The organism is Nocardia sp. NBC_01730, from assembly GCF_035920445.1.
Lineage (GTDB): Bacteria > Actinomycetota > Actinomycetes > Mycobacteriales > Mycobacteriaceae > Nocardia.
In genome coordinates this window covers 3,396,615-3,625,515 of sequence record NZ_CP109162.1, presented here as the reverse complement: position 1 = coordinate 3,625,515, position 228,901 = coordinate 3,396,615, and the positions used below count along the sequence as shown (strand labels likewise).

Sequence of the window (228,901 nt, the reverse complement as noted above, 5' to 3'; positions counted from 1 at the left end):
CGTATCGGCCAGCATCGTTCTGGGAACGGGGTGCAGGCTGATCGAGCGGCCGCGGTGCGCGGCCACTGCGGCGAGATAGGCGGTCAGGTTCCACGGGTTGGGGAGGGGCACCGTCCGGGTCGCGTCCCCGAAACGGGCTTCCATGCTGGTCATCGGCGCCCACCTTACCCATCGGTCACCGACTAGTCATCTGCTGATCCGGACAAACCGCCGACACCTGATTCGCTGGCGGATAACGTGATCCATCACTTCGCCGGTGGTTCGGTGGCGAGCGGCTGCGCGCGCATCGAGCGGATGGCCAGGTGGTTCACGCCCCACAGTGCGATCCCGATGGCCAGCAGGACACCCGCGATGACGTACTGCTCGATATTGCGGTCGGTCCACGGTGTCACCAGGAAGCCACAGGTCAGCGCACCGAGGACCGGTAGCACCGTCGGCGTGTGGAAGTGCTCGTGCCGCACATGATCTCGGCGCAGCACCAGCACCGCGATGTTCACCACGGTGAACACGGCGAGCAGCAGCAGCGCCGTGGTGCCGCCGAGTTCGGGCACCTCGCCGACGAACACGATCAGGCCGAGCGCGAGCAGAGTGGTGAAAACGATGGCGATGTATGGTGTCCTGCGCGTCTCGTGGACCTGGCCGAACGGCCGCGGGAGCACACCCTGCCTGGCCATGCCGTAGATCAGGCGGCTGGCCATCAGCATGTTGATCAGCGCCGAGTTCGCGACGGCGAACATGGTGATGTAGGCGAAGATGTGTGTCGGGAAGCCGGGCGCGCCGATCTCGACCACCTTCAGCAGCGGAGTGTCGCCCTCGCCGAGCAGTTCGGCGGGAACGAGCGCGATCGCGCTGATCGACACGAGAACGTAGCTGAGTCCGCTGATGATCAGCCCGGCGAGCAGCACTTTCGGGAAGATCCGGCTCGGCTCCTTACACTCCTCGGCCATATTCACCGAATCCTCGAAGCCGACCATGGCGTAGAACGCGAGGGTGGTGGCGACGACGACGCCGCCGACCGCGGTGCGCCCACCGGTGTCGAACTCGACGATGCGCCCGAAGTCGCCGTCGCCCACCCCCAACGCCCAGCAGCCGATCGCGATGACGATCAGCAGTCCGGTGAGTTCCACACAGGTGAGCAGCACGTTGAGCTTCACACTTTCGCTGACCCCGCGCAGGTTGATCGCCGCCACCACCGCCATGAACACCAGGGCGATCACCGTGACGGCGGCGCCGGTGCCGATATCCAGATCGAGGGCCTCGGCGAAGTTGGCCGCGAAGGCCCGCGAGGCGGTGGATGCGGAGGCGATCCCGGAGCTCATCACCGCGAACGCAACCATGAAGGTGAGGAACTGGACGCCGAACGCCTTGTGCGTATACAGGGCGGCTCCCGCGGCGTGCGGGTACTTCGTGACCAGTTCGAGGTAGCTCATGCCGGTGATGAGCGCGACCAGGAACGCGACCAGAAACGGCACCCACACCGCGCCGCCGACCTCGTTGGCCACTTTGCCGGTGAGCGCGTAGATGCCGGTGCCGAGAATATCGCCGACGACGAACAGCAACAGCAAGCCCGGGCCCATCACACGGTGCAGTTCCGGACCGGAACCGGCCGCGGAACCCCGAGTGAGATCGGACATGCGTGTACCTTCCCAGGCAGCTGAGGCGGGGATACCCATCTCGTCGTGGAATAGTCGCGTCAGACGAACCGAACCCGCCGCTCGATCGTGTCTTAACGACAGCGCCCGCAAGCGACCCGCGAACGGGCTCCCGGTCCTGGTAATCAGGCGCGGATGGCCGGAGGATGACATCGTGCAGACGAGCCTGCTACCCGGTGCGGCGCGACCGCGCACCGCGGCGGTCGCCCAGTGGTGGGTGCTGACCCGCCGCCTGGTCCGGCCTTCGCTACACAACGGTGAACTGCTCACCGCCGTGCTCTCGCCCGCCTTGTTCACCCTCGGCTTCTACGTGCCGCTGAACCTGGTGATGAGCGTGTACGGGCACGGGCTGAGCAGCTATGCCCAGTTCCTGATGCCGATGATCGTCATGCAGGCGGTGGCCTTCTGCGGGATCTCCGCCGCGTTCCGCGCGGCCACCGATGCCAAGGACGGGCTGAACCTGCGGTTCGGCTCGATGCCGATGGCGTCGACCGTCCCATTGGCCGCTCGAATCACCGCGGCGCTGTACCGGGGCGCGGCCGCGCTGGGCTCGGCCGTGGTGTCCGGCAGGGTGATCGGGTTTCGCTTCTACGGAAGCGCGGTGGAGACCGGGGGATTCCTTGCGTTCGCACTGCTGCTCGCGCTGGCGTTGTGCTTGGGCGCCGACCTGCTCGGCAGTCTGTCCAAGAGTCCGGAGGCCACCACCCAGTCCCTGATCTTCCCGCAGCTGATTCTCGGCATGGTGTCCACCGGTTTCGCGCCCGCGCGCCAATTCCCCTCCTGGCTTCAGGGTTTCGCGCGCAACCAGCCGATCTCGCAGTTCGTGTACGCGCTGCGGGCGCTGGCGGGTGACCCGACGGGCAACGCGGGTGCGGTCGGGTGGCCGGTCCTCGGTCCCGCGCTGGCCTGGGCACTCGGCCTGCTGACGGTTTTCGGCGGCGCGGCGGTGGCGGTGTCGATGCGGAGGTCGGGATGACGACGGCGACGACCCGGCAGACAGTGGCCGACCTGCCGACGGTGTCCGGCCACACCGAGACCCTGCGGCTGCTGGTGCCGCAGACACTCATCCAGATCCAGCGGCTGCTGCTGCGCTGGTGGCGCGACCCGCTGACGATGGTGCAATCGCTGATCTTTCCCGCGCTGCTGTTGATCGTGCTCAACGCGGTTCTGGGAAAACAGATTTCGTCCTTCTCCGGGGCGAGCGCATTGTACGGGTCCGTGCCGATGGTCGCGTTGGTCGGCGTGATGTCGGGTTCGGTGGCGGGCGCGGTCACGCTCGGCCGGGAGCGCGATCAGGGTTTGCTGGCACGCTTCTGGGTGCTGCCGGTGCATCGCGCGTCCGGGCTCGCGGCGCGGATCGCCGCCGAAGGCGCCCGAATCCTGATGTGCACGCTCGTGCTCTTCGGTGTCGGGGTGGCGCTTGGCTTCCGGTTCGAACAGGGGCTGTTCGCGGGGATCGCACTATTCGGCGTGCCGCTGCTGTACGGTCTGGGTTTTGCGACCCTGGTTACCGCGGTCGCGGTCTACACCGCCAAAGCGGCTCTGGTCGAGGCGGTCTCACTGGGCTCGTCGATCATGATGTTCTTCAGCACCGGGTTCGTTCCGCTGGCAGCGTATCCGCGCTGGGCCCAGCCGCTCGTGCGGCACCAGCCGATGACCTACGCGATCGACGCGATGCGCGGACTGTCCTTCGGGGGTGCGGTGCGCACGCCGCTACTGGCGACGATCGCGTGGTCGGTCGGCGCCATGGTGTTGTTCGCGGTGCCCGCTGCGATCGGATACCGAAGAGCCAGCCGGGGCTAACCCATCCGGGTCGCGGCGTCGATGATCATGGCCGCCGAGTCGCGTGGGCTCAGCGCCATGGCGCGCAACTGGTCGAAAATCACACCGAAGCGGCGGATCTCGTTGTGGCCCTCGATCAGCTCGTCGCGCGCGATGCCCTCCACATAGACCAGCTCTGGGTCGGCCGGATCATGGAAGTCCAGCATGGTGAATGAGCCTGTCATGCCGGGATGGGCGCCCGCGTCGAACGGCAGGATCTGCAGGATCACGTTCTTGCGCTTGATCTCCAGCAGCAGCCGGTCGAGCTGGCCGCGCATCACCGCGGGCCCGCCGATCGTACGGCGGATCGCAGCCTCGTCCATCACCACCCAAAGCTCGAGCGGGTTCTCTCTGGAGAGGGTGGCGGCGCGGTCCATCCTGGCCTTCGCCCTGCTCTCCATGACCGATGCCTCCAGCTTCGGCATCGAGGTGTCGATCACCGCCGTCGCGTACTGGTAGGTCTGCAAAAGCCCTGGGACGATGGAGGTCTGGTAGTGCCGGGCCGAGAGCGCCTCGGACTCGAAGTTGATGTACGCCGCGTACACCTCCGACACGCTGCCCTCGTAGGCGCGCGACATGCCGGGCTTCAATGCGTCCGACAGTAGCTCGAGCGCATCCTCGCGCTGCTGGCCGCCGATGCGGTACAGATCGAGCATCGCCATGAGGGTGCGGCGCTGCGGACGGGCCTGCGCGGTTTCGATCCGATACAGCGTGGTGACGTTGATCCCGGTCTGGGAACTGACCTCTTCCTTGCTGAGCAGTGCCTGTTCGCGCATCTCCTGCAGCATCGCCGCGAGACGTCGTAACCGGACGGTCAGGACGGTGCGCTTGCCTGCCATCAGAACAACCCTTTCGTTCTGCGCACTGGATGGAACGCGCTGTGGCGTTCGTCTGTGGGCGGCCGCACGAACGTGCAGGAAATCTGCGACGGAGGTGTGGTCTCCGCATCAGAGACTACCTCCAGTGATCCGCGTTATGGTCAGTATTTCGGGCGAAGATGATGGTCCCGGCCGAACGGTTTCGACAGGCGTCTTCGAATCGACCCGCCGCGGGCTCGTCAGCCCGCCGCGGATCGCCTATCGCCCTGCATGTTCGACTCGAATCTTCCAAGGTGGGGTCGCAGGGCTCCGGCGTTGTGAATTGCGCTGGAGTGTGCTGCGCACCGCCGTCGAAGGCATCAACGACAGCCTGACAGTCCGCGCAGCACCCGAAAATAAATTCGCTCCGGATGCGCATGAGCTGCTACGGGGTAGTGTCACCCCCGTCATTCCGACCGCGGATCGGCAGGACCTGTTCGAATTCCGCCTGCACCTGTCGCAGGAACGGCGGCGCCGACACGGAAAGCTTTGCGCCACATAGTGTCTCGATCACCGGCTGCAACTGATGCCCGCTATCGACCACGAGCCGCACCAGTCCTAGATCGGCACACCGGCTCAGTACCGGAGCCAACAACTCGGCCGCCAGTACCGTTTGACCTGTCGCCGACAGGCAGCACCCGCGGAGCAACTCCGCCTTCAACAATGCCCGCGGCCGGTGTTGCTCGGCAATCTCGCGCACCAACCGTTCGGCCCGACAGCAGGCAGCCTCTGCTGCTGCACCGGTGCCTTCGGCGAGGAGGAGTCGGATCGCTGAATCATGGGCGAGCTCAGCGGTGATCGCCGCCATCGCATTCGGTTGGGCTGTGTACGGGGCCAGATGTCTCAACGCTTCACGATCGACGTCGACGATCGGCAGGCCCAATCGGATGCGCTCGTTGACCACCCGGGCAGCCAGCAGCGGCAGGGCCAGACTCGACGCGATCTTCTCTCCCTCGTCCAGCCGTGCCTGTGCGGCGCGGAGGTCACCCCGCACCGCCGCCAGCCGGGCGCCGGTGCCATAGGTAGCCAGCAAGAATTCGACCGCGCCACCTTCCTCACCCAGTCCGGCGTCGAGCAGCCCCTCGGCCTCGATGAGTTGCCCTTTCTCATACAGCAATTCGCCGAGCAGCGCACCGGCAAGTCGGGTGGCCTGCGACTGCCTGCCGGACTGCAGCGCCAGGCTGAGCGCCGTTCGATAGCAGACCTCGGCAGTCGCGATATCGAGTTGCTCGGACGCGGCCATTCCGGCCACGCAGTCGCAGTACATGACGGCGAAGGGACCGCGGGCTCGGTCCCGATACTGGTCGATCCAGCGATGCCAACGCCGGGCCTCGTCGAAATCGAATCGGTACATCGCCGACACGATGGACGCAATCGTGGTCACATACGCGAGGAAAGGCCGAACCGGTTCACGAACCCGCTCCAGTACCGGCGCCGGCACGGTAACCGACCGGCCCGCGACCAGAGCTGCGGAGGTGCGGGCCAGTGCAATCTCCAGGCGGGTCTTTTCGGTCTCATCATCGTCGGTCGGCGCGAGCGCCAATGCCATGTCCGCGCGATCGAGCGCTTCGATCGCAGCATCTGGGCGTTGCACGGCGACGTTCGCCCAGGCGATCTGCAACTGCAGCGTCGGCTCCAGCACGGTCAACGAGCCCGGTAGCTTGGCCACCAGCCCGAGGAAGGTCGCGTTCTGCGAGCGTTCTATCAGTTCCTCGGCGTGTTCTTCCACCACGGCGATCGCACGGGCAGGCGCGTCGGCAGCAAGCGCATGATCAACGGCCTCGGCGAACATATCGTGCACGGCGAACCACTCCGAGGCTTCCAGGTGTAGTCGCTCGAGCAGACCGGGGTGACAGTGCACCAGCCGACGGCGCAGAAAGTCCGCGAACAGTCCGTGATACCGGAACCACTCCAGATCGTCGTCGACAGCGCGGAGGAACAGATCGCGCTGCAGGATCTCCTCCAGCAGTTCCTGCCCTTCTCTCACGTCCGCCAGCGTTTCGGCAAGGTCTCCACAGATCCGCTCGGTGACCGAAGTACGCATCACGAAGTCGAGCATGCTCGGCTCGAGCGTATCGATGACGTTTTCCATCAGATACTCGCCGACGGCGGAATGCCGTCCGGATATCTGACTGAGGTAAGCACCCGCATTATCGCGTCCGCGCAGCGACAGCGACACCAACTGCAGCGCAGCTGCCCACCCTTCAGTCGATTCGCGGAGGTTCTGTATCTCGTCCGCGTCCAGCGATAGTCCACTCATGCCCGAGAGGAACTCCGCGATCTCCGCGTCGTCGAACCGCAGGCTGATCTCATCGATCTCGACCAGCTCGTCCAGCACCCGGATCCGCCCAAGCGGCAGCCCCTTGCGATTGCGGCTGGTGATGACTACGTGCAGGTGATGGCAGCCGCGTTCGAGCAGAAATTCCATCGCTGAAACAGCTGCCGGGCTGCTCACCCGATGCCAGTCATCGATCACTATTGCCACTGTCTCGCCGCTGTTGTGTATCTCGTCGATCAGTGTGTCCAGCACGTGCTGTGTGGCACCGGTCGACCGTTCCTCGAGGATCTGCCCCAGGTCTTTCGCCACTTCAGGATGTGCACGGCGAATCGATTCCACGAGGTGCGAGAGGAACCAAACGACGTTGTTGTCGTCGACATCCACGCTGAGCCAGGCGACGCGCACACCATCCGCGCCGAGGGCATCGGCCCACTGTGCAGCCAGCGAGCTTTTACCGAAACCCGCAGGCCCATGTATCAGCGCCAGCCGCCGGGACCGGCCGTCCCGCAGGATCTCCAGCAGCCGCCGACGCTGCACCGGGTGGCGCGACAACGCGGGCGGCCGGAATCGAGTCGACGAAGTCGTCGCCGCTGTGTGCTTGGATGGTGGCTCTGCCGAAGCCGACACGACACCCACGAGGTCTCCACGGGAGTCCGCGTCTGTCGGAAGCACCATCGCGTCCACTGGCAAGCCACAGGAGAACTGGATGTTACGGAGCCGGTCTCCGAATTCGCGAACCGACACCGGCCGCATGCCAGGATCTCTGGCCATCGCCGATTCGATGGCCGCACACAGTAGCGCGGGCACGCCGGCGCGACGTAAGTCTGGGACCGGCTCGGAGGTGATTCGGACGAACTGTGCAACCACCGACTCACCTTGTCGGCGTTCGAATGCGGCGTGGCCGGTCAACAGGCAGAAAAGGGTCGCGCCGAGGCCATAGACGTCGCCGGCCGACGACGGCTCCTCGCCCCGGAACATTTCCGGGGCAGTGAACGCCGGAGTTCCGGCCACCAGCCCCGCAGCCGTCTCGAACGCGCCTCCGATGCGTGCAATACCGAAATCACTCAGCTGAGGCTCGCGGTAGTCGGTGAGCAAGATATTGGCAGGATTGACATCGCGATGTATCAGACCGCACTCATGTGCGGTTGCCAATGCGCCGCTGATTTTGACACCGACCGACAGCACTTCCTGCCACGGCATCGGTCCGTCGCCTTGGACGCGTGCCTGCAGCGATCCGAGCGCATGAAACGGCATCACCAGGTAGGGCCTGCCCGTCGCGGTGAATTCGGCACGCAGCACCTGGACGACATGTGGATGCCCAGAGAACTGGCCCAATGCTTTTTGCTCCCGCAGGAAGCGAGCCCGTTGATCCGCAGTTATCTCGGTATCGAGGACCTTCACCGCGACAGCGCGGTCGAGTGAATGCTCGACACACCGATAAACCACGCCGAAGCCACCGCGACCGATCTCCTGCGCATCGTCGTATCCGGCCGCAACCAACTCAGCGGCGACCTCGAATCCCAGGTCGCGCTGAGTGCCCTCGGCATCATGGCCGGCCACGATCCCTATCCGCCCGAACAAATCCGCGAGATGAGTACAACACCAGGGAATCTCGATCCGGGCCCGGTAGGTCGTGCCCTGCCGCAGCCACCCATCTGCCCACCCTCTCGACGTCAGACTAAGGCCCCGACCACTTGATCATAAGCCTGTCCCTGCTCACGGCGGGTTGCTCACCGAAAGATCGCCCCGGGGCGACCGGCTCGATCAGCCAGCCCGCACGGACTTCACTCACCGAGACGGCTTTCCGATTGACAGGCCAAAGGTGGCCAAAGGTCGTCGGCCTGCGAACCGCTGAAGAACTCGCCTGGTGATCGCCGACGACTATGGCCGGGATCTTCGAACCAGTAGCTGCGTCCTCGACCCGAGGCCGGGACGAACCACCCTCGGGTCGGGAGGGTGGCCGTCTGGCGTAGCCGCGGCCAGTGCGGCAAAGTTGCCTGTCAGTAGTTGTGGCGATCTATTTGATCGTTACAGCAGGTAGTAAGGTTGTAATCTAGTATGCGGAATGTTTGCTGAAGATGTGTTCTCGACCGCATTCCGCGCTGCTTGGTGCTGCTGGCGATGGATAAACCGATAGGTGACGGGAATGGATCATCTCGCACTGGGAAACGCGTACGCGATCGACTGTGTCGTGGCGGGCAAGCCACAGAGCGTCGGTACTTTCCGCTTCTGGTTCGACGAGCAGAGGTGGGAATGGTCGGACGAAGTCGCCGCCATCTACGGCTATGCCGCCGACGGCACACAGCCGAGCACGGAGCTGCTGCTGTCGCATAGACACCCCGACGACCACGAGTGGGTGGCGCAGTCCGTCGCGGTCAGCGTGCGAACCGGCGAGCTCTTCTGTGGACGCCATCGGGTCATCGATACGTCCGGCCATGTCCGCCACGTCATCGTCGTCGCCGACCGCATGTTCGATGATCGGCAGGCGGTTGTCGGTACCGTCGGCTACTTCGTCGACGTGTCCGACGCTTTCGAGGAGAACCGGCAACAGATCCTCGACGCCACATTGCCCGAACTCATCGAATCGCGGGCGGTGATCGAACAGGCCAAGGGCGTGCTGATGTTCGTCTACGGCATCAATGCCGAGCAGGCGTTCGGGGTGCTGCAATGGCGATCGCAGGAAACCAACACCAAGCTGCGGACGCTGGCACAGCTGCTGGTCTCCGAAATTCTCGCCATGGGTGGTGGCCCGGCCTCGCTGCGGACCAGCTTCGATCATCTGCTGCTGACCTTGCGTGCCGACGGCGCCGCACCGAATCGAGCTCGGGCGGCCGACCCGCCGACTCGGTGATCAACCTCTGTTGAGGTAACCCCTCCGGGTAATTCCGCCTGCCGCGAAACTCCGGGCGGGATGGCCTGCGCCACCGCCGGCGGTCTTCGGCGATCAGTCGTGTCGCGGGATCAGGTGGGAGGCATTTCGGTCCTTGTCCCGGTTCCTATCGCTGACGCCGACTTGCGAACGCCGGGTATCGGGAATCGCCATGGCGGGAAGAAAGCTCAAGGAAATCCGCACTGTCGGATGATTCGCCGCGACCGGGAACCCGGCGCTCGGATGTGGGATCAGAGGACGGTGCCGGTGTGGATGCTCCCGCTCCGTCGGAGCCAAATACCCAGTGCGCCAAGGCGGATAGATCTTGATGTCCTGGGATTTTGCGGATAGGGCTGTGCTTCTCGCGTCATGTGAATGACAATTCAAGGGACGTGGTCACTGCGGGAGGGAGTCGTTGTGGTCAGTGAGTACACATCGGCGCTCGAGCGGGAGATCGCGAACATGCGTTTGCAGCACGAGAGTTTGCTGCGGGCGGGGCAGCAGTGGTCGCTGCGCGCGTTGTTCAGTACACCCGGCTGGGACATCGTCGACTACTGCCGCGATTTCCGGCCGAACCAGTTCGGTGCTGAGGCATGTGCCGAAGTCGAACGGTTCTGCCGCGCGCACGGGATCTGGCTCGAGCCCGGCGGCGAGCACTACAACAGCATGACGCCCTACCTGCATCCCGGGGCGATAAGCGCCGAGCGGATGACGATCATCGGTCTCTACAACGCAATCCTGTTCTGGCTCAACGACACTGTCGGCCGGGAGAAGTTCGGGCACTTGGACGGCGCGGCGCAGGCACTGGCATGGGTGGCCATAGACCGGCTGTGTGAGCTACTGCGAACTCGGTCGGCCCCAGTGGATCCGACCGAGTTGGAGATATCGATGGCGTCGTTTCTCGCGATGCTGTCCCACCTCGCGGAACCTGCTTGGCTCGACCGTTTCATCGCCGTCACCATCGCGCACCTGCGGCCCGCGATTCGGGATCAGAACGCACGTGCCCGAGGGGGACTGCTCGGCGTCGCGGAGTACATCGATCTCCGATCCCAGGTCTCGGGCATGTACCCGGCGATCGCCCTGTGCGAGTTCGGTCGAGACGACTACCTGCCGTGGGGTCGGATTCGGAACGCCGGTCTGGCCGGCGACCTCCGCCGTATGCGGGTGCTGGCCGTGGAGATCGGTGCGTTGATGAACGACGTGTTCTCCTTCGAGAAGGAGTGCATCGTCGACCTGGCGGATTTCAACCTGATCCCCGTGGTGATGTTGAACCATCCAGGGTGGATGCTGGAGGATGCCGTGCGGCACGCCGCCGAGATCGTGCGTGCGAAGCTCGTGGAATTTCGACGCGTGGTCGCGGCCGCCGCCGAACAATGCGTTCGCATGCGGGCGATCGATTCCGATCTTGCGGCGACACTGTCGACGCATGTTGAGGACCTGGTCGGCTGTGTTCGGGCGACGTGGGCGTGGCAGATCAAGACGCTGCGGTACAAGGGCGCGTCGGTCTTCGCGGAGAACAGCCTGGCGTAATCCTGCTATACCCAACCATGGGAATGGTCGAGGGTGGAAGTTTCTCGACGTTCTTGCATAAAGGTAGTTACGATGCGTCGGGGGCTATAGCGACCAGAAGGCGAGGGGGTTGCGGTGGAAGGGATCGAGTTCGGCGCACTGGCCGATTTGTGGTGGCGTTCGCTTCAGTCCGTCACCGGGCGATCGGTGTCCGTGCCCGACCCGCAAGTCCTGTTCCTGAGCCTGGTCGAGGAGCTGGTCGCTGGTCTGGAGAGCGAACACTTCGACGCGAGCGTCGGCGTTCGCATCGGTTCGGCGCTGGTAGTAGCCGGGCTGGTCGATCCGGACGTGCCGAGTACATCCGCGCAGGTGCTGTACCGGTTGGCCGAGCGAAGTGCCGACCAGGAGACCGGCCCACGGCTCGCGGCGCTGCTCGCCGCGATCGGGCAAGGTTACGAAGCCGAACTGCAACGGCGCCGTCCAGGACAGCACGCCGACGAGACTGCCGTGTGGGAAGCAGACCGCGCCGCCGACGAGAGGTTCCGCGCCGTCTTCGACAACGCGGCGATCGCGATCGCCATCGGCGACACCGACGGCACACTGCTGGATGTCAACCGAGGCCTGGCCGACATAATCGGCGTGCCGATCGAAACCCTGCGCGGCATTTCCGTCTACGACTTCGCTCACCCCCAAGACCGGGACGGCATCCGCTCGCTCGTCTACGAGAAGCTGGTCCCGACCGGGGAAGGCACGGTGAAGCTGGAACAGCGGATTCGTCGTGCCGACGGTAGTTTCGGGTGGGCGTCGTTCGCCATCACCTTCGTCAAGGGAGCCGACGGACAAGGCGACTATCTGCTCGCGGTCGGCGAAGATGTCACCGAGCAGCACCGGATGCGCGAGGAACTGCACTGGCAGGCGCGCCACGACCCCCTCACCGGACTGCCGAACCGGCGGCATCTCATCGATCGGATCGACACGATGATCGTCGACGCCCACGATGGGGACCGCGCGGGCCTGTGCTTCATCGATATCGACCGCTTCAAGCACGTGAACGATCGCTACGGCCACGGAACGGGAGACCAGATCCTGACCGCGGTGGCCGCACGCTTGCAGGAGAGCGTGCGCGGAACCGGGTGTCTGGTCGCCAGGATCGGTGGTGACGAGTTCGTCGCGCTGGTTCCACCGCCTGCGAGCGACCACCGGGTCGCGACCGTGGCGAACAGCCTCGTGGAGGCGTTGGTCGATCCGATCGCCGTGGGCGACCGACGCCTACACATGTCGATCAGCATCGGTGCGGTGGTGACGACGGTCGCGGGCGCGGATGCCGAGTCACTGCTCGACGCCGCCGACACCGGGCTGTACCGCGCGAAGGCCGACGGCAAAGGCCGGTGGGTGCTGCACATTCTCGACACGGATCAGACGCGCGGAACGCAACCTGTGCCGTGAGTTGTGGCGCGCGATTCCGGCGGTTCGACTGTCCGGCGGCCGAGCGGCCCGCGCGTTTCGTCCGGGGCAACCCCATTCAGTCGTCCAGCAATCCCCGCAGGAAAGCCTGTGGGACGATCGGCCACCCGTCTTCCCAATGACCTGCTCGCAGGTCATTGTGCAAGGCACGAATCAGCGATGCGATCCACGGGCCCTCGTCGCGCAACGGCCGAATCAGGCCGATGTCGGCGTACTTGGCCAACACCGGCACAAGGGCGTCCTTGGCCTGGTCGACCTTTCCGGACGCCGCCAGGCAGGAGGCGAGCAGTAGCTGTGCTTGCGACGCGGCTCGTGGGCGTCGGGTGGCGTCGATGGAATCGTGCAACTTCGAGGCGCGCGCGGAGGCGGCAGTAACCCGCCGGGGCATTCCGGATCGCATCAGCATCCGGATCGCGGAATCCTCGCGCAGTTCCGCGGCCAGTGTCGCGACACCACCGTCACCCACCGCTGGTTCGGTCACAAAAGTGCTGGTCAATCCGAGTCGGACCTGTTCGTTGGCGATGCGGGTGGCCAGACGCGGCAACTTCAGGGCCCGTGCGGCCTCTGCGCCTTCGTCGAGGCGTCGTGCGGCGGCGTCGCGGTTTCCGCGCAGTGCCTCCATTCGGGCACCCGTCGCGTAGCTTGCCATCATGAATTCGATCGGGCTGCCCTCGATGCCCAGTCGACCGGCCTCGTCCAGGAAATGTTCGGCCTCGGCGAGCTGGTCGCGTTCGTACAGCAGCTCGCCGAGCAGGGCGGCGGCCAAGCGCGCGGCGTAGGACTCCGGGCCCGAATGGGTGGTGGCGGCCTGTAGCGCCGTGCGGAAGCTGTGTTCGGCGGCGGCGATATCGAGTTGTTCGCGCGCGGCGATGCCCACCAGGCTATGGCTGTACATCAGGCTGAACGAGCTGCGGGTCTGCTGCAGGTAGGGCGCGGCCCAATCGTGCCATTCCCGAGATCGGTCGTAGTCGAATCGGCTGATCGCCGAGAATGCGGCGAGGTTCGCGGCCGCGCACAATGCCCACGGACCCAGCGTGTCGGTGTGCGCCAGACAGTCGGTGACCACCGCGTCCACACCCTCGAGGCGGTCGGCGAACGCTCGCTCCGCACAGTCGATGAGGTCTGCCTCGCGGGAGAGATCTGGGTTGCCCGCGGCCCCTTCGACCAACGCCCGTACGAGCCGCAGCGCCGCATGCGCCTCGGTGGGCCTGCGCAGGAGTGCGTGCGCCCATGCGACTCCCATTTGGAGCCCCGGACGTGCGCAGGCGGACTCCGGTGGGAGTTTGGCGACCAGGCCGAGAAATGTCGCAAACTGCGCAGCCTGTACGAGGTCACGGGCCTTTGCTTCGACCATGTCGACAGCCTGTTCGTCATCCCTGCAGGCCAGCGCGTGATCGATGGCTTCACTGAGCATCCCGTGGTCGCGAAACCAGACGGCGGCCGCCCGATGGAGTTGGTTCACTCGCTCGGGACGGTCGCGTTCGAGTCGCTGCCGGAGGAACTCCGCGAACAGGTGGTGGTAGCGAAACCATTCATCGTTCTCGACGGTCGGGCGCAGGAACAGGTTTCGCCGTTCGAGGTCCTCCAGCAATGACTGCCCGTCCGGGTCTCCGGTCAGTGCGGTGGCCAGGCTGCCGCAGATCCGTTCGGGAAGTGATGTGGCGAGCAGGACGTCGAGCAGTTCCGGCTGCACCGTGTCGAGCACGTTCTCGGCCAGGTATTCGACGATGGTGTGATGACGCCCGGTCATGTGGCTGATCAGCGCTGCGGGGTCGGGGTGCTCGCGCAGCGACAGCGAGGCGAGTTGCAGTGCGGCGATACATCCTTCGGTGCTGTCGCGCAGTGTGGCGCTCTCGTTGTCGGCCGGCGCGAGACCGCCCTGCCCGGCGAGGAACGCCGTCGCTTCGTCGACGTCGAAACGCAATGCCGTGGCGTCGATTTCGACGAGTTCGTTGTGCACTCGCATGATGCTGAGCGGCAGTCCCTCGTAGGAACGGCTGGTGATGATGATCTGCAGGTGGTGACAGCCCCGCTCCACCAGAAAGCGGAGGGCGGCGATAGTGGCCGGCGCGGTGACCCGATGCCAGCCGTCGATGACGATGGCGAACCGTTCGCCACGGTCGTGAATGGTATCGATCAGCGTGGTGAGCAGGTAGCGCGAAATTCCCTCGTCCCCCTGTTCGAGTACCAGAGCGAGGTCGGGCATCAGCGTGGGGCACGCCCGGTTGAACGACTCGATCAAGTGTGCGAGAAACCATAGGACGTTGTCGTCGTCGCCGTCGGCGTTCAACCATGCCACCGTGACTCGCTCGGTCTCGGCGAGGTACTCGGCCCACTGGGCTGCGAGAGTGCTCTTGCCGAACCCGGCCGGAGCATGAATGAGGGCCAACCGCGGTCGCGGGTCCCTCCGCAGTGCGTCGATCAGTCTGTCCCGCGAGAGCAGCGCCTGAGCGGTCGTCGCCGGGTGGAACTCGGTTTCGGGGGCGGGCGGGGGTCGGCTGGTCGGAACCGACAGCCGCGGACTACGGATCTCGGGCGACCGCGCCTGGTGATCGTCGGTCTGGACGGGCAAGGCCATCTCCTCGACCGGCCCGCCGTGGGTGCGCTGGACATCGCGCAGCAACTCGCCGAACCCCGCCGCCGACCGGGGACGGTCCGCCGGACTGTGCGCCATGCCGGCTTCGATGGCGGCGCACACGTCGTCGGGAATGCCCTCGGGCCGCAGATCGGGCAGCGGGTCGGCGGTGATACGGAGGAACTGCGCGACGATCTGCTCACCGGAGCGGCGCTCGTAGGCCGCGTGGCCGGTGATCATGGCGAACAGCGTCGCGCCGAGTCCGTAGACATCGGAGGCAGGCGACGGGTTGCCGGTACGCAGCACCTCCGGCGCGGTGAACGCGGGTGATCCGGTCACCACGCCGGTGATGGTCTCGAATCCGCCTTCGACGCGGGCGATACCGAAGTCGGTGAGTTGCGGCTCCCCGTAGTCGGTGAACAGGACATTGCCCGGCTTGATGTCGCGGTGCAGGATCCCGGCCCGATGCGCGGTCTCGAGGGCCCCGGACAGTTTGATCGCTATCGGGAGCGCGTTGTTCCAGGTCAGACGACCCTGTTGGTGGATACGGATCTCCAGTGAGCCGTACGAGTAGTACGGCATCACCAGGTACGGCTGCCCGCTGCGGGTCGTGCCCACCTGCAGAACGGGCACGATGTTCGGATGCCCGGACAGCACACCCATGGCCTGCTGCTCGCGTAGGAACCGCTCGACATTCTCCGGCTCGGACTCCGGCCGTGCGGTAAGGACCTTGACCGCGACGCTGCGACTCAGCACCCGTTGCCTGCAGCGGTAGACCACACCGAAACCGCCGTGCCCGATCACTTGCGGGTCGTCGAGACCCGCGTCCTCCAGTTCTTTCTCGATAGCTGGAGGCCGGTCGCGCTGTGTTGTGAACGGGTCTGAACCGACCATGGCCTTGCTCTATATCGGTATCGGCGATCCCTGCGGTCGATTTCCAGTTTATGCCTGGCGAACCGCCGAATCGGCCCGATCAGTACATACCACCCGAATTGCGGCACGTCATGAATCCCCGTCCCGCAGGCCGGTGGATTCGGGCCCTGCCATTCGACGCCCGATCGCCCATCGCGCCAACGACTTCCAGGTAATCATCCATGCATCTAAAACAATTAGCCGTTTGTAAAATTGTGCGCTAGCCTGTGCTGGTGCCCGCTCACCGCAGCCCGGATCCCGGCAACCGCGTCCGCGATGCCGAACGCACCAAACGCTGTCTGCTGGAGGCCGCCTTCGACGAGTTCGCGGCGCGCGGTTACGCGGGCGCGAGGGTCGGCGACATCGCCGAGCGCGCCGGCGTGAACAAGCAGCTGATCACGTACTATTTCGGCGGCAAAGAAGGCCTCTACCAAGCGATTCGGCAGCGCTGGTTGGAGCGGGAGGCCACCTTCGCCGATCCGGCGCTGCCGCTCACCGAGGTGGTCACCAACTACCTCTGCCACGCGCTGCGCGATCCGCGCGGCACTCGCTTGCTCATGTGGCAAGGGCTGTCCGATGAGGCCCCGTCCATCGACCAGCAGCCGATCGTCGAAGCCGATCTCGTCATAACCAGGCGCCGCCGAGAACGGGGTGAGATCGCCGCCGATCTCGATCCCGCGGCCTTTCAGCTCGCGGTGATGGGGATGGTCGTCGCCCCACTGCTGCTGTCCGCGCAGGTTCGTGAGTTATTCGCCATGGACGTGCAGTCAGCGGAATTCGAGCAACACTACGGCGAACAGTTGCGTCGCATTCTTTCCCATCTCACCGATTCCTCTTTCGAAGGAGAAACTCCATGACCTACCTGGTCACCGGTGCCCGTGGCATTGTCGGCCGCACCGTCATCGATCAGCTGCGCTCGGCCGGAAAATCGGTGCGGGCGGCCAGTTCCCAACCCGCTGAGGCCACCGTGCCGGACGGCGTAGAACTGGTCGGCCTCGACCTGGCCGATCCGAAGTCGATCGCCACCGCCCTCGACGGTGTGGACAGGATCTTCTACTACGCCGCGCAGGAGGGCGTGGACCGCTTCATCGATGCCGCGAAATCCGCCGGTGTCGCGAACATCGTGCTGCTGTCGTCGATCGCGGCGGCAAGCGATCAGAACTTCATCGGCGCGCGGCATCTTGCGGTGGAACGCCCCCTGCGGGAGTCCGGTCTGCCGCTGACCATCCTGCGACCGGGCGCCTTCGCCGCCAACGCCCGCACCTGGTTTGCCACCATCAAAGCCGAACGCGTTGTGCGCCTGCCCTTCCCGGAGCTGCAGCTGACCCCGATCCACGAGGCCGACATGGCCGCATCGGCTATCGCCGCACTCGACGATCCGGCCCACATCGGCAAGATCTACCCCCTCACCGGGCCCGAATCCCTGTCGCATCGGCAGCAGGTCGACGCCATTGCCGCCGCTCTCGCGGAACCCGTCGAGCTGGTCGAGCTGAGCCACGAGGAGGCGGCCGAGTTCTTCTACCCCCCGGTGCTCGACCTGTGGGCCGAGGCCGGAACGGATCCGAGTCCGGTCGGCCCCACCTCGGAATCGGTGACCGGCGTCCCTGCCCGCACCTTCGCCGCCTGGGCGGTCGACCACTTGGCTGACTACCGCTGACGGATGTCCCGGTGCGGTAGCGGCTTCGATATCGGGACGACACCACTGAGGCAGCGCGGCATCGGTGCCCCGCCCCGGGATTGGCTCCGAAGTTGTTGCCGCGGAGACGTTGTGGGCATCGCGCGCTGTCAGGATGCCTTGACCGCCTCAATGCGGACGCAATCTTGCGTTCTTGCATCGGCACGTGCATGATCCAGCTAGCCTAGTTGTGACAACCGATCCGATAACCGGGATAACCGAATCGAGAGCCAATTATGTTGGTACAAAGAGTGTTGGTGTCGGGTGAACTCGGAGTTTCGCGGTGAGCGCGCCGACAGTCGGCGCATTGCCCACCGCGCCGCAATTGCTATCCGCTTTCCAGGGGCGGCGTTTCGAAGACCGCGAGCTGCTTCGTTCCGCGCACGCGCTAGCCGAGCTGCACGAGCGTCGCGCGCAGGTCGGGGACGCTGCCTTGATAGTCGAAATCGACTGTCGGCGTAGCGAGCTTGTCGACGACATCAATGAATGGATTGCCCAGGAGGTGCCACAGCACCGCAACGGGGCCTCCCTGCACACCGAAAGCCTCGGTGCGGTGGTGGACCGGATGGCGCGTACCTGGGTGGACGCGAATCAGGTCATCGACGCCGAGGGCGCGCGCAGCGGCAATACCCATAAACATTGGTACCAGCTGGCCGAACTCGTCGATGGGTACACTGATCTGGTAGCCGACGTGGCCGGTGGCCGCCGCCGTTTGCCCGAACAATGAACTCGTCGCGAGGGCGGTGTCGACCCCAGTAGTGACACTGCCCGGCAGCGTCGCTTGTCCGAACGGTGAAGGCCCCGCTGCCGAGCTATCCGGACAGTGACTTCACGTCCTGGTCGCAGTGACGGCGGGCGCAACGGTGCGCCTCGCCCGGCGTGCCGCGTGGTTGACCGGCGCGGCACGCCTGCACTGACCTCGTTCTTCCGCAATCACTGTGCATCGGGGATGTGGCGTGCCTGTCGGCGGCTCAGATAGCGGCGGATCCGGCCGGCGAAGGAATACCCGAGCAGCAGGCCGATGACGAACAGGTCAGCGGCGACCACCGCACGTTGCGTGAGGTAGTGGTGCAGCGCCTCGGGATCGGGGCGCATCGCTTGCGTGGCAAGGTTTGTTGGGCCGGTGGTGACTGCGACGAATGCCAGTTCGTCGTGCTCGGACAGGGTTCTCGCGACGCGGTCGAGGTGCGATGTGCCACCGGCATCCAGGGCAGGGCTTGGGCGGTGGCGCTGAGCAGGGCATTGTCCACTTCGACGTCGAAGAAGATTGCCCAGGCCGCTCGGAGGCGGGAGCCGAAGCGGTAGCGCACGACAAATCGGCATCAGCTCCACTTGACCTGGAGTGCACTCCAGGTCGTAGCGTGGTGGTTCAGGGTTGTCGATACACGAGGGAGCATTCGATGGAGCTCGGTTTTCACCTACCGATATTCGACATCGACGGCGGTGCCACCGCGATCGCCGGTGAGCTGGCCAGGGTGGGCGCCGCGGCGGAGGAGTCCGGAGCTACCTGGTTGTCCTTCATGGACCATTACTTTCAGATCGAGCCGACCGGGCTGCCTGCGGAGTCGAACATGCTGGAGGGCTACACAACACTCGGCTACCTGGCCGCGCACACCTCCAGCATCGAACTCGGCCTTCTCGTCACCGGCGTGACCTATCGGCACCCGGGCCTGCTTGCCAAAATCGTCACCACGCTCGATGTGCTGTCCGGTGGACGGGCCGTGCTGGGTATCGGCGCCGCGTGGTTCGAGCGAGAGCACCGTGGGCTCGGCGTGCCGTTCCCGCCCATCGCCGAACGGTTCGAGCGGTTGGAGGAGACGCTGCGCATCTGCCAGCAGATGTGGGATCCGGGGAACAACGGACCATTCGACGGCGAGCACTACCAACTGGCCGAGACGCTCTGCTCGCCACAGCCGATCCAACGGCCCAAGGTGCTCATCGGCGGTGGCGGGGAGCGTAAGACGCTACGGCTGGTCGCGCAATACGGCGACGCATGCAACCTCTTCGGCTCCTCGCCCGAGGACGTCGAGCACAAGCTGGAGGTGTTGCGGCGGCATTGCGACGAGGCCGGGCGGGACTACGACGAGATCCGCAAGACCATCGTGGCCAACAATCCGCGGCCGAATCCGGATAATCGTGACGAGTTCGTCCGGCAGATGGCCGACTACGCCAAGCTCGGCGTGCACGCCGTCATCGTTACCCCGACCACCGGATCTCCCGCCGCCTGGATCGACGCCATGGCGCCGACGGTAGCGCAGCTCGCCGAACTCGGATGAAGTACACCGCACAACGTCAGGACTCTCGATCAGCGGCACGTAGGTAGGGACATTCGACCGGCGCGGGTGGGGTAGCGCCGGCCGTGTTCGATTGATCGCCGTCGAGCTGATTGCGGTATTCCCAGCGGGAGTCGGTGCGCATTCGAGCGGCTGCTGTCTCCTCGGGACGCACCAGCTCGGCGGTAACGAACGAGGGACGTTCGTGTCGCACGCCGGCTCGTTGTGGGTGCGGACCACCTTGCCCCCGCCGAACAGTCATTATGTATAGTTGGCAAAAGCAACTAGTTGTAGGTGCTAACTAAGCCTGCTGTTGGGGAAAAATTTAGGTGAAGACCATGACCGCTGCTGCCCGTGACCGCGCTGTCACTGCGGCTGACCTGGATGTCGCCGATCAGGTCGGCGTGCAGCTGGTCCGGCTCATGCGAGCGATCAACCGTGCGAAGTCGCAGTTGGGCAAGCATGGTCCGGACGGGCTGGAGCGGCTGGCGTACTCCGTGCTGTTCTGCCTCGTTCGTGACGGTCCACAGCGCACCGGTAAGCTCGCCGAGCTGTTGCATGCTGAGACCTCCACCATCAGCAGACAGAGCAGATCGCTTGTGGCACACGGCCTGGTCGAGCGCCGGGCCGATCCGATCGACGGCCGTGTGTGCGTACTGGCGGCCACCGCCGAGGGGGAGCGCGTGTTCGAGGAGAACCGCATTCTGCGTAACCGGTGGCTGGCCGAGATCCTCGCCGACTGGGCTGCGGGGGACCTGGACACCCTGACCGATCTGCTCGACCGGCTCAACACAGGTATCGAGACAACTCCACGACAGACAGCCGATCAGAAGTAGGGCTCATTCATGACGAATTCCACCATCCAGGCACCGGCGGCGCCGCCGCCGGACCTGGACGCGGGCGAGGGCGAAGCACTGTCGCACCGGCAGATCCTGACCATCCTGTCGGGCCTGCTGCTCGGCATGTTCCTGGCCGCGCTCGATCAGAACATCGTGAGCGTCGCGATCGTAAAGATCGCCAACAGCCTGCACGGTTTCGATGAACAGGCGTGGGCGACAACCGCGTATTTGATCACCGCGACGATCACCACACCGTTGTATGGCAAGCTGGCCGACATCTACGGCCGAAAGCCGTTCTATCTCACCGCGATCGGCCTGTTCGTCATCGGTTCAGTGGCGTGCACCTTCGCCACCTCGATGTACCAGCTCGCCGGCTTTCGTGCCTTCCAGGGCCTCGGCGCCGGTGGGTTGATGTCGCTGGCGTTCACCATCATCGGCGACATCGTGCCCGCCCGTGAGCGGGTGCGCTACCAGGGCTACTTCATGATGGTCTTCGGTACCGCGACCGTGCTCGGCCCGGTGCTCGGCGGCTTCTTCTCCGACTACGACCAGCTCGGCGGCATCGAGGGCTGGCGCTGGGTGTTCCTGGTGAACGTGCCGGTCGGCGTGATCGCCCTGCTGGTGGTCGCCAAGGTGCTCAACGTGCCCCACCAGCGCCAGAACCACCGCATCGACTGGTTCGGTGCACTGACCTTGGCGATCTTCGTCGTGCCGCTGCTGATCGTCGCCGAGCAGGGCCGCAACTGGGGATGGACCGACGAGCGGTCGCTGATCTGCTACGGCATCGGGGCGGTCGGCTTCCTGCTGTTCGTCTTCGTCGAGTTCCTGATGAAGGATGCCGCGCTGATTCCATTGCGGCTGTTCAAGAATTCGACCTTCAGCGTCACCATCGCGGGCGGGTTCATCGTCGGTGTGGCGATGTTCGGCGCGATGACCATGGTCCCGCAGTACTTCCAGGTAGTGCGCGGCTACTCACCGACGAAGGCTGGTCTGCTGCTGCTGCCGTTGGTGTTCGGCATCATGATCGGCTCGCAGTCGGCCGGTCGGATCACCAAGAAGACGGGTCGCTACAAGATTCTGCCGGTGGCAGGCACCTTCATCATCGCGATCGGCGCGACGCTGTACGCGCAGGTGCACTACGACAGTGCACTGTGGCAGCCCCTGGTCTACTGCGGGCTGATCGGCCTCGGGCTCGGCTGCTGCATGCAGACGTTGATCATCGCCGCGCAGAACGCCGGACCACGCTCGGACATGGGCGTTTCGACCGCGGCGGCCACGTTCTTCCGGCAGATGGGCGGCACGCTCGGCGTGGCGGTGTTCCTGACCATCCTGTTCAACCTGTTGCCGCACCGGATCACCGACGCCTTCGGTGGCGCGCTGCCGCAAGGGTTCGACTCCGAGCAGCTCAGCAGCATGCAGAGCAACACAAGCGGCATCGCCGCCCTGCCCGACGAACTGAAGGTGCCTATCCTCACCGGCTTCACCGACTCCATGCACGGCGTGTTCTACGCCGCCGCCGGGGTCGCGCTGCTGGCCTGCGTGGTGCTGATGTTCATGAAAGAGATTCCGCTGCAAGATGATCCGACCGCGGCGGCGCCTGCGCGGACCGGCGAGCAGGAGGCCGCCGCAGTCGCGGAGTCGAGCTGGGATGAGGACCAGCTCTGGGAAGGCGCCGCGCAGGCGCTGTCCGAACCCGAGCCGGTGCTCGCCGGTGCGGTCGGGCGGCACGCGTCAGTTGACCAGAACGGTCATGGTGCTTATCGGGTCGGTGTCTCGTCGGAGGCCGTGTTGTCGGCCGCGGAGTTGTCCGGGGTCGATTTCGATGGTGGGGTGTTGGGTGGTCGTATTCATCGTGAAGACGGTCGTCCGGTCCCGGGCGCCGCGTTGACGTTGATCGATCAGCGTGGCCGTCAGGTCGCGCGGGCGACCGGCGCTGTCGATGGCGGGTATGCGATCAGTGCACCGGAGGTGGGCAGTTATGTGTTGATCGTGTCGGCGACCGGGCACCAGCCGACGGCGGTCAACGTCGCGGTCGGTCAGCGGCCGCAGCAGCTGGACCTGGCTTTGGTGGGGTCTGGTGAGTTGTCGGGTGTGGTCCGCACGGCTGGTCATGGCGAGCCGCTGCCCGGCGCGACTATCACGTTGACCGATATGCGGGGTGAGGTCGTCGGGGCGGCTGTCACGGGCAGTGACGGCGCCTACGTGTGCCACGATGTGGTCTCGGGCACTTACACGTTGGTGGCTGTCGCCGCGCATATGCGTCCCAGCGCGACCACTCTGACGGTGCCGGACACCGGTTTGTTGCGCCACGATATCGAGTTGGCCGCGATGGGTGTCCTCGCTGGATCGGCGTGGGCCGAGGGCGGTCGCGCGGTGGCGGATATCCAGATCACGGTGCTCGACGCGGCGGGTGAGCTGACCGCCACGGCACGTACCGACGAGAACGGCCGCTACGTGGTGACCGATCTGTCCGAGGGGCAGTACACGATCGTCGCGCGGGGTTATCCGCCGGTGACCAGTCAGGTCACCGTGTCCGGCGGGGAAGTCGGTCACGACGTGCGGCTCGGTTACGGGCCAGAGGACCGTTCATGACCGGGTTGAGCGCCCGTGTCCGCAACGCCGATGGGTGGCCGGTGCCGGAGGTGGTGCTGACCGTGACCGATATGAGTGGGCGCCAGATCGCCCGCGCGGTCACCGACGCGACCGGGGCAGTGGCCACCGAGCCGCTGCCCCCTGGCATCTGCACCGCGGTGCTCACCGCGGCCGGGTACCAGCCGGTGGCACGGACCGCCCAGGTCTCCTCGGCGGGAACGGGTTCGCTCGGCGAGATCGCTCTCGCGCCGGTGGCGGGCGCGGTCACGTTGCCGCCGCCGGGGCCGTGGACGATCGACCCGGTGCACTCAACGGTGATCGCGACCGCACGTCATCTGGGTATCGCGAGTATCAAGGCCCGTTTCGCCGAGGTGAGCGGGCGGATCGATGTCGGTGCGTCGTTCGAGCGGACCTCGGGGTTCGCCGAGATCAAGGCGGCGAGTATCGATACCGGTATCTCGATGCGCGACAATCACCTGCGTTCACCGGAGTTCCTCGATGTCGACGCCTATCCGATGATCACCTTCACCAGCAGCGGGCTGCGTCGTACCGGGGGCGATACCTGGCTGATGCCCGGTGAGCTGACCCTGCACGGACAACGCCGCTCGGTCGATCTCGAGGTGACCTACGGCGGCTTCGGCTCGGACCCATGGGGTGGGGTGCGTGCCGCGTTCCACGCTGAAACATTGTTGCACCGTAATGATTTCGCGATCGATTACAACGCGGTGGTTCGCGCGGGCGTGGCCGCGATCGGGACCACGGTCAAGATCGACCTGGACATCGAAGTAGTGCAAGGCGAACAACTCCCAGCAATGTAAGGCGGACGGAGCGGATTTTCACGCCGCCGAGAGGGTCGCCGAGACGGGGTGGATCGGAACCGGGTGTGCGACGGAGCCGAGACCGTACTCACCTGGGCACTGTTGCCGTGAGCCGGTCGCGTCGCTCCAGGTGCTTCAGTTGTGCGACCGATAGGGCTGCGACGAGCAGGCAGAGGGGTATTAATCCGAATGCTGCGCGTATCCCGAGTTGATCGGCGAGGGCGCCGAGGAGGAAGGGTGCGGCCCCGAAGCCGAATGCGATGCCGTAGGAGTTGCGTGACATGGCGAGTTCGGGCTGCTGATTCGACGTTTTCATGGTGAGGGCTACGCCGAGCGGGAAGTGCAGCGAGATACCCAATCCGCAGCAGATGAGGCCGGCCATGGCGATTTCCGGGTCGGCGGTGGACCAGAACACTGCGAATCCGGCGGCCGCGATCGTCAGTGCGGCGAACATCAAGGGTGCGGTGGGGATCCGTGCCACTACCCATCCTCCCGCGAGTCTGCCGACCAGCATGCCGCCGAGTACCGCGGACACTCCGATGGCAGCCATGTCGGCGGCCATTCCGGTGTGTATTCGGAGTTGCTCGGGTGACCACAGCATCAGGCCCGCCTCGACGGAACCGGTGGCCAGCAGGCAAGTCCACGCCAGCCAGTATCGCCGTGGCAAGCCCTCGCTTTCGGAATGCTGTCGATCGGGAACGACGCGGATTTGGGCGGTCGAGTGTCGGTGGGTCAGCGCGGTTACCGCAGCGAGCACACAGGCGAAGACGATCGAAAGGCCCATCGCGGCGCGCCAGTCCAGTCCGGCGTCCACTGCGACGTTGATCAGCAATGGGGCGATGATCCCCATGCCGGCGCTGGCCGCGTTGGCTTCGCTGATCGCTGCTCCGGAAGTCGTTGCGTGGTGGTCGGAGAGTCCGGTGGAGACTCCGCTCAGCACGAGGATGCCGAAGCCCATAGCGATTGCGGCAGCGACAAGGGTGCCGACCACCGATGGCGTCAGGCAGAACATTGCCACGCCGGAGGCCAGTCCGCCGAGGGCGATCGACAGTACGACAGCCAGTGGCAACCGCCGCGTCAAGTGCGGGAACAGTGCGCCGCCGATCACCGCGCCGACCGCGAGCGCCGGTCCGTACAGGCCGGCGACGGTACGGCTCAAATCCGCCTCCTGCCGGAAGAGGAGTACGGAGGGACCGAATCCGAACTGGAAATATCCGAAGGCGCCTTGTTGTGCATAGTGCAGCCAGGTGACGCGATCGCGTACCAGGCGTGTCGTCGAGTGGCTTCGATCTATCGTCTCGGCATTTTCGAACTGGCCGGTCTGTAATTGCAATACGCTATCAAGTCCGACTGAATCGCCGCTCAATGAATTTCAACCTTCGTTCATTTACCCGCGAGCGTGGTGGGGCCCACTCGTCATCGCTGCTATTTCGGGGTCAGGTGCCATACTGGGCGCATGCACTGACAAAGAGAGATCGCGGCCATGTCTGTTGCCAGGTGGTAAAAGCGCAGGTTGATGCCTATGATTCGGCGTCCCCACGTCTCAAGTGCGGGGCAGGTACGGGTTGTACCTTCAAAATACCGTGGAGTTTGTTCTGCGTCTAGGCTTGGTCGAGGCTTATCCTTTTCGCATCTGTTTTGGTATTCGTCGAAAACTTACTATCCGATATCACCGAGGTGATAATGCGTGTTCTGGTAACGGGTGGCGCTGGGTTTATCGGCTCCCATCTATGTGTGTTACTCCTCGGTCGAGGTGATCAGGTTATATGTGTGGACGACCTGTCGACCGGCAGCAGATCCAATGTCGAGTATTTGCTCGGAAATCCTTCCTTCGAATTCTATGAGGCCGATGTCAGCGCCGGACTCGACGTCGGGGGCGAGGTTTCCGCGGTTGTGCATCTGGCCAGCCCGGCTTCCCCACCCGACTATCACCGGCTGCCACTCGAGACGCTAGCGGTCGGAAGCCGTGGAACGGAGAACGCACTGCGGCTGGCGCACCGACACGGGGCTCGCTTCGTGTTGGCATCGACCAGTGAGGTCTACGGTGACCCACTGGTGCATCCGCAGCGTGAAGAGTATTGGGGCAACGTCAATCCGATCGGCCCACGTAGCGTGTACGACGAAGCCAAACGGTTCGCCGAGGCGATTACCGCGGCCTACCGACGGACGCTGGGCGTGGATACCGGTGTGATTCGGATCTTCAATACTTACGGTCCTCGGATGCGTCCGCATGATGGTCGCGTGGTGACGAGCTTTATCACGCAGGCTCTGAATGGTGACCCGCTGACCATCTACGGCGACGGGAGTCAAACCCGAAGCTTCTGCTACGTCGATGATCTCATCCGCGGCATCGTCGCCATGATCGACTCGTCCGAGCCGGGCCCGGTCAACCTGGGCAACCCGAATGAACGTACCGTGGCCGAACTCGCCGAGCTGGTCTCGGCGATCACCGGCGCCCGCTCGCCCATCGAGTACCACCCGCTGCCGACCGACGACCCGACTCGACGTCGCCCGGATATCACCAAGGCGCTCACGACCCTCGGCTGGTCACCGCGAGTCGATATCGAGGACGGTTTGCGCCGCACGGTGGAGTGGTTCCGGTCCAGGCCGGAGGAGGTGGCCGCGGCCGCCGCCGCCGTTGCCGGCGGGCAATGCGACAACCTGTTGCCGGAATACCAGGAACAGCTGTGAACCCACTCGGTCCTACACAGTCACAGACCCGGGCTCACCGGGACTCCGGTGATCGAGACCGCACTGCGGCGATCCGACGACTGTCCGGCGGCAATGTCACCGAGATCTCTTCGCGTGGACCGATATTCGATCGTGGCACGAAACCGCAACGGACTTTCCATCCGAAGACCTTCGTGCCAGCGCTGCAGCTCCCGGAGCGCATCCTCGTCGCAGGCCTGACCATCGGTTGGCTCGCCGGTGTCCTGGCCTTCTGGTGGTGGTGGCTGCGGCCCGAAAACCGGGTGGGATGGATCGGGTTCCTCGTCGCCAGCACGGTACCGCTGTACCTGTCGTGGGAGCCGCTGTCCTATCTCGCCGCGGCGAACCGGCTGTGGCAAGTCGATCGGCGATTGCCGGTGCCCAAGCTTCGGGTTGCGTTTGTCGTCACCCGTGCACCGTCGGAACCATGGGACGTCGCGCGGACAACGCTGTCGTCGATGCTGGCGCAAGAGTTCCCGTACCCCTACGACGTGTGGCTGTGCGACGAGCAGCCGACCGCAGAGGTGGCCGATTGGTGTGCGGCGCACGGCGTCCAGGTTTCCAGTCGATTCGGTGTCGAGGAATACCACTGTGACGCCTGGCCCCGCCGCACTCGGGGCAAGGAGGGCAACCTCGCGTACTTCTACGATCGTGTCGGGTACGAGAATTATGACGTCGCAGTCCACGTCGACTGCGATCACGTGCCGGACTCGACCACGCTGGCCGAGATGGTCCGGCCGTTCGGCGATCCCGCCGTCGGTTATGTCGCGGCACCGAATAATTGCGATCGCAACGCGGCCAGTTCTTGGTCGGCTCGGGGACGGGTGCATCGCGAAGCGTACTTCCACGGTCCTGTTCAGCTGGGTCACAACCGTGGACTGGCGCCCATTCCCATCGGCTCTCTCTGGGCGCTCAGAACACAGTCCCTCGCTGAGATCGGTGGTATCGGTCCAGAGCTCCTGGAAGACTTCTCGACCGGTTTCCTGCTCGAATCAGCGGGTTGGCGCGGCGCCTTCGCCATTGCGGCCGGTACACACGGGAATGGGCCACTGACGTTTTCGGCGATGCTGGTCCAAGAATTTCAATGGACACGAAGCCTGACCATCCTGTTGTTGCGGGTGGTGCCGCTACATTTCGGCCGCCTCAGTTGGCGGTTGCGGTTGCGGTATCTGTACGCGATGCTTTTTCACTCCGCGTTGATCGTGGCCATCGGATGCGGCACAGCGGTCCTGGTGATCAGTGCCGTCACCGGGGTGGAGTGGTTCGCCGCCAACCCGGTTCTGGTGCTCCTGTACTGGGTGGCCAATTCGCTCTGGCTCGTCCTGGGCACTGCGGTGTTGCGGAGAGCCGGACTGCTCCGGCCGATCGATACACCGATCCTGAGCTGGGAGAACTGGCTGTATCGCCTGACCAGGTGGCCGTTCATCGCCCGGGGAGTGGGTGCGGCGGTCCGGCAACTGTTCCGGCCCGGCACGATCACGACCAAGGTGACTCCCAAAGAGGCAGGCGGGCTCGAGCCGCTTCCATTCAAACTGATCGCACCTTATGCCGCGCTCGGAATGACGTTGGCCGCTGCCGCGCTCATCGGCGAGTTGTCCGGTGCGACGGCAAGTTACGTCTTCCTCTGTCTGTTGGGTGCGGTGGTCTACGTCGTGGTGACGTTCGCCGTGTGTCTGCTGCACGCTGCGGAAACAGCCAAGGCGGCTCGGGTGATTTTTCGCCGTGCCCTCGAGAAGGTGGCTGCCCCGTTGCTTGTCGCTGTACTCGCAATTCTTCCCGCCGCTGCGGCGATGGCCCTGGTTGTGCTTCGCAAAGTGAGTGAATAGAAATGGTAATTCTGGTCACCGGCGGAGCCGGATTTATCGGCAGCCACACCTGCGTGGAATTGCTTCAGAACGGCTATGAGGTCGTGGTGGTCGACAACCATTCCAACAGTTCACCCGGAGCGTTGGACGAGGTCCAGAAACTAGCGGGACTACCACTCACGGCCTACCAGGTCGATCTGCGTGACCGCAAGGCCCTTGCCGAGGTATTCGATGCCCACCCGATCGACGCGGTCGTCCACTTTGCCGCGAAGAAGGCCGTTGGCGAATCTATCCAGATCCCCCTGGACTATTTCGACATCAATATCGGCGGCACTACCAGCCTCCTGCGCGCCATGCACGAGCATGGCGTATACCAGCTCGTTTTCTCGTCGTCGTGTTCCATCTACGGGGACTCGCAGAAGGTCCCGATGGCTGAGGAAGCGCCAGCCGGGCCGACCAATCCCTACGCGCTGTCGAAATGGACATGTGAACAGCTGCTGGCGGAAACCTGCTCCCGTTACCCGCAATTCACCGTCGTCTCGTTGCGATACTTCAACCCGATGGGCGCGCATCCGAGCGGGAGGATCGGGGAGGACCCGCGCGGGGTGCCCCACAACGTCATGCCCTACCTCACCCAGGTCGCGGTAGGGCGGTTGGAACGGTTGTCGGTCTTCGGCGGCGACTACCCGACTCCCGACGGCAGTGCGATTCGTGACTACATCCACGTGATGGATGTGGCGGACGGCCACCGGCTGGCCGTGGAACACCTCGGCGAAGAGCCGGGAATGCGGGTGTTCAACCTGGGCACCGGAGCGGGTGTCTCGGTTCTGGAACTTGTCGAAGCCTTCAGTGCGGCCTGCGGCAAGGAGATCCCTTATCAGGTCGTGGATCGCCGCCCAGGTGACGTGGCGCGTCTCATCGCCGACTCGAGCCGGGTCGAGCGGGAGTGGGGTTGGCGAACCACCCGAAATCTGGCCGCTATGTGCGATGACGCGTGGCGGTTCCAACGGCTCAACCCCAACGGCTACGACGGGTGAACACCCCGATCGTTCCATTCAGGAGAACGACATGCGGATTACTGTGATCGGAACAGGATATCTGGGAGCGGTCCATGCCGCCTGCATGGCCGACATCGGTCATGAAGTACTCGGTGTCGACCTCGATGCCGGCAAGATCGAAGTGCTTGCCGCGGGCCGAGCGCCATTCTTCGAACCCGGCCTTTCCGAGGTGCTGGAGCGCAACGTCAGCTCCGGCAAGCTGCGATTCACGACATCGCTGGTCGAAGCCGCCGAGTTCGGCGACGTCCATTTCGTTTGCGTCGGTACTCCGCAGGAGCGGGGCTCATACGCCGCGGACCTGCGGCATGTGCACGCCGTGATCGACGGGTTGGCGCCCCATCTGGACCGGGAGACCTTGATTGTCGGCAAGTCCACCGTGCCGGTCGGGACCGCGGCCGCGCTGGCGATCCGGGTGGCTCGGCTCGCACCCGCCGAGGTCGAGGTGGCCTGGAACCCGGAATTCCTTCGGGAAGGTTTCGCGGTGCAGGACACACTGAGGCCGGACCGACTGGTAGTCGGCGTCCAATCGGCTGAGGCCGACGCGATCCTGCGTTCGGTTTACGCGCCGATACTGGAACAGGGGATCCCGTACATCTCGACGGATCTGGCCACCGCGGAGTTGGTCAAGGTCTCGGCGAATGCCTTTCTGGCGACGAAGATTTCGTTCATCAATGCGATCGCCGATGTGTGTGAGGCAGCCGGTGCGGATGTGGTCACGCTCGCCGATGCGATCGGTCATGACGACCGCATCGGACGCCGATTCCTGTCCGCGGGACTCGGTTTCGGCGGTGGCTGCTTGCCGAAGGATATCCGTGCATTCACCGCCCGCGCCAAAGAGCTGGGCGTCGGTGAGTCATTGGGTTTCCTGAAAGAGGTCGACGAGATCAACATGCGGCGCCGGGAACACGTGGTCGAGGTGGCTCGGCAGCTGGTCGGTGGCTCGTTCCTCGGGTGCAACGTCGCGGTGCTGGGTGCTGCGTTCAAACCGGACAGCGACGATGTCCGGGATTCTCCGGCGCTCAACGTGGCGGCCGCGATCCAGCTGCGCGGCGGCCGGGTCCGAGTGCACGACCCCGAAGCACTCGACAACGCGCGCGCGGTGTTTCCTGGGCTCGACTACGCCCGCGAGGTGGCCAAGGCGTGTGAGCATGCCGACATCGTGCTCCATCTGACCGAGTGGAAGGAATACCGGGAACTGGATCCGGCGGAACTCGCCAAGACCGTAAGCCACCCACGCATTCTCGACGGGCGCAACGTGCTGTCGCTGGATTCCTGGCGCGCTGCCGGCTGGACGATCCGCGGACTCGGGCGGGCCGCCGCCTGACCCGCCGCTGCACGTGTTCGGTACCGGAGTCGGGGCGGTGCCGGAGCCCAAGACGGCCTTGCCGATCGCTGCGCCGCGGCAAGGCTGTCCTGGCTGCGACTATCGGGGTCTATCGGCGCTCAGCTCACGTCGGACGTTCTGGAGACGCAGCTTCGCGCCTGTTTCCTGAGTTGTTTCGATGTCGACCGACACCTAAACGGACCGCGGTCCGACGCTATTCCGGCTGGCTCTCGGCATCGGCTCGGTCGTCCCATTACGCTGTTCGCTATGTCTGTCCGCACCCGCAAGCCGCTCGTCCCCGGCACGCAGTCGCCCACCCGCGATGTTCCCCGCACCATCGAACGGCCGGAATACGCGTGGAAGAAAACCGCCAACGAGGGGCATGAGCCCTGGGTGCAGACCGCGGAGACGATCGAGAAGATGCGGATCGCGGGCAAGATCGCCGCACAAGCGCTGGAAGAGGCGGGTAAGGCGGTCGCGCCCGGCGTCACCACCGACGAGCTGGACCGGATCGCGCACGAGTACATGTGCGACCACGGGGCGTATCCGTCGACCCTGGGCTACAAGGGGTTTCCGAAGTCCTGCTGCACCTCGCTGAACGAGGTGATCTGCCACGGTATCCCGGATTCCACCGTGATCGAGGACGGCGACATCGTCAACATCGACGTCACCGCCTACATCGACGGCGTGCACGGCGACACCAACAAGACCTATCTCGCCGGCGACGTCGACGAGGAGGTGCGCCTGCTCGTCGAGCGGACCGAGGAGGCCACCAAGCGGGCCATCAAGGCAGTTCGCCCCGGCCGGGCGCTCAACGTGATCGGCCGGGTGATCGAGTCCTACGCCAACCGCTTCGGTTACGGCGTGGTACGCGACTTCACCGGTCACGGCGTCGGCCCCACCTTTCACAGCGGCCTGGTCGTCCTGCACTACGACCAGCCGGCAGTGGAGTCGATCATCGAACCCGGCATGACGTTCACCATCGAGCCGATGATCAACCTCGGCGGCATCGACTACGAGATCTGGAACGACGGCTGGACCGTAGTCACCAAGGACCGCAAGTGGACCGCGCAGTTCGAGCACACCCTGGTCGTCACCGAGTCGGGGGCCGAGATTCTGACCCTGCCGTGAACTGCCGCCTGGCCGGACGTGCGTCGCTGGGCGGAGGTCGGATCGCGACCGGGGCCGTCCGGGCGACGCGCGGGAGCTGCCCTCTTCTGCCGCGGGTTCCGGTCAGCTGGGATGCGTCCTCTCCTTTCGGCTCCGCGTTCGAGATCGGCCTGCCGCGATGAAGGGCGCGCTCCTGGTCGCGGGCACGACCTCCGACGCGGGCAAGAGCGTGCTCGTGGCCGGGATCTGCCGGATGCTGGCGCGGCGCGGCGTGCGCGTGGCACCGTTCAAGGCGCAGAACATGTCCAACAACTCCGTGGTCACGCTGGACGGCGGGGAGATCGGGCGTGCGCAGGCGTTGCAGGCGCGGGCGTGCGGGCTGGAACCGAGCGTGCGGTTCAATCCCGTCCTGCTCAAGCCGGGCAGCGACCGGCGCTCACAGCTGGTGGTGCGTGGCACGGCGGTCGGTACCGTCGGCGCGGGCGACTACTTCCGGCACCGGCGGGAGCTGCGCACTGTCGTCGCCGCCGAACTCGCCGCGCTGCGCGCGGAATTCGACGTGGTGATCTGTGAGGGCGCCGGATCGCCCGCCGAGATCAATCTGCGGGCCACCGATCTGGCGAACATGGGTCTGGCGCGGGCCGCCGAGTTGCCAGTGCTGCTCGTCGGCGACATCGACCGCGGCGGCGTGCTCGCGCACCTGTTCGGCACCGTCGCCATCCTGGAACCGGAAGACCAGCAGTTGATCTCGGGGTTCGTCGTCAACAAGTTCCGCGGCGACGTCGAGCTGCTGCGGCCGGGTCTGGACCGCCTCACCGAGCTCACCGGCCGTCCTACTCTCGGGGTGCTCCCCTACGCCGAGGACCTCTGGATCGACGCGGAGGACTCGCTCGGCACCGTCGCCGACGCACCGGTCGGCCGCCCGCGTCCGCCGGTGGGCGCCGAGTGGCTGACCGTCGCGGCGGTCCGGCTGCCGCGCATCTCCAACTCCACCGACGTCGAGGCGCTGGCCTGCGAGCCGGGCGTCGCGGTGCGCTGGGCGACCGAGCCGTCCCGGCTGGCAGGCGCCGACCTGGTGGTTGTGCCGGGCAGCAAGGCGACGGTGTCGGACCTGGAGTGGTTACGGCGCACCGGTATCGCCGACGCGCTGCGGGCGCGGGCGGCTGCGGGCGCACCGATATTCGGCATCTGCGGTGGGTACCAGATGCTCGGGACCCGCATCGTGGACCGGGTCGAGTCCGGCGCGGGTGCGGTCGAGGGGCTCGGGCTGCTCGACCTGGCCGTCGAGTTCGCCGAGTCCAAAGTGCTGCGCCGCAGTGAGGGGCATGGCGCGGGAATTCCGCTGCGGGGCTACGAGATTCATCACGGCCGCGTCGTCCACCGCGGCGACCCGGCGTGGCTGACCGTCAATGGCGAGACGGAGGGCAGCGTGCGTGGCGCGGTGTGGGGCACCCACCTGCACGGCCTGCTCGAGTCGGACCGGTTTCGCCGTAGTTGGCTGCGCACGGTCGCGTCGGCCGCAGGGCGCACGGGTTTCGTTGTCGCCGAGGATGTCTCGGTCTCCGCAGTGCGCGATGCCCAGCTCGATCTGCTGGCCGACCTGGTCGAAGATCACCTCGACCTCGCGCGGTTCGAACGTCTCCTCGCCGACGGGGTGCCCCCGGATCTGCCCACCCTGGTCACCGAGTCCGCTCGAGCTTGACTTTTGGTGTGCCAAGAGCGCGGATGGGTAGGTTGGTGACCCCCCTGACGAAGGAGATGCACCGTGCTTGCCCGCCCCAGCGTTCTGTTTGTGACCGATCTCGCCTACCAGGCATCGGGGCGGCGCTACTGCGACGAGGACATCTTCCTTACCTCCCGACTCCGCGAGGACTTCGACATCGCCCTGTGCCACCCGCGGAATGTCGATGCACTGATGGACTCCTTCGACGCGGTCGTGGTCCGCAACAGCGGTCCCGTGCTGCACTACCAGAAGGAGTACGACACCTTCCGGAAACAGGCCGCGGTGCGCGGCACGAGGGTCTACAACCCGCTGTCCGGCCGAGGCGACATGGCAGGCAAGCAGTATCTGTTGGACCTGACCGCCGCCGGGTACCCGGTCATCCCCACGATCGACCTGCCCCAGAACCTGGGCCGCCTGCCCGCGACCGGCCAATACGCGGTCAAGCCGAAGGCGGGAGCGGACTCCATCGGTCTGACCTTCGTGCCACGGAACCAGTTGGACAACCTCACCTACGGCGACATCCTGGTCCAGCCGCGCATCGACTTCCGCTACGAGGTGTCGTTCTACTACGTCGACGCCACCTTCCATTACGCCCTCCACGCCCCCGACCCCAACCGGCGCTGGGTCCTCGACCACTACGAGCCCACCGACGCCGACCTCGGCTTCGCCCGCCGTTTCATCGAATGGAATACCCTCGACCACGGCATCCAGCGCGTAGACGCCTGCCGCACCCGTGACGGTGAACTGCTCCTGGTCGAGCTGGAGGACCTCAACCCTTACCTCTCCCTGGACAGTGTCACCGACCGGATTCGCGACACCTTCGTCACCAGCATGACGGCCTCCCTCCATCGGTCTCTGGACACTTCGCCAGGCGCCTGAAACAGAATGCCGCCCACAGCCCGCGCAGGCGTCACCAGGCGCCAGCAGGCTACGTCACGATGATTGTGCTCACCGAGATCCACTGGGTGCTGCGCTGCGGCTGCCAGCGGGACCCCGAGGCGGTCATCGACGTGCTGCGCGGTCTGCTCGACTCCACTGAGATCGTGCTCGAGCGCGCCGACACCGTGCGCCAGGCCGCCGACGCGCGGATTTCGCCGATGCGCTGATCCAGCAGCTCAATCAGGAGGCGGGATGTGACAGGACCGTCACCGTCGATCACGACGCAGGTGAGCGGGCAGGAATGCGATTGCTCGCCTGAATCGACTGCGCTCGACACACCTCCTTGTCGCGGTGATCCGTGTAGCGTGATCGGGCATGAAATCTCGGCAGATCACGGTCGGTGACCGGGCTTGGACCGTGCGAATCGACGGGCCGGAGTCTCGGCACAGCGTGCTGCTGCTGCCCGATGCGGGTGATGCGGCGGACGTCTACGACCCTGTGTGCGCCCGCCTGCACACCTCGGATCTGCGCACGTTCGTGCTGGAGTCGATCGAGGGCTTGGACGCGGCGGACATGACCGCGATCCTGGACGAACTCGGGCTGCCCTGGGTGAACGTCGCCGGGCGCGGCGCGGGCGCCGCTCTGGCCTGGCAGGTGTGCGCGGGCGGCTTCGGCCGGTTCCAGAGCCTGGTCGTCGCCGACCGCGGCCACCCCGCTGTTCCCGGCGCCGACGGCACGGTACTCGACGCGAAAACTCGTCCGGTGGAGGTGCCGACGACCCTGCTGGTCACCAAGAACCTGCCCCGCTCGGTGGCCGACACATCCGGGCGGTTCGTCTACGGCGAGTTCCGGGTGGTCGAGGTCGATGTGACCAACGTGGCGACCGAAGCCGACCACGAGCTGGCCACCGAGATCGTGCTACGCACAAGCCTCTGGTGAGCTCTCGCCGCCGCTGACCCGGTAGGCCTCCAGCCAGTCCAGCCAGCTGTCGAGTTCGGCGAACGCACTGGCCAGCGGCTCGGGGCCGGACAGGAACACGTCGTGCTTGGCGCCGTCGATCGGCACCATGTTGGTGCGGTCGCCGAGGCAGCCCGACCAGCGCTGGATCTGCCTGACGTCCAGCACCGCGTCGGCTACGTCCACAGCGGGACCGTACTCCCTGGCGAACTTGGTCATCCTGGAGCGCAGGATCAGCGACGGCACCCCGATATCGAGGCCGCCGTGCAGCCGCGCCTGGCCGTTGCGGATCGCGCGCAGCCAGCCGAGCCGAATGGGGAAGCCCTGCAACGGTTTCCAGTCCAAGTTGTAGTCCCACTCGCCAGCCACCGACCGGTGCAGGCTGTCGCCGTAGGTGCTGACCTGGCCGCCGCCCGGCAGCTCGACCATCCTCCGGAACCGTCCGAGCCCCTTGATGATCGGCGTTCCGATGGTCCGGTAGTAGGACGGGCCCTGCAGGTCGAACCACGGGCTGTTGAGCACCAGTCCGGTGATCCCCGCGGCGGCCGTCCCACGCGTGCGGTTCAGCCGATCCAGCCACAGCGGAACGATCAAACCGCCGGTGGAGTGCGCGTTGAGCACCACAGGAGCGCCGGTCTCCGCTTGGACGATCCGCAGCGACTCGTCCAGTTCCCGGTCGTAGAAAGCGAGATCCGTCACATAATGCGGCGTGTGCCCCTCGCGCAGCGATCGGCCGCACTTGCGCAGATCGAGCGCGTAGAACTGGAAACCGCGCGCGGCGAAGTGCTCAGCGAGATGCTCCTGAAAGAAGTAGTCGGTGAATCCGTGAACGTAGAGCACCGCGCCCGCGGTCTGCTTGACGCTCCCGTTCGGCACGTAGCGCACCAGTGTGGCCACCAGGTCGCCTTCACCGTCGGGATCGGTGCCCAGCGGCAGCGTGCGCTGCTCGTAATGCGGGCCCAGGACATCGGGGCGCCAGCCCCCGCCATCCGGAGAGGTGCTGACCGGCTCGGCAAGCGACTGTTCGTTCGTCACCCGACCAATCTATTTGACGGTGCTCCGGCCCGACAGGGCCTGGTCCTTTCCCTGCCATCGAAGTGACGACGATCGCTGTCGCATTCCGCACATTCCGCAGGCTGGTTGTGGGCGATGCACGTGGTGAGGTGCACAATTGGGCTTAGGTGAACGGTGGGTAACCTGACCCCCGCCATCTGTTCGGGAAAGGCGGACGCCGGACCCGGGCCACAAAAACACACCGTGCCCAGGCAGGTCCACCCGCCCGGTGGGCCCGCGCAGAAGGACAAGGAAGTCGATCTACTCGTGCCGAACGCTGCCATGACTGAAAAGACCGATGTAGTACTCATCGGTGCCGGCATCATGAGTGCCACTCTCGGCGCGCTGCTGCGGCAGCTGCGGCCGGACTGGTCGATCTCCCTGTTCGAGCGGCTCGACGCCGCCGCGGCAGAGAGCAGCGACCCGTGGAACAACGCGGGCACCGGGCACTCCGCACTGTGTGAGCTGAATTACAGCCCGCAGAACGCCGACGGCTCGGTGGACATCAGCAAGGCCATCGACATCAACGAGCGATTCCAGGTCTCGCGCCAGTTCTGGTCCTATGGCGTGGAGAACGGCATTCTCGGCGATCCGTCCCACTTCATCAACCCGATCCCGCACGTCAGCTTCGTGCACGGCGCCGAAAACGTCCAGTACCTGCGCAAACGGTACGAGGCATTGGTGCAGCACCCGCTTTTCGAGGGCATGGAGTACATCGACAGTCCAGAGGAGTTCACTCGGCGTCTGCCGCTGATGGCCCGCGGCAGGGACTTCTCCGATCCGATCGCGCTGAACTGGACCGACCGCGGCACCGACATCGACTTCGGTTCGCTCACCCAGGAACTGCTCGCCTACCTCGGCGCCACCGGCGCCGACCTGGCCTTCGGCCACGAGGTGCGCAATCTGTCCAAACAGTCCGACGGCTCCTGGCTGGTCAAGGTGCGCAACCTGCGCACCAGCGACACCCGCACGTTGGTCAGCAAATTCGTGTTCGTCGGCGCGGGCGGCGGTGCGCTCCCGCTGCTGCAGAAGGCAGGCATCGACGAGGCCAAGGGATTCGGCGGCTTCCCGGTCAGCGGCCAGTTCCTCCGTTGCGTCAACCCGGCGCTGATCCGACGGCACGAGGCCAAGGTGTACGGCAAGGCCGCCGTCGGCGCGCCGCCTATGTCGGTGCCGCACTTGGACACTCGCGTAATCAAGGGCAAGCCCGGCCTGCTGTTCGGTCCGTACGCGGGCTGGACCCCGAAATTCCTCAAAGACGGCAAGAACACCGACCTGCTCAAGTCGGTGAAGCCGAACAACATCTTCTCGCTGCTCGGTGTCGGCGTTACCGAGCTGGGCTTGACCAAATACCTGGTCAGCGAGCTGATGAAGTCCGAGGCAGGCAAGGTGGACACCTTGTCGGAGTTCATCCCGCGCGCGGAAGCGAAGGACTGGGAGCTGATCACCGCGGGCCAGCGCGTCCAGGTGATCCGCCGCAAGGGCGCGGGTGGCGTACTCGAATTCGGCACCGCCGTGATCGCCGCCGAGGACGGCACCATCGCCGGACTGCTCGGCGCCTCACCGGGCGCCTCGACCTGTGTCACCGCCATGCTCGACGTGCTGCAGCGCTGCTTCCCGCAGGAATACGTCGAGTGGACGCCGAAGCTGAAGGAAATGGTCCCCTCGCTGGGCATTCAGCTGTCGGACAACCCGGCCCTGTTCCAAGAAGTGTGGGAGTGGACCACCAAGGCGCTGAACCTCACGAACACGCCGAAGCACGCAGGGGTCGCGGCGAACGCCGAGGTGTGATAGCAAGGCGCGATGATGTCAACGGTTGCTCTCAAACGGTCATGGGCGCAGGATCTCGACACCGCCACGCTCTACCAGCTGTTGAAACTTCGCGTCGAAGTTTTTGTCGTCGAGCAGAAGTGTGCTTACCCGGAGCTGGACGGGAAAGATCTGCTTCCCGAAACCCGGCACTTCTGGCTCGACGACGAGGGCGAGGTCATCGCGACCCTGCGCCTGTGCGAGGAGCACGAGGATGGGGTGAAGAGCTTCCGCATCAGCAGGCTCTGTACCGCCGTGCCCGCACGCGGCCACGGCTACACCACGCGGCTGCTGCAGGCGGCGCTGGCCGAGGTCGGCTCGGCGACGGTACGGCTGAACGCGCAGAGCTACCTGCGCGACCTGTACAGCAAGCACGGCTTCAAGGTCGACGGCGACGAATTCGACGACGACGGCATCCCCCACTTGCCCATGCGCAAGGGCTCTGTCTGATTTGCAGCGCCTGCGGCGCTGTCTGATTTGCAGCGCCTGCGGCGCTGCGTGTTCGCGGCCCCCTCTCGGCTCGCGTCCGAGTGGGCGAGACTCGCGCCTTCGGCGCATGCGCTTCGCCCACTCGGACGCGAGCCGGGCCGCGAACGTCGCTCGTAAGACTCGCTCCCGTCGGGGTCGAGAGGCGTGGGACGGCGGTGTTGTTGGTCGGCCACAGGTTGGCGGGTAGCGGGGTCGGTTTTTTCGCGGCGGCTGTGGTGGCGTGTTCGCGGCTCGCTTGTTGGCTCGTGTTCGAGTGGGCGAGACTCGCGCCTTCGGCGCATGCGCTTCGCCCACTCGGACGCGAGCCGGGCCGCGAGCGTCGCTCGTAAGACTCGCTCCCGACGGGGTTGAGAGGCGTGGAGGGATGGTTTGTAGCTCGGCATGACTCGAGTCGGGTTGTGTCGGGTGGCGAGGTCGTGGCTGCGGGGCGAATCGCTCGGTTCGGGGGCGGATGGAGGGTGCCGGTCGGTGGCTGTCGGGGCGTGCCTAGAGTTGGGGCGTGTCCGTGTTCCATGTCGAAACCGCGTCGACGTCCGACCAGCTGAGCCGAGTTCGTCCGGCTTCGGACGGTGAGGCCGGGTTCCCGTTCTCGGCCGTCGTCGGACAGAAGCGGCTGCAGCTGGCGTTGATCCTGTGCGCGGTGCATCCCGGTATCGGCGGTGTGCTGGTGCGCGGCGAGAAGGGCACCGCCAAGTCGACCGTGGTGCGCGCGCTGGCCCAGCTGCTGCCGCCGGTCGTGGACGAGACCGGGGCACGGCCCGCTCGGCTGGTGGAGCTGCCGGTCGGCGCGACAGAGGACCGTGTGGTCGGCTCACTGGACCTGGAGCGGGTGCTGCGCGACGGGGAGCAGGCGTTCCGTCCGGGCCTGCTGGCCGCCGCGCATCACGGCGTGCTCTACGTGGACGAGGTCAATCTGCTGCACGACCACCTGGTGGACGTCCTGCTGGACGCGGCGGCGATGGGACGGGTGCACATCGAACGCGACGGCATCTCGCACTCGCATCCGGCGCGGTTCGTCCTGGTCGGCACCATGAACCCGGAGGAGGGAGAGCTGCGTCCGCAGCTGCTGGACCGGTTCGGGCTGACCGTGGACGTGGCCGCATCGCGGGACGTGGACATCCGCATGGCGGTGGTGCGCCGCCGACTGGACTACGAGGCGGACCCGGCCGGGTTCGCGGCGCGGTACGCCGGGGCCGACCGGGAGGTAGCCGAGAAGATTCTCGCGGCCCGCGATCGGATCAGCCAGGTCGTGCTCGACGACGTGGAGCTGCGCAGGATCGCCGCGCTGTGCGCCGCGTTCGACGTCGACGGAATGCGGGCCGACCTCGTGGTCGCCCGGACCGCGACAGCGCACGCGGCGTGGCGTGGCGGCGCTGCGGTGACCGAAGCCGATGTGCGCGTCGCCGCCGAGCTGGCGCTGCCGCATCGGCGCAGGCGCGATCCGTTCGACGAGCCTGGCATCAGCGACGAGCAGTTGGACGACGCTATGCGCGATGCCGCGGCCGAGGCACAGTCGCCCGCGCAGACCGGCGAATCCGAGCTCACCCCGCCGTCGAACGAGGAACCGGGGGAACGCGGGCCCTCCGACGACCCCGAGGATCCTTCCCCGCCGGACGGTCCCGGTGGCGGCAAGGCGCCGGAAGGGCACAGCGGCGCACCGGTTTCCGCCGCGGCGACGCCGCCGCGCTGGGAAGTGTCCGGGGTGGGCGAGGGCGCGCCCGGTCGCCGCTCCCGGGCCGAATCGCGGCACGGGCGGGTCGTGCGTTCCAGTGCCGACACCTCCTCCGGCCTGCACCTGCTCGGCACCGTGTTCGCCGCCGCGCCGCACCAGCGCGCCCGTGGGCGCGGCGAGGGACCGCTGAAGCTTGCCTCCGATGATCTGCGCGGCGCATATCGCGAAGGCCGGGAAGGCAATCTGGTCGTGTTCGTGGTCGACGCGTCCGGTTCGATGGCCGCTCGGGACCGGCTGTCCGCCGTCACCGGCGCGGTGGTCGCGCTCCTGCGCGATGCCTACCAGCGTCGCGACAAGGTGGCCGTCATCACCCTGCGCGGCACCGAAGCCGAACTCGTCTTGCCGCCGACCTCTTCGGTCGACATCGCGGTGCGTCGCTTGTCCGGTATGCGCACCGGCGGGAAGACGCCGGTCGCGGCGGGTCTGCTGAAGGCGCGCGACGTCGTGCGCCGCGAGCGCGTTCGCGACCCGCGCCGCAGGCCGATGCTCGTGTTGCTGACCGATGGTCGCGCCACCGGCGGCGTCGATCCGGTCGGGCGCGGACGCGCCGCCGCGAGACTGCTCGCCGCGGACGCGGTCACCTCGATCGTGGTCGACTGCGAACGCGGCATGATCCGCCTCGGCCTCGCGGCAGACCTCGCCCGCGACCTGCGCGGCGGATATCTGAGGCTGGCCGAGCTGACCGGAGATTCGGTCGCCGACATCGTCCGCGCAGGCTCGGGGCGTGTGTCGGTGCGGGCCGCCTGAGCAGCGGAGTTGGCTATCGGATCGAAGTCGGGTTCATGATGGGCCGAGGAGTAGCAAGGAGATTCGATGCCCAAGGGTGTTCCGGAAACCGTGCCCGCCGACGGGCTGACCACGCGACAGCGACGCAATCAGCCGGTGCTCGCGGTGCACACCGGGCCTGGCAAGGGTAAGTCGACGGCCGCGTTCGGGATGGCGCTACGGGCCTGGAACCAAGGCTTCGACGTCGCGGTATTCCAATTCGTGAAGAGCGCCAAATGGAAGGTGGGGGAGGAGGCGGCCTTCCGCGCTCTCGGCAAGCTGCACGAGGAAACCGGCGCGGGCGGGGCAGTCGAGTGGCACAAGATGGGGGAAGGCTGGTCGTGGGCCCGCAAACAGGGCACCGAGGAGGACCACGCTGCGGCCGCACTCGCGGGCTGGCAGGAAATAGCCCGGCGGCTGAAGGCCGAGCAGCACCGCTTCTACGTCCTGGATGAATTCACCTACCCCCTGCGGTGGGGCTGGGTAGATGTCGCCGAAGTGGTCGACGCTCTCCGAACCCGTCCCGGCAACCAACACGTTGTCATCACAGGCCGCGACGCCCCCCGGTCCCTCCTCGAAGCCGCCGATCTGGTCACCGAAATGACCAAGATCAAACACCCCATGGACGTCGGTCGCAAAGGCCAGAGAGGCATCGAATGGTAATTCCCACCCCATCGAGTGGCACCGGGCTGCGGCGAATCGCGAGGAGCCTTCGCCATGGTGTGCCACTCGCCGCGGAGGGGTGGTCGGGGTGAGGGCTGTGGTGGTCGCGGCTCCTGCTTCGGGGAGCGGGAAGACCACGGTGGCTACTGGTTTGGTGGGGGCGTTGCGGCGCGTGGGGCATCGGGTGGCGCCGTTCAAAGTGGGGCCGGATTACATCGATCCGGGGTATCACGGGTTGGCGGCGGAGCGGCCGGGACGAAATCTGGATCCGGTGTTGGTGGGGGCGGAACGTGTTGTGCCGCTCTATCGGCATGGGGCACAGGGGTGCGATCTCGCGGTCGTCGAGGGCGTGATGGGGTTGTTCGACGGGCGGATCGACCCGAATCACTCCGGGCCGGTGGCAGAGGGGTCGACGGCGCAGGTCGCGAGCCTGCTCGGTGCGCCGGTGGTGCTGGTGGTGGATGCTCGCGGTCACAGTCAGAGCCTGGCCGCGCTGCTGCACGGGTTCGCCACCTTCGACAGCGGGGTCCGGCTCGGCGGGGTGATTCTGAACCGGGTCGGCAGCGCGCGGCACGACCAAGTGCTGCGCGCGGCGTGCGATCGGGTCGGTCTGCCGGTGCTCGGGTCGCTGCCGCGCATGGCCGAATTGGAAGTCCCCTCCAGACATCTGGGGCTGATTCCCGCGGTGGAACACGGCGCCGCAGCGGTGGCGGCGGTCGCTGCGATGACGGAACTCGTTGCCGCCCATGTGGATTTGCCCGCGGTTGCGGCGCTGGCCCGCTCGTCGATCACCGGCCCGGCATGGGACCCTGCGGCCGTCGTGTGCGGTCTCGACGGTTACCAGGCATCCGTCGGTACCGACCTCGATGGCGCCGGTGGTGCCGAGGCATCCGCCGGGAACGCCCACGACGCGGTCGCCGCCCTCGGCCGCGCGGGCCCACTGATCGCCATCGCGGGTGGGGCGGCATTCACCTTCGGGTACGCGGAGCATCGGGAGTTGTTGGTGGCGGCAGGCGCGCAGGTGGTCGTGTTCGATCCGCTTCGAGACGAATTGCCTACCGGCACCGCCGGGCTGGTACTGCCGGGTGGATTTCCGGAGGAGCATGCCGCGGAGCTGGCCGCCAATACCCGACTGTTGGGGGCGGTGGCCGAGGCGGCTCGGCGGGGGATGCCGGTGCACGCCGAATGCGCTGGGCTGCTCTACCTGACCGCTTCGCTCGACGGGCACCCGATGGCAGGCGTGATAGCCGCCGACGCCGAGTTCGGATCGCGCCTGACCCTCGGTTACCGAGATGCCGTGGCGCTGGCCGACTCCCCGCTGTGGCGGGCCGGGGAACGGGTGCGCGGGCACGAGTTCCATCGGACCCGCCTGGTTTCGGCGCCGTCGGCGGCCTCGGCGTGGGGCTGGCACGGCGCCGACGGCGAGCGCATCCGTGAGGGTGCGCTGGTCCGGCATGTGCACGCCTCCTACCTGCATACCCATCCCGCCGGAAATCCCGAAGCCGTAGCTCGTTTCGTTACCGCCGCGACGGAATTCGCGAGTGCTCGTGCCGTCTGCTGAACTGGTGGTCGGCATCGGACTTCGGCCGCGGACTTCGGCCGATCGCATCCGTGCCGCGCTCCGAGAAACAGTGGGTGACGATGTGATCGGATGCCTGGCTACGCTCGAGCAACGCGCGGCGGACCCCGGCCTGCGTACCGTAGCCGCTGAGCTGGGTGTGCCGGTCAGGTCCTACTCCGCCGCCGACCTGGCCATGATCGACGTCCCCAATCCCGCGAGCCGGACACTGGAGGCGGTCGCGACGGCAAGCGTCGCCGAGGCCGCCGCGGTCCTCGCCGCCGACGGCGGGCCGCTGGTGGTGCGCAAGCGGGTGGTGCAGGGTGTGGTGATCGCGGCGGCGCGCCTCGGTCACCCGAGGTAGGACGGCTCTGCCTGCGCTCGGCCGATCGGATACGCCTGCCGGCCCCGACCGAGCCGACCTGGTCCCGGCAGCGCCGCCGACTCGCTTCGGCCGCGGCGCACACCGCCTCCGATCGAGACGACGTGCCAGCTCGATGGGGCCGGCGGCTGGACTGTTGAGGTTGCCGATCCGCGCGTCCGATACGACGTACCTCGCGCTGTACGAGGCCCGACGCGTGACCAGCGTCATGCCAGGGTGCTCCTGTGACCCGGTGTCGGTAGAACGCGATCGGCACGGTGCCGGCTGAGCGGGCAGCCTCCCGAAAGCCGAGCCGGGCACCGTGGTCGGGCGGACCGACTACATCGGCGCATCGACCTACGGTGCGACCGAGCCCCAGTCGGTGAAGCCGGTGGGATCGTGGCGGCCGATGCTGGCGTGTTCGAACAGGCCCCAGCCTTCGGCGTCGCCGCAGCGGGCGTGCGCGACGTGGTCGATCACGCCGTACGGGGTGCGGGCGATGATGGACGGGTCGGTGAGGTCGTATCGGCTGGAGGAGGCCCAGTCGCGGCCCTTCCACTGGCCGTGCTGCCAGTCGGGGTCACCGCCGTAGCCGCAGCCGACGTGCAGCGGGACACCGGTGCCCGGCGTGATCTCGATCTCCAGCGGCTTGCCGTCCTGTGTGGTCATGGCCAGCCGCGCCGCGACGGGAAGCCTTGTCCCGGAACGATAGTCGATCGTTATCCGCGGCCAGCCGAGTTGCTCGGTCCGTCCGTCCGGCCAGATCCGCGTCGCGTCGTTCAGTGTGCGCCTGCCATCCGGTTCCTCCTGCACGATGACCACCACGGCGAACTTCTCGAACCGCAGCGGCACATACAACCACCAGAAACCACCGGACGGCTCGGTGGCCGCGCGTCCGGGCGGCTCCGTCTCGCCGACCGGACGGATGCCCCACGAGCGGTCCCTGGTCCCGGTCCATACCGCCGGGTCGACCGCTATGTCGTCGCCGTCCACGTGCAGCGTTCCGGCCCACGAGCCGGTCTGCGCGAACCGGGACGCGTCGATGATCGGCCGGTTGCCGGTGAGCATGACGTGCGGCTGTTCCTGCACGGCGGGAAAGGCGCCGGTCCAGGTGAGGTCGAAGCCCAGGTCGTCGTGCTCGCACACCACCCGGATGTGTTGCAGCGGCTCGAGCACCTCGACGCGGTAGCCGCCCACGCATTGGTCCAGGCTGCGTGCGCCGAGCGCGTCGGAGAACCGCACCGCCCGCAGCGTGTCACCGCGGCGGACGGCGGCGTAGGCGTCGATCACCCCCAGATTGGGGTACACTCCGAGGCCGGTGATCAGCAGCGTGCCGCCGTCGCGGTCGTGGGCGTTGAAGTAGGCGCGGTCGTAGAAGTTCCGGTCGCTGCTGGCCACCCGGGCCAGCGACAGCGGAGTCTGGTGGATCGGGTATTCGTCCAACGGCACAGGCATGGTCAGTCCCATTCGTAGGTTCCGTCGAGCAGCGCTTCCAGGCTGGTTCGGTGCATCACGTAATCGTCGCGGTCAGGGGTATCGGTGTCCTCGCCGAAGTGGATCATCCTGCGCTTCACTCTGGCCATGACGATCGCGTGCCGCAGCGCGGCGTAGACGAGGTAGAAGTCGAGGTCGCGCACCATATACCCGGTGATCTCCTGATATTTCGCCACCACGTCGTCGCGGCGCAGGAAGTCGGGGAGACCGGGCTGTTCGAAGCGGGTGGCGAGGTCCTGGAAGAACCGGTGGATGAAGATCACCCAGCCCAAGTCGAGTTCGCGCGGCCCGAGCGCGGCCATCTCCCAGTCCAGCACCGCCAGCGGGTCGAACTGCTGGTAGATGATGTTGCCGGGCCGCGCGTCACCCCAGCTGAGCACGTCTGGTCCTGGCTCGGCGGGCCAGTGCTCCGCCAGCCATGCGAAAGCCCGCTCGATGAGCGGGATCTCGAAGCCGTCGTCCGCGAGCGCCCACCGGTACCAGGCTTTTTGCGCGGCGACGTGCCGGTGCAGCGACTGGCCCGGCCCGGTCAGCATCGGGAAACGCGTCGCGGGATCAGGGATGTCGTGGATCTTCGCGATCACTTCGACGGTGTTGTGGGTGAGCCGGAGGCGCTCTGCGGGGCTCGCCTCGAACAGCCAGCCGATGAACACGTACGGCGGGTTGTCCGTCGGTATTCGCCCTTCGACCCGGCGCATCACGAAAAACAGTGCGCCGAGCGGCTTTTCGTCGTTCTCCAGCCAGCACAGTTCGGGCACCGGCACGTCGGTGGTGGCGGCGACGCCCGCCATCACCCGGTACTGGGTCGCCAAATCGTATGTCTCGAACACGGGGAACGATCCGGCTTCGGGCGCCATCCGCGCGACGAACGACCCGCTCTCCCGGCGACCGCCGACGCTCCACTCGGCGTCGAACAGGATCGACGTGCTGGACATGCCACCAGACTGCGGGCGCGACAGCTCCGAGATCCGCGGCGGACGGTCGGCGGACACCTTCGAATCGAGCCAGCGCGCCAAGTCCTCTGCGAGCGTGTCGAGATCGTGCTCGCTGACGGTCAGTTGCTGTCGCTGTGCCGGATCAGGATCGTCGGTCATCGTTGTCCTCCTGACGCAGGGACCCCAGCCCCGCGGCGCGTTTGGGATACGAGACTGTAACGCGTTCTAGTCTTGCGGCGGGCGGAAAACCGGCCCACTGGATGCACTCCGGTGAGCCGGGTCAGCCGACGGTGATGGCGTCTAAACGGATGCGCAGGAATTCGTTCACCGTGCGCGTGGCCGGGTCGTACGATGCGTCCTGGCGACGCCCGCGCGCCGTCCCGCGAGATCGATGGAAGCGATGGCGTACATCACGCCTCGATTCCGTCGGCGACGCCGATATCCTCGTGCCACAGCGCCGGATATTCGGCGATGAAGGTGGTCATCAGGTCGATGCAGCGGCGATCGTCCAGCACGGTCACGGCAACACCGTGCTCGGCGAGCCAATCGTGCCCGCCGGAGAAGGTCCGCGCTTCCCCGACGACCACCGAGCCGATGCCGAACTGGCGGACAAGACCGCTGCAATACCAGCAGGGTGAGAGCGTGCTCACCATGATCGTGGAGCCGTAGTCGCGTCGTCGTCCCGCCGCACGGAAGGCGTCGGTCTCGGCGTGGATGCTGGGATCGCCGGACTGCACCCGGCGGTTGTGGCCGCGTCCGAGCAGGGTGCCGTCCGCGTCGAACAGGGCGGCGCCGATCGGGATCCCGCCCTCGGCGAGCCCGCGCAGCGCCTCGTCGTATGCCACCTCGAGCAGCTGTTGTGCCGGTGTCACCTGCGTCATCAGATTTTTAGCGCGGATTCCTCCTCGTTCACGAGGGAGAGGAAGCGCTTTCCTCCTTTTGGTGTCGGTGGTGGCGGCTAGGTTGTGGGGTGTGGATGAGGTTTGCGGTACAGCTATCGGCTGCGGCCGGGTCGCGCTGCGGAGTTTCTGGCGAAGTCCACGATGGCGCGCAAGGCCGCTGACGCGGCGATCGGCGCGGCGACGCGGGAATTGATCGGCCGTGGCACGCGGGCTGGCCGGAAGGTGGTGTTGGTGCAGTCCGCCCACACGACAATGACGTGTTCGAGTTGCTTCGCGAGAGCCAAGCAGCGATTCGGGCTCGCGGAGAGAATTTTCCGGTGCCACGGCTGCGGGTATACCGATGGCAGGGACCGGAACGCCGCCAGCGTGATTCTGGCTGTGGCAGAGCGCGGCCACACTCGTGTCGACGACATAGGACAATCGGATCACCTCCTTCGGGCGGCTGGTTCGGTTGCGGTCTGAGCGAGAAATCCCCGCCTGCGAGCCGGGGAAGCGTTAAGCGTCCACTGTCCAAGCAAGCCGCCCCGGACGCAAGCACGCGTGACGTGCACGGATGCGGGTGCGGTCGATTGACGGGGGCGTGCGGACAGGCCGTAGGCTCGAAACTTGTGCCGAACACGTCAGACGCAACCCAGGACCAGCCCACCGGCGACCCGAACTACCTGGTCGGGCTCGATCTGAACGGGCGGCGTGTCGTCGTGGTCGGCGGTGGCTCGGTGGCGCAGCGCAGGCTCGGACTGCTGATCGCCTCCGGCGCCGACGTGCACGTGGTGAGCCGCGCGGTCACGCCCGCGGTCGAGGCGATGGCGACCTCCGGCCAGATCTCCGTCACGCTGCGCAGGTATGCCGATGGCGACCTCGAGGGCGCCTGGTACGCGATCGCCTGCACCGACGAGCCGGAGACCAACGCGGCGGTCGTCGGAGAGGCGACGCGGCGGCGAGTCTTTTGTGTGCGCACCGACATCGCCAGGCTCGGCACCGCGGTCACCCCGGCTACCGCGCGCTACGACGGACTGACGCTCGGCGTACTGGCGAGCGGGCAGCACCGGCGTTCCGCCGCAGTACGCAACGCGCTGCTGGAAGCACTGCAATCCGGTGTGGTGACCGATGATTCGACGCCGATCTCGCCGGGTGTCGCGCTGGTGGGCGGTGGGCCAGGCGATCCCGACCTGATCACCGTGCGTGGGCGGCGGCTGCTGGCCAGGGCCGATCTGGTCGTCGCCGACCGGCTTGCCCCGCCGGAGCTGCTGGCCGAACTCGGACCCGAAGTCGAGGTGATCGACGCCGCGAAGATCCCGTACGGGCGGGCGATGGCGCAGGAGGCGATCAACACCACGCTGATCGAGGGCGCGAAGGCGGGCAAGTTCGTGGTGCGGCTCAAGGGCGGCGACCCGTACGTGTTCGGACGCGGCTACGAGGAGCTAGAGGCGTGCGTCGATGCCGGTGTGCCCGTCACCGTGGTGCCCGGCGTGACCAGCTCCATCTCGGTGCCGGCCGCCGCGGGCATTCCGGTGACGCATCGCGGCGTCACCCACGAGTTCGTCGTGGTGAGCGGGCATCTAGCGCCGGATCATCCGGACTCGCTGGTCGACTGGCCCGCGCTGGCCAGATTGCGCGGCACCCTGGTGCTGATGATGGCGGTGGAACGGATCGAGCAATTCGCCACCGCGCTGCTGGAAGGCGGTCGCCCGTCCGACACGCCCGCCACGGTCATCCAGGAGGGCACGCTGCGCACCCAGCGCGTGCTGCGCGCCGATCTCGGCACGGTCGCCGAACGGGTGCGTGCGGAAGGCATCCGGCCGCCCGCGATCGTGGTGATCGGACCGACCGCCGGATTCTCCGCCGCATCACACGCCGACTCCGCTGCCGGGTAGCGGTCGCGCTTCCCCTTCGCCGACGGCGGGCTGGGCCGATGTGCCGGTGATCGGAAGTCCCGAGCGGTGGCTGATCGAGTTCAGTCGGTGGTGTCTGGTCGCGGTCCATGGCCTTCGCGCCGGGTCCCCGTGGCGGAGGCGGCGGTGGCTGCATCAATTACAGTGGCTCACTGTGCTCCAGAATCCCGCTGCGAAGATGCAGTATCCGGTGACGCAGCGGGCCTTCGGGCTCGCGATTCTAGTACTGAGCGGGTTGCAGCTCATGGTCGTGCTCGACGGCACGGTGGTGATCTTCGCACTGCCCAGGCTGCAGGAGGAGATGGGGCTGTCCAGCGCGGGCAGCGCGTGGACGGTCACGTCCTACGGGCTCACGTTCGCGGGCTTGATGCTGCTCGGTGGAAGGCTCGGCGACGCCTTCGGGCGCAAACGGATGCTCGTCCTCGGTGTCGTCCTGTTCACCGTCGCCTCGCTGGCCTGTGGGCTCGCACAGAACCAGGCCATGTTGCTCGCGGCGCGCGCGGTCCAAGGCGCGGGCGCGGCGGTCGCGGCGCCGACGGCCTTCGCCCTGGTGGCAACGACGTTCGCGCCGGGCAGGGCGCGCAATCAGGCGATCGCGATCGTCGGGTCGATGGTCGGCATCGGCTCGGTCGGCGGCTTGGTGGTCGGCGGCGCGCTGACCCAGCTGTCGTGGCGGTGGATCTTCCTGATCAACGTCCCGATCGGTGCGCTGATCATCCTCGGCGCGGTCTACAAGCTCGCAGACACAGAACACCACCGTTCGGCGCTCGATGTGCCCGGCGCGGTGCTCGGCACCCTCGCGTGTGCCGCCATCGTTTTCGGCGCCACCGAGGGCCCCGAGATCGGGTGGGGCGACCCCGTCATCATCGGTTCACTCATCGCGGGCGTCGTGCTGCTGATCGTCTTCGTCGCACTGGAGCGGCGAGTGGAAGATCCATTGCTGCCGTGGTCGCTGTTCGACAGCCGCGACCGCATCGCCACCTTCCTGCTGATCTTCCTGGCCGGCGGCGTACTCGGCGCGATGACCTTCTTCGTCGCCCAGTTCATGCAGAATGTGATCGGCTACGGCCCGCTGAAGGCGGGCGTCGCGGCCATCCCGTTCACCGTCGGCATCGGCATCGGCGGCGCGCTGGCCTCCAAGGCCGCGTTGTACATCGCGCCGCGCTGGCAGCTCGCGAGCGCCTCTCTTGTGCTCGGCGTCGGGCTGCTGTTGGGCTCGACCTTGGACGGCGACGTGCTGTATTTCGCGACGCTGCTGCCCCTGTTGGTCGTGATCGGTCTCGGCGTCGGCATGGCCATGGTGCTCACGCCGCTGTGCGTGCTGGTCGGCGTGCCGCCGGCGAACATCGGTCCACTGGCCGCGGTCGGGCAGATGTTCATGAACCTGGCCACGCCGGTCGCCATCGGTCTGCTCACGCCGATCGCCGCCTCGCGCACGCTTTCGCTCGGCGGCCGCACCGGCAAGGTCGCGGGCATGACACCCGCCGAGATCGCTGCGCTGGGCAATGGCTACACCCTGGTGCTGCTCGTGTGCGCTTTGATCGCATTCGCGACCGGACTGGTCGCGCTGACGTTGCGATTCACCCCGCCACAGCTGGCGTTGGCGCAGCACGCGCAGGAAGAGGCCCAGCAGGCCTGAGCCCGCCGACTACATCCGTCCCGCGACCTTGCGTGGCGTCACCCGCACGATGACGCGCGGTCCGTCGTGCGTCGAGGCGGGGTTGAAATCCAGGTACTTCTGGCCGGTGTACTTCAGCGAAAGCTCGTCGGGCAGGAACTTGTCCGGATCCGGCGTGAGCGTCGCGTTGCCGCGGATCTCCGCGTACACATACGGGTTGTCCGGTGGGTTGATCAGCACGGTGATCCGCGGGTCGCGTGCGAGGTTCTTGCCCTGTTGGCGATCGGTGGTGGTGGAGAACAACAGATCGTCGCCGTCGCGCTTGATCCAGATCACGGTCAGGTGCGGCTGCCCATTCGGCCCGATCGTGGCCGCGGTGGCGAACACACGCTCCTCGTCCAGGTACTTCTTCAGGTCATCGGAAAGAACAGCGGTACTGGTCACGTTCTGAGCGAACAATCAGGTGCGCCAGGGCATTCCCGCTGACTCGACCGATCGACGAGGCCCGCATATGGCATCGGGTCGTCGACGCGAGACGTCACACCGTATTCGCGGGTGGACCGGTCGCGGACGAGCTCCAGCGCCCAGAACACCCCCGTGCCGCACCTCGCCGGTGCTGGGATGCCGCCGCGCGAGCTCGCTCAGGCCGGGGCCGAAGCATCGCTGGGGGTACCTACTTGTTCTGCGGGAACCCGAGGTTCAGCCCGCCGTGGCTCGGGTCGAGCCAGCGGGTGGTGACCGCCTTGCCGCGGGTGAAGAACTGCACTCCGTCGGTGCCGTGCGCGTGCGCGTCGCCGAACAGCGAGTTCTTCCAGCCGCCGAAGCTGTAGTAGGACATGGGAACCGGGATCGGCACGTTGATCCCGACCATGCCGACCTCCACCTCGTTGTGGAAGCGCCGGGCCGCGCCGCCGTCGTTGGTGAAGAGGGCGGTGCCGTTGCCGTAGGGGTTGGCGTTGACCAGGGCGAGTGCGTCGTCGTAGCTGTCGACCCGCACGATCGACAGGACGGGGCCGAAGATCTCGTCGGTGTAGACGCTCATATCCGTGTCGACGTGGTCGAGAATCGTCGGTCCGAGCCAGAACCCGTCGGCCGCGCCGTCGGCTTCGACGCCTCGGCCGTCGAGAACCACTGCGGCACCGGCGGTTTCGCCCGCCGCGATGTAGTCCGCGACCCGGTCGCGGTGCGCGCGGGTGACCAGCGGGCCCATGTCGGCCGCGCGGGCGCCGTCGCCGGTCTTGATGGTCCCGGCCCGCTCGGCGATCTTGCCGACCAGCTCGTCGGCCGCGCCGCCGACGGCGACCACCACGCTGATCGCCATGCATCGCTCGCCCGCGGAGCCGAACCCGGCGTTCACCGCGGCGTCGGCGGCCAGGTCCAGATCGGCGTCCGGCAGTACCACCATGTGGTTCTTCGCGCCGCCGAGCGCCTGCACTCGCTTGCCCGCCGCGGTGCCACGCTGGTAGACGTACCGCGCGATCGGCGTTGAGCCCACGAACGAGACAGCCTTGATGCCCGGGTTGTCCAGCAGCTCGTCGACCGCGACCTTGTCGCCCTGCAGCACGGTGAAAACTCCTGCGGGCAAATCGGCTTCGTCCCACAGCTGGGCGAGCCACAGCGAGGCCGACGGGTCCTTCTCGCTGGGCTTGAGCACCACCGTGTTGCCCGCGGCGATGGCGAGAGGGAAGAACCACATCGGCACCATTGCGGGGAAGTTGAACGGGGAGATCACCGCGACCGGGCCCAGTGGCTGGCGGAGCGAAAAGATGTCCACCTTCGTCGAGGCGTTCTCGGTGTAGCCGCCCTTGAGCAGATGCGGCACGCCGCAGGCGAATTCGACGACCTCCAGACCGCGGCTCACCTCGCCCATGGCATCGGCCAGGACCTTGCCGTGCTCGGCCGTGATCAGGTGCGCGAGCTCTTCCTTGCGTTCATTGAGGAGTTCGCGGAAGCGGAACAGGATCTGGGTGCGCCGGGCCAGCGAGCTGTCCCGCCAGGCCGGGAACGCCGCCGCCGCCGAGTCGATCGCCGCCCGGGTGTCCGCCACGTTCGCCAACGCGACCTGTCCGGTCACCACGCCGGTCGCCGGGTTGGTCACCGGCGCCGTCGCCTCGCTGCTGCCCGCGAAAGCCTTGCCGTCGAGCCAGTGCGCGATGGTCTGCATATCTCCTCGATTCGATCGTGAGCGTTGGCGGTGCCGTCTCTCGTCGCCACGTGCGGCGGTCCCCTGGGCGGTGCGAAGTCGCTGGATACCACTCTGCGGTATCAAGCCTTCCCGATGACCCGATGATCTGTATGCGATTTCGCGCTGGGTATTGCGATTCGCCGGTGCTTCCCTCGGTGGCCGACGTGTTGGCGATGCCAGTGGTCCGCGCCGGTGAACCCGAGGTCGTCGGCGGGGGATCGCTGGCTCGGCCGGTGCGCTGGGTGCACGTCAGCGAGCTGGCTGATGTGGCGCAGCTGCTGGTCGGCGGCGAGCGCATCCTGACGACCGGGTAGGCATGAGCCACGGTGACGCGGCGGCCGAGGCGTATGTGACGGCGCTGGCGGCGGCAGGGGTGTCCGGGCTGGTGGTCGAGCTCGGCGGATATGTGCCCGCGCTGTCTCCCTGGGTCGCCGCGACCGCCGACGCGCTGGGGCTTCCGTTGATCGCGCTGCACCGGGTCACCCGGTTCGTGGAGATTACCGAAGCGGTGCATCGGGTGATCGTCGCCGAGAAGTACGCGGAACTCGAGTTCGCGCGCACCGTGCACGAGACATTCACCGAGCTCAGCGTCCGCCGAGCCGCGCTGGCCGAGATCGTGCAGACTGCGGCGAACATGCTGGACGCCGCGGTGGTGCTGGAGGACCTGGCACACCGGGTGCTCGCGCTGACCGCGCGCCATGCGTCCACCTCGGCGCTGCTGGAGAACTGGGAGAACACCTCGCGCCTGCTGCCCGATGACTGGGACGCGGTGGCCATCGGCCCGCACACCCAGCGGTGGGGGCGGCTGCTCCTGCGTTCCGAGGGGGTGCCGAGCGCGCGGGCGCGCATGGTGCTGGAGCGCGCCGCGCAGACGCTGACGCTGCACCGCATGATCGAGAAGGACCGGTTCGGTCTGCACCGGCAGGCGCAGACCGGGCTGATCGACGACATGGTCAACGGCAAGCTGGACGAGCGCGACGCCCGCACGCGGGCCGCAGCGCTCGGGGTTGGCAGGCCGGACCGCCTACGTTCCGCTCGCCGTCGATGTCGCCGCGGCGGCCGAGGCCGATCCGGTCGCCGGACAGCGCCGCGCGGTCGGCATCCTGGACGCGGTAGCACACGGACTCGGCCTGGCGAAGATGACCGCGCTCGCCGCTGCCGACCAAGGGGACCGAATCGCCATGATCCTCGCGCTGCCGCGGAACGATGAGTTGGACGAGAGGCTGGCCGCGGTATGCACCGCGATCCTCGGCGAGGTGCGGCGGGTCGACGGGGTGCGGCGGGTGGTGATCGGCGCAGGGGCCGCGTCGGATTCGCTGCTGGACACCGCCCACGAGCTGCCGCACGTCGCGGAAGTCGCACTGTCGCTGGGGGGTTCGGCATCGCGACCGTTCTATCGCAGCGGCGACGTGCGCTTGCGCGGGCTGCTGTCGCTGATCCGCGACGAACCGGGTGTGCAGCGTTTCGCCGAGACCGAACTGAGCGCGCTACTTCGCTACGACATCCGCCACGACGCCGACCTGACTCGCACTCTGCGCCAGTTCCTCGACTTGGCGGGCAACAAGACCGAACTCGCCCGCCGACTCAACATCAGCCGGCCTACCCTCTACGAGCGCCTGGCCCGTATCGAACGCATCCTCGACACCGGCCTCGGCGACGGCGAATCGCGCACCTCCCTGTACACCGCCCTGCTGATCCGCGATCTGACGGCCGGTGGCAAGCCATGAGCCGACCACGTCTGCTCCCAGAAATGGAGAAAAGGGTGCCGAGCCCGCTCCACACATCCCGCGGACAAGATCACTGTCATGTCCCACGACCAGCACGTCGATTTCGGCATACTCGCCTGTCCGGACCCAATTCCCGATGTCTGGAGCACCGCGGTTCCACTGAGAGTAGGCGCTTATCGAACTGAAGCCGTAGCGGAAGTTTCTCTGAAACCCCGCCCGGTTCGGTGATTCGCCGGGGATAAGCTGGGAAGGTAGCGCGGCAGCACCCGACACAGAGCAGGGCGATGGCGGACCGAGATTCTTTCGCGACGCAGAGTGACCGGCCTCCAGACATCGACAAGGAACTGGAAGGCACCGGTCTCGACGGCCCGCGACAGATCGGTCGGGGTGGTTTCGGGGTGGTGTACCGGTGTACGCAGCGGGCGTTGAACCGGGATGTCGCGGTCAAGGTCTTGCTTGCGGCGGCGGATCTCTGGCCGGAAAACGTCGAAAGATTCGTGCGTGAGCAGCAGGCGATGGGCGCTTTGTCCGGCCATCCCAATATCGTGCACGTTCTGCAGGTCGGCACCACTCGCAGTGGTCGCCCGTATCTGGTGATGCCGTATCACTCCCGCGGTTCGTTGGAAGACCGTCTTCGCCGAGAGGGACGCCTGCCGCTCGATGACGCGGTCGGGATTACAGTCAAGTTGGCTGGTGCTTTGGAGACGGCGCATCGGGCTGGGATTCTGCATCGTGATATCAAGCCGGGGAATGTGTTGCTCACCGATTATGGTGAGCCGCAGCTCACCGATTTCGGGATCGCTCGTATCGAAGGCGGTTTCGAGACGACCACAGGTGTGATCACCGGCTCGCCCGCGTTCACCGCCCCGGAGGTGTTGCGATCGGGGAACCCGTCGGTGGCGTCCGATATTTACGGGTTGGGCGCCACGTTGTTTTGCATGATCACCGGGCATGCCGCGTTCGAGCGCCGCTCGGGTGAGCAGGTGGTCGCGCAGTTCTTGCGGATCGCCGCCGAGCCGCTGCCGGACCTGCGGCCCGACGGTATCCCTGATGACCTGTGTGCTGTCATCGAGGCCGCTATGGCGCATGATCTGGCGAAGCGCCCGCGGTCGGCCGCTGAGTTCGGTGAGTTACTGCGCGGTGTCGAGGGGGCTCACGGTATGCCGGTACAGGACATGACGGTGCGCACCGATGACCACGGCGACCTGACGCCCCCTGTGGAGGACACCGGTGCGCCGCGTCCGGTTCCTACCGGCCGGTCACCGTCGTTCCGGCGGACCACGACGCCGCCCACCCCCGAGACCAGATTCCGTCCGGCCATGTCCGGGCGGGCGTTGGTGCATCGCGGCAGGCTGATCGACCGGTTGCGGACTGCTTCCCGGCCGCGGCTGACGGTGATCCACGCTCCGGCGGGGTTCGGTAAGAGCACTCTGGCCGCGCAGTGGGCCGAGCACCTCGCTGAGCAGCAGCAGGTGGCGGTCGCGTGGTTGAACGCCGATCCCGACGACAACAACGTCGTGTGGTTCGTGCTGCATCTGATCGAGGCGATTCACCGGGTGCGTCCGGCGTTGGTGCCTGAGCTGGGCCGGATGCTCGAGGAGCGAGGTGCGGAGGCAACTCGCTATGTGCTCACGACGTTGATCAATGACATTCATGAGCGTCACGAACGTGTGGCTGTGGTGATCGATGATTGGCATCGGGTGACCGATTCCGCGGCGACCGCGGCCTTGCGGTTCTTGTTGGAGAATGGTTGTCACCACTTGCAGATCATTGTCACCAGCAGGTCGTCGGAGGGTTTGCCGTTGGCGACGATGGGTGTTCGCAATGAGCTGGTCGAGATAGATTCCAGTGCTTTGCGTTTCGATGCTGTCGAGGCGGGCTCGTTTCTGGTGGAGTTGGGTGGTTTGTCCTTGGATGACGGTGAGGTCGCCGAGTTGCGCGACAGTACCGAGGGCTGGGTCGCGGCGTTGCAGCTCGCGTCGTTGTCACTGCGCGGGCATCACGACCCGGCGGCGTTGATCAGTCACCTATCGGGACGTCATCACGCTATTGCCGAGTATCTCGCCGAGAACGTGCTCGATACGGTGGATGCGGTGTTGCTGGATGCTCTGCTGGAAACCTCGCTGCCGGAAAATATTTGCGGTGGTCTTGCTACCGCGTTGACCGGGCAGCGGCATGGGCAGGTGTTGCTGGAGAATATCGAGCGGCGGAATCTGTTCCTGCGTCGTATCGACGAGGACGGTGAATGGTTCCGCTACCACCATTTGTTCGTGGAATTCCTGCGTCAGCGGCTCGCGCGCGACCGCCCCGATCAGGTGGACGTACTGCATCGCACCGCCGCCGCCTGGTTCGGTGCGCACGGGATGGTCAGCGAGGCCATCGATCACGCACGCGCCTGCGGCGACGACGAACACGCCGTGGACCTCGTCGAGGAACGGGCGATGGACCACGTCGCGCATGCCCGATTCGCGACACTGCTCGGCCTGGTCGCGAAGCTTCCACCACCACTCGTCGCGACCCGTCCGCGCCTGCAACTCGCGCTCGCCTGGACATATATGTTGCTGCGTCGACCCACCGAGCTGAACACCGCACTGCGGCTGGCGCGCGCGGCGATCGAGGGGCCCGATTCCGATCTCGCGGCCGAAGCAGCCCTCATCGAGAGCGCCGGGCGCACGATGAGCGACCATGTCGAGGATGTAGACGCTGTGGTGGCCGATTGCCTGTCGCGAACCGACACGTTGAGTCCGTGGGCACTGGGTGCTGCCGCAAGCATCGCGGCGTATCAGGCCTTCCGCCGTTTCGAGTTCGATCAAGTAAATGCGTGGTTCGACTGGGCCGCTCCTTACCATCAGCAGATCGGCGGAACGTTCAACCAGATAATCACCTACAGCTTCTTAGGCCTCGCGGCCCGTGAACAGCTCGACGTCTCCGCCGCCGAGCACAGTTTCCGTAAGGCTTGCCAGATCGCCACGAACTCCTCCAGTTACCAGTCCTACCCGGCGCTGGCTGATGCGCTGCTCGGCGAGCTGCTCTACGAACGCGATCAGCTCGATGAAGCCGAGCAACTGCTGGATGAAGTCAGCGGGCTCGGAATCGAAGGCGGCCCGGTGGAATTCATGATGGCCACGTACGCGACCGGCGCCCGGATCAAAGCACTGCGCGGTGATCTCGATGCCGCGGCGCAACGCCTGGACAAAGGCGCGAGGACCGCCAAAGCGCTTGCCGTGCCGCGACTCGCCGCTCGTATCACCAACGAGCAGGTCCGCCTCGGACTCACGACCACCACAACCTCGGCCATCGAAGCACCCGACCAGGCAGGTGTTGCCCGCCGTGCAATGGCCACGGGTGACAACGGCATCGCGATCCTGACTGCCGAATTGATCGAGGATTCCGCGATACGTGTGCTGCTACGTGACCGGATACCCGCCCAGATCGCCACCGCCTGCGAACGCGCCACACGGTTGCGCGATTCCATCGACGCCGTCCGCCGCCCACGAGCAGCGCTACACGCCCAACTGCTGCTCGCGTCCTGCCTCGCGGCGGCCGGACAGACCGACGACGCCAAGAACGCACTCGTGCCGGTCGTCGCGATCTGCGCTGACACCGGCCTGATCCGGCCACTGCGCGACGAAGGCCCCTGGATCACATTCCTGCTTCAGACCCTGGAACACGATCTCCGCGCAGGCCGGTGGCACCACAGCTGGCCGAGGATTCCACACACGTTCCTCACAATGGTGCTGGACGACCCACAACGACATCCTCCGGCTGCACTCGCACCGGAGGATGCCGACCAGCGGTAGCGGTTGTTCGGCAGATACGCCGTTGACCGCACCGACAACGTCACGACATTTTCGACCTGGCCCCACCCGTCCTCGACCGATGTCCCATACCTGTGGCGAAAGGCAACCGAAGGTGAGCATCGAGCACGTGCTGTTCCGCGGCGGTGAGCGTTGCCGCGGACGCGGCGAGACCTCGGCTACAGTGCTCACCGCCGTCGGCGACTGAACCGCGACCGCGCTCAGGTGATGACGAGAAGCTCAGTGGGCGAGGCGATCTCGGTCCGCAACCCGGCTTTGGCTGCCACCCGTGCCACGCCGCGGACGTCGGTCGGCTCGGCTCTGGTGAGCACGAGGGCGCGGGCCAGCAAGCCCTTGTGGTGCTTGTTGAAGTGACTCACTACCGTGCGGGATCCGTCGGGGTGCTCGGTGAGCACATTCGCGGTGACCGCGCCCGGGACACGGCCCAGCTGCTGGTAGGTGCCGGAGCGCAGGTCGACTACGAGTTCACCCGCGGCCTCGGCGTGCAGCGCCCCGGCAAGCGCGTCGCGCCAGACCGCCGAAAGAGTCGGCAGCCCAGGCAGTTTGGAGCCGCCGGAGAGCCGGTAGGCGGGAATCGGGTCACCCGCGCGGACCGCGCCGAACAGGGCTGAGCCGATACCGAGCCGGGCATACGCTTTGGCTCGTTGGACCTTCGTGAACGAGCCCGCGTCGAGCGCGTCGTAGAGGACGCCGGTGTAGCGCTCGAGCGCGGGCCGGGTCGGCGACGTGCGCAACGCCGCATTGCGGGCGATCTCGCCATCGGCCCCCTTGCCGAGCCCCAGCGCCGAGCGGGCGTTGTCCGGGTCCGCCGCCAGCCGCACCACCTCGTCGACCAAGCGCGCACGCACCGCGGTGAGCTGTGGCATAGCCAGGGAGTCCAGTGCGAGGGGGGCGCCGACGCCGCCGTCGGATTTGGTCTCGGAAGGAGGCAGCAGCACCAGCACGAACGAATACGGTAATGCGTTGTCATCAGCATCCGGTCGGCGACTACCCTGTGCTTCCGTGATCACCCGCCTCTCCCGCCTGTTCCTGCGAACCCTCCGCGACGATCCAGCCGACGCCGAGGTGCCCAGCCACAAACTCTTGGTTCGCGCCGGCTATGTGCGCCGCGTCGCCCCGGGTGTCTACTCCTGGCTGCCGCTGGGCTTACGGGTGCTGCGCAAGGTCGCGGACGTGGTGCGCGAGGAGATGGACGCGATCGGCGCCCAGGAGATCTCGCTGCCCGCGTTGCTGCCGCGGGACCCGTACGAGACCACCAACCGGTGGACCGAGTACGGTGACGGCCTTTTCCGATTGCAGGACCGCAAGGGTGCGGACTATTTGCTCGGCCCGACCCACGAGGAGCTGTTCGCGCTCACTGTGAAGGGCGAGTACAGCTCCTACAAGGACCTTCCGGTCACGCTCTACCAGATCCAGACCAAGTACCGGGACGAGGAGCGCCCCCGCGCTGGCATCCTGCGCGGGCGTGAGTTCGTCATGAAGGACTCCTACTCCTTCGATCTGAGTGAGGAAGGACTGAAGGCGAGCTACGACGCGCATCGTGAGGCCTACCAGCGCATCTTCGATCGGCTGCGGGTCAAGTACGTCATCGTCGCGGCAACCTCGGGTGCGATGGGCGGCAGCGCGTCGGAGGAGTTCCTGGCCGACAGCCCCGTCGGCGAGGACACCTACGTGCGCTGCCTCGAATCCGGTTACGCGGCCAATGTGGAGGCGGTGGTCACGCCCGCTCCCGCGCCGTTGCCGATCGAAGGACAGCCCGAGGCCCTCGTGCACGACACCCCCGGCACGCCGACCATCGCGACCCTGGTGGACTGGGCCAACAGCGCGGGCATCGGCAAGCGCTACGGTCGCCCGGTCACCGCGTCCGACACACTGAAGAACGTCATGGTGAAGCTGCGCCACCCGGACGGCAAGACCGAGATCCTCGGCATCGGGATCCCGGGCGATCGCGAGGTCGACGACAAGCGTCTGGGCGCCTCCGTCGAACCGGCCGAGGTCGAGTTACTCACCGAAGCCGACTTCGCCGAGAGCCCATTCCTCGTGAAGGGCTACATCGGCCCGAAGGCGCTGCAGGCCAACGGTGTTCGCTATCTGGTCGATCCCCGCGTCGGCACCGGCACGAGTTGGATCACCGGCGCCGACCAGCCGGGCAAGCATGTTGTCGGCCTGGTCGCCGGTCGTGACTTCACGCCCGACGGGACCATCGAGGCCGCCGCGGTCCGCGACGGCGATCCGTCGCCGGACGGGCGCGGCACCCTGGTGTCGGCGCGCGGCATCGAGATCGGCCACATCTTCCAGCTCGGCAACAAGTACACCGACGCGTTCGAGGTGGACGTGCTGGGCGAGAACGGCAAGCCGGTGCGGCTCACCATGGGCTCCTACGGTGTCGGCGTCTCGCGCATGGTCGCGGTGATCGCCGAGCAGCAGCACGACGACAAGGGGCTGCGCTGGCCCGCCGCGGTCGCGCCGTACGACGTGCACGTCGTCATCGCGAACAAGGACGACGCGGCGCGCGCGGGGGCCGAAGAGGTGGTGGCCGGGCTGCACGCCCACGGCCTGGATGTGCTCTTCGACGACCGCACTGCCTCGCCGGGTGTCAAATTCAAGGACGCCGAGCTGCTCGGTATGCCGTTGATCCTGGTCATCGGCCGCGGCTGGGCGGAGGGCAAGGTCGAACTGCGCGACCGTTTCACCGGCGAGGCGGAAGAGATATCCGCCGCCTCGGCCGTGGACGCGGTGGTGGCCAAAGCCCGTCGCTGACCGCCTCTCCGGGTATTCAGGCCGTACTAGCCAGGCGTGGGGATAGTCGCGTTCAGGTCCTGCGGTGGGTGCCGCTCGGGTTCTGGGCGTACCCGGTGAGTTACCCATGTGCTGACGAAATCAGGAGTTCCGACGCCCCCTGAGGCTTTGTGCCAGGGGGTCGTTCGCTCGATGGCCACTCGGGCGGGATGCAGCCCGGCAGGCCGCTCTAAGGGGAGCGTGATGCCACTAATCGGGCGGCGGCCACCCTCTGCGGCGTAGCGTGAATTTGCTGGTCAGAAATCCGCATACCTGGTTCGGGCTGTGATTACTCGCTGGTAAGTTAACCGTCATGACAAGCACCGACGCGTTGTTGTTCAATCCGGCTACCTACGACCCGCAGCAGTTCGACGCCGAGACGCGACGGCTGCTGCGCGCCACCATCGAGTGGTTCGAGGGGCGCGGCAAGCAGCGGTTGCTCGCCGACGACGCGAACGCGGTGTGGACCGCCGACTTCCTCGACTTCGTCAAGAAGGAGAAGTTGTTCGCCACCTTCCTCACCCCGGCCGCCTATGCCGACGGCGACCCGAACCGGCGCTGGGACGCGGCGCGCAACGCGGCGCTGTCGGAGATCTTCGGCTTCTACGGCCTGGCCTACTGGTACGCCGAGCAGGTGACCATCCTCGGTCTCGGCCCGATCTGGCAGAGCGGCAATGAGGTCGCCAAGAAGCGCGCCGCCACCGATCTGGCCGCCGGCGAGGTGATGGCATTCGGCCTGTCCGAGCAGACGCACGGCGCCGACATCTACAACACCGACCTGGTGCTCACCCCGACCGAGCCGGGGGGCGCGGACGCCGAGGCCGGAATCCTGTTCCGCGCCAACGGGGCGAAGTACTACATCGGCAACGGCAACGTGGCCAGCATGGTGTCGGTGTTCTCCCGCCGCGCCGATATCGAGGGCGCCGACGGGTACGTCTGGTTCACCGCGGACTCCCGGCACGAGAACTACCGCCTGCTCGGCAACGTCGTGCACCAGCAGATGTACGTCAGCACCTTCCGCCTGGAGAACTACCCGGTGCGCGCCGAGGACATCCTGCACACCGGCCCCGAGGCGTTCTCCGCGGCGCTGAACACTGTCAACGTGGGCAAGTTCAACCTCTGCCACGGCGGCATCGGCATGGTCGAGCATTCGTTCTATGAGGCGATCACACACGCCGACAACCGCATCCTGTACGGCAATCCGGTCACCGACTTCCCGCACGTGCGCACGAACTTCGTCGACGCCTACGCGCGCATCGTCGCGATGAAGCTGTTCAGCGACCGGGCCGTCGACTACTTCCGCAGCGCGAGCCTGGAGGACCGCCGCTACCTGCTGTTCAACCCGATGACGAAGTCGAAGGTGACCTCCGAGGGGGAGGCGGTCATGACGCTGCTGCTGGATGTGCTGGCCGCCAAGGGTTTCGAGAAGAACACGTACTTCGCCGAGGTGCAGCGGCTGATCAACACGTTGCCGCGGCTGGAGGGCACAGTGCACGTGAACGTCGGCCAGATCCTCAAGTTCATGCCGAACTACCTGTTCGACCCTAAGGACTACCCGGAGATCGGCACCCGGCAGGACGCGGCCGACGACGACTTCTTCTGGCGGCAGGGCCCGGCCCGCGGCGCGGGCAAGGTCCAGTTCGCCGACTGGACTCCGGTGTACGAGAAGCACGCCGACATCCCCAACGTCGGCCGCTTCTACGAGCAGGCGCAGGAGCTGCGCACGTTGCTGACCATCGCGGCGCCCGACGCCGAGCAGCAGAAGGATCTGGACTTCATGCTGACCATCGGCCACCTGTTCTCCTTGGTGGTCTACGGCCAGCTGATCCTGGAGCAGGCTGCGATCACCGGCCTGGACCGTGACCTGATCGACCAGATCTTCGACTTCCAGGTCCGCGACTTCAACACCTACGCCACCACCCTCTACGGTAAGCCGTCGGCCACCCCCGGTCAGCAGGGCTGGGCCGCGTCCGCGCTGCGCCCGCCGGTCGCGGACCGGCCACGGTTCGACCGCGTGTGGGCCGAGGTCGCATCCTATGACGGCGCCTACGAAATGCGCCCGTAGGGACCGGGTTTCGAGGTAAACGATGGTCCCGGAGCCGGTCCGGGACTGTCGTGTAGGGCGAGAACCTCTGCGGCCCAACGGAATTCGGGCCGATCGTGATCAGGCTTTGCCGGGAAACGCGGTGGTCGGCGGGTCGGCGCCGAGGATCGACTGCCAGAGGGCAAGGCGGACGGCGGCTTCGGTGAGCGCGTCGACACCGGTGCGGCGGACGGACTCGGATTCGCCGTGTTCCACCACCGAGCGCCAGGCGACAGCGGTGTCGGACTCCACGGTCACGGCGAGCCGTGCGGCCGGGATCGGATCGGTGACCGGGAACGGCACCGTGTAGGCGGCGTCCGGCGGTGGCACGGTCGCGCCGCTGGTGGCGAGCGCGTCGGCGGTGCTGTCGCGCCGTGCACGGTGCGCGGCGGTGTGTTCGGCGATCAATCGGGTGCGTTCGGGCGAGGCGTACGCGGCGATCACCCCGTAGGCGTACACCGCGCCGTACTCGGCGTTCAGTGCATCCAGCAGTGCCTGGCGTTCGGCGTCGGTCACGCGAGCAGCACCCCCGCCTGGGCGGCGCAGGCCGCGCTGATCGACGCCAGCAGCCCGGCCCGGTACCCGGACTGGGTGCGGGCGAGGGCGGCTGCCGACTTCTGGGACTCGGACAGCTGGGTGCGCAGCCCCTCGACACCGGGCGGCACGACGCTGCCGGAAGCTACGGCGGACGGACTCGAGGACCGGACCGGTCCGTTGGCGCGGGTGCGGTGCACCGGCTTGGTGCCGTCGCCGTACACGCCGATCACGCGATCGATCTCGGCTTTCAGCGCGTCGGCGTGCGCAGTGCGCTCGGCGGCGATCGCGGTCAGCGCGGCGTGCCGCTGCGGCGCCAGCGCGATGGCCGCGGTCGCCGCCGCCGCGTCGGCGCGGGCCAGAACCTCCTGCGCGGCAAGCGGATCCGGTTCGTGCACCACGTCGTCGGTGCCGCAGCCGGTCAGCGCGCCCACGGCGAGGATGCCGACCGTTCCTCCGCCCGCCAGACGTAGCGCGCTGCGACGGTCAAGGGCGGCTCGACGAGACTCGCGCCGGTCGGAGGGGATGCCGGACATGCACCCGGCACGCGGCGGGGCGGGAAGGCGGATGGGCACGGCATCATCGTGCCAGATTCGCGACGCGCCACCGGACGAGGCGTCGGCCGTGGCGCGCAGACTCCTCGACCACTGGTCCCTTACACTCTCGGGGCGCGTTACGCTAGACCTTCGGTAGAGAAATTTCCCACCGCGTCACAACTGAACCAGGAGCCGCCCCACATGCCGATGCCGACCGAGGAAAGGGTGAGCCAGCTCGTAGCTGGACTCGTCGAGCGCCGAGGGTACGACCTCGAGGGTGTCGAGATCTCGACGTCGGGCAAGCACGCGGATGCGCAGGCTCGGGTGAAGGTGACGGTGGACAGCGACGACACCTCCGATCTTGACTCGATCGCCACGCTCAGCTCGGAGCTGTCGGTCCAGCTCGACGACGCGGGCGAGTTCGGCGAGACGCCCTATCTGTTGGAAGTCTCGACCCCAGGCATCGATCGCCCGCTGACCGCGGACCGGCACTGGCGCCGGGCGCGCGGCAGGAAGGTGCGGATCTCACTACGCGAGGGCGCGCAGTCCCCGGAGGGGGCGGCGACATTCGAGGCCAGGGTCGGTGCCTTCGCCGATGATTCGGTGGCGCTGGTGCTCGGCGGCAGACGGAACCCGCACCGGGTGACGGTCTCGCTCGCCGATATCGCCGCGGCCGTCGTCCAAGTCGAGTTCTCCCCGCCCGGCGCGCGAGAGCTCGAACTCGCCGGCGGAGTCGTCGCGGGGCGTCCGACCCCGGGCCAGGAAGATGCGGTAGCGGTCGACGACGCCGCTGATGTCCGAGGAACACCGAACGCACAACCCGAATCCGTAACAGCGTCAGATTCGCCGACCGAAGGGATCGTGGAATGAACATCGAAATCGAAGCCCTGCGCGCGATAGTCGCCGACAAGGGGATCTCGATCGAGACCGTGATCTCCGCGATCGAGTCGGCGCTGCTCACCGCGTACCGCCACACCGAGGGCCATCAGCCCAACGCCCGCATCGACATCAACCAGAAGACCGGCGTGGTCCGGGTGATGGCACGCGAGCTGGACGTCGACGGCAACGTGATCTCCGAATGGGACGACACCCCCGAGGGGTTCGGCCGCATCGCGGCGACCACCGCACGCCAGGTCGTGCTGCAGCGGCTGCGGGACGCGGAGAACGAGAAGTCCTTCGGTGAGTTCTCCACGCACGAAGGCGATATCGTCGGCGGCGTGGTGCAGCGCGACGCGCGCGCCAACGCCCGCGGCACGATCGTGGTGCGCATCGGCAGCGAGCTGCACGGCGCCGAGGGGCTGATCCCGCCCGCCGAGCAGGTGCCGGGGGAGACCTACGAACACGGCGACCGGATCAAGTGCTACGTCGTCGGCGTCTCCCGAGGTCAGCGCGGTCCGCAGATCACGCTGTCGCGCACCCACCCGAACCTGGTGCGGCGGCTGTTCGCGCTGGAGGTGCCCGAGATCGCCGACGGGTCGGTCGAGATCGTCGCCGTGGCGCGCGAGGCGGGCCACCGCTCCAAGATCGCCGTGCGCACCACCGTGCCCGGCGTCAACGCCAAGGGCGCCTGTATCGGCCCGATGGGGCAGCGGGTGCGCAACGTGATGAGCGAGCTGGCCGGCGAGAAGATCGACATCATCGACTACGCCGACGACCCGGCGGCGTTCGTCGGCAATGCGCTCTCGCCGTCGAAAGTGGTTTCCGTCACTATCGTCGACCCGGAAGCCCGCGCGGCCCGCGTCGTTGTCCCCGATTTCCAGCTCTCGCTGGCTATCGGCAAGGAGGGGCAGAACGCCCGCCTCGCGGCGCGACTTACCGGCTGGCGCATCGATATACGCAGCGACGCCGCGCCGGACATGGGTGGTGGATCGGTTCGAACGGAGGCGCACCGCAGTTGACGGAAACCCGTCCACGGAATGCTCGGAACGACATGTTGGTGACTTCCGCGGGGGCGGGGTTCGGCGTTCCGAGCGGGGCAGCGGTAGAGTGGTCGAAGGTTGAGTCCGAGCCTTCGGTTCCTGTGCCCGACCGCATCACCGAGCAGCACGCGGCGCCCCGGCGTCCAGCAGCTCAAGTGCGGACGTGTATCGGGTGCCGGAAGCGCGAGCTGGCCGTCGATCTGTTGAGGATCGTGGCTCGAAATCGTGAGACCGGAGACGGCTCCCACGTGATCGAGATCATTCCCGATCCGCGGCGTAGACTTTCCGGACGGGGTGCCTGGCTGCACCCCTTTTCGGCTTGTCTGAGCATGGCAGAGCGACGCCGAGCAATCGGCAGAGCACTACGAGTGTCCGGACAACTGGATATCTCAGCCCTGGAGCGTTACCTCGAGAACAGGCACGAGCACTCATGAGCACACCGTGAAGTACCAACGATGAACGTCCATCGGAGATAACCCGAGGTCGTGCGGGCCCCCGTCCCCAAAACGGTGGCGCTGCTCGACCTCTCAGTGAGGAGAGCAGTGGCAGGCAAGGCCCGCGTGCACGAGTTGGCCAAAGAACTCGGTGTCACGAGCAAGGAACTACTCGCAACGCTCAAGGAGCAAGGCGAGTTCGTGAAGTCGGCGTCCTCGACGGTGGAAGCACCCGTCGCGCGTCGGCTGCGTGAGTCGTTCGCGGCGAAATCCGCCCCGTCGAACGGCACCAAATCGGGTACACGTCCCGGTCCGTCGTCGGCCCGTCCGGCCGCGAAGCCCGCAGTGGGTGGCCCGCGTCCCGGCCCGCGTCCGGCGGCCCCCGTCCAGGCGGCGCCCGCCGTCCAAGCGGCGCCCGCCGCCCAGGAGACCGCTCGTCCCGCCGCGCGTACCGGCGAGTCCCCAGCTGTGAAGCCGGGACCCGCGGCGCGTCCCGGGCCGTCCCCCAAGCCGGTGCGAGAATCCGTCGCGCCCGCGGCCTCGGCCGTCTCCGGCGCGCCCGCGAGTTCAGCGCAGGCGCCGGCCGGTCCGCGTCCGACGCCAGGCGGCGGTCCGCGTCCCGGTCAGCAGCAGCGTCCCGGCGCCTCCGCGCCGGGTGGCCAGCGCTCGGGCGGCGCGGCTTCGGGCCCACGTCCGGGGCCGAAGACCCCGCGCGTCGGCAACAACCCGTATTCGTCGGCTCCCGAGCGTCCCGCGCCGCGTCCGGCGCCCGGTCAGGGTGGTCCGCGTCCGGGCCCGGCTCAGGGTGGTCCGCGTCCCGGTCCGGCTCAGGGTGGTCCGCGTCCCGGTCCCGCGCAGGGTGCGCGTCCGGCGCCCGGTCAGGGTGGTCCGCGTCCCGGTGGTCCGCGTCCGAGCCCCGGCTCGATGCCGCCGCGTCCGAATCCCGGCGCGATGCCGTCCCGTGCGGCGCGTCCGGGCGGTGCCGGTGGTCCCGGTGCCGGTCGTCCGGGTCGTCCCGGTGGCGCTGGTGCCGGTCGTCCCGGTGGCGGTGGCGGTGGCGGTGGTTACCGCGGTGGCGGTGGCAGCGGTGCTCCCGGTGCGGGCGCAGGCGCTCCCGGTGCCGGTGGTGGCGCTGCCGGTGGATTCCGCGGTCGTCCCGGCGGTGGTGGCGGTGGTCGTCCGGGTGGTCCCGGCGGCCGCGGTGGCGCGGCCGGTGCGTTCGGCCGTCCCGGTGGCGCGCCCCGCCGTGGCCGTAAGTCGAAGCGGCAGAAGCGGCAAGAGTACGACTCGATGCAGGCGCCCGCAGTCGGCGGCGTGCGGCTGCCGCGCGGCAACGGCGAGATCATCCGGCTCGCCCGCGGCGCGTCGCTGTCGGACTTCGCGGAGAAGATCGACGCGAACCCGGCCGCGCTGGTGCAGGCCCTGTTCAACCTCGGCGAAATGGTCACCGCGACCCAGTCGGTGAACGACGAGACGCTCGAGTTGCTCGGCGGCGAGATGAACTACGTCGTGCATGTGGTCAGCCCGGAGGACGAGGACCGCGAGCTGCTGGAGTCGTTCGACCTCACCTACGGCGAGGACGAGGGCGGCGAGGAAGACCTCGAACAGCGTCCGCCGGTGGTGACCGTCATGGGTCACGTCGACCACGGTAAGACCCGACTGCTGGACACCATCCGCAAGACCAACGTCCGTGAGGGCGAGGCTGGTGGCATCACCCAGCACATCGGCGCCTACCAGGTACTCACCCACCTGGGCCAGGAAGACCGGCTCATCACGTTCATCGACACCCCGGGTCACGAGGCGTTCACCGCCATGCGCGCCCGCGGTGCGAAGGCTACCGACATCGCGATCCTGGTGGTCGCCGCCGACGACGGTGTCATGCCGCAGACGGTGGAGGCGATCAACCACGCGCAGGCGGCCGACGTGCCGATCGTGGTGGCGGTCAACAAGATCGACAAGGAAGGCGCGAACCCGGAGAAGATCCGGCAGCAGCTCACCGAGTACAACCTGGTGGCCGAGGAGTACGGCGGCGAAACCATGTTCGTCGACATCTCCGCCAGGGAGAACATCAACATCGAGGCGCTGCTCGAGGCGGTTCTGCTCACCGCGGACGCCGCCCTCGACCTGCGGGCGAACCCGGACATGGACGCGCAGGGTGTGGCCATCGAGGCGCACCTCGACCGCGGCCGCGGCCCGGTCGCCACGGTGCTGGTGCAGCGCGGCACGCTGCGGGTCGGCGACTCGATCGTCGCGGGCGACGCCTACGGTCGTGTGCGCCGCATGGTCGACGAGCACGGCGAGGACGTCGAGGCGGCGCTGCCGTCGCGGCCGGTCCAGGTCATCGGCTTCACGTCGGTGCCGGGCGCCGGTGACAACCTCCTCGTAGTCGACGAGGACCGGATCGCACGGCAGATCGCCGACCGGCGCAACGCGCGCAAGCGCAACGCGCTGGCCGCACGCAGCCGCAAGCGGATCAGCCTGGAAGATCTGGATGCCGCGCTGAAGGAAACCAGCGAGCTGAACCTGATCCTCAAGGGCGACAACTCCGGTACCGTCGAGGCCCTCGAAGAGGCGCTGCTCGGTATCCAGGTCGACGACGAGGTGCGGCTGCGGGTCATCGACCGCGGTGTCGGTGGCGTCACCGAGACCAACGTCAACCTGGCCTCGGCGTCGAACGCGATCATCATCGGGTTCAACGTCCGTGCCGAGGGCAAGGCGACCGAGCTCGCCAACCGCGAGGGTGTCGACATTCGGTACTACTCGGTGATCTACCAGGCCATCGACGAGATCGAGAAGGCCCTCAAGGGCATGCTCAAGCCGATCTACGAAGAGGTCGAGCTGGGTCGCGCCGAGATCAGGGCGATCTTCCGCTCGTCGAAGGTCGGCAATATCGCCGGTTGCATGGTCACCTCGGGTTCGGTCAAGCGCAACGCCAAGGCGCGCCTGCTCCGCGACAACATGGTGATCGCCGAGACGATGACGATCTCCTCACTGAAGCGGGAGAAGGATGACGCCGTCGAGGTCCGCGAGGGTTTCGAATGCGGTATGACGGTCACCTATTCCGACATCAAGGAAGGCGACATCGTCGAGGCCTACGAGCTGCGCGAGAAGCCGCGCGACTGAGAGACCGAGACGAAGGCCGGACGCCGCGCCGAGTCGGTGCGGTGTCCGGACCGCTCGTCCGAACCAAAAAAGAGGTAGTGGGTGTATTTGGGTGCCCTGGAGTTCGACCTCCTGCTGGGTGATGTGCATTCGCTGAAACAGAAGCGCTCCGTGATCCGGCCGATCCTTGCCGAGTTGCAGCGCTTCGGTGTCAGCGCCGCCGAGGGCGGGGAACACGATCTGTACCGCCGCTCGGTGCTGGGGGTAGCCATGGTCAGTGCGGGCATGGGCCACCTGACCGAGGTGTTGGACAGATGTGAACGGCACGTCGCGGCACGTCCGGAGTTACAGTTGCTGGCGGTGCGCCGCCGGGTCTTCGGACCCGAAGACTGACCGCGGCGGGAGCGACGGCCACAGAGGCCTTCACTTGCGTGATCACGGAAGGTTCTGCTCCCGCCGCCATCGAACAGAGTTTAGTAGTGAGGAGGAAACGGCCATGGTGGATCAAGCCAGGGCACGCCGACTCGCCAAGCGGATTTCCTCGATCGTGGCGACCGCGATCGAATACGAGGTGAAGGATCCGCGGCTGCGTTTCGTGACCGTCACCGACGCCAAGGTCACCGGCGATCTCCGGGAGGCGACGGTGTACTACACCGTGATGGGTGAAACCATCGACGCTGAACCGGATTACGTCGGCGCGGCCGCGGGCCTGGAGAAGGCCAAGGGTGTGTTGCGCTCCAAGGTGGGCGCGGGAACCGGGGTGAAGTTCACCCCGACGCTGGCGTTCGTGCTGGACACCGTGCCCGACGCGGCGCGGCAGATGGAGGACCTGCTCGACAAGGCTCGGGCCGCGGACGACGCGGTCGCCAAGGTGGCCGCCAACGCCAGGCACGCGGGCGACGTCGACCCCTACAAGGTCGAACGCGACGGCGACGAGTGACATGCGGTAGTTGATGACGACGATGCGGGATACGGCCGACCTGGACGCGGCCGTGCTGGCGCTGAACGCGGCGCGTTCGGTCACCGTCGTCTGCCATGTGCAGCCCGACGCGGACACCGTCGGAAGCGGTCTCGCGTTGGCGCTGGTCCTGCATCGGCGCGGAATCCCCGTGTGGGTGTCGTTCGCCGAACCGGCGGAGTTGCCCATGTCGATGACCTCGCTGCCGGGAGTGCGGCACCTGGTAGCGCCTGCTGAGGTGCCCGCTGAGGTCGATCTGCTCGTCGCGGTGGACTGCGGCAGCGCGGGGCGGCTCGGTGCGCTCGTCGACCGGCTGTCCGGCGCCACCACGACACTGGTGATCGATCACCATCGGTCGAACACGTGCTTCGGAGCGATCAACCTGGTCGATCCCGGCGCCGAGTCCACGACGAGTGTGATCGCGCAGCTGCTCGACGCGTGGCGAGTCCCGATCGATCCGGACGTGGCGCATTGCCTGTACGCAGGCCTGGTCACCGATACCGGGTCGTTCCGGTGGGTCCGTCCGGGTACGCACGAATTGGCGGAGCGGCTGCTGGCCACCGGCATCGATGGCGCGGACATCGCTCGCACTCTGCTGGACACCCATCCGTTCGGTTGGCTGATGATGTTGTCGCGGGTGCTCGGTACCGCGCAGCTGGCGCCGGACGTGCGCGGCGGCGTCGGGCTGGTGTACGCGTTCGTGCGACGCGACGATGTCGACGGGGTGCGTTCGGAGGAGGTCGAGAGCGTGATCGACATTGTGCGCACGACCGCTGAAGCCGGAATCGCCGCGGTATTCAAGGAATCCCGTACTGTGCCCGACCGGTGGACGGTGTCGCTGCGCTCGCGGGACAGCGGGCGAGGCACGGGCGACGGTATCGATCTCGCCGAGGTGGCCACGGCGCTGGGCGGTGGCGGACATCGTTTCGCGGCCGGCTACACCGCTTACGGCACGCCCGACGATCTGGTCGGCGCGCTGTTGGCCGCACTCGGATGATCGGGTCTCCCGGTCCCGGTCGGTTGCGGAACGAAGGCTGCTCGGCCCGAACCGTCTTCGCGTCGGACGATGTCCGCTTCATGCTCGGGCGCACGTCTTCACACAGCCGATCGACATCCGTACCGTCTCCGAGCAATCCGGTGGTCGTGCGAAGTGTGCGGCCGCCCATGATTCGAGCCCAGATGCCGCCGAACCCGAGGGCGACGGAAGGTGTCGGTGCCCCGTGCAAGGGCGGGGAATCGCGTGGATTGTCGGCGGCCTCGAGCAGGCCCGTACCTGGGAGGTTTCGGTGAATGCGATGGGCTCCGGTGACGCGGAGGTCACCGGACCGGCGCCGCCGCAGGTACTGGGCCGGACCGAACCGGCCACCGAGGCCGGGCCCAGGCGCATTCTCGGGCTGGCGTTGCCGACGCTCGGCGTGCTGGTCGCCGAGCCGATCTACCTTTTGTTCGATCTCGCCGTCGTCGGCCGTCTCGGCGCGCTCGCGCTGGCCGGTCTCGCGGTCGGTGGATTGATTCTGGCGCAGACGAGTTCGCAGCTGACCTTCCTGTCCTACGGCACTACCGCACGGTCGGCTCGCCGTCACGGCGCGGGTGACGAGCGGGGCGCGGTCGCCGAGGGCGTGCAGGCCACCTGGATAGCGATCGCGGTCGGCGCCGCGATCGTGGTGCTGGTGCAGGGTTTCGCCGTTCCGCTGACGAACGTGATCGCGGGTGGGGGCGATATCGCCGCCACCGCGCTGGCCTGGGTGCGGATCGCCCTGTTCGGTGTCCCGCTGATCTTGATCTCGATGGCGGGCAACGGCTGGCTGCGCGGCGTCCAGGAGACGCGCAGGCCGCTGACGTATGTCGTTGCCGGACTTACGGTTTCGGGCATCCTCTGCCCGATGTTGGTGCACGGGCTGCTTGGTGCGCCGCGGATGGAACTGTCCGGTTCCGCTGTCGCGAACGTCGCGGGTCAGACCGTCACGGCGGTCCTGTTCCTGAACGCGCTGATCCGTGAACGGGTTTCGCTCACCCCGCACTGGCCGGTGATGCGCGCGCAGCTCGTCCTCGGTCGCGACCTCATCGTCCGCAGCTTCGCCTTCCAAGCCTGTTTCGTCTCGGCTGCGGCGGTCGCGGCCCGGTTCGGCGCCGCCTCGGTGGCCGCCCACCAGTTGGTGCTGCAGCTGTGGAACTTCCTCGCGCTCGCCCTGGATTCGCTGGCCATCGCCGCGCAGACGCTCACCGGCGCCGCGCTCGGCGCGGGCGACGCCGAGGGCGCCCGCCACCTGGCCCGGCGCGTCACGCGCTGGTCGGAGATCTTCAGCCTCGTCCTCGCGGCCTTTTTCGCGGCGGGGGCGGTGGCCATCCCGACGCTGTTCACCGACGACCCGGAGGTTCTGGATCGCACCCACGTCGTGTGGTGGTTCTTCGTCGCTCTGATTCCGGTGGCGGGCATCGTCTTCGCCCTCGATGGCGTCCTGCTCGGTGCGGGCGACGCCGCCTACCTGCGCACCACCACGCTGACCGCGGCGTTGCTCGGCTTCCTCCCCGCCATCTGGCTGTCGCTGGCCTTCGGCTGGGGGGTCGCCGGAATTTGGTCCGGCCTGGTCGCGTTCATGTTGATGCGGTTGATCGCCGTGGCGTGGCGTGCGCTGTCCGGCCGGTGGGCCCGAGTCGGCGCCGAGGTGCCAACGTGAGGGAGCGTCAGCGAGTGAACCGAAGACACAGCGCGCAGTCGCGCACGACGGAGCCGAGCGCCAGCGAGGCGCGGTTGTGAGCGACACCCCGATCGGTCGGTGCACGCGGATCGGAACGGATGTGCCAAGGTAGGTGTGGTGATACCCAAGTTGATGGCGGTGAGCGACGTTCATGTCGGGCACCAGGGGAATCGGCCGGTTGTCGAGCAGATCACGGCGGACTCGCCGGAGGACTGGCTCATCGTGGCCGGGGACGTGGGGGAGAAGACCGAGGACATCCGGTGGGCGTTGGAGCTGCTGCGCGGCCAGTTCGCCAAGGTGATCTGGGTGCCGGGCAACCACGAGCTGTGGACCACGGCCAAAGACCCGGTGCAGATGTCCGGCGTGGCGCGCTACGACCACCTGGTCTCGCTGTGCCGGGACCTGGACGTGCTCACGCCGGAGGACCCGTTTCCGGTGTGGGAGGGCGCGGGCGCCGAGGAGTACGGCGGACCGGTGACCTTGGCGCCGATGTTCCTGCTGTACGACTATTCGTTCTTGCCAGAGGGCGCCACGACCAAGGCCGAGGGCCTTGCTATCGCCCGGGAGCGCAATGTGGTGGCCACCGATGAGTTCCTTCTCTCGCCGGAGCCGTACCTGACCAGGGACGCGTGGTGCCACGCCCGCGTGCAGGTGACCAAGCGCAAGCTCGACGCACTCCCGCCCGGCACGCCGGTCGTGCTGATCAACCACTTTCCGCTGGTTCGCCAGCCGACGGACGTGCTGTTCTACCCGGAGTTCGCGCTGTGGTGCGGCACCGAGCTCACTGCCGACTGGCACACCCGGTACAACGTGGTCTGCTCGGTCTACGGCCACTTGCACATTCCGCGCACTTCGCACTACGACGGTGTGCGGTTCGAGGAGGTCTCGCTCGGCTACCCGCGGGAATGGCAGCGCCGCGGACTGCCCGAGCAGCTGCTGCGCCAGATCCTGCCGACCCCGCAGTACCCGCCGGGCACCCTGAACAAATTCGGCGGCCACTTCCGGGTAACCCCCGAGATGGAAGCCGCCGCCGCCGAAATGCGAAGCAAGGCGCAGCAGCGGCGCGGACGGCAGTAGTGCGCACCGGCTCGACTAGGCTCTCCGGTGATGATCGAGAACATTTTGCCCGCGGGTGTCGCGTCGGCTGAGCTGCTGGACTACCCGGAGGATCTGAAGCCGCATCCGGCCGAGGAGCATCTCATCGCCAAGTCGGTGGAGAAGCGGCGCCGTGATTTCATCGGCGCGCGGCACTGTGCCCGGCTCGCGCTCGCGCAGCTCGGCGAGCCGCAGGTCGCGATCGGCAAGGGGGAGCGCGGCGCTCCGGTGTGGCCGCGCGGGATCGTCGGCAGCCTGACACACTGCGACGGGTATCGCGCCGCCGCGCTCGGCCACAAGCTGCGGTTTCGTTCGATCGGTATCGATGCCGAGCCGCACGACACGCTGCCCGACGGGGTGCTCGACTCGGTCACCCTCCCGCAGGAGCGGGAGTGGCTGAAGACCACCGACTCCGCGCTGCATCTGGACCGCCTGTTGTTCTGCGCCAAGGAGGCCACCTACAAGGCGTGGTTCCCGCTGACCTTGCGCTGGCTCGGCTTCGAGGAGGCGCACATCCGCTTCGAGATCGAGGACTGCTCCGCCGATTCCGGTCACGGCAGCTTCCGCAGCGAGCTGCTGGTGCCCGGCCAGACCACCGACGGCGGGGTCCCGCTGCGTTCGTTCGACGGCCGCTGGCTGATCACCGACGGTTACATCCTGACCGCGATCGTGCACGCCTGATGGACGGTCTCGGCGGGCTACTGATCGTCGACAAGGATGGCGGCTGGACCAGCCACGATATCGTCGCGAAATGCCGGAAGCTGCTGCGCACGAAGAAGATCGGGCATGCGGGCACCCTCGACCCGATGGCCACCGGCGTGCTCGTTCTCGGCGTGGAACGCGCGACGAAGCTGCTCGGCCTGCTCACCTTGACGACGAAGGCGTACACGGCGACCGTCCGCCTCGGGCAGGCGACAACCACCGACGACGCCGAGGGCGAGGTGCTGTCCACTGTCCCGGCCGCACACCTCACCGACGATGACATCGCCGCGCGTACGACGGAATCGACCGGCGATATCGACCAGGTCCCTGCCACCGTGAGCGCGATCAAGGTGAACGGCGAACGTGCCTACGCCCGCCACCGCGCGGGCGAGGACGTGCAGCTGGCCGCCCGCCCGGTCACGGTGTCGCGGTTCGACGTGCTCGCCCGCCGCGATGACGGCGATTTCGTCGACCTGGATGTGGTGGTCGAATGCTCCTCGGGCACCTACGTGCGGGCGCTGGCCCGCGATCTGGGCGCCGCGCTCGGCGTCGGCGGTCACCTGACCGCGTTGCGCCGTACCAGGGTCGGCCCGTTCACCCTCGACCACGCTCGCACCCTGGACGAGGTGGCGGCCGCGGCGGAAGCGGACGCGTCGCTGCTCAGTCTCGACATGGACCAGGCTGTGCGTACTGCCTTCGCGCAGCGCGACATCGACGCCGCGCAGGCCGAGGATCTGCGCAACGGTCGCTGGCTCGAACCGGTCGGCATTCCGGGCGTGTACGCCGCCATCGACTCGGAGGGTCGTGCGATCGCGCTGCTGCGGGAGAGTGGCAAGCGGGCGTCGTCGGTCATGGTTGTGCGCCCGGCCAACCTGTAGCGGAACTCGGACCACGCGAGCCCGTGCGGCGTGGAGAATCCGCGGGTATCCACTGCCCGGCTCGGCGGGCGGAATTCATTTGTGGACAACGGTTTCATCGGTCGGCAGTGCGTTCGGCGTCGAGGTCGACGATCGGCCGTAGCGCGCCGAGTAACGCCCCGAGCGAGGTCTCGCGCATTTCGGTGCGCGTCAGCGTGCCGTTTTCCAGCCAGTCGACGGTGAGCACCCGGACGAAGGTGAGCCAGCTCATCAGGATCGAGGAGACGGTCGCGCGATGGTGCCCGTCCAGCCGCATCGCGTCGAGTACGCGGTTGCGCAGTTCGCCGAGTTCGCCCGTGATGATCAACTGGATCGTGGGATCGGCGGCCAGCACACGGTTGGCGGCGAGCACGCTGTTGGCGTTGGCCTCGAAGTAGTCGAAGTGCGTGTCCAGGCCCGCGGCGAGCTGGTCGGCCAGCGGGGCATCGGCGTCGAAGGTCGTCGCGATCAGCAGCTGATCGGACGCGAGCTCGTACACGGCTGCGAACAGGTCGCGCTTGCTCGGGAAGTGCCGGTAGAGCAGGGCGCGGGATACGCCCGCCGCGGCGGCGACGTCCTCCATGAGAACGCCGTCGTACGGGCGTTCGGCGAACAGCTTCGCCCCGGCGTCGAGCAGCACGCGGCGGCGCTCGTCGGGGGAGAGGCGGCGGGAACTCATCTCGTGAGCTTAGTTGACGTACGTCTACCAAGGGTCGTAGGGTCTTGGTAGACAAACGTCTACTAATGGCACGGTGGTGGCCGGGATGTCGATTCCCCTGCATGCCTGTCGAATACGTCATGTCATCCGGGAGGGATGTATGTCCGCAGTACTGAAGTGGCTTTCCATGGTGATGGGCTTCGCCTGTGTCGGGATCGGGTTCCTGCACATCGCACTCGGCATCGACGCGGTGCCCGACATGGGCTCCTCCGGTGTGACCGCTGACAGTCAGAGCCGGTTCTTCGGCGCGATCTTCGCCGGGTACGGCCTCGCCTGGATCTGGGCGGCGCGGCAGTCGCCGATCCCGGCGACCGCGGTGCGCTGGCTGGCCGGGATCTTCTTGCTCGGCGCCGTGGCCCGGTTCCTCTCGATGGCAGTGTACGGCTGGCCGCACTGGTTCCAGCTCGTGCTGACCGCTGTAGAGGTCGTGCTGCCACCGATCTACTTCTGGCTCGCGGACGCCGATGAGAAGCGGGTCGGCGCGACGCCGCTCGGCGGCCGGGTTCCCGCGGCGAGCTGACCGCACTCGCCGACCCGGCTGGGCGTAGCCCGCCCCCGACATCCACGGCGACGCGCTGTCGGCTTTCCCCCACTGGCGACCAGCCGAACGGGACTGCCCCGCGCTCAGGTCGCGCTCGGCGCGGCGCCGATCTGGTGGCGGAGGCGTTGCACGGCATCGTCCATGTGCTCGAAGAGCAGGGCTCTGGCTCGGGCGGGCGTCGCGGCGACGATCGCCTCGCGCAGGTCGACGTGTTCGCGAACCTGCTCCCTGAGGTCAGGGTAGGTGATCTGCAAGGCGCCAAGGCACATTCGGGTCTCGATCAGCAGGGTGCGGGCGGCACGGACCAGCCGGGGGCTGGCCGCGCTCTCGACAAGGGCCTCGTGGAAGGCCTGATCGGCATCCGACACTCCGACCACGTCACCGCGTTCGGCGCATGCGTACATCTCCTCGACACTCGGCCCGAGGGCCTCGTAGGCGAGGGGGCGGCGACTGTCCAGGATCAGCTCGAGCGCGCCACCCTCCAGCGCCGTCCTGGCCCGGTAGATGTCGATGACGTCGTCGAGGGTCAGTTCGATGACGAAGATGCCGCGATGGCGGATGCTGTGCAGCAGCCCCTCGGACACCAGGCGCTGCATCGCCTCGCGGACCGGCCCGCGCGACACCCCGAACTGCGCCGCCAGGTCGGCCTCGCCGAGCTGCTCACCGGGGGCGAGGTTGCCGCGCATGATCGCCTCGCGGAGCCGGTCGGCGATCATCTCCGCGGTGGACTGCCGGTTCACCGGCTCGAAATCAACGACCGACATCAGTCCGCCCTTCCGCGAACAGGGTGCCCAACCCGGGGACGACCGGCTCGGCGCCGGCCAGCCGCAGGCCCGCCCAGATCGTCACCTGGTTGGCCGTCAGCACCGGCTTTCCCAGCGTGGACTCCAGCTCCGGCAGTACGGCCAAGGTGTGCATGGCGGTGTCCGGAATCAGCAGTGCTTCCGCGTCAGGATGGTCGTTGTCGACGGCGAGCCGCAGCACCTCGGCGGGGGTGAGGGTGCCGACCTCGGCGGCGGTGTCGATGCCCGCGCTGGACATCGAGACGACCTCGATGCCCGCGTCGGCGAGGAACTCGACGAACAGCCGCGCGACGTCGTCGGGATAGCTGGCGGCGATGGCGACTCTGTGCAGGCCGAGCGCGTGGACGGCGTCGGCGAACGCGAGGCTGGTGCTGGTCGCGGGTACGCCCGCGACCTCGGCCAGTGCGCGCACCTGGTCGCGGGCGCCCGTGGGGCCGTAGACGAAACTGCCCGAAGTGCAGGCCCAGACGACCGCGTCGGGCCGGTGTGGTGCGAGCAGCGCGGCGCCGTCGCGCAACTTCTCCGGGCTGCCCAGGTCGAGCAGTTCCGGGACGGCGTGCAGATCGGTGCCGTAGATGTGCGCCACCGGAAGGTGCGCGCCGAGGGTCGCGGCGGCCAGCGGGTAATCGTCCTCGGCCGCGTGGTCGGGGTAGATGAATCCGACGATGGGTGCCTGCATGCGATGTTCTTCCTTCAGAAAACGTTGAGGAGCCACTTTCCCGGACCCATCATGGGCAGCTTCATCCGGCCGAGACAGGCCCACATGGTGAGCTGATTGGCGGTGAGGACCGGTTTGCCGAGCGCCTGTTCCAGCGGCTCGATGACGTCATAGGTCGGCAGGTTCGTACAGCTGACGAAGATCGCCTGGGCCGCGGGATCGTCGGCCCGGACGATCCGCTCGGCGATGGTGCGGTAGCTGACCTTCCAGATCCCGCCGCCGAGTCCGAGGTGATCGGAGCGGACCACGGCGCAGCCGGCCTCGGCGAGGAAGTCGTGCAGCTTATGGGTGAGGATCTCGTCGTACGGGGTGAGCACGGAGATCCGGGTGAGATCCAGATGGCGGATCGCCTCCAGCAACGCGCCCGAGGTGGTCACCGCGTCCTGGGCGCCGGCTCGACAGATGGTGTGGCGCAACGACTTCTCGTAGGCGAGGCCCTTGATGAAGCTGCCCGAGGTGCACAGATAGGCAACCACTTCGGGCTCCACATGCAGCACGTCGCGAGTGGCCGCGGTCAGGTGGGCTGGGTTGGACACCAGCTCGGCCATCTCGAACGAGACCGGCACCGGCTCGTACGGAGTGCGAGCGAGGTGCAGGCTCACCTCCAGCGGCGCCCAGCGCCAGAGTTCCCGTTCGAGTGCGAGGTCGAACGGGGCGATGACCCCGATACCCCGTTGGGCAACGGGCCCATCGAGGTCGGGAAAGCTCAAATCCACTGCGGCCCCTCTCGCGCTCAGCCGGGACGACCTCCGAACACGATCGGATTGTTGACAATCATACGATGTGATCTTAACGTGTCAATATGGATCAGGGCCCCATTGTCGCCGTCCTCCACAGTGACAGTGTGCCCGACGCCGAGCTGATGGCCTCCGTGGCAGACCGCGCCGTGGTTCGCTACACCGAGGCGTCCGGGCTCGCCGATGCACTGCGTGGGGCGGAGGTGTTGTTCGTCTACGACTTCGTTACGCGCGCTCTCCCCGGCGTGTGGCACGCTGCCGACCGCCTTCGATGGCTGCACATGGGGTCGACCGGTGTCGACCCGGCGATGTTTCCCGAGATGCGGGCGAGTGATGTGGTGGTGACCAATACCCGAGGCGTCTTCGATGCCGCGATCGCCGAATACGTGCTCGGGCAGATTCTGGGCTTCGCCAAAGACCTGTCCGGCTCGCTGCTGTTGCAGCAGCGGCATGAGTGGCGCCACCGCGAATCCGAGCGAATCGCGGGTGCGACCGCCCTGATCGTGGGCACCGGCTCGATTGGGCGCTGTATCGCCCGGCTGCTTCGTGCCGCGGGGATGACCGTCCGAGCGGTAGGCAGACGGGAGCGCGTCGCGGACCCGGATTTCGGCACCGTCGCCACCGACCTGCACGCCGAACTGCCCTGCGCCGACTACGTCATCGCGATCGCCCCGCTGACGGCGCGGACCAGAAATATGTTCGACGCCAGCGCATTCGCGGCGATGAAGCCACATGCCAGGTTTGTCAACGTCGGTCGTGGGGAACTCGTTGTAACCGACGATCTCGTCGCCGCGCTGCGCACCGGATCGATCGCCGCAGCGGCGCTCGATGTGGTGGATCCGGAGCCACTTCCGGTGCGGCATCCGCTATGGGAGCTGCCGAATGTCCGAATCACCCCGCACAACTCGGGTGACTTCATCGGCTGGCGCAGCGAGATCGTCACCGCATTCACCGAGAACTTCGACAAATGGATCGCCGGACGTCCGCTGGACAACGTGGTCGACAAAAGGCTGGGGTACGTGCCCGGCTGAAGGAGCCCATTCATGAGCTACCCCGACATGAACATCCCCACCGACCCGGCCGCCATGACGGCGGTCGAGCTGGTCTCGGCCTACGCGGCGGGCACCCTGTCGCCCGTGGAGGCGACCGAGGCGATCCTGCGGGCCATCGCAGACCGCGACAGCGCGTTCAACGCGTTCTGCCTCGTCGATCGCGACCGCGCCCTGGTGCAGGCGAAGGATTCCGAGGCGCGCTGGCATTCCGGGCACGCCCGCGGACTGCTCGACGGCGTGCCGATCTCGATCAAAGACGTCTTCCTGACCGAGGGGTGGCCAACTCGGCGCGGCTCCACCTCGATCGACCCGGGCGGGCCGTGGTCGGTGGACAGCCCCGTGGCCGCGCGGCTGCGCGAGGACGGGATGGTGTTTCTCGGCAAGACCACCACCCCCGAGATCGCGTGGAAGGCAGTGACCGACAGCCCGCTGACCGGCATCACCCGCAACCCGGCCGATCCGTCCACTACCGCGGGCGGGTCTTCCGGCGGCAGCGCCGCCGCCGTGGCGGCGGGCATGGGCCCGGTCTCGGTCGGCACAGACGGGGGAGGCAGCGTGCGGATCCCGGCCGCCTTCTGCGGCATCGTCGGCTTCAAGCCCACGTATGGCCGGATTCCGCTGTACCCGGCCAGCCCTTTCGGTCCGCTGGCGCACGCGGGACCGATGACCCGCACGGTCGAGGACGCCGCATTGCTGATGGACATCCTTTCACTGCCCGATCCGCGCGACCCGACGGCGCTCGCACCCACGCTCACCGCGTTCCGCGCCGAGATGCACCGCGAGGTGCAGGGTCTCCGGGTGGCGTACTCGCAGACGCTCGGCTACGCCCAGGTCGACTCCGAAGTCGCCACGATCGTTGACGCGGCGGTGGCCCGCCTCGCCGAGGCCGAACTGCTGGTCAGCGCGGCCGACCCAGGTTTCGACGATCCGCGCGAGGCGTTCGAACTGCTGTGGGCGGCGGGCGCGGCCACCATGCTGTCCGGCTTCCGGGAGGGTACACGCGAGCGGGTCGACCCCGGGCTGCGTGCGGTGTGGGAGCGTGGCGAAATCGTAGGCGCCGTCGATTATCTCGTCGCCCGCAACGTGGCGGCGCAGATCGGCATCGCGATGGGCGCCTTCCACACCGACTACGACGTCCTGATCACGCCGACGGTGCCGATTCCCGCGTTCGAGGCGGGCCACGACGTGCCGCCCGGCAGCGGTTTGCAGAGCTGGCCGCAGTGGACGCCGTTCACCTACCCCTTCAACCTCACCCAGCAGCCCGCGATCAGCATCCCGGCTGGCACCACGCGCGCCGGGATGCCGGTCGGCTTGCAGATCGTCGGCCCGCGCCATTCCGACGATCTGGTGTTGGCCGTGGCCCGCTACGCCGAACACGTGCTGGCGTCCTGAACGCGAACAGCGGCCCCGGATTACTCCGGGGCCGCTGGGCCTGACCGGTTCGGTCCGAAAATCCCTGTCCTGCGGAGCCTTACCCGCCGCGGGCGGTGGACCGCCCCTGGTCAGGCGGTGAGCCAGATGGCCTCGGCGGCGGGGCGGCCCAGGTCGGTCGGTGACTCGGTGGCGCCGATCCGAATGGCGATGGTTCCCGCGAAGTCGCGGCGCTCGACGACCGTGATGCTGGTGTCCAGAGCGATGCCTACGGAGTCGAAGTAGCGCAGCATGTCCGGGTCGGAGTCCGAGATGCGGGCGACGCGGCCGGACTCGCCTGCGTGGAAGTCGCTGAGCTGACGTGCGGGCGGAGTGGGCACCGCTCCGTCCACCGAGGGGATCGGGTCGCCGTGCGGGTCGCGGTCGGGGTAGCCGAGTTTGGCGTCGATGCGGGCCATCAGCAGTTCCGAGACCGCGTGCTCGAGCACCTCGGCCTCGTCGTGCACCTCGTCCCAGCGGTAGCCGAGCTCGTTGACCAGGAACGTCTCGAGCAGCCGGTGCCTGCGCACCATGGCCACGGCGGCGTGGCGCCCCGCCGGGGTGAGGGTGATCGCACCGTAGCGGGCATGCTCAACCAGTCCCTGGTCGGCGAGCTTGCGTACCGCCTCGGAGACTGTCGACGCGGACACACCGATCCGCTCGGCGAGCAACTTGGTCGAGACCTTCTCCTGTGACCACTCCTGCGCGGTCCAGATCACCTTCAGGTAGTCCTGGGCGACCGAAGAAAGCGCGATCGTCGCGATACCGCCGTGCGGTTCGCCCTGTACGGGGGCATCGGCCAGCTCACGTCGCGTGGCGATATCTCGTTTACCAGGCACATACCCGAGCTTAGGCACAAGGGTGCCGATATACACATTCAGACACCTGAACGCAGCGGACTCGCACAATATGTGTGTTCACCGATTCGCGCCCGAGCGCGGTGTCACATGCGCTCGTAGATGGTCGCTGAACGATCGGCCTGAATACGATTTCATCAGGAGAGGACGCCATGAGCGATGATTCGGCCGCGGGAGATGACGCCGGTACCTACGATGTCGCCGTTGTCGGCGCAGGCATCGTCGGGCTTGCGGTCGCGCGCGAGATGCTGTCGCGGTGTCCGGCGGCGCGTTTGATCGTCATCGACAAGGAGCACGCCGTTGCGCGGCACCAGACCGGGCGCAACTCGGGTGTGATTCACGGTGGGATCTACTACGCACCCGGATCATTGAAGGCACGCCTGTGCGTCGAGGGCGCGCGGTTGATGTACGACTACTGCGACGAGCACGCCATTCCGTACGAGCGATGCGGCAAGCTGATCGTGGCCGTCGCGGACCAGGAGCTTGCGGGTCTCGACGAACTGGAGTCCCGAGGACACGCCAACGGTGTGCCGGGACTCCGGCGAGTCGGTGCCGAGGAGATCTCCGACGTTGAACCGGCGGCTCGCGGTGTGAGCGCACTGCACGCACCGAACACCGGCATCGTCGACTACGGTCTCGTGGCCCGGACGATCGAGTGCGAATTACGGGACAAGGGAGTGCATTTCGCGTTGGGGCGCGAGATCACCGCGCTGCGCCGGACCGGCGCGCACACAGTGCTCGCGCACGCCGACGGCGAATTCCGCGTGGGTCGGGTGATCTGCTGCGCGGGCTTGTGGTCCGATCGGCTCGCGGTGTCGGCCGGGGCAGCACGGGATCCGCGCATCCTGCCGTTCCGTGGCGAGTACCTGCACTTGGCCGCCGATCAGGAGCCGGTGGTGCGGGGGATGGTGTATCCGGTCCCGGATCCGGCATTGCCGTTTCTGGGTGTCCATATCACCAAGCACATCGACGGCCGGGTGTCGCTGGGGCCAACCGCCATGCTGGTCGGTTCGCGCGAAGGCCGCCATGCGCTGCAGGTTTCCGCGCGCGACGTGGCGAGCACGCTCGCCTGGCCGGGGACATGGAAGGTTGCGCAGCGGTTCTGGCGGGTCGGCCTCACGGAGATCCATCTGGCCTCCAGCCGCCGCGCCTTCGTGCGGGCATGCGCGAAATACGTGCCTGCCGTGGCCTCGATGCGGTTGGACGAGGAGACCGGCAGTGGCGTACGGGCGCAAGCGGTCGCCAGAGACGGGACGCTCGTCGACGACTTCGTGCTGTCGCGGACCGCGGGCGTCGTCCATGTGCGCAACGCTCCGTCGCCGGCCGCGACGTCGGCGTTCGCGTTGGCGCGGGAACTGGCCGACCGTTTCGAGCAGCACCCCGTTACCGGCTGATCTGCCCGCCTATCGCGAACCGTCCCATGGCGTAAGCGGCCACACCGACCACCCGTCCTTGCGTGGAAGCCCCTGCTCGAAAGCCCGAATCCGGCCCGTGCCCGCTAGGTCGGTCGGTGGGCCTCGGCAACGCCATCGAATCTTCGGCCGGTCAGCCGTGCGGTCGACGGAGCGCTCAGCGGCTCACCGGCGAGGTTGTAGAACGTCGCGGTGGCCGATCCCGTGAACTGGTCGCCGGTCACCTCGAGTTCGAAGGCGACGATTCCTTTGCTCACCACCGCGGAGTCGGCTCGATCGATACTGAATTCCAGGAACGCGCCGGTAACGACGGCGCCGTCGGAGCCCCACGTGCCCATGCCGTTGCTGTCGCTGGTGGCGCGGTTGCCCTGGTCAGGGTTCGACTGCAGCATGGTGCCGCCGGGGTGGAACTGCATCACGTGGTAAGCGAATGGAGCGCCATCGGCGATGACCTCCCATGTTCCGAGAACGGGATGCCGATCGGTCATGACTGTGCCTCGCTGACGCTCGGCTCCGTCATGATCGAGGACACGGCTGTGTCAATCGTTCGCTCGCTCATGCGGCATCCTTGCATACGGTGGCCAGCAGTTCGACGCCACGGTCGATGTCGTCTTGCGGTACGTTCGCGAAGCTCAGCCGCATCGTGTTGTGGTGGTCGCCTTCGCTGTCGGCGAAGAAGACGCTCCCAGGCAGGAAGGCAACGCCGTGCCGCAGGGCCTTGTTCAGAAGCGCGTCGGCGTCGAAATCTCGCGGACCCTCGATCCACAGGAACATCCCGCCCTCGGGCTTGACCCACCGGAAGCCTTTCGGAAGATGTCGCTCGACGGCGTCGACCAGAGTGTCCAATTTGGCCGAGTACGCGCCGACGACGTGGGTGAGGTGCGTGGTTCCCGCCGCGCTACCCAGAAACTCCGCGGCTATCGCCTGACAGTACGTCGACGTTTGCATATCGATGCCCTGCTTCAGGGCGAGCACATTGTTCAGCAGCTCGGGAGGCATGACGGTGATACCGACACGGATCGCCGGCGCAAGGGTTTTCGACAGTGACGTGATGTAGACCGAGTTGTCCGGCGCGAAGGAATAGAGCGCAGGTGGTGACACCCCGCGGTAGCGCAGGTCGGTATATACGTCGTCTTCGACGACCAGCGCGCCTCGGCGGACAACGACATCGGCTATCTGTATTCGCCGCTCGGTCGACATCGTTCGCCCAGTAGGGTTTTGGAAGGTCGGCAGCAGGTACACGAAGGCGACGTCATATCGGGCCAGCGCCTCGTCCAGCGCTTCCGGCACGATTCCCGAATCGTCGGATGCCACCTCGACAACGGTCGCACCGTGGCTACGGAATACCTTGACGGCCGGTCCATAGGTCGGGGTTTCCACCAGAACCACATCGTGGGGGTCGAGCAGCGCCAAACACACGTTGTGCAATGCTCCCGACCCGCCGGTCGAGATATGCATTCTGTCGAGTGAGCACCGAATATGGCGGTGACTCAAAAGGTTTCGGGCCTGATCGAGTAGTGGTGCGAAGCCCCGGGTCATTCCGTACTGGAGGACCGCACTACCGTACTTGTCGATGACGTCCTTGGACAGTGCCGAGACGAGTTCGCCCGGCAACAGTGCGGGGTCCGGCGCGCCGACGGCGAACGAGACGACCTCAGGGCGCTGCGCGAGCGCCGCGAAGATGTCGTCGATCGGCCCGCTTGCCACCGCGGCCGCACCGCGGCTGTGTTTGCCGAGAACCATCTCACGAACCGATCGGGTGACGTCGTCGCAGCCGGGCCACGACATCGGGCACGTCGACATCGTGTTCCGGCGCCAACACGACGTCGTCGTTGAACAGGGGATCGGTCCGCATCTCCACCGCGACCAGGTCCTCGGCCTCGTCGAGGTTCACGGCCACGTGAATGACACCCTCGGGGATGTAGATGAACTCGCCCGGGCCGTGGAAGTGGGGAGTCAATTCGGGCCCGATCAGCGTGACCGCCGTACCGCGCACGCAGACGACGATGATCTCGCTGTGTGCATGGTAATGCGCTTTCGACATCGCGCCGGGAGCCATGTTGACCATGCCCGCCGAGATGCCGGACGCACCACAGGTTTCTTTTGTGACACAGGGGATCAGGCGTTGCCGTTGCCGTCCGATTGTCTCCGCCGAATCGGATGGTCCGATCACACGGACTCGCTTCACTGCACTTTTCATGGGGGTACTCCCGGATACTGCTGGCGCCGACAGAGTCGGACGCTAGACCATTCCCACCACTGGCGCGAGGTGAAAGTTCTGGTCGCGGAAATTCCCCGCATTCGCAGGCTATTCGCGAATCGGCCCTGTCTCGTTTCCGGGTCGGGCATCGAGAATTCGCACACCAGTTGTCTCGGCAGGGTAGTTGCTGCCGGCGGTGTCGTGAACTGCGACGTTCTGGCATAGCAGTCCACGCCCCTGTCTGCAGACATACGGTGTCCGCTGTCTCGCGGAGCCGGGCGAGTTCGGCGAACACGGCTTCGCCGTCCCGACGAGACCGGCCCGCCATCGCGCGGACAACCCGCGCCGGTGTGCCGGCCCGGCCTCTCCGCGGTCCCGTTCTATCCGACACGGCGGCGGATGTTCTCTTCGTACGGCCGTCGCTCGCGCGCAGTCGGGGCACTCGGAGGAGGCGACGGTGGCGGGTCGTCACTACATTGATGAGAGCGGGTACACACGCTCGGCAGTCGACAATGCGGATGTTCTGGAGCCGCTGGTGCCGACCAAACTTGGAACAAAGTTGGAATGAGGGTCTGGTGAGTTCGTTTGGGTTGGTTCCTGAGCTGCGAGTTAGGGTCTAAACCGTGCAGAGATGGCGAAGTCTCGACGAAGTGCCCGCGGACTGGGGGCGCTGCGTCCTCACAATCGGTGTGTTCGACGGTGTGCACCGCGGCCACGCGCAGCTGATCAGCCGGGCCGTCAAATCCGCGGCCACGCGCGGCGTCCCCGCGGTACTGATGACCTTCGACCCGCACCCGATGGAAGTGATCCGGCCTGGCTCGCACCCCGCGCAGCTGACCACCCTGACCCGCAGGGCCGAGCTGGCCGAGGAACTGGGCGTCGACGTGTTCTGTGTGATGCCTTTCACCCAGGAATTCATGAAGCTCACCCCCGCCCGGTACGTGCACGATCTGCTGGTCGAGCGGCTGCACGTGGTCGAGGTCGTGGTCGGTGACAACTTCACCTTCGGCAAGAAGGCCGCGGGCACGGTCGTGACCATGCGAGAACTCGGTCAGCGCTTCGGGTTCGAAGTCGACGGCGTCACGCTGCTCGGCGAACATGCGGTGACCTTCTCCTCCACCTACATCCGCGCCTGCGTCGACGCGGGCGATATGGCGGCAGCGGCCGAAGCGCTCGGCCGTCCGCATCGGGTCGAGGGTGTCGTGGTGCACGGCGACGGCCGCGGTCGTCAGCTCGGTTTCCCGACCGCGAACGTCGCTCCGCCGATGCACGCCGCGATCCCGGCCGACGGCGTGTACGCGGGCTGGTTCACCGTGCTCGGCCCCGGCCCCACCATCGGCACCGTCACCCCAGGCGACCGGGCCATGGCCGCCATCTCGGTGGGTACCAACCCGACCTTCTCCGGCCGCGCCCGCACGGTCGAGGCGTACGTGCTCGACGGCGAGGCGGACCTCTACGGCCAGCACGTCGCGGTCGATTTCGTCGAGCACGTACGCGGCCAGCGCAAGTTCGACTCGATCGACGAGCTCATCGAAACGATGGGCCGCGATGTGGAGACCACACGCAAGATCTTGGCCGCCGTCGACGACCGCTGACCGTCAGGACTTCATGAAATCAGCAGATCATCGTTGAGCTGCCCGACGTGCGTGATGCAAGCCGCGCCCTGCGGTCGGGTAAGCCTTGTAGACACAGTTCGTAGGGCATCGTTCGCTCCTCGTATTCGGCGGTTCGAGAAGAAGATTCGCCCCCGGAATGTGGCGAGGCGATTGCTTCGGAGGTAGTGCCGGGCCCCTCCCGTCGATCGGGTGCAACGCCCGCGATTTCGGCGGGAACAGCCTGGTCCGGTAAGGTGGATCCTCGGGTTTGCTGCGGTCCGCGGCGGCGCCCGCACCGGGTCACCGGATATCCGAGCGCGGAACTGAGAAATAGGAGTGGATGCCGCATGGCGCTGACCACCGAGCAGAAGTCGGCGATTCTCGCCGAGTACGGCCTGCACGAGAAGGACACCGGTTCGCCGGAGGCGCAGATCGCGCTGCTGTCCAAGCGGATCGCCGACATTACCGAGCACTTGAAGAAGCACAAGCACGACCACCACACCCGCCACGGTCTGATGGCGCTGATCGGTCGTCGCAAGCGGCTGTCGAAGTACCTGCAGGACAACGACATCCACCGCTACCGTTCGCTGATCGAGCGTCTCGGTCTGCGGCGGTAATTTCGGCCGCGCGGGCGCGGCGGGTTCGCGGCCCCCTTTTGGCTCGCGTCCGAGCGGCCGACGCTGGCGACTTCGTCGCGGACGCGTCGGCCGCTCGGACGCGAGCCGGGCCGCGAAGGGGGAATGCTAGATCTCGCTTCGCTCGGAAGCGGGGGTCGGCCGATGTGTTGCGTCAGGGGTGGGCGCGGTGGCGAGTTGTTCGGCCTGCCATTGTGTGCTGTGCAGTCCCGTTATCCGTCGCGAAGGGGAGGCTCCGTCTTCGCTCGGCGGACTTTCATGGCTCGCGGATGCTCGGTGGCCCGCATCGTGGTTGTCTGGGTGGTAAGTGGCTGCTCGATACGTGGTGTGTCCCAGGCGGCCGACAGCTCGGCCGACGGGGAGACGTACAATCGCCTCGTTGGCTACTTGTGTATCAGGGGTGGATTTGCCCCGTCGCACTACAACATGCACGGCCGTATGCACCCGCCCGCGTGGCGTCGGTCTTCGGTAGTGGCCTTTCGGCAGCGAGTTCGCGCCGTCGGGCTTCGATCGATGACCGCCTCCGCGTCGCCGTGTCCAAGGGGATTCGGCCGGGTGTGCGCGTCGCAGCCAGGAGGGTTGCCGCGCGCCCGTACCCGGTACGGCTGACGACAGCCGGATCGCGCCCACAACGCGCTCGAGCCGGCGAAGACGAGAGGTTGAGAGAAGAGAATGACCGAAACAACTGAACGCAAGACATCGGCCATCGAGGTCGAGCCCGGCGTATTCGAATCCGTCGCATTGATCGACAACGGCAGCTTCGGCACCCGCACCGTCCGGTTCGAGACCGGACGCTTTGCCCGGCAGGCCGCCGGTTCGGTCGTCGCTTACCTGGACGACGAGACCATGCTGCTGTCGGCTACCACCGCCGGCAAGCATCCCAAAGACCAGTTCGACTTCTTCCCGCTGACGGTCGACGTCGAGGAGCGGATGTACGCGGCGGGCCGCATCCCCGGTTCGTTCTTCCGACGCGAGGGCCGTCCCTCCACCGACGCGATCCTGACCTGCCGCCTGATCGACCGGCCGCTGCGCCCGTCGTTCGTCGACGGCCTGCGCAACGAGATCCAGGTCGTGGTCACCGTGCTGAGCCTGGACCCGAACGACCTCTACGACGTGGTGGCGATCAACGCCGCGTCCGCGTCCACCCAGATCGCCGGTCTGCCGTTCTCCGGCCCGGTCGGCGGCGTGCGTGTCGCGCTGATCGACAGCCAGTGGGTGGCGTTCCCGACCGTCGAGCAGCTCGAGGGCGCCGTGTTCGACATGGTGGTCGCGGGCCGCGTGGTCGAGTCCGGTGACGTCGCCATCATGATGGTCGAGGCCGAGGCCACCGACAAGGTGATCGAGCTGGTCGAGGGTGGTGCGCAGGCGCCGACCGAGGCCGTCGTCGCCGAGGGCCTGGAGGCCGCCAAGCCGTTCATCGCCCGCCTGTGTCGCGCGCAGCAGGATCTCGCCGAGCTGGCGTCGAAGCCGACCGAAGAGTTCCCGCTGTTCCCGCCGTACGGCCAGGATGTGTACGAGGCCGTCGAAGGCACCGCCAAGCGTGAGCTGAGCGAGGCGCTTGGCATCGCGGGCAAGCAGGAACGCGAGGAGAAGATCGACGAGATCAAGCTCGCCGTGCTCGACCGGCTCGGCGACGACTTCGCCGGACGGGAGAAGGAGTTGGGCGCCGCGTTCCGCTCCGTCACGAAGAAGCTGGTGCGCCAGCGCATCCTGTCCGACGGCTTCCGCATCGACGGCCGTGGGCTCGCCGACATCCGTGCGCTGTCCGCCGAGGTCGCGGTCGTTCCGCGCGCCCACGGGTCGGCGCTGTTCGAGCGGGGCGAGACCCAGATCATGGGTGTCACCACCCTGGACATGGTGAAGATGGCCCAGCAGGTCGACTCGCTCGGCCCGGAGACCAGCAAGCGCTACATGCACCACTACAACTTCCCGCCGTTCTCCACCGGTGAGACCGGCCGAGTCGGTTCGCCCAAACGGCGCGAGATCGGGCACGGCGCGCTGGCCGAGCGCGCGCTGATCCCGGTGCTGCCCAGCCAGGAGGAGTTCCCGTACGCCATCCGGCAGGTCTCGGAGGCGCTGAGCTCCAACGGCTCCACCTCGATGGGCTCGGTGTGCGCCTCCACCCTGTCGCTGCTGAACGCCGGTGTGCCGCTGAAGGCGCCGGTCGCCGGGATCGCGATGGGCCTGGTGTCGGACACCATCACCAACGACAAGGGTGAGGACGAGGTCCGCTATGTCGCGCTGACCGACATCCTCGGCGCCGAGGATGCCTTCGGTGACATGGACTTCAAGGTCGCGGGCACCCGCGAGTTCGTCACCGCGCTGCAGCTGGACACCAAGCTGGACGGCATCCCCTCGCAGGTGCTGGCCGGTGCCCTGAGCCAGGCGCACGACGCGCGCACCACCATCCTGGACGTGATGGCCGAGGCCATCACCACCCCGGACGAGATGAGCCCGTACGCGCCGCGCGTCACCGCGATCAAGATCCCGGTCGACAAGATCGGTGAGGTGATCGGCCCCAAGGGCAAGGTGATCAACCAGATCACCGAGGACACCGGCGCCAATATCTCCATCGAGGACGACGGCACCGTGTTCGTCGGCGCGACCGACGGCCCGTCGGCGCAGGCCGCGATCGACGCGATCAACGCCATCGCCAACCCGCAGCTGCCGAAGGTCGGCGAGCGTTTCCTCGGCACGGTCGTCAAGACCACTGCCTTCGGCGCGTTCGTCTCGCTGCTGCCGGGCCGCGACGGCCTGGTGCACATCTCCAAGCTGGGCAACGGCAAGCGCGTCGCCAAGGTCGAGGACGTGGTGAACGTCGGCGACAAGCTGCGCGTGGAGATCGCCGACATCGACAACCGGGGCAAGATCTCCCTGGTTCCGGTCGACGAGAACGCCGAACAGCCGGCTGACGACGCGGCCGATGCGGGCGCCGCCGGGACCGAGTAGTACTTGTCTCTGTGACGAAGAAGAAGATGGCAACCCCTCTGCTCAACACCGGGCGGGGGGGTTCGTCACTGGAGCTGCGGGTGGAAAGCGATACCGGAGTGCGGCGTACCGTGCTGCCCGGCGGATTGCGCGTGGTCACCGAGTACCTGCCCGGGGTGCGCTCGGCCTCGATCGGCGTCTGGGTAGGGGTCGGTTCGCGCGACGAAGGCCCGACGGTCGCGGGCGCCGCGCATTTCCTGGAGCATCTGCTGTTCAAGGCGACGCCCACGCGGTCGGCACTGGACATCGCCGAGGCGATGGATGCGGTCGGTGGTGAACTCAACGCGTTCACCGCCAAGGAGCAGACGTGCTACTACGCGCACGTGCTCGACGAGGACCTGCCCTTGGCTGTCGACCTGGTGTCCGACGTGGTGCTGAATGGCCTGTGCCGGTCCGCGGACGTCGACGTCGAGCGTCAGGTGGTGCTCGAGGAGATCGCCATGCGCGACGACGACCCCGAGGACCTGGTCGGCGACGCGTTCCTCACCGCGCTGTTCGGCGACCACCCGATCGGGCGCCCGGTGATCGGCTCGATCGAATCCATCGAGGCCATGCGGGCCGCGCAGCTGCGGTCGTTCCACTTGCGGCGCTACCGGCCGGACCGGATGGTGGTCGCGGTCGCGGGCAACGTCGAGCACGATCACACGGTGGAGTTGGTGCACCGTGCTTTCGAGAATCGGGTCGACCTTTCGGCGACGCCCGCGCCACGGCGGGAGGGACGGTTCCGCCCGCACGGCACGCCGCAGCTGCACTGGAGCCACCGCGACAGCGAGCAGGCGCACCTGGCTTTCGGGGTGCGCGCCTTCGGACGGCACGAGGGGGATCAGCGCTGGCCGTTGTCGGTGCTCAACGCGGTAGTTGGTGGTGGGCTGAGTTCCCGTCTGTTCCAACGCATCCGGGAAGAACGCGGGCTCGCCTACTCGGTGTATTCGAGCGTCGACACATTCGCCGACACCGGTGCGTTCTCGGTCTACATCGGCTGCCAGCCAGAGAACCTCGGCCAGGTGGCGACGCTGGCGCGTGATGTGCTGGAGGAGGTGGCGGCCAACGGGATCAGCGACGCCGAGTGCGCGCGCGCCAAGGGTTCGCTGCGCGGCGGCCTGGTGCTCGGCCTGGAGGACTCCGCCTCACGGATGAATCGGCTCGGGCGCAGCGAACTCAGCTACGGCAACCATCGCAGCGTCTCCGAAACCCTTTCCCGCATCGACGCCGTCACCACCGAAGAAGTTTCCGCCATCGCGAGCACGCTGCTGTCCCGGCCCTTCGCCGCATCGGTCGCGGGGCCGTACAAGCGCATTCGTGACCTGCCCTCGACCGTTCGGCGGCTGGTGCCCAACTGATCCCGATACCGCTGCGGTGTGGTCACGTCGGCTGATCCAGGATCTCCGTGTCCAGCTTGGTGGAGAATCCGTTGCTGCGATACGGTTCGGCCGACCGGGGGTCGACATCCGCGTCGGTGTAGTGCTGAACTCGGTTGTCCAGGTACCGTTCCGGCAATCTGTGGCTAGGAGTCGAGATGAACCGAACGAATCGTGCCCTTCGCTCGCTGTGCGTGGGGTCGATGCTGATCCTCGTGCTGTCCGCGTGCGGCGGTGCGAGCGGGGGCACCACCGGCGGGCCGACTTCCGCCGCGCTGCGCGACGAAGCCTCGAAGATGACGGCCGCGCTGGCGAGCCACGATTACGCTGCCTCTTATCAGTTCCGCTCCGCGCGCTGCAAGCTCACGCTGAACGAGGACGATTACGCGGCGTCCATGGCGCAGCTCTACGACGGCAGGGACCTGAAGAACAAGCCGTCGGAGATCACCGTTACCACGTCGGGATCGACGGGGATGGTCACGATCAAGAATTTCGACGCCCGCGCCGGTGAGGACGATCCGAAGCCGCGGACCTGGACGTTCATCGACGGGCAGTGGCGGTTCGACAGCTGCTGAGCGCGGTTCCGCAGGCGAAGGCGACCGTATCACTCGCGCTGGGCGCGGTTAGCGGCTTCGACGATCGTGCGAACCAGCCCGGGCAGGGCGGATTCGAGGTCCTCGGTGCGCAGGCGCTGGCAGGTCTGGCCGTCGATGATCAGGCGCTCGATGACGCCGGCCTCGCGCAGGATCTTGAAGTGGTGGGTGGCGGTCGATTTGTTGATCACCTCATAGAGCGCTCCGCAGCGGACGGCCGTTCCCGCGTTGCTGAGCCGTCGTACCATCTCCAGGCGCACCGGGTCCTGGAGCGCGCCGAGCACCGTGGGCAGCGAGGCCACCGGCGGCGCGCCGAGTGCTGCCTCTTTAGCATTCGCCATGATCTAGCTCACTCCCAGGTTTGATGATCATCGTACTGGATGTATGGTCGATCGTGGTTCGACCGTTATCAAACTTACCTGATCGGAGTTTCGATGGCAGCGACAATGGCGGTGGCCGCCGAGGATGAGCAGATCGCACAACGGTGGGCCTACGCCTTGGTGCTGGCCGCGACCGGCGTGGCACTCGGAGTGTCGGGCGTGCCCGCACCGCTGTACGGCATCTACGAGATGCAGTGGCACCTCTCGCCGCTCACGACGACCATCGTGTTCGCCGTCTACGCGGTCGCCGCGCTGGGCGCGGTGCTGGTGTCCGGACGTATTTCCGACGTAGTCGGTCGAAAGCCGGTGCTGCTCGGCGCTTTCGTCACCATGGTGGTGGGGCTGGTGGTGTTCATGCTCGCCGACAGCGTCATGCTGCTGCTGCTCGCGCGTGCGCTGCATGGCGTCGCGGTCGGCTCGACCGTCGTCGCGGGCGCCGCCGCGCTGCTGGATCTGCGTCCGCATCGCGGCGAGCGGTCCGGGCAGCTCAGCGGCGTCGCGTTCAACGTGGGCATGGCCGTGGCGATTCTTGGCTCGGCGCTGCTCGCGCAGTACGCCCCGCATCCGCTGCGTACCCCCTACGTCGTGATCACCGTCGTCTGCCTGGCGATCGGCGTCGGCGTGCTCGCACTGCGCGAACCGCACTCGGCGCGGGTGGCCGATCGCATCCGGATCGCGAAACCGGCGGTGCCGCAGGAGATTCGCGGCGACTTCTGGTTCTCGGCGATCGGGGTGATGGCCGCCTGGTCGGTGCTCGGTGTGCTGCTGTCGCTGTACCCCTCGCTGGCCACCCAGCAAACCGGCATCCACAACCTGGTCTTCGGCGGAGCCGTCGTCGCCTCGACCGCGCTCTCCGCCGCCACCGCGCAGCTGTTCGCGACCGGGGTGCCCGCACGGTGGGCCGCGATCATCGGCGACACCGGCATGGCGCTGGCGCTGCTGCTGACCGTGCCGGCGCTCGCGACACACAACTGGGTCGCGGTGCTCGGCGCGGGTGTCGCGCTCGGAGCGACCTTCGGACTCGGCTTCGGCGGTTCGCTACGCCACCTGTCGGAAGTTGTGCCACAACACAAGCGGGGCGAAACGATGTCGGCGTACTACCTCCTGGCCTACTCGGCCATGGCGCTGCCCACCATCCTGGCCGGTTGGGCAGCCACCACCTGGGGCCTGAGCACCGTCTTCCCGTGGTTCATCGGGGTCGTCGCCCTGGCCTGCTTGTTCGCGGCCGGACTCGGAGTGCGCCGCAACCGAGTGGCGGCCCGGCAGACGGACTGAGCGGCGATTGGCATTTGCCCCCGGGTGTCCGCTAATGTTCTATATCGCATCCCGGATAAAGCCGCGATGCGAATGCGGATGTGGCGCAGCTGGCTAGCGCATCACCTTGCCAAGGTGAGGGTCGCGGGTTCGAATCCCGTCATCCGCTCCACGAAGACCTGGTCACAGCCACTGAATGGACATACAGCGTGGCGGCGGTGTCACCGTCCGAAATCGACTCGAGTGTCTTGGCGAACTGGCCGGGCTGGGCTCCGACCGTACCGACGATCTCATCGTGGACTCGTGGCTTCTCCGCCGTGAACTGGTTCCGAGCGGGTAAACGATGCGCGCGCCGGGGATCTAGATCGGGTTTCGGCGCAGTGTTGGTGGCGCCCTGGTCGCTGTCATCGGCTGGATCGGCGTCGGCCGATCAGGTGAATCCTGCTGTGCGTCAACGGTCGCGGAGGGAATCGATTGCTGTGCGGAGTTTGGTGGTGGCCTCGGTGGCGATGGGCTCGAGTGCGGGCTCGCCGGTGACCTGGACCATCAGTTCGGGGTTCATCGCTTCGATGATGATGGTGTTGTCGGTCGCGGCGTCTCGGCGGACGATCACGTTGCAGGGCAGCAGCAGCCCGATCTGACGGTTCACGCCGACCGCGCGGTGGGCCAATGAGGGGTCGCAGGCGCCGAGGATGCGGTAGTCCTCCATGTCCTCGCCGAGTTTGGTCTTCAACGTCGATTTCATATCGATGTCGGTGAGCACGCCGAATCCCTGGTCGGACAGTGCTGCACGGGTTCGTTCGACGGCGTCGTCGAAGCTGGTGTGGAGTGTGGTCGATAGGGCCAGGTTCATGGTGCGGTCCGCTTTCTGTTGGTTCGGCTGTGGCGAGACGTCATGTTCGTGGCGTCGAGCAACTGGTGGAGATCCCAGGAGGGGATCAGACGATGCCGCCGTTGGCGCGGATGACCTGTCCGTTGATCCAGCGGCTCGGGCCAGCCAGGAATGCGACGACTTCGGCGATGTCGTCGGGTGTGCCGAGGCGTTCGAGCGGCGGTTGTGCGGCCATGCGGGCGATGGTTTGTTCGTCCTTACCGTCGAAGAACAGGGCAGTGGCCGTCGGGCCGGGGGCTACTGCGTTGACGGTGATGTCGCGGCCGCGTAGTTCCCGGGCCAGGATGCGGGTGACGGCTTCGACGGCTGCTTTGGTGGCGGCGTAGGCGGCGTAGCCAGGCAGTGCCAGGCCGAGCACCGAGGTGGAGAAATTGATGATCGCGCCACCGGATCGGACCCGGCGGGCGGCCTGCTGGTCGACGACGAAGGTGCCGCGAATATTGGTGCGGTGCATCCGATCCATGGCGTTCAGGCCCAGGTCCGCGACCGGTGCGAGAGTCATCGTTCCGGCCGCGTTGACTACGACGTCGACGCCGCCGAACTGCTGCTCGGCAGTGTCGAACAGGGCGGTGACGGCGGCTTCGTCGGCGACGTCGGCACGGACCGCGACGGCCTGGCCGCCTGCCGTGGTGATGTCCGTGACCGCGGCGTCGGCCTCGGCGGTATCGGCGGCGTAGGCGATGACGACCGCCATACCGTCGGCGGCCAGCCGCTCGGCGCTGCGCCGTCCGATGCCCCGCGATCCGCCGGTCACAATGGCTACTCGGGTGCTCATGTTCTCGGTCCCTTCGGAAGTGGGTATTCCTGCTGGACACAATTCCGGTTGTGACAGGCGGGAGCCGGAGAAGTCGCCATGCTCGCCGGGATATCCACCGACTGCTACATCGAAACCGAACAAGGCCGCGGCGGACTCTGCCGCAGACCATCGAGCTGACACTGATCGAACGCTCGCTGTGACCTGAGAGAGCAGCGTCGGAGGTGACGTCGAGGCCCGAGTTCGCAGCGGCGGTCGGCGTCGGCGGCGGGTGAGCCGTCCCGCCGTTTGGATGCGGCTTCGTGGGTATCCGTTTCGGTGAGTCTCGAGCGAGAGGAGATGAGCACGATGATGACCTTGGATCAGATGATGGCGATGGCACGCGACTGGTTGAATCAAATGTTTCCCGGCATGCCGATGATGATGTGATCACCCACCGCGGAACGCCTGCAACACGGCTGCGCTGACACCGAGGGTGATCGGGCTCCAGCGGTCCCTTGGTCCTTTCGAACCTCGACACGACATTGGGCCGGGCCGCAGGTGAAGCACGGCCTTCACCGTATCCGCGGGGAGGACAGCGAATTCCTGCGCGTAGTCGAGTCCGAAGAAAGCCCCAGCCACGTCGTTACACGCTTACCCTGCTCGGCAGCTATCCAGGTAGCCGCTGTGCGACCTCGGTGGCCCAGTAGGTGATGACGATCCGCGCCCCGGCCCGGCGGATCGCGGTCAGACTCTCCTCGATGGCCCGCTCACGCTGCAGCATCCCTTGCTGCGCTGCGGCCTCGATTGCGGCGTACTCACCCGAGACCTGGTAGGCGGCGACTGGCACATCCACCGTGTCGGCCACCCTGCGCACCACGTCGAGGTAGAGTCCGGCGGGTTTGACCATGACCAGATCGGCGCCCTCCTCGACGTCGAGCAGCACCTCGCGCAGCGCCTCGCGGAGGTTGGCCGGGTCCTGTTGATGGGTGGATCTGGTGCCGACCAACGAGGATTCGACGGCCGTGCGGAAGGGCCCATAGAACGCGGAGTCGTATTTCGCCGCGTAGGCGAGAATGGGTACCCGCTCATACCCGGCGGCGTCGAGTCCGGCGCGGATGGCGGCGACTTGGCCATCCATCATGCCGCTCGGCGCTACCAGGTGGGCTCCGGCTCCGGCCTGCGCCAGCGCGACCCGAGTGTAGGCGCGCAGCGTGGCGTCGTTGTCTACGTCGCCGTCGGCTCCGAGGAGGCCGACATGTCCGTGATCGGTGTATTCATCGAGATTGATATCGCCGATCACCACAGTCGCGTCGCCCACCTCGGCCGCGACGTCGGCGATCGCGAGCTGGGCGATGCCGTGCTCGTCCCAGGCGCCGCGCCCGTCGGGATGCTTGGCCTCGGGGATACCGAAGATCATGATTCCGCCCACCCCCGCCTGTGCGGCGGTCGCGGCCGCCTTGCGCAGGCTCTCGCGCGTGTGCTGGAGCTGGCCGGGCATCGCGGGGATGGGCCGAGGCTCCTCGATGCCCTCGCGCACGAACAGGGGCTGGACCAGCTCTGACGGGTGTAGCCGGTGCTCGGCCACCAGCGCGCGTAACGCGGCGGTACGGCGCAGCCGCCGCGGTCGGACTGCGGGGAAGTTCATGACCTGGCCTCCAGTATGCGTTCGACGTGCTCGACGACGGCCCGGGACGGCTGCCGGTACCAGTACCCGGTTTCGGTCTTGGCGGTAATGCCGAGATGGCGCAGGCCAACCAGGTACTCGGCGGTCTTGACCGCCAGCCCGCCGGGGTCGATGACCGGCAGCCCGCACAGCTCCCGGATCTCCAGGTGGACGAGGATCTCGTTGGGTATCCCTTCGGCGGGCACCAACCACTGCGCACCCGCCTTCGCCGCCCGCTCGGCGGCAGCTCGGTACGCTCGCACGAACGGCTCGAAATCCTCGGCCAGCGCGCGGGAGACGACGACTGCACCGTCGTCGATCACCTGGTAGGACGCCAAGGTAGCGCCGGAGGAGGCGATGTTGTCGGTGATCGGCTCGGCCAGATGGGGAATGAAGCCGAGCACGCCGAGCCGGTGACGCTCCTGCCGAGCAGCCTGCCAGGTGGCGTCTCCGTACCCGATCACGGGGATGGTGGCGCGGACGCGCGCGGCGGCGAGCCCGGGATCCTGGCCGGCACCGCTGATCCACGCGGCGCAGCCGTCGCGTTCGGCGGACACGGCCGTGCGCGCGAAGTAGTCGCCGAACAGCAGCCCGATCGACCCGAAGCCGACCAGCTCCTCAGGCAGCTCAGTCGGATAGGTCAGCGGCGGAAGGGTGTGGATCTCGACCGTGGTGTCGGGCCCCGACACCTTGGTCAGATGCTCGGCGTAGAGCTTGTCGAGCAGCGGCGAGCGCCCCTCGACGGCGTGTTTCTGGAACCGAATTCGCATGTCAGGTGTGCCTTATCGCAAGGGGGACGGTGTCGAGCATGGAGGCTCTGGCCAGGTAGGCCCTGGTGGCTTCGCCGTCGGCGGCGATGGCCCTCAACGTGGCGACCGCGGCGGGCAGTCGGGCGGGCTCGCCGTCCTGCACGCCCGCGACCCTTGCCTCGCTGGTCGGGACGACATGGTCGATCAGGACCGCGCGACGGCGCCGGGACCAGCTTTCCAAGGAGGCCGGTGACGTGGGCCCCGCGAGCACACCGGCGAGTGTCCTGCCGAGGTCGACCGCGTCGTGGATACCGGCGTTCATGTTGAGTCCGCCAGCGGTGGAAGTGATGTGCGCGGCGTCGCCGACGAACAGCACCCGGCCGTGGCAGAAGGTGTCCAGCACCCCGCTGGCCAGGGTGTAGCGATGCGCGTCGATGACGTTCAGGTCACTCAATTCCAGTCCGGCTACGCGCTGTGGCATCGGCTCGTCGCGCGCCAGCCGGAGGATGATCCGCCAGTGGTCGGGCAACCGCAACAGGCTGCACGACTGGATGAGGTCGCGGATGTAGGTCACCGGCGCCAGTCCTGGAAGCAGTTCATCGAGTGGTGAACGGGTGAAGATCCGTAGCACGTGCGTCGGGTAGACGGACTGCGGTAATGACAGACCGAGCGAGGTTCTGACGGTGCTGTGTGCGCCGTCTGCCGCGACAAGATACTGCGCCTGTTCCCAGCTGCTCGCGGTTCTGGCTCGTACGGCCGAGCCTGTGTCGGTTACGGTTTCGATCGGAGCACCGAACCGGACAACCGCCTCCGGATGTGCTTCGAGAGCGCCGAGCAATAGCCGGGTCAGCACCGCCTGCTCCGCGTGCAGCCGGAAGGGATGCCCGGTCAGGCCGTCCAGTGCGGCCATCGTCATCTCGGCCAGCACGGTTCCGGACAGGTCGCGCCACTGCATGCGGTCCACGACCATGCCGTGCGCCACCAGCTCCGCGGCTACCTCCAGCTCGTCGAGAAGGTCGAGCGTAGCCGGGTGAATGGTGGCGGCGCGCGAGCTCGTGACCAGCCCCGGCTCGCGCTCCAGCACCAGCACCGACACCCCGGCCTTGGCCAGGGTCAGTGCCGCGATCAACCCGACCGGCCCGGCCCCTGCCACCATGACGTCGGCGGTCATGCCTCCGCCTCGCTGGCGCTCGGCTCCGTCATGACCGAGAACTCGGCTGTGTCCATAGCTCGCTCGCTGCGCTCGCTCATGTCGCGACCTGCTCGACCTGCGCCGCGTGCTCGGCGCCGCCGAGGGTGACGGGCAGGCCCGTGCTGGTCAGGGCCCACCAGGCGCCGCACAGGTTGGAGGTCAGGATGACTCGCGCGTTACCCGCCGTGAGCCGGCCGATCGCGTGCAGTGTCGGCATGCCGGTGCCGGTCAGCAACAGCACCCCGTCCTGCGCCACCCCGGCTTGCTCGATCTGCGCGACGAGCTGATCCGTGGTCACCTCGTAGGGGGCGAAGCGCTGGCCGGCCTTCACCGCCACCACCTGGGCGATCCGCACGCCCGCCGCCGTCCAGAATCGGTCGGCGTGGATGGTCAGCCACGGCTGGTACGGCGAGATCAGCGTGATCGTCTCGGTGTCGAGGTGTGCCAAAGCCTGCCTGGTGGCCTCGGTAGCGGAGGCGACGGGTAGCCCGAACTCCGCGCTCAGCTCGGCACAGCGGCGGCGGTCCTCGACCGGGCCCAGCAGATAGCGTGCGCCGCTGCAGGCCATGACCAGCGCGTCGAGCGGAAGTCCGCCGAAAGAGCGGATCATGCCGGGCAGCGCACCGTTGTAGGCGTTCAGGCGCTCGGACAACGAAAGGCAGGGCTGTACGGGGAAGCGGGTGACGTGGAGGTCCGCATGCGCGCCAAGAAGGCGTGCGAACTCCGGTTCCACGGCCGGGTTGGCCGGCGGTACCACGACACCCACCCTGGTCACGGGTTGCCTCCCGAGGGGTCGAGTGCGAAGAGCACGCGGAGCGCGTCGATGAGGGCGGCGTCGCGGGCCAACCGGGATCCGAGATCACCGAAGAGGCCATCCACCACCCGCTGGATGGCACGAGAAACCTCGTCGCGGGCGCGGGCGTCGAGCCCGGGCGCGCGGCCGTCCAGGCGTCGCAACTCCGCCTCGGACACGGCCGCCACCCAATTCCGCAGCGCCGCCAGCGTTGCCGGGGCGCCCCAGACCACAGGCTGGTCAGGGGCGGCGCTCGCGCCCGGCTCGAACGACCTCATCCGGGTGCTCCGTGCTGCGGCAGTAGGAGATAGCAACGCCGTGCTCATCGGCAGCCCAGCCATGCGGTGTGGATTGCCGCTTCTCGGCGGGCACTGTCATACGGCACCGGCCCGGCGGTGTCCTCGCCGCGCACGTCGTTGTCGCGAACCGCGTCGTCCGCCGTGGCCGCGAACTCGTCCTGCTGCTGCCGGGTCGACCTCGCGCTGGGCGCGATCGTGACGGGGAGACTCGGCTGTCTCCTGGGGTGGCTCGCTACGGGTTGGTAAGACCGACGGGGCACTTCATCGAGCATGCGGCGCTCCTGCAGATGTTCAGCGCTGGTCAGCGGGGTGCTGCTCAGACGTTCCAGGCGACCAGCGGACCCCGGTACCGGATGGACCGGAATGCCGAACTTTGTCGAGCGGTTGTCAGCAGAGATTCAGCTGTATCGCCACAACAAGGATCGGGCTCCGTCGGCGGTCGGACGCAGTAGGGAAATCCCTATATCTCCATAGGAACCCGGGGCGGTGTTCCGACCCCTCTGAAGGTCGATGCTCCAGCATCGCCGGCGGAGTCAGCTGTATTACCAGGCTGTCCTCGCGATATTCCTTTCCGGGCTGCTCGCGTTCGAGCAAGCGCTCGCCATGATCGACCGCTCTGGCGAACCGATCGAGCGGGTCGGTGTGCCGGTATCGACCTTCCAGCTGCTTCGAGGTGAAGTGCGATCACCGGCATGAGCAGAAGGTCGTGTTAGACGACAACCCCAAACCGGGCACACGAACTCGGCCGCGCCCGCACCGGTCCATACCTGCGGCTGTCGAACTACGTTGCCAACCTGCGTTGTATCGGTTCAGGCGAGGACGACCTGGCCTTCCCCGGCAGCGACCGGCTCACCGATGAACTCGCCGTGCGCGGCGGCGCGGACGTGGTCGCCACCGCACTGCGCGCCCACCTCGACGTCGGCGCGAATCAGGTTGCGATCCAGGTTCTTTCGGCGAACAGCGACATCCTGCCACGCTGCGAGCGCTGGCCGAGCGGATCTGAAACGACCCAGCGGGGTTCCTACCGTCGAGTTCGATCCGACGGGCCAAGACAAAGCCCCGACTTCACTTGGCGTCTTGTCTGGGCGAAGCCCCCGCCGGGATGGATGTCGAAATCGGCCGTCGCCGGTCAGTTCGGCAAACGAAACTCCGCCCACGACCTGTGGTTCGAGCCAGATGGCATCCTTCGCAATCAACAGTCGAATGTGCTCGCAATCCGGTGGTGGAAGCGAGCATTGGGCTCACTTGCTTCGGATAAGGTCCGTCCGGTGATAAATAAGCGAATCAATGGAACCCTTCTGCTGGCCGCGTCCGCCGCGCTTGTCGCGTTCGGCCCGATTACCGCGCCGGCGAGCGCGCAAGCACCGCTGCAGGTTCCTGAGGTCACCTTCGCCGGCACCGCGCCGGGAACCGTGACCGCGACCCTGCACAACCCTAACGGCACCGGCCGGTGCTGGGCGGAAGCCGGTGTCGGCCCTGAGAACAACCACCGCTTCTTCGGCAACAGTGCCCCGGAGTCGATGGCAGGCCCCGGCCAGACCGTGACCACAACACTGGAAGGGCTCGAACCGGGCACGACCATCAGCGCCCGAGGCGGCTGTTTCGACGACACCTCCACTGGCGGGATGCCGTTCACCGAGCCGGTGACGGTTACCGTCCCCTGATATGCACCCGCGGCGGCCGACGCCCGTCGCGGCACGGTTCGGCCGAGCCCCGCGGGCTCGGCCGAACCACGGCGAGGTAAGGGTTACGCGCCTTCGCCCGGCGGAACCGAGGGCAATCGGCACCCCGGTGCGGCGGCTTCTTTGTGCAGGTTGAGCACCCAATTCACCGTTCCGTAGGACGCCACCAGGTATCGCCGACCGTCTTGTTCGAACACTGCCAGCGGCGTCTCGATCGCGCGGCCGGTGCGCCGTCCTGGCACCGTGAGGACACGGAAGGTCCATATCGGCAGTCCAGCGCGTATCACGGTCCGCATCCACGCGTTGGACGCCCTGACTCCCCACCGTGCTCGATACGGCTTGGCCATGAACTCGAGCGTCCGCCTGCCCGTCATCGAAGGCAAGGGGGCGTAATCTTCGCGACTGCCACTCCGAGCTGACTCGACTGGTTACGGACGGCTTGGTACGGCGACTGATCGGTGAACAGCTGCCGCTGGACGAGGCGGCTTCCGGACCGCAACGGCTCGCCGATGGCAAGACCGTCGGGCGCCTGGTCTTGCTGCCTGACTATCTGAACCGTCCGAGGGACTCGACCCGAACAGGAGAGAAGAGTTATGAGCACAGCAATAACCCGTACCGCCATCGTCACCGGCGCCGCTCGCGGCATCGGTGCCACGACCGCCCGGCGTTTGGCGATGGACGGATTCGCCGTCGCCGTTGTAGATCTGGACGAATCGGCATGCCAATCCGTAGTGGACGAGATCGAATCCGCCGGCGGACAGGCGATCGCGGTCGGTGCCGACGTCTCCGACGAACAGGCCGTGACGACCGCCGTAGAGCGGATCGCCACCGAACTGGGCAGGCCGACTGTGCTGGTGAACAACGCCGGTATCCTCCGGGACAACCTGCTTTTCAAGATGACAGTCGCCGACTGGGACGCCGTCATGAACGTGCATCTGCGGGGTTCATTCTTGATGAGCCGTGCCGCGCAGAAGTACATGACGGAGGCCAAGTGGGGGCGGATCGTCAACTTGTCCAGCACTTCGGCGCTCGGCAACCGCGGCCAGGCCAACTACGCCGCGGCCAAGGCGGGCCTGCAGGGCTTCACCAAGACGCTCGCGATCGAGCTGGGCAAGTTCGGGGTGACCGTGAACGCGATCGCACCCGGATTCATCGAGACCGATATGACCGCCGCGACCGCCGAACGGATGGGTGTGTCGTTCGAGGAGTTCCGCGATGCCTTGGTGGCGCAGATCCCGGTGGGCCGCTCCGGCAAACCGGAGGACGTCGCGAACGCCGTGTCGTTCTTCGTCGGCGATGGCGCTGGGTTCGTGTCCGGGCAGGTGCTCTACGTCGCCGGTGGGCCGACGAACTGAGGAAGGGCGAAACATGAAAGTGTTCAACGGAATTGCCGAACTCGAGCAGGCCATCGGCACCCATCTCGGCCACAGCGACTGGTACCCGGTGACACAGCAGCAGGTCGATCTGTTCGCCGAGGCTACCGGTGACCGTCAGTGGATCCACGTGGACCCGGAGCGAGCCGCGCGGGGCCCGTTCGGCACCACCATCGCGCACGGCTATCTGACATTGTCGCTGCTGCCACTACTGGTGTCGCAGGTCTATCGAGTCGACGGTCTGAAGATGGGGATCAACTACGGCTGCAACAAGGTTCGTTTCCCGTCCCCGGTACCGGTGGGCAGCCGGGTGCGGGCCGGTGTCGAGTTGGTGGAGCTGAAGCACACCAGCGCGGGGGCTCAGGTGACAGCTCGGGTGACCATCGAACGTGACGGTGGCGACAAACCGGCCTGTGTCGCCGAAGCACTGTCCGTGCTGGTGCCCTGATCGCCTGACGAAAATTGCTGGAGGGCTGAACATTCCGATCCGTTCGGCCCTCCGGCCGGTGCTGTCCGTGCGGGGTTCGGGTGTGCCGAGGGAAGCGAACTCCGGGTCAGAGACCGGCCTCGGTCGCGACGCGGTCGGCGGTATCGATGAGGCCTTCGACGAGTTCACGGGTCGGGGTGCCTGCGGCAGCTCGATTGCGGGGATCGTCGAGGGCTCGCCGGAATACGCCCTCGGCGATGATCGCGAGCTTCCACAGTCCCAGCGCATGCCAGAACCCCAACGCTCGCCGATCGCGCCCGGTGATGGTGAGATACTCCTCGATCAACTCCTCGCGGACGGGGAAGCCGGGCAGGGTACAGATTTCAAGGCCCGCGATGGTCGGTTCGCCGACGGTCGGCCAGTAGGCCAGGAGGCTGCCGATGTCGGCGAGCGGATCGCCGAGAGTGCACAGTTCCCAGTCGAGCACCGCCGCGATGTCACTGGTAGCAGGCGCGACGATGACGTTGCGCAGGTTGAAATCGCCGTGTACAAGGGTGAGTTCTCGCTGTTCGGGAACGGCGGCCAGCAGGCGTTCGGTCAACCGGTCCAGCGGCGGCAGCTGGCGGGTCTTGGACCTCTTCCACTGATCGGACCAGCGCTTCAGCTGACGCCGGGCGTACGGCTTGTGGCTGGCCAGGTCGATCAGACCCGTGGCCGCCAGGTCGACGGCGTGGATGCGGGCCAGCGTGCGCACCAAGGCGATGGCGGTAGTGCGACGCTGCTCAGCGGTCAGCTGGACGGCGCTGTCCATTCGATCGACTACCAAGCCGTCGACGTACTCCATCAACACCAATGCTGTCTCGCCCTCGTGCCGCACATCGAGGATCCGGGGGACGGGGACGTTGGTGGGTTCCAGTGCGGACACGATTCGCGCCTCGCGAGCTACATCGTGCGCGGACGCCAGTAGGTGCCCCAAAGGCGGGCGCCGCAGGATCCAGCGTCGCTCGTCGGCATCGGTGAGCAGAAAGGTCAGGTTGGACTGTCCGATGCCGATCCGGGCAGCCTGAACCGGCGAGGTGCAGGCTATGTCCAGCGCCGACAACCAGGCGGTGATTTCGGCATCGTCGATGTCGAAGGCCGACGAATCCTCGGTGGGACGAATGAGTGCCGTCCCGCTGTTGTGTTGCATTCGCTACTCCCGCCGCAGGTGTCCCGTTAGGAGCCGAGGGTGGCCGATGTGTCCGCCTCGGCGCGGACCTTTCCCAGCTCGGCTCGAGCGATGGAACGTTTGTGCACCTCATCGGGCCCGTCGGCGAGACGCAGCGTGCGCAGGTGCGCGTACATGCCGGCCAAGGGGAAATCGTTGGTGACGCCGCCGCCGCCGTGCACCTGGATGGCGCGGTCCACGATCTGCAGGGCCATGGTGGGCGCCGCCACCTTGATCGCGGCAATCTCGACTCGCGCCGCCTTGTTGCCGACAGTGTCCATCATCCATGCGGCCTTCAGCGTCAGCAGCCGGGTCTGCTCGATCGCGATGCGTGCCTCGGCGATCCAGTCCTGGATGTTGGCGCGCTCACTCAACTTCTGTCCGAACGTGTTTCGTGAATCGGCGCGAGTGCACATCAGTTCCAGGGCGCGTTCGGCCATGCCGATGGCGCGCATACAGTGGTGGATGCGGCCGGGGCCAAGCCGGGCCTGGCTGATGGCGAAGCCTTCGCCCTCGCCCTTCAGCACATCGGTCGCAGGTACGCGCACGTCGGCGAAGACGATCTCCGCGTGGCCCTCGCGATCCGCGTACCCGAACACCGGAAGGTTGCGGACCACTCTGACCCCCGGAGCGTCGATGGGCACGACCATCATCGACTGCTGGCGATGCTTCGGGCCGTCCGGATCGGTCTTGCCCATGACGATGAGCACCTTGCAGTTCTGGTGCATCGCATTGGACGCGAACCACTTTCGGCCGTTGAGCACATAGTGGTCGCCGTCGCGTTCCATGCGCAGTTCGATGTTGGTGGCGTCCGAGCTGGCCACTGCCGGTTCGGTCATCGCGAAAGCCGAGCGGATGGTGCCGGCCAGCAGCGGCTCGAGCCAGCGCTCCTTGTGTTCCTGCGAGCCGAAGAGGGTGAAGACCTCCATATTGCCGGTGTCGGGAGCGTTGCAGTTACATGCCTCCGGGGCAAGGTGGGGGCTGCGACCCATGATCTCGGCCAGCGGAGCGTACTCCAGATTGCTCAGTCCCGGACCCCATTCCAGGTGCGGGTGGAAGAGGTTCCACAGCCCGCGGCGGCGTGCCTCGACCTTGAGATCCTCGAGAATCCGCGGATGGTGATGCGGATTGCCGGACGCGGCCATCTGCTCCTCGTAGACCGATTCGGCGGGGTACACGCACTCGGACATGAAGGCGAGCAGCTCCCGCTGGTACTGCCGTGAGCGTTCGGACGAGGTGAACGGATCCATGGGACCTCCGATGGTCGGGGCGTGGGCGTGCTGCTCGCTGTGGGCGACGGCGCGGCGTTGTGTAACTGCTGGCAGGGCTGCCCAACGCTGACTCCGGCGTTCGTGATCCTGCATCAGGACTGCTTGGTTCCGGGTGCGCCGGGCACTGCCACCTCGCTGGTCATGGGCCATCGCTTCCGCTGCATACCGCCGCATAGGCCGGGCCGATCGTATTCGAATTTGACGTCATATTCAACTATCGTCGGTGGGCAGGTTTGTGACACGCTGCGGGCCGGTGTGAAAGCGACGCACTGGGCGGCGATGCCCCCGAGCCGTGTGGCAATGTGAGAATCGAATCCATTGGCTGTTCGGCTCCTGACCGAGCAGTGGAGTGCGGTCTCCGTCCGGCGCTGTCCGGCGGGGTAGCTCTGCAGCGCTGTTACGATCCCCGGAATCAGCATGTGATCCGACGACAGTGAGTGAGACGTTGAGCGCCCAGGACGTTGCCGAGGGGGACGCCGGCCGCGGGGCTCCGCGCAGCAAACGCGGGATGCGGACCCGTAGCGCCTTGGTGGCAGCGGCTCGGGAGGTGTTCGAGCGGGACGGGTACCTGGACGCCAGGATCAGTGACATCTCCAAAGCCGCCGGGGTGGCATCGGGGTCTTTCTACACCTACTTCGACAGCAAGGACGAGATCTTCGCCGCCGTCGTCGAACAGGTGCGCGAGGAGATGCTGCACCCGCATGTGCGGCAGCGGACCGGAATCGACGATCCGCGGCAGTTGATCGCTGCGGCCAATCGCGAATACCTGCTGTCCTATCGTCGCAACGCACGCCTCATGGCTCTGCTCGAACAGGTGTCGCAGATCGACGAGAAATTTCAGGCGATGCGGTACGAGCGCGCGATGGCGTTCGGTGAACGCAATACCGCGATGATCCGCGAGCTGCAGGAGCGTGGCGAGGTGGATCCGGAACTCGATCCATGGGTAACCGCGCTCGCGCTGTCGAACATGGTCAGCCGGATGGCGTACACGGTGTTCGTGCAGCGGGAGAAGATCACTTTCGAGCAGCTGGTCGACACCCTGAATCGACTCTGGTGGAATGCGCTTCGACTGGACCCAGCCGGCTGATCGCTCGACACCTCGGGTCGACCTCGTCCGAAAACCTGAGATTTCCGTGCGGCACAGAGTGGTGCCTGGTCAGGGCGTCCGCACTGCCTCCGGTTCCAGCCTGCTCCGCAGCGCCGTCACGCCCGCCGCGGCCTGGACGACGTACATCGCCAGCAGTGACCATAGGATCGGACCCCAGCCGCCGGTGTGGACGCGCAGCGCGCTGAGCGTCGCGACACCCCCGCCGGCCAAGGCGTAGCCCAGGCCGTGGGTCACCGCCGACACCGTGGTGGCCCACTCCGGTTCAGGCGTGCTCAGGGGAACCAGGGTGAGCACCAGCGACAATGCTCCCAGCCCGACGCCGATGGCGACGGCCAAGAGCCATGGAACTGTGGTCGGCATCCGCCACAGGCCGAGCAGCCCCGCGGCCGGCATCGCGGTGGTGACGACGATCGGCAGATCGCGCCATCGGATGCGAGAGGATCGGCGCAGCACACCCGGCAGTCCGACAGTAGGGAGATCCCTACATCTCGACGTCGCACCAACGCGAATATTTCGGTGCGACAACGGGACTCGGTCTGGCTATGATCCACCGGCAGATCCGGGAACTCGGTGCGGAGGGGAACCAGCGGTGATTGCGGCGCAGGCGAGGGCGTCTACACCGCCGACTTCGCGGTGCCCGCAACGTCTTCTGGGACTGAGCGGTCGGGGCAGCGCTTCGCGCGCCGAAATCCGTTGTTCGACTCCACGGCGGGCCCGTAATGTCGCCTCGGTTTGCCCATCGATCAACCGAAGGAGATTCGTCATGCACGCCGTCACCGAACGCGACATCAGGTCGTCGTTCGTCAACTGTTCGAAAGGCGAGGCCAAGCGACTACCCGTGCCCCGGGACCTGGACGATCGCCCGTGGGAGGATCTGGACTTTCTCGGCTGGGGTGACCCGTCCTTCCCCGGGCGGGGCTTTCTCGTCGTCCCACAGGACGATCGGCTCGTCGGTGTCGCGCTGCGCTACCCGACCGGTGGCTCCGGTCGGGCGCAGATGTGCACGATCTGCCTGACCACGCACACCGGCGGCGTCTCGCTGATGACCGCGCACAAGGCGGGCGAATCCGGGCGGAAAGGCAACTCGGTCGGCACCTACATGTGCACCGATCTCGCCTGCTCGCTGTACGCGCGGAACAAGAAGAGGCCCGCGCTCGGCAGCCGGTATCGCGAAGATCTCACGCTCGAGGAGAAGGTGGAGCGGGTGCGCGACAACATGAGCGCGTTCCTCGCGAAGCTCTACACCTGATCCCGAACTCGACAACGCTCCAGCACGCAGCCGACGGGCTGCGCACCCGAACGGAGGTAGATGCCATGCGCCGACACTCGAGGACCGGCCTGCCGAGGCGCCCCGCGGACGCCGCCCCCGTGTCGTTACGTCGGCCAGCCGCCGTACGGGACGGTGAGCAACTCCAGGAAATGACCGCTGGGGTCGAGGAAGTAGACGCCGCGACCGCCGTCGTTGTGGTTGATCTCGCCGACCCCCTGTTGACGGGGATCGGCCCAATGCTCCAGCCCGTAGCGCTGGATCTTGGCGTAGGCCGTGTCGAACTCGGTTTCGGAGATCAGTAATGCATAATGCTGGGCTTGGATTTCGGTGACGTGTGGCGGCACGTTGGCGAAGTCGAGGGTGACGCCATTATCCAGGAAAACCGGAATGAACGGCCCCCAAGGTGTTCCGATTTCCAATCCCAGGATGTCCGCCCAGAATTCGGCGGACACCCGATTGTCGTGGCAACCGACAATGGTGTGATTGAACTGTACAGACAGTGGAATTTCTCCTCTGGTCGTGACGATCCCGACCCCGGGCTCGGTACAAGGCGGCCAACGGGAGCACCGTCACGATCGAAGAAAATAGCACCGTACTCCCGAAAAGCGCCAGTGCCCCTCCGACCGGCCGACCCCCGGCGTCGAGTTTGCCAGCGGTGGCCACCCGTCCATCAGCAACCCGGCATACAGCGGCGCCCCAGATCTGGCGGTTGCCGCCGCACACGACGGCATCGGCCCACTCCCACTTTCGAGTGAAGCGAGACCGCGCATTGCGAACCCGCCGCGCCCGCGCGGCCAAAAACACAGTAAAAATGAACTATGAGGATTCGTGGGGCAGTCCTGGAGCGAATCGCTGCGCCGGTGCCGTTCGCCGAGTCGGCGCCGATCACCGTATGCGAGCTGGATCTGGGCGAGCCAGGACCGGGCGAGCTGCTGGTTCGGATCGAAGCGGCGGGGCTGTGCCATTCGGACCTGTCCGTGGTGGACGGCAATCGGGTGCGGCCGGTGCCGATGCTGCTCGGGCACGAGGCCGCAGGGCGGGTCGAGGTGGTTGGACCCGGTGGCAGCGATATCGAGGTCGGGCAGCGCGTCGTGATGACCTTCCTGCCGCGCTGTGGGGATTGCGCGGGCTGCGCGACGGAGGGACGGACGCCATGCGTGCCGGGCAGCGTCGCCAACAACGCAGGCGAACTGCTCGGCGGCGGTCGGCGGCTGATCCGCGACGGCACTGAGGTGCACCACCATCTCGGAGTGTCCGCCTTCGCTACCCACGCGGTCGTCGACCGCAGGTCGGTGGTGCCGGTCGACGACGATGTGCCGCCGGAGGTCGCCGCCGTGCTCGGCTGCGCTGTGCTGACCGGTGGTGGCGCCCTGCTGAATTCGGTGAAGCCGGGCCTGGGGGACCGGATCATGGTGGTCGGTCTCGGCGGTGTCGGCATGGCGGCAGTACTCGTCGCGATCTCGCTCGCGGCGGAAGGGCACGAGGTCATCGCGGTCGACACTGTTCCCGAAAAGCTCTCCCTTGCAAGGGAATTGGGTGCTCACGCGGTGTACACCCCGGCTGAGGTCGCCGAACTCGGTGTGCAGGCGGAGGTGGTGGTCGAGGCCGCGGGCAATATCCGCGCCTTCGAAACCGCGGTGGCGGCGACCGCGCCCGGCGGCACCACGGTCACGGTCGGCCTGCCGGCTCCCGACGCGCGTGCCGGCATCTCGCCGCTGGCCCTGGTCGCCCAGGGGCGTTCGATCGTCGGCAGTTACCTCGGCTCCGCCGTTCCCTCCCGCGACATTCCCGAGTACGTCCGTATGTGGCGCTCGGGCCGCCTCCCGGTCGAGCGGCTGGTCTCGGCCCACATCGGTCTCGACGAAATCAACCACGCCATGGATGAACTCGCCGCGGGCCACGCGCTGCGTCAGGTGATCATCTTCGATTGAGGTGTCAGCGGCCCCGGCGGGCGGAGCGGGTCCCGTGGTCATCGGGCCGTCCGGTGCTGGTTGCGCATCTCGATCTCGGATTCGATCCGGTGTGCTGATCTTTCGGAGCACCTGACGGCCCCGCGTCGGGCGGCAAGACGGTCTACCTCGAACCGTCTGGCCGCGCATGGCTGTTCAGCGCTCGATCGGGTACTGGCTCGTGGAACTCGATCGGCTGATCAGCGAGCGCTCGACGAGGACCTCGCAGCGGGCGAACTGAGCCGCAGGCACTGGCAGATGCTGCACCCCCTGGCAGACGGGCCGCAGCGCGCCGACGACCTCAGGGACGCACTCGACGCGTTCTGGACCCACGACTCCGAATGGAGCGGCGAACTGGCCGATGTGACGGACCGGGGGTGGGTGGCCGACGACGCGGGCATGCTGGCACTGACCGAGGCAGGACGCGTCACACATGATCAGGCATGGGTCCGAATCAGGGAGCGGCGGCGACGGATGGTCGAGGGGATCACCGACGAGCAGTACACGGAGACCGTGCGGGTGCTACAGCGGATGGCGCAGAACATGGCGGGCGCGCCGAGCACAGGTCAGCCGAACGGTATCCCGGCGCGGTCGATAGGCTGACCCGAACCGAAGCGGAATGAGGAGGTGCGGTGACCATTCGGGTCGGAGTGCTCGGAGCGCGCGGCAAAGTCGGACAGGCGATCTGCGCGGCGGTGGAGGCGGCGGCCGATCTGGAGCTGATTGCGTCCGTCGACAAGGACGATTCCCTCGACCGGTTCACCGCGGCCGACACCCAGGTGGTCGTCGACTTCACCCACCCCGATGTGGTGATGGGCAATCTGAAGTTCTTGGTGAACCACGGCATTCACGCGGTGGTGGGGACTACCGGGTTCGATGCGGCCCGCCTGGCGGAAGTGCGCGGCTGGCTGGCCGACCGCCGGGCGACCGGCGTGCTGATCGCCCCGAACTTCGCCATCGGCGCGGTGCTGTCCATGCGTTTCGCCGAACAGGCCGCCCGGTTCTTCGAGTCGGTCGAGGTCATCGAGCTGCACCATCCGAACAAGGCGGACGCGCCATCGGGCACCGCCTACCGCACCGCTGGTCTGATCGCCGCCGCCCGGGACAAGGCGGGCGTCGGCCGCAGCCCCGACGCGACGACGTCCGAACTGGATGGCGCGCGCGGCGCCGACGTGGACGGGGTACGGGTGCACTCGGTGCGCCTGGCCGGTCTGGTCGCGCACCAAGAGGTCCTGTTCGGCACCCAAGGGGAGACCCTCACCATCCGGCACGACTCGATCGACCGCTCGTCTTTCGCCCCCGGTGTGCTCCTCGCCGTGCGGGAGATCGCGAACCGTCCGGGTCTCACCGTCGGGCTCGACCCGTTCCTGGACCTGTGAGCAGCGCCGAGCCGGTCCCGAACGGGCAGAGTAAGGAAATTGTCAAGGTCGTAGCGCTGATCGTGGCGCTGGTTCTGGTGCTCGGCTTCTACTTTCTGCTGCTCGGCCGTATCGCGTTCAGCCTGATCGGTTCCGGTGACGTGGCGGCGATCATCATCGGCATCGGCGTGCTGATCCTGCCATTCCTGGGTGTCTGGATCGTCGCGGCGACCGTGCGGGCGGGCCTCGCGCATCAGCATCTGGCCCGGCGCATTCACGAGGAAGGTCTCGAGCTCGACACCTCGCAGCTGCCGCACCGCCCGTCCGGCCGTGTCGAGCGCGAGGCCGCCGACGCACTGTTCGCGAAGATCAAGGCGGAATGGGAAGCCGATCCGGACAACTGGCGGGTCTCCTACCGGCTCGCGCGCGCCTACGACTACGCGGGCGACCGCACCAGAGCCAGGGAGACAATGCGCCGCGCGGTCGCGCTGGAGCGCCACGAGCGCGGCAACGCCTGACCGTCGCGGGGGCCGATACCATCGCACCGTGGCCCGGTTGCTGATCATCCATCACACGCCGTCCCCGTATATGCAGGCGATGTTCGAGGCCGTCGTCTCCGGGGCCACCGACCCCGAGATCGAAGGCGTTGAGGTTGTGCGCCGGGCAGCGCTGGCCGTCACCACGCCGGACGTGCTGGAAGCCGACGGGTACCTGCTCGGCTCCCCGGCGAATCTGGGCTACATGAGCGGTGCGCTCAAGCATGCGTTCGACACTTTCTACTACCCGTGCCTCGATTCGACCCGCGGCCGCCCGTACGGGCTCTACCTGCACGGTAACGAGGGCACCGAAGGCGCGGAGCGCGGCGTGGAGCGCGTGACAACCGGCCTGGGCTGGGAGTGCGCCGCCGCGACGGTGGTCGTCTCCGGCCCGCCCGGCAAGGAGGACATCCAGCGTTGCTGGGAACTCGGCGCGACGCTGGCCGCGGGACTGATGGAGTAAGGGGGTCCCCCCGATTTCTGGTGTCTGACCATTCCAAGTGGCGGCCCGGCATACTGGCACAGCGATTGTTCCAGTGGGGATGTGGACAAGTGGTCGGGATTGGAGAGTCACGTGACGTGGGCCGAAGGATGCGGCGAGAACGCACCGCGCCGGATCGGATTGGTCGAAGACCACGAATCCGTCGCGATCGGTCTGGCCGCGATGCTTGCGCCGGAACCCGACCTCGATCTGGTGCTGGCCTCTGGCACCGTGCCGGACCTGCTGACCGCCGTCGATGGTGCGCCGCAGTTGGACCTGGTCGTGCTCGATCTGCGACTGGCCGACGGGTCGACACCCGAGGACAATGTGCGCGCACTGCGTGACCGCGGCATCGAGGTGCTGGTTTTCACCGGAGCGGACAACGTGTTCCTGGTGCGCTCCGCGGCGCGCGCCGGTGTGCTCGGCGTGGTGCGCAAGTCCGAGGATGTGCCGACCGTGGTCGCCGCGGTGCGCCGCGCGGCCTCCGGCGAACAGGTGGTCACCACCGACTGGGCGGCCGCCATCGACGGTGACCCGCAATTGTCGGACGTGGGTCTGAGCCCGCGCCAGGAAGAAGTGCTCACGCTGTACGCGTCCGGCGAGAAGGCGTCCCGGGTCGCGCGGTTGACCGGTTTGTCCGAGCAGACGGTCAACGACTATCTCGGCCGGATCCGGCAGAAGTACGCCGACGCGGGGCGTCCGGCGCCGACCAAGACCGACCTGTACAAGCGGGCGGTGGAGGACGGATGGCTACCGGTTCCCGAGCGGCATCCGCGCGGATGATCGTGTCCAGCATGCTGGACACCCCGCAGCCCTCCCACTCCATGCCGCTCGACCGGCCACGCGCGAGCCGTTGGCGCCGCAGGGTTGTCGCGGTGTCCAGGGAGAAGGTGTCCGAGGGCGCCGTCGGCCGCGTTCTGCGCGGGCTCGGTCTGGCCATCGGGATCGCGGGGGTAATCGCCGCGATCGTCGAGCTACCCGAGATCGCAAACCAGAGCCGGTTCGTGCCGCTCGGGTGGACGGTGGTCGAGGTGGCGCTGGCCTTCGGGTTGTTCCCGGTGCTCGCGGTCGTCTCGGTCGGGATGAGTTGCCGCGCCATCCAGTACGTCGCCGGTCTGGCGGCCGTGAGTTTCGTCGCCGCGATGGCGGTGGTCCCGTTCGCCTATTCGCGGCCCGAGGCCGAGGGGGCCTCGGTGTGGCTGTACCGGGTACTCGCGCTGGGTGTCCTTGCGGCCGTCCTTGCCTGGCGTCCGCCGCTGGCTATTGCGTACCTGCTGGTCAGCGCCGCACTCGGTGCGCTCGCGAATCTGTTCGTGCTGCGGGAGACCACAGCGCTCTCACTGCTAGGCGATTTCGCCAGGGCAGCAGGGCTCAGCGCGTTGTTTCTGTGGTGCGCTATTCATGCCAGGGTCGCGGCCGACCGGGTCGACCGCGAGTCGGCCATAGAGAGCAGCCGGGCGGCGGTGGTCGCGGGCGCGGCGGCCAGGGAGCGAGAACGGGCGCGCTTCGCCGCGCTGATCCACGACGCGGTGCTCTCGACTCTGCTGGACGCTTCGCGCGGCGGGACCGAATCGCCGGTGCTGCGCCGACAGGCCGAGCAGACCTTGGAACAACTCGACGCATGCCGGGTGGGCGAGGTCGAACCCGACCGGCTGGACGCGCAGTCCGCGATCGGGTTCCTGCGCTCGGCCGTGCACGAGGTGAACCCCGGCATCCGGTTCACCGCGCGGCGCTGGGCCGGATTCGACGATCTGCACCTGCCGGTGGAGGCCGCGAGCACGATCGCCGCGGCGCTGGCCGAGGCCGCGCGCAACAGCTTGCGTCACGCCACCTTCGAGGGCCGCGAGGTGCGCCGTACTGTCACCGTGACGATCAGCGCGGGCGGAATCCGCGTGGTGTTCCGGGACGACGGCACCGGTTTCGACCTGAGTGAAGTACCCGCCGATCGGCTCGGTATCTCGGTGAGCATCCTCGGCCGCATGCGCCGTCTCGCGGGCGGTGCCGGATTCGTGGAATCGCAGCCGGGTGAGGGCACGACTGTGACGCTGGTGTGGGGTGGAGATGGCTGACCAGGACACCGGGTTCGGACTGCGCGATCTGCTCGGCCTGCGTGACCGGGCGGCCTGGCTGTTCCTGATCATCCTCGAGACGACCATCGTGTTGTACATGGTTCGGAACTTTTCGGAATCGCCGCTGGTCGCCGCCGTTGCCGCACTGGTGCTGCTCGCGGTCGCCGGGGTCGTGGTGCTAGTGGTCCCGGTGGATCCGCTGCCCTGGCCCACGACGGTGTTCGTTGCCGCCTCCGGTCCGCTGGCGACTATCCTGACCGCGTTCGACGTGGAGCACGGGTCGTCGAGGCAGGTGTGGACGGCGTTTGCCTCGTCGTACCTGCTAGCGGTGCTGGTGCTGCGCGGACGGCTCGGCGCGGCCTGGCTCGGTGTCGCGGGTATCGGTGTGGTGATCGCGGTGGTCGGTCTGGTGGCAGGACCGCGGTTGAGTGTGGTCGTCGGCTCGATAGTCCCGGTCGCCACGGTCGCGGGGGTGTCGCTGTTCGCGGCGATAATGCGCCCGACCCAGCGTTCGCTGCGTCTGCTGCGCGAGGAGGCGACTATGCGCGCCGCCGCTGAGGCCGGTATGGCCGCGGAGAACGGGGAACGGAACCAGCAGCTGGCCAGGCTGGATGCGGTGGCGCGGCCGATCCTGGAACGCATCGCCGACGGCGACGAGCTCACCGCGGGGGAGCGCGAGCAGTGCAGACTCCTGGAGGCCGAACTGCGCGATGGACTTCGGGCTCCGCAGCTGGTCACCGACCAGCTCAGCAGCGCCGCACGTGGGGCACGTTCGCGCGGCGTGGAGGTGGTCCTGCTCGATGACGGCGGTTTCGCGGGCGTGCCGCGCGGGGTGCGTCGGCAGGTGATCGAAGCGGCCACTCGCGAATTGGACGCCGCGAACGAAGGGGCGGTCACGGTCCGTGTCCTGCCGGTGGGCCGGCGCATTCTTGCCACCGTGCTCGCGACGGCGCCGGATCAGGACCGTCGCCTGGAGATCGACGCGGCGGGCGTGGTGACCGTCTCGACCTAGCGCGGTTCATGGCGGTCCGGGAGGCCGATCGGCCCAACCGCCGCGACCAACCTGTCGGTCCCGCATGGCAAAGTTCCCTTCATGCGGAACATGAGTGCGTCGGCGGCGCGTCGAACGGCGTTGGCGGCGCAGGGTTTCGGTGCGCGCAGGCACGCGCGGGTCACCCGGCGGTCTGTGCTCGGGGTGCTGGACAGAACCCAACTGCTGCAACTGGATTCGGTGTCCGCGGTGGTGCGAGCGCACTACGCGCCGGTGTTCAGCCGGATCGGGGCTTACGACCGCGCGCTGCTCGACCAGGCCGCGTGGAGCAACGGCGTGCGGCGGCCGCGTGCACTCGTCGAGTACTGGGCACACGAGGCCGCGCTCATTCCGGTCGAGGACTGGCCGCTGATGCGCTGGCGAATGAGGCAGTACGAGCACGGGCGCTGGTCCGGCATGCGCAAGGTCGTGGAGCGCAATCCCACGCTGGGCAAGGACATTCTCGACGTGATCACCGAGGTCGGAGCGGCCACCGCCGGCGAGGTGGAGCGCCATCTCGAACTGGACAAGCCGCGCCCCAAGGGTTCCTGGTGGAATCTCAGTGACACCAAGATGATTTGCGAGCAGCTTTTCGCCGCCGGTTCGCTCTCCGTGGCCGAACGCGTCGGGTTCGCCAGGCACTACGACCTCACGGAGCGGGTGATCCCGGCGGACGTGCTGGCGCGCACCGTTTCCGAACAGGACGCGGTGCGCGAGTTGGTGCGCCGCGCGGCCACCGCGCACGGCATCGGCACCGAGACCGACCTGCGCGACTATTACCGCCTGCAACGTACCCAAACCGAACCGGCCATCGCCGAACTGGTGGACGCGGGTGAGCTGATCCCGGTGGCGGTCGAGGGGTGGGACAAACCCGGCTTCCTGCGGGCCGGTGCGCCCGCGCCGCGCCGCGTCGAGGGCGCCGCGCTGCTGTGCCCGTTCGACCCGCTGATCTTCTTCCGCGCTCGTACCGAGCGAATCTTCGACTTTCACTACCGCATCGAGATCTACACCCCGGAACACAAACGGGTGCACGGCTATTACGTCTTCCCGCTCCTGCTCGACGGCGAGCTCGTCGGTCGCGTCGACCTGCGCGCGGAACGAGCGACCGGTCGCCTTCGGGTGCCTGGTGCGTTCGCTGAACCCGGGTACGACACCCTGGCCACCGCGCACGCACTCACCGGCGCGCTGCGTGAGATGGCCGACTGGCTCGAACTGGACGAGGTGGTGATCGGTGACCGGGGCAACCTCGTCTCGCTGCTGTAGTCGATGACGTGGCCGGCTCGGGCGCGCCGCACAGTCAGGAGTCGCGCTTCGACCCGTATCCCCGCATCTGGTCGCGCAGCGCGCCGTGCACGGCACCGGACAGCCACGAATTCAGCGACTGACCGCTCTGTGCGGCAGCTTCTTCCGCGCGTGCCTTCATCTGCTCGACCAGCCGGAGCGTGACGCGGCTGATGTCGCCGGTCATCTCCTCGAACGTCGGGGCCTCGTCGGTTGCCGTGCTCTTGCGCACATCGATCGAGGCATCCGTGCCGTCGACCGACACGTGCACCGTTCGGTCGCCGAGCGCTGTACCGACCTCGGCGGCGAGCTCGGACAGCGCGGCGAGCAGCACCAGCCGTGCCGAGCCTTCCGTCGCCGCGGCCAGCGCCGCCGCGGTGGCCTGGGTCTTCTCGTCGCCGAGCGCTCCGGCCGCGATCAGGTTTTCGCGCAGTTGAGCGGTGTACTTGTTCAGATCCATGACATCAGTGTGACGTCATATGTGATGTCTTGCAAGGGGAAGTGCGACATCATCGTGCGGTCGTGGGAAGGGCATCGCCCAACCGGGCAGGTCCGAACGTCGACGAGGGTGTCGAGGGCGTGTCCTGGACCGGGTAGCCTTTCTGACCATGACGAACGGTGAATCGACGCCAACGGAGCTGCGCGCGTCCGGCACAGTAGGTGTCGCGATGGTGACCCCCTTCAGTGCCGACGGCAAGCTCGACGTCGATGCCGGGGTCGCGCTCGCGGCCCGCCTGGTCGACCGCGGTGTCGACCTGCTCGCGATCTCGGGAACCACCGGCGAATCGCCGACCAGCACCGAATCGGAGAAGGCAGACCTGCTGCGCGCCGTTGTCGATGCCGTCGGCGACCGTGCCACCGTGATCGCGGGGGCGGGCACCTACGACACAGCGCACTCGGTCGAACTCGCGCGCACCGCGCAGCGCGCGGGTGCGCACGGTTTGCTCGTGGTGACGCCGTACTACTCCCGGCCCAGCCAGGAGGGCCTGGTCGCGCACTTCACCGCCGTCGCGGATGCCACCGATCTGCCGGTCACCCTGTACGACATTCCAGGTCGGTCGGTGGTCCCGATCGCCAGCGACACCATCCGCACGCTTGCCGAGCATCCACGCATAGTCGCGGTCAAGGACGCCAAGGGCGACCTCAACATGGGCGCGGAGCTCATCGCGAGCACCGGCCTGACCTTCTACTCCGGCGACGACGCGCTCAACCTGCCCTGGCTTTCGGTCGGTGCTGTCGGATTCATCAGCGTCATCGGGCATCTCGTGCCTGAACGGCTGCGTGCGCTGTTGGAGGCCTACACCGCCGGTGAGGTGGTCCGTGCCCGCGAGATCAACGCCACGCTGCTGCCGCTGCACACCGCGATGGCCCGGCTGGGTGGGGTCGCGATGAGTAAGGGCGGGCTGCGGCTGCTCGGCGTCGAGGTCGGTGAACCGCGGCTGCCGCAGCTGATGCCCAACACCAGGCAACTGGAAGTGCTGGCCGCCGAGCTGCGGACGGTCGGGGTGACTTCATGAGTGATCCTGTGGCCCGTCGCCCCCGCCGCGGCGCTTCCCGCGCCGCGGGAGCGCCCGCACCGGTCGAACAGCCGAAACGGACCGAACAGCCGAAACGGACCGAAAAGCCGAAACGGACCGAAAAGCCGAAACGGACCGAAAAGCCGAAGCGCGCCGAACAGCCCGAGCCCCCGGCGTCCGCCGAGGTGAGCGTCCAGGCCGAGGTCGCTGTGCAGCCCCAGAAGAAGGCGAAGAAGTCCGCGCAGGCGAAGCAGGAGCCCACGCCGCGCGACGGGCAGCCGCGGCGTTCGGGCCGAGGGCGCCAGCAGTCCGGTCGTGGGCGTGCCGAAGCCCCCGCGCCGCCGCCGAATCCGGTCGCTGGGCACGACCGTCTCGGCGCCCCGCCCGCCCTGCCCAAGCAGGGCCTGCGCGTGTTCGCCCTCGGCGGCATCGGCGAGATCGGCCGTAACATGACCGTTTTCGAGTACGGCGGCAAGCTGCTGATCGTCGACTGCGGTGTGCTGTTCCCGGAGGACCAGCAGCCCGGCGTCGACCTGATCCTGCCCGACTTCCGCCCCATCGAGGACCGGATGGACGACGTGGTTGCCGTCGTGCTCACCCATGGGCACGAGGATCACATCGGCGCGGTGCCGTTCCTGCTGCGGCTGCGGACGGACATACCGGTCATCGGGTCACGATTCACCCTCGCGCTGGTCGCCGCGAAATGCCGGGAGCACCGCCAGCATCCGAAGCTGGTCGAGGTGACCGAGGGCCAGCACACCACGCACGGCCCCTTCGGCTGTGAGTACTTCGCGGTCAATCACTCCATTCCCGACGCGATCGCCGTCGCCATCCGCACACCCGCCGGTGTCGTCCTGCACACCGGTGACATCAAGCTGGACCAGCTTCCGCTGGACGGACGACTCACCGACCTGGCCGGATTCTCCCGCCTCGGCGACGAGGGCGTCGACCTGTTCCTGGTGGACTCCACCAACGCCGAGGTGCCGGGCTTCGTCACGCCGGAGCGCGAGATCGGCGGCGTGCTGGACACCGTGATCGGCAAGGCCCGCAACCGAGTGATCGTCGCGTCGTTCGCCAGTCACGTGCACCGCATCCAGCAAGTGGTCGACGTGGCCCAGAAGTATGGGCGGCGAGTGTGTTTCGTCGGTCGTTCGATGGTCCGCAACATGCAGATCGCACAGGAGCTGGGTTATCTCACCGTGCCGGACGGCGTGGTCGTCGACCTCGATGTGGCCGCGACGCTGCCCGGCGATCGGCTGGTGCTGATCTCGACCGGTTCGCAGGGCGAGCCGCTGTCGGCGCTGTCGCGGATGGCCCGCGGCGACCATCGCCAGATCAACATCCGCGCCGACGACTTGGTGGTGCTGGCCTCCTCGCTCATCCCAGGCAACGAGAATTCGGTGTTCGCGGTGGTCAACGGCCTTGCCAGGCTCGGAGCCACGGTGATCACCCAGCAGAACGCCAAGGTGCACGTCTCCGGACATGCGTCGGCCGGCGAGCTGCTGTACCTGTACAACGCGGTGCGGCCGACCAACGCGATGCCGGTGCACGGCGAATGGCGGCACCTGCGCGCCAATGCGGCCCTGGCCGTGGCGACCGGTGTGCCCGAAGACCGGGTGGTGCTCGCCGAGGACGGCGTAGTGGTCGACCTGGTCGACGGCATCGCTTCGATCGTCGGCCGGGTGACTGTCGGGCACGTGTACGTCGACGGCCTCTCCGTGGGCGACGTCGGTGAATCGACGCTGTCGGACCGGCTCGTGCTCGGCGAGGGCGGCTTCATCTCGATCACCGTCGCCATCGATGAAACCACCGGCAAGGCGGTCAGCACCCCCGAGCTCAGCGGACGCGGCTTCTCCGACGATCCGACCGCGCTCACCGACGCGGCGGAACTGGTGGAAATCGAACTGCTGAGACTGGCGGGTGAGGGTGTCACTGACACCCACCGGATCGCGCAGGGTGTGCGCCGTGTGGTCGGTCGCTGGGTGGCCGATAAGTATCGCCGTCGCCCGATGATCGTGCCGACCGTGATCGGCGTCTGATCCCCGAATGATGAAAAGCGCCGGACGGCTGAGCCGTTCGGCGCTTCTCGTTCAGTCGGGCGCGGTCACTCCTGGCAGGCCGCGGACTCGATCTTCGCGCTCTTCACGATGTTGCAGGCGAAGGTGTGGTCGACCTTCCATTCGCCGCCCTCGGAGACGAACTGGATGAAGGCGTCGTCCACCGGGGTGCCGTCGATGGTGACTTTCGCGTCGGCCTTCAGCTTGCCGTCCTTCGGGTCGCCCACATTGGTGACCTCGACCTTGACGTTCTGCTTCTTCGCCGCGTCGACCAGGTTGGCGACCAGGTAGGGATCCTGCTCGGCGGCCTGGATCCAGCTGATCTTCTCCTTGTTCGGTACGTTCGGATCGAACGCCTTCTGCAGCCGCTCGTTCAGCTGCTGTACCGAAGGCTTGGCCAGCGCCGGTGCGGACGGGGTGGTCGGCGCGGAGCCGGTCTCCTTGTCACCCTTGTCCGAGCCGCCCTCCAGTTCGCCCGGAGTGTTGCTCGGGTTGGCTCTGGTGCTCGGGGACGACGAGTCGTCGCTGGAGGCGCAGGCGGCGAGCGAGCAGGCCGCCGCGGTGAGAACGACTGCCACGGCGGTCCGGAAAATGCGGTGCTTCACGATGTTTCCTTCGACTCGAATTCCGGACGTCAGCCGTGGTTGGATGTGCAGTTCCAGTGCACGATGTAGGCGTTGGAACTGTTGTTGGACAAGGCTCGGCTCTGCGCGGCGCGGCGCGACGAGGCGTATGCCCAGCTCCAGGTGCCGTTGCTGCTGGAGTACGCCACGGCGCCGCAGCCGTTGGCGAACCAGACCCTTGTGCTGCAGTCTGCCGCGCCGCAGGAGCTGATGGCGCGTCGCTTTGCGGCAGCGGAGTCCGGGTAGTCGTAGGAATACCCGATCAGCCCGGTCGAGGTGGACAGCGCGATGGCGCCGTAGTTGTTGGTGTAGGCGTGTGCCGCAGGTGCGCTGACGGCCAGCGCGGTACCCGCCGCCGCCAGCACGGCCACACCGCTAGCAAGCTTCTTCACGGAGGATTTGCCCTTCTTGTCATTAGGTCCACGACCCGATGGACCGAGTGACAAGGTACATAGCCGACTCTCATTGCGCTAGCCGGAGATTCCCGGGGTAGGGAGTCCGCGTTCCCGCGACGAGGACCTGCCCCTCGGCCCCCTGTGTCGGCACACTGTCGTCCAAGGCGGGACCTCCCGCACCCCGATTCCCCGAAGTTGTCCGTCCGGGTCATCATTGAATCTTCATGCAGGGCAATGCTATTGCGGTCTCCCGATGGCGTGCTTATCGACCGGCCGCACCGAATTCCCTGGCTCGGCAGCGCATGATTTCGCTCTTCCGGTACCTCGGGCTGCCGTCCGTCGAGCGGCACAGGAGTTGTGGCGAAACCGAAACGCGGCCTGGGTGACATCCCCTTCGGTTGGGCGCTCAGGTGAGTATGTTCGGGGTGTGACTATGGCGCAGCGGGAACGTCAGGGGCTGGTCGAGGCGATGCGATCCGCGGGGCCGGAGGCGCCGACCCTCTGTGGTGAGTGGACGGTGCGGGATCTCGCCGCGCACTTGGTGGTTCGCGAGCGGCGGCCCGATGCCGCACCGGGAATCCTGCTGAAGCCGTTCGCAGGCTACCTCGATCGGGTGCAGACGAAGGCGGCGAGCAAGCCGTTTCCCGCGCTACTGGAGCAGGTGCGCACCGGTCCGCCGTGGTGGTCGCCGCTGCGGCCGGTCGACGCGGTAGTCAATCTGTCGGAGATGTTCGTGCACCACGAGGACGTGCGCCGCGCCGCGCCGGGCTGGCAGCCGCGCGAGCTGACCGCCGCGGACGAGGACAAGCTGTGGTCGCAGGTACGCAGGATGGCGTCGATGTCCTACCGCAAGGCGCCGGTCACGGTCGCCCTGCGGACGCAGGACGGAAGGCGCGTGGTGGCCCGGTCCGCGTCCGGCGTGGTCGTGACATTGACCGGCAAGCCGTCGGAGCTGCTGCTGCATGCCTTCGGACGAGACGAGGTCCGGCTGGAGAGCGCCGGTGACGCCGACGCCGTCCGCGCGGTGCTCAGCCTGGACCGCTCGGTCTGACTCCGTCTCGCGCGCAGCTGCGACCAGCGATACCAGTGTTGCGGATGGTCCGGATGGGGCGTTTGCGGCTAGCCTGGGTCCATGGCAGGTAAGTCCCGCAGCACCACGACCACTCGGGCGCGGGCGGGATCGGCGCGGGGGAGGACGACGGCACGGTCTCGCGCGGCCACGCCCCGCGCGTCCGGGGCGCCGCGTGGGCGCACCACGCCGGTTCGGCGCCCGGTGCGTCGCAAGTCGAACACGGCACCGCTCGCGATGCTCGGGCGCGGCATCGGCAGCGGCTGGACCATGCTGGCCCGCGCGGTCGGCGCCACCACCCGGACGTTGAGCCGGGCCGGGGAGATCGAACACGGACATCGCCGCGACGGCATCGCGCTCGCCTTGATCGCGCTCAGCGCCGTGATCGCGGCGGCAGTATGGCTGTCGGCGGGCGGGCCGGTCGGGCACTGGGTCGAGGACGTCATCCGCGCGGTGTCCGGGTCGGCTTCGGCCGGGTTGCCTTTCGTCGCATGCGGGATCGCCGTCGTCCTCATGCGCACCGAGCCGCGCCCCGAGATTCGCCCGCGGCTCGTGCTCGGCGGGCTCCTGATCGGGCTGCCGGTCCTGGGTCTGTGGCACGTCGCGGCCGGTGCGCCCACCAATGCGCACGGACGTTCCCACGCAGCCGGTTTCGTCGGCTTCGTGGCGGGAGGCCCGCTCACCAATGGTTTGACCGCCTGGCTCGCGGTCCCGATCCTGTTGCTGGCCATCGTCTTCGGTGTGCTGCTGGTGACCGGGACGACAGTGCGGGAGGTGCCTGACAAGCTCCGCCGATATTTCGGCACCGCGAGCGGTGGCGACGAATACGGCGAGTACGGCGGCGAATTCGGAGAATACGATCCGGGTGACTACGACGCCGACGGCTTCCCGGTGCACCGCTCCGGCTCGAAACGGCGTGGCCGCACGCCCGCCGAGAACTACCCGGCGGACGAGTTCGGCGATCCAGATGCCGTCACCGAGGTGCTAGGCGAACCGCCGCTGCGCGATGCCAAGCCGATCGCCGTCGAGGAGCCCGCGCCGAAGCCGAAGCCGAAGCCGAAGCCGAAGCGACAACCTCCGGCAGTGGTGGCCGAGGATCAGACTCCGGCCGCGCCGAAGCAGCTCGAATTCGTCACCGATCGTGTGGTCGAGGGCGACTACACGCTGCCGCCGCTGTCCCTGCTGACCGACGGCGACCCGCCCAAGAAGCGCAGCGCCGCCAACGAATCGATGATCGAGGCGATCACCGAGGTGCTGGTGCAGTTCAAGATCGACGCGGCGGTCACCGGCTTCGTGCGCGGCCCGACGGTCACTCGCTACGAGGTGGAACTCGGGCCGGGCGTGAAGGTCGAGAAGATCACCGCACTGGCCCGCAACATCGCCTATGCCGTCGCGACGGAGAACGTCCGGCTGCTCGCGCCGATCCCAGGCAAGTCCGCGGTCGGTATCGAGGTGCCCAACGCCGACCGCGAGCTGGTCCGTCTCGCCGACGTGCTCAAGGCACCGTCCACCCGCAATGACCATCACCCCTTGGTGATCGGCCTCGGCAAGAACATCGAGGGCGAGTTCGTATCGGCGAACCTGGCCAAGATGCCGCATCTGCTGGTCGCGGGTTCCACCGGATCGGGTAAGTCGAGCTTCGTGAACTCGATGCTGGTGTCGCTGCTGCAGCGCGCGACGCCGGATGAGGTCCGGATGATTCTGATCGACCCGAAGATGGTGGAACTCACCCCCTACGAGGGCATTCCACACCTGATCACGCCCATCATCACCCAGCCGAAGAAGGCCGCGGCCGCGCTGACCTGGCTGGTGGAGGAGATGGAGCAGCGCTATCAGGACATGCAGGCGAACAAGGTGCGCCACATCGACGACTTCAACAAGAAGGTGAAGTCCGGTGCGATCACCGCGCCGCTGGGCAGCGAACGGGTGTACAAGCCTTATCCGTATGTCCTGGCCATCGTCGACGAGCTCGCCGACCTGATGATGACCGCCCCGCGCGACGTGGAAGACGCCATCGTCCGGATCACCCAGAAGGCCCGTGCCGCGGGCATTCACCTCGTGCTGGCCACCCAGCGCCCGTCGGTGGATGTGGTCACCGGTTTGATCAAGACCAACGTGCCGTCCCGGTTGGCGTTCGCTACCTCCTCGCTGACGGACTCGCGCGTCATCCTCGACCAACCCGGTGCCGAGAAGCTGATCGGCATGGGCGACGGATTGTTCCTGCCGATGGGCGCGGGCAAGCCGACACGGCTGCAGGGCGCGTTCATCAGCGACGAGGAAATCCACGGTGTCGTCGACTTCGCCAAGAACCAAGCCGAACCCGACTACCAGGACGGTGTGACCGCCGCCAAGCCGGGCGAGAAGAAGGACGTCGACTCCGACATCGGCGACGACATCGACGTCTTCCTCCAGGCGGTGGAGCTTGTCGTCACCTCACAGTTCGGGTCGACTTCCATGCTGCAGCGCAAGCTGCGGGTCGGCTTCGCCAAGGCGGGGCGGCTGATGGACCTCATGGAGACCCGCGGCGTCGTCGGCCCGAGCGAGGGGTCCAAGGCGCGCGACGTCCTCGTCAAACCCGATGAGCTGGAAGGGTTGCTGTGGTCGATCCGCGGCGGCGGTGCGGGCGGCGAGCCGGAGGAGTGATCCGCCGTTGTGGGGGTCGGCCGAAAGGCTGGGCCGACTGCACCGTCGACCCGACTGGGCCGACGGCAACACAGAGCCGGGCTAACGACGGTGTCTTGCTCACCGGGTTCTCCCACGCCCTGAACGTTTCCGAGGTCGTCGGAGTGATGGCCACCTACCATCAAGCTACGCAGGACCCCAATTCGCCGACCGCGGATACGATCCGGGCTACCTCGTGACGCAGCCCGGAACTCGCGCACATGATTTCTTTGCGCCCGATGACGCCGACCCCGAGGTGGTCGCGGCCGATGAGGCCACCAAGGACGTCTTCGCTCCGACGGAGTATCCCGACGGTCTGACCTCCACCATTCCGCCCATGACCAACCTCATCACCGCGCCGGTCTTCGTCGTCAACGGCAGTTCGGACCGATTGTCCTGTGGCCCCGGTTACTCGGCATGCGCGAATACCGAGACCCTGTACGCCACAGAAGCGCCGTTCTTCGGCCTGGCCGCGCGGTTGCGCACGTTCGTGTTGCCCGGTAGCGGGCATTCGGTGAATCTCGCGCGAAACACCGCCGATTATCAGGCCGCCGTCGTCGAATGGGCGAACTCGATCGTCAAGTGACTTGCCTATGCAGCGCACCAGCTCGGTCGATCGACTGATCGTTCTTCGGCAAAGCTGGTGCGCCTGGCGCGTGATCAGGTGCTCTCTCCATCGAGGGACGGACGCGTGCTCGCGCAGCGCGGAGTGGTTCCCTCGGCGAGATTCGAACTCGCATCTCCCGGAATCTAGATCCGGCGCCTCTACCGATTGGGCTACGAGGGATCGGTTTCGTACCTGTGGGTGGAATCGAACCACCGGCCTGTGCTACGGACGGAGGGACTCGAACACCCGACCTACGGTTTCGGAGACGTCGGTGTACCGGTCGAGCTACGTCCGTAGCGCGGAAAAAGGGGTCACCCCTTGGCAATTCGCCGCGGAGTGACCCCTTCTGCGGGTCTGTGAAAGACACAGTCATGGGCCGCTCCGGACGATCATCCGTCGATATCCGACGGACGAGATCGATAGCAAGGTATAGGGATACGACTGCCAGGCACGGCTCAGCAACTGCTGTCGCCGCACCGTCTCTGTCATCGTCGTGCCTTCCTTGTGGTTTCGTTGCCTCGACGCTAACACCCGATTTCGTCTTGTGAACCGCTTTTCCACTCGGAGACAAGACTTTTGTTTCTCGATACCGTCCCGGAGCGGGCGTCGGGTTCAGTCTTACCGGGCTCAACGGCGTGGCCGAGGGTGGGTGTTCCGTGTGGTCGGTGGGGTGCCAGCCTCGCAGGAGCCGTCATTCGGTCGATCGGGAGCGCGGTCCATGGCGCTGCGGTGTCCGGCGAGTTCGGGAGGCGGTGACGAGATCGAGGAACGCCCGCCCGCGGCAGTCCGGAGACGGTACTTGCCCACTGCTCGATGCTCGGCAACCGGCACGGCGCATCGGTCACCGTCGTCAACCCTGGCCCCAGCGCCTGGGCGAATGCCTGTGTAAGTATGGTCGGCAATCACCCCGCAAGCAGAAGTGAACGGACAAATCGGGCATTATGGACACCATGACATTCGCTGCCGATCGGCGCACCGCATGCAGGTAACCGCACTCGAATGGGGAATCACCATCGCGGTGATCCTCGGCTTGTTCGTCTTCGACTTCTACGCACACGTCCGCACGCCACACGAGCCGACGTTCCGGGAATCCGGATTCTGGTCCGCCGTGTACATCGGGCTGGCGCTGGCCTTCGGCGGGGTCGTCGCCTGGCAGTGGGGATCGACGTACGCGGGCGAGTATTATGCGGGCTTCGTCACCGAAAAGGCGCTTTCGGTGGACAACCTGTTCGTCTTCCTGATCATCATGTCCACCTTCGCGGTACCGCGGATCTACCAGCAGAAGGCGCTGCTGATCGGCATCGTGATCGCCTTGGTGATGCGCGGCATGTTCATCGCCGTCGGCGCGGCCGCGATCAGCGCGTTCAGCTGGGTGTTTTATCTGTTCGGCCTCTTTCTCGTCTACACCGCCGTCAAGTTGATCCGGGAGAGCGGCCACGAGGTCGAGCACGAGCAGAAGCGCGACAGCCGCATCGTCGCGCTTGTCAAGCGGATGCTGCCGACCACCGACGAGTACGACGGCGACAAGCTGGTCACCAGGATGGACGGGCGCCGCGCGATCACGCCGCTGCTGCTCGCCCTGCTGGCCATCGGGTTCGCCGACCTGCTGTTCGCACTGGACTCCATCCCGGCCATCTACGGCCTCACCGAGGAGCCCTACCTCGTCTTCACTGCGAACGCGTTCGCGCTGATGGGCTTGCGGCAGCTGTACTTCCTGATCGGCGGGTTGCTCGACCGGCTGGTCTACCTTTCCTACGGTCTGGCGGCCATCCTCGCGTTCATCGGCGTGAAGCTGGTGCTGCACGCACTGCACGAGAACACGCTGCCGTTCGTCAACGGCGGTGAACACGTCGTCGTCCCGGAGATCTCCACGCCGGTCTCGTTGGGTGTCATCCTCGGCATCCTGATCGTCGCGACGGTCGCGAGCCTGATCCGGACCCGCGGCCAAGTGCGCAGCCGAGTCGGTGAATAGCTCGGGACCGTGATCAGGGTGCGAAGGCGCCCAGCACGGGAACCCATTCGACCGCGCGGACGTCGTCGATGAGGTCCTCCCGCGCGAACGGATCCCGCGCCAGCAGTTCCTTCAGCTGTCCCGCGTCGTCCGACCGGAAGATGAGCAGCGCGCCGGACCCGTCCGGGTACGGCCCGCTGCTCAGCAGGGTGCCGGATTCGACCAGACCGGCCAACCAGGCCCGATGCTCGGGACGGTGGGTGTCGCGGTCGGCGATGGTGCTGTCGGAGTAGCTGTAGTGGACGGCGAAGATCGGCACGGGTGGATCGCTTCCTGTAGAGACGGACTCAGAGCGTCAGCAGCATTCGAGTATTGCCGAGGGTGTTCGGCTTCACATAGCTCAGATCGAGGAACTCGGCGACACCTGTGTCGTAGGACCGGCACATCTCCGCATACACCTCGGCGGTGACCGGGGTGCCGTCGATCTCGACGAACCCGTGTCTGCCGAAGAACTCCACCTCGAAGGTCAGCACGAACAGCCGCCGCAGCTCGATCTCACGGGCTACCGCGATCAGGCGCTGCACGATGAGCTTGCCCACACCGGAGCCCTTGACATCCGGATCGACCGCGACCGTGCGCACCTCGCCGAGGTCGGCCCACAATACGTGCAGCGCGCCACAGCCGACGACGCGGCCGTCCAGCTCGGCGACCCAGAACTCCTGCACTGCCTCGTAGAGCGTGACCAGGTTCTTCTCCAGCAGGATCCGGCCCGCGTAGGCATCGACGAGGCGCTTGATCTCGGGCACGTCGGAGGTTCGCGCGCGTCGGACAGCCGGGACGGAGATCTGCGCAGCAGAAGCCGTGCCCGGATGCGCGTCGCTGGTCGAACCACCTAATGGTCCCCGAGAGGTCATGGGTGCACAGTAGTCGGCCCGGCTACCGATAGTCTGAACGTGTGCCGCACCTCCAGTCGTTCCGCTCACCGCATCGCGCCGGCCAGCGCGACGGGATGACGAGGCTGCCATGACCGAGCCGATCGCGGGCAAGGCAGGGGCATGAGCGCGCAACCTGACGAAATGGACCGCCCGTGGAGCGCTCCGAGCCCGATGCGACCTGGTTTCGCTCAAGCCGAGACCGCGGTGCCGCTGCTGAACATCGCGAACATCCTCACCATGCTGCGGATCGCGATCGTGCCGCTGTTCGTCGTCGCGCTGTTCGTCGGGGACGGACACGAGACCGGTTGGCGGATCACCGCCGCCGCGCTGTTCGGCCTCGCCGCGATCACAGATCGGTTCGACGGGCAACTGGCGCGCAAATATGGTCTGGTCACCGACTTCGGCAAGCTCGCCGACCCCATTGCGGACAAGGCGCTGATCGGGTCGGCGGTGATCGGCCTGTCCGTGCTCGGCGATCTGGCCTGGTGGATCACGATCATCATCTGTGGCCGCGAGATCGGCGTGACGCTGCTGCGGCTCGCGGTCGTGCGGCGCGGTGTGATTCCCGCCGGACGCGGCGGCAAGCTGAAGACGCTCGTCCAGTCGTTGGCGATCGCGGTGCTGCTGCTGCCGCTGTCGGGCTGGTTCGCCGATGCCGGGATGGCGCTGATGTACCTGGCCGTCGCACTCACCGTGGTGACCGGGTTGGACTATGTGGGCCAAGCGGCCAGGGTGTGGTTCGCGGGCGGGCCGGGCCGGTCGCGCGGCGCATGACCGATCCACTCACCGCCGGCGTGCCCGCCGCCGACCTCGTGCGAGCACTGGTGGCCGCGCGGCAGACGGTGGCGACCGCGGAGTCGCTCACGGCGGGCTTGCTCGCCGCGACCATCGCCGGAGTTCCGGGCGCCAGCGCCGTCCTACGCGGCGGGTTGGTGGTGTACGCCACAGACCTCAAACAGAGCCTCGCGGGCGTCGGAGCGGAAGTGCTGGCGACGGAAGGTCCGGTGGCGGCGAGTACCGCGGAGCAGTTGGCGGTGGGCGCACGGACGAGGTGCGTTGCGGACTGGGGTGTGGGGCTGACCGGCGTCGCCGGACCCGATTCGCAGGACGGATACCCGGTGGGCACCGTCTTTCTCGGCCTGGCTGGTCCGGGGCATACCGAAGTGGTGCGGTTGAAACTCCCGGGGGACCGGTGGACTATCAGAATCGGTGCGACACATACCGCGGTGCGCGAGTTGCTTCGATGTGTGTGTGAGCCGGACCCCGGTCCGGCCGAACGCATCGGGCGGAGCGAATGATTTGCCCCTGTGGGAACCAACCGGCCCTCGTCCGACGTTGTGCGAGAAAGAACGGCATGCGTGGGGATCCGACGTAGCTCGTCGGCCCGGCGACCGGGAGCGAAGGAGAACGAGATGACGCTGCTGCGAGAGGCGATCGGAGACAGTCTGCGGCGTGCGCGTCTCGCCCAGAACCGCACCCTGCGCGAGGTGTCCACCTCGGCGCGCGTGAGCCTGGGATACCTGTCCGAGGTCGAGCGCGGCCGCAAGGAAGCCTCCAGTGAATTGCTCGCCGCCATCTGCGAGGCGCTGGACGTGCCGCTGTCGCGGGTGCTGTGGGACGTGAGCACGGTCATGGCCGACGCCGCGGGACTGCCCACCGGCACTCCGGCGGACGCCGCGGCCGCCGCCGCTCCCGCGGAGCGGGAGCAGACCGCTGTCGAGGTCGGCGCAAACTCGGAGGCCGCCGCGCCCGCCGAGCCGGCGCTGGCTCCCGCGACCGCCACCATGTCGGTGGCCCGCGCCCGCCCGCTGCCGCTCGCCGAGGACACCAGGATCGTGATCCCCGCGCCGAAGTCGGACATGCTGGTTTTGGTGAAGGGTGTGTGACGCAGAACGAGACGTGGTCGCCGCCGCAACACTGCGGACCGACGCCGAAAGCGGATAGATTCTCCATAGGTGTCGATTGGGCCGGGTTCGCCCGGCCCAGGTGCCACATGGTGGAGGATAGGCAGATATCGAGTGCGTGACGGTCGCGCACTGGAGTCGCGCCGGAGCGCGGCATGTCAGATGGAGGCGGGATCAATCGATGGCTAATCCGTTCGTCAAGGCCTGGAAATACATGATGGCCCTCTTCGATGCCAAGATCGAGGAGCACGCGGATCCGAAGGTTCAGATTCAGCAGGCTATCGAGGAAGCCCAGCGGCAGCACCAGGCTCTTTCGCAGCAGGCCGCGTCGGTGATCGGCAACCAGCGTCAGCTGGAGATGAAGCTGAACCGGCAGCTGGACGAGGTCGAGAAGCTCAATGCCAACGCGCGCCAAGCCGTTCTGCTGGCCGATCAGGCCGCCGCGGCGGGCGACACCGAGAAGGCGATCCAGTACACCAACGCCGCTGAGGCGTTCGCCGCGCAGCTGGTCACCGCCGAGCAGTCCGTCGAGGACCTGAAGGTCCTGCACGACCAGTCGCTGCAGGCGGCTGCCCAGGCCAAGAAAGCCGTGGAGCAGAACGCGATGCTGCTGCAGCAGAAGGTCGCCGAGCGCACCAAGCTGCTCAGCCAGCTGGAGCAGGCCAAGATGCAGGAGCAGGTCTCCGCGTCACTGCAGCGGATGGATTCCACGCTGTCGGCGCCTGGCAGCACCCCGAGCCTGGATGCGGTGCGCGAGAAGATCGAGCGCCGCTACGCCAACGCTCTCGGCGCCGCCGAACTCGCGCAGAACTCGGTGCAGGGCCGAATGCTCGAGGTTCAGCAGGCCAGCGTCCAGATGGCCGGACACAGCAAGCTGGAGCAGATCCGCGCCTCCATGCGCGGTGATCAGCTGCCCGCCGGTGGCGCCGCCCAGCCCGCCATCAATCCGGCGCAGACCCAGTCCAATGCGGCGCAGCCGCAGATGAACAAGGGCCAGACCGCGCAGCAGTAGGCAGCGGTCGGGCGCTCGGCAAGGATATGGTCGGTGGGGGCTGGTTCACTGAACGGCAATGCGTGGATACCGGCCGGCCGTCGGCCGGATCGGGCGCACGTCCGTCCGATCCGCGCACCCGGTGGGAGAAAAGGCATGAGCGGCAGTGAGTTTCGCGAGCAGCGGCCCGAAGCGCGTCGGGTCCGCGGGTCCGCGATCATCCGGGCGCAGGCCGCCCTGGCGCCGCAGCCGGGTAGCCTGCCGGACAACATTCGCGAGGTCGGCGGGAACGCACTTGTCGCGGTGCGGCGCTGGGCTGATCCCCGGGAGCGGGAGCTGCGTCGTCGCCGCAGGGTCCGCCGCCGCAGCTTCCAGCTCGGCACCGTTTCCGGGCTCACTACCGCGGGAACCGTTGGCCTCGTGGTCATCTCGGCGCCGGTGTGGGCCGTGGTCATGGTCGGTGGCGGAGCGGTCGCGTTGGTCACCGGCGCGGCTCTGAGTACCCGCCGCTATCTGCGTCTGCGTGGTGCTCCTCTGCCGCAGGCGGCGTTCCTTCCACGCAAACAGCCGCCGCTGTGGTCGAGCGCCCGCGCGCCGATCGGGCGACTGGTGCGCGCGGAGAAGGCATTGCATGGGCTGGGCGCACAGATCCGTCGCTCGAGTCGACTGCCCGAGGACGAGCTGGCCGATCTGCTCGAAACCGCTGCCTCGGGATCCGCGGCGTTGCACGCCCTCGCTGCCGACATCACCGCGATGGAGCAGGCGCTCGGCACGATGGGGCGCTCGAATTCTCCTGCGGCGGTGGCGCTCACGGAGAATTTGCGGTTCACCCTCGGCAGGCTCGACGCCGGGGTGGCGGAGTACGAACAGGTGGTTGCCGCGGCGGGCCGAATCCTCGCGGTTCCCGAAAAAACCCTGCTGCGGCACAATTTCGACACCATCGTCGCGGATCTACGGCATGCGTCCGACCGCCTCGACGGGTGGGCGCAGGCGCTCACCGAGGTTGCCGATCAATCGGTGCCCGCGTCGCCGCGGCCACCGATGTGATCGTCCGGCTCAGCGTCACCCGTCTCGGTGCTGTTGTTCCTCGGCTCGGGCGCGCAGGGCCGCACCCACCAGTTCGCGGCCTTCGGCCATGAGGTCGAGCACCTCCCACGACGCCTTGCGTGCGGCAGAGCCGACGATCCCCGCGATCGCCGAACCATGTCGCCGTGCCGCGGCCGCGAGTTCCTGTGCCAGCTCGTTCGTGTGTTCCATCAGGTCCCGACCCTCACCTGAGTTTCAGTGCATGACTGTGTGCTGAATGAGGTGTCTGCATACATCGATCATCTCTTCCTGGTTGACGTTCAACGGTAGTGTGCGCTCGAGATCAGAGTACATCCGTGCACTGAATAGGGATATGGTGCGGACTGTGGGTGGGCCCTTTCGGCCGAAACACGCAATCGCGCGTGCTGGCAAAGGAATTGACGGGCGACCGACACGGTGCCTTGTCGGTCGGTAGGCTTCGGCGATGCGGCAACTTTCGACTCGCGGATCGAGCAGCAGGCGCGTCGCCGGTGCGGCAGGCAGCTTGGATCGCTGGTTGGTCTCCCGCAGCGCGCGCGTCCGCCCGACCCCGGGGGACCGCCTGCTCAAAGGATTGAGCACGGTGGCCGACAAGAACCGCCTGTGGGTCGTGCTCGGCGCGGCCCTGTTCGTAGCGGGGGACCGCTCGACGCGGCGCGGCGCCGTCCGCGGTCTCCTCGCGTTGGGCATCGCCAGCGGTGTGGCCAACGGAATCGCCAAACCGCTGTTCCCGCGTCGGCGCCCGCCCGACGAGTCCGTGCCGTTCGTGCGCAGGCTGGTCGTTCCGCCGGTGTCGTCGTCGTTTCCGTCGGGGCATTCGGCCTCGGCGGCCGCGTTCGCGACGGGGCTGGCGCTGGAGTCGCCCGCGGCGGGTGCGTTGGTAGCGCCGGTCGCGGTCGCTGTCGGCTATTCCAGGGTGCACATCGGCGTGCACTGGCCCTCCGACGTGGTCGCGGGGGCGCTGTTCGGTGGCGCGGTCGCGTTGGTCACCAGGCAGTGGTGGGCGGTACGCGACGACGAACCCGCCGCGCTCGGACCGGCCGAGCGGATCCAGCCGATCCACGCCGGCGCCGGATTGCTGCTGATCGGCAACCCACAGTCTGGAGCGGGCGACGGCGACGACACGCTCGCGTTGCTGCGCGACCGGTCCCCTGAGGCGGAGGTGCTCGAACTCGACGGCGCCGACGATTTCGAGGCACGGGTCGACGAGTGGCTGCGCCACGATCACATCGTCGCGCTCGGCGTGGTCGGAGGCGACGGCACGGTTTCCACAGTCGCGGAGTGCGCGGTGCGCCATCGGTTGCCGCTTGCCGTTTTCGCGGGCGGCACGCTGAACCATTTCGCCAGGGACGCCGGAGTGGACGAGTCCGATCGGACCCGCGCCGCGCTGGAGGCGGGCGAAGCGGTCCGTGTCGACGTGGCCGAGGTGCGTGTCGACGACGCCGATAAGCGTGTCTTCGTGAACACCGCCAGCCTCGGCGGCTACCCCGATTTCGTTCGCATCCGGGAACGCTGGGAGCGCCGCATCGGCAAATGGCCCGCCGCGGGAATCGCGATGGTGCGTGTGCTGTTCCGCGCCCAGCCGGTGCATGTCACCATCGGCGACACTCGCACTGCGCTGTGGATGCTGTTCATCGGGAACGGCAGGTACGAGCCTGCCGATCAGATTCCGATGTCGCGCCCGGAGCTGCGCGGGGGCACCCTCGACGTCCGCTATCTGCGCGCCGATCTCCCGTTCTCGCGGCTGCGCCTGATCGCTGCCACCGTCACCGGCATGCTGGAACACTCGCCCACTTATGTGCACCACCGGGTCGTCCGGCTCGACGTGCGGGTGGCCGAAGCGCCGGTCTCGCTGGCGACCGACGGCGAAGTCGACTACCGCGGCAAGAACTTCCGGTTCACCAGCCGACCCTCGGAGCTGATCCTGATCAAGAGCGCCGACTGCGAACCCGACCGCGCGCCCGCAAATCGCTGAGCCGGGAGGCACGCGAGTAGCTTCGTCGAACGATGTGGCGGCCTTATCCGGATGTCAACCCTGTTGACATTTCACCCCAGGGCGGCGAGCCACGAACCGGACCGATTGCTATGGCGTCGCCGATGAGCGCACGACGATCGAATCCTCGCCGAATTGATCGAATCGCCACCGGGATTCTTGTTTGAGGGGTCGATAGCCGGGTAGTTGCCACCATGTTGCTGACCGCCCGACCCGCAGCGGGCCGGGAACATTCACTACTGGGCAGGAGCAACGTGATGTTTGATGTTTCCCACCGAATATCTCAGCTCGACCAGGACACGCAGCGGCTGGACATCAGTCGATACCTGACGTGTGACCTCGACGAGGACCCGGTGCGGCAGGCGCGCAGAGCGCGGCGCAGCACTGCTGGGCTCGACGTGACCGAGCGATCGACAAGCGACTGAACCACTCTCAGCAGACGCGGTGTACAGCCCGCGTTCCCTCGGCCTGCGCACCGCATCGAACGAACCGCGGAGGAACCATGACTGACATGCTGGACGCGCTCATCGGCAGCGCTGTGTACGACCCGGGCGGCGACAAGATCGGCAAGGTCAAGCGGGTCTATATCGACAACGATTCCGGATCACCTACCTGGGTCGCGGTATCCACCGGACTGTTCAGAGACGATGCGCTGGTGCCGCTGGCCGGTGCCCAGCACCAGTGGGACGCGGGCGCGCTGCAGGTGCAGGTGAAGAAGGACGTTGTGAAGACCGCGCCGAATCTGGCCCAGAACGGGATGATCAGTCCTGAGGCCGAGCTGGAACTGTTCGACCACTACGACATCGACCCGAATCGGTCCGGGTGGAACACCTTCGAGATGCAGCCGCGGCGGGCCGCGAGCCCGGCCCAGGGTCGGCAACGTCCCGGCAACGGGATGGTGCGCCCGGAGGAGCGGCTCGACCTCGGTACCGAGCAGGAGATCGCGGGCAGGGCGCGGGTGCGCAGGTACATCGAGACCGAGGAACAGACGGTCGAGGTGCCCACCAGTCGCGAAGAGGTACAGGTCGACCGCGAGCCGATCACCGACCCGTACACCATCCGTCCTTACGACATCGGCGAGCAAGGAGCCGAGGTCACCCTGCACCACGACCAGATGATGGTGAACAACGAATCGCGGCGGGTCGAGCGGGTCTGCCTCGATGTCGACGAGGTCGAGGACAGCCGCATCGTCTCCGGCGCCGTGCGCGAGGAGCTCATCGACACCGAAGGGGTCGATGATCCCGACTGTCGTCGGCGGTGATCCGCCGCCCGCACGGGGTGGCACCGGCTGTGAAGTCGCCCGGTGCCGCCCCCTGCGCGTGCCGTATCTTCCCTGGGGAAGGATAACCCGGGGGTCGCACCGAAGCGGCTGACTCCTCAACTCCGCCAAGGCAATCCGACAAGCCGTAGTCGCATGAGCGGCAAGTGGCCAACTGTCGCCGTCGCCGAGGCCGATCGTCGTGCTCCGCCGCCGGCACCACCGAGCACTTGCCGCGGTGCGGCGGCCGTAGTGCTCGCGATGCGGCACGGCCGCAACTCCCGAGGTGCCGCCGATCCCGCCGCACCCACCCGTCCGCACCCGCACGTGGGGGAGTCCGCGCTGGCGAACATGGTGGATTTGATGGCGCCGAGGGTGCTCGGGTCTTTCCCTGCGATCGGCCTGATGAGTTCGATGGCGGTGTCGAGCACGGCACCTTCCGGTGCGGTGCGGTCGATCAGCCCGCTGGCGTGCGCCTCGGCGCCGTACGTTGTCGCTCTGTCGTTTTCGCTGTGGTGGTGGGTCCAGGGAGAGGATGGCGCGTACGGCCGTTTCCAGGCGCCGGCGCATCGCGGGGTTCGGCGCCCGATGCCCACGCAACAACAGGCCGGTGGGAAGACCGACGACGCAGTCCTCGACCACCTCGACGGCCGGCCCGTCCGAGCGTCCCCACAAAGCTCCTGCCAGGCGGATAGGTTCCTCGTCCCGCCTGCCGCGTGTCCGGACGTTTTCGCGGGCGTGATGTGGCGGCCGTGCCGGAACTCGCAATGTCGGCGGGTTGATCGGGTGTCCACGACGTCGTCGCGATACCGAGGTCGGTGTCGGATCCCCCAGCGCTGTGGGCGTCAGGAAATTGTCGCTGACGTGGTGGCGATCGGGATACGCACGAGCAGGGTAGTTCCGTGTCCTGGGTGGCTGGTGATGTCCAGCCGGCCGCCGAGGGCTTCGACGCGGTCGGTCAGTCCGATGAGCCCGGACCCGCCGGCGGGATCGGCGCCGCCGATTCCGTCGTCTCGGATCGAGAGTTGAAGATATGGGCCTTCGGTTCGCACATCGATCTCGACCCCGGATGCCTGTGCGTGCTTGGTGGCGTTCGTCAACGCTTCTGCCGCAACGTAATATGCGGCTATCTCGGCGGACTCCGGCAAGCGCTCGTGCAACGCCGCGTCGAGCCGGACCGGGACAGCCGAGCGCCGCGCCAGCGCCTTGAGCGCCGGGCCGAGTCCACCTTTCGACAGGATCGCCGGATGAATTCCTCGGGAGATCTCGCGTAGGTCCTCCGAGACGTCGACCAGACCTTGCACGACGTCCGAGAGCCGCGCGCGCAGCGCGGTCGATCCGGATGGCACCATGGCCTCGGCCGTGCGGAGCATGAGACCCAGCGAGACGAGGCGCTGTTGCGCCCCGTCGTGCAGGTCGCGTTCCAGGCGGCGCCGTGCCTCGTCGGTGGCGGCGACGATCCGGGCGCGGGAGGCGGTGAGTTGCGCGTGCGCTTCTGCCTTCGCGATCGCGGTCGCGACCAGGTCCGCGAACTCGGCCAGGCGCGCCTTGATGTCGGCAGGCAGTGGCTCGCGTCGCGACGTCCCGGCGACGATGACTCCCCAGAGGCGGCCGTCGACGACGATCGACGCGCCGACGCCCGCGCGCAGACCGAACTCGCGGATGCGTGCGGCGGCGGAGCCCGAAGCATGGTCGTGGCTGTCGAGGCGGGCGGGGCTACCTGTGCGCAGCACCATGGCCGAGATGTTCTCGCCGTCGAGGGTGAGGCGCTCGCCGACCGGCGGTTTTTGCAGGCCGGGTTCATCGCGGCGTGCGACTATCGTGCCTGAGCCGTCGGGGTCGTAGCGGAACAGCGTCGCGCTCGAGACACCGAGGCAGCGGGTCGATTCCTCAGTGACTGCCGAGAACACTTCCGACGAGGTTGCTCCGCGCGCGACGAGTGTGGCGACGCGGCGCAACGCGGCTTGCTGGTCGGCGACCTGATCGGCTTCGGCTCGTCGTCGATCCGCCTCGATGGCATGGGTTCGGGCCAAATCCGCGAGCGTATTGGCCAGCAATGCGACGACCAGGAACACGGCGATGGCCGCCAGGTCGTCGGCACCGGGGACGAAGGGCGTCGGCCAGTTGCGGAAGTAGTCGAAGGCGATCGCGCTGGCCAGTGACGTCGCCACCGCCATCCCGAGTCCCCATATCGTGGAGACCACCAGGACGCCGAGCAGGTAGACCACACCGAACGCATCCCCCGGGGAGAACTGTTTGAGCCAAACGACGAGCACTGATTGCACGGCGATGAATGTTGCGGCGACTGTGAATCCGAGCCAGAAGGGCGGGGTCGTCGGGCGCAGGGATAACGACACCAGTCGCCGTAGCCAGTCCGGGCCTGCGTCGCGGACCAGACCGGAGTCGGTGTGGCGAAGGCCGCCCTTGGTAGCGATCACGAGTTCGTCACGGGCGGTGGCGAGTTTGTGGCGGAGTGCCCTGCCGAGGAGCCGTTCGGCCGCGCCGAAACCGTATCCCTGCGCGGTGTCGAAGAAGTTGACAACGAGCTAGCGGGTGTGGCGGATCGCGGTGGTCGCCGCATCGTCGTCGAGTGGCCGCGGCCGCCGCCGAGTTGCCATGTGCCGAAGGCAATTCGGGAGACACGGAGTCCGCTGGCCGGCAAGGTTGTCATCCGCATGTCGATCACTCTCGCGCGGCGCGGAGTGCCTGTCGCCACCGCTGGCGGGCATCGCTTCTTCCGGCCAGCGGTAATTCCGGGTTACTCGCCAGCTGCAACGCCGCAGTGGTTTCCCGTTAGCAGCAATGCGGACCCGCGGTGTGTCCGGGCAAGCTGACGTGATGACACGGGTTACGCCGTTACGCTGCCTCATCATCGATGACAGCCCGAATTTCTTCGCTGCCGCTCGTGGTCTGCTCGAGCAGCAGGGGGTGACTGTTGTGGGGGTGGCGGCGACCGGTGCCGAGGCGCTGCGGCGGGTAGCGCAGCTGCGGCCCGATGTCGCCCTGGTCGATGTCAATCTCGGTGCCGAGAGCGGCTTCGCAGTCGCCGAGCGCCTCACCGTGCCGGTCATCCTGATTTCCACCCACTCCGAGCAGGACTTCGCCGAGCTGATCGCGGAGAGCCCGGCGGTGGGTTTCTTGTCCAAATCCGCGCTGTCGTCCGCGGCCATCGACGATCTGCTCCGAGGCGACAACGCGGGTCGGCTCAGCGTGACTCGAGGAACCTGACGACCGCGAGGACGCGGCGGTGGTCGTCGTCGGTTTCGGGCAGATTCAGCTTGGTCAGAATGCTGCGGACATGTTTCTCGACAGTGCCTTCGGTGACCCACAGCCGACGACCGATCCCGGCGTTGGACCGGCCTTCGGCCATCAACGCCAATACCTCGCACTCCCGCGCGCTGAGCGCAGCGAGTGGATCGTTGCGCCGGCGCGCGGAGACCAACTCGGTGACCAGCGCTGGGTCCACGACCGACGCGCCTTTGGCGATGCGGTGCAGGGTGTCGACGAAATCCTCCACGTCGGTGATCCGGCTCTTGAGCAGGTAGCCGATCCCGCGACCGCTGGCCAGCAGTTCCATCGCATGCTCGACATCGGCATGCGCGGACAGGACCAGGATGCCCGTCTCGGGAAATGCCTCGCGGATCGCGCGCGCGGCGTCGAGTCCCTCGGTGGTGTGGGTCGGAGGCATCCGAATATCGACCACTACGAGCTGCGGTGCCCGGTCCCGGACCAGCTTCAGCAGTTGCACCGCGTCGCCGGCCTGGGCGGCGACCTCGAATCCCGAGCGCTCGAGCAGGCTCGCCAAACCCTCGCGCAGCAGGACATCGTCCTCGACCAGAATCACCCGCAAGCCGGCCGCGGAGTCGCCCGGACCGGCTGCTCGGGCACCGTCCGATCCGGCCGTGGTCGGCTCCATCCAGTCCACCTCCTGGCTGATCCGATTCGAGCATATCCGCTGCACCTGGGCGTCCGGGCCGATCCATGCATGGCGGCGCGGTCCGGGTCGACTTGCAGCTAGCAGGTAGCCGCGGTCGGGGGCTGGCGGGCGGGGGCAACGGCCGCCAGCACTGACGACTTCCGCGGCCGACAGCGCGATTCTGAAGTCCATAGCGCAATGCGAGGAGTCGCGACACGGTTCGATCCCAAGAAATTCGGCCACCTCTGCAACGCAGTCACCGAGACCGGTCCTGCAACGCGCCTTTGAGCACTGGCGCAATCTCGGCAAGGAACTCGGCGACCGAATCGAAACCGGTATCCGCGCCCAGTTCACTGGAGAATTCTGATGACCGAACACATCGCAGGCGTCGCCGTTCCAGAGAGCCGTCTGGTAGCCGAAGCCACCGAGTTGGTCCGCGACAGCGCGCCGCCACTGTTGTTCGTCGAAGTCATCGAAATAAATCCCTGGCTCGAATGATCCAGCACTCCACCGATCACGGCCCACCTCCTCGGGGCGCTCCGGCAGGAACCGTGCTCGTCGCGCTGAACCTCGACGTCGCCGCAGACAGCGGTCCGATAACCGTTCGATCCATCAACCGAGAGGCACGATAATGACCGACCCAGAGCCCGCACCGTCGACCGATGCCATTGTCCCGGATCTGCCATCAGCATTCGCGACGACTGGCGAGATCGGAAAAGTGCTGGCCACCAGGGAGATTCGGCTGGACGGTCGGTCGGTACTTGTGATCGTGGGTGAGCCTCAGCGGTTTCCGTCGACGGACGCCGATCGGGAGTATCTGTGCCGGCTACAGATCGAGGGGTTGCGGCCGACGCCGGTAGCGCTCCAAGCGACCGGGCCGGAACCGGTGCAAGCGCTGCTGGCCGCGCTGATCGAAGTCAGCGCGCGGTTGTCTGTCACGCTCACCGATTTCCTGGCGGAGGCACATATCGGTGGTGTTCACGCACTAGGCCGTGCCTAGCACGCGGGCGGTTCGCGGCGCTGGTGTTGGGCGGCGGATCCATCAGCGGGTCGAGCGCGGTCACCGACGATGCAAGGAACTATGCCCGTCCCGGGTGGTTATGCTTAGCTTGCTCATCTCGTTGACGCCCGCCGAAAATCGATGTGACTTTCCAGGTGATACAGAAGCGGTCACGGCAACCTGGCTCGGCATGGCTGCCGGGCGGCGTTTTCGCGGGCCGGACCTCCGATCGAGGGCTGAGTCCACAAACGATGTTGGCCCGTTTGCTGTGGCTTTTGATTCGCCCTGCCACCCCGTCCGTTGTGCTGGGAATCGCGGTGGGGGTGTCGTTCATCGTGGCCGAGACCCTTGTCGTATTTTTGCTCAACGAAATTACCGGCGAGACCGGCTTCGGCGTGCTCTACCTGCTCGGCGTCTTGGTGGTCTCCACGATGTGGAGGTTCGGGCTGGCGGCGACGATATCGGTGGCCAGTGCTATCGCCTTCGCCTACCTCCGTAACTGGCCGGAAACTCCGGTCCAGCCGTTCGATCCCCGGATCTTGCTGTACATCGCCGTTTTCCTGGTCGTCGCGTTGGGGGCCAGTACCCTTGCCGGCCTGGCGCGAGAGGGAGAACGATTCTTCAACCTCTCATCGGACCTATTGGCCATCACCGGCCCGGACTACGTGATCCGGGTTAATCCCGCCTTCGAGCGCATACTCGGGTATTCGAGCAAGGAATTGCAGGCGCGGCCGTACCTCGATTTGGTCGTTCCCGAGGATCGGGATCGCGTGCTTGCGGCGCTACAGAAACTTCCCGACAGCAATGCGGCGGTGCGTTTGGAGAACCGGGTCATCTGCGGCGACGGCTCGCACCGGTGGATCGACTGGAGCGTCGTGCTTCATCAGGGCCGGTCTTACGCGGTGGGCCGCGATGTCACCGATCGCAGACGCGAGCAGGACGAATTGCATCAGGCGCAGCGCATGGTCGAGGCAAGCCGCGACCGGCTCGGTGTGCTCGCTGAACTGCAGGCCGCGTTGCGGCGGGTGGCGACCCTGGTCGCGCGTGGAGCGAGTCCCTCGGAGGTCTTCGCTGCGGTGACCGCCGAATTGGCGCGCGGCCTGGATGTGGCGAACGCGGGTTTGCTCCGCTATGAGGCCGACGGCACAGGGTATGTGGTCGCTGTACAGTACGAGCCGGAAATAACGCAGCTACCCGTCACCGGCGAGCACATTTCGTTGGCGGGCGACGACGTCGGCGCGATCGTGTTACGCACCGGCCGCGCCGCCAGGATCGACAACCACGAAAACACCACCGGGCCGGAAGCCGAACGCATCCGTGCCGAGGGCATTGGCTCGATCGTCGGAGTCCCGATTGTTGTCGACGGCCGCGTATGGGGTGCGGCTATCGTCGGCTCACGGCGCCCTGAGCCGATGCCGCCGGACAGCGAGGCGCGCATCGCCGACTTCGCCGATCTCGTCGCGACCGCGATCGCCAACGCCGCAACGCGCGCCGAACTCATCGCCTCACGCGCCCGCGTCGTCGCGGCGGCAGACGACGCCCGCCGCCATCTGGAACGCGACCTGCACGACGGCGTCCAGCAGCGGCTGGTCTCGCTCGGGTTGCAGGCGCGGCTGGCAGAGGCGTCGGTGCCGCCCCACCTGGATGACCTCAAAAGCCATCTGGAGGGCGTCGTTTCGGGTTTGACGGGAGTCTCAGCGGATCTGCAGGAGACCTCACGCGGGATTCATCCCGCGATCCTGTCCAAGGGTGGGCTCGGTCCCGCGCTGAAGACAGTGGCCCGCCGCTGCACCGTCCCCGTCACCCTTGACCTCGCTATCGACCGTCGCTTGCCTGACTCGGTCGAAGTCGGCGCCTATTACATCGTGGCCGAGACGCTGACCAACACCGCCAAACATGCCCGCGCGAGCCAGGCGACCGTGTGCGCACAGTCCAAGGACGACAACCTCTATCTGTCGATCCGCGATGACGGAATCGGGGGCGCTGACCTCGGCAAAGGGTCAGGTCTGATCGGGCTCAAAGACCGGGTCGAGGCCCTCGGCGGCCGCATGCTGTTGACAAGCCCCGTCGGAAGCGGGACGTCACTGGACGTCACGATCCCGCTCGACAGCCTATGAGCACTCCACCAGCGGTTCGACTCCCCACGAGAAGACTCAGGCAATAGCGGTGAGGGCCAACGTCGCCGCGACGAAGGCGAAGACGACCACGTCCATGGTCACCGCCGAGATGGTGTCGCGAACACGGAGCCGGGCCACGATCGCTCCTACCATCAGGGCAGCCAGGCCGACGATCGCGGCCGTCCCCAACGGTCGGAAGTAGATACCGATGCCCGCGCCAAGGGCTCCTGCCATCTCCAGCGCGCCTGTCAGGCGCCACAGAGCAGGGGAGATGCGCAGATGATCGCGGATCTCGAGCGATTGTCGCAGGCCGACGAGCTTCACCGCGCCGGTGAGGAGAAAGAGCAGTCCGACGGCGAGGGTGAGGACTGTGGTCAGGTTCATGTGACTCCTGCCGGTTCGAGTGGTCTGGTGACTCTACGAGGTTCTGAACGGCTGTCGCGCGCCCGCCGTGTCAGGGTGAACCCTGATCTTCACCCGGATATCCCGTCTCGCCTGCTGATTCGTATTCGTCCAGGTGTCATGCTCGAAGAGGAAACACAGACTTCTGGGAGGCACGACATGTTGTGGAAGATCATCGGTATCGTCGCGGTCGTCTGGATCGCGCTGGTCGTGATCGGTGCGCTGATCAAGGGGCTGTTCCCGATCCTGGTGATCAGCGCGATCGTGTTCGGGTTGTACCTGTTGTACAAGGCGGTATCGGGCTCGGGCAACTCCACGGTGAGCAAGCTGTAGCGCGACCACGCCGTCACGGGCCGTGCGCCGTCCGATCCGGACGCCGCGCGGCCCGTCGCTGTGTCGGCAGTGCTTGAATGGGTTCTCGTGCAGCATGTTCCTGAAGACTGGCAGCGCGGCCTGGTGATCGTCGCGCATCCCGACGATATCGAATACGGTGCCGCCGCGGCGGTCGCGCGCTGGACCGGGCAGGGCAAGGACATTCGCTATGTGCTGGTGACCAGCGGGGAGGCGGGGATCGCCGGGCTGGCGCCTGTCGAATCGGGTCCGCTGCGCGAGGCCGAGGAGATCGCGGCGGCCGAGCTGGTCGGCGTGCGGGAGGTGGAGTTCCTCGGCTACCCGGACGGTCGGGTGCGGGAGAGCCTGGAACTGCGCCGCGATCTGGCCGCCGCGATCCGTCGACACCAGCCGGAGATGGTGGTGTTGTTCCACTTCGGTGACACCTGGGCGCCGGGCTATGCCAACAGCGCCGATCACCGGGCCGTCGGCCGTGCTGCCCTGGACGCCATCGCGGACGCGGGCAACGAATGGATCTTCCCCGAGCTCGCCGACCAGAAGCCATGGTCGGCTCGGTGGGCGGCCGTCGTCGGTCCCACCGCCACGCATGCCGTTGACGTCACGGACACCATCGACCAGGCCGCCGCCTCGCTCGCCGCGCATCGTCGCTACCTGGAGGTCCTCAGCCCGGAGCCGATCGCCGACCAGGTGCGTGCGGTGGTCGACATGGCGACCGGACCCAAGGACGGTTTCCCCGCCGAGCGCGCCATCGGCGTCGAACTTTTCTACTTCGGCGGCTGATCCCGCGGGAGACGTCGAAGCGCGGACGGTGCGGATGGTTACACCTGGCTGTCGGACCCCGACCGGCGGTAGCGCCGGAATCCTGCGCGTCTCGGCGATCCGGAGTCGCGACAAGCAGGTGACCACGTGTGACGTGGGTGCGATCCGACCGCGGGCCGGTGTGGCAGGCTAGGCGAATGCGAGTAGCCGTCGTCGCGGGGCCCGATCCCGGGCATGCTTTTCCTGCTATCGCGTTGTGCTTGCGGTTCTTGGCGGCCGGTGACGAGCCGGTCCTGTTCACCGGCCCGCGCTGGTTCGACGCGGCACTCGGGGCCGGGATCGGCGTGCGCAGACTCAAGGGTCTGGCGCCGCGACCGATGGACGACGACGCCGACGCGGGGCAGCGCATCCACGAGCGGGCCGCGCACATCTCCACCGAGATTCTGCCCGACCTGAGCGCCATGCTGCCCGAGCTGGTGGTCTCCGATGTGCTGACCGCCGGCGGCGGGATGGCCGCGGAACGGCTCGGTGTGCCATGGGTGGAGCTGTCACCACATCCGCTGTATCTGCCGTCGAAGGCGTTGCCGCCCATCGGAAGCGGGCTCGCTCCCGGCGCGGGCCTGAGCGGGCGTGTGCGCGACGGTGTGCTGCGGACCATGACCTCGCGCGCGATCCGTCACGGGCGACTCCAGCGCGAGCAGGCACGCGAGAGCGTCGGTCTCCCCGCCGCCGACCCCGGCCCCGCCGCTCGCCTGATCGCCACTCTGCCCGCCCTCGAGGTACCGCGCCCCGATTGGCCGGAATCCGCGCACGTCATCGGTCCGCTGCTGTGGGAGCCGACCGACACGATCCTCGACCTTCCGGCCGGCGACGGGCCGCTGGTGATGGTCGCCCCCTCGACCGCCCACACCGGCGTCGCGGGCATGGTCGAGACCGTGCTGGCGGCCCTCGACGGAACCGGTGTCCGGGTGGCGATCTCGATGCTGGACACTCCGCCCGCCGACCTGCCTCCGTGGGTCGGCGCGGGTCTCGGCCGCCAGGACGAGTTGCTCACCCACGCCTCCGTGGTCGTCGGAGGCGGCGGCCACGGTCTGCTCGCCAAATCCCTTTCCGCGGGCGTCCCGATCGTCACCGTTCCCGGCGGCGGCGACCAGTGGGAACTCGCCAATCGCGCTGCCCGCCAAGGAAGTTCGATCCTCGTCCGCCCGCTGTCACCCGATGCCCTCCGCGCCGCGGTCCAGGAGATCCTGACCGACCCGCGTTACTCCGCCGCGGCCGCCGAAGCGGCCGCCACCGCGACCGCTCTCGAGGACCCCGTCGCCCTCTGCCACCACACCCTCCACCCCGTCCAAACCTGACGAATGGCATATGGCCGCGGCGAAACGCCCGAGAAGCCCTCTCCATGGTGTGCCCCTCGCCGGGAGTATCTTGGGCACGGTGCGGTTGACCGAGTTCCAGGAACTGTTGCACACCGAGTTCGGTGTGGCGCGGGGTGACGCCCTGCTGACCGATCACGTGGTCCCCGCGCTCGGGGGACGCACCGGAGCCGCCGCCATCGAGGCCGGGGTGGATCCGCGCGACGTGTGGCGCGCGCTGTGCGCGGAGTTCGATGTGCCGCGGGCGCACTGGTGAGCGCCACCGGGCAGGTCGATCAGGGCGGGCCGCTCTACCGGTTCGACGAGCGGCGTCGGATGATCCCGCTTGATCCGGAGCGCTTGGCCGCCCGGGTGGTGGACGCCCATCCCGTCGACTTCGCGGGTTTCCGGCAAACCGGCATCGAACTGATGCTCCTCGGCCGCTACGACGAGGCGCTCGACCACCTCGATCGTGCGCTGGAGCTGGTGGACACCGAGCAGCGTCGAATCACCGTGTGGATCAATCTGGGCGACGTCTACCGGTATCGAGGCGCCGCTGTCACGGCCGAGAGGCTCTATCGCCGCGCCGTCGAGCACGCGCGTGCGTCCGCGCCGGAGGTGCTCTCCTTCGCCGTCCAGCACCTGGGTAAGGCGTTGGCCGAGCGGAACCAGCTGCGCGAAGCGCATACACTGCTGGCGGAGGCGATGCAACTGCGCGCCGCAGAAGGCGACCCCGAGGAGATCGAATCCACCCGCGCCGCCTTGGACACGCTCGGTGAGCTGCCGATACCGTTGCCGCCCACGGTCATCGCGCTCCTCGGCGAGGCGCCCACCTGGTCGGACGATCATGAGGGCATGAGCGGTGGTGTCGTGCTCGTCGACGGCGCCTACTGGCTGAAGCGCGGTCCGAAGGCGGTCGCCGAGCACGAACGCCTGAACTGGTTGCGGGACCGCGGGATTCGCCTGCCGGAGGTGGCGGCATTCGAGGACGACGTGCTGGTCGTCGCCGACGCGGGTGCGCCGAGCCTGGCCGCGAGGGACAGCTCCGAAGAGCCTGCCTCGATCGGCACCGTCATGGGCTCGATCCTGCGGCGGCTGCACGGCATTCCGATCGATGAGTGCCCATTCGACGGCCGCCTGGACGTCGTCTTGGCGCAGGCGCGCCGCCAAGTGATCGAAGGTCTCGTCGATGCCGACGATTTCGACGAGGACAACCAGGGCTCGAGCCCGGCGGACCTGCTGGCGCGGCTGCTGACCGAACGTCCGGACCACGAGGATCTGGTGGTGGCGCACGGTGATTTCACCCCGGCCAATGTGCTGGAGGGCGAGATCCTCCTCGATGTCGCCGGGCTCGGCGTGGCCGATCGGTACCGGGATCTGGCGATTGCCGTGCGCGATCTGCGCGAGGACTTCGGCGAGCCGGCGGTGACGGCCTTCTTCGCGGCCTACGGCTCGATCGAGCCGGACCCCCTCCGCCTCGCGTACTACCGGCTGCTCGACGAATTGTTCTGACAGCGCGTCTGGGAACTCCGTGGGGAGCCTGTGACGCCGTTGTTCTCGGACGTCCGATGCCCAAAACTGTTGAGGTGTGGTCACCGGTTCCCGCGTCGTCCATGCGAAATGGTGACCTCCTCGACGGGAGGTCACCACTTCGCGAGACAGTCAGGCGGCGACGGCTTCCGGCTCGGCTCCGGCCGGTTCGACATCCGCCCGCTGCCAATGGAACAGTCCGAACGCGATCAGTCCGAACACGACGCCCACCGTCGCCGCGACGCCGAACGCCGCGTCGAGCCCGTCGACGAAGTGCGGCAACGTCATCGGCTGGCCGGCGGTGGCCACGCCACGGAACACGGTGCCGAGCACCGCGACGCCGAGGGCAAGCCCCAGCTGCCGCGCGGTGTTCACCGCGCCCGCGGCGGTGCCGCCCTGCCGTGGCGGCACGGCCGCCATGCCGACCGACACCAAGGCGGGCGCGTTCACGCCGATCCCGACACCGATCACCACGAATCCGGGAACCAGTGCGACCCAGGAGGACCCGGTGCCGGTCAGGGTGAGCAGTCCGGTGCCGAGCCCGACCACGACCAGCCCCGCGCCGATGGTCCACTTCGGCGCGGTGTCGTGCAGCAGTCGTCCGAACGCACCGGCCACCAGGAACGCGGTCGCGGCCATCGGCAGCATCGCCAGTCCCGCGTGCAGCGGCGACATGTGCAACTGTTGCTGCAGCCACAGCGAGATCAGGGGTGTGCTCGCGAATGCGGCGAAAGTCTGCCCGAAAGCGCCGAACAGGGTCGCGCCGAAGTCGCGGTTGCGCAGCAGCGCGAGCGGAAACATCGGCGCGGCGCCGCGGGATTCGACGAGACCGAAGGCCAGCGTCGCGACGGCGCCGAGCGCGAGTGCGGTCAGCGCGGCAGTGTCGGTCCAGCCGTGCTCGCCGCCGCGGATGACGCCGTAGGTGACCGCCGTCGCCGCGGTGGCGAAGGCCAGCATGCCCGGCACATCCACCGACCGGTCCGCCCTGCGTTCCGACGGCGGGAACACGGTGGCGGTCAACGCGATGGCCAGCACCGCGATCGGCAAGTTGACGAAGAAGATCCACCGCCATGACAGCGCCTCGGTGAGCACGCCGCCCAGCACCACCCCGATACCCGCCGCCGCGCCGGACACCGCGCCCCAGGTGCCGAAGGCGATGCCGCGGTCGCGACCGGTGTAGGTCGCGTGCAGCAGCGAGAGCGTGGTGGCGAACATGGCCGCGCCGCCGACGCCCTGCAGCGCCCGCGCCGCAATGAGATTCGCCGCGGACTCGGCGGCACCGCAGCCCAGCGACGCGACCGCGAAAACGGTGAGTCCGGCCAGGTAGGCGCGCTTCGCGCCGACCCGGTCGGCCAGTGATCCGAGCACAAGCAACAGCGCGGCCAGCGCGAGGGCATAGCCGTCCACGACCCACTGCAACCCGGACAGCCCGGCATTCAGATCGATGGCGATATCGGGCAGCGCAACGTTCACGATGGTGACGTCGATGAGCAGCATGAGCGTGCCGAGACACGCGGCGAACAGGGGGAGCCATTTTCTCACGAGAGCCTCCATGGCGGATTCGAACGATATCGACGCCAAGCGTGCGGTAATCGAACGTATCCCCCTAGCTGTAGCGGCATTGGCGTTAGATTCCTCCTATGCCTGACGACAGCCCGATGGAATCCTCTGTAATGGATGTGCTGGACAAACAGATCGTGCACGCGCTGGTGCACGATGCCCGGATTCCGTTCGCCAAGCTGGGCGGCATTCTCGAGACCTCCGAGCAGACGGTGGCGCGGCGCTATCGCTCACTGCGGCAGCGCGGGATCCTGCACGTTTCGGGACAGGTGAACGCGGTGCCGCTCGGGCACGCGAGATGGGTGCTGCGGCTGAAGTCGACGCCGGACAAGGCATTGCGCCTGGCCGAGTCGCTGGCCAGGTTCCCGGATCTGAGCTGGGTCACATTGCTGTCCACCGGTTCCGAGGTGACCTGCGTCAGCAGGCCGCGCTCGGTCGAAAGGCGGGATGCGCTGCTGCTGCACACCCTGCCGCGTGCTCCGCAGGTGCTCGAGCTGACCGCGCACGAGGTGATGCACCGGTTCCCGCCCGACGAGGAGTGGCCGCGCTACCGGCACCTGTTCACCGCCGAACAGCTCGAGGAGTTGGGGCCCCACCGGTCTCGCCCCGCGAGCGCGGGACCGGACGTGCTGGTGGACCTGTCCGCGGCGGACGAGGCGATGCTCGCGTTACTCGGGCGGGACGGGCGCGCGCCATATGCCCAGCTCGCGGCCGAAACCGGGTGGACGGCACCGCGAGTCGCGCGGCGCATGGCCGAGTTGGTGGCGGCGGGCGTGCTGTACTTCGACCTCGACTTCGCGATCGAGCGGATGGGCTACGGCGTGCGCGGGGCGCTGTGGCTGCGGGTGCGCCCCTCCGATCTGGACGCGGTGGGGCGGGCGATGACGACGCATCCCGAGATCGTGTTCGTCGCCGCCACCACGGGTCCGTCCAATCTGATGGCGTCGATCATCTGCCGCGACACCGCCCACCTCTACCGGTATGTCACCGAGCGGCTCGGTGCGCTGGACGGGATCACCGGCCTCGAGGTGACGCCCTCGCTGCGCGTGCTCAAACAGGCGCAGACGCTGCTGGACAGCGATCGGATCGCGCTGGTTCGGTGATCGCGCGAAGTTTGCCGAGAACGGCGAAGTCCGTTCGCGCATTGCCGGGCGCGTCGCTTGACTCGAACACCTGTTCGTCTAATCTTGACGGCAGAACTTGTCGGTGCCGCCCTCTACTGTAGGCGCCAACCACAGAACGAGACCTACCCGTCGAAAAGGGGATCAGGACCATGGCACCACAGGCGTACGACCGCGACAAGGCGCTCGAGCTCGCACTGGCCCAGGTGGAGAAGAGCTTCGGCAAGGGCGCGGTCATGCGCCTCGGCGAGGAAGCCCGCCAGCCCATTTCGGTGATCCCCACCGGCTCCATCGCGCTGGACGTAGCGCTGGGCATCGGTGGCCTGCCGCGCGGCCGCATCGTCGAGATCTACGGTCCGGAAGCCTCGGGTAAGACTACTGTCGCGTTGCACGCGGTGGCCAACGCGCAGGCCGCGGGCGGTGTGGCGGCGTTCATCGACGCCGAGCACGCGCTCGATCCGGATTACGCCCGCAAGCTCGGCGTCGACACCGACGCGCTGCTTGTCTCCCAGCCCGACACCGGTGAGCAGGCTCTGGAGATCGCCGACATGCTGGTTCGCTCCGGCGCCATCGACATCATCGTCATCGACTCGGTGGCCGCGCTGGTGCCGCGCGCCGAGATCGAGGGCGAGATGGGCGACAGCCACGTCGGTCTGCAGGCCCGCCTGATGAGCCAGGCGCTGCGCAAGATGACCAGTGCGCTGAACAACTCCGGCACCACCGCGATCTTCATCAACCAGCTGCGCGAGAAGATCGGCGTGATGTTCGGCTCGCCGGAAACCACCACGGGTGGTAAGGCGCTGAAGTTCTACGCGTCGGTGCGCCTGGACGTGCGTCGCATCGAGACGCTCAAGGACGGCAGCGACGCGGTCGGCAACCGCACCCGCGTGAAGGTCGTGAAGAACAAGGTCTCGCCGCCGTTCAAGCAGGCCGAGTTCGACATCCTCTACGGGCACGGCATCTCCAAGGAGGGGTCGCTCATCGATATGGGTGTCGAACAGGGCTTCATTCGCAAGTCCGGCTCCTGGTACACCTACGAGGGCGACCAGCTCGGCCAGGGCAAGGAGAACGCCCGCAAGTTCTTGCTGGAGAACATCGACGTGCGCGACGAGGTCGAGAAGAAGATCAAGGAGAAGCTCGGCATCGGCGCCGACGTGACCGCGGAGCAGGCCGCGGCTGAGGTGCCCGCCGATTTCTGAGCCGATGGGCGGCCGGCGTTCGCCCGGACCGCGTCGGGCCGCGCCCGAGGGGTCGTGGTCCGACGCGGTGCACGAGATGCGGCGCCGGTTGGACGAACTCCTGTCCACCTCCGGCCGGTCAGCCGACTCCCGGCCCGGTGGACAGGAACCTGAACGAGTCCGGAGGGCCGAAGGTGGTTCGGCTCGGCCGGACACCATGGAAACCCGGTCGAGCGCGTCCGATCCGCAGCGTGCGCGTTCGGCCGGGTCCCGGCATGAGCGCCGAAACGCGATGTTGCGCACCGACTCCCAGCCAGCCAGCCGCGAGCGGTCCGACGGCCGAGGGGCGGATCCGGCGACCGGATCCGGTGGCGGGACGGTCGAGCAGGCGAAGAACGCGTGCCTTCGCTTGCTCGCCGCCCGCGCCCGCAGCCGCGCCGAGCTCGTCCAGCACCTGACGGCCAGGGGGTACTCACCCGAGGTGAGTGATCGTGCGCTCGATCGCCTCACCGAAGTGGGTCTCATCGATGACGCTGCGTTCGCCGAACAATGGGTGCACTCCCGCCACACCTTCGCCAGCAAAGGCAAGCAGGCGCTCGCTCTGGAACTCCGCCGCAAGGGCGTCGCGCAATCGGATGTCGCGCCCGCCCTGGCCGCCATCACCGACGACGACGAGGAATCCCGCGCCGCCGACCTGGTCCGCCGCAAACTACGCTCCCTGCCCCGAGACCTGGATCGCGACAAGATGATCCGCCGCCTCGTCGGCATGCTGGCCCGCCGCGGCTACGGTCAGTCCATGGCTTACCGTGTGGTCAAAGCCGAGCTGGCCGGCCATGGCGCCGAGGACGAACTCATCGATCCCATCGACTGAACCGTCGGCGGCGATTCCCCCCGGATGCTGAGTGCCCATGATCCGGGTTCAGATCACAAACGGGTAGCTGCGACGTCGGCACACCGGGCACGAGCTTCGAATCTCGATGCTGTGCCCTACCGGAATCTCGGGCGGCTGCGGCGTTTTCGATCGGTTTGCTGTACCCGCCGGGCCACCGGCGAGATCACTTACTCGCCGGATCCGAGCCCCGAAATACTCAGTGGCACAGAATTTTTCCGTGCCGATGCCGCGCCGGCTGGCCGAGTTCGCTCTTGGGCCGATCCGGCATCATGCGGTACCCGAGCATGGTCGCGCCCGCGTCCCCGGTCGGCTCGGGATCGAAAGCCGGTGCGCTGGAACCGATCACCTCATCCAGCGCGCACCAGATACTCACGACTTCTTCCCGATGTCGACGCCGGGCGCCGCGTCGGTGATGATGGAGTCCGCGGCCACCACGGCCGCGCCACCCTTGCCGCGTTTGCGTGCCCGCAGCCGCCGCTCCAGCTTGGTCGCCACCAGGGTCAGCGCACTGTTGAGGGCGATCATGATAACCGCGATGATCATCAGCGCCGGGATGGTGTTCTGTTCGGCCGCGCCGAGCTGCTGGCCCGAGCGCACGATCTCGACGTAGGTGATCTGGTAACCGAGCGCCGAGTCCTTCAGTGCGACGACCATCTGCGAGATCAGCGCAGGCAGCATCGCGGTGATCGCCTGCGGCAGCAGGATCAACCGCATCAGCTGGCCCTTGCGCATGCCGAGCGCGACGGCCGCCTCGGTCTGCCCCTTCGGCAGTGACCGGATGCCCGCGCGCACGATCTCGGCGATGACCGAACCGTTGTAGATGGTCAGCGCGGTGACAACGGCGGCAAGCGCGAGATCGTCGGACTTGAAGACCTTGTAGTCGGAGAACACCGCGAACAGGAAGATCATCAGGATCAGCACCGGGATCGCGCGCGCCAACTCGACGATCGCGCCCGCGATCCAGCGCACTCCCCGGTGCTCCGACAGCCGAAGTATGCCGAAGACCATGCCGATGACCAGCGCGAACACGATCGAAAGCAGCGCAGCGACGATGGTGCCCCGCACACCGGGCAGCAGGTAGGTCGACCAGACCTCGGTATCCAGGAAGGGCTTCCACTTCTCAGTGGTGAACTGCCCCTTGTCGGCGAAGCCGCGGTAGAGCACCCAGCCCGCCGCGAGCACCGCGACGACGACCAGGACCGAAAAGATGTTGTTGCGTAGCCGTGCCTTCGGGCCAGGGGCGTCGAACAGGACCGAAGGGGCTGCGGTCATGCCTGCGCCTCGCTGACGCTCGGCTCCGTCATGACCGAGCGATGCTCGGCTGTGCTTGTTGTTCGCTCGCTGCGCTCGCTCATCGGGCCACCTCGTATCGCTTGGCCAGCCAGCCGAAGAACAGGCCGGTCGGCAGGGTCAGGATCACGAAGCCGAGCGCGAAGATCGCGCCGATAGCCAGCACCGCGGCCTCGGTCTCATTCATCTCCGCCATCAGGGTCGCGGCTTCGGCGACGCCGATGGCCGAGGCGATGGTGGAGTTCTTGGTCAGCGCGATCAGCACGCTGCCCAGCGGGGCGATGACCGAGCGAAACGCCTGCGGCAGCACGATGAGCCGCAGATTCTGCACAAAGCCGAAGCCGAGCGAGCGGCCCGCCTCGGACTGGCCCATCGGCACGGTGTTGATGCCCGACCGCAGCGACTCGCAGACGAACGCGGCGGTATAGATGCTCAGGCCGATAACGGCGAAGCGGAAGTTGTTCTGCGCCACCGAATCCGGCCCCTCACCCGCGAGCCGCCAGCCCATCGTGGTGTAGAGGCCCAGCGACATGAACACGATGATCAGCGTGAGCGGGGTGTTGCGGAAGATGGTGACGTAGGCGGTACCGACCCACCGCGCGACCGGCACGGGGGAAACGCGCAGGCCGGCGACGATCGTGCCGAGGATCAGCGCGCCGAGCGCCGAAAGCACGGTCAGTTCGATAGTCACCCAGAAGGCTTCGAGGATTTTGGTGTCATACCTCGAGATCAGGTCGAACACGGCGGACGCGTCCCTCCGATCGGGTCTCGATGGTCAGGGGAAGTGCGGCGGGAGGCCCGGCCCGGGTGGGGCCGGGCCACCCGGGCTCGGGTGAAGACGGAGGGGAGCTCAGTACCGGTTCACCGTCGGCGGCTGTGGCGGCTGGTAGCCGGAGGCGCCGACCGTCGTATCGAACGCCTTCTTCCATGACCCGTCGGCGATCATCGCCTCGATCGCGTCGTTGACCTGGTTGCGGAGTTCCTTGTCGCCCTTCTTCAGGCCGATGCCGTAATTCTCCGTAGTGAACGGCGTGCCGACCACTTTGAACGCACCAGTGCTCTGCGCGGCGTAGCCCGCCAGAATGATGTCGTCGGTCGTCACCGCGTCCCACGAACCCGCGCGTAGTCCTTCGAGGCACAGCGAGTAGGTGTCGTTGGCCTGCAGCTGGGTGTCGGGGAAGTTCTTCTGGATGTTCTGGGCGGGGGTGGAGCCCTTCACCGAGCAGACCTTCTTGCCCTTCAAACTGTCGGGGCCGGTGATGTCGGTGTTGTCGGCGCGCACCAGCAGCGACTGTCCCGCGATGTAGTACGGACCGGCGAAATCGACCTTCTCCTTGCGCTGGTCGTTGATCGAGTAGGTGGCGACGATGTAGTCGACCTGGCCGTTCTCGATCAGCGTCTCGCGCTGGCTGGAGGGGGATTCCTTCCAGGTGATGTTCTCGGGCTGCACGCCGAGCTTGCCTGCCACGTACTTGGCGACCTCGACGTCGAAGCCGCTGTAGGAGCCGTCCTTGTTGCGCAGTCCGAGGCCAGGCTGGTCGAACTTGATGCCAATGGTGAGCTTGCCGTCCTTGGCGTGGTCCAGGGCGGATTTGTCGTCGCCGCCGCCACACGCGGTGGCGGTCGCGGCCGCGAGTGTCAGGGCGATCGCCCCGATACCGAGTCGCAGGGCACGGTTGATCCTCATCGAGTTCCTTCTCCCTCTAGTGGGTCTATCTATCCGGCAGTTCGGTCTATCTATCCGGCAGTTCGGTCTATCTATCCGGCAGTTCGGTCTTGCTGTTCGGCAGTTCGGTGTTGCTTGTTCGGTGTTGCTGTTCGGTAGTTCAGTGGCTCAATATCTTGCCGAGGAAGTCCCTGGCGCGGTCGGACTTCGGGGCGGTGAAGAAGGCGTCCGGCGTCGCGTCCTCCACCACCAGGCCGTCGGCCATGAACAGCACCCGATTCCCGGCACGGCGGGCGAAGCCCATCTCGTGGGTGACCACCAGCATGGTCATCCCCTCCTTGGCCAGCGACACCATCACCTCGAGCACCTCGTTGACCATCTCCGGGTCCAGTGCGGAGGTCGGCTCGTCGAACAGCATCACCTTGGGATTCATCGCCAGCGCGCGGGCGATGGCGACGCGCTGCTGCTGCCCGCCGGACAGCTGGGCCGGGTACTTGTCCGCCTGATTGGCGATGCCGACCCGGTCGAGCAATTCCATGGCACGGGTGCGCGCGTCAGCCTTCTTGACTTTGCGGACCTTGATCGGCGCGAGCATGACGTTCTCCACGATCGTCTTGTGCGCGAACAAGTTGAACGACTGGAACACCATGCCGACGTCCGCGCGCAGCGCGGCCAGCGCGCGGCCCTCGGCCGGCAGCGGGACACCGTCGATGGCGATGTCACCGGAGTCGATCGGTTCCAGTCGGTTGATGGTGCGGCACAGCGTCGATTTTCCGGAACCCGAGGGGCCCAGAACGATGACGACCTGTCCTTTGGGGACCTCGAGGTTGATGTCCCTGAGTACGTGCAGGTCGCCGAAATGTTTGTCCACGCTGCGCATCGAGATCATCGGCGGCGCGCTGGTGGCGGCGCTGACGTCCCCGGTCGAAGCGTTCCCGGTCGTGTCGGGCGCGGCGGCGTCGTCGGTCATGGTCAATGACCTTAAGCGGATTCTGGAAATTTGCCCGGGTTTCCGCGACACGCCGTCACGCCACGCCGAATCGACATGTGGCCGTAATCTCGATTTCCGTACCCTGAGCTGCCCCGGGGCCTGCGCCGATGCCCGCGAAACTCGCCGGACGCGGCCCCGTACCCTGGACGGGTGGATTCGATCGGACAGGCAGTGTTGTCTCCGGCGCCCGTCGAGGGCACAGCACGCAGCTACGAGGTCCGTACCTTCGGTTGCCAGATGAACGTGCACGATTCCGAACGCTTATCGGGGTTGCTGGAGGACGCGGGATACGTGAAGGCCGCGCCCGGCGCGACGGCCGATCTCGTCGTCTTCAACACCTGTGCGGTGCGCGAGAACGCCGACAACAAGCTTTATGGCACCCTGGGGCATCTGGCGCCGATCAAGGCGGACCGCCCTGGCATGCAGATCGCCGTCGGCGGCTGCCTGGCCCAGAAGGACCGCGATGTCGTGGTGCGCAAGGCGCCCTGGGTGGATGTGGTGTTCGGCACGCACAACATCGGCTCGCTGCCGGTACTGCTGGAGCGGGCGCGGCACAACCAGGAAGCCCAGGTGGAGATCCTGGAGTCGCTGGAGGCGTTCCCGTCCACGCTGCCTGCCAAGCGCGAATCCACCTACGCGGGCTGGGTGTCGATCTCGGTCGGCTGTAACAACACCTGCACCTTCTGCATCGTGCCTTCGCTGCGCGGCAAGGAGGTCGACCGTCGCCCCGGCGACGTGCTCGCCGAGGTGCAGGCGCTGGTCGATCAGGGCGTGCTCGAGGTGACGCTGCTCGGGCAGAACGTGAACTCCTACGGCGCCTCGTTCGCCGACCCGAGCGAGGCACGCGACCGTGGCGCGTTCGCCAAACTGCTGCGCGCGTGCGGGACCATCGACGGTCTGGAGCGGGTCCGATTCACCTCGCCGCACCCGGCGGAGTTCACCGATGACGTGATCGAAGCGATGGCCGAGACCCGGAACATCTGCCCGCAGCTGCACATGCCGTTGCAATCCGGCTCGGACCGGGTGCTCAAAGCCATGCGTCGCTCCTACCGCAAGGCCCGCTACCTGGGGATCATCGACAAGGTGCGTGCCGCGATGCCGCACGCGGCGATCACCACCGACATCATCGTCGGCTTCCCCGGCGAAACCGAGGAGGACTTCCAGGAGACCCTGGACGTGGTCCGGGAGGCGCGCTTCACCAGCGCGTACACCTTCCAGTACTCCAAGCGGCCAGGCACACCCGCCGCCGATATGCCCGGTCAGGTGCCCAAGGCCGTCGTGCAGGAACGTTACGACCGGCTGATCGCGCTGCAGGAGGAGACCTCCCTGGCAGCGAACCAAGCGCTGGTCGGTACCGAGGTCGAGCTTCTTGTCGCAGCGGGGGCGGGCAAGAAGAACGCCGCGACAGCCAGGATGAGCGGGCGCGCCCGCGACGGGAGGCTGGTGCACTTCCGGCCCGGTGGCACCGCCGATCCGATCCGCCCCGGCGACCTCGTCACCGTCGACATCACCGATGCCGCTCCGCACCACCTGATCGCCGACGCCGCGATCAAGACCCACCGCCGCACCCGCGCCGGCGACGCGCACGAGCGCGGCGTCACCCCGAAGACCGAGCCCATCGGCGTCGGTCTCGGCCTGCCCCGCGTCGGCGCACCGTCGCCGGAACCGGCGGCCACGGGCTGCTCGACCGGTTGCGGCGGATGAGCACCGGGCCGGACAAGAACGGCGACATGCCCCGCGGCGCCGCGGGATCTGATTCCGCATCCGGCGACGAGCGGAGCACGTCCGCGGGAACCCCGGGGCCGGGCGGGACGACCAATCCAGCGAATGGTCAAGCGACCGGCGACGCGAACGACAAACGAAACCAGGACTTGGTGAACTCGGTGGAGAGCACAAGCGACTTCGAACAGTTCCGCGACGATCTCGATGCGGTGGAGCGGCGGATCGCCGGCGAGATCGACCCCGGCGTGCGCGCCATGGTGGTGGCGGGTGCGGTGTTCCTGTTGCTGCTGTCGCTGGTTCTGCCGCATGCGGGCGCGGCACGTGGATTCGACGTGCTGCTGGGTACCGACGCGGCGCGGATCGAGCACATCGGGCTGCCGTCCCGCGTCTTCGTGTGGTTCCTCGTCGTCTTCGGCATCGGCTTCTCGACGCTGGCGCTGATGACCCGCCGCTGGGTGCTGGCCTGGATCGCGGTCGCGGGCAGCGCGGTCGCGAGCGCGTTCGGCATCTTCTCGATCTGGCACCGCCAGACCCCAGGCCTGGGCAACTACCACGGCGCAGGCCCCGGCTTCGGGCTGATCCTCGGGACCATCGTCGCGATCGTGCTCACCTTCCACTGGGTGCGTGTGGTGTGGAGCCGCACCGCGGTGCACCTGGCGGCCGAAGAACAGCGCCGTAGCGCAGCCGCGGCCGCGGAGGAGCGCGACCGCCGTCGCCGTTCCGGCGAATCCTGACACGACGCGATCAGACGACAGTGGCCCCTCCCGCTCGGGAGGGGCCACTGTCGTCTTCGGCGGTCAGCGGTTGCTCACGGCACCTTCGGCGGCCTCGGCCCATTCGCGCCACTGCTTGGCCTGCTCCAGCGCTTTCTCCGCGTCTCGATTGTTGCCCGCGGCCTGCGCCTTGGCGGCCTGCTCCTCGAATTGCGCGACCCGTTCACGGAACTGGGCCGCGCGGGCCATCGCCTCCGGGTCGGTGCGCCGCCACTGCGCGTCGACAGCGTCGCGGACGCGCTTCTCGATAGCGCGCAGCTTGCCTTCCAGTTCCTGCATGCGCTCGCGCGGCACCTTGCCGACGGCATCCCACCTCTCCTGCAGCTCGCGCAGCGCGGTGCGGGCGCTGTCCAGGTCGGCGGACGGGTCGATGCGGCCGTAGGCGCGCAGCAGCTCCTCTTTGGCCGTCGCGTTCTGTTCGAACTCGGCGTCGCGCTCGGAGACGGCGGTGTTGCGAGCGGCGAAGAACACATCCTGCGCGCTCTTGAAGCGCCGCCACAGTACTTCGTCGGCCTCGCGAGGGGCGCGACCGGCGGCCTTCCATTCGACGAGCAGGTCACGGAAGACGCCCGCGGTGCCCACCCAGTCGGTGGAGCCGGACAGTTCCTCGGCCTGCGCGCACAGCTCCTCCTTGCGGGATTTCGCGGTCGCGCGTTCGCGATCCAGCTCGGCGAAGTGTGCGCCGCGGCGGCGGTTGAACGCCTCGCGCGCCTTGGAGTATCGCTTCCACAGCGCGTCGTCGACTTTGCGGTCTACGCCGCGGATGGACTTCCACTCGTCGAGGATCTCGCGCAACCGATCGCCTGCTGCCTTCCACTGGGTGGACTCGGCGGCGATCCTCTCCGCCTCGGCCGCCAGCGTCTCCTTGCGTTCGGTGTGCTCGTGGCGGGCGCGCTCCTTCTCCTCCTTGGCGTGCGCGGCCGCCTCCTCGGAGTGCTCGGCGATGGCCTGCAAACGCTTGGCGAGCCCGTCGATGTCGCCGATGACGGCGGCGGTCGGCAGCGATTCGGCCAGCGCGACGGCGGCGGCCTTGGTCTTGCGTGCGTCCGCGCCCGCGGCCAGCCTCGCCTCCAGCAGAGCGACCTCGGTGGCCAGGTCGTCGAACCGGCGGCCGAAGTGGGCGAGGCCTTCGGCGGCGTCACCCGCCTGCCAGGAGCCGACCTGGTGTTCGCCTTCAGCGGTCTTCACCCACGCGGTGCCGTCCTCGTCGACCCGGCCCCACCTGCTGGGATCTGAGACGGTGGGCACGATGACGGGATGCGGATGCTGCTGGGCGGGGCCCGGGGCGGGTTTGACCGCGTGCGGCTTGGGGGGTTGAATCGAGCCGCCGGGTTTCGGGGCACCGGAAGTGCGCGGCATCTTGCCCGGGCCGGCTTTCGCGGTTCCGTTGCTGTCGGTCATTTCTCCTCGTCCCTGCCGCGCGTCACGGCTGCCTGGTTACGCCCTAGCTCATTCCATTGAACCCGGTCCGAGCTCTTGTGACCATCGATCCACGCCTAAATCCGGGGGATTGCAACCCCTGATGACCTGGGTTGTAGCTCCTCGAACACTATCAATCTCGGCGGTGTTTCCGGCAGAGACACTCGAAGCCGGAAAGTACCCGTGGTCTCGGCAACGACTACGGTTACGACGTGTTCTCCATCGCCGCCTTGGTTCCTTCGCCGCCGATCCTGGTGCCCGAGCTGTGCGGCGGCGTGGCGGACGCGGAGGGAACCGACCAACCCGATCCGCGCGCCGTGCTGCGCGCCGCGGTGCTGGACGCGGTGAATGTCCTTGCGGCCGTGACGGGCAGGTGGACGGTGCTCGGTGCGGGCGCCGGGAACGGTGTGCTCGGTCCGGAAACGGTCGGCACATTCCGCGGGTTCGGCGTCGACGTGCGGGTCGGACTCTCCGCCGCCGCGCTCACCGGCCCGGCAAGGGCCGATCCCCGGCTTCCGCTGCCCGCGCTGGTCGCCGGGTGGTTGCGTGGGCGGGTCGCGCCCGAGGCGGTCGCCGAGGCGCACATCCTGTCGGCGGACGCGCGACCTGATCGCTGCGCCGAACTGGGGGCGAAGCTGCGAGCCGAGCTGGACGCCGACGAGGCGCCGCGGGGCGTGCTCGTGGTCGCCGACGGCGCGGCAACCCTGTCTACCAAGGCGCCCGGCTACCTCGACGAACGGGCCGAAGCGGTGCAAAACGAACTCGATCGCGCCCTGACGGCGGGCGACCGCGCCGGAATCCACGCGCTCGACCCGGCGCTGTGCGCCGAACTAGGCCTCTCCGGCCGCCCGGCCTACCAAATGCTGGCCGGGCTGTTCCACGCCGATCCGGTGGTCGAGACGCGCTACCGCGACGCGCCGTTCGGCGTCGGCTACCACGTGAGCCTCTGGCGGCCCTCGGGAGAGGACGTCCCGTGACCGGCGCGGGCATCTGTCCGATCGCGGTCGTCGGCCCGACCGCCACCGGCAAATCCGACCTCGCCCTCGACCTCGCCGAACAGCTCAGCGGCGAGATCGTGAACATCGACGCGATGCAGCTCTACCGCGGCATGGACGTCGGCACCGCGAAGCTGTCCGTCGCGCACCGTCGCGGCATCCCGCACCACCAGCTCGACGTGTTGGAGGTGACCGATACCGCGACTGTCGCCGCCTATCAGGTCGCGGCGAGCGCCGACGTCGCCGCGATCATGGACCGAGGACGGGTGCCGATCATCGTCGGCGGCTCGATGATGTACGTCCAGGCGCTGCTGGACCAGTGGGATTTCCCGGCCACCGATCCGGCCGTGCGGGCGCGCTGGGAGGCGGTGCTCGCCGACGGCGGCGTCGCGTCGGTACACGCGGCGCTGCGGAAGGCCGATCCGGTGGCCGCGGCCACCATCCTGCCTACCGACGGCCGCCGCATGGTGCGCGCGCTCGAGGTCGTCGAGCTCACCGGTCGTCCGTTCGCCGCGTCGGCGCCACGGATCGGACAGCCTCGGTGGGGTACCGTCATCGTCGGCGTCGATCGCGACACCGCGGTCCTGGATGCGCGCATCGAGCAGCGCACCGCCCTGATGTTCGCGGGCGGACTCGTCGAGGAGGTGCGCGGCCTGATCGAGCGCGGCCTCCGCGACGGCGTCACAGCCCGGCGCGCTATCGGCTACGCACAAGTCCTGTCCTATCTGGACAACGAATACGACCTGGGCCACGCGCGGGAACGCACTCTGATCGGCACGCGCCGTTACGTCCGCAGGCAGCGCTCGTGGTTCCGGCGAGATGCCCGGGTGCGCTGGGTGGACGGCGCGGCCCCCGATCTGTTGGCGACGATACTCGCCCTGCTCGATGAGAAAGAACGGACGAATTGACCCGACGTGTGAGCACTCGCAACGCCTCGGTCCAGGTGTGGCAGGCATATCTGAACAACCGGACCAAGCGCCACCGCGACGGCCGGTTCCTGGTGCAGGGGGTTCGGCCGATCACCCAGGCCGTCGCCAACGACTGGCCGCTGGAGACGTTGCTCTACCGCCTCGGCGCGCCCGACCTGTCCAGCTGGGCGCGCGAGCTCTTGGACACCAGCGGCGTGCCGCAGGTCGGCCTGGTGCCGGAGCTGATGGCCGAACTCGGCGAAAAGTCCAGCGGTATACCGGAACTGGTGGCCGTCGCGGTGTCCAGGCAGGCGGAACTGGCGACCTTCGAGCCGGGTGAGCCGGGGGAGGACGCACCGGTGGTCGTGGTGTTCGACCGCCCCAACTCGCCCGGCAATCTCGGCACGCTGATCCGGTCGGCCGACGCCTTCGGTGCGAGCGGCGTCATCGTCACCGGACACGGCGCCGATCAGTACGACCCGCAGACTGTGCGCGCGTCGACGGGTTCGCTGTTCGCCGTACCGGTGATTCGTGCCGCCGGACCTGCCCAGGTGCTCGAGTTCCGCGACCGGCAGGTGCTCCGCGGCATTCCGACGCGGATTGTCGGCACCGACGAGAAGGGGCCGCGCGCTGCCTACGATCACGATTTCACCGAGGCGACGATCCTCGTCGTCGGCAACGAGGCCAGCGGGATGAGCGCTGCCTGGCAGCAGACCTGCGACGACATGGTGCACATCCCGATGGGCGGCACCGCAAGCTCGCTGGGCGCGCCGTCGGCGGCGGCGGTGGCTCTCTACGAAATTTCCCGGCAGCGCCGGACGTTTGCCAAGTGACGACAAGAGGGAGACATCGCACGTGCCGGACATCGAGTTCACCAAAGGGCACGGCACCGAGAACGACTTCGTGGTGCTGCCCGACCAACAGGTGGGTCTTGCCCTGACCCCCGAGCGGGTCAGCGCGCTGTGCGATCGCAGGCGTGGGATCGGTGCGGACGGCGTGCTTCGGGTCGCCAGGGCTGGTGCGCTGCGGGCCGCCGGTGTGCTCGATGAGATCCCGGAAGGTGTGGGCGCCGACGACTGGTTCATGGACTACCGCAATGCCGACGGCTCGATCGCCGAGATGTGCGGCAACGGCGTGCGCGTGTTCGCCCACTATCTGGCGGCGTCGGGACTGGAGACCCGTGACCGCTACGTCGTCGGCAGCCGCGCCGGGGCGCGTCCGGTCACCGTGCACGCCGGGGACCTGGTCACCGGCGATGTCACCGTCGGTATGGGGCAGGTGCGCGAACTGGGCGAATCGACCGCGACTATCGCAGGCTGGGCGATGGCGGGGATCGGCATCGATGTGGGCAACCCGCATCTGGCGTGCGTCGATACCGGACTGTCGTCGGAAGCCCTCGGCAAGCTCGATCTGACCGTGCCACCCGGCTTCGATCCCGACCTTTTCCCGCACGGCGTGAACGTCGAGATCGTCACCGCGCTGGACGCCGATCGCTCGGTCGACATGCGGGTGTACGAGCGTGGCGTCGGCGAAACACGCTCGTGCGGAACGGGAACCGTCGCCGCGGCCGCCGCTGCGCTGGCTGCCGAAGGCTTCCGGATCGCCGAGGACACCGGCCGCGTGACCGTCCGCGTGCCGGGCGGCGGGGTGACCGTCGGACTGGAGAACGGCACGGCGTGGCTACGCGGACCTTCTGTTCTGGTGGCCACCGGCCGACTCGCCTTCTCCTGGTGGGACAACATGTGAGCCGCGCGGGTCCGCAAATAACCGAGTGAACCTATCGCTGTTTCGTGGCAGCATGGACGGTGTATGAGGAAATCAGAGACGTACCAATTCACCCCGGCGGCCGCGAGCGAAGGCACCGCCGAGAACTTCGATGACACTGAGACCGGTGACGTCGTCGCCGAGCACGCCGCCCGGATGAAACGCACGGGTTGGTCCGGCGACCCGACGGCCGGCGAACTGCAGTTGGAGGACCGCAGCTCGCTACGTCGTGTGGCCGGTCTGTCCACCGAACTCACCGACATCACCGAGGTCGAGTATCGCCAGCTGCGCCTGGAACGCGTCGTGCTGGTCGGTGTCTGGACCACCGGGACCGCCATGCAGGCGGAGGCGAGCATGGCCGAGCTGGCCGCGCTGGCCGAGACCGCGGGCTCCGAGGTGCTCGAGGCGCTGATCCAGCGCCGCGACCGGCCGGACCCGGCCACCTACATCGGCTCCGGCAAGGCCGACGAACTGCGTTCCGTGGTGCTGGAAACCGGCGCGGACACCGTGATCTGCGACGGTGAGCTGACCCCCGCGCAGCTGACCGCGCTGGAGAAGGTGGCCAAGGTGAAGGTGATCGATCGGACCGCCTTGATCCTGGACATCTTCGCCCAGCACGCGACCTCCCGCGAGGGTAAGGCGCAGGTCTCGCTGGCCCAGATGGAGTACATGCTGCCGCGCCTGCGTGGCTGGGGTGAGTCCATGTCCCGGCAGGCCGGTGGCCGCGCGGGCAGCAACGGCGGCGTCGGCCTGCGTGGTCCCGGTGAGACCAAGATCGAAACCGACCGCCGTCGCATTCGTGAGCGAATGGCCAAGCTGCGTCGCGATATTCGTGAGATGAAGACCGCGCGTGACACCATGCGGGCGCGCCGCAACTCCAGCGGCATCCCGTCGGTGGCGATCATCGGGTACACCAATGCCGGCAAGTCGAGCCTGATGAACGCCCTTACCGGCTCCGGTGTGCTGGTGCAGGACGCGCTGTTCGCCACCCTCGACCCGACCACCCGCCGAGCCGGCCTGGACGACGGTCGCGAGGTCGTCTTCACCGACACCGTCGGCTTCGTTCGCCACCTGCCGACCCAACTGGTCGAGGCGTTCCGCTCCACCCTGGAGGAGGTGACCGGCGCCGACCTGCTGCTGCACGTGGTCGACGGCTCGGACGCGCTGCCCGCCGAACAGATCAAAGCGGTCCGCGAAGTGGTGACGGACGTGATCAAGGAATCCGGCGCGCCTGCTCCGCCGGAACTGCTCGTGGTCAACAAGATCGACGCGATCGAGCCGATCGAGCGCACCCACCTGCGCGGACTGCTACCGGACGCATCGTTCGTCTCGGCCAACACCGGCCTCGGTATCGACACACTGCGCGCGCGCCTCGCCGAAATGCTCGGTGGGCTGGACGTGGAGATCAGTGTGTTGCTGCCGTACACGCGTGGCGACTTGCTCGCCCGCATCCACGCCGACGGCCGCATCCTGGCCTCCGGCCATGAGGAGGGTGGAACCCGCGTTCGTGCCCGAGTCCCGCACGCCCTCGCCGCGGCCCTGTCGGCGTACGCGCACGCGGGAACGGCCGGTGCCCCGGAGACTGACGGGCATTCGTCCGCGTAGCGACAGGGTCGCCGGTCTGTCCTGCGCGGACGGATACCGGTTCTTGTTGTTCGCTGGTGGATACCGCCGATCGGTTCCGCGCAGGATCTCATGGGCGGTGTGGGTGGATTCACATCAGGCCAGGCGCGAGTGGCCGTGCGGATGTCGCGTCCGCGGTTACCTGCGGCTTCGCTACGGGCCGTCGGTGCGAACGCCCGACCTGGTCGGACGTGTCGCCGGACGCCTCGCACATCGAATGCGACACAGTCGATTTCGTTCTATATCGTCGGCGCATCGACAGCAGGAGGGTTCATGTCGGACGACCGCTCCGGGTCCGCCGATTCCGGTGATCGGCATTCCGATGCCAAGGGCGCCGATCCGGTGCTCAGTGACGGTGCGCCACTGTCGGTTTCGCTGACCGACACCGATCTGCGGGTGATCGACACCCTGCTGGCGCCGCTGCGCGCGTGGACGAGCCCGCGATTCTACGGCCTGGAGAACCTTCCCGCCGACGGTCCGGTGCTGCTGGTCGGCAACCACAACCTGATGGGCGGCATCGACGCACCGTTGCTGCTGCCCGAAGTGCTGCGCCGCCGTGGCCGCCTGATCCGCGGCCTGGCCGAAAACGTGCTGATCAACGTCCCCGGACTGCGCCACCTCCTGCACCACTACGGCGTGGTGCGCGGAACCAGGGGCAACTGTCTTGCCCTGCTCCGGCGCGGCGAGGCCGTCATGGTCTTCCCGGGCGGCGGTCGCGAGGCGGTGCGCCGCAAGAACCAGAAGTACCTGCTGAGGTGGGAAGGTCGCAGCGGCTTCGCCCACATGGCCATCGAGGCGGGTGCCCCGATCGTCCCGGTCGCCATGATCGGTGTCGATGACGCCTACGACATCGTCGTCGACGGTGATCATCCGGTTCTGCGCCCACTGCGCTGGACCGTCGAAGCCCTCGGGCTCAGCCGCGATCTCACCCCTCCGCTCATCCGCGGCGTCGGCCCCACCGTCATCCCGCGCCCGGAGCGCTTCTACTTCTCCGTGGGCGCCCCGATCGACCCGGCGCCCTGGTGCGGCGCCGACGACATGCACGCGGCCGCCAAGGAATTCCGCGATGTGGTGCGCAAGGCGCTGGAGGAGGAGATGAATTTCCTCTTCGCCGAACGCGAGCGTGACCAGGGGCGGACCTTGGTCGGTCGCCTGCGTTGTTGGCTGAACATCTGACGACCGATCCGATTCGCAATCATTCTGAGATGACCGGGCCCGGCCCCGTGACCACCGGTGGGCACCCGCGGCCTTCGCGTTTGCCGAGAATCTCGCTCGACGTTCCGAAGCTACGCCCTCAGTCCAGGTGAGGAAGGGGTTCCGGCCCAGAAGTGAACAGGGATTCTCTTTCCGGGTACCGTATGTGGCAACGAAGGCTGGTGTGGACCGGCTGGTGTGGGTCATTAGGAGGTTTGGCGTGCAGCGCACACTGTTCGAACCAGAACACGAACTCTTCCGGGAGTCGTACCGCAAGTTTCTCGATCAGCACGTCGCGCCGAATCACACGAAGTGGGAAGAGCAGGGCATCGTCGACCGCGAGGTCTGGCTGGAGGCGGGTAAGCAGGGCTTCCTCGGCATGGCCATGCCGGAGGAGTACGGCGGCGGCGGGGTCGCGGACTTCCGCTACAACGCCATCGTCGCCGAGGAGTCGGTCCGTCGTCAGTACTCCGGTCTCGGCTTCGCTCTGCACAACGATGTGATCGCCCCTTACCTGCTGGAGCTGGCCGACGACGAGCAGAAGCAGCGCTGGCTGCCCGGTTTCTGCTCCGGCGAGATCATCACCGCGATCGCCATGACCGAGCCTGGTACCGGTTCGGACCTGCAGGGCATCAAGACCCGCGCGGTGCGCGACGGTGATGACTGGATCCTCAACGGCGCCAAGACTTTCATCACCAACGGCATCAACTCCGACATCGTGATCGTGGTCGCGCAAACCGACCCGGACAAAGGCGCCATGGGCTTCAGCCTGCTCGTGGTCGAGCGCGGCATGCCCGGCTTCGAACGCGGCCGAAACCTGGACAAGCTCGGCCTGAAGGCGCAGGACACGGCCGAACTGAGCTTCATCGACGTGCGCGTGCCCGGCAACAACCTGCTCGGCACCGAGGGCATGGGCTTCATCCACCTCATGCGCAACCTGCCCCAGGAGCGCCTGTCGATCGCCGTCATGGCGGCCGCGGCGATGGAGGCCTGCCTGGAGATGACCGTCCAGTACGTCCGCGACCGCAAGGCGTTCGGCAAGCCGATCGGCGCACTGCAGAACACCCGCTTCGTGCTCGCCGAGCTGGCCACCAAGACCACTGCGGTGCGTCTCATGGTCGACAAGTTCATCGAAATGCTCAACGAGGGCGAACTCACCGCCGAGGACGCCGCCATGGCCAAGTGGTGGAGTACCGAAGAGCAACTCGACCTGATCAACCGCTGCCTGCAGCTGCACGGCGGCTACGGCTACATGAAGGAATACCCCATCGCCAAGGCCTATATGGACGCCCGCGTCCAGACCATCTATGGCGGCACCACCGAGATCATGAAGGAAATCATCGGGCGCAGCTTGAAACTGGCTTGATGGGAGGCAGTTTCCAGCTCCAGCCGGCGGCGGGGTCCCGTCGCCGGCTGGAGTTTCGTCTGTCCGGCACTGTCACGGTGCGCGTTCGTTCGACCGCGATCAAGCCATCTCGGGCACGCGCAGGTGAGCGAAAGCCAGGTCGAACTCCGTCACCTCGAGCACGTCGGCACCCATCCGCCGGGTCGCCGCCGCCCTGATCTGATCCGCCTTTTCGCGGCTGTTGTCCAGCGCCTGGCGGCTCGCCCAGACCGTCGCGCCTACCACTCGGCCGGTTGCGCGGTCGACGAACAGACTGGCGCTGCGGAACCCGTCGATCATCTCGGACTCCGGCAGCACTCCCACCTTGAAGGTGTCGATCACCTGGTCGATGTTGTCCGGATCGGTCTGCAGCCACGCGCACCGAGTGCATGCGCCTTCGCCGGCCGGGTGATCACGGTGCATAACCGCGATTTCCCATTCTTCGACCCGCTCGACCGGGCCGTTGAGCATGTGGGCCAGACCATCACGCAGTGGTTGGGCCCGCCCTCTGCTGGCATGCATCGCGCCCTCTGATTCCCATGCGGTTGTGGCGATGCAGCGCCCTGATGCCCGGTCCGCCATCAACGACAGTCCAACCCACCCTTCGATCTCGGACAGATTCGGCATCACTTCATCGCGGAGGTTTGCGATCCCGTTGTCGATCGATGACGGCTGGGCCGCAATTGTGCTTGAACGTGCGTACACGAGCTACCTCCTGCACTGGTCAGGGCGGCGCCCCGGTGGCGCCACCGGACACACCTACCTTCCTCTAGTGTGAGCGTGCGCGCAATGCCTCATTTAGCGGGCATATTCTCCGTTTATTAGAACCGGGCACGCCGAAATGTTCGGCCGCGGCCAGCGCGGTCTGGGAATGAGATATGAAGGTGCGGAAAGGAATCGATTATCGAGTGGTGCGGGTCTTTTTCGGCAGCGTCGTGATGATTCCGGGAAAGTTTCTCATATAGGTGATTTCCCTTCTCCGACTGCTTTTAGCAGATGCGTGCAGCGCCGGCGTCAGGAAAGGCGCAGAAATGGATTCCCTCGCGCTGGTGGCGGACGTCGAGCCGTGGTAGCCGGTCGGCCACGTTACGAATCTCGACAACAGGAGACGCGGTCTGAAGTGATAGCTGACGGGACGCGACAAGGCGTTCGTGACAGCGGGCGAGCGGTACTCACACATCGACCGTGGGGAGGGTGACAACGAAGCGGGCGCCGCCGTCGATACCATCGGTGACGCGGATGTCACCTCCGTGCCGTTCGATGACGTCGCGGACAATGGCGAGGCCGAGTCCTGCGCCGCCTTCGTCGCGGCTGCGGGCATCGTCCAGGCGGACGAAACGCTGGAAGATTCGGGCCCGGTCGGCTTCCGGAACACCGGGTCCGTCGTCGGCGACCTCCAGCACGGCCGTGTGATCGCCTGTGTGGTGCAGGCCGACTCGCACGGTGGTGGCCGCGTGCCGCTGGGCGTTGTCGACGAGGTTGCCCAGTAGGCGGGCGAGCTGGAGTCGGCTGCCGGTGACCGAGACCGGGGCGTTCGGCGGCACGGTGTCGACGGTGATCCGGTCGCCGACCCGGTGGGCCAGTTCGTCACGGATCAGTGCGGCCAGGTCGACGCGATCCGCACGGGGTTGCTCGCCCGCGTCGAGCCGGGCCAGCAGCAACAGATCGGCGGCGAGATGTTCCAGCCGGACGGTGTCTCCGATCACACCGTCCAGTTCGAGCAGGTGCGGGTGCGCCTGGGCGACCTCGAGTTGGGTGCGCAAGCTGGCGATGGGGCTGCGCAGTTCGTGCGCGGCGTCGGCGATGAAGCGACGCTGGCGTTCCGCGGATGCCTCCAAAGCGGCAAGTGTCGCGTTGGTAGTGCTTGCGAGCCTGGCGATTTCGTCGCGCGAGGCGGATTCCGGGACGCGGCGGGACAGGTCGCCGTCGTCCATGATTTCGGCGAGCTCGGACCGGATCGACTCGACCGGGCGCAGGGCACGGCGGGTGACCAGCCAGGTCACCCCGGCGACCACGGCGAGCAGCGGCGGCAGGCCGATCAGCATGGCTTGCCGCGCGTCGGCCACCGCGCTGTCGGCGGTGTCGAGGGAGACGCCGGCGTAGACCGTGGCGGGTTGCCCGCCCGCGGTGGTCGCCGCGACCGCGGCCACCCGGAAGGGGCTGGGTTGGTCCCCGTCCACCGTCAGCCGCACATCGCCGAACATGACCTCGGTCGTGGTCGGGTTGTTGACGGCGGCAGTGGGCGGCTCGTCCTCGCAGTCCTCGCAGTCCTCGCAGTCCTTCTCGTCCTGGTCGTCGTCCCGGTCGTCCTTGTCGTCCTGTTCGTTCTCGTCTTCCTGGGACGTCGAGTACGGGCCGAAGTCGGCCATGGGCGGTTGGTCGCGGATGTCGTCGTCGGCCGCCAGAACCCGGCGGTCGGCCGAAACGACCTGCACCGGTTGGTCGTCGGCGTCGGGCAGCTTCAACCGTGTGAGGTCGGTGCTCGCCGCGAGCTGGGTGGCCACGTCGCGGGCTGTCGTCTCCGCCTGCAGACTCGCACTCTCGACCAAGTTGTGCCGCAGCACCGCGAGCACCGCCAGCCCAGCGGCGGTCAGGGCCACCGCGACGACGGCGGTGGCCGCGACGGTGGTGCGCGCCCGGACCGAACTCCACCACCCGCGCCTGCGTCTCAGTTGTTCATTGACTTCTCTCTGCCCTGAAGGGCGGAGGTTCCCACCCTCGCGAGCGGGGGTTTCCTGGTTCATCGACGGTTGCCTCCCAGCATCAGCTGCGGGGCGGTCTCACACCATCTCCGCAGGCTAGAACCGCCAGCCCGGCGGCTTCGATGTTCTTTGCCGCGTTCACGTCTCGGTCGTGGAACGCCCCGCAAGGGCATGTCCACTCGCGCACGTGAAGCGACATTGTCGTATTGATGCGCCCGCATGTCGAGCACGTTTTCGACGACGGATAGAACCGGTCGACAGCAACGACGGTCCTGCCGTACCAGTCCGCCTTGTACTCGAGCATCGACCGGAACTGTGACCAGCTCGCGTCGGAGATGGCGCGAGCCAACGATCGATTGCGGACCATGTTCCGCACACTCAGGTCCTCGATGGCGATCACTTGGTTTTCGCGCACCAACCGAGTCGAGAGCTTGTGTAAATGGTCCCGGCGCCGGTCGGCGATCCGGGCATGGATTCTCGCGACCCCGAGCCTGGCTTTCGCCCGGTTCCGCGAACCCTTCTGCTTCCTGGAGAGGACACGCTGAGCCTTCGCGAGTCGCTCCCGGTCGCGTTTCTCGTGTCGCGGATTCGACACCTTCTCCCCACTGGAGAATGTGTAGAGGCTCGTGATTCCCGCGTCCACGCCGATAGCACTGCCGATCGGCGTGTGCGCGATGGTCGTGTCCTCGACCAGGATCGAAATGTGGTAGCGGCCACGCGCGTCCTTCGACACCGTGACCTGCGAAGGTGATGCACCATCGGGCAGCGGCCGAGACCAGCGGATGTCCAGCGGCTCGGATTGTTTGGCGAGTCTGATCTGCCCGTCGCGGTAGGTGAAGCAGTTCGAGAAGTAGGTCGCCGACTCCTTGGACCGGCCCTTCTTCTTGAACTGGGGGTAACCGGTCTGCTTGCGCCAGAACTTGTCGTAGGCGCTTTGCAGGTTTCGCAGCGCCGCTTGCAGTGGCCCCTTGGATGGCTCGGTAAGCCAATGGGTTTCGAGGTCGCGTTTCCACTGCGTGAGCATTTTGTCGGATTCGGCGTAGCTGATCCTGCGCTGTTCCTGCGTCCACGCCCGCGAACGCTCCGCCAATGCTCGGTTGTACACGTGGCGAACGCAGCCGAAAGTGCGGGCGAGCTGCTCGCACTGCTCGCCTGTGGGATAGAAGCGGTACTTGTAGGCCCGCTTCACCAACTTCGAACACATGTTCGATAGGATAGCACGTCACCGCGTCACGGACTCGATGCGTTAACTCCGCTGCGAACGACGGAGCATGCGCGCTACAAACCATCGTCACGGTCGGCCACCAGCCGGTAGCCCGCGCCGCGGACGGTGGTGATCGATCGGCGATCGAATGGAGCGTCGATCTTGCGCCGCAGCGTGCTGATGTAGACCTCGACGATGTTCGGGTCGCCGTCGTAGGCGAAGTCCCAGACATGCTGGAGGATATCGGCTTTCGGCACCACCTCCCCGGCGCGCACGGCCAGGTGCTCGAGGACGGCGAACTCCTTCGCGGTGAGCGTCACGTCTTGGGCGCCGCGCCGGCACGTGTGGGTGTTGGGGTCCACGATCAGATCGCCGATGCGCAATACCTGTGCGCCGCCACGTGTTCGGCGGCGCAAAAGGGCGCGGATACGGGCGAGCAGCACCACATAAGAGAACGGCTTGCTGAGGTAGTCGTCGGCACCGGTGTCCAAGCCTTCCGCCTCGTCGTATTCGCCGTCCTTCGCGGTGAGCATCAGCACCGGTGTCTCATGGCCCGCGGCGCGCAGCGTGGCGCATACCCGGTAGCCGTTCATGCCCGGCAGCATGATGTCGAGGATGATCAGGTCGTAGTCGGTGGTGGTGGCCGAGTGCAGCCCCTCGGTGCCGTCGTGGACGACGTCCACGGCGAATCCCTCGGCGGACAACCCTTTTGCGAGGGCGAGGGCCAGACGCTTCTCGTCTTCCACAATCAGCAGACGCATCCCCCAAGGGTGACAGACAGTTCCTTAAGCGATCTTCAGGTGGCTTCAGGTCGCCTTCAGCTTCGCTTTGCCACAGTGGTGCTCACATTCGAGAGCACCACTCCCGCAGGAGGTTTCACCATGGCAGCCGTTTTCCACCGCGCATTCGCCGGTCTTCGCTGGATCCTCGTCGGCGCCGCCGCGGTGGCCGTCGTCGCCGGCGTGAGCCACGCCGTCGCGACCGTCGCTACCGGCGGGAACGGCGGGAACGGCGGGAACACCGTCGCTTTCTCCACGCCCGCCACGGGCTGGTCGCTGATCGCGGACCCCGGCATCACCCGGCAGCAGGCCATCGACAAAGCGGTCGAAGCCGTGCCGGGCGGCCGGGCGGGGTCCGCCGAGTTCGACACCGACGGCGGCAGCGCGGTGTGGGAGGTCGAACTCGTTACCCCCGACGGTGTGGAGCATGAGGTGACCGTCGACGCGAACAGCGGCAAAGTACTCGCGACCGTCAACCACGACTGACTGCCGACGCATCCCGTCGTAGCGGTATGAGGCATTTTCTTCCTCCCGCCGGCCGAGATCGCAGCGGGACCTCGGCCAGCGCGAGAGACCGGGCTCCGGCGAGCGACGTGTGCGTCGCTCGCCGGAGTCTCGGCATTTGCCAGGGTGTCGCTGATTTCGCACGCCGGCCCTCGGCGCGGGAGTAGCCTCGAAGGGTCCTCTCGAGGAGTGGAGGCCGCGATGCACGAAATGGCTATAACCCAGAGTGTCATCGACGCCGCCTGCGAGCACGCGGCGGGACGGCGGGTGTACTCCGTCACCGTCGAGGTCGGCGCGCTCTGCGCCGTCGTGCCAGGGGCCATGCGGTTCTGCTTCGAACTGGCGGCCGAGGCGACGGTGGCGGCCGGGGCGGAGCTGGTCCTCGTGGAAATTCCGGGCGTCGCGGCATGCCGCAGCTGCGGCGCCGAATTCCGGCTCGCCGATCCGATCCTGCTGTGTCCGTGCGGCAGCGCCGATGTGGAGATCCGGTCCGGGCGCGAGCTGCGTATCCGATCGATGGAGGTGAGCGAGACATGTGCGCAACCTGCGGATGTGGCGACGACGCGGCGGCCGTGATCCGCGTCCCGCACGAGCATCACCACGACGACGGGCACGACCACGCCCACTCGTCCGAGCATGACCACCCACACGGCGCGGACCACGTCCACCTGCCCGCCACCGAGACGGTCAGCCTGGAATTGAAGGTCCTCGCCAAGAATGATGAATTGGCGCGGCGCAACCGGGCCTGGTTGGCCGAGCGCGACATCCTGGCACTCAATATGACAAGTTCCCCTGGCGCGGGCAAGACGTCCCTGCTGGAGCGGACCATCCGCGAGTTCGGCCCGCCGATCGCGGTCATCGAAGGCGACCAGGCGACGGTGCTGGACGCCGAACGGATCAGGGCGACCGGCTGCCGCGTCGTCCAGATCAACACCGGTGCGGGGTGCCACCTCGATGCCGAGATGGTGTATCGCGCGCTGGAGACCCTCGATCCCGGGCCGGGCACGCTGTTGTTCGTCGAGAACGTCGGCAACCTGGTCTGCCCGGCGCTGTTCGATCTCGGCGAGCGCGACAAGGTCGTGATCATCTCGGTGACCGAGGGGACCGACAAGCCGCTGAAGTACCCACACATGTTCCAGGCGGCGGGCCTGGTGCTCGTCAACAAGATGGACCTGCTGCCCTACGTCGATTTCGACCTCGACAGATGTCGTGAGTACGCCACCTCGGTACACCCCGGGGTCGAGGTCCTTCCACTCTCGGTGACCACCGGAGAAGGACTCTCTCGCTGGTACGACTGGCTAGCGGCGCAGCGCCGCCGGGCCGGTGTCGGGGCCTTGAGCAAGGTATGGGGCGAGCTTTAAGATTACGTGACCAGGATCACATCAATGGGTGGCCTTCTTCGAGAAAGGTGAGATCGGCTACCGATGGTCCGCTGCGGAAGGTGGCAGTCCGATGCCTACACGAGAAGCAGTACAAGCCGAGGACACGTTGATCCACGTTCTCTGGATCAACGCAGGACTCAGTTGTGACGGTGACTCGGTCGCGCTGACCGCAGCCACTCAGCCGAGCGTCGAAGAGATCGCCCTCGGCGCCCTTCCCGGCCTGCCGAAGATCGCCGTGCACTGGCCGCTCATCGATTTCGAGTGCGGCCCCAATGGCGGTGCCGACGACTTCCTGGAGTGGTTCTTCAAGGCCGACCGCGGCGAGATCGATCCGTTCGTGCTGGTGGTGGAGGGGTCGATCCCGAACGAGCAACTCCACGAGGACGGCTACTGGTGCGGGTTCGGCAACAATCCCGCCACCGGCCAGCCCATGACGACCAGCGAATGGCTGGACCGCCTCGCGCCCAAGGCGACCGCCGTGGTAGCGGTGGGCACGTGCGCGACCTATGGCGGCATCCACGCGATGGCGGGCAACCCGACCGGCGCAATGGGCGTACCCGACTATCTCGGCTGGGATTGGACGAGTAAAGCGGGCATTCCGATCGTGTGCGTGCCCGGGTGCCCGATCCAGCCGGACAACCTGTCGGAGACGCTCACCTACCTGCTCTACTTGGCGACCGGACAGGCGCCGATGATTCCGCTCGACGAAGCACTGCGGCCGAAGTGGCTGTTCGGCGCGACCGTGCACGAGGGTTGCGACCGCGCGGGCTACTACGAGCAGGGGGAGTTCGCCACCGAATACGGTTCGCCGAAATGCATTGTGAAACTGGGGTGTTGGGGCCCGGTGGTCAAGTGCAACGTGCCCAAGCGCGGGTGGATCAACGGCGTGGGCGGCTGCCCGAACGTGGGCGGCATCTGCATCGGCTGCACCATGCCCGGATTCCCGGACAAGTTCATGCCGTTCATGGACGAACCGCCCGGCGGAAAGTTCTCATCCACCGCGTCGGGGCTCTACGGATCGGTGATCCGCAGCCTCCGTCACATCACGGCCCGCACGGTCGACAAGGAGCCGCACTGGCGGCACAGGGGCCAAAAGCTGGACACCGGCGCGACTCGTACCTGGTAGGAGGGTCTCTGATGACACAGATCATCCCGGAGCCGTCACGCCGCACGATCGAACCGGACCGTCTCGTCGAGATGGCCTGGGACCCGATCACCCGGATAGTCGGCAGCCTCGGCATCTACACCAAGATCGACTTCGAGAATCGCGAAGTGGTCGAGTGCCACAGCACCTCGTCCATCTTCCGCGGCTATTCGATCTTCATGCGCGGCAAGGACCCGCGCGACGCGCACTTCATCACCAGCCGTATCTGCGGTATCTGTGGGGACAACCACGCGACCTGCTCGTGCTACTGCCAGAACATGGCCTATGGCGTGCAGCCGCCGCACCTCGGCGAATGGATCGTCAACCTCGGCGAGGCCGCCGAGTACATGTTCGACCACAACATCTTCCAGGAGAACCTGGTCGGCGTGGACTTCTGCGAGAAGATGGTCGCCGAGACCAATCCCGGCGTGCTGGCCAGGGCGGAGAACACCGAGGCGCCGCACGCGGGCGACCACGGCTACCGCACGATCGCCGACATCATGCGGGCACTCAACCCGTTCACCGGCGATTTCTACCGGGAGGCGCTACAGGTCAGTCGCACCACCCGCGAGATGTTCTGTCTGATGGAAGGCAGGCACGTGCATCCCTCGACGCTGTACCCCGGCGGCGTGGGCACTGTCGCGACGGTCCAGCTGATGACCGACTACATGTCCCGGCTCATGCGCTACGTCGAGTTCATGAAGAAGGTCGTGCCCATGCACGACGACCTCTTCGACTTCTTCTACGAGGCGTTGCCCGGTTACGACCAGGTCGGCCTTCGGCGCACGCTGCTGGGTTGCTGGGGCTCGTTCCAGGATCCCGAGGTCTGCAACTTCCAGTACAAGGACATGGAGGACTGGGGCCGCAAGATGTTCGTCACGCCGGGCGTCGTGGTGGACGGGAAGCTCCTCACCACCTCTCTGGTGGATATCAACCTCGGCATCCGAATCCATTTGGGCAGTTCGTATTACGAGGACTGGACCGATCAGGAGATGTTCGTGCCGACTGATCCGCTCGGCAACCCGGTGGACCGGCGCCACCCCTGGAACCAGCACACGAATCCCAAGCCGCAGAAGCGCGACCTCGACGACAAGTACAGCTGGGTGATGTCGCCGCGTTGGTTCGACGGCACCAACCACCTCGCCCTGGACACCGGCGGCGGCCCGCTGGCGCGGCTGTGGTCGACGGCGCTGGCCAACCTGGTCGACATCGGCTACGTGAAGGCGACCGGGAACAGCGTGCAGATCAACCTGCCCAAGACCGCGGTCAAAGGCCCGGTCACCCTGGAATGGAAGATCCCCGCGTACGGCAGCAACACGATCGAACGCAACCGTGCCCGCACCTACTTCCAGGCGTACGCGGCGGCCTGCGCGCTGCACTTCGCGGAGAAAGCCCTCGCAGAGATCAGGGCGGGCCACACCAAGACCTGGGAGAAGTTCGAGGTGCCCGACGAGAGCATCGGCTGCGGTTTCACCGAGGCGGTGCGTGGTGTGCTGTCGCACCACATGGTGATCCGGGACGGGAAGATCGCGAACTATCACCCGTATCCGCCGACGCCATGGAACGCCAGCCCGCGCGACAGCTACGGCACGCCGGGTCCGTACGAGGACGCGGTGCAGGGTCAGCCGATCTTCGAGGAGAACGACCGCGAGCACTTCAAGGGCATCGACATCATGCGCACCGTGCGCAGTTTCGATCCCTGCCTGCCGTGCGGCGTGCACATGTATCTCGGCAACGGACAGACGGTGGAGAAACTGCACTCACCGACCCAGACGCTTACCGGGGAGTGAGTGTTCCGGATCCGGCGACAGGACGGGAGATGACGGTGGACGATCGCCCGGACGACCAGGACAACGCAACGCCCGACAGCCGATGGCGCGAGGCGGGCGATCGCATCGAGACGCTGCTGGAGGCGAGTTCGGCGGGCGGTACCCTCGTCCGCGAACGCGCCGAACAGTTGGTGCGCGAGGTCGCCGACCTCTACGGCGCGGGTCTGGCCCGCGTGCTCGGGCTGCTGGACGCGGCGGCGATCGAGCGGCTGGCCCGCGACGATCTGGTCGCGAGCCTGCTGCTCGTGCACGGGTTGCATCCGCACGACGTGCACACCAGGGTGCGCACGGCGCTGGACAGTGTGCGCCCCTACCTCGGTTCGCACGGCGGTGACGTCAGCCTGGTCGGCATCACCGACGGCGTGGTCCGCCTGGAGCTGGCGGGCAGTTGCCGCAGCTGCCCGTCCTCGTCGGTGACGCTGGAGCTGGCTGTCGAGGACGCGGTCCGTGCGGCAGCGCCGGAGATCGAGTCCATCGAAGTCGTCGCGCAGACGGAGTCGGCGGGGCTGATCTCCGCCGACTCTCTGTTCACACGGGTGCACGCGAACGGCGACCGGTCCGGAAGCTGGATCGCGGTCCCCGAACTGGCCGAGCTGCGTCCCGGCGAAGTGGGCGGGTTCGCCGTCGCCGGGCTTGCGGTGCTGGCCTGCCGGGTGGGTTCGGACGTGTTCGCCTACCGGGACCGCTGCCCGGCCTGCGACCACTCGCTGGCGGGCGCCGTGCTGCATCGGCGTGCCGGGTTTCCGGTCGGTGACGCGGTGCTGCGCTGCCCGACTTGCCGAGCGCACTTCGACGCCGTGCACGCCGGTGCGCGAGTGGATGGCGACGAACACCTCGAGCCACTTCCGGTGCTCGTCCGCTCCGGCGAACTGTCGGTGGCGGTGCCGGTGGAGGTGCGCGGGTGAATACGCCGTTCCGGGTCCTGCAGCGGATTACCGCCAACGGCAAGTCCGCGCCGCGGGCGGGTGAACGGTGCGAGATGTGCGCCGAACAGATCGCCGACGAGCACCAGCATGTGGTGAATGTCGAAGGCCGCCAGCTGATGTGCGTATGCCGCAGCTGCTATCTGCTGTTCGTGGACCAGAACGCGGCGCTGCGCTATCGGGCAGTGCCGGATCGGTATCTCGCGTTTCCCGGCTTCACGATCAGCCAGGGCGAATGGGACGCGTTGGAGATACCGGTCGGCCTTGCGTTCTTCTTCCGCAACTCGGCGTTGGGCAGGACCGTGGCCTTCTATCCAGGACCAGCGGGCGCGACCGAATCGGAACTTCCGCTGGCGCAGTGGAACTCGATCCTGGAGCGGCACCCCGAACTCGACGTCCTCGCCCCCGACGTCGAGGCGCTCCTGATCCGGGTGCCCGAACGCGGAACCGCGGCGGCGAGCTGCCTGCTGCTGCCGATCGACGCCTGCTACGAATTCGTCGGCCGGATACGGCTGCTGTGGCGCGGATTCGACGGCGGGCAGGACGTACGGCGCTACCTGGACGAGTTCTTCGCCACCGTGTCGGCGCGCGCGCGACGGGGTGGTGGTGCGGCATGAGCCCGGTCTACTCGACGACGTTCGCCGTGCTGGAGATGAAGCCGGAACCGTACGCCGTCGCACCGATCCTGTCCGCGCGAGTCGGCATCGCCGCACTCGCGGAGGAACCCGTGCACGCGATCGCCCTGCGGGCGCAGGTGCGCATCGAGCCGTTCCGCCGCAGCTACTCTGAGGAGGAAGGCTCGGGGCTGGCCGACCTGTTCGGCCCGCGCGAGCGCTGGCACGCCACGCAGCGGTCGTTCCTCTGGATGCATTGCGCCACCATGGTTCCCGGGTTCACCGGTGGCGCGGAGGTGGATCTGCCGATGCCGTGCACCTATGACTTCGAGGTAGCCGGGTCGAAGTATCTGCACGCGCTGCGCGAGGGCGTCGTTCCATTGCTGTTCCTGTTCAGCGGCACGGTCTTCATCAAGGGCAGCGGCGGATTCGCGATCCAGCAGATTCCCTGGGACCGCGAGGACAAGTTCGACATGCCGGTCTCGGTCTGGCACGACCTGATGGCGGCGCACTTCCCGAACACCGGCTGGCTGCGCCTGCACCGGGACACCCTCGATGCCCTCACCGCCTACAAGTCCGGGCACGGCCTGCTCGGTTTCGACGACACGGTGACCCAGCTGCTGGCCCGCTCGGAGGAGCTACCGTGACCGCCGACTCCTGCGCCCGCGCCCGTGCCGTCGCCGACGCGGTGCTGTACGAGGGCTACCTGCTGTACCCGTATCGGGCGAACTCGCGTAAGAACCAGTCGCGCTGGCAGTTCGGTGTGCTGGGACCGGACAGCGCCGCCGCGGCCGGGCTCGGCGAGGAGTCGACGATGTCGGCGCAGTGCCTGATCGATCCGGGCGAGAACCCGATGCTCACCTGCACAATCCGATTCCTCCAGCTCCAGCGGCGACAGGTGGTGGACAGCGCTGGTACACCGGTCGCCGAGCTGACCGTCGATGCGCGGTCGTGTTTGTCCTGGGACGAGGCCGTCGTGCGGGAACTCGTCGTCGGCCCGCTGGTGCCCACGAATCTCGTTCGGCCACTGAGTATTTCGGGCGGAACAGACACCGAGGAGATCACCGACGCATCGGGACGGTTGGTGGGCGCGTTCGTGCGTACCCGACTGCCGCTCGCGGGCCGATTCGATCTCACGATCGACCAGGACGACCGGTACCTGCGGCTCACGATCGCGGTCCGCAATATGGGCGCGCCAGCCGCCGACAAGCAGGACGCCATCGCCCGCTCGCTGATCGGTACGCACCTCATCGCGGAAGTCGCTGGCGCACAGTTCGTTTCGCTGCTGGACCCGCCGCCCGCCGCCGCGGCTGCGGCCGAACGCTGCGACCGGCACCGCTGCTTCCCGGTGCTTGCCGGACCGTCCGGCGACCACAGCCTGCTGCTGATCTCGCCGATCATCCTCTACGACCACCCGGAGATAGCCGAGCAGAGCGAGGGACCGCTGTTCGACTCCACCGAGATCGACGAAATCCTCACCCTGCGCGTCATGACAATGACCGACGAGGAGAAGGTGCTGGCGCGCGCGACCGATCCGCGCGCCGCCGAGATCATCGATCGCTGCGACGGAATGACGCCCGAGGACCTGCGCCGTCTGCACGGTGTGCTGCGCGACCCGCACCTCGATCCGCCGCGACTGATACCGGAGGTTCCCGAAGGCATCGATTGGTGGGACCCGTCGGCCGACAACGATGTTCGCCCGGAATCCGATGCGGTGCCGGTCGCGGGTGTGCTGGTGCACAAGGGAAGCCGAGTCCGGCTGCATCCGTCTCGTCGGGCCGATGCCCAGGACCTGTTCTTCGACGGCAAGCCCGCCCGGGTCGTCTCGGTGCACGAGGACGTCGACGGGCAAGCGCATGTCGGTGTCGTGCTGGACGACGACCCGGCGGCCGATCTGCACGAATGGTACGGCCGCTACTTGTATTTCGCGCCCGACGAACTGGAGCCACTCGACAGCCCCGACAAGTGAAAGGAAGTCCGCTATGGAAGCGGTGGGAGTGATCTCGACGGCCATCGTCGCCGTGCTGGCGGCGGCCGGTCTGTATCTCGGCCTGCGGGCGATACCGGATCTTCGGCGATATCTGAAGATTCGGCACATGTAGTGGCCGACCGGAAGGGAAACATTATGGGTAACCAACGAGAAGAGCCGCAAGCGGCACGCGGCGAGCCGGGTTCGCGAGACACCGGCTCCGACACCGTTGCCGGTGGCCCTACCGAACGCGAACCGGGCGATATCGGACACGAGGAGACCACCTCCGCCCACGGCACCGACTCCAAACGTCGGACGGAGTTCACCACGACGCCGGGCTCCAGCGCCGAACCGGCCACCCCGCCCTACGAGGGACGCAAGCAGACCGCGAACGAACCGGACGAGACGGCGACCGGCAAGGTCGACGACGCGAACGTCGGCGGCGCGACGGCGCCGACCGAAGGGGAGGGGTGATCAGACGGCCACGGTGCTGATCGCCGGGATCGGCAACATCTTCCTGGGCGACGACGGATTCGGACCCGAGGTCGTGCGGCGGCTGCCGCACTACCCCCACGCCGGTGTGCGCGTGATGGACTACGGCATTCGCGGCATGCACCTCGCCTATGACCTGCTGGACGCCTGGGACGCGCTGGTGCTGATCGATGCGCTGCCCGATCGCGGGGAGCCCGGCCGTGTCGAGGTGTTCCGCGCCGCAACCGCCGACGCCGACGCCGTGCACCTCGACGCGCACGCGATGACTCCTGCCGCCGTGTTCGCCGGGGTGCGCGCGCTCGGCGGCGCGCTGCCGCCGACCGTCGTGATCGGCTGCCAGGTCGCCTCCGTGGACGACGGGATCGGGCTGTCCGAGCCCGTCGCCGCCGCGGTGGACGACGCGGTCGCCGCTGTCGGCCGTGTCCTCGCGGACTTGATGCCTGTCGGCGCCCAGCCCGTCGAAGGCCACGCGGTGCAGGTCGGCACAGTCCGGGACGGCTCGTCGCCGTCGCCGACCAGAGTGCGACAGGAGGAATGACCGATGTGTCTTGGCATCCCGGGACGAGTGGTGGACATCCTCGATGGCTACCACGACCAGATCGCACTCGTCGACGTGTCCGGTGAGCAGCGGAAGGTGAATATCGGCCTGCTCGGTGACGATCCGGCGCGGCCGGGCGACTGGGTGATCATCCACATGGGCTTCGTCGTCGAGAAGACCGACGAGGCCGGCGCCGCGGCGGCGCTGGACGGGCTGCGCCTGCTGCAGCGCGGAGACCAACCATGACCGCCGTGCGGTCGCGGCGCCGCCTGCTCGTGCGCGGCGTGGTCCAAGGCGTCGGATTCCGGCCGTTCGTCTACACCACCGCGGCCGAACTGGCGCTGGCCGGGAGCGTGAGCAACGACAGCAACGGGGTGGTCATCGAAATCGAGGGCGCGCCAACGGCTCTGGACGAGTTCACCGAGCGGCTGCGCCTGCGGCCGCCGCCGCTCGCGGTGGTCGAATCGGTCGACCAGACCGACCTGCCGGTGCGCGGCGGCACCGGATTCCACATTGCCGACACCACCTGTGCGTGCGGCGGGCGCACACTGGCCTCGCCCGATGTCGCGATCTGCGCCGATTGTGAGCGTGAGCTACGCGACCCAGGCGACCGCCGCTACCGCCACCCGTTCGTCAACTGCACCAATTGCGGGCCGCGGTTCACCATCATCGCCGGCCTGCCCTACGACCGCGAACGGACTTCGATGGCGGACTTCGCCATGTGCGACAGATGCGCCAGGGAGTACGCCGACCCCGGCGACCGCCGTTTCCACGCCCAGCCCATCGCCTGCCCGGAGTGCGGCCCGACGCTGGCGTACTCCGGACCGGGTACGGGTGATCCACTGGCTGCCGCCCGTGAGCTGCTGCGCGCGGGCGGAATCCTCGCGGTCAAAGGCATCGGTGGCTATCACCTCGCCTGCGATGCCGCGAACGAGGCCGCCGTTGCCGAACTGCGCAGGCGGAAACGCCGCGGCGACAAGCCCTTCGCCCTCATGGTGCCCGACCTCGCGACGGCCCGCGATATCGTCGTGGTCGACGACGCGGCCGCCGCGCTGCTGGCCAGCCCGGCCCGCCCGATCGTGCTGCTCTCCCGCCGGGCGGCGTCAACGGCACCCCGCGTGGTCGACGGTGATCCGGAGACGACCGGGTCCGCTCCCGGATCTTTCGGTGCCGCGGCGCCGATGACAGCCAGGTCCGGCGTGCCACGCGATGCGGCTGTTTCCGCCGTGCCGAACGCCGAACGGCACCGTTGCCCGGCCCCAGCCGAATCCGTGGCGCCCGGCAATCCGGACCTGGGTGTCATGATCGCCTACACCCCACTGCACCTCCTGCTGTTCGGCTTACCCGACGATCCGCCCGGCCCGCGAACGCTGGTGATGACCTCCGGCAACCTCGGCGGCGAGCCGATCTGCTACGAGGACGACGACGCTCACAGCCGGCTCGCCGGGCTCGCGGACGGCTGGCTCTCGCACAATCGGCGCATCCTCGTGCCCTGTGACGACTCGGTGGTGCGTTGGCTCGACGGCCATGAGCTGCCGGTGCGCCGTTCGCGCGGCTATGCGCCGCTGCCACTGGCACTGCCGGTCCCGCTGCCGCCGACCCTGGCGGTCGGTGCCGACCTGAAGAACACCTGCGCCGTGGCCGACGGCCGCTATGCCTGGCTCAGTCAGCACATCGGTGACATGGATGATCTGGCCACGCTGCGGTCCTTCGACGCGGCGCAGCGGCATCTCGCGGATCTCACCGGGGTGCGCCCGGTGCAGTTCGTCGCCGATGCGCATCCCGGCTACCGCTCCGCCGCGTGGGCACGCAGGCACGCGGGCGAGCGAGCCGTATACACCGTGCAGCACCATCACGCGCACATCGCCGCCGTGATGGGCGAGCACGGGCTCGGCGCCACCGAGCAGGTGGTCGGCATCGCCTTCGACGGCACCGGATTCGGTCCGGACGGCGCGGTATGGGGCGGCGAGGTCCTGCTGGCCGGCTATAAGGGCTACCGAAGGCTCGCCCACCTGAAATATGTGCCGCTTGCCGGTGGCGATCTCGCGGTCCGCAGACCCTACCGCATGGCGCTGGCACATCTCTGGTCTGCCGGGATCGATTGGAGCGAGGATATTCCCGCGGTCGCCGCGTGCCCGGTGGACGAAAGATCGGTACTGGCACACCAATTCGAGACGGGTCTGGGCTGCGCGCCCACCTCCAGCATGGGCAGGCTGTTCGACGCGGTGTCCTCGCTGACCGGCGTGCGGCACGTGGTCGACTACGAGGCCCAGGCGGCGATCGAGCTGGAAGGGCGGTCGCGCCGCGCGGAGGAAGGCGCGACCGAGTACCGGTTCACGCCTGGGGAGGGCGATCCCGCCGCTATCGATCCCGCCCCCGTGCTGGCGGCCGTGGTGGCAGACGTGCGCAGCGGCGTACCCGCCGCGGTGGTCGGGGCGCGGTTCCACACGGCCGTCGCCCGGTTGGTGCTCGACCTCGCGGTCCGCTACGCCGCGGCCCCGACGACCGTCGCCCTGTCCGGCGGCGTCTTCCAGAACGCCCTGTTGCTCGCGCGGTCGTGTGCGCTGCTGCGGGACAACGGGTTCACCGTGATCAGCCATCACCGGCTGCCGCCCAACGACGGCGGACTCGCGTTCGGGCAACTCCTCGCGGGCGGCGGGGGATGAGCGGAAGGAGAGCAACGATGTGTCTAGCGGTGCCAGGAAAAGTGCTCAGCCTGCATGAGCGCGACGGCACGATGATGTCGGTCGTCGACTTCGGCGGCGTGCACAAGGACGTGTGCTTGCAATACATCCCGGACGCGACCGTCGGCGACTACGTCGTGGTCCATGTGGGATTCGCGATTCAGCGGCTGGACGAGGAGTCCGCGCTGAAGACATTGGCCGAGTTCGAACACCTCGGCGTACTGAACGAGGAATTCGGCGACGGCTTCGCCATCGCCGCCAAGCAGGCGGGTCTCGACAACCCCGCGGCCGAGCCGCCACGCGAGGAACCAGAGGTGACGCCATGAAGTATCTGGACGAATTCAGCAACCCCGAGCTCGCCAAGCATCTGCTCGACCGGATCCGTTCCGCCACGAGCAGACGCTGGGCGATTATGGAAGTCTGTGGCGGACAAACACATTCGATCATTCGCCACGGCATCGACCAGCTGCTGCCCGACCAGATCGAAATGATCCACGGCCCTGGCTGCCCGGTCTGCGTCACCCCGCTCGAGGTGATCGACAAGGCGCTGGAGATCGCGGCACGGCCCGGCGTGATCTTCTGCTCGTTCGGTGACATGCTGCGCGTGCCGGGCAGCACCAAGGATCTGTTCCGGGTCAAGAGCGAGGGTGGCGACGTCCGGGTGGTCTACTCGCCGCTGGACGCGCTCAACCTCGCCAAGGAGAACCCCGATCGCGAGGTCGTGTTCTTCGGCATCGGTTTCGAGACCACCGCGCCTGCCAACGCCATGACGGTGTATCAGGCGAAACGACTCGGCATCCGGAACTTCTCGCTGCTGGTGTCGCATGTGCTCGTTCCGCCTGCCATCGCCGCGATCATGGAGTCGCCCACCTGCCGGGTGCAGGCATTCCTCGCGGCCGGGCATGTCTGCACGGTGATGGGCACCGACGAATACCCGCCACTGGCTGCGAAGTACCGGGTTCCCATGGTGGTCACCGGATTCGAGCCGCTGGACATCCTGGAGGGCATCCGCCGCACCGTGCTGCAACTGGAAACCGGCAGGCACGAACTGGAGAACGCCTATCCGCGCGCGGTGGCCGCGGCGGGCAACCCGGTCGCGAAAGCCATGCTGCAGGATGTCTTCGAGGTGACCGACCGGGCGTGGCGTGGCATCGGCATGATTCCGCGCAGCGGCTGGCGGCTGTCGGAGCGCTACCGCGAGTTCGACGCCGAAGAGCGCTTCTCGGTAGGGGATCTGCACACCGCCGAGTCGTCGATCTGCCGCTCGGGTGAGGTGCTGCAGGGGCTCATCAAACCGAATGAGTGCGCGGCCTTCGGTAAGGAGTGCACGCCACGCAACCCGTTGGGCGCCACCATGGTGTCCTCGGAAGGCGCGTGCGCCGCCTACTACCTCTACCGTCGGCTCGATCTCCCGGCGGAGGTGGCTCATGCCTGAGGAAGGCACAGCTCCCGTGGCGATCGACATGGACGGCTGGGTGTGTCCGATGCCGTTGCGGGATTCGCCGAACATCGTGATGGGCCATGGCGGTGGCGGCGCGATGTCCGGCGAGCTGATCGAGCATCTGTTCCTGCCCGCGTTCGGCTCGGCCGCGCAGGCGGACATGGGCGACTCCGCGGTGGTCACGCTCGGCGGCGCCCGGCTGGCGTTCTCCACGGACTCGTTCGTCGTCAAACCGCTCGTCTTCCCCGGCGGCACGATCGGGGAGCTCGCGGTCAACGGCACGGTGAACGATCTGGCCATGGCCGGCGCGCGCCCGATGGTGCTGTCGACCGCGTTCATCCTGGAGGAGGGCACCGCACTGGCCGACATCGCGCGCATCGCGCAGGCGGTCGGCACCGCGGCCTTGGCGGCGGGGGTTCAGCTGGTCACCGGGGATACCAAGGTGGTCGACGCCGGGCACGGTGACGGGATCTATCTCAACACCGCGGGAATCGGCCTCGTGGACCCCGGCGTGGACATCCGGCCGCAGCGCGCGACCCCGGGCGACGTCGTGCTGGTCAGCGGCGACATCGGGGTGCACGGCATCGCGGTGCTCAGCTGCCGCGAGGGATTGGAGTTCGGCACCACCGTGCTCAGCGACACCGCGCCGCTGCACGGACTGGTCGCGGCGATGCTGGCGACCGGCGCCGACGTACACATGCTGCGCGATCCCACCCGCGGCGGCGTCGCCGCGTCGCTCAACGAGATCGCTCGCGCCGCGAATGTCGGTGTGGCGCTGGACGAGCGGCAGCTCCCGGTCCCCGCGGGCGTGCGGGACGCGTGCGGGCTGCTCGGGCTGGACCCGATGTACGTGGCCAACGAGGGCAAGCTTCTCGCGTTCGTCGCCGCTCAGGACGCGGACCGCGTGCTCGCGGCGATGCGGCAGCACCCGCTGGGTGCGCAGGCAGCGGCCATCGGCCGGTGCGTCGCCGAGCATCCCGGGATGGTGGTGGCCCGCACGGCCCTCGGCGGCACGCGCGTGGTGGACCTGCCCGCGGGAGAGCAGCTGCCGCGTATCTGTTGAGACGGCGGCGTGACCGCCGTCCGAGCAAGAAGGCGAGGTGTCCGTTATCGTCCAGGTCGCCGACCACCCTGTGGTGCCACGCGGCGCATGGGCCGGGCTGGACCGGAGGCAGCGGCGCGGCGTCGTCGGGATGGCGCTCGTCATCCTCGTGCTGCACATCCTCGGGTGGGGTGCGCTGCTCCTGTTCGTCGTTCCCGGCCGCTACATCGTGGACGGGGCGGTATTCGGCATGGGGCTCGGCGTCACCGCCTACACGCTAGGGATGCGGCACGCGTTCGACGCCGACCACATCGCCGCGATCGACAACACCACCCGGAAACTGGTGGCGGACGGGCGGAAACCGCTGTCGGTCGGGTTCTGGTTCGCGCTCGGACACTCGACCATCGTCTTCGTCCTTGTCGCGCTGCTGGCGTTCGGCGTCAAGGCGCTCGCGGCGAACCTGCGCGACGGGGACTCCGGGCTGCAACGGTGGACCGGTGTGTTCGGCACCGGCGTCTCGGGGACCTTCCTCATCCTCATCGGCCTGCTGAACCTGGTGTCGCTGATCGGGATCTGGCGGGTATTCCGCGGGGTGCGGCGGGGCAACTACGACGAGGCCGCGCTGCGACGGCAGCTGGACCACCGCGGCGCGCTGAACCGGATACTGCGGCCGCTGACGCGGGCCGTGCGCACGCCGTGGCAGATGTATCCGGTCGGGCTGCTGTTCGGCCTCGGCTTCGACACCGTCACCGAGGTGAGCCTGCTGGTGATCGCGGGCGGCGCGGCGGCGACCGACCTGCCCTGGTATGCGATTCTCGTACTGCCTGTGCTGTTCTCGGCGGGCATGGCGCTGTTCGACGCGCTGGACGGCGCCTGCATGAACTACGCCTACGGGTGGGCGTTCGCCGGTCCGCTCCGAACGATCTACTACAACATCGTGGTGACCGGGCTTTCGGTCGCCGTCGCCCTGCTGATCGGCGCGCAGGAGATGATCTCGATCCTGACCGACGAGCTCGGCGTCACCAACGGTCCACTGGCCTGGGTCGGCGATCTGGACCTCGGCGTGCTCGGCTTCCTCGTCGTCGGTGTGTTCCTGCTCACCTGGGTGATCGCTGTCGGCGTGTGGCGATTCGGCGATCTCGAACGGCGGTGGTGCGCCGACCGCATCGGGGAACGGCCCGGCTGATGGCAGGCGGCGGAGCGGAGATGTTCGCCCGGTATGCCTACGCCCCCAACCGGCTCGGCTACTGCGGGCCACCCGACGCGGTCGCGTTGCGCGACGGGACGGACGACCAGGTGCGGGCGGTGGCTCGGCGGTTCACCGGCGCGTGGCCGTATCTGCGGGTGATGGCGGCGATGACCGGAATCGGGGACCCGCTGGATCGCCGCCTCGTCGAGTCCTACTGGCTGGGCGGCGGAATCGGCGCAGACCTGGACCCGACCGAGTTCACCGCCGAGTTGCTGGCATTGTTAGGCCCGGTCGCGGGTGGGTACTGGACGCATCTGGGCCCGGAGCTGGCCGACGAGGCCGCGGCCAACCACTGCTTCCACGTCTTCGGCGTGTACCCGTGGTCGCGGTTGGTCGGGCACGGCAACGGACATCCGGTACATGTGCTCGACAGTTGCCGGATCACCTGGGGGACGGTGGCCGACCGCACCGACACCGAGATCGCGCTGCGCTCTCGCGGGCTGAGCTGGGACGGGCGGCGGCTGGTGCTGTCGGCGGAAACGGTGCGGCCCATCCCGATCCGGGTAGACGGCTACACAGCGGTGCCGGACGTGTCGGTGGGGGAGCAGGTCGCGGTGCACTGGGGGCGTCTGTGCGGACGCCTCGACGACGCCCAGGTGCGTGCCTTGGCGGCGAGCACGGCGCGCCAGCTTGAGGTCACCAACCTGCGGCTTGCCGCACGACGATGAGACCGCTGTCTCGGTGACCGCAATCCTCACCGGCAGGTAGCGCGACGGGCCGGAAGTCGAAACTTCCACATGGATAGGAGGTTCGGCCCCCCTGCCGGCCGTTACCCCAAGGGGTGCATTTGCCCCGAGTCTCGGTGATCGGACTGCATATCGGATACTCCATGGACAAGGCCCGGGCCGGTGCTTCCCCTTGGCGCGATGTGATCTGATCGACCAGGCGGGTATACATTCGCGTGGGGAAGCCTGAGCGGTGATCAGTTGGCGGCGGCCATGACGAGGTTGCGGTAGGGCAGGCCGACGACGGGGTGATCGGCTATCCCGAGTTCGGTTTCGACTTCTTCGAGGTAAGCAGTTGCCGCGTCCGGGTCGGCGGCGGTGACCTCGGTTTCGACGAAGGTTCCGGCGCGGGTGACGGTATCGATGCTGACAATGATGTCGTCGCGTTCGGGGTGTTGGTAGATGGTGTGCTCCTTTTCGACACGGACGAGTTCGGTCATGCCGATTTCGGCAAGCAGCTGGGTGGCGGCGGTTGCTTGGTCGGGGCCGCTGAGCATGACGTTGGTTTCGCGTTTGGCGATCACGTCAGCGTCGCTGTGGGTGACAGCCTTGGACGGCGGCTTGTAGGTGATCTCGGCGAACCCGTCGCGGCGTCAAATGCGAAGGCATTCAACTGTTTTCAGGTAGTCGACGTCGGGCCGGCTGAAGTAGGTGTCGACCTCGGTGAGGTGTCTGGCCTCGTGGTAGCCGATTTCGGCGAGTCGCAGGCGCAGCGTACTGGGGTCGGGGAGTTCGCGTTTACGCTCGACCTCGATCAACTGCCTGGCTGGCTCGACCCGGCGGGTGTCAGTCCTGCCGGGTGAGAAGACCGGCGTTCGTCACGTGGGGGAAGCCGACGTAGCTGATGTGCGAGACGTGATGGTCTTGTTCTCCCAAATCGATCAGCGGCTCGGTGGCGGTCATGGACGGACAGCCGTGGTCCAGTATTTGACTAACGAAGTCAAGCCATCGACCTTGGGCATTACGCGGAAGGGCTACAACTCGCTGAAGCCTCGGTCGGCGGCCCCCGCTACCAATCCGCTTGCCACGTGAGCGGGCACTCCTCAAGGTTGTACACGCCAAAGCATTGAGTGCGGCTGGTCATGCCACCGAGTCTGCGAAAGCAGTGCCGGTCGCACATGTGGTAGGTGGCCGCCGCGAACCTACAGACGATCACTGGGGTGGTGTCGAGGCGATCATTCGCATAGATGACTGCCGGTTCACTGAAGAGTCCGTGCAAGGCTTGGACGCGTTCAGCCACCTCGAGATCGTGTTCCGCTTCCACTTGACCGATCAAACGGATTTGCACTTCGGTGCGCGCAGTGCGCGCGATAACCCCGCATGGCCGAAGGTCGGCATCTTTGGACATAGAAATATGCGACGCGTCAACTGGCTTGGGGTGTCCCGTACTCGACTGCTACGAGTGGACGGCCTGGATCTGCACGTAGCTGAGCTGGACGCTGTAGCCGGCACGCCTGTGCTGGACATCAAGCCGTGGTTCGCGGAGTTCGGCCCACGTGGAGAGATCCGCCAAGCTCCGTGGTCCACGGAGATGCTCAAAGACTATTTCTAGCGAAGGAAGGTGCCAGAGGGCTTGGCGACATAGCCGATTTGGTGTCGACCGAACGATGCACGTCGATGTGGCCTGAGGGGCCCAGCGGGGCTGAGAGCCAGCCTGTTACGGATCCGTCGGGATGTATTCGGGTCGCTGCGGGCGAGGACCAGCGGGCAGGGTGAGGGCGGGACGGCATTCCGGCCCCCGAGACCAACCGGCCGGGCACCAGCACGACGACGCTGCCCGGCTTGCAGAGATCGTCGAGCGCACCGAGGTCATGTGCGTTGAACAGTTCCACCCAGCGCGCGATATGCCCCGTCGAGGACTCGTCAGATCAATTGCCATGACGCCCAAGGCATATCGCGCGCTGCGGCCCATCAGTGAGCCACGACGGTGAGGTCGTAGACGGCGACGTTGCCGAGACGCACCGGGGTGTAGTGCGCGGATACCCAGTCGGCGATGTCCTTGTGCCCGGCCGGACGCCATAGCCCGTTGTCCGTGGCGCTCGCCTGCCCGGCGCCGGGGAGAACGCCCGGTTGGTTGTGTACGCGCCATGAGTCGGGAAGTTTCACCTCCTGTGCGAGGTAGTACGTCACCTGGTGGGTGCGGATCATGGTCTGGAAATCATCGAGGGTGGGAACCGGGTCGTCGGAGGTGAAGCCGCCGATCGCGATGACCGGGGTGTGGCTGGCGAGCTCGAGGGATGCGGCGACCGAGGAACGGTCCACCGCCGCCGACCAGGTGGTTGTCGTGTCGCGCAGCAGCGCGGCGACTTGCGGCTCGGTGTCGCCGTTCACGAACGACATCACCTCGTTGCGCATATTGTTCGCCGACGTCGGCCGCTCGGGCTTCGCGGGACCGACCGTCGGCCCGCCCCCGGTATGCACCTGCGGCAGGGTGGCGGCGGCATATGCCGTCGAGCCACCGATCCCGGCGAGAACACCCACGACGACCAGCACCGACACCGCCCTGGCGCGAACCCGCCGCGACACGGCCGGGAACGCGGCGGCGACCAGGCCGAGCGCCACCGTCACCGAGACCACCGCGAGCGCCCAGCGCAACCACGGCAGCCATTCGGCGTTGCGGCTCAGCAGCACGAACGCCCACAGTCCGGACGTGAGCACCAACGCGGCAGCGCCTATTCGGCCGAATAACTCCTCGCGCCGGCGCCACACCTCGGCGACGCCGATCGCGAACATCCCGGCCACGGCGGGACCGATGGCCAGCGTGTAGTAGGCGTGCATGCCGCCGCGCATCGTGGTGAACGCGACGCCGTCGATGATCAGCCACAATCCGAAGACCAGCGCGGCCCCGCGGACGAGGTCGGTGCGTGGGGCGCGCCCGCGCGACGCGAGGACCAGCACGAAGGCGAGCAGGGCGGCGGGAAGCAGCCAGGAGATCTCGAACCCGATCTCACCGGTGAATAGCCGGGTCGGACCCGACCCGCCGCCGAATCCGCCGAATCCACCGCGGCCCTGCCCCAGGGTGCGCGGCATCTCGTACCCTGGCGGCAGTGCGAATCGGTTGCCGCCTTGGTGGTTGTGACCCAGGAAGCGGGCGAAGCCGTTGTAGCCCAGCACCAGATCCATGAACGTGTTGTTCGTCGACCCGGCCAGATACGGCCGCGACGAGGCGGGCCACAGGATCGTCAGCAGTACGTACCAGCCGGACGAGACGACCAACGCCGCCGCCGCGGCGAGCAAGTGCAGCAGCCGTTTCCGCACCGAGGTCGGCGCGACGATCAGGTAGGTGAGTGCCAGCGCGGGCAACACCATGAGCCCTTCGAGCATCTTCGCCAGGAATGCGAATCCGAGCGCGACACCGGCCAGCATCAGCCAGCGCGCGCTCGCCCGTCGCAACGACTTGATCGTGCAGTACGCGCCCGCGGTCATCAGCAAAACCATCACCGCGTCCGGGTTGTTGAACCGGAACATCAACGCCACCACCGGCGTCACTGCCAGCGCCGCCCCGGCCAGCAAACCCGCGCCACGGCTGACGGTCGCCGTGGCCACCGTCGTATACAGCAGTGCCACGGCCGCGACGGCCATCAGCGCCTGCGGCACGAGCATGCTCGCGCTGCTGAATCCGAACAGCTGTCCCGACAGTCCCATCACCCACTGTGAGACCGGCGGTTTGTCGACGGTGATGAAGTTGCCCGGATCCAGCGAGCCGAACAGTAGTGCTTTCCAGTCCCGCGCACCGGACCAGGCCGCCGCGGCGTAGAAACCGTTGGCCATGCCGTTGACCGTAATGTGCCACAGATACGCGACGGCCGTCCAAGCCAGCAGCACCGCCAGACTCGCTCGCTCCCACCGACGAGCAGGCGGTAGCCCGAGCGGATCGGGATCGAGAGTCGTGGTCGCATCGGGCAGGGCCGCGTCGGCGCTGATCGCTGTCACCGCGGAAGTCTCGCAAGTTGCCTGGTGGATTCCCTGCGCGCTTACTGTCAATCAGCTGTGAACGTGGGGGCCGAACTCGGTTGGGTGTTGCGGTGCGAGGCGGTGCATGTCCGCGCGGCCGGCGCGGGTTGCCGTCCGTCGTCAGATCTTGCGGATGACCGTGACGACCTTGCCGAGGATCTGGGCGTCGTTGCCGGGGATCGGTTCGAACACCGGATTGTGCGGCATCAGCCAGACGTCCTTGCCGGTGCGCTTGAATGTTTTCACCGTGGCCTCGCCGTCGATCATCGCGGCGACGATGTCGCCGTTGTCGGCGACGTTCTGTTGCCGGACGACCACCCAGTCGCCGTCGCAGATCGCCGCGTCGATCATGGACTGGCCGACAACCTTCAGCAGGAACAGCGAGCCGTCGCCGACCAGCTCGCGGGGGAGCGGGAAGACGTCTTCGACGGCCTGCTCCGCCAGAATCGGACCACCGGCGGCGATGCGGCCGAGCACCGGCACGAATGTGGGCACCGGGCGGTCGGCGTCGACGGCGCCATCGGACCCGTCCACCGCGGCGACCGGCAGACTGGTCACCGAACGCACCACCTCGTCCAGGCCCCGGACGTCCACCGCGCGTGGACGATTCGGATCGCGGCGCAGGAAGCCTTTGCGCTCCAAGGCGCGCAACTGATGGGCGACCGAGGAGGTGGACGTCAGCCCGACAGCGTCACCGATCTCCCGGATGCTCGGCGGGTAGCCGCGCTCGCTCACCGAGGTGCGGATCACCTCCAGTACTTTGCGCTGACGCACGGTGAGATCCGCCCCGGTACTCGCCGAGTCGGCGCCGCTTTCGGTCTCGTCACCCGTGTCGTCTGTGTGCCTCACCGCAACCGCCCTTTCCTGCTGTTCCCGGCCGATCCCGCCGGGTGTCTGTCGTCATGGTCTGTCGTGCATTCGGTAGTTCGAATCTAGCCCGGTCACGTCGATGTATCAAACATCTGTTCGACGCATGTCGGGCGTTTCTGCTGACTTTGTCGCTCTGCCGTGGTAGAAATCGAACACACGTTCTTCGAACACCTGATCGAATAGATCGGGGAACATGTGTTCGAATGGGAACACCGGCTCGAACGGCGACGGAGCACCCACCACGGAGGTTTGTCCGATGAGCACTGTGATCAGCGACATCACCACATCGATCGGTGCGGCAGGAGAGAGGTTCGACTACCGCGCCACCGTCGATGCGGCGGCGGTCGATCTCGGGTACGACACGGGCTCGCGTATCCGGCGCGGCGGTGCGCGCGCCAGGGCGCTGGTGCCTGCGCATCGCTCCGCGGTCGATCGGCGCCCCCGCGACGCTCGCCCTGGCGGCGCTGCGGTCATATACGGCCGTGGTGCAAGGACTTCCGCGCTCCGGCGGGCACGTGGCCCGCATCCGATGGAGCGGGTGGAGCGGGCGCAGGTCGGTTTCGCCGTGCTCGCCGTGACCGCACTCCTGGCCGCCCTTGCGGTGGCGGGGCTGATCGCGCTGGCGCACGTGCGCGCGGGCGACTGGGGCGGCGAGTCCGGGGGATCGGTGCCCGCCGTGGTCGACGGCCGAGGCGGCGCGGGCGCGCCACCACCGCGCTGACCGGCGGGATCGGCCACCCATCGACGCGCCGATCCGGATGACCGACCGGGAGCAGAACCGCGTCGTCGCCGATCAGTGGAACGAAACGTCGGCGCGCCCGCGCCCATCGGCCGAGTGCTCACCTCCGTCAGCACCGTCGCGGGCAAGCCCGCCGTCCCAAGGTGCCCCGCGCCCGGAGTCTTCGCGCTAGCAACGGTCCGCGCCGACGTCGCGGGCCGCGGTCTCACGCCGCGTGTCCGCTGCCCGACTTCAACTGGGCCGACCGTGACACGAGGCGGGCATATATCACCAGGTGACCTGGTCCATGCCACATCGATCTGGCGACCGACCCGGCGCCGTTATAGGCCAGTCGTTCAGGCCCGACACGGCCCGCGGTCGCCGCGCACCGCGGCTGCCGGACCTCCTCGCGGACCTGACCGCACACTGGTAGATCGTCGAATGATCGAGGTGGCGCGGCGGTAGCCGTGGGTGAGTGCGACGATTCGGGTACTCGGACGGGTATCCTCGAACTGTTATGCAGGTATTTCCAAGTTCGAGTGAGGGAATGCCTGGTGCCGGGGTCTAGACCTCTGTACACGTGCTCGCCGGACCGATCGCTGCGATCGGCGGCGGTCCGGACGCGAGCGCACGCATCGACGAAGGATTTCTCGGATGCATTGCCCGTACTGCCGACACCCCGACTCCCGGGTGGTGGACTCGCGCGAGGCCGACGAGGGCGCGGCTATCCGCCGCCGTCGCGCCTGCCCGCAGTGTGGGCGGCGGTTCACCACGGTGGAGACCGCCATCCTGTCCGTAGTCAAGCGCAGCGGAGTCACCGAGCCGTTCAGCCGCGAGAAGGTCATTCGCGGCGTGCGGCGCGCCTGCCAAGGCCGCGAAGTCGACGACGACGCGCTGAACCTGCTCGCGCAGCAGGTGGAGGACGCGGTGCGTGCCAAGGGTTCTCCGGAGGTGCCCAGCCACGAGGTCGGCCTGGCCATCCTTGGTCCGCTGCGCGACCTCGATGAGGTCGCCTATCTCCGGTTCGCCTCGGTCTACCGGTCGTTCACCTCCGCCGACGATTTCGAACGCGAGATCCGGGAGATGCGTCAGGCACGCGCCGAGGCGCTGTCGACCGCCGACTGACTAGCGCCGGACCGCGGCGATCGCCTTCTCGATCCGCTTGGCGGACACCGGGAACGGTGTGCCGAGCTTCTGGGCGAACAGGCTGACTCGGAACTCCTCGATCATCCACCAGATCTCGGCCGCTTCGGGCGCATGCCTGCGATGCTCCGGCAGGGCCCCGACCAGGCGGTCGTAGGCGGCCAGTACCCGATCGAGTTCGACCATGCCCTGACGATCGCGAACCGCTGAGCCCGGCAACGCTTCCAGACGCACCACCGCCGCCCGCAGATAGCGGGGCAGCTCGCGAAGCCGGGCGCCACCCCACTCGGAGACGAAGCCGCGGAACACCAGGTTGTCGAGCTGGTCGCGGACGTCGTCAGCGATGTCGCGTTCGCTCCTTTCCGCGAGCGCGGCCGAAACTTGGTGGGCCCCCGCGAGAACCGGCACGACCAGTCGCACGAGACGGATGACGGCGGAGGCGAGTTCGGGACGGATTCGGGTGACGAGCGCGTCGAACTTCTCCGGTGTGTGCACCGGACCGCCCGCGGCGGCGATGAGTTCATCGACTGCCGCCGCGCGGCAGTCTTCGATCAGCGCCTCCAGCGAGCCATACGGGTTCTGGCTCAGCGCAAGGCGATCCGTGGGTGACAGCCCCGCGGTGACGGACCGGACCGAGGTGGGCAGCGCGTGCAGCACCAGCGCCCGGGTGCCCAGCCGCATCGCGGCGGCCTGCTCGGCAGGCGAGCTGAGCACGCGGAGCGCCACACCGTCGCCCTCGGCGACCAGCGCGGGATATCCGGTCACGGTCTGTCCGGCCACCTGGCGGCGCACCGTCGGCGCGACGATGCCGAGTGACTCAGAGGTCCACACCGTGGCGGGCGGGCGTTCCACGCCCGCGGTGGCACGGGCGACCGAGGCGGAAACCTGTTCGGCCAGTTGTGTTTTCAACGCGGCGAGGCTTTTCCCGCAGGTGAGCGTCGTGCCATCGCCGCCGATGGCGGCGAAGGTCATGCGCAGATGGTCGGGCAGCGCGGACGGCTCGAAGTCGGAGGGCGCGATTGGGACCGAACCCAGCCGAGACAACTCGCGCGCCAGTCCGATACGCAGCGGCTCCGCGCGCGGGGTCAGTGCGGACAACGCCGCCGCGGCGAAGTCCGGTGCGGGAACCACGCTGCGGCGCAACGCCTTCGGCAGCGACTTGATCAGCGCGGCGGCCAGTTCGTCGCGCATGCCGGGCACCAGCCAGTCGAAGCCGACGGCTCGGACGTGGGCGAGCTGTTCGACCGGGATGCGCACAGTGACGCCGTCGTCCTCGGTGCCCGGCTCGAATTGGTACGTGAGCGGGAAGCTGAGCTCGCCTTGACGCCAGGAATCGGGGAAGTCGGACGGGTCGAGCGCGGCGGCGCCCTCGTTCACCACGGTGGCGGTCGAGAAGTCCAGCTGCGCGGCGTCTTTACGCTGCGCGGTGCGCCACCAGTTGTCGAAGTGGCGCACCGAGACGATGTCGGCGGGCAGGCGTTTATCGTAGAACTCGAACAGCACCTCGTCGTCGACCAGGATGTTGCGGCGGCGCGCGCGGTGCTCCAGATCGGCGACGTCGTCGAGCAATTCGCGATTGCGGTGAAAGAACGCGTGCCTGGTCTGCCATTCGCCCTGTACCAGCGCATGTCTGATGAACAGCTCGCGCGAAAGCTCGGGATCGATCCGGCCATAGTCGACGGGTCTTCCGGTCACCAGTGGGATGCCGTAGAGGGTGACGCGTTCATAGGCGCGCGCGGCGCCCCGCTTGGCCGACCAGTGCGGCTCGGAGTAGGTGCGTTTGACCAGATCGCCTGCGAGCCGCTCGGCCCACTCCGGTTCGATCTTCGCGGCCATCCGGCCCCACAGCCGCGAGGTCTCGACCAGTTCGGCGGCCATCACCCAGCGAGGCGGCTTCTTCGCCAGCGACGAGCCGGGGAAGACCATAAACTTGGCGTTGCGCGCGCCGAGGAACTCGCGCGATTCCGCTTCACGCACCCCGATGTGCGACAGCATGCCCGCCAGCAACGCCTGATGGATCGCGGTGGAATCCCACTGGGCGTCATCGTTCCCGACGATCACAGGGTCCACTGCCGGTGACGAGCCGGACCGTCTGCGCCGGGAACCCGATCGCGGCCCTTCTCCGGATTGTGTGGCCGATCGTTCGGAGCCACGTGATCCATTGTCGGCCTTGCCATCCGGCGACCCGGCGTCGGCGGTGTTCTCGGCGTGCGCCGACCAGCCGAGGCCCCTGGTGATCGTGCGCAGCTGCCCGTGCAGGTCCTGCCATTCCCTGATCCGCAGGTAGTGCAGGAACTCCTCGCGGCACATCCGCCGGAACTGATTGGAGGACAGCGACTTGCGCTGTCCACCGAGGTACTCCCACAGTCGCAGATAGGCCAGGAAGTCCGAGCCATCGACGGTGAATCGCGCGTGTTTGCTGTCGGCGGCTTGCTGATGCTCGGCGGGCCGCTCCCGCACATCCTGGATCGACAGCGCCGCGACGATGACCAGCACGTCGGCCAGACAGCCGTTGCCCTGCGCCTCCACCAGCATCCGCGCCATCCTGGGATCGACCGGAAGCTGGGCCATCTCGCGCCCGATCGGCGTGAGCGACAGGGTGGCATCGTCGTCGCGGGTACTCACCCTCGGGCGACTTGCCATGTCGACGGCGCCACCCTGTGGCGTGTCCTCTTGTGCCGGCGCGGTATCCGATCGTGGCCCGGGCTTGCCGATGCGCCGCGCGAGTGCCCCGAGTTCCTCGAGCAAAGCGACGCCGTCGCGGATGGCGCGGCGGTCCGGCGCCTCGACGAACGGGAAGTTCTCGATGTCACCGAGCCCGAGCGCGGTCATCTGCAGGATGACCGCGGCCAGGTTGGTGCGCAGGATCTCGGGTTCGGTGAAGGAGGGCCGGGCTTCGAAGTCGTCTTCGGAGTACAGCCGGATACAGATGCCGTCGGCGACCCGTCCGCAGCGCCCGGATCGTTGCCGGGCCGACGCCTGCGACACCGGTTCGATCGGTAGCCGCTGCACCTTGGTCCGCATCGAATACCGCGAGATCCGCGCGGACCCAGGGTCGACGACATACCGGATTCCCGGAACCGTCAGCGAGGTCTCCGCGACGTTGGTCGCCAGCACCACCCGCCGACCGGTGTGTGGAGCGAACACCCGATGCTGCTCGGCCGCGGACAGTCGCGCGTACAGCGGCAGGATCTCGGTGCGGGGAAGCTTCAGGTCGCGCAGCGCGTCGGCGGTGTCCCGGATCTCGCGTTCGCCGGACAAGAACACCAGCACGTCGCCGTCGCCCGCGGCGAACAACTCGGTGACCGCGTCGCCGATCGCGTCCACCGGGTCCCGGTCGACGGTGCGGGTGTCCTCGTCCTCTTCGGCGTCGGCGACCGGGAGTTCCAGCGCGAGCGGCCGATATCGGATCTCCACCGGGTAGGAGCGACCGGAGACCTCGACAATCGGTGCGGGAGTGCCGCTGTCGTCGGCGAAGTGCCTGGCGAACAGTTCCGGGTCGATGGTCGCCGAGGTGATGATCACCTTGAGATCGGGACGTCGTGGCAGCAGTTGCTGGAGGTAGCCGAGCAGGAAGTCGATGTTGAGGCTGCGTTCGTGCGCCTCGTCGATGATGATCGTGTCGTAGCGGCGCAGCAGCCGGTCACGCTGGATCTCGGCGAGCAGGATGCCGTCGGTCATCAGCTTGACCAGCGTCTGCTCGGAGGCACGGTCGGTGAACCGCACCGTGTAGCCGACGACGTCGCCCAGCTCGGTGTCGAGTTCCTCCGCGATGCGCTCGGCGACGGTGCGTGCGGCCAGCCTGCGCGGTTGAGTGTGCCCGATGGTGCCGCGGATGCCGCGGCCGAGCTCGAGACAGATCTTGGGAATCTGGGTGGTCTTGCCGGAACCGGTCTCGCCAGCGACGATCACGACCTGGTGCGCGGCGATGGCCGCGGCGATGTCCTCGCGGCGGGCGGTGACCGGCAGCTGCGGCGGGTACCGGATCTCCGGTACCGCGGCGCGGCGGGCGTCGACCCGGAGTTCGGCCGCCGCGATCTCGGCTTCGACCTTGCCGAGGTCGCCGTCGCGCGCCCGGTCCAGTCGGCGCCGCAGCCGGTGCTCGTCGCGGAGGGAGAGATTCGCCAGGCGGGTGCGGAGGTCGCGGGGATCGGTGGCAGCTGTCCTGGTCATTGCATCGACAAGCCTAGCGAAACCCGCCACCGGATATTTCCGCGAGGAGGAGGGGCAGGGGTTGCCGCGTAGTCGCCGCCGTCGTCAACGGCCTGCCCCGACGCCGCATCGACAACAGCGGATCGTGCGGCGGTGCTCGGTAGTTGCTGCGCTGCCGTACCTGTCGCGTGCGTAGGGAGTAGTCGACAGATGGGATGGCTCACCCCGCAGGTCCCGCTGTGTGGCGGTGACCACAGGGCGCCGTAGGTGGCGGCGTTCGCTCTGGTCATGACGCCGGTACCGGTCTTCCACAGCTCGGACGCCGCGAGTCGGCGCCCCGATTTCGGGTAAACGTGGATGACATGAACTCGCTGTGGCATGGATTTGCCGACATGGGTGCCGTCGAACGGGACGGCGCGTTCGTGGTCGCCCGTGGCGAGGGCGCCTACATTTTCGACCAGGCGGGCAACCGGTACCTGGACGCGACCGCGGGTCTATGGTTCACGAACATCGGGCACGGCCGCGGTGAGATCGCCGACGCGGTGGCAGCCCAGCTGCGCACGATCGCGCACTACTCGAATTTCGGCGACTTCACCGAACCGGCCACCCAGGAGCTGGCCGAGCGGCTCTCGGCGCTGGCTCCGGTGCCCGGCAGCAAGATCTTCTTCACCTCGGGCGGCTCCGATTCCGTCGACACCGCGGCCAAGCTCGCCCGCCGCTACTGGCACGAACTCGGGCGTCCCGGCAAGACCGTCGTCGTCGGGCGGCGGATGGCCTATCACGGCATGCACGTCGCGGGCACTGCCCTGGCGGGTATCCCCGGGAACCGGGAAGGCTACGGCCAGCTGATGCCCGACGCGCGCACCGTCGAGTGGGACGACGCGAAGGCGCTGCTGGCCCTGATCGACGAGATGGGCGCGCAGCGTATCGCCGCGTTCTTCTGCGAACCCATCATCGGCGCCGGCGGTGTCTATCTGCCGCCGGAGGGTTACCTCGCCGAGGTTCGCCGCGTCTGCCGCGACCACGAGATCCTCTTCATCGCCGACGAGGTCGTCACCGGCTTCGGCCGGATCGGTGGAGCCTGGTTCGCCTCGTCCCGATTCGGCCTCGAGCCCGATCTCATGACCACCGCGAAGGGCCTGACCTCTGGATACCTCCCGATGGGCGCGGTCTTCGTCGCCCCGCACATCGCGGAGCCGTTCTTCGCGGGCGGCGTCTGGTGGCGGCACGGCTACACCTACGGCGGTCACGCGGGTGCCGCCGCTGCCGCGCTGGCGAACCTCGACATCATCGAGCGCGAGGGTCTGCTCGACGCCGCCCTTCGCCTGGAATCCAGCCTGCGCGATCAGCTTTCGGCGCTGACCGACCATCCCATGGTCGCTGAGGTGCGCAGTGGGCTCGGCGCCGTGGCGGCGATCCAGCTGGCCGACCCGGCCGAAGCTCTGCCGCTGGTCAAAACCCTGCGCGCCCACGGGATATCCAGCCGCGCCGCAGGCCAGGGCGCCATGCAGATCTCCCCGGCGTTCGTCACGACGGACGACCAGGTCGTCGAACTCGTCGAAGGATTCGCCCGTGCGCTCGGCTGAAGCCGGTCGGCCGCGTGGGCATCTTCCAACGTCCGCGTCATGAATAGGCTGTGCGAGTCCGGCGGAACGGTGCGCCGTAGTCGAAGCCGTGAGCCTCATAAAGCCGCAGGGCGGTAGGGAAGTAGTCGGAGGCGCCGGTCTCCAGGCTCACGCGGCCGTAGCCGCGCGCGGTGGCCTCGGCGATGTAAGCGCGCCACGACGCTTGTGAACGTCATGGGCCGCGCCTGCGCAACGGCAAGAGGGGCTCGGTGCTTGTCCGCGCGTCTTCCGCTGCGCTATGCGTACGGCAGTCGAATTGTGTTGCCGTGCCGCCTCCCATGTCTCACCGGGGCCGAAACGAGCACCCTTGCCACCGGGGGATGCGAGCATGGGAGGGCGGCGACCATGGTCGCTGTGACGAGAGGTGGTGGGATGTGGCGCAGTTCGTGCAGGAGTACGCCGTGTTCCGGTGGATGGCGGTCGCGGCGTTCCTGATCGCGGCGGCGATCGTGTCGGCGCGGTTGGCGGCGCCCGCGGCGCCGCCGGGCCGGGCCGTCGGTCCCACCGTCATGGGCGTCGCCGCCGAACTGCCTCGGGCACAGGATGATTCGGCGATCAGCGACCACCCCGAATCCGACGCCGCGCATCTGGTGATGTGCCTGGTCATGCTCGGCATGCTGCTGTTCCCCTCAGGCGTGAGCCCGCACGCCCTGCGCGGTGTGCTGACGGCGATGATTGTCGTCTTCGCCGGGCTGCTGGTGACCCGATTCGTGGAAGGTTCCACGCAGGCTCGACCGCTTCCGATCGACCGACTGGTCCCGCTCGGATACCACATCGCTGCCGCGGCGGCGATGCTCTACGCGATGTCCGGACACACGGCGTCCGGACACGCGGGTGGTCCCGCGGCCGGGCCCGCGCTCGGTCTCGCCGCGCTGTTTCTGCTCGACGCCCTTCTCGTCGCGCCGGCCGCCCGCGCCGGGTGTACGCCCGCGCACCCGCGCGGACCGCTGGGTGTTCTAGTGCGTTCCGGCGGGTGCGTCGCGGCCCTCACCGGCCCGGCTGCGCCGTGGGCGGCGGTGCCGCATGTGGTGATGGACGCGGGCACCGCCTACATGCTGGTGGCCGCGATCTCGGGTTGAACGGCCCACAGACCAATCCGGCTCGTGCTCCATACCGAACCCTGTTTATGCAGGCAGGGGATTCGGCCATGAGAAATGAGCACGGTTCTGCTTCAGCGCATCGGTCCGGCGATCCAGCGATGGATAGGGAGGACGACGATGACAAAGCGTCCGTGTGCCCGCTTCCCGCCGGATACGAGGGGAAGCGGACCACTCTCGCGACCCGTCGGCTGGTCGGCTTGCTCGCGGCGGCCGGCGCGGGTGATCGTGCCGCGTTCACCGAGTTCTACCAGCTCACCAGCCCACGAGTGTTCGGGATAACGGTGCGCATCCTCCGGAGCCACGCTGCCGCCGAAGAGGTCACCCAGGAGGTCTACCTCCAGGTGTGGTCGATGGCCGATCGCTACGACGCCACGCTGGCCAGCCCGCTCGGCTGGGTTCTGATGCTCGCGCACCGCCGGGCGGTGGACCGGGTCCGCGCGGAGAGTTCGGCATCGTCCCGGGACCTGGTCTACGCGCACGCGCAGCTGGGTCGCGACCACGACGTCGTCGCCGAGTCGGTGACGCAGCGCATCGAGGAGCAGCAGGTGGCAGGATGTCTGGACGCGCTGACCGCCACGCAGCGCGAAGCGATCGCTCTCGCGTACTACAGCGGGCACACCTACCGTGAGGTGGCCGATCGTCTGGCGGTACCGCTGCCCACCATCAAGACCCGCATCCGCGACGGGTTGAAAAGATTGGAGAAGTGTTTGTCAGGGGAAGGTGCCGATGGCTGACAATCCACCGCGATCGGATGCGGAACTGCTCGACCTCGCCTATCCGTGCGCGCTGGACGCGGTCGCCGATATCGAACGAAGGCATATCGATGCTCGACTGGCGGCCGCGGACCCGGCTGTGCGGCAAGAGTTCTCCGATACCGTGTGGCAGCTGCGCGAGGTCATCGGGCGGCTGTCAGTGCTCGACGCGCTGGCGCCGCCACCGGATTTGGAGGCGCGGATCCTGTCGGCGTTGCCCGACACCGACCCGAACGCGCTCGCGTCGGTGGTGCACGTCTCGCCATGGCGGCGGCTGCGGTGGGCGGTTCCGATCGCCGCGGTCGCGTGTCTGGTGCTCGGCGGAAGCGTGGTCGCGGAGCGGCTCATCGGCCCAGCACCGAGCGTGCCCGCCGTGGAACAGGTGGACGGTCAGCGGGATGTGCGGACCGTGCAGGAGCCGGTCGCCGGCGGTGGCTCGCTCATGGTGGAGGCCTCGCTTCGGCTCGGGCGCGCGGTGGTCGCGTTCGACGGGGTCGCGCCGCCGCCCATGGACCGGGTGTATCAGGTGTGGCTGGTGTCCTCCGGAGGGCAGCCTCGGTCGGCCGGGGTGCTGACCGACTTGCCGTCCGCGACCCGACCCTTCGTGACGCCGTTCCAGTCGGGTGAGTTGCTGGCGGTGAGCGTTGAACCGTCCGGTGGTTCGCACGCGCCGAGTACCGACCCGATCGTGGGTGTACTGCTGCCTTGAGTGCCTGGTCTAGACCTCCAACGGCTGGTCGGCGACGACGCGTCCGCCCAACCGCACCCAGCCGTCGGAGTCCCACTCCGTGAACAGCTGGGAGCCCTTACCCTGGGTGATCACGAGGCCCTGCCGCAGCAGCGCCGTCAACGCGACGGCCGCCGCACCGGTCGCCTCGTCCTCGGTGATACCCATAGTCGGCGCGAACATGCGCGATCGCAGCGCACCGCGATGTTCGTCGGTCCAGGCCCACAGATAGTGTGGGCCGCCCGAAAAATCGTCCGGTTGCAGAGTCGCCAGCTCCTCGACGTCGGAGAGCTGGTGGAAGGTGAACGGCGGCGCCCATTCGCCGCGCGCGGTGATCCAGGTCAGCCCCTCGGCGAGCTGAACCGCCACCGGGCCTGCGGGCACGTCCAACGTTTGCACCGGGGTGCCCTGCGACGCGAACCACCAGGCGGTGCCCACCGAGGGGTGCCCGGCGAACGGGAGCTCCACCGTCGGCGTGTAGATCCGTACCCTGGCGATCTCGTCGACCGGCTCCTCGACCACGACGGTCTCGCTGTAACCGACCTTCGCCGCGAGCGCCTGCGGGTCTGCCGTGGCCAAGTCCGCTGACCGCGTGATTCCCAGCTCGTTGCCGAACCGTCCGGCCGCATCGGTGAACACCCGCACCACGTCAACCTGTGTCCCCATGGTTGCTGAGCCTACCTGGGTGCGCCACGTCGAGCTGTCGAGTCCGGCACACCGAACGCGACGAGGGCCCCGTCCGCTTCTTGGGTTCACGCGGACAGGGCCCTCGTCGGGGCGACGATCAGATCGTGGCCGTGGTCAGCGCCTGCACTGCCTGCACCGCCTGGCCGACCCCGGCCACGATGGCGGCGGCGCGCAGCGATTCGAAGATCACCTCGCGGGACACGCCCACCTCGCGCAGCGTGTGCTCGTGCGCCTCGAGGCAGTGCGCGCAGCCGTTGATCGACGAAACAGCGAACGACCAGAGCTCGAAATCGGCCTTGTCCACGCTGGGGCTGCCGATGATCTGCATCCGCAGTCCGGCCCGCAGGTCGTCGTAGCGACCACCGAGGAACGCCTTGCCCCGATAGAACACATTGTTCATGCCCATGATCGAGGCGGCGCCGAGTGCGGCGTTGTACGCCTCCGCCGACAGTACGTCGGCGGCTTCCTCGGCGATCTCCCGCAGCGTGGTCGTCGACCGGGTCGCGGCCGCCGACGCCAGCAGGGTGCCCCACAGTTGCTGCTCGTTCAGCACCGTGGTGCGTGCGATCGATGACAAGTTGAGCTTGAGGTCCTTGGCGTACTCGGGAAGGGAGTTCTTCAGGTTCTCAATGCCCATTCGGCGATTCCTCTGTTCGGATCGGCCCCGTGTGTAGCAGGGGGTAGGTCGTGTTCTCTATGGAATGCGGGATGTCGCACCCGAAAGCACGGGCGCGGCAAGGGTTTTCAGACGCTGGCGGCGAGGAGCTCACCCGCGTTGATGGTCGGGTCGCCCTTCTTCCAGTTGCAGGCGCACAGCTCGTCGGACTGCAGTGCGTCCAGCACGCGCAGTACCTCGTCGACATTGCGGCCCACCGAACCCGCGGTGACCGAGACGAACTGGATCTCGTTGTCGGGGTCGACGATGAAGGTGGCGCGATCGGCGACGCCGTCGGCGTTGAGCACGCCCGTGGCCGTGGCCAGTTCGCGCTTCAGATCCGACAGCAGCGGGAACGGGAGGGTCTTGAGGTCCTCGTGCTGGGCCCTCCACTGGAAGTGCACGAACTCGTTGTCGACGGACGCGCCGAGCACCTGCGTGTCGCGGTCCGCGAACTCCTCGTTGAGCTTGCCGAACGCGGCGATCTCCGTCGGGCACACGAAGGTGAAGTCCTTGGGCCAGAAAAAGACGACCCGCCACTTGCCCGCGTGGTCGTCGCTGGTGATCCTGGTGAAGTAGTCGTCTGGCTGCTGAGCGTCGACCTTCGACAGGTCACCGCCGATGACAGCGGTGAGGTTGTATGCCGGGAATTGGTCGCCGATGGTCAGCAGGGCCATGCTTGTCTCCTCGTCATGTCGGTTTGCTAGTGCTGTGTTTGCTGTGCGGTCTTCGCGAAGCCCTTCGTGGTTACGCAAGCTGCCGCCTCCGTGCCCGTCGCTCACACCACGTGCGAAAAGCTCCCGAGCGATCTTGCCGAAGGGTCAGTAAAAGGTAAAGGTGATCAGCCGCACTACATTGATAGGCGTGACTGATCAGACTTATCAGCCGACCCTGTCACAGCTGCGTGCATTCGTGGCGATCGCGGAATACCGCCATTTCGGCACCGCGGCCGCCCGACTCGGTGTGAGTCAGCCCACGCTATCGCAGGCGCTGGCGGCACTCGAAAACGGGCTCGGGCTCCAGCTGATCGAACGGAGCACCAGACGTGTGCTGGTGACCGCCGCCGGAATGCGGTTGCTGCCAAAGGCTATGGCGACGCTGGAGGCGGCTGACCGGTTCGTGGCTTCGGCGACCGGCGACGGGCTCGGCGGCACGCTGCGGATGGGCATCATCCCGACGGTCGCCCCCTACGTGCTGCCCGGCCTGTTGCCCGAGCTGCGCAAGAAGCTTCCCGCGCTGCGTCCGCAGATCATCGAGGATCAGACCGCGCGGCTGCTGGACGGGCTGCGCACCGGCGTGCTGGACGTCGCGCTACTCGCACTGCCCACCGAAATGCCCGGCCTGGTCGAGATCCCGCTCTACACCGAAGAGTTCGTGCTGGTCACCGCGCGCGGCCACGAGCTCGCCGGGCGCAAGGACCTCTCGGCGTCGGCGCTGAACGCCCTGCCTCTGCTGCTGCTGGACGAGGGGCACTGCCTGCGCGACCAGACGCTGGATGTGTGCCGCTCGGCCGACGCCCACCCCTCCGCCGTCGGCGACACCAGGGCCGCTTCCCTGGCGACTGTGGTCCAGTGCGTCGCGGGCGGGCTCGGCGTGACCCTCATCCCGGAAATGGCGGTCACCGCCGAAACAGCTCGCGGCACACTGGATACCGCCCGCTTCGCCGCGCCGGCCCCCGGTCGTACCATCGGCCTGGCCTTCCGTGTCTCGAGCGCCCGTGCTGACGACTACGAATACCTGGCCGCCATCATCCGCGTCCAGCGCCCGATATAGTCCGGCGCCCGATGCGAGTGGGTGCGCCGCGCCGAGTCAGCGCAGAGCAGGCACAGTGGGAAACGCGAGTGGAGGGGAGAGACGAATGGAGTCGTCGCCGATCGGCACTGGACGGCTGAGTGGAATCGTTGGGCCGGATGATGCCTTGTTCGCCTACGGCACGCTGCAGTTTCCTGATGTGCTGAAGGTATTGCTCGGGCGGGTTCCGTCGCTCGAACCGGCCGACTTGACCGGCTGGCGCGCGGCGGTGCTGCCGCGGCGGGTCTACCCGGGTTTGGTTCTCGATGCCGCCGGGCTGACCCGCGGCGCCGTGCTCACCGGTCTCAGCGCGGCCGAGTGGATGATCCTCGACGCGTTCGAGGACGACGAATACGATCTGCGCCGGGTGTGCGTGGACGACCGGGCCGAACCGGTGTGGACCTACGTCTGGACGGCCGCCACCGATTCCGCGGATTGGCAACGGGATCGGTTCGCCGCAGATCATCTCGCCCTTTTCGCTACTCGGTCCACGCGGTGGCGCCGCGCTCCCGGTCTGCCCTCCGATCCGGGAACGCCGGTGTGGTTCGACTCGGCTGGGGGACCGGCGGCGTGAGGCCCTGCCGTGCGGGACTCGGGTCCCGCTTGCCATTTAAAGACGACCGGTCGTATATTTCACGCATGGCACGACCACGGCGCAGTGCGGACACGCGGCAGCTTCTGGTGGAGGAGGGTGCCGCGGGGTTCCTCACTAACGGCTACCACGGCACCGGGATCAAGCAGATCCTCGACAAGGTCGGCGTGCCGAAGGGGTCGTTCTACAACTACTTCGACAGCAAGGAGAGCTTCGGTCACGCGATCATCGAGCACCACTCGCTCTGTGTGCAGCGGAATCTGACCGAGGCATTCGATGCCGCGCCGGATCCGGTGAGCGGACTGCGGACGTTCTTCGGGCGGCTGATAGACGATTTCGCTGCGGCCGAATTCACGGGCGGCTGTCTGATCGCGAACCTGGGTGGCGAGCTGGAAGGCAGTGAGCTGCTGCGGGAATCGCTGTCCGGTGCGTGGGGCGCCTGGCGCGACCGCGTCGCCGATCAGCTCGCGCAGGGGCAGCGGCTCGGCATGATCCGCTCCGACATTGCCGCCACCGAACTGGCCGATATGTTGCTCGAATCGTGGGAGGGGGCGGTGATCAGGATGAAGATCGACCGGACGCTGGCGCCGCTGCGCAAGTGTCTGGATCGCCTGCTCGGCGACTATTTCCGGCCCTGATTCGGGGGCTCTCGCTTCCGGCGTCTTCGCATACCCGTTATGAGACGACCGGTCGTATTGAATGAGAGAAGGAGAGATATGGCGAAGACGGTCATCGTGACCGGGTCCTCCAGCGGGATCGGGCGCGACATCGCGCGGGCGTTCGTGGAACGCGGTGACAACGTCGTGCTCAACGGGCGCGACGAGAACAAGCTCGCGGACGTGGCCGCCGGACTGGGTGTCCCCGGCCGAGTGGTGCCGGTCGCGGGCGATATCGGTGCACCCACCACGGGAACGGCGCTGGTGCGTGCCGCCGTCGAGCGATTCGGCGGGGTGGATGTGCTGGTCAACAACGCGGGCATCTTCGGAGCCAAGCCGTTCGTGGACGTCACCGAGCAGGACCTGGACCGCTATCTGAACGGAAACCTCAAAGGCACCTACTTCACCACGCAAGCTGTCGTGCGGCGGCTGCGGGAGCAGGCGAGGGGCGGAACCATCGTCAACATCGGCACGGTGCTGATCAACCACGCCCTCGCCGTGCTGCCCGCCTCGGCGGCGCTGGTCAGTAAGGGCGGCGTGCACGCGCTGACCACCAGCCTCGCCGCGGAACTCGCCGCCGACGGCATCCGGGTCAACGCGGTCGCCCCTGGAATCATCCGCACCCCGCTGTTCGGCGACGGCGACGAGGACGCCTCCGGCAAGCTGGCACTACTGAACCGGATCGGCGAAGTCTCCGAGACGACGGCCGCGGTGCTGTACCTCGCGGACGCCGCATTCACCACCGGTCACATCTTCCCCGTAGACGGCGGGTTCCTCTCAGGAAGGGCGGCCTGATGCCGTACGTGAACATCAAAGTCACCGATGAGGGCGTGACCCGTGAACAGAAGGCTCGGCTGATCAAGGGCGTCACCGATCTGCTGCAGGATGTGCTCGGCAAGGCGCCCGCGAGCACCTACGTCGTCATCGACGAGGTCGCGTTCACCGACTGGGGCGTCGGAGGAGTGAACGTCGAGGAGTGGCGTAAGCGGCATTCCTGATCCGCGGAATCTCTTCGCGGCCATGCTGTTCGGGCGTCTGCCCGCTCGCCGCGGCGGCGGCGGCCGAACTTCGTCATTGCGGAAACGCCGAATGCACCGGTTCCGCGATCGGAGCCGGTGCATTCAGGCGTCTGCTCACACGCGCAACGCGTGCGGTTCGATCGCGCCGCGCACCAGGGCCTGCGCGTCGATGGTCTCCGCCTGGTACGGCAGCAGGGCGAGACGATCGGTCATCCCCTCGATCGGGTCGTCGACCTTGTCGACCAGGCCGAAGAGGAACGACCATTCGTGCTCGTCGCTGCCGTAGTGCACGACGGTGCCGAACTGCTCGTGGAAACGCTGCCAGGACCGTTTCAGGGTCTCGTTGCGCCACATGGTCGCGCACCCGGCTTGGGCGCTCAGCACACCGCCGGGTGCGAGCAGAGCACGACATCGGGACAGGAACTCCGCCTCGTACAGGCGGTTGTGCTGCGCGTCTTCGACGCGCTCGTCAGGCAGGTCGATCACGATGACGTCGTAGCGGGTGCCCGACTCGGCGGCGCCCGCGAGGAAATTCCAGCCGTCGGCGTAGTGCACCGTGATCGGTCCGTCGCCCTCGACCGCGGCGGCCAGGTCTGCGCTGGTGTAGCCGTAGGGCAGGTGCTCGGCGCACAGCTCGACCTCGAGCTGATCGATGTCGACGTGGTCGACGTGCCCGGCGCCCGCCGCCACCGACATCTGGCTGGCCACACCCTCGCCGGAACCGATGATGAGCACGTTATCCAGCTTCTCGGCCAGCACGAAGGCGGGAATCATCATCGCCTCGTGGTAGGTCAGCTGGGAGAACTCGGTGGATTGGCGGTCATCGTCGGAGAACAAGCTGATGCCCTGCTCGGTCCGCGCGATGACCATGTGCTGGAACGGGGTGTGGGTGTCGACGATCACCTCGTGCAGATCCCAGATCCGGGTCAGGCCCGCGCCCACCGGTTCCTCGATCCGCTGCCCGCCGTGACCCCTGCGGATGACCTGCATGCGAACATCCTTGGGGGACAATGTGTCCCGGAGCATTTCGACCGCCCTCGAGGCGCCGGCGCCGATGCTGCCGCAGGTGAAGACATCGACGAAGATGTCGCCGGACTCCGGATAGGTGTGAATCGAGGCGTGGGACTCCGACAACAGCGCGAGGACGGTCACCCCCTGCGGATCGAACTTTTTGTGTACGACATCGCAGATGGTGACGCCCGCCGCGATCAGAGACTTACGCAACGCCGATTCGAGTCGTTCGAGATCGTCGCAGAGATCCGCGTCGACACCACCGAACTCGGCTAGCACATGCCAACCGGTGAATTCCGCCGTCATGGGCAAACTCACTCTCGCTCAGCGCCCGAGACATGAACAGTCAAGGGCGGAAAACCATTGAAGGACACCGACGAATAGCTCGCGGTATAGGCGCCGGCGTCGAGGATTCGAACGCGATCACCGGCTCGCAACGTGGTCGGTAACAGGACTCGCGTGCGTTGATACAGTACATCGTCGCCGTCGCAGGTCGGACCGGCTACCACCGCCTCGTCGACGGGGTCGCCGTCCCGGTCCGTCGAAAACCGGTAGACGATGTACTCGTTCTCGGTCTCGGCCATTCCGTTGTACCGGCCGATGTCGAGATACACCCAGCGTCGTCCGTCCGGCGCGATGCGGACGCCGACGACCTCGGCGTGGATGGTGCCCGCCGAACCGACCAGCGCTCGACCTGGTTCGACGACCAATCCGGTGTTCCCGGAAAGGAATTCGGTCGCGGCGTGGTTCACCACCGCGGCGATCTCACCCAGCGCGGGTGCGTGCTCGGCGTAGGAGATCGGCAGTCCGCCGCCGATGTTCACCGACGTGACCGGAATATCCTTGTCCGCCAGTGCTTGCGAGATCCGGCCCGCCTGCTCGATGCCGATCCGCCACGCGTCGGGGTCCAGCTGCTGCGAGCCGACGTGGAAGTACGGACCCGCGACGACGAGCCCCAGATCCCTCGCCCGAACCAGCAACCGGAATGCCTCGCCGGGGGTGCAGCCGAACTTGGTGCCGAACGGCGTGCGGGACTCCGGAGCCGAGGCGAGGAAACGGCACTCCACCTCGGAGCCGGGGGCGTGCTCGACGATGCGCACAAGGTCGTCTTCGGTGTCGAAGGCGAAGCGGCGCACGCCCAGTGCGAATGCGCGGGCGATGTGGGTGGCCTTTTTGATCGGGTTGCCGTAGCAGAGCCGCTCCGGCGCCACCCCGAGCCTGAGGCACAGGTCGATCTCGCCGATGCTGGCGACGTCGAACTCCGCGCCCTCCACGTCGAGCAGGCGCACGATCTCAGGCACCGGACTTGCCTTGACCGCGAAGCGAATCCTCGTCGGTGCGCTCGTGCCCGCGGACAGGGCGGCATCGAGCGCGCGGTAGTTTTCGCGCACTCGCTCGGGGTGGATGACCAGGTACGGTGATTCGGGCATAGTTGATCTTTCGCTTCGGCAGCGGGGGAGAGAGTATCAGCGGCCCTTACCCAGAAACGAATCCGTCAAACCTTTGATTCGCCGCTCGGTCGCCGCGCTCCGTTCCAACGGCGTATCAAGGCCTCTGAACTGCGTGTCTGGGGAAACGGCGAGCGTGTGGGTCAGCCGGCCGACACGGTGACGTCGTCGAAGACGACCTCGCCCGCGGCATCAGACTCGGCGAGGTCCACTACCGCGTCGATCGACCAGCCATGGTCGCCCGCCGGGTCGTCGAGCACCTGCCGCACCCGCCAGAATCCCGGTCTTCGTTCCACCTGGAACAACTGGGGCCCTCGGGCATCGGGCCCGGTCCCGATCCGCTCGTATTCCGCGAAGTAGTCCGCGAGCGCGGCCGCCCAGTCGCGGCCTGGGCTCAGCTCGGCCAGCGCATCCCAGCGCCGCAGCGCGGCCAGCTCCACGCGGCGGAACACGGCGTTGCGGACCATGACGCGGAAGGCGCGCTCGTTCGCGGAAATCGGGCGTACTGTCTCCGCGCCGAACGCGATCTGATCGGCGTCGTTCTCCGCACCCGGGTTGGTCAGTTGCTCCCATTCGTCCAGGAGGCTCGAATCCACCTGGCGGACAAGCTCACCGAGCCACTCCCTGATGTCGTCGAGTTCCTCGGTGCGCGCCGACTCGGGCACCGTGCGCCGCAACGCGCGGTAGGCGTCGGCGAGGTAGCGCAGCACCACGCCCTCGGAGCGGGCCAGTTCGTAGAAGGAGATCAGCTCCGCGAAGGTCATGGCACGTTCGATCATGTCGCGCACCACCGACTTCGGTGCCGGCGCGAACTCCGACACCCACGGGTGTCCGGCCCGGTACGTCTCGTACGCAGGTTCGATCAGCTCCGCCAGCGGTTTGGGCCAGGTCACCTCTTCGAGAAGTTCCATCCGTTCGTCGTAGTCGATGCCCTCGGCCTTCATCTCGGCGATCGCCTCGCCGCGCGCCTTGTGCTGCTGGGCCATCAGCAACTGGCGCGGGTTCTCCAGCGTGGATTCGATGAGCGATACCACGTCGAGGGTATAACTCGCCGACGCTTTGTCCAGCAGGTCGAGCGCGGCCAGCGCGAACGGTGACAGCGGCTGGTCGAGGGCGAAGTCGCGTTGCAGGTCTACGGTCAGGCGTGCGCGGCGGCCGTGCGCGTCGGGTTCCGGCAGCTGCTGCACCACACCGGCATCGCGCAGCGCCCGGTAGAGGCGTATGGCGCGCAGGATGTGTCTGCGTTGGGCGGGGCGTGGTTCGTGGTTGTCCTCGAGCAGATGGCGCATGGTGTCGAAGCAGTTGCCCGGGCGGGCGATCACGTTCAGCAGCATGGCATTGGTCACGGCGAAACGCGACACCATCGGCTCCGGTTGGGCCACGACCAGGCGGTCGAAGGTCTCCTCGCTCCACGAGACGAAGCCCTCCGGCGGCTTGCGCCGCTGGACCTTGCGCTGCTTCTTCGGGTCGTCGCCCGCCTTGGCCAGCAGCCGGGTGTTCTCCACCTCGTGCTCCGGCGCCTGCACGACGACCGTGCCCATGGTGTCGTAGCCCGCCCGGCCCGCGCGGCCCGCGATCTGATGGAACTCACGGGCTTTCAGCCTGCGGGTGCGCACACCGTCGAACTTGGTCAGGCCGGTCAGCAGCACCGTACGAATGGGCACGTTGATGCCGACGCCGAGGGTGTCGGTGCCGCACACCACTTTCAACAGGCCCTCCTGGGCGAGCCGTTCCACCAGGCGGCGGTATTTCGGCAGCATTCCCGCGTGATGCACGCCGATGCCGTGCCGGATCAGCCGGGACAGCGTCTTGCCGAAGCCCGCGGCGAACCGGAAATCGCCCAGCGCCTCGGCGATCGCGTCCTTCTCCGCGCGGGTGGCGAAGTTGACGCTGGTCAGCGCTTGCGCGCGCTCCAAGGCGGCAGCCTGGGTGAAGTGCACCACGTACACCGGGGCCTGGTGTGTGGTGACCAGCTCCTCCAGGGTCTCGGTGATGGGGGTACGGGCGTAGGAGAAGTTCAGCGGGACAGGGCGTTCAGTGCCGGCGACGATCGCGGTGGAGCGGCCGGTGCGGCGCTCGAGGTCGGTGGCGAAGAAGTCCACCTCGCCCAGTGTCGCCGACATGAGCAGGAACTGGGCGTCGCACAGTTCCAGTAGCGGGACCTGCCAGGCCCAGCCCCGGTCGGGGTCGGCGTAGAAATGGAATTCGTCCATCACGACTTGGCCGACGTCGGCGCCCGCGCCCTCGCGCAGCGCCATATTCGCCAGGATTTCCGCGGTGGCGCAGATGATCGGCGCCTCCGGGTTCACCGCTGCGTCGCCGGTGACCATGCCGACGCGGTCCGCGCCGAATACCTCGCACAGGGCGAAGAATTTCTCGCTGACCAGCGCTTTGATCGGGGCGGTGTAGTAGGTGCGCTTGCCCTGGGTGAGCGCGAACAGGTGTGCGCCGACCGCGACGAGCGACTTTCCCGAACCGGTGGGGGTGGCGAGGATGACGTGGGATCCGGACGCCAGCTCCAGCAGCGCCTCGTCCTGCGCCGGGTACAGCGGGGTGCCCTGCGCGGCGGCCCACATCCCGAACGACTCGTACAGTGCGTCGGCGTCGGTGCCCGGGATGTCGAGCAGTTCGGTCAGATCCACTCCGACCACCCTACGGCCTTGCTACCGGACGCCGATGCAGGGGCGATCGGCATATCGGGACCGCGGTGTGGTCAGTCCTGCTCGCCCTTGTCCTCGCCGTGGTAGCCGCCCTGCTCGGCGAGGAACCGTTCGAACTCGGCGCCCAGCTCGTCACCGCTGGGTAGTTCGCCGTCACCGACCAGCAGACTCGACTGCCGTTCCTGCGCGGTGACGAAGCTGTCGTATTGACGCTCCAAGGCGTGCACGACAGTCTCCACCTCGGAGTTGCCCGCGATGTGTTCGTTGACCTGCTCGCGTACTCGCGCCGCGGCCTCACCGAGCGCGGCCAGCGGAATATCCAGGCCCGCGTTGTCGGCGACGTTCTCCAGCAGCGTCTGCGCGGCCTCCGGGTACGCGGTCTGCGCGAGGTAGTGCGGGACGTGCACCGAGAAGCCGATCGACTCGTGACCGTGCTGGGCCATGCGGAATTCCAGCAGCGACGACGCGCTGCCCGGCACCTGCAGTTCGCCTGGCCAGCGCTGATGCTCGGAGATCAGGTCGCGGTCGGAGGAGTGCGCGGTCACCCCGAGCGGGCGGGTATGCGGAATCGCCATGGGGATCGCGCTCAAGCCGATGCTGCGGCGCACGCCCAGCTGTTCGGCGAGCAGGCGCACCGCGGTGGTGAACTTCTCCCAGCGCAGATCGGGTTCCATACCCGCGAGCAGCAGGAACGGGGTGCCCGCGGTGTCGCGCAGCGCCCACAGGTTCAGCGTCGGCTCGGCGTAGTCGGAGAAGTGATCGGTCTTGAACGTCATGAGCGGGCGCCGCGATCGATAGTCCAGGAGCTCGTCGACATCGAACGAGGCGACCAGTTCGCTTTCGAGGCTCTCGCGCAGGTGCGTCGTGGCCAGCCGCACCGCGTGCCCGGCATCGGTGAATCCTTCCAGTCCATGCACCAGGACCGGACCCGAGCCGTCGACGGCCGACAGCTGCGGAGCGGGGAACTCCAGTTCGTACATTCGCGACTCGTAGTCCATCGCGTACTCCTTCCTGCGCGGTTCCTCCGGCCCGGGCGAGCGCCCTTGGCACAACAGGTGTGGTTGTCTGCTCGGTCGTTTACCACCACAGTGGTTCCAGACAAGCAGTCGTCCGAGACGGGAGACCACCGTCCATTGTCCCCTATGCCGGTGACAGCCACCGCGCACGGCCGGACGTCGGCCCATACGTCGTGGCAACAGCGTCGGAGCCCCGCGCATTCCCGGCCCGGCGGCGTGGCAGCGCGGGCGGCTACGGGGAGTTTGGCACAGTGGGTGTGTGACCGTGGCGGATTCGACGCGCACGCGGCTGGGCTGTGTGCTGCCCGTCGTGTGCGCGGTGCTGCTCGCCGGATGCGGGTCGACTGTGTCCGGGCACCCGGCCTCGTTGTCGCCGACCGCGGTGACCCGGCACGTGAGCGCCGAACTGCCGACGCTGCTGCCGGATCCGCTGCAATTCCCGGCGCCGTACGCGGCGGTCGTGTTGCCGTCGGAGGCTGCCGCCCAAGCCGCTGGTGATCTGGACGGGATGGGGCGCGGGGCGAGTGTGCAGCCGAGTGGTTGTGTGCCGCCGGAACAGAAGTTCGGGCCCGATCAGACGGCGATCGCGGTCGGCACGGACAACGACACGCGCGCCACCATGACCGTCGAATTGACCCGCACCGACGAGCCATTGGTGTCGCTGCGTGCCCGGCTGACGAAATGCGGATCGGTGCGGGTGAGCCGCGCCGGCGCGGCGAGCACCGTGACGACCGAGCTGGATCCGCCTCCGCAGGTCGACGCCGACGACGCACTGGCGCTGCGCAGGACGGTGGCGCCGGAGGTGGGCGGCGCGAGTCTGACCCAGTCCATGCGCACGCTCATCGGTCAGGTCGGGGACGTGCGAATCTCCGTGACGTACATGTCGTTTTCCGGCGGCAAGCCGGATACGGTGGCGGTGGACGAATTGTTCGCGGCGGTCGTGCGGAAGGTGCGGAAGGGGTAGCGCACTCCGGTCCGGCCCGGGCGCACGCTAGCAGGCGGCACCGACACGGACGCCGGTCGGGACGACCGTGAGCGTGAGCCATCCACAGCCGAGGCGACTTCCCCAACCCGTCCGAAATGCCTGGTCGTCGCCGACCGGGCGGTGGCATTGGAGCGCAGGCTCGACGCATGACCACTTCCGCGACCCCGTTTTCCGCTCCCGAACCGGCCGATGCCGAGCACGCGGGCCGGGACAATACTTACTGCTCGCGTCTTCGCAGCCGACGTGCTCTGCCCTGTCCTGCCCCCTCCGGCACCAGGACATGGACGGTGCGCGCCGAAGCCGGTGCGCACCCGGTGTCTTCGAGCAAGGCGGCATACACCGCGGGAGAAAGTGCGCGGCGTCCTGCTGAACGGGCACGGCGGGCCCGCTGTTCGGAGGATCCGCCGCCGTTCATTCATGACCCGGATCGCACTGTGCGGGTGGATGATCCGGGCGAGCTGATCGCTGCCGTGCCCGCGATGATGGGGTTCACCCCGGAGCGGTCGATGGTTGTGCTCGTCCTGCGGCGGGGGGACGCCCACGGCGCGCTGGTCGACGCGGTGGTGCGGTTCGATCTGGAACAGCCGGATGGGCGACGGACGCGGCCCGGGACATTGGCGGGGTGTGTGGCGCGAATCTGCGCGCACGACGAAGCGGCCGAGGTGCTCGCGGTCCTTGTCGACGATCGCGCCGAAGAACCGAGACCACAAGAGCGCGCCGACCGCCCCCGCTGTGCCGCAGGGCGATTCGACGCGCTTGTCGGTGCGCTCGGCAGGCGGTTGGCCGCGTGCGACATCTCACTCGGCAGTGTGTGGGCGGTGCGTGCGATCGCACCCGGGCAGCGCTGGTGGACGCTGTCGGGCCCGGACCGGCATGGGACGCTGCGGGATCCGGCCACTTCGGTGGTAGCCCTGACCCATGTGCTGGACGGCAGGCCGATTCGCGGCTCCCGATCCGAGCTTACCGATCTGGTCGCCGAGGATCCGGGGGCGCGTGCCGAGGTGGCGGCACAGCTGGATGGCGCACTGGCGCTCGCGCGGGAGCGTTACGCGCGCGCCGCCCGTCGCGGCGATCCCAACGGATACAGCAGGCAGGCGCTCGACTACGTGCTGTGGCAGGTCGCCAACATCGCTTCGGGCGCCGCGCTGATGGCGCCCGAGCTCGCGAAACTGGCTGCTGCTCTGCGGGATCGCGCAGTGCGGGACACCATGTTCGCCCTGTCCGTCGGCGACCACGCCGCCGCGGCCGAGGCACTGTGGGGCGCGCTGGCCCGCGCCCTGTCCGGCACGGATCGCGCCGAAGCCGCCGCCTTGCTCGGCTACAGCGCATACGTCCGGGGCGATGGTCCGCTCGCGGGTATCGCCCTGGATGCCGCGTTGGACGCGGACCCGGATCATCCGATGGCTGTCCTGCTGGATACCGCGCTGCGGCTGGGTATGCGTCCGGAACAAATGCGCAGGCTTGCCCGCAGCGGCTATCACACCGCCGCAGGTCTGGGTGTCGACCTCGGCACGCCTGCGCCATGAAAAATCTTGTGCGCGTGGGCAATACGACCGAGTCATCGGAGCATCACACTGCGGCCCCTGATCAGGCGTGGGGTCTGACCACTCTGGTGCGACCCGAAGGCTTCGGGTCGAGACCGTGGTGTCCGTCCCGGTGCGGCGGCGAGGTCACGCTGGCCCGATCCGGGAAACGGCAGGCGCGGGCGGAGACGACCGCCCTAGCTCGCGCTGTGGGCGCGCGCTCCGAGCAATTGGAGGAAAGCCCAGGCGTCGGTGACGATTTCGTCGAGGTCGTTGTGTTCAGGGCGCCAGCCGAGTTCGGCGATCGCGCGCTTGCTGGAGGCGATCAACGTGCCGGGGTCACCGGGGCGGCGCGGCGCGTCTTGCGCGGCGATCGGCAGGCCGGTGACGCGCTCGCAGGCCGAGATCACTTCGCGGACGGAGAACCCGGTACCGCTGCCGAGGTTGTAGATCCGGTGAGTGCCCGTTTCGGCGGTCGCCAGGGCCAGCAGATGGGCTTGCGCGAGGTCGCGGATGTGGATGTAGTCACGAACCGCGGTGCCGTCTGGGGTCGGCCAATCGATGCCGAACACCGAGATCTCCTTGCGGTGCCCGGCCGCGACCTGCAGCACCAGCGGGATGAGATGGGTTTCGACCACCCGGTTTTCGCCGAGACCGCCATAGGCGCCCGCGACATTGAAATACCGCAGGCTGGTCGCCGCCAGCCCGTGCGCGATCGCGTAGGAGGTAATGGCGTGGTCGATGGCCAGCTTCGACGCGCCATACGGGTTCGTCGGCCTGGTATGCGCGTCCTCGGTGATCGGCACCTGCTCCGGTTCGCCGTATACGGCGGCGGTAGAGGAGAACACCAGACGTGGCGTTCCCGCGTGCCGCATCGCTTCCAGCAGTTCGAACGTCTTCACCACATTGCCATGCCAGTACTTCTCCGGCTGCTGCACCGACTCTCCGACCAGCGACTGTGCCGCGAAATGCAGGACACCATCGAAAGTTTCGGCTGCCAGCAGCGCGGGCGCGGCCAGCGCCACGTCACCCTCGACGAACCGGGCGTCGGAGGGTACGCCGTCGGCGTTGCCGGTCGACAAGTCGTCGAGCACGACGACCTCGTGTCCGGCTTCGAGCAGAACCTGCGCGCAGACGCCGCCGACGTAGCCGGCACCACCCGTGACCAGAAGTTTCACGCGTCAGACCCGCTTCACCTGGACGGCATGGGCCATCTCGTCCGACAGCTCGAAACCGCCGTGACCTGGCACGGTGATGACCACCGAACCCGGTTTGGTCTCCACCGTCACTCGCGCGTCCGGCACCACGCCTGCCTCGCGCAGCTGGCCGATGACCTCGGGGTCGGTCTGGATGTGCTCGGCGAGCCTGCGCACCACCACGGCGTGCATCTGGCCGTGCGGCAGGTCCGACAGCCGAACCAGCGTCTCTTCGGCGCTTGTCGCAGGCACCACACCGAGTTCGTCCAGGCCGGGGATGGGGTTGCCGTAGGGAGAGGTGGTCGGATGGTTCAGCACCTCGACCAGACGCCGCTCCACCTCCTCGCTCATCACGTGCTCCCAGCGACAGGCCTCGGCATGCACGTTCTGCCAGTCGAGCCCGATGATGTCGACGAGCAGCCGCTCGGCCAGCCGGTGCTTGCGCATCACCGCGACCGCCATGCTGCGACCCTTCTCGGTCAACTCCAGGTGACGGTCTCCGGCAACCAGCAGCAAACCGTCGCGCTCCATCCGCGCTACGGTCTGGCTCACCGTCGGTCCACTCTGCTCGAGGCGCTCGGCGATCCGGGCGCGCAGAGGCACCACGCCCTCCTCCTCGAGGTCGTAGATGGTACGGAGATACATCTCCGTGGTGTCGACCAGATCCTTCACCTGTTACCCCTTCGTCGGCACGAATTCTACCCACGCACGACGGCACCGCCGTGTACCGGATCGTGTCGCTCAACGCTGTGCGACGTCGCAGCCGGCGCAGCGGAAACGCGGCCGGCGCACGGCGGGCACCCGCGATCGCACTTGCTTGTATTTGTACTGCATGGGAACGCTCAGCGGGGCCGCTTGCTTCCCGCTAGCGTTGCGAGTATGGCCACTGCACCGCGGAGCGAACCTCCGGCGCCGACCTCGTCCGGTGCGGAACGGGCCGGGACCGTCGTCTGGACCGATCGGTTTCTCGACTACACATGGACCGCGGAGCATCCGATGAAACCGGCGCGTCTGAAGTTCACCATGGCGCTGGCGGAAAGTCTCGGATTGCTCGACGGTGTCGAGCTGCTCGAGCCCAGCCCCGCCGGGCTCCCGGACCTGTTGCGCATCCACACACCCGACTACATCGAGGCGGTCGAGCACGCCGTACCCCCGGTCGGTTCGCCCGTCGCGCCGCCGTACGGTCTCGGCTCGCCGGACAATCCGGTGTTTCCGCACATGCACCAGGCGGCCTCCACGATTGTCGGCGGCACCCTGGCCGCGGCGCGTGAGATCGCCGAGGGCCGCGCCGAGCGGGCGGTGAGCATCGGCGGCGGCATGCACCACGCGATGCCCGATTCGGCCAGTGGATTCTGCGTGTACAACGACCCGGCGGTGGCGATTTCCTGGCTGCTGGACCATGGTTTCGACCGCATCGCCTACATCGATGTCGACGTACACCACGGCGACGGCGTGCAGCGGGTCTTCTACGGCGACCCCAGGGTGCTGACCATCTCATTGCACCAGCACCCAGCGACCTTGTGGCCCAACACCGGGTGGCCTGAGGAGATCGGCGCGGGCGCGGCGGAAGGCACCTCCATCAACCTGCCGCTGCTGCCAGGCACCAGGGATGCGCAGTGGCTGCGCGGGTTTCACGCCGTGGTGCCCGGCGCGGTCGAGGCGTTCCGGCCGCAGATCGTGGTCAGTCAGTGCGGCGTGGACACCCATCGAGAGGACCCCCTCGCCGATCTGGCGCTCACCGTCGACGGCCAGCGCGCTGCCTTCCGCGCCATGCGCGAACTGGCCGACCGGCATGCCGAAGGGCGCTGGCTCGCCGTCGGCGGCGGTGGATACGGCCTGGTCCGGGTGGTGCCACGGGCCTGGACGCACCTACTGGCCACCGCGTTGGGCCGCTCCATCGCCCCCACGACGCCGATACCGCCGGGCTGGATCGATCGGATCCGCGCCGAAGCGCCCCGGGCGGATCCGCCGCGCACCATGGGAGACGGCGGAGACGTCGCCTACCGCCCGTGGGATGGACCCGGCGGCACGGCGGAGACGGGGGACGCACAGTTCGACCGCGCCCAACGTGCTGTCGACATGGCCGTACTGGCCACCCGCCGAGCGACTTTCGGGTTGCTAGGTCTCGATCCGGAGGATCCCCGTGACTGACTCGCTCGATACGCCGGACGCCCCCGCCACGCCGCCTCCCCCGCAGCACTGGTTCGCCGACGTGCTGGCCTCCGACGGCGGCGTCGTGCGACTGCGCCCGATCACGCCCGACGATGGCGACCGGCTGCAGGAGTTCCACGGTGCGCTGTCCGACCGCACCCGGTATCTGCGGTACTTCGGCCCGTACCCGCGGATCTCGCCCAAGGACCTGTACCGGACCACACATGTCGACTATCACGACCGGGTCGGGCTGGTGCTGGAACTGGGCGAGGCGATTGTGGCGGTGGGCCGCTACGAGCTGCTGGACCGGGGTGGGCCGCGGGCCGCGGAGGTCGCGTTCGTCGTGGCCGACGGGCATCAGGGGCGCGGGCTCGGCTCGATCCTGCTGGAGCACTTGGCGGGCGCCGCCGCCGAGAACAAGATCGAGACCTTCGTCGCCGAGGTGCTCGCCGAGAACACCGTGATGGTGACAGTGTTCCGCGAGGCGGGCTACCAGGTCGAACGCAGCAGGGACGGGTCGGTGTTGCACCTGGAGTTCGCCATAGACCCCACTGAAGCGCTCCTGTCCGTGCGGGATTCCCGCGAACGGGCCTCGGAGGCGCGCAGCGTCGGCAATCTGCTTGCCCCGCAGTCGGTCGCGGTCATCGGCGCCACTCCGGCGCCGGGCCGGGTCGGCGGGGCGGTGCTGGCGAACCTGCTGTCGGGCGTGTTCCAGGGACCTGTGTTCCCGGTGAACCCCCATCGCAAGTCGGTGCGCGGGGTGCGCGCCTACGCGACGGTTCGTGAGATACCGGACGAGGTCGATCTCGCTGTGGTCGCGGTGCCACCCACAGCGATCGGATCGGTGCTCGACGACTGTATGGCCAAGGGCGTCAAAGGACTCGTTGTGCTGACCGAGGGCTTCGGTGAGACCGGCCGAGGTGGTGTTGCGGCCGAACGCGAGCTGGTCGCCGCCGCCCGCGGCCACGGCATGCGCGTGGTCGGACCGAGCGCGCTGGGTATCGCGAACACCGACCCGGCGGTGGCCATGAACGCGACCCTGGCTCCGGTACTGCCCGCACGCGGACGGATCGGATTCTTCTGTCAATCCGGTCCATTGGGGGCGGCCATCCTCGGTGAGGCCGCCGCGCGCAACCTGGGTCTGTCGACGTTCGTGTCGGCCGGCAACCGCGCCGACGTCTCCGGCAATGACTTGCTGCAGTACTGGGACAGCGATCCGGACACCGATGTGGTGCTGCTGTACCTGGAGAGCTTCGGCAATCCGCGCAAGTTCTCCCGGATCGCGCGCCGGGTGGCCCGGACCAAACCGATTGTCGCGGTGAGCAGCGGCCGCTTGGCCGCCCGCACCCAGGCGGCCGGGGACATGGACCGGTCCATCGTGCGAGACCTGTTCGCGCAGGCGGGCATCGTCCAGGTCGACTCGATCTCCGAACTCTTCGATTGTGCCGCCCTGCTCGGCTACCAACCGCTGCCCCGCGGTTCGCGGCTCGGGGTGGTTGGCAACAGCGCGGCGTTGAACTGGCTGGCCGTCGACGCGGCCCAGGGTGAGGGCCTCGAGGTCGGCGATCCGGTGAACTTGGGACCGCAGGCGACGCCCGGCGTCTATTTCGACGCCATGGTGACCGCCCTGCGTTCGGACGAGATCGATGCCGTGATCGTCGTGTTCGCGCCTCCGGTGCCATTGCCGACCGGCGGGTTCGCCGACGCCATCCGCGCCGCGGCGGCCGCCGTGCCCGAAGCCGCGAAACCACTTCTCACCACGTTTGTTGCCGAGCAAGGGATTCCGAACCTACTGGCGGTGCGCGGCGCGGGCGCCATCGCGGTGCGGGGCTCGATACCGTCTTATCCCGACCCGGAACGCGCCGCGCGGGCACTGGCCCGGGTCCGTCGTTACGCGGAATGGCGAACCAGGCCCATTTCTCCGGTGGTGCGGCCGCAAGGAATCGACACCGACCGTGCCCGCAAGCTGGTGGCGGGGTGGATGGCCGGATCGGGCGGTCGCTGGCTCACCGATCTGGAAGTCGTGGAACTGCTTGCCTGCTACGGCATCTCGGTTGTGGGGTTTCGCGAGGTGCGCAACGCCGATGAGGCGGTCGCGGCGGCAGAGGAACTCGGCTACCCGGTGGCGGCGAAGGCGACCGGCGAATTGTGGCGGCGCAGGCCGGATCTCACCGGCGTCCGGCTCGACCTGTGGCGTCCGGAAGCGGTTCGGCAGGGGTATGCCGATCTGGCCGAGTTGTGCGGCGACCCCGTGCTGCACATCCAGAAGATGGCCACCAAGGGCGTCGGTTGCACCCTGCGCGTGCAGGACGACCCGTCCTTCGGCTCGGTGATCGAGTTCGGCCTGTCCGGTCTGATCATCGAACTCCTCGGCGACCGTGCCTACCGGGCGCTTCCACTGACCGCCGACGAGGCCACGGCTCTGATCGACGCGCCGCGCGCCGCCCCGCTGCTGTCCGGCACACCGGCGAGTCCGCGTGTCGACAAGGCCGCGCTCGCCGCACTGGCCCAGCGCATCTCGGCCCTCTTCGACGACCTGCCGGAAATGCGGGAGCTCTCCTTCGACCCGGTGCTGGCGTCGCCGACTTCGGCCGAGATCCTCTACGCACGCGGGCGCATCGGCCCGGAACCGAGCCGCTTCGACACCGGTCCGCGCAGGCTGGGCTGAGGTCCGCGTAGCCGGTGTTGTGGAGCACCGGCCGGGGCGTGGCGCGGATGCGCCGTCGGCTCGGCAGGGTAGGGCGAACATCGCCGACCGGCTCGCGCTAGACCCCGGAAGGCCGGGAAAGCGCTGTGACCGGTCGGCGCGGAAAAGGGGACCCCTGCGGGCAGGTCACCGAGCCGGACTCCGGCAGGTCTCGGAGTAGCCGGTAGTGGAGATTGATCAGCTGGCGTAGGCGCGGAGCCGGTCGGCCCGCTCGCCTTTGCGCAGCTTCGACATGACTTCACGCTCGATCTGGCGCACCCGTTCGCGGGAGAGGCCGAAGAGCTTGCCGATCTGATCCAGGGTGCGCGGCTGGCCGTCGTCCAAGCCGAATCGCAGCCGGATGACCTGCTGTTCCCGCTCGTCCAAGGTAGCGAGGACACTGCGCACGTCGTGGTGCAGCAAACCCGCGATGACCGCGGACTCGGCCGAAGTGGCCTCGGAGTCCTCGATGAAATCGCCGAGGGGGGCCTCTTCGTCGTTGCCGACCGGCATGTCCAGGCTCACCGGGTCGCGGCTGTGGTCGAGCAGGTCGGAGATCTTGTCGACCGGGATGCCGGACTCGCTGGCCAGTTCATGGTCGGTGGCCTCGCGTCCCAGCTGCTGGTGCAGCTCCCGCTTGATCCGTGCCAGTTTGTTCACCTGCTCGACCAGGTGGACGGGCAGGCGGATGGTGCGGCTCTGGTCGGCCATACCGCGGGTGATGGCCTGACGGATCCACCAGGTGGCGTAGGTGGAGAACTTGAAGCCCTTGGCGTAGTCGAACTTCTCCATGGCGCGAATCAGGCCGAGGTTGCCCTCCTGGATGAGGTCGAGCAGCGGCATACCTCGGCCGGTGTAGCGCTTGGCCAGCGAGACAACGAGGCGAAGGTTGGCTTCCAGCAGATGCGAGCGGGCAGTCTGGCCTTCACGCACGACGAGGGCTAGATCGCGCTTGCGGGTGGCCGACAGCCGTCTGCCGGTCTCCAAGAGATGCTGCGCGTACAGGCCCGCCTCGATGCGCTTGGCCAGCTCGACCTCGTCGGCAGCCGTGAGCAGCGCGGTGCGGCCGATCCCGTTCAGGTACACGCGTACCAGGTCGGCGGCAGGGCTCTGGGCGTCGAGGTCCAAATCGCTGGCGCGCACTCGAGTGGTGGCGGGGCTTGTCATGACTTGCCTCCTGTCGGTGGTGTCTCACTCCGATCAACGGACCCGACAAAGAGAAAGTTCCCCGCTACTGCTTTCATAAACCGCTCTGAACTGCGGTTTTTGTCACTCTCTTCTGAGAAGTTCCTGAGAAGCACCCGGTGCGGGGACGATCCCTGCGCAGGACCTGCACCGATCGCCGCATAGTGATAGCCGTGTGGTTACACGGGCGCTATCAATCCGTGACGTACCAATCCGGCTACCACGGACAGCGCATCGGCCGCGAACTCGGCGCTCACCTGATCGGATCCGTCGGCGAGCGCCAGTAGCTCGATCAGCTCGTACAACGGGAGGCCGTCCGGGCGCATTCCCGCCAGCAAGGAGACAGTGGCCTCGTCTACCTCGTGTTGCCAGCGCGGGCCGTCGCCGCGGTGCACCCGCGCCACCTCGGGCGCCCAGCCGTCGGGGCCGGGCAGGTAGACGCGCTCCAGCGCAGTCGTCGGGTCGACCACGAAACGTGCGGACCAGGCGAGGCTTTCGTCGCCGGCGACGGCGCGCAGCCAGGCCGAGCGCTCGAAGTAGCGGACGGCTTCGTCGCCGAGCGGGTCGTCGAAGCCGTGCGTGAGGTCCTCGGCGAGCAGTTCGGTCGGTCCGTCGATGGCGCGCAGGTAGACGAAACCGAAGCCGATGCCCTCGACGTTCGCCGCGGCGAACGCGTTCAGCCATTCCTCGGCGCGGGCCTGCGCGGACGGGTCGCGCGGGTCGAGGCCCGCGTCGCGCAGCCAGGTGCCGACGTAGAGAGCGGGGTCCGCGACGTCGCGCTGCACCACCCAGGCGTCGACGCCGTGCGCGGGCAGCCAGGACGACACCCGCTCGCGCCAGTCGTCGCCGTCGACGTGTACCCATGCCGCCAGCATCGCGGCGGTGCCTCCTGGCGCGAGCAGGTCGGCGGCCTGCGCGATCACCAATTCGCTTGCTCCGTCGAGGGCGAGGCCGGAATCGCGATAGGTGTGCTCGATGCGGGCGGGACCGACCACGAACGGCGGATTGGCCACCACTTGGTCGAAGCGTCTGCCCCGGACCGGTTCGAACCAGGAGCCTTCGACCAGTTCGATGTCGAGCTTGTTGAGGACCGCGGTGGCTTCGGCCAGCCACAGTGCGCGGTCGCTGACGTCGGTGGCGGTGACCCGCTGGGCGTAGGAGGCGGCGTGCACGGCCTGCACTCCGCAGCCGGTGCCGAGGTCGAGCACCGTGCCGACCGGGCGCGTCGGCGTGGCGCGCAGCAGCGAGAGGGAGGCATGGCCGACGCCGAGCACGTGGTCCTCGGTCAGGGCGCGCCTGCGCATCGAGCCGTCGAGGTCGGACAGAATCCACCGGGTGCCCGCGCCTGCGTCCAGCGGGCGCAGATCCAGCGCCGCCCGGACGACGTCG

215 protein-coding genes, 2 tRNA genes and 3 pseudogenes (2 of these 220 only partly in view) are annotated in these 228,901 nt (G+C 67.5%); 141 read left to right on the top strand and 79 right to left on the bottom strand.

Annotated features, from left to right (window positions below; genetic code table 11):
* Positions 1-153 carry the beginning of a hypothetical protein gene (locus tag OHB12_RS14340; RefSeq protein ID WP_327119767.1) on the bottom strand. Its footprint begins 345 nt before the window's first position, so 153 of the gene's 498 nt are visible here — the first part of the coding sequence; it begins with the start codon at positions 151-153; its stop codon lies off the left edge, out of view.
* 92 nt (positions 154-245) lie between these two features.
* Positions 246-1,634: an APC family permease gene (locus OHB12_RS14335; RefSeq protein ID WP_327119765.1), complete on the bottom strand. Its 1,389-nt coding sequence runs from the start codon at positions 1,632-1,634 to the stop codon at positions 246-248.
* A 169-nt stretch (positions 1,635-1,803) separates the two neighbouring features.
* Between OHB12_RS14335 and OHB12_RS14330 the strand changes: the two genes are divergently transcribed.
* Both OHB12_RS14330 and OHB12_RS14325 read left to right on the top strand, forming a co-directional pair.
* Positions 1,804-2,628 carry an antibiotic transporter gene (locus tag OHB12_RS14330; protein ID WP_442800097.1) on the top strand — a complete coding sequence of 275 codons (825 nt, stop codon included), beginning with the start codon at positions 1,804-1,806 and terminating at the stop codon, positions 2,626-2,628.
* Positions 2,625-3,455, top strand: a complete 831-nt coding sequence (locus OHB12_RS14325) for an ABC transporter permease (RefSeq protein WP_327119761.1) — start codon at positions 2,625-2,627, stop codon at positions 3,453-3,455. The genes OHB12_RS14330 and OHB12_RS14325 overlap by 4 nt, the downstream gene beginning before the upstream one ends.
* Here OHB12_RS14325 and OHB12_RS14320 read toward each other — a convergent pair.
* Both OHB12_RS14320 and OHB12_RS14315 read right to left on the bottom strand, forming a co-directional pair.
* Entirely contained in the window at positions 3,452-4,312 is an 861-nt protein-coding gene (locus tag OHB12_RS14320) for a helix-turn-helix domain-containing protein (RefSeq protein ID WP_327119759.1), read from the bottom strand. The two genes, OHB12_RS14325 and OHB12_RS14320, sit on opposite strands and share 4 nt — an antisense overlap.
* A gap of 403 nt (positions 4,313-4,715) precedes the next feature.
* A complete protein-coding gene (locus OHB12_RS14315; RefSeq protein WP_327119757.1) occupies positions 4,716-8,168 on the bottom strand; it encodes a protein kinase domain-containing protein in 3,453 nt (1,150 codons plus the stop codon).
* Positions 8,169-8,754: 586 nt separating this feature from the next.
* On the opposite strand from OHB12_RS14315, the gene OHB12_RS14310 reads away from it, so the two are divergent.
* The 3 genes from OHB12_RS14310 (at position 8,755) to OHB12_RS14300 (ending at position 12,432) form a co-directional block, all read left to right on the top strand.
* A complete protein-coding gene (locus OHB12_RS14310) occupies positions 8,755-9,459 on the top strand; it encodes a PAS and ANTAR domain-containing protein (protein WP_327119755.1) in 705 nt (234 codons plus the stop codon).
* A 435-nt stretch (positions 9,460-9,894) separates the two neighbouring features.
* Entirely contained in the window at positions 9,895-11,007 is a 1,113-nt protein-coding gene (locus OHB12_RS14305) for a terpene synthase family protein (protein WP_327119753.1), read from the top strand.
* A gap of 114 nt (positions 11,008-11,121) precedes the next feature.
* Positions 11,122-12,432, top strand: coding sequence for a sensor domain-containing diguanylate cyclase (locus OHB12_RS14300; RefSeq protein ID WP_327119751.1), 1,311 nt, complete (start codon positions 11,122-11,124; stop codon positions 12,430-12,432).
* A gap of 76 nt (positions 12,433-12,508) precedes the next feature.
* Here OHB12_RS14300 and OHB12_RS14295 read toward each other — a convergent pair whose 3' ends face one another.
* Entirely contained in the window at positions 12,509-15,919 is a 3,411-nt protein-coding gene (locus OHB12_RS14295; RefSeq protein WP_327119749.1) for a protein kinase domain-containing protein, read from the bottom strand.
* Between the two features lie 251 nt (positions 15,920-16,170).
* Here OHB12_RS14295 and OHB12_RS14290 point away from each other — a divergent pair, with 251 nt between their 5' ends.
* From OHB12_RS14290 to OHB12_RS14280, 3 genes are all read left to right on the top strand, one after another.
* Positions 16,171-16,794, top strand: a complete 624-nt coding sequence (locus OHB12_RS14290) for a TetR/AcrR family transcriptional regulator (protein WP_327119747.1) — start codon at positions 16,171-16,173, stop codon at positions 16,792-16,794.
* Complete coding sequence (locus tag OHB12_RS14285; RefSeq protein WP_327119746.1) at positions 16,791-17,594, top strand: SDR family oxidoreductase; 804 nt, start codon at positions 16,791-16,793, stop codon at positions 17,592-17,594. Before OHB12_RS14290 ends, OHB12_RS14285 begins: the two co-directional genes overlap by 4 nt.
* A gap of 385 nt (positions 17,595-17,979) precedes the next feature.
* Positions 17,980-18,339, top strand: coding sequence for a DUF4254 domain-containing protein (locus tag OHB12_RS14280; protein WP_442800096.1), 360 nt, complete (start codon positions 17,980-17,982; stop codon positions 18,337-18,339).
* A 206-nt stretch (positions 18,340-18,545) separates the two neighbouring features.
* Here OHB12_RS14280 and OHB12_RS14275 read toward each other — a convergent pair whose 3' ends face one another.
* On the bottom strand, positions 18,546-18,707 hold the full coding sequence (locus OHB12_RS14275) for a hypothetical protein (RefSeq protein WP_327119743.1): 162 nt from the start codon (positions 18,705-18,707) through the stop codon (positions 18,546-18,548).
* A gap of 305 nt (positions 18,708-19,012) precedes the next feature.
* Here OHB12_RS14275 and OHB12_RS14270 point away from each other — a divergent pair, with 305 nt between their 5' ends.
* Positions 19,013-19,888: an LLM class F420-dependent oxidoreductase gene (locus tag OHB12_RS14270; RefSeq protein ID WP_327119741.1), complete on the top strand. Its 876-nt coding sequence runs from the start codon at positions 19,013-19,015 to the stop codon at positions 19,886-19,888.
* Positions 19,889-19,904: 16 nt separating this feature from the next.
* Here the strand turns inward: OHB12_RS14270 and OHB12_RS14265 are convergent, their stop codons facing one another.
* A complete protein-coding gene (locus tag OHB12_RS14265; RefSeq protein WP_327119739.1) occupies positions 19,905-20,099 on the bottom strand; it encodes a hypothetical protein in 195 nt (64 codons plus the stop codon).
* Between the two features lie 124 nt (positions 20,100-20,223).
* Between OHB12_RS14265 and OHB12_RS14260 the strand changes: the two genes are divergently transcribed.
* From OHB12_RS14260 to OHB12_RS14250, 3 genes are read left to right on the top strand one after another with little or no spacing between them, the layout of a single operon-like run.
* A complete protein-coding gene (locus OHB12_RS14260; protein ID WP_327119738.1) occupies positions 20,224-20,721 on the top strand; it encodes a MarR family winged helix-turn-helix transcriptional regulator in 498 nt (165 codons plus the stop codon).
* A 9-nt stretch (positions 20,722-20,730) separates the two neighbouring features.
* Complete coding sequence (locus OHB12_RS14255; RefSeq protein WP_327119737.1) at positions 20,731-23,316, top strand: MFS transporter; 2,586 nt, start codon at positions 20,731-20,733, stop codon at positions 23,314-23,316.
* The gene (locus tag OHB12_RS14250; RefSeq protein ID WP_327119735.1) at positions 23,313-24,134 is read left to right on the top strand and encodes a YceI family protein; all 822 of its coding nucleotides are present in this window, start codon (positions 23,313-23,315) and stop codon (positions 24,132-24,134) included. The genes OHB12_RS14255 and OHB12_RS14250 overlap by 4 nt, the downstream gene beginning before the upstream one ends.
* 88 nt (positions 24,135-24,222) lie before the next feature.
* On the opposite strand, the gene OHB12_RS14245 is transcribed toward OHB12_RS14250, so the two are convergent.
* Positions 24,223-25,467, bottom strand: coding sequence for an MFS transporter (locus tag OHB12_RS14245; protein WP_327121115.1), 1,245 nt, complete (start codon positions 25,465-25,467; stop codon positions 24,223-24,225).
* Between the two features lie 350 nt (positions 25,468-25,817).
* Here OHB12_RS14245 and OHB12_RS14240 point away from each other — a divergent pair, with 350 nt between their 5' ends.
* The 9 genes from OHB12_RS14240 (at position 25,818) to OHB12_RS14200 (ending at position 35,681) form a co-directional block, all read left to right on the top strand.
* The gene (locus OHB12_RS14240; protein WP_327112394.1) at positions 25,818-26,825 is read left to right on the top strand and encodes a UDP-glucuronic acid decarboxylase family protein; all 1,008 of its coding nucleotides are present in this window, start codon (positions 25,818-25,820) and stop codon (positions 26,823-26,825) included.
* Between the two features lie 173 nt (positions 26,826-26,998).
* Positions 26,999-28,669, top strand: a complete 1,671-nt coding sequence (locus OHB12_RS14235; protein ID WP_327119733.1) for a glycosyltransferase family 2 protein — start codon at positions 26,999-27,001, stop codon at positions 28,667-28,669.
* 2 nt (positions 28,670-28,671) lie between these two features.
* The gene (galE, locus tag OHB12_RS14230; RefSeq protein WP_327119731.1) at positions 28,672-29,685 is read left to right on the top strand and encodes a UDP-glucose 4-epimerase GalE; all 1,014 of its coding nucleotides are present in this window, start codon (positions 28,672-28,674) and stop codon (positions 29,683-29,685) included.
* Between the two features lie 31 nt (positions 29,686-29,716).
* Entirely contained in the window at positions 29,717-31,030 is a 1,314-nt protein-coding gene (locus tag OHB12_RS14225) for a UDP-glucose dehydrogenase family protein (RefSeq protein WP_327112398.1), read from the top strand.
* 267 nt (positions 31,031-31,297) lie between these two features.
* A complete protein-coding gene (gene map, locus OHB12_RS14220; protein WP_327119729.1) occupies positions 31,298-32,161 on the top strand; it encodes a type I methionyl aminopeptidase in 864 nt (287 codons plus the stop codon).
* A 157-nt stretch (positions 32,162-32,318) separates the two neighbouring features.
* Positions 32,319-33,842, top strand: a complete 1,524-nt coding sequence (locus OHB12_RS14215) for a cobyric acid synthase (protein ID WP_327119727.1) — start codon at positions 32,319-32,321, stop codon at positions 33,840-33,842.
* Positions 33,843-33,905: 63 nt separating this feature from the next.
* Positions 33,906-34,742 carry a hypothetical protein gene (locus OHB12_RS14210; protein WP_327119726.1) on the top strand — a complete coding sequence of 279 codons (837 nt, stop codon included), beginning with the start codon at positions 33,906-33,908 and terminating at the stop codon, positions 34,740-34,742.
* A gap of 59 nt (positions 34,743-34,801) precedes the next feature.
* Positions 34,802-34,969: a hypothetical protein gene (locus OHB12_RS14205; protein ID WP_327119724.1), complete on the top strand. Its 168-nt coding sequence runs from the start codon at positions 34,802-34,804 to the stop codon at positions 34,967-34,969.
* A 148-nt stretch (positions 34,970-35,117) separates the two neighbouring features.
* Complete coding sequence (locus tag OHB12_RS14200) at positions 35,118-35,681, top strand: alpha/beta hydrolase (RefSeq protein ID WP_327119722.1); 564 nt, start codon at positions 35,118-35,120, stop codon at positions 35,679-35,681.
* Here the strand turns inward: OHB12_RS14200 and OHB12_RS14195 are convergent.
* Complete coding sequence (locus tag OHB12_RS14195; protein WP_327119720.1) at positions 35,661-36,734, bottom strand: alpha/beta hydrolase; 1,074 nt, start codon at positions 36,732-36,734, stop codon at positions 35,661-35,663. The two genes, OHB12_RS14200 and OHB12_RS14195, sit on opposite strands and share 21 nt — an antisense overlap.
* 300 nt (positions 36,735-37,034) lie before the next feature.
* Between OHB12_RS14195 and mqo the strand changes: the two genes are divergently transcribed.
* From mqo to OHB12_RS14165, 6 genes are all read left to right on the top strand, one after another.
* Entirely contained in the window at positions 37,035-38,543 is a 1,509-nt protein-coding gene (gene mqo / locus OHB12_RS14190; RefSeq protein WP_327121114.1) for a malate dehydrogenase (quinone), read from the top strand.
* A gap of 12 nt (positions 38,544-38,555) precedes the next feature.
* Positions 38,556-39,011 carry a GNAT family N-acetyltransferase gene (locus OHB12_RS14185; RefSeq protein ID WP_327119718.1) on the top strand — a complete coding sequence of 152 codons (456 nt, stop codon included), beginning with the start codon at positions 38,556-38,558 and terminating at the stop codon, positions 39,009-39,011.
* A gap of 580 nt (positions 39,012-39,591) precedes the next feature.
* Complete coding sequence (locus OHB12_RS14180; protein ID WP_327121112.1) at positions 39,592-41,529, top strand: magnesium chelatase subunit D family protein; 1,938 nt, start codon at positions 39,592-39,594, stop codon at positions 41,527-41,529.
* Positions 41,530-41,595: 66 nt separating this feature from the next.
* Complete coding sequence (gene cobO / locus OHB12_RS14175) at positions 41,596-42,210, top strand: cob(I)yrinic acid a,c-diamide adenosyltransferase (protein WP_327119716.1); 615 nt, start codon at positions 41,596-41,598, stop codon at positions 42,208-42,210.
* A 97-nt stretch (positions 42,211-42,307) separates the two neighbouring features.
* Positions 42,308-43,771, top strand: a complete 1,464-nt coding sequence (locus OHB12_RS14170; RefSeq protein ID WP_442800095.1) for a cobyrinate a,c-diamide synthase — start codon at positions 42,308-42,310, stop codon at positions 43,769-43,771.
* Entirely contained in the window at positions 43,752-44,132 is a 381-nt protein-coding gene (locus OHB12_RS14165; protein ID WP_327119712.1) for a cobalamin biosynthesis protein, read from the top strand. The genes OHB12_RS14170 and OHB12_RS14165 overlap by 20 nt, the downstream gene beginning before the upstream one ends.
* Positions 44,133-44,486: 354 nt before the next feature.
* On the opposite strand, the gene OHB12_RS14160 is transcribed toward OHB12_RS14165, so the two are convergent.
* The 3 genes from OHB12_RS14160 to OHB12_RS14150 all read right to left on the bottom strand — a co-directional run bounded on the left by OHB12_RS14160 (position 44,487) and on the right by OHB12_RS14150 (position 47,412).
* A complete protein-coding gene (locus tag OHB12_RS14160; protein ID WP_327119710.1) occupies positions 44,487-45,584 on the bottom strand; it encodes a hypothetical protein in 1,098 nt (365 codons plus the stop codon).
* Between the two features lie 2 nt (positions 45,585-45,586).
* Positions 45,587-46,717, bottom strand: coding sequence for a phosphotransferase family protein (locus OHB12_RS14155; RefSeq protein ID WP_327119708.1), 1,131 nt, complete (start codon positions 46,715-46,717; stop codon positions 45,587-45,589).
* A gap of 251 nt (positions 46,718-46,968) precedes the next feature.
* Positions 46,969-47,412 carry a nucleoside deaminase gene (locus OHB12_RS14150; RefSeq protein WP_327121110.1) on the bottom strand — a complete coding sequence of 148 codons (444 nt, stop codon included), beginning with the start codon at positions 47,410-47,412 and terminating at the stop codon, positions 46,969-46,971.
* A 189-nt stretch (positions 47,413-47,601) separates the two neighbouring features.
* Here OHB12_RS14150 and OHB12_RS14145 point away from each other — a divergent pair, with 189 nt between their 5' ends.
* From OHB12_RS14145 to OHB12_RS14135, 3 genes are all read left to right on the top strand, one after another.
* Positions 47,602-47,922, top strand: a complete 321-nt coding sequence (locus OHB12_RS14145) for a zinc ribbon domain-containing protein (protein WP_327121108.1) — start codon at positions 47,602-47,604, stop codon at positions 47,920-47,922.
* Between the two features lie 146 nt (positions 47,923-48,068).
* Positions 48,069-49,334, top strand: a complete 1,266-nt coding sequence (cobA, locus tag OHB12_RS14140) for a uroporphyrinogen-III C-methyltransferase (RefSeq protein WP_327119706.1) — start codon at positions 48,069-48,071, stop codon at positions 49,332-49,334.
* A 196-nt stretch (positions 49,335-49,530) separates the two neighbouring features.
* Positions 49,531-50,991 (top strand): MFS transporter, encoded by a 1,461-nt coding sequence (locus OHB12_RS14135; RefSeq protein WP_327121106.1) that lies wholly within the window; start codon positions 49,531-49,533, stop codon positions 50,989-50,991.
* A gap of 9 nt (positions 50,992-51,000) precedes the next feature.
* Here the strand turns inward: OHB12_RS14135 and OHB12_RS14130 are convergent, their stop codons facing one another.
* Together OHB12_RS14130 and OHB12_RS14125 are read right to left on the bottom strand one after the other, a co-directional pair.
* Positions 51,001-51,414 carry a PPOX class F420-dependent oxidoreductase gene (locus OHB12_RS14130; protein ID WP_327119704.1) on the bottom strand — a complete coding sequence of 138 codons (414 nt, stop codon included), beginning with the start codon at positions 51,412-51,414 and terminating at the stop codon, positions 51,001-51,003.
* Positions 51,415-51,643: 229 nt separating this feature from the next.
* A complete protein-coding gene (locus OHB12_RS14125) occupies positions 51,644-53,134 on the bottom strand; it encodes a CoA-acylating methylmalonate-semialdehyde dehydrogenase (protein WP_327119702.1) in 1,491 nt (496 codons plus the stop codon).
* Positions 53,135-53,265: 131 nt separating this feature from the next.
* Between OHB12_RS14125 and OHB12_RS14120 the strand changes: the two are divergent.
* Positions 53,266-54,882 (top strand): annotated as a pseudogene (locus tag OHB12_RS14120) (PucR family transcriptional regulator).
* Positions 54,883-55,166: 284 nt separating this feature from the next.
* Positions 55,167-58,682 carry a protein kinase domain-containing protein gene (locus tag OHB12_RS14115; RefSeq protein WP_327119700.1) on the top strand — a complete coding sequence of 1,172 codons (3,516 nt, stop codon included), beginning with the start codon at positions 55,167-55,169 and terminating at the stop codon, positions 58,680-58,682.
* Positions 58,683-58,900: 218 nt separating this feature from the next.
* On the opposite strand, the gene yaaA is transcribed toward OHB12_RS14115, so the two are convergent.
* The gene (gene yaaA / locus OHB12_RS14110) at positions 58,901-59,644 is read right to left on the bottom strand and encodes a peroxide stress protein YaaA (protein ID WP_327121104.1); all 744 of its coding nucleotides are present in this window, start codon (positions 59,642-59,644) and stop codon (positions 58,901-58,903) included.
* Between the two features lie 58 nt (positions 59,645-59,702).
* Between yaaA and OHB12_RS14105 the strand changes: the two genes are divergently transcribed.
* Positions 59,703-61,460 carry a proline--tRNA ligase gene (locus OHB12_RS14105; RefSeq protein ID WP_327119698.1) on the top strand — a complete coding sequence of 586 codons (1,758 nt, stop codon included), beginning with the start codon at positions 59,703-59,705 and terminating at the stop codon, positions 61,458-61,460.
* 331 nt (positions 61,461-61,791) lie between these two features.
* Complete coding sequence (locus OHB12_RS14100; protein ID WP_327119696.1) at positions 61,792-63,543, top strand: acyl-CoA dehydrogenase family protein; 1,752 nt, start codon at positions 61,792-61,794, stop codon at positions 63,541-63,543.
* 99 nt (positions 63,544-63,642) lie between these two features.
* Here the strand turns inward: OHB12_RS14100 and OHB12_RS14095 are convergent, their stop codons facing one another.
* Together OHB12_RS14095 and OHB12_RS14090 are read right to left on the bottom strand one after the other, a co-directional pair.
* Positions 63,643-64,077, bottom strand: a complete 435-nt coding sequence (locus tag OHB12_RS14095; protein ID WP_327119694.1) for a ferritin-like domain-containing protein — start codon at positions 64,075-64,077, stop codon at positions 63,643-63,645.
* A complete protein-coding gene (locus OHB12_RS14090) occupies positions 64,074-64,631 on the bottom strand; it encodes a hypothetical protein (protein WP_442800094.1) in 558 nt (185 codons plus the stop codon). The genes OHB12_RS14095 and OHB12_RS14090 overlap by 4 nt, the downstream gene beginning before the upstream one ends.
* Before the next feature lie 201 nt (positions 64,632-64,832).
* Between OHB12_RS14090 and rimP the strand changes: the two genes are divergently transcribed.
* The 11 genes from rimP to truB all read left to right on the top strand — a co-directional run bounded on the left by rimP (position 64,833) and on the right by truB (position 76,418).
* Positions 64,833-65,501 (top strand): ribosome maturation factor RimP, encoded by a 669-nt coding sequence (rimP, locus tag OHB12_RS14085; RefSeq protein WP_327119690.1) that lies wholly within the window; start codon positions 64,833-64,835, stop codon positions 65,499-65,501.
* The gene (nusA, locus tag OHB12_RS14080; RefSeq protein ID WP_327119688.1) at positions 65,498-66,529 is read left to right on the top strand and encodes a transcription termination factor NusA; all 1,032 of its coding nucleotides are present in this window, start codon (positions 65,498-65,500) and stop codon (positions 66,527-66,529) included. Before rimP ends, nusA begins: the two co-directional genes overlap by 4 nt.
* 176 nt (positions 66,530-66,705) lie before the next feature.
* The gene (locus OHB12_RS14075) at positions 66,706-66,984 is read left to right on the top strand and encodes a YlxR family protein (RefSeq protein WP_442800040.1); all 279 of its coding nucleotides are present in this window, start codon (positions 66,706-66,708) and stop codon (positions 66,982-66,984) included.
* Between the two features lie 108 nt (positions 66,985-67,092).
* The gene (gene infB / locus OHB12_RS14070; RefSeq protein ID WP_327119684.1) at positions 67,093-70,107 is read left to right on the top strand and encodes a translation initiation factor IF-2; all 3,015 of its coding nucleotides are present in this window, start codon (positions 67,093-67,095) and stop codon (positions 70,105-70,107) included.
* An 81-nt stretch (positions 70,108-70,188) separates the two neighbouring features.
* Entirely contained in the window at positions 70,189-70,479 is a 291-nt protein-coding gene (locus OHB12_RS14065; RefSeq protein ID WP_327119682.1) for a DUF503 domain-containing protein, read from the top strand.
* A gap of 103 nt (positions 70,480-70,582) precedes the next feature.
* The gene (rbfA, locus tag OHB12_RS14060; RefSeq protein WP_327119680.1) at positions 70,583-71,026 is read left to right on the top strand and encodes a 30S ribosome-binding factor RbfA; all 444 of its coding nucleotides are present in this window, start codon (positions 70,583-70,585) and stop codon (positions 71,024-71,026) included.
* A 13-nt stretch (positions 71,027-71,039) separates the two neighbouring features.
* The gene (locus OHB12_RS14055; protein WP_327119678.1) at positions 71,040-72,041 is read left to right on the top strand and encodes a DHH family phosphoesterase; all 1,002 of its coding nucleotides are present in this window, start codon (positions 71,040-71,042) and stop codon (positions 72,039-72,041) included.
* Between the two features lie 298 nt (positions 72,042-72,339).
* Positions 72,340-73,722 (top strand): MATE family efflux transporter, encoded by a 1,383-nt coding sequence (locus OHB12_RS14050; RefSeq protein ID WP_442800093.1) that lies wholly within the window; start codon positions 72,340-72,342, stop codon positions 73,720-73,722.
* 153 nt (positions 73,723-73,875) lie between these two features.
* Entirely contained in the window at positions 73,876-74,820 is a 945-nt protein-coding gene (locus OHB12_RS14045; protein ID WP_442800092.1) for a metallophosphoesterase family protein, read from the top strand.
* Between the two features lie 30 nt (positions 74,821-74,850).
* Positions 74,851-75,519 (top strand): 4'-phosphopantetheinyl transferase Npt, encoded by a 669-nt coding sequence (gene npt / locus OHB12_RS14040; protein ID WP_327119673.1) that lies wholly within the window; start codon positions 74,851-74,853, stop codon positions 75,517-75,519.
* Entirely contained in the window at positions 75,519-76,418 is a 900-nt protein-coding gene (gene truB, locus OHB12_RS14035) for a tRNA pseudouridine(55) synthase TruB (RefSeq protein WP_327119671.1), read from the top strand. Before npt ends, truB begins: the two co-directional genes overlap by 1 nt.
* Before the next feature lie 94 nt (positions 76,419-76,512).
* Here the strand turns inward: truB and OHB12_RS14030 are convergent, their stop codons facing one another.
* A complete protein-coding gene (locus OHB12_RS14030) occupies positions 76,513-77,115 on the bottom strand; it encodes a TetR/AcrR family transcriptional regulator (protein ID WP_327119669.1) in 603 nt (200 codons plus the stop codon).
* A gap of 139 nt (positions 77,116-77,254) precedes the next feature.
* On the opposite strand from OHB12_RS14030, the gene OHB12_RS14025 reads away from it, so the two are divergent.
* Positions 77,255-77,674: a DUF4345 domain-containing protein gene (locus tag OHB12_RS14025; protein ID WP_327119667.1), complete on the top strand. Its 420-nt coding sequence runs from the start codon at positions 77,255-77,257 to the stop codon at positions 77,672-77,674.
* 104 nt (positions 77,675-77,778) lie between these two features.
* On the opposite strand, the gene OHB12_RS14020 is transcribed toward OHB12_RS14025, so the two are convergent.
* Genes OHB12_RS14020 through OHB12_RS14010 form a run of 3 tightly spaced genes read right to left on the bottom strand, consistent with a single transcriptional unit; the run spans position 77,779 to position 79,932 of the window.
* A complete protein-coding gene (locus tag OHB12_RS14020; protein WP_442800038.1) occupies positions 77,779-78,459 on the bottom strand; it encodes a GntR family transcriptional regulator in 681 nt (226 codons plus the stop codon).
* Positions 78,446-79,177: a maleate cis-trans isomerase family protein gene (locus tag OHB12_RS14015; protein ID WP_327119665.1), complete on the bottom strand. Its 732-nt coding sequence runs from the start codon at positions 79,175-79,177 to the stop codon at positions 78,446-78,448. Before OHB12_RS14015 ends, OHB12_RS14020 begins: the two co-directional genes overlap by 14 nt.
* 14 nt (positions 79,178-79,191) lie before the next feature.
* Positions 79,192-79,932 (bottom strand): maleate cis-trans isomerase family protein, encoded by a 741-nt coding sequence (locus OHB12_RS14010; RefSeq protein WP_327119663.1) that lies wholly within the window; start codon positions 79,930-79,932, stop codon positions 79,192-79,194.
* A gap of 86 nt (positions 79,933-80,018) precedes the next feature.
* Between OHB12_RS14010 and OHB12_RS14005 the strand changes: the two genes are divergently transcribed.
* Positions 80,019-80,984 (top strand): D-2-hydroxyacid dehydrogenase, encoded by a 966-nt coding sequence (locus tag OHB12_RS14005; protein ID WP_327119661.1) that lies wholly within the window; start codon positions 80,019-80,021, stop codon positions 80,982-80,984.
* Positions 80,985-81,011: 27 nt separating this feature from the next.
* A complete protein-coding gene (locus OHB12_RS14000) occupies positions 81,012-82,397 on the top strand; it encodes an amidase (protein WP_327121100.1) in 1,386 nt (461 codons plus the stop codon).
* A gap of 110 nt (positions 82,398-82,507) precedes the next feature.
* Here OHB12_RS14000 and OHB12_RS13995 read toward each other — a convergent pair whose 3' ends face one another.
* Positions 82,508-83,179 carry a metal-dependent transcriptional regulator gene (locus OHB12_RS13995; protein ID WP_327121098.1) on the bottom strand — a complete coding sequence of 224 codons (672 nt, stop codon included), beginning with the start codon at positions 83,177-83,179 and terminating at the stop codon, positions 82,508-82,510.
* Positions 83,180-83,424: 245 nt separating this feature from the next.
* On the opposite strand from OHB12_RS13995, the gene lhgO reads away from it, so the two are divergent.
* Complete coding sequence (gene lhgO / locus OHB12_RS13990; RefSeq protein ID WP_327119659.1) at positions 83,425-84,666, top strand: L-2-hydroxyglutarate oxidase; 1,242 nt, start codon at positions 83,425-83,427, stop codon at positions 84,664-84,666.
* Between the two features lie 104 nt (positions 84,667-84,770).
* Here lhgO and OHB12_RS13985 read toward each other — a convergent pair whose 3' ends face one another.
* From OHB12_RS13985 to OHB12_RS13975, 3 genes are all read right to left on the bottom strand, one after another.
* Complete coding sequence (locus OHB12_RS13985) at positions 84,771-85,172, bottom strand: hypothetical protein (protein ID WP_327119657.1); 402 nt, start codon at positions 85,170-85,172, stop codon at positions 84,771-84,773.
* A 67-nt stretch (positions 85,173-85,239) separates the two neighbouring features.
* Entirely contained in the window at positions 85,240-86,427 is a 1,188-nt protein-coding gene (locus OHB12_RS13980) for an aminotransferase-like domain-containing protein (RefSeq protein WP_327119655.1), read from the bottom strand.
* A gap of 1 nt (position 86,428) precedes the next feature.
* Entirely contained in the window at positions 86,429-86,857 is a 429-nt protein-coding gene (locus OHB12_RS13975) for a cupin domain-containing protein (RefSeq protein ID WP_327119653.1), read from the bottom strand.
* Positions 86,858-87,507: 650 nt separating this feature from the next.
* Between OHB12_RS13975 and OHB12_RS13970 the strand changes: the two genes are divergently transcribed.
* The 4 genes from OHB12_RS13970 (at position 87,508) to OHB12_RS13955 (ending at position 93,442) form a co-directional block, all read left to right on the top strand.
* The gene (locus tag OHB12_RS13970) at positions 87,508-88,479 is read left to right on the top strand and encodes a bifunctional riboflavin kinase/FAD synthetase (protein ID WP_327119651.1); all 972 of its coding nucleotides are present in this window, start codon (positions 87,508-87,510) and stop codon (positions 88,477-88,479) included.
* 347 nt (positions 88,480-88,826) lie between these two features.
* Complete coding sequence (gene rpsO, locus OHB12_RS13965) at positions 88,827-89,096, top strand: 30S ribosomal protein S15 (protein ID WP_327119649.1); 270 nt, start codon at positions 88,827-88,829, stop codon at positions 89,094-89,096.
* A 690-nt stretch (positions 89,097-89,786) separates the two neighbouring features.
* Positions 89,787-92,063, top strand: coding sequence for a polyribonucleotide nucleotidyltransferase (locus OHB12_RS13960; RefSeq protein WP_327119646.1), 2,277 nt, complete (start codon positions 89,787-89,789; stop codon positions 92,061-92,063).
* A 26-nt stretch (positions 92,064-92,089) separates the two neighbouring features.
* Positions 92,090-93,442 (top strand): M16 family metallopeptidase, encoded by a 1,353-nt coding sequence (locus OHB12_RS13955; RefSeq protein ID WP_327119644.1) that lies wholly within the window; start codon positions 92,090-92,092, stop codon positions 93,440-93,442.
* Positions 93,443-93,464: 22 nt separating this feature from the next.
* On the opposite strand, the gene OHB12_RS13950 is transcribed toward OHB12_RS13955, so the two are convergent.
* Positions 93,465-93,599, bottom strand: coding sequence for a hypothetical protein (locus OHB12_RS13950; protein ID WP_327119642.1), 135 nt, complete (start codon positions 93,597-93,599; stop codon positions 93,465-93,467).
* A 19-nt stretch (positions 93,600-93,618) separates the two neighbouring features.
* Between OHB12_RS13950 and OHB12_RS13945 the strand changes: the two genes are divergently transcribed.
* The gene (locus OHB12_RS13945) at positions 93,619-94,035 is read left to right on the top strand and encodes a hypothetical protein (RefSeq protein WP_327119640.1); all 417 of its coding nucleotides are present in this window, start codon (positions 93,619-93,621) and stop codon (positions 94,033-94,035) included.
* 29 nt (positions 94,036-94,064) lie between these two features.
* Here the strand turns inward: OHB12_RS13945 and OHB12_RS13940 are convergent, their stop codons facing one another.
* Positions 94,065-94,394, bottom strand: a complete 330-nt coding sequence (locus OHB12_RS13940) for an ArsR/SmtB family transcription factor (protein WP_327119638.1) — start codon at positions 94,392-94,394, stop codon at positions 94,065-94,067.
* Between the two features lie 93 nt (positions 94,395-94,487).
* On the opposite strand from OHB12_RS13940, the gene OHB12_RS13935 reads away from it, so the two are divergent.
* Both OHB12_RS13935 and OHB12_RS13930 read left to right on the top strand, forming a co-directional pair.
* Positions 94,488-95,708 (top strand): MFS transporter, encoded by a 1,221-nt coding sequence (locus OHB12_RS13935; RefSeq protein WP_327119636.1) that lies wholly within the window; start codon positions 94,488-94,490, stop codon positions 95,706-95,708.
* A gap of 74 nt (positions 95,709-95,782) precedes the next feature.
* A tRNA-Gly gene (locus OHB12_RS13930) sits at positions 95,783-95,859 on the top strand.
* 279 nt (positions 95,860-96,138) lie between these two features.
* On the opposite strand, the gene OHB12_RS13925 is transcribed toward OHB12_RS13930, so the two are convergent.
* The 8 genes from OHB12_RS13925 to OHB12_RS13890 all read right to left on the bottom strand — a co-directional run bounded on the left by OHB12_RS13925 (position 96,139) and on the right by OHB12_RS13890 (position 102,283).
* Positions 96,139-96,540: a DUF302 domain-containing protein gene (locus OHB12_RS13925; RefSeq protein WP_327119634.1), complete on the bottom strand. Its 402-nt coding sequence runs from the start codon at positions 96,538-96,540 to the stop codon at positions 96,139-96,141.
* An 85-nt stretch (positions 96,541-96,625) separates the two neighbouring features.
* Positions 96,626-97,354 carry an SDR family oxidoreductase gene (locus OHB12_RS13920; RefSeq protein WP_327119632.1) on the bottom strand — a complete coding sequence of 243 codons (729 nt, stop codon included), beginning with the start codon at positions 97,352-97,354 and terminating at the stop codon, positions 96,626-96,628.
* 628 nt (positions 97,355-97,982) lie between these two features.
* Entirely contained in the window at positions 97,983-98,960 is a 978-nt protein-coding gene (hemB, locus tag OHB12_RS13915) for a porphobilinogen synthase (RefSeq protein WP_327119630.1), read from the bottom strand.
* Positions 98,957-99,748 (bottom strand): aspartate/glutamate racemase family protein, encoded by a 792-nt coding sequence (locus tag OHB12_RS13910; RefSeq protein WP_327119628.1) that lies wholly within the window; start codon positions 99,746-99,748, stop codon positions 98,957-98,959. Before OHB12_RS13910 ends, hemB begins: the two co-directional genes overlap by 4 nt.
* Before the next feature lies 1 nt (position 99,749).
* On the bottom strand, positions 99,750-100,898 hold the full coding sequence (locus OHB12_RS13905; RefSeq protein WP_327119626.1) for an FAD-dependent oxidoreductase: 1,149 nt from the start codon (positions 100,896-100,898) through the stop codon (positions 99,750-99,752).
* A gap of 76 nt (positions 100,899-100,974) precedes the next feature.
* Entirely contained in the window at positions 100,975-101,694 is a 720-nt protein-coding gene (locus tag OHB12_RS13900) for a maleate cis-trans isomerase family protein (RefSeq protein WP_327119624.1), read from the bottom strand.
* Positions 101,691-101,990: a hypothetical protein gene (locus OHB12_RS13895; RefSeq protein WP_327119622.1), complete on the bottom strand. Its 300-nt coding sequence runs from the start codon at positions 101,988-101,990 to the stop codon at positions 101,691-101,693. Before OHB12_RS13895 ends, OHB12_RS13900 begins: the two co-directional genes overlap by 4 nt.
* A 44-nt stretch (positions 101,991-102,034) precedes the next feature.
* A complete protein-coding gene (locus OHB12_RS13890; protein WP_327119620.1) occupies positions 102,035-102,283 on the bottom strand; it encodes a hypothetical protein in 249 nt (82 codons plus the stop codon).
* A 238-nt stretch (positions 102,284-102,521) separates the two neighbouring features.
* Between OHB12_RS13890 and OHB12_RS13885 the strand changes: the two genes are divergently transcribed.
* On the top strand, positions 102,522-102,707 hold the full coding sequence (locus OHB12_RS13885) for an imine reductase family protein (protein WP_327119618.1): 186 nt from the start codon (positions 102,522-102,524) through the stop codon (positions 102,705-102,707).
* Between the two features lie 113 nt (positions 102,708-102,820).
* On the opposite strand, the gene OHB12_RS13880 is transcribed toward OHB12_RS13885, so the two are convergent.
* A complete protein-coding gene (locus tag OHB12_RS13880; protein WP_327119616.1) occupies positions 102,821-103,207 on the bottom strand; it encodes an ATP dependent DNA ligase in 387 nt (128 codons plus the stop codon).
* A 72-nt stretch (positions 103,208-103,279) separates the two neighbouring features.
* Between OHB12_RS13880 and OHB12_RS13875 the strand changes: the two genes are divergently transcribed.
* On the top strand, positions 103,280-103,675 hold the full coding sequence (locus tag OHB12_RS13875; RefSeq protein ID WP_327119614.1) for a hypothetical protein: 396 nt from the start codon (positions 103,280-103,282) through the stop codon (positions 103,673-103,675).
* Between the two features lie 83 nt (positions 103,676-103,758).
* On the opposite strand, the gene OHB12_RS13870 is transcribed toward OHB12_RS13875, so the two are convergent.
* On the bottom strand, positions 103,759-104,067 hold the full coding sequence (locus OHB12_RS13870) for a nitroreductase/quinone reductase family protein (protein WP_327121096.1): 309 nt from the start codon (positions 104,065-104,067) through the stop codon (positions 103,759-103,761).
* A gap of 219 nt (positions 104,068-104,286) precedes the next feature.
* On the opposite strand from OHB12_RS13870, the gene fabG reads away from it, so the two are divergent.
* Positions 104,287-105,048, top strand: coding sequence for a 3-oxoacyl-ACP reductase FabG (fabG, locus tag OHB12_RS13865; protein ID WP_327119612.1), 762 nt, complete (start codon positions 104,287-104,289; stop codon positions 105,046-105,048).
* A 13-nt stretch (positions 105,049-105,061) separates the two neighbouring features.
* Positions 105,062-105,514 carry a MaoC family dehydratase gene (locus tag OHB12_RS13860; RefSeq protein ID WP_327119610.1) on the top strand — a complete coding sequence of 151 codons (453 nt, stop codon included), beginning with the start codon at positions 105,062-105,064 and terminating at the stop codon, positions 105,512-105,514.
* Between the two features lie 106 nt (positions 105,515-105,620).
* Here the strand turns inward: OHB12_RS13860 and OHB12_RS13855 are convergent, their stop codons facing one another.
* Both OHB12_RS13855 and OHB12_RS13850 read right to left on the bottom strand, forming a co-directional pair.
* Positions 105,621-106,682 carry a phosphotransferase family protein gene (locus OHB12_RS13855; protein ID WP_327119608.1) on the bottom strand — a complete coding sequence of 354 codons (1,062 nt, stop codon included), beginning with the start codon at positions 106,680-106,682 and terminating at the stop codon, positions 105,621-105,623.
* A gap of 26 nt (positions 106,683-106,708) precedes the next feature.
* Complete coding sequence (locus OHB12_RS13850; protein ID WP_327119606.1) at positions 106,709-107,950, bottom strand: acyl-CoA dehydrogenase family protein; 1,242 nt, start codon at positions 107,948-107,950, stop codon at positions 106,709-106,711.
* A 529-nt stretch (positions 107,951-108,479) separates the two neighbouring features.
* Here OHB12_RS13850 and OHB12_RS13845 point away from each other — a divergent pair.
* On the top strand, positions 108,480-109,058 hold the full coding sequence (locus OHB12_RS13845) for a TetR/AcrR family transcriptional regulator (protein WP_442800091.1): 579 nt from the start codon (positions 108,480-108,482) through the stop codon (positions 109,056-109,058).
* Between the two features lie 69 nt (positions 109,059-109,127).
* On the opposite strand, the gene OHB12_RS13840 is transcribed toward OHB12_RS13845, so the two are convergent.
* A complete protein-coding gene (locus OHB12_RS13840) occupies positions 109,128-109,532 on the bottom strand; it encodes a hypothetical protein (RefSeq protein WP_327119602.1) in 405 nt (134 codons plus the stop codon).
* A gap of 310 nt (positions 109,533-109,842) precedes the next feature.
* On the opposite strand from OHB12_RS13840, the gene OHB12_RS13835 reads away from it, so the two are divergent.
* Positions 109,843-110,328, top strand: coding sequence for an FBP domain-containing protein (locus OHB12_RS13835; RefSeq protein ID WP_327119600.1), 486 nt, complete (start codon positions 109,843-109,845; stop codon positions 110,326-110,328).
* A gap of 125 nt (positions 110,329-110,453) precedes the next feature.
* On the opposite strand, the gene OHB12_RS13830 is transcribed toward OHB12_RS13835, so the two are convergent.
* The gene (locus OHB12_RS13830) at positions 110,454-110,849 is read right to left on the bottom strand and encodes a VOC family protein (protein ID WP_327121094.1); all 396 of its coding nucleotides are present in this window, start codon (positions 110,847-110,849) and stop codon (positions 110,454-110,456) included.
* Positions 110,850-111,167: 318 nt separating this feature from the next.
* On the opposite strand from OHB12_RS13830, the gene OHB12_RS13825 reads away from it, so the two are divergent.
* The 9 genes from OHB12_RS13825 to OHB12_RS13785 all read left to right on the top strand — a co-directional run bounded on the left by OHB12_RS13825 (position 111,168) and on the right by OHB12_RS13785 (position 119,035).
* A complete protein-coding gene (locus OHB12_RS13825) occupies positions 111,168-112,280 on the top strand; it encodes an alcohol dehydrogenase catalytic domain-containing protein (protein ID WP_327119598.1) in 1,113 nt (370 codons plus the stop codon).
* A gap of 276 nt (positions 112,281-112,556) precedes the next feature.
* Positions 112,557-112,901 (top strand): hypothetical protein, encoded by a 345-nt coding sequence (locus OHB12_RS13820; RefSeq protein ID WP_327119596.1) that lies wholly within the window; start codon positions 112,557-112,559, stop codon positions 112,899-112,901.
* 29 nt (positions 112,902-112,930) lie between these two features.
* Entirely contained in the window at positions 112,931-113,677 is a 747-nt protein-coding gene (gene dapB / locus OHB12_RS13815) for a 4-hydroxy-tetrahydrodipicolinate reductase (protein ID WP_327119594.1), read from the top strand.
* Entirely contained in the window at positions 113,674-114,174 is a 501-nt protein-coding gene (locus OHB12_RS13810) for a hypothetical protein (RefSeq protein WP_327119592.1), read from the top strand. The genes dapB and OHB12_RS13810 overlap by 4 nt, the downstream gene beginning before the upstream one ends.
* A gap of 28 nt (positions 114,175-114,202) precedes the next feature.
* A complete protein-coding gene (locus OHB12_RS13805; protein ID WP_327119590.1) occupies positions 114,203-114,655 on the top strand; it encodes a flavodoxin family protein in 453 nt (150 codons plus the stop codon).
* Between the two features lie 111 nt (positions 114,656-114,766).
* Entirely contained in the window at positions 114,767-115,456 is a 690-nt protein-coding gene (locus tag OHB12_RS13800) for a response regulator transcription factor (protein WP_327119588.1), read from the top strand.
* Positions 115,420-116,742 (top strand): ATP-binding protein, encoded by a 1,323-nt coding sequence (locus tag OHB12_RS13795; RefSeq protein WP_327119586.1) that lies wholly within the window; start codon positions 115,420-115,422, stop codon positions 116,740-116,742. The genes OHB12_RS13800 and OHB12_RS13795 overlap by 37 nt, the downstream gene beginning before the upstream one ends.
* Positions 116,735-117,754, top strand: coding sequence for a hypothetical protein (locus OHB12_RS13790; protein ID WP_327119584.1), 1,020 nt, complete (start codon positions 116,735-116,737; stop codon positions 117,752-117,754). The genes OHB12_RS13795 and OHB12_RS13790 overlap by 8 nt, the downstream gene beginning before the upstream one ends.
* A gap of 81 nt (positions 117,755-117,835) precedes the next feature.
* Positions 117,836-119,035 (top strand): winged helix-turn-helix domain-containing protein, encoded by a 1,200-nt coding sequence (locus tag OHB12_RS13785; RefSeq protein ID WP_327119582.1) that lies wholly within the window; start codon positions 117,836-117,838, stop codon positions 119,033-119,035.
* Between the two features lie 34 nt (positions 119,036-119,069).
* Here OHB12_RS13785 and OHB12_RS13780 read toward each other — a convergent pair whose 3' ends face one another.
* A complete protein-coding gene (locus tag OHB12_RS13780; protein WP_327119580.1) occupies positions 119,070-119,513 on the bottom strand; it encodes a hypothetical protein in 444 nt (147 codons plus the stop codon).
* A gap of 148 nt (positions 119,514-119,661) precedes the next feature.
* On the opposite strand from OHB12_RS13780, the gene dapA reads away from it, so the two are divergent.
* Both dapA and OHB12_RS13770 read left to right on the top strand, forming a co-directional pair.
* On the top strand, positions 119,662-120,570 hold the full coding sequence (gene dapA, locus OHB12_RS13775) for a 4-hydroxy-tetrahydrodipicolinate synthase (protein WP_327119578.1): 909 nt from the start codon (positions 119,662-119,664) through the stop codon (positions 120,568-120,570).
* Positions 120,567-122,609 (top strand): ribonuclease J, encoded by a 2,043-nt coding sequence (locus OHB12_RS13770; RefSeq protein ID WP_327119576.1) that lies wholly within the window; start codon positions 120,567-120,569, stop codon positions 122,607-122,609. The genes dapA and OHB12_RS13770 overlap by 4 nt, the downstream gene beginning before the upstream one ends.
* 65 nt (positions 122,610-122,674) lie before the next feature.
* Here OHB12_RS13770 and OHB12_RS13765 read toward each other — a convergent pair whose 3' ends face one another.
* Together OHB12_RS13765 and OHB12_RS13760 are read right to left on the bottom strand one after the other, a co-directional pair.
* Positions 122,675-123,232, bottom strand: coding sequence for a hypothetical protein (locus tag OHB12_RS13765; RefSeq protein WP_327119574.1), 558 nt, complete (start codon positions 123,230-123,232; stop codon positions 122,675-122,677).
* Between the two features lie 29 nt (positions 123,233-123,261).
* Entirely contained in the window at positions 123,262-123,642 is a 381-nt protein-coding gene (locus tag OHB12_RS13760; protein ID WP_327119573.1) for a DUF4189 domain-containing protein, read from the bottom strand.
* A 430-nt stretch (positions 123,643-124,072) separates the two neighbouring features.
* On the opposite strand from OHB12_RS13760, the gene OHB12_RS13755 reads away from it, so the two are divergent.
* The 3 genes from OHB12_RS13755 to OHB12_RS13745 all read left to right on the top strand — a co-directional run bounded on the left by OHB12_RS13755 (position 124,073) and on the right by OHB12_RS13745 (position 127,961).
* The gene (locus OHB12_RS13755) at positions 124,073-124,696 is read left to right on the top strand and encodes a TIGR03085 family metal-binding protein (protein ID WP_327119571.1); all 624 of its coding nucleotides are present in this window, start codon (positions 124,073-124,075) and stop codon (positions 124,694-124,696) included.
* A gap of 81 nt (positions 124,697-124,777) precedes the next feature.
* A complete protein-coding gene (locus OHB12_RS13750) occupies positions 124,778-127,357 on the top strand; it encodes an FtsK/SpoIIIE family DNA translocase (RefSeq protein WP_327119569.1) in 2,580 nt (859 codons plus the stop codon).
* A 214-nt stretch (positions 127,358-127,571) separates the two neighbouring features.
* Positions 127,572-127,961 (top strand): hypothetical protein, encoded by a 390-nt coding sequence (locus OHB12_RS13745; protein WP_327119567.1) that lies wholly within the window; start codon positions 127,572-127,574, stop codon positions 127,959-127,961.
* A 124-nt stretch (positions 127,962-128,085) separates the two neighbouring features.
* On the opposite strand, the gene OHB12_RS13740 is transcribed toward OHB12_RS13745, so the two are convergent.
* Positions 128,086-128,162 (bottom strand) — tRNA-Leu (locus tag OHB12_RS13740).
* A gap of 799 nt (positions 128,163-128,961) precedes the next feature.
* Between OHB12_RS13740 and OHB12_RS13735 the strand changes: the two genes are divergently transcribed.
* A complete protein-coding gene (locus OHB12_RS13735; protein ID WP_327119565.1) occupies positions 128,962-129,954 on the top strand; it encodes a TerC family protein in 993 nt (330 codons plus the stop codon).
* A 13-nt stretch (positions 129,955-129,967) separates the two neighbouring features.
* On the opposite strand, the gene OHB12_RS13730 is transcribed toward OHB12_RS13735, so the two are convergent.
* Together OHB12_RS13730 and OHB12_RS13725 are read right to left on the bottom strand one after the other, a co-directional pair.
* A complete protein-coding gene (locus OHB12_RS13730) occupies positions 129,968-130,252 on the bottom strand; it encodes a YciI family protein (RefSeq protein ID WP_327119563.1) in 285 nt (94 codons plus the stop codon).
* Positions 130,253-130,280: 28 nt separating this feature from the next.
* On the bottom strand, positions 130,281-130,847 hold the full coding sequence (locus tag OHB12_RS13725) for an amino-acid N-acetyltransferase (RefSeq protein ID WP_327119561.1): 567 nt from the start codon (positions 130,845-130,847) through the stop codon (positions 130,281-130,283).
* A 162-nt stretch (positions 130,848-131,009) separates the two neighbouring features.
* On the opposite strand from OHB12_RS13725, the gene pgsA reads away from it, so the two are divergent.
* The 5 genes from pgsA to pspM all read left to right on the top strand — a co-directional run bounded on the left by pgsA (position 131,010) and on the right by pspM (position 134,810).
* On the top strand, positions 131,010-131,642 hold the full coding sequence (gene pgsA, locus OHB12_RS13720) for a CDP-diacylglycerol--glycerol-3-phosphate 3-phosphatidyltransferase (protein WP_327121092.1): 633 nt from the start codon (positions 131,010-131,012) through the stop codon (positions 131,640-131,642).
* A complete protein-coding gene (locus OHB12_RS13715) occupies positions 131,639-132,166 on the top strand; it encodes a CinA family protein (RefSeq protein WP_327119559.1) in 528 nt (175 codons plus the stop codon). Before pgsA ends, OHB12_RS13715 begins: the two co-directional genes overlap by 4 nt.
* A gap of 114 nt (positions 132,167-132,280) precedes the next feature.
* Positions 132,281-132,754: a helix-turn-helix domain-containing protein gene (locus OHB12_RS13710; RefSeq protein WP_327119557.1), complete on the top strand. Its 474-nt coding sequence runs from the start codon at positions 132,281-132,283 to the stop codon at positions 132,752-132,754.
* 199 nt (positions 132,755-132,953) lie between these two features.
* Positions 132,954-133,784, top strand: a complete 831-nt coding sequence (locus OHB12_RS13705) for a PspA/IM30 family protein (RefSeq protein ID WP_327119555.1) — start codon at positions 132,954-132,956, stop codon at positions 133,782-133,784.
* 135 nt (positions 133,785-133,919) lie between these two features.
* Positions 133,920-134,810 carry a phage shock envelope stress response protein PspM gene (pspM, locus tag OHB12_RS13700; protein WP_327119553.1) on the top strand — a complete coding sequence of 297 codons (891 nt, stop codon included), beginning with the start codon at positions 133,920-133,922 and terminating at the stop codon, positions 134,808-134,810.
* A 15-nt stretch (positions 134,811-134,825) separates the two neighbouring features.
* Here the strand turns inward: pspM and OHB12_RS13695 are convergent, their stop codons facing one another.
* Positions 134,826-135,020, bottom strand: coding sequence for a hypothetical protein (locus OHB12_RS13695; RefSeq protein ID WP_327119551.1), 195 nt, complete (start codon positions 135,018-135,020; stop codon positions 134,826-134,828).
* Positions 135,021-135,273: 253 nt separating this feature from the next.
* On the opposite strand from OHB12_RS13695, the gene OHB12_RS13690 reads away from it, so the two are divergent.
* From OHB12_RS13690 to OHB12_RS13680, 3 genes are all read left to right on the top strand, one after another.
* A complete protein-coding gene (locus OHB12_RS13690) occupies positions 135,274-136,803 on the top strand; it encodes a bifunctional phosphatase PAP2/diacylglycerol kinase family protein (protein WP_327119549.1) in 1,530 nt (509 codons plus the stop codon).
* 275 nt (positions 136,804-137,078) lie between these two features.
* Positions 137,079-137,246 (top strand): hypothetical protein, encoded by a 168-nt coding sequence (locus OHB12_RS13685; RefSeq protein WP_327119547.1) that lies wholly within the window; start codon positions 137,079-137,081, stop codon positions 137,244-137,246.
* 77 nt (positions 137,247-137,323) lie between these two features.
* The gene (locus OHB12_RS13680) at positions 137,324-138,082 is read left to right on the top strand and encodes a PRC and DUF2382 domain-containing protein (RefSeq protein ID WP_327119545.1); all 759 of its coding nucleotides are present in this window, start codon (positions 137,324-137,326) and stop codon (positions 138,080-138,082) included.
* Positions 138,083-138,592: 510 nt separating this feature from the next.
* On the opposite strand, the pseudogene OHB12_RS13670 reads toward OHB12_RS13680, so the two are convergent.
* Together OHB12_RS13670 and OHB12_RS13665 are read right to left on the bottom strand one after the other, a co-directional pair.
* Positions 138,593-138,772: pseudogene (locus tag OHB12_RS13670) on the bottom strand (TetR/AcrR family transcriptional regulator); the annotation flags it as partial.
* 152 nt (positions 138,773-138,924) lie between these two features.
* Complete coding sequence (locus tag OHB12_RS13665) at positions 138,925-140,517, bottom strand: GAF domain-containing sensor histidine kinase (protein ID WP_327119543.1); 1,593 nt, start codon at positions 140,515-140,517, stop codon at positions 138,925-138,927.
* Between the two features lie 400 nt (positions 140,518-140,917).
* On the opposite strand from OHB12_RS13665, the gene OHB12_RS13660 reads away from it, so the two are divergent.
* Positions 140,918-141,307: a response regulator gene (locus tag OHB12_RS13660; protein WP_327119541.1), complete on the top strand. Its 390-nt coding sequence runs from the start codon at positions 140,918-140,920 to the stop codon at positions 141,305-141,307.
* Here the strand turns inward: OHB12_RS13660 and OHB12_RS13655 are convergent.
* Positions 141,285-141,995 (bottom strand): response regulator transcription factor, encoded by a 711-nt coding sequence (locus OHB12_RS13655; RefSeq protein ID WP_327119539.1) that lies wholly within the window; start codon positions 141,993-141,995, stop codon positions 141,285-141,287. The genes OHB12_RS13660 and OHB12_RS13655 overlap by 23 nt on opposite strands.
* Before the next feature lie 366 nt (positions 141,996-142,361).
* On the opposite strand from OHB12_RS13655, the gene OHB12_RS13650 reads away from it, so the two are divergent.
* The 3 genes from OHB12_RS13650 (at position 142,362) to OHB12_RS13640 (ending at position 145,112) form a co-directional block, all read left to right on the top strand.
* Positions 142,362-142,493 (top strand): hypothetical protein, encoded by a 132-nt coding sequence (locus OHB12_RS13650; protein ID WP_327119537.1) that lies wholly within the window; start codon positions 142,362-142,364, stop codon positions 142,491-142,493.
* Between the two features lie 133 nt (positions 142,494-142,626).
* Positions 142,627-142,995: a DUF6968 family protein gene (locus OHB12_RS13645; protein ID WP_327119535.1), complete on the top strand. Its 369-nt coding sequence runs from the start codon at positions 142,627-142,629 to the stop codon at positions 142,993-142,995.
* A gap of 263 nt (positions 142,996-143,258) precedes the next feature.
* Entirely contained in the window at positions 143,259-145,112 is a 1,854-nt protein-coding gene (locus OHB12_RS13640; RefSeq protein WP_327119533.1) for a PAS domain-containing protein, read from the top strand.
* 36 nt (positions 145,113-145,148) lie between these two features.
* On the opposite strand, the gene OHB12_RS13635 is transcribed toward OHB12_RS13640, so the two are convergent.
* A complete protein-coding gene (locus OHB12_RS13635; RefSeq protein WP_327119531.1) occupies positions 145,149-145,496 on the bottom strand; it encodes a DoxX family protein in 348 nt (115 codons plus the stop codon).
* Positions 145,497-145,673: 177 nt separating this feature from the next.
* Between OHB12_RS13635 and OHB12_RS13630 the strand changes: the two genes are divergently transcribed.
* The 5 genes from OHB12_RS13630 to OHB12_RS13610 all read left to right on the top strand — a co-directional run bounded on the left by OHB12_RS13630 (position 145,674) and on the right by OHB12_RS13610 (position 149,491).
* Entirely contained in the window at positions 145,674-145,847 is a 174-nt protein-coding gene (locus OHB12_RS13630) for a hypothetical protein (RefSeq protein ID WP_327119529.1), read from the top strand.
* Between the two features lie 87 nt (positions 145,848-145,934).
* Positions 145,935-146,645 carry a PIG-L deacetylase family protein gene (locus OHB12_RS13625; RefSeq protein WP_327119527.1) on the top strand — a complete coding sequence of 237 codons (711 nt, stop codon included), beginning with the start codon at positions 145,935-145,937 and terminating at the stop codon, positions 146,643-146,645.
* A gap of 176 nt (positions 146,646-146,821) precedes the next feature.
* Positions 146,822-147,982, top strand: coding sequence for a glycosyltransferase (locus tag OHB12_RS13620; protein ID WP_327119526.1), 1,161 nt, complete (start codon positions 146,822-146,824; stop codon positions 147,980-147,982).
* Between the two features lie 79 nt (positions 147,983-148,061).
* Positions 148,062-148,256 (top strand): DUF3046 domain-containing protein, encoded by a 195-nt coding sequence (locus OHB12_RS13615; protein WP_327119525.1) that lies wholly within the window; start codon positions 148,062-148,064, stop codon positions 148,254-148,256.
* Positions 148,253-149,491, top strand: coding sequence for a phosphotransferase (locus OHB12_RS13610; protein ID WP_327119523.1), 1,239 nt, complete (start codon positions 148,253-148,255; stop codon positions 149,489-149,491). The genes OHB12_RS13615 and OHB12_RS13610 overlap by 4 nt, the downstream gene beginning before the upstream one ends.
* 150 nt (positions 149,492-149,641) lie before the next feature.
* On the opposite strand, the gene OHB12_RS13605 is transcribed toward OHB12_RS13610, so the two are convergent.
* The gene (locus OHB12_RS13605; protein ID WP_327119521.1) at positions 149,642-151,051 is read right to left on the bottom strand and encodes an MFS transporter; all 1,410 of its coding nucleotides are present in this window, start codon (positions 151,049-151,051) and stop codon (positions 149,642-149,644) included.
* Positions 151,052-151,149: 98 nt separating this feature from the next.
* Here OHB12_RS13605 and OHB12_RS13600 point away from each other — a divergent pair, with 98 nt between their 5' ends.
* The 3 genes from OHB12_RS13600 to recX all read left to right on the top strand — a co-directional run bounded on the left by OHB12_RS13600 (position 151,150) and on the right by recX (position 154,239).
* Positions 151,150-152,172, top strand: coding sequence for an Lrp/AsnC family transcriptional regulator (locus OHB12_RS13600; RefSeq protein ID WP_327119519.1), 1,023 nt, complete (start codon positions 151,150-151,152; stop codon positions 152,170-152,172).
* A gap of 170 nt (positions 152,173-152,342) precedes the next feature.
* Positions 152,343-153,389, top strand: coding sequence for a recombinase RecA (gene recA / locus OHB12_RS13595; RefSeq protein WP_327119517.1), 1,047 nt, complete (start codon positions 152,343-152,345; stop codon positions 153,387-153,389).
* Positions 153,390-153,660: 271 nt separating this feature from the next.
* Positions 153,661-154,239, top strand: coding sequence for a recombination regulator RecX (recX, locus tag OHB12_RS13590; RefSeq protein ID WP_442800090.1), 579 nt, complete (start codon positions 153,661-153,663; stop codon positions 154,237-154,239).
* Between the two features lie 217 nt (positions 154,240-154,456).
* On the opposite strand, the gene OHB12_RS13585 is transcribed toward recX, so the two are convergent.
* From OHB12_RS13585 to OHB12_RS13565, 5 genes are all read right to left on the bottom strand, one after another.
* Complete coding sequence (locus tag OHB12_RS13585; RefSeq protein WP_327119513.1) at positions 154,457-154,633, bottom strand: hypothetical protein; 177 nt, start codon at positions 154,631-154,633, stop codon at positions 154,457-154,459.
* Entirely contained in the window at positions 154,630-155,532 is a 903-nt protein-coding gene (locus OHB12_RS13580; RefSeq protein ID WP_327119511.1) for an amino acid ABC transporter permease, read from the bottom strand. Before OHB12_RS13580 ends, OHB12_RS13585 begins: the two co-directional genes overlap by 4 nt.
* A 79-nt stretch (positions 155,533-155,611) precedes the next feature.
* On the bottom strand, positions 155,612-156,292 hold the full coding sequence (locus OHB12_RS13575) for an amino acid ABC transporter permease (protein WP_327119509.1): 681 nt from the start codon (positions 156,290-156,292) through the stop codon (positions 155,612-155,614).
* A gap of 108 nt (positions 156,293-156,400) precedes the next feature.
* Positions 156,401-157,237, bottom strand: a complete 837-nt coding sequence (locus tag OHB12_RS13570) for a glutamate ABC transporter substrate-binding protein (RefSeq protein WP_327119507.1) — start codon at positions 157,235-157,237, stop codon at positions 156,401-156,403.
* 139 nt (positions 157,238-157,376) lie between these two features.
* Entirely contained in the window at positions 157,377-158,105 is a 729-nt protein-coding gene (locus OHB12_RS13565; protein ID WP_327121090.1) for an amino acid ABC transporter ATP-binding protein, read from the bottom strand.
* Between the two features lie 252 nt (positions 158,106-158,357).
* Here OHB12_RS13565 and miaB point away from each other — a divergent pair, with 252 nt between their 5' ends.
* Complete coding sequence (gene miaB, locus OHB12_RS13560) at positions 158,358-159,911, top strand: tRNA (N6-isopentenyl adenosine(37)-C2)-methylthiotransferase MiaB (RefSeq protein WP_327119505.1); 1,554 nt, start codon at positions 158,358-158,360, stop codon at positions 159,909-159,911.
* A 167-nt stretch (positions 159,912-160,078) separates the two neighbouring features.
* Positions 160,079-160,663 carry an Rv2732c family membrane protein gene (locus tag OHB12_RS13555; RefSeq protein ID WP_442800089.1) on the top strand — a complete coding sequence of 195 codons (585 nt, stop codon included), beginning with the start codon at positions 160,079-160,081 and terminating at the stop codon, positions 160,661-160,663.
* A 63-nt stretch (positions 160,664-160,726) separates the two neighbouring features.
* Here OHB12_RS13555 and OHB12_RS13550 read toward each other — a convergent pair whose 3' ends face one another.
* A complete protein-coding gene (locus OHB12_RS13550) occupies positions 160,727-162,103 on the bottom strand; it encodes a DUF349 domain-containing protein (protein ID WP_327119503.1) in 1,377 nt (458 codons plus the stop codon).
* Positions 162,104-162,333: 230 nt separating this feature from the next.
* On the opposite strand from OHB12_RS13550, the gene OHB12_RS13545 reads away from it, so the two are divergent.
* The 7 genes from OHB12_RS13545 (at position 162,334) to OHB12_RS13515 (ending at position 169,971) form a co-directional block, all read left to right on the top strand.
* The gene (locus OHB12_RS13545; protein WP_327119501.1) at positions 162,334-163,098 is read left to right on the top strand and encodes a hypothetical protein; all 765 of its coding nucleotides are present in this window, start codon (positions 162,334-162,336) and stop codon (positions 163,096-163,098) included.
* Entirely contained in the window at positions 163,095-164,024 is a 930-nt protein-coding gene (gene miaA, locus OHB12_RS13540; protein WP_327119499.1) for a tRNA (adenosine(37)-N6)-dimethylallyltransferase MiaA, read from the top strand. Before OHB12_RS13545 ends, miaA begins: the two co-directional genes overlap by 4 nt.
* Positions 164,021-164,857 carry a TrmH family RNA methyltransferase gene (locus tag OHB12_RS13535; protein ID WP_327119498.1) on the top strand — a complete coding sequence of 279 codons (837 nt, stop codon included), beginning with the start codon at positions 164,021-164,023 and terminating at the stop codon, positions 164,855-164,857. The genes miaA and OHB12_RS13535 overlap by 4 nt, the downstream gene beginning before the upstream one ends.
* A 31-nt stretch (positions 164,858-164,888) precedes the next feature.
* Positions 164,889-165,770: a diaminopimelate epimerase gene (gene dapF / locus OHB12_RS13530; RefSeq protein WP_327121085.1), complete on the top strand. Its 882-nt coding sequence runs from the start codon at positions 164,889-164,891 to the stop codon at positions 165,768-165,770.
* A gap of 174 nt (positions 165,771-165,944) precedes the next feature.
* Positions 165,945-167,393, top strand: coding sequence for a GTPase HflX (hflX, locus tag OHB12_RS13525; protein WP_327121083.1), 1,449 nt, complete (start codon positions 165,945-165,947; stop codon positions 167,391-167,393).
* 291 nt (positions 167,394-167,684) lie between these two features.
* On the top strand, positions 167,685-168,587 hold the full coding sequence (locus OHB12_RS13520) for a lysophospholipid acyltransferase family protein (RefSeq protein ID WP_327119497.1): 903 nt from the start codon (positions 167,685-167,687) through the stop codon (positions 168,585-168,587).
* A 238-nt stretch (positions 168,588-168,825) separates the two neighbouring features.
* On the top strand, positions 168,826-169,971 hold the full coding sequence (locus OHB12_RS13515; RefSeq protein WP_327121081.1) for an acyl-CoA dehydrogenase family protein: 1,146 nt from the start codon (positions 168,826-168,828) through the stop codon (positions 169,969-169,971).
* 99 nt (positions 169,972-170,070) lie between these two features.
* On the opposite strand, the gene OHB12_RS13510 is transcribed toward OHB12_RS13515, so the two are convergent.
* The 4 genes from OHB12_RS13510 to OHB12_RS13495 all read right to left on the bottom strand — a co-directional run bounded on the left by OHB12_RS13510 (position 170,071) and on the right by OHB12_RS13495 (position 174,656).
* Positions 170,071-170,694 carry a hypothetical protein gene (locus OHB12_RS13510; protein ID WP_327119495.1) on the bottom strand — a complete coding sequence of 208 codons (624 nt, stop codon included), beginning with the start codon at positions 170,692-170,694 and terminating at the stop codon, positions 170,071-170,073.
* Positions 170,695-171,161: 467 nt separating this feature from the next.
* On the bottom strand, positions 171,162-172,733 hold the full coding sequence (locus OHB12_RS13505) for a sensor histidine kinase (RefSeq protein WP_327119493.1): 1,572 nt from the start codon (positions 172,731-172,733) through the stop codon (positions 171,162-171,164).
* Between the two features lie 19 nt (positions 172,734-172,752).
* Positions 172,753-173,895 carry an RNA-guided endonuclease InsQ/TnpB family protein gene (locus tag OHB12_RS13500; RefSeq protein WP_327119491.1) on the bottom strand — a complete coding sequence of 381 codons (1,143 nt, stop codon included), beginning with the start codon at positions 173,893-173,895 and terminating at the stop codon, positions 172,753-172,755.
* A gap of 74 nt (positions 173,896-173,969) precedes the next feature.
* A complete protein-coding gene (locus OHB12_RS13495; RefSeq protein ID WP_327119489.1) occupies positions 173,970-174,656 on the bottom strand; it encodes a response regulator transcription factor in 687 nt (228 codons plus the stop codon).
* Between the two features lie 120 nt (positions 174,657-174,776).
* Here OHB12_RS13495 and OHB12_RS13490 point away from each other — a divergent pair, with 120 nt between their 5' ends.
* From OHB12_RS13490 to OHB12_RS13405, 19 genes and pseudogenes are all read left to right on the top strand, one after another.
* Entirely contained in the window at positions 174,777-175,160 is a 384-nt protein-coding gene (locus tag OHB12_RS13490; protein WP_327119487.1) for a PepSY domain-containing protein, read from the top strand.
* 219 nt (positions 175,161-175,379) lie between these two features.
* Positions 175,380-175,754 carry a hydrogenase maturation nickel metallochaperone HypA/HybF gene (locus tag OHB12_RS13485; protein ID WP_327119485.1) on the top strand — a complete coding sequence of 125 codons (375 nt, stop codon included), beginning with the start codon at positions 175,380-175,382 and terminating at the stop codon, positions 175,752-175,754.
* Positions 175,712-176,539 carry a hydrogenase nickel incorporation protein HypB gene (gene hypB, locus OHB12_RS13480; RefSeq protein WP_327119483.1) on the top strand — a complete coding sequence of 276 codons (828 nt, stop codon included), beginning with the start codon at positions 175,712-175,714 and terminating at the stop codon, positions 176,537-176,539. The genes OHB12_RS13485 and hypB overlap by 43 nt, the downstream gene beginning before the upstream one ends.
* A 91-nt stretch (positions 176,540-176,630) precedes the next feature.
* On the top strand, positions 176,631-177,686 hold the full coding sequence (locus OHB12_RS13475; RefSeq protein WP_327119481.1) for a hydrogenase expression protein HypE: 1,056 nt from the start codon (positions 176,631-176,633) through the stop codon (positions 177,684-177,686).
* A gap of 11 nt (positions 177,687-177,697) precedes the next feature.
* Positions 177,698-179,494 (top strand): nickel-dependent hydrogenase large subunit, encoded by a 1,797-nt coding sequence (locus OHB12_RS13470; RefSeq protein ID WP_327119479.1) that lies wholly within the window; start codon positions 177,698-177,700, stop codon positions 179,492-179,494.
* Positions 179,495-179,523: 29 nt separating this feature from the next.
* Positions 179,524-180,438: a NifU family protein gene (locus tag OHB12_RS13465; RefSeq protein WP_327119477.1), complete on the top strand. Its 915-nt coding sequence runs from the start codon at positions 179,524-179,526 to the stop codon at positions 180,436-180,438.
* Positions 180,435-181,073, top strand: coding sequence for a DUF5947 family protein (locus tag OHB12_RS13460; protein WP_327119475.1), 639 nt, complete (start codon positions 180,435-180,437; stop codon positions 181,071-181,073). The genes OHB12_RS13465 and OHB12_RS13460 overlap by 4 nt, the downstream gene beginning before the upstream one ends.
* Positions 181,070-181,717, top strand: coding sequence for a DUF6084 family protein (locus tag OHB12_RS13455; protein WP_327119473.1), 648 nt, complete (start codon positions 181,070-181,072; stop codon positions 181,715-181,717). The genes OHB12_RS13460 and OHB12_RS13455 overlap by 4 nt, the downstream gene beginning before the upstream one ends.
* Positions 181,714-183,039: a hypothetical protein gene (locus OHB12_RS13450; RefSeq protein ID WP_327119471.1), complete on the top strand. Its 1,326-nt coding sequence runs from the start codon at positions 181,714-181,716 to the stop codon at positions 183,037-183,039. The genes OHB12_RS13455 and OHB12_RS13450 overlap by 4 nt, the downstream gene beginning before the upstream one ends.
* Positions 183,040-183,052: 13 nt before the next feature.
* Positions 183,053-183,172 carry a DUF6893 family small protein gene (locus OHB12_RS36310; protein ID WP_442800035.1) on the top strand — a complete coding sequence of 40 codons (120 nt, stop codon included), beginning with the start codon at positions 183,053-183,055 and terminating at the stop codon, positions 183,170-183,172.
* Positions 183,173-183,195: 23 nt separating this feature from the next.
* Positions 183,196-183,513: a hypothetical protein gene (locus tag OHB12_RS13445; RefSeq protein WP_327119469.1), complete on the top strand. Its 318-nt coding sequence runs from the start codon at positions 183,196-183,198 to the stop codon at positions 183,511-183,513.
* Between the two features lie 13 nt (positions 183,514-183,526).
* Positions 183,527-183,982, top strand: a pseudogene (locus tag OHB12_RS13440) (hydrogenase maturation protease); the annotation flags it as partial.
* A 90-nt stretch (positions 183,983-184,072) separates the two neighbouring features.
* Positions 184,073-184,315, top strand: a complete 243-nt coding sequence (locus OHB12_RS13435) for a HypC/HybG/HupF family hydrogenase formation chaperone (protein WP_327119465.1) — start codon at positions 184,073-184,075, stop codon at positions 184,313-184,315.
* The gene (locus tag OHB12_RS13430; RefSeq protein ID WP_327119463.1) at positions 184,312-186,735 is read left to right on the top strand and encodes a carbamoyltransferase HypF; all 2,424 of its coding nucleotides are present in this window, start codon (positions 184,312-184,314) and stop codon (positions 186,733-186,735) included. Before OHB12_RS13435 ends, OHB12_RS13430 begins: the two co-directional genes overlap by 4 nt.
* A 17-nt stretch (positions 186,736-186,752) precedes the next feature.
* Positions 186,753-187,079 (top strand): HypC/HybG/HupF family hydrogenase formation chaperone, encoded by a 327-nt coding sequence (locus OHB12_RS13425; protein WP_327119461.1) that lies wholly within the window; start codon positions 186,753-186,755, stop codon positions 187,077-187,079.
* On the top strand, positions 187,076-188,188 hold the full coding sequence (hypD, locus tag OHB12_RS13420) for a hydrogenase formation protein HypD (protein WP_327119459.1): 1,113 nt from the start codon (positions 187,076-187,078) through the stop codon (positions 188,186-188,188). Before OHB12_RS13425 ends, hypD begins: the two co-directional genes overlap by 4 nt.
* The gene (hypE, locus tag OHB12_RS13415; protein ID WP_327119457.1) at positions 188,181-189,257 is read left to right on the top strand and encodes a hydrogenase expression/formation protein HypE; all 1,077 of its coding nucleotides are present in this window, start codon (positions 188,181-188,183) and stop codon (positions 189,255-189,257) included. Before hypD ends, hypE begins: the two co-directional genes overlap by 8 nt.
* 97 nt (positions 189,258-189,354) lie before the next feature.
* The gene (locus OHB12_RS13410) at positions 189,355-190,422 is read left to right on the top strand and encodes a HoxN/HupN/NixA family nickel/cobalt transporter (protein WP_327121079.1); all 1,068 of its coding nucleotides are present in this window, start codon (positions 189,355-189,357) and stop codon (positions 190,420-190,422) included.
* Positions 190,422-191,153, top strand: coding sequence for a DUF6390 family protein (locus OHB12_RS13405; RefSeq protein WP_327119455.1), 732 nt, complete (start codon positions 190,422-190,424; stop codon positions 191,151-191,153). The genes OHB12_RS13410 and OHB12_RS13405 overlap by 1 nt, the downstream gene beginning before the upstream one ends.
* 254 nt (positions 191,154-191,407) lie before the next feature.
* Here OHB12_RS13405 and OHB12_RS13400 read toward each other — a convergent pair whose 3' ends face one another.
* Together OHB12_RS13400 and OHB12_RS13395 are read right to left on the bottom strand one after the other, a co-directional pair.
* Positions 191,408-191,782 (bottom strand): CYTH domain-containing protein, encoded by a 375-nt coding sequence (locus tag OHB12_RS13400; RefSeq protein WP_327121077.1) that lies wholly within the window; start codon positions 191,780-191,782, stop codon positions 191,408-191,410.
* Positions 191,783-191,803: 21 nt separating this feature from the next.
* Positions 191,804-191,968, bottom strand: a complete 165-nt coding sequence (locus OHB12_RS13395) for a CYTH domain-containing protein (RefSeq protein ID WP_327119453.1) — start codon at positions 191,966-191,968, stop codon at positions 191,804-191,806.
* 347 nt (positions 191,969-192,315) lie between these two features.
* On the opposite strand from OHB12_RS13395, the gene OHB12_RS13390 reads away from it, so the two are divergent.
* Complete coding sequence (locus OHB12_RS13390; protein ID WP_327121075.1) at positions 192,316-192,762, top strand: TrmO family methyltransferase domain-containing protein; 447 nt, start codon at positions 192,316-192,318, stop codon at positions 192,760-192,762.
* Between the two features lie 359 nt (positions 192,763-193,121).
* Here the strand turns inward: OHB12_RS13390 and OHB12_RS13385 are convergent, their stop codons facing one another.
* On the bottom strand, positions 193,122-195,143 hold the full coding sequence (locus OHB12_RS13385; protein ID WP_327119451.1) for an ArnT family glycosyltransferase: 2,022 nt from the start codon (positions 195,141-195,143) through the stop codon (positions 193,122-193,124).
* 141 nt (positions 195,144-195,284) lie between these two features.
* Positions 195,285-196,013: a transcriptional repressor LexA gene (lexA, locus tag OHB12_RS13380; RefSeq protein ID WP_327119449.1), complete on the bottom strand. Its 729-nt coding sequence runs from the start codon at positions 196,011-196,013 to the stop codon at positions 195,285-195,287.
* A gap of 277 nt (positions 196,014-196,290) precedes the next feature.
* Between lexA and OHB12_RS13375 the strand changes: the two genes are divergently transcribed.
* Positions 196,291-196,755 carry a hypothetical protein gene (locus OHB12_RS13375; protein ID WP_327119447.1) on the top strand — a complete coding sequence of 155 codons (465 nt, stop codon included), beginning with the start codon at positions 196,291-196,293 and terminating at the stop codon, positions 196,753-196,755.
* A 651-nt stretch (positions 196,756-197,406) separates the two neighbouring features.
* Positions 197,407-197,877 (top strand): transcriptional regulator NrdR, encoded by a 471-nt coding sequence (gene nrdR, locus OHB12_RS13370; RefSeq protein WP_327119445.1) that lies wholly within the window; start codon positions 197,407-197,409, stop codon positions 197,875-197,877.
* Here the strand turns inward: nrdR and hrpA are convergent, their stop codons facing one another.
* Positions 197,878-202,068: an ATP-dependent RNA helicase HrpA gene (gene hrpA, locus OHB12_RS13365; RefSeq protein WP_327119443.1), complete on the bottom strand. Its 4,191-nt coding sequence runs from the start codon at positions 202,066-202,068 to the stop codon at positions 197,878-197,880.
* Positions 202,069-202,409: 341 nt separating this feature from the next.
* On the opposite strand from hrpA, the gene OHB12_RS13360 reads away from it, so the two are divergent.
* The 4 genes from OHB12_RS13360 to OHB12_RS13345 all read left to right on the top strand — a co-directional run bounded on the left by OHB12_RS13360 (position 202,410) and on the right by OHB12_RS13345 (position 206,233).
* Positions 202,410-203,633 carry an aminotransferase family protein gene (locus OHB12_RS13360; protein ID WP_327119441.1) on the top strand — a complete coding sequence of 408 codons (1,224 nt, stop codon included), beginning with the start codon at positions 202,410-202,412 and terminating at the stop codon, positions 203,631-203,633.
* 413 nt (positions 203,634-204,046) lie between these two features.
* Positions 204,047-204,751 carry a DUF5134 domain-containing protein gene (locus tag OHB12_RS13355; protein ID WP_327119439.1) on the top strand — a complete coding sequence of 235 codons (705 nt, stop codon included), beginning with the start codon at positions 204,047-204,049 and terminating at the stop codon, positions 204,749-204,751.
* Between the two features lie 119 nt (positions 204,752-204,870).
* Positions 204,871-205,506, top strand: coding sequence for an ECF RNA polymerase sigma factor SigK (sigK, locus tag OHB12_RS13350; protein WP_327119437.1), 636 nt, complete (start codon positions 204,871-204,873; stop codon positions 205,504-205,506).
* Entirely contained in the window at positions 205,499-206,233 is a 735-nt protein-coding gene (locus OHB12_RS13345; RefSeq protein WP_327119435.1) for an anti-sigma factor, read from the top strand. The genes sigK and OHB12_RS13345 overlap by 8 nt, the downstream gene beginning before the upstream one ends.
* Before the next feature lie 9 nt (positions 206,234-206,242).
* Here OHB12_RS13345 and OHB12_RS13340 read toward each other — a convergent pair whose 3' ends face one another.
* The 3 genes from OHB12_RS13340 to OHB12_RS13330 all read right to left on the bottom strand — a co-directional run bounded on the left by OHB12_RS13340 (position 206,243) and on the right by OHB12_RS13330 (position 208,270).
* Positions 206,243-206,917, bottom strand: a complete 675-nt coding sequence (locus tag OHB12_RS13340) for a PhzF family phenazine biosynthesis protein (protein WP_327119433.1) — start codon at positions 206,915-206,917, stop codon at positions 206,243-206,245.
* Between the two features lie 118 nt (positions 206,918-207,035).
* Positions 207,036-207,575: a carboxymuconolactone decarboxylase family protein gene (locus tag OHB12_RS13335; protein ID WP_327119431.1), complete on the bottom strand. Its 540-nt coding sequence runs from the start codon at positions 207,573-207,575 to the stop codon at positions 207,036-207,038.
* 107 nt (positions 207,576-207,682) lie between these two features.
* Positions 207,683-208,270 carry a peroxiredoxin gene (locus OHB12_RS13330; protein WP_327119429.1) on the bottom strand — a complete coding sequence of 196 codons (588 nt, stop codon included), beginning with the start codon at positions 208,268-208,270 and terminating at the stop codon, positions 207,683-207,685.
* A 187-nt stretch (positions 208,271-208,457) separates the two neighbouring features.
* Between OHB12_RS13330 and OHB12_RS13325 the strand changes: the two genes are divergently transcribed.
* The 5 genes from OHB12_RS13325 (at position 208,458) to OHB12_RS13305 (ending at position 211,630) form a co-directional block, all read left to right on the top strand.
* Positions 208,458-209,366 (top strand): hydrogen peroxide-inducible genes activator, encoded by a 909-nt coding sequence (locus OHB12_RS13325; protein ID WP_327119427.1) that lies wholly within the window; start codon positions 208,458-208,460, stop codon positions 209,364-209,366.
* An 85-nt stretch (positions 209,367-209,451) separates the two neighbouring features.
* Entirely contained in the window at positions 209,452-209,958 is a 507-nt protein-coding gene (locus tag OHB12_RS13320) for a gamma-glutamylcyclotransferase family protein (protein WP_327119425.1), read from the top strand.
* A gap of 65 nt (positions 209,959-210,023) precedes the next feature.
* Positions 210,024-210,614, top strand: a complete 591-nt coding sequence (locus OHB12_RS13315; RefSeq protein ID WP_327119423.1) for a TetR/AcrR family transcriptional regulator — start codon at positions 210,024-210,026, stop codon at positions 210,612-210,614.
* Between the two features lie 78 nt (positions 210,615-210,692).
* Entirely contained in the window at positions 210,693-211,427 is a 735-nt protein-coding gene (locus OHB12_RS13310; protein ID WP_327119421.1) for an SDR family NAD(P)-dependent oxidoreductase, read from the top strand.
* A complete protein-coding gene (locus OHB12_RS13305; RefSeq protein ID WP_327119419.1) occupies positions 211,427-211,630 on the top strand; it encodes a tautomerase family protein in 204 nt (67 codons plus the stop codon). The genes OHB12_RS13310 and OHB12_RS13305 overlap by 1 nt, the downstream gene beginning before the upstream one ends.
* Positions 211,631-211,765: 135 nt before the next feature.
* Here the strand turns inward: OHB12_RS13305 and speD are convergent, their stop codons facing one another.
* The 4 genes from speD to OHB12_RS13285 all read right to left on the bottom strand — a co-directional run bounded on the left by speD (position 211,766) and on the right by OHB12_RS13285 (position 217,768).
* On the bottom strand, positions 211,766-212,968 hold the full coding sequence (gene speD / locus OHB12_RS13300) for an adenosylmethionine decarboxylase (protein WP_327119417.1): 1,203 nt from the start codon (positions 212,966-212,968) through the stop codon (positions 211,766-211,768).
* Positions 212,969-212,976: 8 nt separating this feature from the next.
* Entirely contained in the window at positions 212,977-214,092 is a 1,116-nt protein-coding gene (locus OHB12_RS13295; RefSeq protein WP_327119415.1) for a type III PLP-dependent enzyme, read from the bottom strand.
* A 161-nt stretch (positions 214,093-214,253) separates the two neighbouring features.
* Complete coding sequence (locus OHB12_RS13290; protein ID WP_327119413.1) at positions 214,254-216,752, bottom strand: DEAD/DEAH box helicase; 2,499 nt, start codon at positions 216,750-216,752, stop codon at positions 214,254-214,256.
* A 71-nt stretch (positions 216,753-216,823) separates the two neighbouring features.
* A complete protein-coding gene (locus OHB12_RS13285) occupies positions 216,824-217,768 on the bottom strand; it encodes a proteasome assembly chaperone family protein (protein ID WP_327119411.1) in 945 nt (314 codons plus the stop codon).
* A 283-nt stretch (positions 217,769-218,051) separates the two neighbouring features.
* On the opposite strand from OHB12_RS13285, the gene OHB12_RS13280 reads away from it, so the two are divergent.
* Together OHB12_RS13280 and OHB12_RS13275 are read left to right on the top strand one after the other, a co-directional pair.
* Positions 218,052-218,750, top strand: a complete 699-nt coding sequence (locus OHB12_RS13280; protein WP_327119409.1) for a sensor domain-containing protein — start codon at positions 218,052-218,054, stop codon at positions 218,748-218,750.
* Between the two features lie 167 nt (positions 218,751-218,917).
* Positions 218,918-220,297: a DUF4192 domain-containing protein gene (locus tag OHB12_RS13275; protein WP_327119407.1), complete on the top strand. Its 1,380-nt coding sequence runs from the start codon at positions 218,918-218,920 to the stop codon at positions 220,295-220,297.
* 194 nt (positions 220,298-220,491) lie between these two features.
* On the opposite strand, the gene galE (OHB12_RS13270) is transcribed toward OHB12_RS13275, so the two are convergent.
* Entirely contained in the window at positions 220,492-221,472 is a 981-nt protein-coding gene (gene galE, locus OHB12_RS13270) for a UDP-glucose 4-epimerase GalE (protein ID WP_327119405.1), read from the bottom strand.
* Positions 221,473-221,475: 3 nt separating this feature from the next.
* Entirely contained in the window at positions 221,476-222,162 is a 687-nt protein-coding gene (locus OHB12_RS13265; RefSeq protein WP_327119403.1) for a metal-dependent transcriptional regulator, read from the bottom strand.
* 207 nt (positions 222,163-222,369) lie between these two features.
* Here OHB12_RS13265 and OHB12_RS13260 point away from each other — a divergent pair, with 207 nt between their 5' ends.
* The gene (locus tag OHB12_RS13260; RefSeq protein WP_327119401.1) at positions 222,370-223,641 is read left to right on the top strand and encodes an acetoin utilization protein AcuC; all 1,272 of its coding nucleotides are present in this window, start codon (positions 222,370-222,372) and stop codon (positions 223,639-223,641) included.
* Positions 223,634-226,309 (top strand): bifunctional acetate--CoA ligase family protein/GNAT family N-acetyltransferase, encoded by a 2,676-nt coding sequence (locus OHB12_RS13255; RefSeq protein ID WP_327119399.1) that lies wholly within the window; start codon positions 223,634-223,636, stop codon positions 226,307-226,309. The genes OHB12_RS13260 and OHB12_RS13255 overlap by 8 nt, the downstream gene beginning before the upstream one ends.
* A gap of 216 nt (positions 226,310-226,525) precedes the next feature.
* Here OHB12_RS13255 and OHB12_RS13250 read toward each other — a convergent pair whose 3' ends face one another.
* Together OHB12_RS13250 and OHB12_RS13245 are read right to left on the bottom strand one after the other, a co-directional pair.
* A complete protein-coding gene (locus tag OHB12_RS13250; RefSeq protein ID WP_327119397.1) occupies positions 226,526-227,494 on the bottom strand; it encodes a sigma-70 family RNA polymerase sigma factor in 969 nt (322 codons plus the stop codon).
* 197 nt (positions 227,495-227,691) lie between these two features.
* On the bottom strand, positions 227,692-228,901 hold the 3' portion of the coding sequence (locus OHB12_RS13245) for a DUF7782 domain-containing protein (RefSeq protein WP_327119395.1). It continues 311 nt past the right edge of the window; only the last 1,210 of its 1,521 coding nucleotides appear in the window; its start codon lies off the right edge, out of view; its stop codon occupies positions 227,692-227,694.

What these genes read in the sequence shown, in the direction of transcription:
- OHB12_RS13785 (WP_327119582.1), top strand. Translation starts at nt 117,836, where the DNA reads ATGCGGAACATGAGTGCGTCGGCGGCGCGTCGAACGGCGTTGGCGGCG.
- OHB12_RS13495 (WP_327119489.1), bottom strand. Translation starts at nt 174,656, where the DNA reads ATGCGTCTGCTGATTGTGGAAGACGAGAAGCGTCTGGCCCTCGCCCTC.
- OHB12_RS13340 (WP_327119433.1), bottom strand. Translation starts at nt 206,917, where the DNA reads ATGGGGACACAGGTTGACGTGGTGCGGGTGTTCACCGATGCGGCCGGA.
- OHB12_RS14310 (WP_327119755.1), top strand. Translation starts at nt 8,755, where the DNA reads ATGGATCATCTCGCACTGGGAAACGCGTACGCGATCGACTGTGTCGTG.
- OHB12_RS13935 (WP_327119636.1), top strand. Translation starts at nt 94,488, where the DNA reads ATGGCAGCGACAATGGCGGTGGCCGCCGAGGATGAGCAGATCGCACAA.
- OHB12_RS14320 (WP_327119759.1), bottom strand. Translation starts at nt 4,312, where the DNA reads ATGGCAGGCAAGCGCACCGTCCTGACCGTCCGGTTACGACGTCTCGCG.
- hypE (WP_327119457.1), top strand. Translation starts at nt 188,181, where the DNA reads ATGCCTGAGGAAGGCACAGCTCCCGTGGCGATCGACATGGACGGCTGG.
- rbfA (WP_327119680.1), top strand. Translation starts at nt 70,583, where the DNA reads ATGGTGGATCAAGCCAGGGCACGCCGACTCGCCAAGCGGATTTCCTCG.
- OHB12_RS13985 (WP_327119657.1), bottom strand. Translation starts at nt 85,172, where the DNA reads ATGACCGATCGGCATCCCGTTCTCGGAACATGGGAGGTCATCGCCGAT.
- OHB12_RS13250 (WP_327119397.1), bottom strand. Translation starts at nt 227,494, where the DNA reads ATGACAAGCCCCGCCACCACTCGAGTGCGCGCCAGCGATTTGGACCTC.
- OHB12_RS13685 (WP_327119547.1), top strand. Translation starts at nt 137,079, where the DNA reads ATGTTTGATGTTTCCCACCGAATATCTCAGCTCGACCAGGACACGCAG.
- OHB12_RS13920 (WP_327119632.1), bottom strand. Translation starts at nt 97,354, where the DNA reads ATGAGCACCCGAGTAGCCATTGTGACCGGCGGATCGCGGGGCATCGGA.
- OHB12_RS13500 (WP_327119491.1), bottom strand. Translation starts at nt 173,895, where the DNA reads ATGTGTTCGAAGTTGGTGAAGCGGGCCTACAAGTACCGCTTCTATCCC.
- OHB12_RS14125 (WP_327119702.1), bottom strand. Translation starts at nt 53,134, where the DNA reads ATGCAGACCATCGCGCACTGGCTCGACGGCAAGGCTTTCGCGGGCAGC.
- OHB12_RS13820 (WP_327119596.1), top strand. Translation starts at nt 112,557, where the DNA reads ATGCTGCACCCCCTGGCAGACGGGCCGCAGCGCGCCGACGACCTCAGG.
- OHB12_RS36310 (WP_442800035.1), top strand. Translation starts at nt 183,053, where the DNA reads ATGGAAGCGGTGGGAGTGATCTCGACGGCCATCGTCGCCGTGCTGGCG.
- OHB12_RS13715 (WP_327119559.1), top strand. Translation starts at nt 131,639, where the DNA reads ATGACCGATCCACTCACCGCCGGCGTGCCCGCCGCCGACCTCGTGCGA.
- OHB12_RS13910 (WP_327119628.1), bottom strand. Translation starts at nt 99,748, where the DNA reads ATGCGAATTCGGTTCCAGAAACACGCCGTCGAGGGGCGCTCGCCGCTG.
- OHB12_RS13680 (WP_327119545.1), top strand. Translation starts at nt 137,324, where the DNA reads ATGACTGACATGCTGGACGCGCTCATCGGCAGCGCTGTGTACGACCCG.
- OHB12_RS13940 (WP_327119638.1), bottom strand. Translation starts at nt 94,394, where the DNA reads ATGGCGAATGCTAAAGAGGCAGCACTCGGCGCGCCGCCGGTGGCCTCG.
- OHB12_RS14145 (WP_327121108.1), top strand. Translation starts at nt 47,602, where the DNA reads ATGGCGCGCAAGGCCGCTGACGCGGCGATCGGCGCGGCGACGCGGGAA.
- OHB12_RS13885 (WP_327119618.1), top strand. Translation starts at nt 102,522, where the DNA reads ATGCTCCAGCATCGCCGGCGGAGTCAGCTGTATTACCAGGCTGTCCTC.
- OHB12_RS13375 (WP_327119447.1), top strand. Translation starts at nt 196,291, where the DNA reads ATGAGCACTGTGATCAGCGACATCACCACATCGATCGGTGCGGCAGGA.
- OHB12_RS13335 (WP_327119431.1), bottom strand. Translation starts at nt 207,575, where the DNA reads ATGGGCATTGAGAACCTGAAGAACTCCCTTCCCGAGTACGCCAAGGAC.
- OHB12_RS13835 (WP_327119600.1), top strand. Translation starts at nt 109,843, where the DNA reads ATGCACGCCGTCACCGAACGCGACATCAGGTCGTCGTTCGTCAACTGT.
- OHB12_RS13655 (WP_327119539.1), bottom strand. Translation starts at nt 141,995, where the DNA reads ATGGAGCCGACCACGGCCGGATCGGACGGTGCCCGAGCAGCCGGTCCG.
- OHB12_RS13445 (WP_327119469.1), top strand. Translation starts at nt 183,196, where the DNA reads ATGGGTAACCAACGAGAAGAGCCGCAAGCGGCACGCGGCGAGCCGGGT.
- OHB12_RS13360 (WP_327119441.1), top strand. Translation starts at nt 202,410, where the DNA reads ATGAACTCGCTGTGGCATGGATTTGCCGACATGGGTGCCGTCGAACGG.
- OHB12_RS13430 (WP_327119463.1), top strand. Translation starts at nt 184,312, where the DNA reads ATGACCGCCGTGCGGTCGCGGCGCCGCCTGCTCGTGCGCGGCGTGGTC.
- OHB12_RS13330 (WP_327119429.1), bottom strand. Translation starts at nt 208,270, where the DNA reads ATGGCCCTGCTGACCATCGGCGACCAATTCCCGGCATACAACCTCACC.
- OHB12_RS14200 (WP_327119722.1), top strand. Translation starts at nt 35,118, where the DNA reads ATGAAATCTCGGCAGATCACGGTCGGTGACCGGGCTTGGACCGTGCGA.
- dapA (WP_327119578.1), top strand. Translation starts at nt 119,662, where the DNA reads ATGACGAACGGTGAATCGACGCCAACGGAGCTGCGCGCGTCCGGCACA.
- OHB12_RS14050 (WP_442800093.1), top strand. Translation starts at nt 72,340, where the DNA reads ATGGGCTCCGGTGACGCGGAGGTCACCGGACCGGCGCCGCCGCAGGTA.
- hypB (WP_327119483.1), top strand. Translation starts at nt 175,712, where the DNA reads ATGTGCGCAACCTGCGGATGTGGCGACGACGCGGCGGCCGTGATCCGC.
- OHB12_RS13345 (WP_327119435.1), top strand. Translation starts at nt 205,499, where the DNA reads ATGGCTGACAATCCACCGCGATCGGATGCGGAACTGCTCGACCTCGCC.
- OHB12_RS13735 (WP_327119565.1), top strand. Translation starts at nt 128,962, where the DNA reads ATGCAGGTAACCGCACTCGAATGGGGAATCACCATCGCGGTGATCCTC.
- OHB12_RS14115 (WP_327119700.1), top strand. Translation starts at nt 55,167, where the DNA reads ATGGCGGACCGAGATTCTTTCGCGACGCAGAGTGACCGGCCTCCAGAC.
- OHB12_RS14285 (WP_327119746.1), top strand. Translation starts at nt 16,791, where the DNA reads ATGACCTACCTGGTCACCGGTGCCCGTGGCATTGTCGGCCGCACCGTC.
- OHB12_RS13570 (WP_327119507.1), bottom strand. Translation starts at nt 157,237, where the DNA reads ATGAGGATCAACCGTGCCCTGCGACTCGGTATCGGGGCGATCGCCCTG.
- OHB12_RS13860 (WP_327119610.1), top strand. Translation starts at nt 105,062, where the DNA reads ATGAAAGTGTTCAACGGAATTGCCGAACTCGAGCAGGCCATCGGCACC.
- OHB12_RS13405 (WP_327119455.1), top strand. Translation starts at nt 190,422, where the DNA reads ATGGCAGGCGGCGGAGCGGAGATGTTCGCCCGGTATGCCTACGCCCCC.
- OHB12_RS14250 (WP_327119735.1), top strand. Translation starts at nt 23,313, where the DNA reads ATGACCGGGTTGAGCGCCCGTGTCCGCAACGCCGATGGGTGGCCGGTG.
- OHB12_RS14325 (WP_327119761.1), top strand. Translation starts at nt 2,625, where the DNA reads ATGACGACGGCGACGACCCGGCAGACAGTGGCCGACCTGCCGACGGTG.
- nrdR (WP_327119445.1), top strand. Translation starts at nt 197,407, where the DNA reads ATGCATTGCCCGTACTGCCGACACCCCGACTCCCGGGTGGTGGACTCG.
- OHB12_RS14270 (WP_327119741.1), top strand. Translation starts at nt 19,013, where the DNA reads ATGGAGCTCGGTTTTCACCTACCGATATTCGACATCGACGGCGGTGCC.
- OHB12_RS13650 (WP_327119537.1), top strand. Translation starts at nt 142,362, where the DNA reads ATGACCGAACACATCGCAGGCGTCGCCGTTCCAGAGAGCCGTCTGGTA.
- OHB12_RS14030 (WP_327119669.1), bottom strand. Translation starts at nt 77,115, where the DNA reads ATGAGTTCCCGCCGCCTCTCCCCCGACGAGCGCCGCCGCGTGCTGCTC.
- OHB12_RS14255 (WP_327119737.1), top strand. Translation starts at nt 20,731, where the DNA reads ATGACGAATTCCACCATCCAGGCACCGGCGGCGCCGCCGCCGGACCTG.
- OHB12_RS13260 (WP_327119401.1), top strand. Translation starts at nt 222,370, where the DNA reads ATGGCCACTGCACCGCGGAGCGAACCTCCGGCGCCGACCTCGTCCGGT.
- OHB12_RS13850 (WP_327119606.1), bottom strand. Translation starts at nt 107,950, where the DNA reads ATGGATCCGTTCACCTCGTCCGAACGCTCACGGCAGTACCAGCGGGAG.
- OHB12_RS14295 (WP_327119749.1), bottom strand. Translation starts at nt 15,919, where the DNA reads ATGGTCGGTTCAGACCCGTTCACAACACAGCGCGACCGGCCTCCAGCT.
- OHB12_RS13710 (WP_327119557.1), top strand. Translation starts at nt 132,281, where the DNA reads ATGACGCTGCTGCGAGAGGCGATCGGAGACAGTCTGCGGCGTGCGCGT.
- sigK (WP_327119437.1), top strand. Translation starts at nt 204,871, where the DNA reads ATGGATAGGGAGGACGACGATGACAAAGCGTCCGTGTGCCCGCTTCCC.
- OHB12_RS14205 (WP_327119724.1), top strand. Translation starts at nt 34,802, where the DNA reads ATGATTGTGCTCACCGAGATCCACTGGGTGCTGCGCTGCGGCTGCCAG.
- OHB12_RS14015 (WP_327119665.1), bottom strand. Translation starts at nt 79,177, where the DNA reads ATGCAGGCACCCATCGTCGGATTCATCTACCCCGACCACGCGGCCGAG.
- OHB12_RS13845 (WP_442800091.1), top strand. Translation starts at nt 108,480, where the DNA reads ATGCGGACCCGTAGCGCCTTGGTGGCAGCGGCTCGGGAGGTGTTCGAG.
- OHB12_RS14260 (WP_327119738.1), top strand. Translation starts at nt 20,224, where the DNA reads ATGACCGCTGCTGCCCGTGACCGCGCTGTCACTGCGGCTGACCTGGAT.
- OHB12_RS13645 (WP_327119535.1), top strand. Translation starts at nt 142,627, where the DNA reads ATGACCGACCCAGAGCCCGCACCGTCGACCGATGCCATTGTCCCGGAT.
- OHB12_RS13630 (WP_327119529.1), top strand. Translation starts at nt 145,674, where the DNA reads ATGTTGTGGAAGATCATCGGTATCGTCGCGGTCGTCTGGATCGCGCTG.
- rimP (WP_327119690.1), top strand. Translation starts at nt 64,833, where the DNA reads ATGCCGATGCCGACCGAGGAAAGGGTGAGCCAGCTCGTAGCTGGACTC.
- OHB12_RS13635 (WP_327119531.1), bottom strand. Translation starts at nt 145,496, where the DNA reads ATGAACCTGACCACAGTCCTCACCCTCGCCGTCGGACTGCTCTTTCTC.
- OHB12_RS13600 (WP_327119519.1), top strand. Translation starts at nt 151,150, where the DNA reads ATGCCTGACGACAGCCCGATGGAATCCTCTGTAATGGATGTGCTGGAC.
- OHB12_RS13425 (WP_327119461.1), top strand. Translation starts at nt 186,753, where the DNA reads ATGTGTCTAGCGGTGCCAGGAAAAGTGCTCAGCCTGCATGAGCGCGAC.
- OHB12_RS13485 (WP_327119485.1), top strand. Translation starts at nt 175,380, where the DNA reads ATGCACGAAATGGCTATAACCCAGAGTGTCATCGACGCCGCCTGCGAG.
- cobO (WP_327119716.1), top strand. Translation starts at nt 41,596, where the DNA reads ATGCCCAAGGGTGTTCCGGAAACCGTGCCCGCCGACGGGCTGACCACG.
- OHB12_RS13825 (WP_327119598.1), top strand. Translation starts at nt 111,168, where the DNA reads ATGAGGATTCGTGGGGCAGTCCTGGAGCGAATCGCTGCGCCGGTGCCG.
- OHB12_RS14215 (WP_327119727.1), top strand. Translation starts at nt 32,319, where the DNA reads ATGAAGGGCGCGCTCCTGGTCGCGGGCACGACCTCCGACGCGGGCAAG.
- OHB12_RS13695 (WP_327119551.1), bottom strand. Translation starts at nt 135,020, where the DNA reads ATGGAACACACGAACGAGCTGGCACAGGAACTCGCGGCCGCGGCACGG.
- OHB12_RS13295 (WP_327119415.1), bottom strand. Translation starts at nt 214,092, where the DNA reads ATGCCCGAATCACCGTACCTGGTCATCCACCCCGAGCGAGTGCGCGAA.
- OHB12_RS13705 (WP_327119555.1), top strand. Translation starts at nt 132,954, where the DNA reads ATGGCTAATCCGTTCGTCAAGGCCTGGAAATACATGATGGCCCTCTTC.
- OHB12_RS13795 (WP_327119586.1), top strand. Translation starts at nt 115,420, where the DNA reads ATGGCTACCGGTTCCCGAGCGGCATCCGCGCGGATGATCGTGTCCAGC.
- OHB12_RS13890 (WP_327119620.1), bottom strand. Translation starts at nt 102,283, where the DNA reads ATGCTCGATGAAGTGCCCCGTCGGTCTTACCAACCCGTAGCGAGCCAC.
- hrpA (WP_327119443.1), bottom strand. Translation starts at nt 202,068, where the DNA reads ATGACCAGGACAGCTGCCACCGATCCCCGCGACCTCCGCACCCGCCTG.
- hemB (WP_327119630.1), bottom strand. Translation starts at nt 98,960, where the DNA reads ATGAACTTCCCCGCAGTCCGACCGCGGCGGCTGCGCCGTACCGCCGCG.
- OHB12_RS13455 (WP_327119473.1), top strand. Translation starts at nt 181,070, where the DNA reads ATGAGCCCGGTCTACTCGACGACGTTCGCCGTGCTGGAGATGAAGCCG.
- OHB12_RS13980 (WP_327119655.1), bottom strand. Translation starts at nt 86,427, where the DNA reads ATGGTTCTCGGCAAACACAGCCGCGGTGCGGCCGCGGTGGCAAGCGGG.
- OHB12_RS13315 (WP_327119423.1), top strand. Translation starts at nt 210,024, where the DNA reads ATGGCACGACCACGGCGCAGTGCGGACACGCGGCAGCTTCTGGTGGAG.
- OHB12_RS13725 (WP_327119561.1), bottom strand. Translation starts at nt 130,847, where the DNA reads ATGACCTCTCGGGGACCATTAGGTGGTTCGACCAGCGACGCGCATCCG.
- OHB12_RS14000 (WP_327121100.1), top strand. Translation starts at nt 81,012, where the DNA reads ATGAACATCCCCACCGACCCGGCCGCCATGACGGCGGTCGAGCTGGTC.
- OHB12_RS13660 (WP_327119541.1), top strand. Translation starts at nt 140,918, where the DNA reads ATGACACGGGTTACGCCGTTACGCTGCCTCATCATCGATGACAGCCCG.
- OHB12_RS13945 (WP_327119640.1), top strand. Translation starts at nt 93,619, where the DNA reads ATGAACCGAACGAATCGTGCCCTTCGCTCGCTGTGCGTGGGGTCGATG.
- OHB12_RS13855 (WP_327119608.1), bottom strand. Translation starts at nt 106,682, where the DNA reads ATGCAACACAACAGCGGGACGGCACTCATTCGTCCCACCGAGGATTCG.
- OHB12_RS13310 (WP_327119421.1), top strand. Translation starts at nt 210,693, where the DNA reads ATGGCGAAGACGGTCATCGTGACCGGGTCCTCCAGCGGGATCGGGCGC.
- OHB12_RS13565 (WP_327121090.1), bottom strand. Translation starts at nt 158,105, where the DNA reads ATGATCTCGATGCGCAGCGTGGACAAACATTTCGGCGACCTGCACGTA.
- OHB12_RS13520 (WP_327119497.1), top strand. Translation starts at nt 167,685, where the DNA reads ATGTCGGACGACCGCTCCGGGTCCGCCGATTCCGGTGATCGGCATTCC.
- npt (WP_327119673.1), top strand. Translation starts at nt 74,851, where the DNA reads ATGATCGAGAACATTTTGCCCGCGGGTGTCGCGTCGGCTGAGCTGCTG.
- OHB12_RS14335 (WP_327119765.1), bottom strand. Translation starts at nt 1,634, where the DNA reads ATGTCCGATCTCACTCGGGGTTCCGCGGCCGGTTCCGGTCCGGAACTG.
- OHB12_RS13475 (WP_327119481.1), top strand. Translation starts at nt 176,631, where the DNA reads ATGCCTACACGAGAAGCAGTACAAGCCGAGGACACGTTGATCCACGTT.
- hflX (WP_327121083.1), top strand. Translation starts at nt 165,945, where the DNA reads ATGAAACGCACGGGTTGGTCCGGCGACCCGACGGCCGGCGAACTGCAG.
- OHB12_RS13960 (WP_327119646.1), top strand. Translation starts at nt 89,787, where the DNA reads ATGACCGAAACAACTGAACGCAAGACATCGGCCATCGAGGTCGAGCCC.
- OHB12_RS13955 (WP_327119644.1), top strand. Translation starts at nt 92,090, where the DNA reads ATGGCAACCCCTCTGCTCAACACCGGGCGGGGGGGTTCGTCACTGGAG.
- OHB12_RS13770 (WP_327119576.1), top strand. Translation starts at nt 120,567, where the DNA reads ATGAGTGATCCTGTGGCCCGTCGCCCCCGCCGCGGCGCTTCCCGCGCC.
- OHB12_RS13580 (WP_327119511.1), bottom strand. Translation starts at nt 155,532, where the DNA reads ATGACCGCAGCCCCTTCGGTCCTGTTCGACGCCCCTGGCCCGAAGGCA.
- fabG (WP_327119612.1), top strand. Translation starts at nt 104,287, where the DNA reads ATGAGCACAGCAATAACCCGTACCGCCATCGTCACCGGCGCCGCTCGC.
- OHB12_RS14135 (WP_327121106.1), top strand. Translation starts at nt 49,531, where the DNA reads ATGCAGTATCCGGTGACGCAGCGGGCCTTCGGGCTCGCGATTCTAGTA.
- pspM (WP_327119553.1), top strand. Translation starts at nt 133,920, where the DNA reads ATGAGCGGCAGTGAGTTTCGCGAGCAGCGGCCCGAAGCGCGTCGGGTC.
- map (WP_327119729.1), top strand. Translation starts at nt 31,298, where the DNA reads ATGTCTGTCCGCACCCGCAAGCCGCTCGTCCCCGGCACGCAGTCGCCC.
- OHB12_RS13305 (WP_327119419.1), top strand. Translation starts at nt 211,427, where the DNA reads ATGCCGTACGTGAACATCAAAGTCACCGATGAGGGCGTGACCCGTGAA.
- OHB12_RS14055 (WP_327119678.1), top strand. Translation starts at nt 71,040, where the DNA reads ATGACGACGATGCGGGATACGGCCGACCTGGACGCGGCCGTGCTGGCG.
- galE (WP_327119731.1), top strand. Translation starts at nt 28,672, where the DNA reads ATGGTAATTCTGGTCACCGGCGGAGCCGGATTTATCGGCAGCCACACC.
- OHB12_RS14160 (WP_327119710.1), bottom strand. Translation starts at nt 45,584, where the DNA reads ATGCCTGTGCCGTTGGACGAATACCCGATCCACCAGACTCCGCTGTCG.
- OHB12_RS14225 (WP_327112398.1), top strand. Translation starts at nt 29,717, where the DNA reads ATGCGGATTACTGTGATCGGAACAGGATATCTGGGAGCGGTCCATGCC.
- OHB12_RS14275 (WP_327119743.1), bottom strand. Translation starts at nt 18,707, where the DNA reads ATGCGCCCCGATCCCGAGGCGCTGCACCACTACCTCACGCAACGTGCG.
- OHB12_RS13750 (WP_327119569.1), top strand. Translation starts at nt 124,778, where the DNA reads ATGGCAGGTAAGTCCCGCAGCACCACGACCACTCGGGCGCGGGCGGGA.
- rpsO (WP_327119649.1), top strand. Translation starts at nt 88,827, where the DNA reads ATGGCGCTGACCACCGAGCAGAAGTCGGCGATTCTCGCCGAGTACGGC.
- OHB12_RS13905 (WP_327119626.1), bottom strand. Translation starts at nt 100,898, where the DNA reads ATGACCGCCGACGTCATGGTGGCAGGGGCCGGGCCGGTCGGGTTGATC.
- OHB12_RS14045 (WP_442800092.1), top strand. Translation starts at nt 73,876, where the DNA reads ATGGCGGTGAGCGACGTTCATGTCGGGCACCAGGGGAATCGGCCGGTT.
- OHB12_RS13690 (WP_327119549.1), top strand. Translation starts at nt 135,274, where the DNA reads ATGCGGCAACTTTCGACTCGCGGATCGAGCAGCAGGCGCGTCGCCGGT.
- OHB12_RS13790 (WP_327119584.1), top strand. Translation starts at nt 116,735, where the DNA reads ATGGCTGACCAGGACACCGGGTTCGGACTGCGCGATCTGCTCGGCCTG.
- OHB12_RS13870 (WP_327121096.1), bottom strand. Translation starts at nt 104,067, where the DNA reads ATGACGGGCAGGCGGACGCTCGAGTTCATGGCCAAGCCGTATCGAGCA.
- recX (WP_442800090.1), top strand. Translation starts at nt 153,661, where the DNA reads ATGTTGCGCACCGACTCCCAGCCAGCCAGCCGCGAGCGGTCCGACGGC.
- truB (WP_327119671.1), top strand. Translation starts at nt 75,519, where the DNA reads ATGGACGGTCTCGGCGGGCTACTGATCGTCGACAAGGATGGCGGCTGG.
- recA (WP_327119517.1), top strand. Translation starts at nt 152,343, where the DNA reads ATGGCACCACAGGCGTACGACCGCGACAAGGCGCTCGAGCTCGCACTG.
- OHB12_RS13620 (WP_327119526.1), top strand. Translation starts at nt 146,822, where the DNA reads ATGCGAGTAGCCGTCGTCGCGGGGCCCGATCCCGGGCATGCTTTTCCT.
- OHB12_RS13490 (WP_327119487.1), top strand. Translation starts at nt 174,777, where the DNA reads ATGGCAGCCGTTTTCCACCGCGCATTCGCCGGTCTTCGCTGGATCCTC.
- OHB12_RS13275 (WP_327119407.1), top strand. Translation starts at nt 218,918, where the DNA reads ATGACCACTTCCGCGACCCCGTTTTCCGCTCCCGAACCGGCCGATGCC.
- pgsA (WP_327121092.1), top strand. Translation starts at nt 131,010, where the DNA reads ATGGACCGCCCGTGGAGCGCTCCGAGCCCGATGCGACCTGGTTTCGCT.
- OHB12_RS14025 (WP_327119667.1), top strand. Translation starts at nt 77,255, where the DNA reads ATGTCCGCAGTACTGAAGTGGCTTTCCATGGTGATGGGCTTCGCCTGT.
- OHB12_RS13895 (WP_327119622.1), bottom strand. Translation starts at nt 101,990, where the DNA reads ATGAGGTCGTTCGAGCCGGGCGCGAGCGCCGCCCCTGACCAGCCTGTG.
- lhgO (WP_327119659.1), top strand. Translation starts at nt 83,425, where the DNA reads ATGAGCGATGATTCGGCCGCGGGAGATGACGCCGGTACCTACGATGTC.
- OHB12_RS14020 (WP_442800038.1), bottom strand. Translation starts at nt 78,459, where the DNA reads ATGTCGGTCGTTGATTTCGAGCCGGTGAACCGGCAGTCCACCGCGGAG.
- OHB12_RS14100 (WP_327119696.1), top strand. Translation starts at nt 61,792, where the DNA reads ATGACAAGCACCGACGCGTTGTTGTTCAATCCGGCTACCTACGACCCG.
- OHB12_RS14185 (WP_327119718.1), top strand. Translation starts at nt 38,556, where the DNA reads ATGATGTCAACGGTTGCTCTCAAACGGTCATGGGCGCAGGATCTCGAC.
- nusA (WP_327119688.1), top strand. Translation starts at nt 65,498, where the DNA reads ATGAACATCGAAATCGAAGCCCTGCGCGCGATAGTCGCCGACAAGGGG.
- OHB12_RS14005 (WP_327119661.1), top strand. Translation starts at nt 80,019, where the DNA reads ATGGATCAGGGCCCCATTGTCGCCGTCCTCCACAGTGACAGTGTGCCC.
- mqo (WP_327121114.1), top strand. Translation starts at nt 37,035, where the DNA reads ATGACTGAAAAGACCGATGTAGTACTCATCGGTGCCGGCATCATGAGT.
- OHB12_RS14240 (WP_327112394.1), top strand. Translation starts at nt 25,818, where the DNA reads ATGCGTGTTCTGGTAACGGGTGGCGCTGGGTTTATCGGCTCCCATCTA.
- OHB12_RS13320 (WP_327119425.1), top strand. Translation starts at nt 209,452, where the DNA reads ATGGAGTCGTCGCCGATCGGCACTGGACGGCTGAGTGGAATCGTTGGG.
- OHB12_RS13465 (WP_327119477.1), top strand. Translation starts at nt 179,524, where the DNA reads ATGACGGTGGACGATCGCCCGGACGACCAGGACAACGCAACGCCCGAC.
- OHB12_RS14155 (WP_327119708.1), bottom strand. Translation starts at nt 46,717, where the DNA reads ATGACCGACGATCCTGATCCGGCACAGCGACAGCAACTGACCGTCAGC.
- OHB12_RS13470 (WP_327119479.1), top strand. Translation starts at nt 177,698, where the DNA reads ATGACACAGATCATCCCGGAGCCGTCACGCCGCACGATCGAACCGGAC.
- OHB12_RS13925 (WP_327119634.1), bottom strand. Translation starts at nt 96,540, where the DNA reads ATGAACCTGGCCCTATCGACCACACTCCACACCAGCTTCGACGACGCC.
- OHB12_RS13285 (WP_327119411.1), bottom strand. Translation starts at nt 217,768, where the DNA reads ATGGACTACGAGTCGCGAATGTACGAACTGGAGTTCCCCGCTCCGCAG.
- hypD (WP_327119459.1), top strand. Translation starts at nt 187,076, where the DNA reads ATGAAGTATCTGGACGAATTCAGCAACCCCGAGCTCGCCAAGCATCTG.
- OHB12_RS13435 (WP_327119465.1), top strand. Translation starts at nt 184,073, where the DNA reads ATGTGTCTTGGCATCCCGGGACGAGTGGTGGACATCCTCGATGGCTAC.
- OHB12_RS13505 (WP_327119493.1), bottom strand. Translation starts at nt 172,733, where the DNA reads ATGAACCAGGAAACCCCCGCTCGCGAGGGTGGGAACCTCCGCCCTTCA.
- OHB12_RS13780 (WP_327119580.1), bottom strand. Translation starts at nt 119,513, where the DNA reads ATGGATCTGAACAAGTACACCGCTCAACTGCGCGAAAACCTGATCGCG.
- OHB12_RS14090 (WP_442800094.1), bottom strand. Translation starts at nt 64,631, where the DNA reads ATGTCCGGCATCCCCTCCGACCGGCGCGAGTCTCGTCGAGCCGCCCTT.
- speD (WP_327119417.1), bottom strand. Translation starts at nt 212,968, where the DNA reads ATGACGGCGGAATTCACCGGTTGGCATGTGCTAGCCGAGTTCGGTGGT.
- OHB12_RS13550 (WP_327119503.1), bottom strand. Translation starts at nt 162,103, where the DNA reads ATGACCGACAGCAACGGAACCGCGAAAGCCGGCCCGGGCAAGATGCCG.